This window comes from [Clostridium] saccharolyticum WM1 (genome assembly GCF_000144625.1).
Classification (GTDB): Bacteria; Bacillota; Clostridia; order Lachnospirales; family Lachnospiraceae; genus Lacrimispora; species Lacrimispora saccharolytica.
This window is the reverse complement of sequence record NC_014376.1, coordinates 2,133,096-2,363,781: the sequence shown is the minus strand read 5'-3', so window position 1 is coordinate 2,363,781 and position 230,686 is coordinate 2,133,096. Positions and strand designations below refer to the sequence as shown.

The window sequence follows — 230,686 nt, the reverse complement described above, 5'->3', positions numbered from 1 at the left end:
TAACCTATAAAAATGTCTGGCTGGCCTCAGGTGAGGGAGGAACATTCCGGGTATACCTAGGCTCTGTGGAACGAACCTTTCCCTTAGAGGCTTCTTTGGGCCAGCCGGAGGAGTTTGCCAATAACATTGCCGATATCAGTTTAAAAAGAGGAAACTTACAGAAGGTGACCATGAAGAAAAAGAAGATATCGGGAAAGGTTCTGGCGGTAAAGGAAGACTCCATTGAAGTGGAAGGGTATGGCAGCCTGAAGCTGGATAAGGATTTTAAAGTATACCGGCTGTACGGACAGTTTGAAGAGCGCAGCATTACTGACATTCTGGTAGGATATGACATACAGGATTTTGTGGTAGCCCACGGGAGAATTTGTGCTGCCTTGCTGGTGAGGGAATTTGACGCAAAGAGCATCAGGGTCCTTTTGATGAATACGAATTTTCAGTCGATTTTTCATTCGTCCGTAACCCTCTCTGCGGAAAGCGGCCTGGCATTGTCCTATGGGGAGAAGGTAGTAAACGTTCCTCCAAAGGCGGAGGTGATTATTGATACCACAGATGAGAGGCTGAAGGATGGACGGATCGTAGCAGCTCCCCTGGAAAAAGGAGATTCCATATCCGTTAATTCCATCCGAAGATCCTATGGCACCCCTTCTTATGGCGGGACTGTTGAGATACGAAAGGAAGGGGAAGGACTGCTGCTGATCAATGAGCTGTATCTGGAGGATTATCTGACAAAGGTCGTGCCCAGTGAAATGCCTGACAGCTATGAAAAGGAAGCCTTAAAAGCCCAGGCTGTCTGCGCAAGGACCTATGCTTTCCGGCAGATTCAGAGCAATACCTACAGCAAATACGGTGCTCATGTGGATGACAGCACCAGATTCCAGGTTTACAATAATCTTCCCACCGCATCAAAAACGGAAGAGGCAGTGCGGGAAACCTATGGAAAGCTGTTGTTCTATGATAATAATCCAATTGAAGCCTTTTATTTTTCCACCTCCTGCGGACATACCACCGACGGAAGTGTATGGGGAGGTGATCCGGCCCAGTTCCCCTATCTGGATGGCAGTCTTCTTCAGGACAGCAGGGGAGTCTTAAACCTGTCTACAAACTCTGATTTTGATGAATTTATAAAGAAAAAGGACTATCCGGCTTACGACTCGGCATATCCTATGTACCGTTGGGAGACCTCCGTCACCAACCGGCAGTTAGAGGAGGAGATCACTGAAGTAGGTTCTATCCTAAACATTACGGTAACGGAACGGGGAGTCGGCGGGATTGTGAAAAAGTTGAGGATCGAAGGATCCGACGGCATTATGACGATCAATGGGGAAGGACAGGTGAGGGCAAAACTGGGAAATAAATATATGACCGTCACCAAGCTGGATGGTACTATGATGAAGAATTTTGATTCCCTTCCCAGCGCCTATATTGCTATTGAAAATCAAGGCGTAGATGACAAGAACATTACCACCTTTCATATCTATGGCGGAGGCTTTGGCCATGGAGTAGGTATGAGTCAGAATGGGGCTCAGGCCATGGCAAAGGCCGGGAAAAATTTTGAGGATATCCTGAAATTTTATTATTATGGGACAGAAGTACGGGAAGCAGAACAGAGCAAGGAATGAGAATGACATTTCCGGCGTAGGATGATAGAAAAAACGCAGGAATGTCATATGCAAGATCAGAAGCTGGAAAACCTGTTAAACCTTGCCCTCAGCGCAACCCCTGAGGAGCGGGAAAAATCAGGAAATTTAAACGTAGGATATAATCCTGGGGAAAAGTCATGGGATGTGATCGTAAAATATTCCGGAGACATAAGCGGTCTTGCCCAGGCAGGAATCCGGGTAGAGCCAATGGTGAACGAATATGCCATACTTACGGTTCCTGAATCCCTCATTGACAGGTTAAGTGAATTACCGCAAATCGAATATGTGGAGAAACCAAAGAGGCTGTTTTTTGCAATTAATCAGGCAAAGTCGGCCTCTTGTGTCAATTTGGTACAACAGGGAAGCAGTATCCTGACAGGAAGAGGAGTTTTGGTAGCGGTCATTGATTCCGGAATCGATTATTTTCACAATGATTTCCGGAATAATAACGGTACCACCAGAATTGTAAAGTTGTGGGACCAGACCCTGGAACGGGTGTTTACAGCAGAAGAAATCAATGCAGCCCTGGCTGCCGGTAACAGGGCGGAAGCAAGGAGACTGGTTCCTTCTACAGACATCTCCGGCCACGGAACGGCCGTAGCATCCATAGCAGCCGGAAACGGAAGAGATGGCAACGGACAGTACCGGGGAGTTGCTTTTGAAAGCCCGCTGCTGGTAGTAAAGCTTGGTGTCCCCCAGGAAAGTGGGTTCCCCAGAACCACAGAGCTTATGCGGGCAGTTAACTTTGCTGTACAGCAAGCCGTGGAACTGCAGATGCCTCTGGCCATTAATCTAAGCTTTGGAAATACTTACGGTTCTCATGACGGAACCAGCCTTTTAGAGACGTTTCTTGATGATATATCCAATTACGGGAAGACCGTAATCGTGGTAGGAACAGGAAACGAAGGGGTTGGCGGAGGCCACATCTCAGGAGTCCTGACAATGTCCAGACCTGAGGAAATCGAACTCAGCGTGGGCGGGTACCAGCAAAGTTTCAGTGTACAGCTTTGGAAATCCTATGCGGATTTGTTTGATATCAGCATTATAACCCCCTCCGGAGAAGTGATCGGACCCATCAGCAGCAGACTGGGGCCGCAGACCATAAACTACAGGAATACCAGGATCTTGTTATACTATGGGAAACCTGGTCCTTACAGTGTGGCCCAGGAAATTTATCTGGATTTTCTTCCTATCGATACTTATATAGAAAGCGGGATATGGAGATTTCGTCTGACTCCCAGACAGATCGTGGAAGGTAAATACGATCTCTGGCTTCCTTCTGCCGGGGTATTGAGCCAGTCTACCCGGTTTTTAAGACCCACGCCTGAAACTACCCTGACCATTCCATCCACGGCATCCAAAGTCATTTCCGTGGGTGCTTATGACGATACTTATCAGTCTTATGCAGATTTTTCCGGCAGAGGATTTACAAGGAGGACCAACCAGGTAAAGCCGGATATATCTGCTCCCGGGGTGGGAATCATTGCCGCAAAGGCCGGAGGAGGCTATGAAACGGTAACAGGTACTTCATTTGCAACGCCTTTTGTTACTGGCGGTTCCGCCTTGCTGATGCAGTGGGGGATTGTGGATGGAAGGGATCCATTCCTGTTCGGCGAAAAGATCAAGGCTTATCTGATCCGGGGGGCCAGGCCTCTTCCCGGAGTCACCCGATATCCCAATCCGGAGCTTGGATATGGTGCGTTATGCATCAGTGACAGCCTTCCCGTATAACATGGGAGGAACGCCCTGAGGGCATACCTTTATGTCCAAAGAGCATGGACAGGAAGAGGAAAAGCCATTGGAAAAAGAGGCGGTATGCTTTATAATGGAATCAATACGTTTGGGGAGGTGTGAAATGGAAATCAGACATGAACTGGTCATTCCCAATAATGACCTGCCGTTTCGAATGTTTATTTTTGAGGGCCGGGATGGTAATTATAAGGTTGCAAAGCACTGGCATCACTCCGTTGAAATTTTTCTGGTTCAGGAGGGGAAAATTGATTTCTATATCAACAACAGCCACCTTACCCTTGAAAAACAGGATTTTGTGCTGGTCAACTCCAATGAAGTCCATTCCATTGAAAGTCCCAATCCCAATATCACCATTGTCCTCCAAATACCGGCAGAGACTTATGAGGGGTATATGGGGGAAGAAAATTATGTAAATTTTGAGAAAAAGGGCGAGGCTCAAAATAAAAGGCTGACACAACTGGTCGTCTCCATGTTCTCTAATTACGAAAAGCAGGAATACGGCTACAGCCTGAAGGTGAAAAGCCAGTTCTATGAGCTTTTATATCTTCTGGTTACGGAGTTTAAGGCGGAAACCATGGATAAGGAAATCCTCCGCCAGAAAAGACAGCTTGACAAGCTGTCAAAGGTCACCCAGTATATGAGGGAAAATTATGACCAGGACTTAAGGCTTGAGCAGGTGGCGGAACGTTTTGGTTTCAGCCCCACCTATCTGTCCCGGATCTTCCAGAAATATGCGCAGGTCAATTACCGCACCTATCTGATTGACCTGCGTGTCAAATATGCGGTCAGGGAACTGGTGGGCACCGGCACCGAAATCGGAGAGATTGCCATGAAGCATGGTTTTCCTGACAGCAGAGCCTTTTCCAAGGCATTTAAAAAGCGGTATGGCTGCCTTCCCAGCGAATACAGGAAATGTCTGGATGTACCTCATGAATAATTTGGCAGCACATGCTTTTGCATTCTGGAATCACGATTTATCCGCCAAATCAGCAATGGTGCGGATAAACTGTAACAATTATTTTAATATAGGGTATTATAATCACTGAAAATATGATATAATGTACCATAACTTTGGGCAAAGGATGTGATTGAATGAATATCAGGGAATCCACGGAACAATGGGAGAATGCATATTTAAGTCCTTATGCCGCTTTCAGTAAAAACAGCAGAGGAAGAGAGCGGGAAGAGGAGGCTTGTGATATCCGGACAGCTTATCAGAGGGACCGGGACCGGATCATTCACTGTAAGGCATTTCGCAGGCTGAAACATAAAACCCAGGTTTTTCTGGCACCGGAAGGGGATCATTACAGGACCAGACTGACTCATACCCTGGAGGTATCCCAGATTGCCAGGACCATCGCTAAGTCCTTGCGAATGAACGAGGACTTAACGGAGGCCATAGCCCTTGCTCATGATCTGGGACATACTCCATTCGGTCATTCCGGAGAGGCAATTTTAAATAAGATCTGTTCCCAGGGGTTTGCCCACTACAGACAGAGTGTCCGGGTGGTAGAGATTTTGGAAAAGAACGGTATGGGATTAAATCTTACCTGGGAAGTCAGGGACGGGATTTTAAACCACCGCACCAGCGGCCAGCCTTCCACGTTAGAGGGGGCCATCGTCCGCCTGTCGGATAAGATCGCTTATATCAATCATGACATTGATGATGCTATCAGGGCCAGGATGTTTGTAGAGGAAGATCTGCCGGAATGCTATACGGGAATTCTGGGGCACAGTGTCCGTGAAAGGCTTAACAATCTGATCCATGATATTATCGGAAACAGCTATGGAAAGCCCGAAATTATCATGTCCCCGGATATGGAGAGCGCCATGCAGGGACTGCGTACCTGGATGTTTGAAAACGTCTATAAAAGCGATATTCCAAAGGCAGAGGAAGGAAAAGCACAGCATCTTATTGTCATGCTTTTTAATTATTATATGGAGCACCCGGACAAGCTGCCGGAGGAATACCGCATTTTAATGGAAGTCCGGATGGAAGGCAGAGAACGGGCGGTCTGCGACTACATTGCAGGTATGAGTGACAGCTATGCCATTGATAAATTTGAGGAACTGTTTGTCCCGAAAGCGTGGAAATCAGTTTAAACAGGATATCTATTTCAGGAACGCCCTGCGGGTATACCTTTCCGGCCCGAAAACCCGGCCAGAAAGGAGAAAGGAGAAAGGAAGCTTCATGCGATATTCGGAAGAAGTGATTGAAGAGGTCCGGATGAAGAATGACATCGTGGATGTGATTTCGGGATACGTCAAGCTGCAGAAGAAGGGAAGCAATTATTTCGGCTTATGCCCTTTTCACAATGAAAAGTCCCCTTCCTTTTCGGTATCCCCTGCCAAGCAGATGTACTACTGCTTTGGTTGCGGAGCAGGCGGTAACGTATTGACGTTTGTCATGGAATATGAAAATTATTCCTTTTCTGAGGCGTTAAAGGTCCTGGCAGACCGGTCAGGTGTGAAGCTTCCTGCGGCAGAGTACAGCAAGGAGGCCAGGGAGCAGGAAGATCTTCGGTCCGCTCTTTTGGAGATCAATAAGCTGGCTGCCAGTTATTTTTATTATCAGCTTAAAAACCCCCAGGGGGAGGCAGGCTACCGCTATTTAAGGGACAGGCAGCTAAGTGATGAAACCATAACCAGGTTTGGGCTTGGGTATTCCAACAAAACCAGCAGCGACCTTTACCGGTATTTGAAAAGCAAGGGATATGATGACAGTCTGTTAAAGCAGACAGGGCTGGTGACCATTGAAGAACGTGGAACCTTTGATAAGTTCTGGAACCGGGTGATGTTTCCCATTATGGATGTGAATAACCGGGTCATTGGTTTCGGAGGCCGGGTCATGGGAGCCGGGGAGCCAAAGTATCTAAATTCCCCTGAGACAAAGCTTTTTGATAAAAGCCGGAATTTATACGGGCTAAATTATGCCAGACTTTCACGGGAAAAATACATATTGATCTGCGAGGGTTACATGGATGTGATTGCAATGCACCAGGCAGGGTTCACCAATGCGGTGGCTTCCCTGGGAACGGCCTTTACCTCTCAGCATGCCCAGCTTTTAAAACGGTATACGGATAAAGTAGTTCTCACTTATGACAGCGACGGCGCGGGGGTCAAGGCTGCCCTCCGTGCGATTCCCATTCTCAAAGAAGCAGGCATGTCCATCCGCGTACTCACCATGCAGCCTTACAAAGATCCTGATGAATTTATAAAGAATCTGGGAGCTGAGGCTTTCCGACAGCGAATAGAAGAGGCCCGCAACAGCTTCCTGTTTGAAATTGATGTGCTGAAAAAGAATTACCAAATGGAGGATCCGGAGCAGAAAACTGAATTTTACAATCAGGTGGCCAGAAAACTTCTGGAATTTCCAGAGGCTCTGGAACGGGAGAATTATTTGGAGGCGGTCTCCAGGGAGTATTATATTAATTATGAGGATTTAAAACGACTGGTCAACCGTTTGGGGGCTTCTCTGGGACCGTCTGTTTCGATACCGCGGGAAGAAGGTATTCTTAAAAACCAGAGAAAAAAGGAAAAAGAAGACGGCGTAAAGCAATCCCAAAGGCTGCTTCTTACCTGGCTCATTGAAAATCCATTACTGTTTGATAAGATTAACGGAGTAATCTCTCCGGATGATTTTATAGAAGAACTGTATCACAAGGTGGCACGGATGGTTTTTGACGGACACGCTGCCGGAACATTGAATCCGGCTGAGATCTTGAATCATTTTATTCATGATGAAGATCAATACCGGGCAGTCGCAGGTCTTTTTCATGCGAACTTAAAAGAGTCCCTAGATAATGAAGAACAAAAAAAAGCGTTTTCGGAAACGATTATGAAGGTGAAAAAAAATAGTCTGGATCATGCCAGCCGCCATGCAGCAGGAATTTTAGAACTGCAGAATATTATAAAGGAACAGGCTGCGCTAAAGGATTTGCATATTTCGCTGGATTAGGGTGTACACTATAGGCAGGCTGTGGAAGGATGGAAAAACATGGACGAGAATGTGAAGAAGACAGCAGATAAGATGGTGGGATCAAGAAAAACTGAAGAGGAACAGGCTGTGGAGGCTAAGGCTGCAGAGACAGCCGCTGCATTCGAGGAAAAATTAAATCAGCTTCTGCTTTTAGCAAAAAAGAAACGGAATGTGCTGGAAAATCAGGAGATTCTGGATTTTTTTGTGGGAGAGAATTTAGACTCAGACAAGCTGGACCAGATTTTTGATTTTCTGGAAAACAATAAAGTGGATGTTCTTCAAATCGGCGGCGAGGATCTGGAACTGGATGAGGATCTTTTCATAGAGGAAGATATCGAGGATGAAGAAGAGATTGATATGGAAAGTATCGACCTGTCTGTTCCTGAAGGTATCAGCGTGGAGGATCCGGTCCGCATGTATTTGAAAGAGATCGGGAAAGTCCCCCTTCTTTCCAGTGAAGATGAAATTGAGCTTGCCAAAAAGATCGAGCTGGGTGATGATGATGCAAAGCAGAGGCTGACGGAGGCCAACCTACGCCTGGTGGTCAGCATTGCCAAACGCTATGTTGGGCGGGGAATGCAGTTTTTAGACTTAATTCAGGAGGGAAACTTAGGGCTTATTAAGGCCGTTGAAAAGTTTGATTACCGGAAAGGTTATAAATTCAGCACTTATGCGACCTGGTGGATCAGACAGGCGATCACCCGTGCCATTGCGGACCAGGCACGTACCATCCGCATCCCGGTTCACATGGTGGAAACCATCAACCGTCTGGTTCGTGTGTCCAGACAGCTGTTGCAGGAGCTGGGACGGGAACCGGTGCCGGAAGAGATTGCAGCCAGGGCAGATATGCAGGTGGACCGGGTCAGGGAGATCATGAAGGTGTCACAGGAACCGGTATCCTTGGAAACGCCCATCGGAGAAGAAGAGGACAGTCACTTAGGAGATTTCATTCAGGATGAGCAGGTAGCCGTTCCGGCTGATGCTGCTACCTTTACCATGCTCCACGAACAACTGATGGAGGTGCTTGACACTCTGACAGAGCGGGAGCAGAAGGTTTTAAAGCTGCGCTTCGGTCTTGATGACGGCCGGCCCAGAACCCTGGAAGAGGTAGGAAAGGAATTTAATGTTACGAGAGAACGAATTCGCCAGATAGAGGCAAAAGCATTGCGTAAACTGCGCCATCCCAGCAGAAGCAAAAAGCTGAAGGACTATCTGGATGATTAAGACATAAGACGGAGTTTAGCATGAAGTTATCAAGACGTTTGGAAACCATTGCTTCCTTTGTTCCGGAAGGAAGCAGAGTAGCTGATATTGGAACAGATCATGGTTATGTTCCGATCCATCTGGTACGGGAAGGAAAAGCAAAACATGCCATTGCCATGGATGTGAGGGAGGGCCCCTTGTTACGGGCCCGGGCCCATATCCAGGAGGCAGGCTTACAAGATTGTGTGGAAGTCCGTTTAAGCGACGGACTTTTAAAATTAGAGCAAAACGAGGCAGACTGTGTTGTCATAGCAGGCATGGGCGGAGAGCTGATGATACATATCCTGGAAGGAGGCCGTGATTTGTGGGAAGGTATTCCTTACTGGGTCCTATCCCCCCATTCGGAACTTGGGAAGGTGCGCAGATTCCTGGAGAAAGAGTCATTTTTCACTTTGCGGGAGACTATGATAAAAGAAGAAGGAAAATATTATTCCGTCATTGGAGTCAGCAGAAAGCCGGAGGATCCCTTTATTCAGGGAAAAAATGACAGGGAGATTTCCTACCGTTATGGCAAGATGCTTCTGGAAGCAAAGGATCCTGTCTTAATGGAGTACTTAAAAAAGGAAGAGGAACAGCTGGAACAGATCTTGGCTGGACTTTCTGCCATGGGGACAGAGGCTGCAGCCAGAAGAATGGAAGAGCTGAAGCTGGATTTGTCCTACAATAAGGAGGCACAGGATGCGATGCGATGAATTAATAGAGAAGCTGGAACAACTGGCACCGCCGGGATGTGCCTGTGATTGGGATAATGTAGGCCTCCTGGCAGGGCGCAGCGACAAAGAAGTGAAAAAGGTTTTCATTGCCTTAGATGCTACCGATGAGGTAGTGGAGAACGCTGTCCGGTGGGGGGCTGATTTATTGATCACTCACCATCCCCTGATTTTTAAGTCATTAAAAAAAATCAATGATAAGGACTTTATATCCCGGCGTATAATAAAGCTGATCCGCCATGATATCTCCTGCTACGCCATGCATACGAATTTTGATGCAGCACCAGGTTGTATGGCAGATGCGGCTGCAGAGAGGCTGGGACTCACAAATATAAATGTTCTGGAAAAAGAAGGTGTAATGCGTGGGGAAGGACTGGAGGAGACGATATACGGAATCGGGAAAACAGGGTATCTTAAGGAAGAAATGACGGTAAGGGAGATCGCCGCTTTTGTAAAAGAACGGTTTTGCCTTCCATTTGTAACGGTTTACGGGGAGTCTGCTCCGGGTAAGGCCGTACGATTTGTGGGTATCAGTCCGGGATCAGGGGGAAGTCTTATGAAACCGGCGTTAGATGCTGGTGTGAAAGTCTTTATAACCGGTGATATCGGTCATCATATCGGTATCGATGCTGCTGCAAACCAAATGGCTGTCATTGATGCAGGTCATTATGGCTTGGAATACCTGTTTTTAGATTTTATAGAAGAATATCTAAAGAGAGAAGCAGGAGAAACAATAGAAATCTGCAAGGCAGAAATCGAATTTCCTGAAACATTCATATAAGGAGGAAGTAAATGGCGATAGTTACAATTGACGGTGTGGCAAAGGAATACCCCATAGGGACGTCTTATCAAGAAATTGCAAAGGAGTATCAGCCCCGGTTTGAAAATGATATTTTACTGGTCAGTGTAAACGGAAAACTTAGTGAACTCCATAAAACAGTCCAGTTTGACAGCAGCCTTCATTTTTTTACAGGGAAAGATCAGCCAGGGATTCAGACTTATCACAGAAGCGCTATTTTTCTTATGATGAAAGCCTTTTATGACGTGGCAGGAGCGGAAAACATTGAAAAGGTGACTGTGGATTTTTCTTTAGGAAAAGGCTATTATATTGAGGCCCATGGAAAGGTTGAACTGACGGAGGAACTGCTTTCCCGGGTAAAGGCCCGCATGGAGGAATATGTGAGCCAGAAACTTCCCATTATGAAGAGGAATGTACACACTGACGAAGCCATTGAACTGTTCCACAAGCACCGGATGTATGATAAGGAGAGACTGTTCCGGTACCGCCGGGTGTCCCGTGTCAACATCTACAGCATAGGCGGCTTTGAAGATTACTATTATGGATACATGGTACAAAATACCGGATACATCAAATATTTTGACTTAATTCCCTATGATGACGGATTTATGCTCATGCTGCCACAAAAGGAAAACCCCAAAGAGGTACCTGTATTTGAGGCAGAGGCAAAGCAGAAGCTGTTCCGTGTGTTAAAGGAAAGCATAAAATGGGGGGAACGGCTGAATGTTTCTCATGTAGGAGCCCTTAACGAAGAAATTGCATCCGGTAACATCAATGAACTGATATTAATTCAGGAAGCGCTACAGGAAAAGAAAATTGCTGAGATCGCAGGAAAAATAGGCGCTGACCGGAGTAAGAAATTTGTTATGATTGCCGGCCCGTCCTCATCCGGAAAAACCACCTTTTCCCACCGCTTGTCTGTGCAGTTAAAAGCTCAGGGAATGATCCCCCATCCCATTGCCGTAGACGATTATTTTATAAACCGGGTCGATAGTCCAAGAAATCCGGATGGAAGCTATAATTATGAGGTTCTGGAATGTCTGGATATTGAACAGTTTAATAAAGACATGACGGCTCTTTTGGCCGGAGAAACTGTAGAAATGCCCCGGTATCAGTTTAAAACAGGGGTCCGTGAATACAGAGGCGATTATTTAAAGCTGGGTAAGGACGATATACTGGTAATAGAAGGGATTCATTGTCTCAATGACAGGCTTTCTTATTCTCTTCCGAAAGAAAGTAAATTCCGGGTATATGTAAGTGCCCTGACTCAGTTGAATATTGATGAACACAACAGGATTCCCACAACCGATTGCCGCCTGATCCGGCGGATGGTGCGGGATGCAAGAACAAGAGGTGCTTCCGCACAGGATACCATACGTATGTGGCCGTCGGTGAGGCAAGGAGAGGAAGAGTATATTTTCCCATTCCAGGAATCGGCCGATATGATGTTTAATTCCGCAACAGTCTATGAGCTGTCTGTGCTGAAGCAGTTTGCTGAGCCTCTGTTATTCGGAATCCCCAGAGACTCTCAGGAATATTTGGAAGCAAAGCGCCTGCTGAAGTTCCTTGATTATTTTCTTGGGGTCAACAGTGAGGATATTCCCCGTAATTCCATTGTCAGAGAGTTTATCGGAGGAAGCTGCTTCAAAGTTTAGGATGGAAAACGGCTTTACAAATGAACAAATATATGATATGCTATTACAGTTTTGAGTAAGACAAATGGCCGCAGCTGCAAAGCCGAAAGGCTGCAGATGAGGAAAGTCCGGGCTTCACAGGGCAGGATGCCAGATAACGTCTGGCGGAGGCGACTCTAGGGATAGTGCAACAGAAATATACCGCCGCAATTCTCACGAAGGCAACGAGCCAAATGGACGTTTGCACGGCAATTTGGCGAATGTTCGTGGGGTAAAATACTCCGCAGCTTGCTGCGAGGTATTTGATCTGCGGTAAGGGTGGAATGGTGGTGTAAGAGACCACCGCCCTTCTGGTAACAGGAGGGGCCCATGTAAACCCCATCCGAAGCAAGACCGAACAGGGAGCATAAGGCGGCCCGTCTGCTCCCGGGTAGGTCGCTGGAGCCTGCCGGCGACGGCAGGCCTAGATAGATGGCCATTCAACGACATAACCCGGCTTATCGTCTTGCTCAAAACTTTCAGAAGTAAATAAAATATTAAAAATAGTAAAATGGCGCAGCATAAAAGCTGCGCCATTGTTAGACTGGATTCCGTGTTGTTTCACCAGGGACTGTCTAAGCCTGCTGTTTATTTCGTATATTTTTCTTCGCAATACATGCAGCGGTAAACTTCTTTGTCCTCATCGGCAAGATAGAACACATGAGGGAGTCCTTGTTCTATGGAGGTGATACAGCGGGGATTCTTGCAATGTATAACATTTGTGATCTTTTTCGGCAGGCTTAATGCCTTCTTTTCCACAATCAGATTGTCCTTAATGATGTTGACCGTTATGTTATGGTCAATATAGCCCAGGATTTCCAGATCAATGTGGTCTAAGCCGCCTTCAATTTTTATAATATCCTTTTTCCCCATCTTATTGCTTTTGGCATTCTTGATGATAGCCACCTGACAGTCCAGCTTGTCCAGACCCAGGTTATAATATATTTCTAAGCTTTTTCCTGCTTCTATGTGATCTAAAACGATTCCTTCTTTTAATCCGCTGATATTTAACATGATTATTTTACCTCCAATAATGTCATGATAAGGGCCATGCGCACATACACGCCGTATTTCGCCTGCTTAAAGTAGGCGGCTCTGGGATCTTCGTCAATCTCCACGGAAATTTCGTTGACTCTTGGAAGGGGGTGAAGAACATACATATCTTGTTTTGCCAGTTTCATTTTCTTTTTGTCCAGAATATAACAGTCCTTCAAACGGATGTAATCCTCTTCATTAAAGAAGCGCTCCTTTTGCACACGGGTCATGTACAGGATATCAAGAGACGGCATCGCTTCGTCAAGGCTGTCCATTTCCATAAATTCGATGTTGTTGGCCTTTAACACATCTTCACGGATGTATTCAGGTACTCGCAGTTCAGGGGGAGAAATCAAGATGAATTTAATGTTTTCGTATCGTACAAGAGCATTAATCAGAGAGTGGACCGTTCGGCCGAATTTTAAATCACCGCAGAGGCCGATGGTCAGATCATTTAAGCGGCCTTTTAAAGAACGTATGGAAAGAAGATCAGTAAGGGTCTGGGTCGGATGCTGGTGTCCTCCGTCTCCGGCATTGATTACCGGTATGCTGGAATGGTTAGCAGCAACCAGCGGAGCTCCTTCTTTGGGATGTCTCATGGCACATATGTCTGCGTAGCAGGAAAGGACCCGAATGGTGTCAGCAACACTTTCTCCTTTTGCGGCAGAACTGGAGTCAGCAGAAGAAAAGCCTAGTACACTGCCGCCCAGATTCAACATGGCAGCCTCGAAACTCAAACGAGTTCTTGTACTTGGCTCATAAAATAATGTCGCTAATTTTTTTCCATCGCATACATGAGAATATTTTGGAAGATTTTCTTCGATATCTTTGGCCAGATCCAAAAGCTGCCCTGTCTCTTCCACACTAAAGTCTAACGGGTTAAGTAAATGTCTCATAAGAATCTCCTTTATCCACTAAATTAAGGTTTAAAATTCTATCCCATCTACTATACAGTATTAGTTAAAATATTTCAACACTTTTTTAAAATTTATGATATAATCTAAACCTGCGGTTTTTTCCAGGAATTGGAAGAGGGTCCTGTAAGGAATATTTAAGGAAGTGTAAGAAAATAAAGAATGACCGATGGAAATATCTTGTTGTATAATGTGTATGCAAAGTCATATGTCCTGCTAGTTGCAGGCTATTGATCCTTGCAACATTTGCCAGTTGCAGGCATGCTTACATTCCTGTGCCTGGCTCATTGCTTGCAAATATATAGAAAGGGGGTGTCTGTTTTGGAGGAAGGTAAGGCACCTATGATTCAGGTTAAGAATCTTTATAAGGTGTACAAAGTGGGAAACACAAAGGTCTATGCGTTAAACGGCGTGGACTTTACCATATACAAAGGGGAATTTTGTGCGATCGTAGGCCCCTCCGGCTCCGGTAAATCCACTCTTTTAAATATGCTTGCTGGTCTTGAAAAGCCGTCAAAGGGTGAGATCGTTATTGGCGGGAGCCATATAGAGAAGCTATCGGAAAATCAACTGGTATCATTCCGCAGAAAACATGTTGGTTTTATTTTCCAGTCCTACAATCTGTTAAAGACTATGAATGCGGTGGAGAATGTGGCTTTGCCACTGTCGTTCCGGGGAGTCCCTAGAAAAGTAAGGAATGAAAAGGCAAGGGAATACATAAAACTGGTGGGTCTTGAAAAGCAGATGAAACATATGGCCAATGAAATGTCAGGCGGCCAGCAGCAGAGAGTCGGAATTGCAAGAGCTTTGGCGGTAGATCCCCGGATCATCTTTGCGGATGAACCAACTGGAAACTTAGATTCAAAGACCACCAGGGAAATATTAAGCCTGATGCAGAGAATCGTGAGAGAACAGAATCAGACTCTGGTCATGGTTACTCATGATAATTATATTGCAAAGTTTGCAGACAGACAATTCCATATAGTAGATGGAAAAATCGTTAAAATCGAAGAACAGCATCATGAGGATACGAAGGAGGATATGGAAAATGAAGAAGGGTAGGAAAGGACTTCTGTGGCTGCTTGCGGCTCTTATGGTCATTGGAACTATGCCTGGTGCGGCTTTTGCCCAGTATGATTTAAGCAGAAATACCTACATTGATGTAAAAAAGTCTCCATCTGGAAAGACTGGAGAGACCGTTACTATTAATATGGTTTTTACAAACAATGGCAACAGTGATTTAAACAACGTAGCGGTGAGGTTTGACCGGGATCTGGCAGAGCAGGAATATCAGGCGACAGAAAATGCAGACGAAGAGACAAAGTATTCCGGAGCCATCTTTCCTTTTGAAATTACGTCCAATACCTTTGATAACAAAAAACTGGGAACAGTAAAGAGTGGAACTTCTAAGAGCATTTCTCTCACTGCAAGGGTCCGCCGAGACATTGCAGAGGGCTATTACCTGGTACCTTTGGAAGTATTAACAGATGCAACCAAAAAAGATGATGGTGCCCATGCCAGCTATGAAAAGGTCAACATCTGGATCACAAAATCCACCTCAACCACGGAATCCGGGAAAGATGAAGGGACGATTCAGTTTGAACTTGGAGAAAACCAGAATACGCCATCTGGTATTTTTCCAGAAACCATGAATTTTAAAATAAATTTCCGTAACTCTTCCAATATTACCGCTTTTGATGTAGACATCCGGATGGGGCTGAACCAGGACAGCACCAAGTTCCCTTTTGACATTAATGACGGAAACTACACCAGGCACTACGACCGGATCGGTGGTGGTGAGACAGTGGAGGTTCCATACAGTATGAATATCCGCAAGGATGTTTACAGCGGATATTATCCCATCACTTTTACTATTGAATATCGTGACAGCACTGAGGGGGATGTCCAGAAAGCGGAAGAATCCTTTTATGTAAAGGTTCAGAATAAAGACAAGGAAGAGGAGACCGGTGATTTTAACGCCAACGACAGGACAAAAGCCAGAATCATTGTGGATGGGTTTCAGACGAATCCTGAGACGGTCTATGCCGGGGAGGAGTTTGAAATGATCCTTCATATGAAAAACGCCTCTGAAAACGTCGCCGCAAGCAACATTCTTTTTAACCTGGAATCAGAAAAAGTTACGGACAGTGCAGTATTTACCTTGGATTCCGGTTCCTCATCCATAGTTGTGAACTCCCTTTCCGCAGGCCAGACCACGGATGTTAAGGTGAAGCTGCGGGCCGGAGCCTGGGTGGACCAAAGGACCTATGCCATTACCATTAATGAAAAATATGACAGCCCTGAGTTTAAAAACGCCGAAGAAAAGGTAACGGTGAACATTCCTGTCAAACAGGTCTCCCGGTTGAACACGGGCACCATTGAGGTAATGCCGGATACAATTTCCGTAGGCTCTGAGACAAATGTGATGTTTCCCATCAATAACACGGGAAAGGTGCTCCTCTACAATGTCATGGTAGCCTTTGTGGGGGATTCTATACAACAGACCAACAGCTATGTAGGAAATATTAAGCCGGGAGAATCCGGGAATGTAGATGCTATGATCACCGGATCAGCTCCAACCATGGATGATGGGAAAATCAAGGTTATGATCACCTACGAGGATGAAAACGGTGCCGTCAGCGAACCCATTGAAAAGGAACTGTCTTTAACGGTAACAGAACAGATGGATCAGGATCCCGGAATGGATGGTTCAGGAGATTTCCCGGCGGTAACAGAGCCGGAAGGCTCTTCCAAATATGGAAAGCTCATCATTCCGGCAGTGGTTGCTGCCCTGGTTATAGGAACCTTTGGAACGGTATTTGTGCTTAAGAGGCGCAAACGGAAAAAGGAAGCATTGGAAGAGGAAAATAACAATGAGATTTAGCGATTTGCTTTCCATGAGTGTCAACAATTTAAGACGCAGGAAGCTAAGGACATTTTTAACGGTTCTGGGAGTTTTGATCGGTACGGCTTCCATTGTTGTCATGGTGTCTTTGGGGATCGGTTTTAATGAACTTACCATGGAACAGATCGCTTCCTACGGAAGCCTTACAGAAATTTCCGTATATTCCAACGCCATGTGGGGAGGTAATGAGAACAGCAAGGACCCCAATTATATGACCGACGATGTGATCGCCCAATTTGGTAAGCTGGAGCACGTTACTGCAGCTTCTCCCCTTTTGGAGACCAATGTTTTGATGACCCAGGGGGCTTATCAGGCTTATATCAACCTTATTGGAGTCACCCAGGAGTATATGAAGAATATTCCCTTAAAGGAAGGCGGCATCCCGGAACCGGGAAAAAGGGATCTTCAGATGATCGTAGGGAATATGGTGGCCAGAAATTTTAACAACCCAAAAAGCAACCGCAACGACTATTATGAGGATCCATCCAGCATTCCAAACATTGATTTCATGAATAGGCCCTTATTTGTGATTTTTGATATGGATGCCTATTACCAATCTCAGAACGGGGGAACGGGAGAGGGAGGTAAAACCGTCAAACCTCCCAAAAAGTATTTAATTCCAACGGCAGGACTGGTAGCAGGAGGAACCGAAGAATGGAATAGTTACAGCTATAACGTTTATGTGGACCTGGATGCCTTAAAGGCCCAGTTAAAACAGATTTTTAAAAAGAAGCCCATTCCCAATCAGCCAACCAATAAAAAGGGGAAACCCTACAACTATTTTATTTACCAGCAGGCCATTGTGGAAGTGGATGATATGAACCATGTGACGGCGGTACAGAAAACCATTACAGATATGGGCTATCAGGCCAACAGCAATATGGAATGGCTGGAACAATCCCAGAAGCAGGCTCAAATGGTTCAGGCCCTATTGGGAGGGATCGGAGCCGTATCCCTGTTCGTGGCGGCCATCGGCATTGCCAATACCATGATGATGTCCATTTATGAAAGAACAAAGGAAATCGGGATCCTGAAGGTTTTGGGATGTGATATGAATAATATCAGGAATATGTTCCTTCTGGAATCCGGTTTTATCGGATTTTTAGGAGGAATAACGGGAATCCTGTTCAGCTATGGAGTATCATTCCTCATAAATAAGTTTCTTTCCGGCCGCTTTATGGCAGGTATGCCCGGCGATCTTTCCAGAATCCCGGCATGGCTTTCCTTGACAGCCGTTGGTTTTGCAATTTTTGTAGGCATGGCGGCAGGATTTTTCCCTGCTTTAAGGGCCATGAAGCTGAGCCCTCTTGCCGCTATCCGAAATGAATAGCTGATTTACAAAAGAGACTTGCATTTTTTTGTAGAATATAATATGATGTTAAATAAGGTACGTGCGACTGGCGGATAAGTGGAGTAATACCACGGGGAGCACGATACAATAAAAGCCGGCCGCCTGGGCACCCTAAGGGATGTCCAGGCGGTTTTTTGATTTGCAGAAAACCATGTCCTGTAAATCAAAAACAATTTGTTTTCATTCAGAAAGGAGACCAGATCTCATGAATTTGATTTCTTTGCAAGACGATTTAAGGAGCAATTCCTATCCGGGAAGAGGCATTATAATGGGAAAAACACCGGATGGAACAAAGGCGGTTGCCGCTTATTTCATTATGGGGAGAAGCGAAAACAGCCGCAACCGTGTTTTTGTAGAGGACGGGGAAGGTATCCGCACCCAGGCCTTCGACCCTTCCAAGGTCACGGACCCAAGCCTTATTATTTACGCCCCGGTGCGGGTCATGGGAAATAAAACCATTGTCACAAACGGAGATCAGACCGACACCATCTATGAGGGAATGGATATCCAGCTGACCTTTGAGCAATCCTTGCGGTGCAGGGAATTTGAGCCGGACAATCCAAATTACACTCCACGCATTTCCGGAATCATGCATATAGAGGGAGGACGTTTTAATTATGCCATGTCTCTCATAAAGAGCAATCATGGGGATCCGGATTCCTGCAACCGCTATACCTTTGCTTATGACAATCCGGCGGCAGGTGAAGCTCATTTCCTTCACACCTATATGCATGATGGAACTCCATTGCCAAGCTTTGAAGGGGAGCCGAAGCTGGTGGCAGCCCTTGATGATCTGGATGAATTTACTGCCATGATATGGGAAAGCCTGCACGGGGATAATAAGATTTCTCTCTTTGTAAGGTATATTGACATAGAAACCGGAGATTATGAGACCCGGATCGTGAATAAAAATCAATGACAGGAGTACAAAAGATGAACGAGCTGGAATTAAAATATGGATGTAACCCGAATCAGAAACCTTCCAGGATTTTTATGCCCCAGGGAAAAGAGCTTCCCATTCAGGTCTTAAGCGGCCGTCCGGGATATATTAATTTCCTGGATGCCTTTCATGGCTGGCAGCTGGTAAAGGAAATGAAGGAAGCCACCGGCCTTCCTGCAGCTGCTTCTTTTAAGCATGTGTCCCCGGCGGGAGCAGCTGTGGGACTTCCGCTGGATCCGGTGCTTGCAAGGATTTGCCGGGTTGAGGACATGGAAGGTCTTTCTCCTCTGGCCTGTGCTTATGCCAGAGCAAGAGGTGCTGACCGCATGTCTTCCTTTGGGGATTTTATTTCCCTTTCTGATATCTGCGATAAAGATACTGCCAGGATTATCAAGCGGGAAGTGTCTGACGGTGTCATCGCTCCTGGATATGAACCGGAAGCTTTGGAACTTCTAAAATCCAAAAAGAACGGAAGCTATAATATTATCCAGATTGATCCGGAGTATGAGCCGGAGCTTCTTGAGAGAAAACAGGTTTATGGGATCATCTTTGAGCAGGGAAGAAATGAAGGGAGGATTGATGAAGGACTTTTTAAAAATATAGTCACAGAGAACAAGGAAATTCCTCAAACAGCAAAAATTGATCTGATCATTTCCCTTATTACTTTAAAATACACTCAGTCCAACTCCGTTTGCTTTGCAAAAGACGGACAGGCCATCGGCATCGGGGCGGGGCAGCAGTCCCGTATCCACTGTACCAGACTGGCAGGAAATAAGGCGGATAACTGGTTTTTGCGCCAGGCTCCTCAGGTATTAGAACTTCCCTTTGTAGATGGAATTGGCCGTGCGGACAGAGACAATGCCATTGATGTCTACATCGGAGACGATTCTATGGATATAATTTCGGATGGCAGATGGGAAAATATCTTCAGGGTGAAGCCTGCAGTATTTACGAGAGAAGAGAAGCGTGCATGGCTGGACAGGCTGACAGGAGTCTCTCTGGGTTCTGACGCCTTCTTCCCCTTCGGTGACAACATAGACCGTGCTTATAAAAGCGGTGTACGGTATGTGGCCCAGCCAGGAGGCTCGGTCCGGGATGACCAGGTGATTGAAACCTGCAATAAATACGGCATGGCTATGGCCTTTACCGGTGTCCGCCTGTTTCACCATTGATACGAAGACGGATGGGTTCGATCCTGTACATGGCGTCTGAGCTGAGCCCGCTTTGATTGCCTGTTCTGCGGTAGAGAGGGAAAATAAGTACCAGCCAATATTTCTTGTAAAAGCACTTTAGAGAGAGGGGCGGCATAAAATGAGAGTAAGTAAGTTTAAGGTGGCTTTCTTTGAAGACTTTTCCCAAACCTTTAACTGCGCGAGAAGAACGAGAGTGTCTGGAACGATACCAGGAAGGGGATCGGGAGGCGAGAGCCACACTCATCGAGCGGAATATGCGCCTGGTGGCACATGTGGCAAAAAAGTATCAGAATACGGATTATGATATGGAAGACCTTCTTTCCGTAGGGACCATAGGACTAATCAAAGCCGTTAATACCTTTCATCCGGACAGAGGCTCCAGGCTGGCCACTTATGCGGCCAAATGTGTGGAGAATGGTATCCTATCATGACGGCTCCATACCATAGAAATTAGGGAACCGGTGTATGCCTTGATATAACAGGCATACACCGGTTTTGACTAGCTGTTTTTTCTTATGTTTACCAGGCTGTCCCTTTGGCAAGAAAAAACACTGTGATTTTTACTCTGATCTTGTTCCGGTAAAGAATATTTGACTATGTCCAACATATATATGGATAAATGACAAATTTAGGGAAGGAGGCAAGAATATGGTGAAGTTAGTTGCTATCGGCAACCGGTTTATGAAGGATGACGCTATAGCAATTAAAGCTGCCGAAATGCTGGAAGACCGGCTGACCCAACAGGATGTCCATGTAATCATTGGAGAAACCGATTTTCAACACTGTTTTTATTTACTGGATGAGGATGATTTTATATTGATACTTGACGCACTTTCCCCAAGAGAAGAACCTGGAAAAGTTCATCTTTTCAGCCTTAAAGATGTAATTTCGCAGCCTTCCTTGTTTTCCATGCAGCATGATATGAGCATGGTAGAGCTCATGAAGCTGTACGGAGTCCAATTTCAGGGCTATCTCATCGGAATTGAAATATCCGAAATCGGTATCGGTTATGAACTCAGTGCAGTTCTGAATCATAAGCTGCCCCAAATCTGCAGGGAAATTGAAAATGTAATTCAAAAAATCCTATGGGAGGAAACCATTCATGCATGACACTTTCTTGAACCAGAATTTATATGAGTCAGTCATTGATATATGCAATGAAAACGCCATTGCAAAGATCTTAAAGCTGACAATTACGGTACATACACACAGTCATATAAGTGAATCCAGTATTCGGGAATATTTTACTGAACGAAAAAATTCCCTTGTAGGGGACTGGACAAACATTCAGGTACAAAGACAGGAAATAGAGCCTCTTACTGCGGTGATAGATGAAATTGATGGGGAAATATTTCAATAAGGGAGGCTTATACCATCGGTACAGCATATCAACAATTCTGATTATTTTGGAGGTTATATATGGAATTAAATTTGTTTTTAGATTATGTAGGAAACAGCATAAGACAAATAAACGAAGATGTTGAAAAGCTCTATTCCAGTCAGCATGACAGCGGAGCAGTATTGGATCATTTAAGCAGTGAAGTAGTCATGCTGGAAAGCCACATCAAGTATTTCACCCAGTCAAACCAGCTAAGTATGGATGAAATCCAAAATCCCTATGAGGCCGTCTATGCAAGTCAGACCCAGGAAGAAAACAACCCCCCAAGATACTTTACTATGAATGAATTATCCCAATATGACGGCAAGAACGGGGCTCCTGCTTATGTTGCGGTAAACGGAGTGGTGTATGATGTTACAAATAATTCCGTTTGGATGGGGGACAGTCATTTCGGCCTTTTTCCCGGAAGAGATTTAACCTACGAATTTCAAACCTGTCATCCGGGAGCAATGGTCTTAACCAGATTGCCGGTAGTAGGCTATCTGACTTTAGTGTAAAGCTGGTGATGAATTTGGGTTGTGAAAGCTTTAAATGTCCTTATCAGGAAAGTAAGTTAAAAACAACGGAAAGCCTTGTGAACAGGGTAAAGAACGATATTGCCAATCATGTACGGCCAAAGCAGAACCTGGTCTGGCTTGAATTAAACGGATGTACAGGTAATACCATTTCCCTTCTTGATGGCCAAAATCCGGACTTTCAGTATCTGTTGACTCAAATGACTAATTTCATTTACAGCAACACCCTCGTAGCTTCTGAAGGAAATGATGCCATGGACCAGTTGTTTGGCATCATAGGCAGCGATTATATCCTGGCCGCGGAAGGCGCGGTATCATTAAAAGACAACGGTTCCTACCAGACCGTAGGCAGGCATAACGGCAGGGAAATTACGGGATTGGAAGCCATTACAAGACTGGGAGAACGTGCAGCCCATGTGATTGCTGTGGGAGCCTGCGCTTCTCACGGGGGAGTGTCTGCAGCCAGGCCCAACCCTACACAATGTGTGGGGATTCAGGAGGTATTAGGGCGGAAGGTGATCAAGCTGACAGGATGTCCCTGTCATCCGGACTGGTTTATGGGGACTCTGGCCTATCTGATATTGTATGGAGAGCCCCCTCTTGACAGCAGGGACCGCCCTCTGATGTTTTACAGTACCACCATACATGACAGATGCCCCAGGAGGTCTTATTACGACAATGGTATATTTGCCTCTTCCCTTGGGGAAGAAACCTGTATGTTCATGATGGGCTGTAAAGGGCCGGTCACTCAGATCGATTGCCCCATACGCCAGTGGAACGGGCATGTCAACTGGCCGGTTGGTGATGATTCTCCCTGTATTGGATGTGCCCAGTTCGGATTTCCAGATGCCATGGAGCCGTTTATTATTTACGATACCATGAGAGAGGAGTAGGCATGGCTGAAAGAGTAACCATAAATCCCATTACCCGTATTAATGGATACATGGAAATTGATGCAGACATTGAGAACCAATCCATTGTGGATGCGAGAACGAAAGGTATGATGTTTCGGGGATTTGAAAAAATGCTCCAGGGAAGAAGCCCGTTTGATGCGGTCTATTTTACACAGCGCATTTGCGGGATATGTTCCACCGCTCATTCCATGGCTTCAGCGCTTGCCCTGGAAGAAGCACTGAACATTGTTCCTTCTGAGCAGGGAAGGTATCTCAGAGATCTCCTTCATGCTTGTGAATTTCTGCAAAACCACTTAAGGCATTTTTATCAGCTTACCCTTCCGGACTATGTAAAGCTTCCGGAAGACTATCCCCTGTTTAAAAGGGAGCATGATGATTTCAGGCTTCCCAAGGATATTAATGATAAAATGGTAAAGGATTACTTTGATTCCCTGGAGTTCAGCCGGAATTCCCATCAGATGTTAGCCATCCTGGGAGGAAAAGCACCTCATAACCACGGAGTATTTATCGGAGGAATCACATCACCCATTTCGGCAGATAAGATCATCAGCATAAAATCCATTCTATATGGCATAGGGCAGTTTATTACAGAAAAGATGATCCCCGATGTGTACACCATAGGTACTTATTACCCGGAGTATTACCATATGGGGGGAGGCTATGGAAACCTGTTGAGTTACGGGTGTTTTAACAATTATAAGGATTTAGGAACCCTCTATGTGAATCCACTTGTTTACTCACAAGGAAAAACCAGCTCCTTTGATCCTGGCCTCCTGTCTCAGGAAGATGAGTATGCCTGGTTTAATGAAAATGATGAACCTGACAGAAACAAACCCCAGGCATATTCCTGGGTTAAGGCGCCGAGATATGACAATATCCCTTACGAGGTAGGACCACTTGCAAGGCAGTGGCTTTCCGGCGAGTATGGAAACGGGATATCAGCCATGGACCGGACCATTGCGAGAGTGTTGGAAGCCAAAAAGATTGTGGAAATCATGCAAACGCTCATCGACAACCTGATTCCCGGAGTGCCTATGCAGGAGGAGTATGAGATTCCATTGCAATCATCGGGAAAGGGACTGGTAGATACGACACGGGGAGCTCTTGGCCACTGGCTCTATATTGAAAACAGGACAATCGCTTTTTATCAGATCATAACGCCGTCTGCATGGAATTTATCAACCCAATCAAACGGGATGAAGGGAACCGGAGAGCAGGCACTCATAGGAGCGCCTGTCAATCAACTGGAAGCACCTGTGGAAATCGGAAGGATCATACGTTCCTTTGACCCCTGCGTATCCTGTGCCACACATGTTTTTTCCGGCGGGAAGCATAGGAATACAATTCAGCTTGTGTGAAGCTCCTCTATAAGAGCCTGTTTTTGATCCGTAGGGCAGGAAAGCTGCTGTAAATATTGAAGGACGGCATGGCTATGGAGGCAGGCGGCTTTTTTTTCTAATTCTTTCCTGCCTTCTTCGGTTTTTGGTTGATGTACGATCATATTCATTCCAAGGACCTGATATATACTCTTATTATAATGTATGATGTTTCCCATGTCCTCTATGTTGGGGAATAAAGGGATCAGCATTTTGTCTTAATTAGGAGGAAGGATTTGGTGGAAGCCGGAAAAGAGCGGTTTGCGATTTATTCAAGAAAATCAAAATTTACTGGAAAGGGAGAGAGCATCGGCAACCAGATCGAGCTGTGCAGGCAATATATTTCTGAACATTATGGAAAGTGTTTTGCCGACAACGCCTGTATTTATGAGGACGAGGGATTTTCCGGAGGAAATCTAGAACGGCCACAGTTTAAAGCCATGATGCAGGAGGCGAAAAAAAAGAAATTTACGGCGGTAGTGTGCTACCGTCTGGACCGGATAAGCCGTAATATCGGTGATTTTGCAAATCTCATTGAAGAGCTTAACGATCTGCAAATTTCCTTTATTTCAATAAAAGAGCAGTTTGACACCTCTTCTCCCATGGGCAGGGCTATGATGTACATTGCTTCTGTTTTTTCTCAGCTGGAAAGAGAGACAATAGCGGAGCGTATACGGGATAACATGCTCGAGCTGTCTAAAAGCGGAAGGTGGCTGGGCGGAAATACTCCCACCGGTTATACCTCAGAAAGTGTGTCTTCAGTGACCATAGACGGAAAAGTGAAAAAAGCCTATAAGCTAAAACTGATTCCGGAAGAAGCAAAGCTGGTTAAACTGATTTACGAAAAATTTCTTGAAACAGGCTCTCTGACACAGACGGAAACCTTTTTGCTGCAAAACGGTTATAAAACAAAATACGGCCGACAGTTCAGCCGTTTTGCAATAAAGGGAATATTGACAAATCCGGTCTATACGGCTGCGGACCAGGAGTCTTATGAATATCTGCGGAAAAAAAGGGTGGATCTGTTTGCGGAAAAGGAAGCCTTTGACGGGAGCCATGGAGTGATAGCATATAACCGAACCCTTCAAAGGGCTGGAAAAACCCACGAGTTGAAAGATATGGAAGAGTGGGTGGTGGCGGTTGGGAAGCATGAAGGCGTGATCCCAGGTTCCCTTTGGGTCAGGGTCCAGCTTCTGCTGGATCAGAATAAATCGAAAAGTTACAGGAAACCCCGCAGCAATGTGGCCCTTTTGTCAGGAATCCTCTTTTGCGGCGGCTGCGGAGATTACATGCGCCCAAAACTATCCGGCCGGTACAATGATCAGGGGGAGCAAGTTTATTCCTATTTATGTACCATGAAGGAAAAAAGCCGTATGAAATGCTGTGGGATGAAGAATGTAAACGGAAATATGCTGGATCAGATGGTTCTTGAGGAAATAAGAAAAATAACGGAAGACCATGATGAATATCAGAGGCAGCTTTGTTATAACAGCAAGGCAGTGGCAGAGAGCAGGCAGGAACTGGAATGGGATATATCCCGTTTGCAGGAGCAGCTTAAGAATATGGAAGAGGAAATCAACGGTCTGGTAGCCTCCCTTGGAAAAGCAGGGGGAACCGGAGCCGAAGGATACATCATAAAACAAATCGGTGGTCTTCATAAAAAGAAGGAAAAAACAGAACAGCGGATATGGGCGCTTTCTCAGGCTGCGGGAAGCAATGAACTTTCCGGCCAGGAGTTCCAGCTCCTGAAGCAGGCCTTATCATCCTTTGGGAATGTGATCGGCCTTATGGATGTCCGGCAGAAGCGGGCGGCTGTCCGTACCTTGGTAGATAAGGTCATATGGGATGGACAGAATGTCCATCTGTATTTGTTGGGCTCAGGAAATTCTGAACAGCAGGAGCCGCTTGGTGACGATAGCAAATGAAATCCTAATGCTTCTTCGCGCAAATAAAAAATATTCAAAAGAGGTATCTCTGTTTGAACCGATCGGCGTAGACAAGGATGGAGAGACCGTAAGTCTTGTCGATGTTATTGAAATGGAAAATAAGGAAACACTGGAAACGATTATTTTAAAGCAGGATATTAAGGAGCTGTATGAGGCATTTGACAGTTGTTTGAAGGACAATGAAAAAACCATCATTGGAATGAGATATGGATTGCACGGAGGAAAGGAATATACCCAGCGAGAGATAGCGGATGTTATGGGAATATCCAGATCCTACGTTTCCCGCCTTGAAAAGAAGGCCTTAGAGAGGCTGAGAGATGAACTTAAGAAAAACACCATATAAAAATTGAATTTGTAAAAAATGTATAAAATGTATAAATTTTTATTGACTTTTTGGAAAAAAACTGCTATAGTTCAAGCAAGGATAAATATTGAGTGGGTTGTTACTGGAAAGCAGGCAAAACCAATTTTGATTATGGGAAATGATATTCTATTTTCGTGGTCAAAATTGGTTTTTTATTTTATAGGATGGGACTTTGTATGAAAATTGACAAAATCATCAATAACAATATTGTCAGTGCACTGGAACCGGATGGAAAAGAAATCATTGTCATGGGCAGAGGTATCGGCTTTGGCATGAAGCCGGGAAAGGAAATCCCGGAAGGTGCTGTAGAAAAGGTGTTCCGCCTGGACAGCCAGAACAATGTTGATAAGTTTAAGGAATTGCTGGTAAACTTACCTCTTGAGCATATCCAGGTTTCGGCGGAAATCATTAATTACGCAAAAAGTGTATTAAACAGGACTCTTAATCAAAACATATACATAACACTGACGGATCACATTAATTTTGCCATTCACCGTTTTAAGCAGAAAATGAAATTTTCAAATCCTCTGCTTAATGAGATAAAGACCTTTTATAAAGAGGAATACTTAATCGGTGAATACGCCATTGCTTTGATTGAGCGAAGAATAGGCATATCCCTTCCTGTGGATGAGGCTGGGTTCATTGCATTCCACATCGTCAACGCGGAATTCAATACAGCCATGCGGGATACCATAGATATTACGAACCTGATTCAGAACACCGTCGGGATCGTAAAGGAATATTTTTCCATGGAGCCTGATGAAACCTCTTTGAATTATCAGCGGTTTGTCACCCATTTAAGGTTTTTGGCGCAGAGAATCGTAACAAAGGAGCTTTTAAACAGCGGGAATGGCGAATTTAACCATTTAATATCCCAGATGTACCCGGAGGAATACGGGTGCAGTTTAAAAATCAAGGATTATATAATGGAAACCTACCATCACGATGTTACAGAAGAGGAAACCGCATATCTGGCGGTCCATATTAAGAGAATGAGGTTATAGCTGAAAGGAGGTTTTTTTTATGTTTGATTCATTAAAAAAAATTTTTGGGGGAGGCGGTGAAGCAGAAAAAGAAAAAATCCTGTCACCGGTTGAAGGCACGGCTGTCCCCTTAAGTGAAGTCAATGATCCCACATTTAGCCAGGAGATCCTTGGAAAAGGAGTTGCAATTATTCCGGCAAAGGGAAGAGTTGTTGCACCGGCCGACGGGATCCTGACGGTGATGTTTGAGACAAAGCATGCGGTCAGCATTACGACCCAGGGTGGTGCTGAGATCATTGTCCATGTGGGGCTTGATACGGTGAATTTAAAAGGAGAGCATTATACTGCTTATAAAAAACAGGGCGACAAAGTGAAAGCAGGGGAGCTTCTTTTGGAGTTTGATATGGCAGCCATAAAGGAAGCCGGTTATGAGGTGATCACTCCGGTCATTATATGCAATACCCTGAATTATCCGGATATGGTTTGCCACACAGGGATGCAGGTAAAAGAACTGGAACCAATCATTGAATTGTAGGTATCTAAATGAGGGAGTATTTGTATGAATTAAATGATCCCATGGGACTTCATGCCAGGCCGGCTTCCCTGATTTTCATGGAAGCAAGGAAGTATTGCTGCAGCATAGAAGCCCATTGGGAATCAGACAAAGCGGACTGTAAAAGCCTTTTGAGTTTAATGGGACTTGGAGTAACAGGTGGCAGTGTCATCCGGTTTAAGTTTGACGGGGAGGATGAGGATGCGGCTATAACTGGGATTCGGGCCGTTTTGGAAAAAATTTGATCTGAACCTGCAATAAAGCAGGAGTGGATAAAATATGTCCGCAAGGACAAAAAGAAAGGGGTTTCTTTATTATGATGAAGTATTTGCAAAAACTAGGTAAGTCATTGATGCTTCCGGTGGCATGTTTGCCAGCGGCAGGTATCCTGATGGGGATCGGTTATTGGATTGACCCCACCGGCTGGGGAGCAAACAGTGCCATTGCGGCCTTTTTAATTAAGGCTGGAGGCGCGATCATTGACAACATGGCAATTCTGTTTGCAATCGGTGTTGGCGTTGGTATGGCAGATGATCATGAGGGTACATCCGCACTGGCTGCCATTGTTTCCTGGCTGATGATTCAGACGATTCTTTCTCCCGGCGTTGTTGCCATGTTAAAGGGCATTGATGTCGCTGCAGTAAATCCGGCATTCAGTAAGATCGGAAACCAGTTTATCGGTATTGTATCCGGTATCATTGGTTCTACCTGTTACAACAAGTTTAAAAACACCAAGCTTCCCGATGCCCTGGCATTTTTCAGCGGCAAACGGTCTGTTGCTATTGTTACCGCTCTTGTTTCATTAGTCGCCTGCCTTGTTTTATTCTTCATATGGCCGGTGGTATATTCCGGACTGGTGGCTTTTGGTAAGGGCATCCTTGGACTTGGGGCGATTGGAGCAGGTATTTATGGCTTCTTTAACCGTCTTCTTATTCCTGTAGGCCTGCACCATGCACTGAATTCCGTATTCTGGTTTGACGTTGCAGGAGTGAACGACCTTGGTAATTTCTGGTCAGGAAATGGTGTTCTGGGCCAGACGGGTCAGTACATGACAGGTTTCTTCCCGGTAATGATGTTCGGCCTTCCAGCCGCAGCTTTGGCTATGTATCATACCGCAAAGCCTGGTAAAAAGAAAAATGCATATGGTTTATTGCTTGCAGCAGCAGTTTGTTCCTTTTTTACAGGTGTAACAGAGCCTTTGGAATTTGCTTTCATGTTCCTTGCACCAGGCCTTTACTTAATCCATGCAATTTTAACCGGCATTTCTTTAACGATCTGCTCCCTGCTTCCTGTTCGTGCAGGCTTTAACTTCAGCGCAGGTTTCGTTGACTGGTTCTTAAGCTTTAAGGCACCTATGGCTGTAAATCCGCTGCTTATTATTCCGCTGGGCCTAGTTTATGCGGCTATTTATTACTTCGTATTCCGCCTTGCAATTTTAGCGTTTAACTTTAAGACTCCGGGACGGGAAGATGATGATATGGATGAAAACACAGTTACTCTTTCCAATAACAACTATACGGCAGTTGCTGCCATTATTCTGGAAGGACTTGGCGGTAAGAATAACATTACCAGCATTGATAACTGCATCACGAGATTAAGACTGGAGATTAAGGATTATACTCTTGTAGATGAAAAGAAGATCAAATCTTCAGGTGTTGCAGGCATTATCCGGCCAGGTAAAACCAGTGTACAGGTTATTGTAGGACCGCAGGTGCAGTTTGTAGCAGATGAATTTAAGAAGCTGTGCCAGTAATAAATAATAGGAAAAGCAGGGGCGAATTGATGCCCCTGCTTTTTTTGTCCCTGGGAAACGGCTTAATACCGGGCAGGAAATATGAGGATTTTAGCCGGGATTCTTCAGTATTGAGAAATCTGGTGATTTTCAGGGGGCCAAACGGAGCCCGGGTGAATATATTAAAATAAAAAGGTAAGTTCGACAGGATATGCGTGATATATTCATTCTTGTGCTGGCACTAAGCACTGATACCTTTGTTGCCAGCATTGCCTATGGGGCAAACCGTCTGAAAATATCCTTCGGAAAAGTGATTGCGGTCAATGGGATCTGCAGCGGCTGTCTGGGAGCTGCACTAGTTTTTGGAACCATGATCAGCGGATTGGTGCCGGAGGGATTTGCGAAGGGAGCGGCTTTTTCCTGCTTGTTTCTTCTGGGGATCATAAAGCTTCTGGATTATACCATAAAAAAATATATCAACAGCCATGTGAATATTCACAAGGATCTGACATTTTCTATTTCCGGACTGAGCATCATCATAAATATTTACGGAAATCCCATGGCAGCGGACTGGGACCACTCCAAGTCTCTCTCCTGGAAGGAAACCATTATGTTCTCTCTGGCCATGTCTTTGGACAGTCTGGTAGCCGGGGCTTTATCCGGATTTTTAATGATTTCCCCCGGACTTACGGCACTTTCCGCTCTGGTGATAGGAATTGCCGTCATGTACATCGGCCTGTTCCTGGGGCATAAAATTGCTGCACTGAAGGGCTGGGACCTGACCTGGGTCAGCGGTATACTGTTCTTGTTTCTGGCATTTGGAAAATTATAATCTTCTGACTCAAAAATGAGGTGCTGCTCTTTAAATGAGTTGCACCTCATTTTTAAATGGGGTATAATCGTTATCAAAAACAGGAGCAATCATTTATGCAGGTTACTATTCCACATTATTATAATAAATTTCACTGTGTGGCGGGAGCATGTCAGGATACCTGCTGTGCAGGCTGGACCATTATGATCGACGATTCTACAAAAAAACGGTATCGGATGCGAAAGGATGCTTTCGGCAGGAGACTTTATCATTCTATTGACTGGAAAAATAGCTCCTTTAAGCAGTACGGCAGGCGGTGTGCATTTTTAAATGCGGACAATCTGTGTGATATTTACAGGGAGGCCGGACCGGGAATGCTTTGTAAAACCTGCAGAGACTATCCAAGGCATACGGAGGAATACGAAGGAGTCCGGGAGATTTCCCTGTCTTTATCCTGTGAGGAAGCGGCCGGACTGATCCTTGGATGCCAGGAGCCTGTACACTTTCTGACGAAAGAGGATGGAAGAGTAGAGTCTTATCCTGATTTTGATTTTTTCTTCTTTACAAAGCTCATGGATGGAAGAGACTTGATTTTTTCCATTCTGCAAAACCGGGACCTGGACTGCCGCTTGCGAATTGCCATGGTTTTGGGCTTTTCTCATGACATGCAGAGGAGAATCCGTGAGGAAAAGCTGTACCAATTAGATGGATTGATGAAGAGGTATGAGGGAACGTCGGGAAGGGAGTTTGTGGTAAAGAAATTGACCGGATGCAGGATCCAAAACAGGATGCGCTATGAAAAAATGAAGGAGTGGTTTACTTTATTCAGAAAGCTTGAAGTCCTAAACCCGGACTGGCCTCAATATATGGGCAGCATTGTACGGGAATTATTTGACGCCGGAGCGGAGAGCTACGAAGAAAACAGGATTGCTTTTGACCGGTACTTAATAGAAGAGGAAGATCGAAAACGCCAGTGGGAACTTTGGAGCGAACAGCTTATGGTGTATTTTATCTATACGTACTTCTGCGGGGCTGTTTATGACGGAAACCCCTATGCAAAAGTAAAGCTTGCCGCGGTCAGCACACTTCTTATCCAGGAAATGGCACAGTCAGTTTTTAAAAGAAAGAAAGGCAGGCTGGATTTTAAGGAATTTGTACACCTGTCCCACCGGTTCTCCAGAGAGGTGGAGCATTCGGACGTGAACCTAAATACTTTGGAGAAAATATTTTGTACGGAGAAAAGCTTTGGCCTGGAAGAGATCCTACGGCTGCTTTAAAATTGGAAGAAGAAACAGCGGCTGCAGGAATCATTCAGGCTTACACAATGCCTGAGTGATTCCTGTTATCCTGTGATGTTTCTTTTGAATACAGGAGTTGCCTTATGGCCCTCTATAGAAAATTAGAGAAAACAGAAGCAAATAAAACGGTGCATAGTCCGGAGGTTGCAATGGCAAGGCTGCTCATAGCCCCTTCGATTTCGCCCATTTCCATAGCTTTCGTGGTCCCTACGGCATGAGCTGCGGAGCCAATGGCAATGCCCTTGGCAATGGGCTCCGTAATTTTAAATATTCTGCATACGGTTTCTGCAATGATGCTTCCCTGAATGCCGGTGATAATGATGCTGGCAACCGTTATGGTCACATATCCCTTCATTTCCTCTGAAATGCCCATAGCAATGGCTGTGGTAATGGATTTCGGCAGAAAGGTAACGTACTCCTGGTGGTTTAAGCCAAAAACAAGGGCCAGAAGCAGTACGGTGACCATTGTGGTGAAGACTCCAGTCAGGGTACCGGCCACAATCGCCTTGGAATGCTTCCTAAGCAGTTCCAGCTGGCGGTAAAGGGGGATAGCCAGACAAATCGTTGCAGGAGTCAGAAGATAGCTGATGTATTTGGCACTTTTGTTGTATACTTCATAATCAATATGAAATACGTACAAAAACGCCATGACAATACAAATGGAAATGAATAACGGATTAAAGACGGCCCATTTGAATCTTTTTTTCAAACGAAGCCCCAGCTCATAGCTTAAGAGGCTCAATACCGCACCAAAAAATAAAAAATCACTTACTGCATTGCTCATCTTTTTCTGCCTTTCTATTGCGGTTGCTTTTGATAAAAAACTGGGTTACTTTTCCGGTGATGACCATCACTATCACAGTGGAGAGCAGGGTGATGACCAGAAAAGGAATTAAAATAGGCCGGAGGACCCCCCAGGAATCCAGTAATCCGACGGCAGCCGGTATAAACATCAAAGGCATAATGTCTATGAGAAATGTACTGGCTTCCTCAACTGCCTCTAATGGGATCCATTTTGTTTTTAGCCCGAACAGCAGGATCAGCAGTCCATAAATACTTGCCGGCACAGGCAGGGGGACAAACAGATGTAAGATTTCTCCAGCCAGGGATAGGAAAAGAATAATGGTAAATTGTCTGATGTATTTCATTGCAAAGCCTCCTTTGTTACCATACTTTTTCAACTATGGTTTATCCTAAACTTAAATATAGGGCTTGTCAAATGGTTTTATTGACTTGATTCATTTTTTGATGGCAAATTTGGGGGAGTCAGGGTATAATAGGGGCATGAATGGAAAAGGAGCAGAAAACCGTAATGGCTGGAATTGAATTCGGCATTCTATATTTTTTACAATCGTTACATACTTCCTGGCTGGATGTGTTTATGAAGGAGATAACCAGTCTGGGAGACCACGGGATCTTCTGGATCGCTGCCGGCGTTGTTTTGCTGTGCTTTAAAAAGACAAGATTTATAGGTCTTTGCATTTTGTTTTCTCTGGCGGCCGGACTTTTGATCGGAAACATGGTTCTGAAAAATATGATCGCCAGAGAAAGGCCCTGCTGGATTGATGACAGCATCCCCCTTCTGATTAGAAATCCAAAGGATTACTCCTTCCCCTCCGGGCATACACTGGCCTCCTTTGAAGGTGCTGTCAGCATCTGGCTTTATAACCGGAAATGGGGAGCTGCCGCCCTGATCCTTGCGGCTCTCATTAGTGTCTCCAGGATGTATCTGTTTGTTCATTTTCCAACGGATGTGCTGGGAGGTATGATCCTGGGCATTTTAATTGCTGTTTTTGTTCATTCCACAGTGGAAAATATAAGAATTTCTAAAAAAAATACTTGCTTTCCAGTGGATCTGTGATATACTGATGGCGTTACAAAACACAATTTCATAGTCGCAGAGTAGACCCGTGTGCGTTAAGTGCCGGCTGAACAGGGAGTTGTCAGCCGGACGAAAAGATTTTCTTGCGGTACACCGGTCGCATCCCGCTGCATCAGAAGATAGGATTATTATCTCCGGTTGTAGTTTGAGGTCTGCAAAGGAGGTATTTTTTATGAAAAAATTCGTTACTTTGTTCACCGATTCTTACAGAGAGCTGAAATCTGTAAGGACCATCACCACCTCGGCCATGTTTGGCGCAGTAGCAATAGTTTTAGGTATGTTTTCCATTAACATGGGAAGTTACATTCGGGTCAGTTTTTCTTCCATACCCAATGGAATGGTTTCCTACCTGTTTGGTCCGGTTGTAGGAGGCCTGTTTTCCGGCAGCATGGATATTCTCAAATACCTGCTAAAGCCTGCGGGTGCATTTTTTCCGGGGCTGACTCTGGTTACAGTTCTGTCAGGCATCATGTACGGCTGCATGTATTACCGGAAGCCTGTCACCTTAAGAAGGGTCCTGGTTTCCAAGTTCCTGGTCATGCTGGTCTGTAATGTGATTCTTAATACCATGTGTCTTTCCGTCCTGTATGGAAAAGGCTTTATGGTCCTTCTTCCGGCCAGGGTATTTAAAAACTTGGTCATGTGGCCCATTGACTCCATGATTTTTTATACCATGGCAAAAGCGCTTGATACCATGGGGGTCTTTAAGGCAATCCGCAGAACACGGACCGTTGGAACAAAATAATGTACAAAGGCCTGTAGCGTCATGAATGACGGCACAGGCCTTTTTAACAATGAATTTCGTAGACAGAAGCCTTCTTTCATATTATAATCATAAGTGTTTGCATCATCAGGCGGATAAGAATCATCAGATTAAAAAGGAATGACGGTAAATGGGAAGACGGATTAAGGCTATTTTTTTTGACATTGACGGTACGCTGCGGGATTTTCAAACAGGAAGGGTTCCGGACAGTGCAAAGGAGGCCCTTTTGGAAGCCAGAAAGGCGGGGATCCTGCTTTTTATTGCAACAGGACGTCATAAGCTGGAAATGGAAGAGGAAAATCTTTTAGAGGGAATTACCTTTGACGGTTATGTGACATTAAACGGTCAGTATTGCTATTGCAAAGACAGGGTTATTTATGATTTTCCCATAGATCCTGTGGAAGTTGAGAGGACGCTGGCACTGTTGGAGGAGGAGCCTTTTCCGTGCCTCTTTATGGAAGGGGACTGCATGTACATTAATATGGTGAATTCCATGGTGGAACAGGTCCAGCTGGAAATCGGCACCAGGATTCCGCCGGTTTTCAATGTGGAACGAGCCAGAAATCACCCCATCTACCAGATGATTCCATACATTTCTACGGACATGGAAAACAGGCTGAGAAAGTGTCTTGCAGGCTGTGAATTTATACGGTGGCATGATGAGATGGCCATTGATGTGATTCCGGCAGGGGGTAGCAAATGGAACGGAATCTTAAAAATGGCTGAGCATTATGGTTTCTCTGCCCATGAAATGGCTGCCATTGGAGACGGCAAAAATGATATCTCCATGATCACCGGCGCTGGTCTTGGGATTGCCATGGGAAATGCTTCTGACGAGGTTAAAGATACCGCCGGATATATAACAGATTCTATAGACGCAGATGGCTTAAAAAAGGCCGTCTTCCATATATTAGATTTAAATTAGGAGGAATGATTCATGAGTGAGGTAAATTGTACACATAACTGCAATAGCTGTGGTGAGACCTGCAGCAGCCGGGGGGAGCAGGCAAGTTTTTTGGAACCCCTTAATCCTTCCAGCACAGTCAAAAAGGTAATCGGCGTTGTAAGCGGAAAGGGTGGGGTGGGAAAATCCCTGGTGACTTCCATGATGGCTGTGGGCATGAATGCCAAGGGATATAAAACAGCCATTTTAGATGCGGATATTACCGGTCCGTCGATTCCGAAATCCTTTGGTCTTTCGGATTACGGTGTGGGCATGACACCAAACGGCCTTATGATTCCTGCCACCACTGCAACGGGAATTGAAGTAATGTCGGCAAATCTGATCCTGGATCATGAGACGGATCCGGTTATCTGGAGAGGACCTGTCATCGCAGGAGCAGTCAAGCAGTTCTGGCAGGAAGCCCTTTGGGAAGACATTGACTACATGTTCGTGGACATGCCTCCTGGAACAGGAGATGTGCCTCTGACTGTGTTCCAGTCTCTGCCTGTGGACGGAATCATCATTGTGACCTCCCCTCAGGAGCTGGTTACCATGATCGTAGAAAAAGCGGTAAATATGGCGAAAAAGATGAATATACCAATCCTTGGCCTGGTGGAAAATATGAGCTATTTAATTTGCCCGGACTGCGGTAAACAGATTTCGGTATTTGGAGAAAGCCGTGTGGATGAAGCTGCTAAAAACAACGGCCTTACCGTGTTGGCAAAGATTCCCATTGATCCAAGGATCGCGGCAGCAGTGGATGAGGGAACCATTGAATTTTTAGAGGCTCAGTGGCTTCTTGAAGCAGTTTCGGCAGCCGAAAAAGTTTAAGTTAATACATTTCGAGGAATAAGAATGAACATCAGTATGAACCCCAATAGTGAATTGAACCAGTCCATAGTAAATGTTCCTAATCTGGTTCAAGTCCCGGATCCCCTTATGAAGCAGGCATACCAGTTTCAGGAAGCTATGATGATGTATACCTGTGCGATTCGGGAGATTAAGACAAAGCTGGAGGTCCTTAACGACGAGCTGTCAGTGAGAAACTCCAGAAACCCTATAGAATTGGTCAAATCCAGAGTCAAAAAGCCCATAAGCATTGTGGAGAAGCTGCAGAGAAGAGGGCTGCCGGTTTCTTTGGAATCCATGATGGACAACCTGGATGATGTTGCAGGGATCCGTGTTATCTGTTCCTTTCTGGATGATATTTATGCGGTTGCTGAGATGCTGGCCCGCCAGGATGATGTGCATATCATAGCCATTAAGGATTATATCCGGCATCCGAAGAAAAACGGATACCGCAGCTATCATATGATCGTAGAGATTCCCGTGTTCTTTTCGGATCAGAAAAAGTGGATGAGGGCTGAAGTCCAGATCCGTACCATTGCCATGGATTTCTGGGCCAGCCTGGATCACCAGTTGAAATATAAGAAAGAAGTGGAAACGTATTCCCAGGAAATCAGTGAAGAACTGAGAGAATGTGCGGATGTAATCGCTCAGACAGACGAACGGATGCTCAATATCAGAAAAAAGATTGAGGATCATGGAATTTCCGTTACTAAATAAATAGAAGAAGGGAGTAATTGGGAAAACCCCTAATTGCTCCCTTCTCTTATATTATGGTTCATTGCTGCCGGGAAGGCAGAGGCAGGCTGATAATAAAAACTGTTCCTGTCTCAGGACCGCTGGTCAGGCTGATCCTTCCCTTATGGTGGTCAACGATGGTTTTTGCAATGGAAAGGCCAAGGCCGTATCCCCCTTCTTTCCTCACTCTTGATTTATCTGTCCGGTAAAAACGCTCGAAAACATGGTCCCGTTCCTTTTCTGGAATAGGATCTCCTGTATTCTGAACGGTTAAAACTGCATTATGGGAAGTTTTTTTTAAGCTGACAAATACAGAACCTTGTTTACCTGCGTATTTGCAGGCATTGTCCAGTAAAATGGTGATTAACTGTTTTAGAGAAGCTTCCCAGCCTTCCAGTCTTATACCTGCTTCAATTTCATTTTCAAGATTCACCTTGTGTTCAAAGGCAACGGATTCAAAAAGCAAGACCCCGTTTAACACCATGTCGCTGAAATCCAGAGATTCCTTTGCTGACTGAGGGGTCTGTACGGATTCTGCATCGGAGCGGGCCAAGAAGAGAAGCTCCTCCACAAGCTGTTTCATTCGCTCTGCCTCTTCTTTTGTATTGTCCAGCCATTTTTGCTGTTCCCTGACGGTACATTCCTTATGAAGGGCCAGAATCTGTAAATTGGCCAGAATCACAGTGAGGGGTGTTTTTAATTCGTGGGATGCATCGGCGATGAACTGGTTCTGCATCCGCCATGCATTTTCCACAGGTCTTAGTGCCAGTCGTGAAAGATACATGCTGAGGATAAAAAACAAAAAGACTGCCCCTAAAAAAACCCAAAAACAGCTCATGAACAGGGTTCTTAAATTATTCCGTTCATAACTTTGGTCTGCAAACCCTATTTTTATGCCTTCTGCATTCGTAACCTTAAGGTAGCGAAGGGAATAATCCTTAAGCTCCCCTTCAGAGGAGTCTCCGGCTTCTGCTAATTTCACCAAAGTGGAGGCCAGCTCCTTTGTAACGGTAATGTTATTTTCCTTAATATTATCAATGGAGCTGCGGTTGTTTATGGTCACCACAAAAGAGGGGATGAGAGGGGGCAGGTTTTTGGGGGGTCTGCGGCCGAATTCCACCTTATCCGGCAGTCTTCCCTGCCTGTCATGGTCAATGGCCTGCATCAGGGACAAGACGGTCTGCCGTTCAATGCGTTTTGAATTGGCATAGTAGAAGACTCCTAAAACAGCGGAAAGGATGCTTATGACAAAGGCCATATTGATCAGAACAAACCTTCTTCTTAACTCTTTTATCATACAATTTCCTCCAGCCGGTATCCGACTTTACGGACAGTTCCAATCTCTACTTTTGAACCGATAAATTTCAGCTTTTTCCGAAGGAAGGAAATATATGCCTCCACATTGTTATCCTCTGCGTCAGAATCACTGCCCCATACCTTTGATATGAGGATCTCCTTTGAGATGATCTTTCCGGAATTATTCATGAGAATTTTTAATACTTCAAATTCCTTATATCCCAAATGAATGGATTTAGAGCCGCAGCATAAATCATTGGCTGACAGGTTGAGAATGAAATCTCCATATTTCATTTCTTCTACAATCACTTCCCCCTGTCGGCGGGAGAGCGCGCGGATGCGGGCAAGAAGCTCTTCTGGCACAAACGGCTTTGTCATATAATCATCGGCACCTTTATCAAGACCTGTTACCTTATCGTGGATATCATCCCGTGCTGTCAGCATGAGAACAGGAGTCTGGATGTGAGCCTCTCTCAGCTTCTGAACCACATGAAAACCATTTTCTCCCGGAAGCATCACATCCAAAATGATGATGTCGTATTCACCGGACAGGCCGCAGTAAAGGCCGTCAGTTCCGTTATATACAATATCAGCCTGGTAATGCTGTTCCTTCATAATCTGTCCCAGAGCATCGGCTAATCTTATTTCGTCTTCTGCAATCAGTACCTTCATGATTCCCTTCTCCTTTCAATCTTTTTATGATGAAGCGGTTGATAACTATTATAAGTTGAGACTGCTTATTAGGCAATCTTACATTTGCTTTTATTATAAAGAATGAAGCTTAAATTATGCTGAAAGGAAGGGCTTTCTGCAGACGAAGTTCCTGAAGATGGACTTCAGGCTATTTTCAGATAAAAATGGTAAAATATACCCCAAACCAGATTAGGGCAAGAGATTAGGGACCCCTGTGACAGTTTCAGACTAATTTCAGGTACCAGTCACAAAACGGACATAGGAACCTGTTACAATAAGCAGCAGATTTGAAGATGAGAGGAGAAAACCGGATGAATGGACGGGAAATAGTGGCTTCCCTCGCTGTTGTACTGACTGTGACGTCAGTCAGCACTATGACAGCAGAAGCATCGGCTAATTTTGATTTAAGGAAAAAGGTAATCGGAGTTTCAGGGATTATGAGTACTGCAAATCCGAATATGACGGTAACGCGTGGAGAATTCGCCAGCATGCTGGTAAATGCATCTTCTTACCGGAGTACGGTTAGCGGGATCAGCAATACCTCGGTATTTGCTGATGTACCCAGAAACCATGAATATGCAGCTTGTATCCGCATTGCGGCGGAACAGGGCTGGATGAATGGATATCTGGGAGGAGACTTTAAACCGGAAGAATCCGTAACGCTTCAGGATGCAGCCAAGGGCGTTCTGGGTTTGTTGGGATACGGTAATTCCGATTTTACTGGGGACCAGTCAGGCTCCAGGCTTTCCAAGTACCATTTTCTGGAGTTGGATGAGAACCTGAATAAAGAGGCTGAAGAGGTTTTAAAGAAGGAGGACTGCATAAACCTCTTTTATAATCTGTTAAAGACGGACACCAAGTCAGGAACCATGTTCGGAAAAAGTCTGGACTGTGAACTGACAGCCGATGGTGAGATTAACCCTTTTACCATGGTAGACAACAGCCTTAAGGGACCGAAGATCGTAAGAAGCAAGAGCAGCCTTAAATCCTATCTGCCCTTTAAGCTGGGGGAAGCCAATGTTTCTCTTGACGGCGAGTCTGTATCCAATTCCAGTGATGCAGTAAATGTTGCGTTGGAAAGCTCGAATGGAGTTCTGGTTTATTACCACAGCCTTTCCAAGACCATATGGCTTTATACCGTTGGAAATGAGAATGAAAGCGGCCGGTCAGCTGTTTTTGGAGAAATCAGCAATGTTGTTTACAACTCTGCCGATTTGATGACACCAAGTGCCATCATTCTGGATGATGGCAATACCTATGAGCTTACAAGCACCGAAATGCAGTTTGCATTTTCATCTTATGGCAGTCTGCGGGTAGGAGATACGGTGGTTTTGGTTTATACGATGTCAACCGGCAATGAAGGAAACGAAACGAGGACAGTCATTGATTATATAGAAGATTAGCAGGAGAGCTGTAAATGAATAAAATCATCCAGAAGTTTTTTTCAAAAGATAAAAAGAAAGGCCGGAAGAAAGGGAAAACGGCCTTAATCATCCTGAGCCTCATCCTTGCGGCTCTGGCCGTGGTTACTGCAGCCGTAAGTATAAAAAAATCCAGGCAGGCTTCCTCAGAGGCCAAAAGCGTCCGGACAGCCACGGCGACAAAACGGGATATCACGTCTGAGCTTTCTTCCTCAGGTACCATTTCTCCAAAAGATACTTATGATATAACCTCTCTGGTGGAAGGTGAAGTCGTAGCAGCGGAATTTGAAGAAGGGGATACGGTGGAAAAGGGCCAGGTCCTTTACCAGATTGACACCTCTTCTATGGAATCGGAGATGACATCAATCAAGAACTCACTGGAAAGATCCCAGGAAAGCTATGAAATCGCTTTGGATGATTATAATACCGCCTTAAGCAATTATAGTGGAAATACCTACAAATCCACGGAAAACGGCTACATAAAATCTTTATCTATAAAAGAAGGAGACAAAGTCAGCAGCAACACGGAAATTGCCTCTGTTTATGATGATAAGACTATGAAAATCAAGATCCCATTTCTTTCTGGTGAGGCATCCCGGATGGCAGCCGGGAATGGGGCGGTTTTAACACTTACGGATACGGGAGAACAGATCCGGGGTACGGTTTCTTCTGTCAGTAATATGGATGTGACCCTCACCGGCGGGCGCATTGTCCGTTATGTTACCATTGAAGTGACAAATCCAGGCGGTCTTACCACGGAAACTGCTGCCACAGCAATGGTGGGGGATTTTGTCTGCAGCATGGAGGCAACGTTTGAACCAAAGCTTGAAACCACCATGAAAGCAGACGTATCCTCTGGTGTTGAGGTCGGAACTCTTTTGGTACAGGAGGGAGACTATGTAACAAAGGGGACTCCCATTTTTACAATGGAAAGAAAGTCTGCAGAACGGCTGATACGTACCTATAAAGAAACCCTGGAAAAAGCAGAAGAGTCTCTGGAAACAGCCAAGAGTAAACTGGAAAGTACTCAGGATACCTACGACAACTATACCATTACAGCGCCCATTTCCGGTAAAGTCATTACCAAAACTGGAAAGGCAGGAGATAAGATTTCCAAAAGCACCAATGGTAGCACAACGCTTGCAGTCATATATGATATGTCCAATTACACCTTTGAAATGTCCGTGGATGAGTTGGATGTAAAATCAGTTGAAGTAGGACAGACCGTAGTTATTACCGCTGACGCAGTAACCGGTAAGACTTTTACCGGTACGGTCAGCAATGTAAGCCTGCAAAGCTCCACCTCCAATGGGGTTACCAATTATCCCGTAACCGTCACATTAAATGACGGTATGGATGAACTGCTTCCGGGTATGAATGTAGATGGAGTGATCATTCTGGATGAAGCAAAGGATGTGCTGTCAGTGCCTGCTGATGCGCTGGTACGGGGAAATCAGGTCTATGTAAAGGATGAAACCGTAAAAGAATCACAGGGAAATATACCGGCAGGCTTCCGCGCAGTTGAAGTAACCACAGGGTTAATAAGCAGCGATTACGTGGAAATTACCAGTGGACTTGAAGAAAATCAGGAAGTTTATGTGGCCCAATCTACGGTAAGCAACTCGCAGAACATCATGATCCCAGGCGGTATGGGGGGCATGGGCGGAGGTCCTGCCGGAGGTGGTTCCGGGGTCAGGAGATCCGGCAACGGGGGCAATGGTGCTAATGGCGGCTGACCAGAATCCTAACAGCAGGAGGACAGAAAGGTGGAAGAACCCATAATTGAATTAAAAGATATCCATAAGGTATACCAGATGGGAGATGAGGAGGTACGTGCAAGTGACGGAATATCTTTAACCATCTGCCGGGGGGAATTCGTGGCCATTGTGGGAAAGTCGGGAAGCGGAAAGTCCACGCTTATGAATATTATAGGTGCACTGGATGTTCCCACCTCAGGAGAGTATCTGCTGGGTGGTGAGGATGTAGGGAGCATGTCTGAAAACCAACTGGCTCAGATTCGGAATAGGATGATTGGCTTCATATTTCAGCAATACAATCTTCTGCCGAGATTAAATCTCCTGGAAAATGTGGAGCTGCCTCTTCTGTATGCAGGGATAGCTGCCAGTGAACGAAAAGAAAAGGCCATGAGTTCTTTAGAGCGTGTAGGCTTGGCGGAAAAGTGGAAAAATCTGCCGAATCAGCTTTCCGGCGGCCAGCAGCAAAGGGTTTCCATAGCCAGGGCCCTGGCAGGAGCCCCATCCCTGATTCTGGCTGATGAACCTACGGGAGCTTTGGACTCCAAAACAAGCCGGGATGTTTTAAACTTTTTAAACAAGTTAAATGATGAAGGTAATACCATTGTTATGATTACCCATGACAGCACCATAGCAAGGGAAGCCCGGCGGGTGGTCCGGGTACATGACGGAAAGATTAATTTCGACGGAGATGTAAATGAATATTCTGCAATCCTTTAAAATGGCTCTTAAGAGCATATGGAGCAACAAAATGCGTTCCTTTCTCACCATGCTTGGAATCATTATAGGCGTAGCTTCGGTTATTATTCTGGTAAGTCTTGTGAACGGTCAGATGTCCTATATGACAGAGAGCTTTGCAAGTATGGGAACCAATCAGATTAATGTAAATGTTTCCAATCTTTCCTCCAGGTCTTTATCTGTGGATGAGATGTATCAGTTTTATGACAAGCATAAGGAACTTTTTGCTCAGATGACTCCCAAGGTCACGCTGACCTCTACCATAAAAAACGGAACGGAATCCCTGACCGGAACCACCGTGACTGGTGTAAGCGAAGATTATCTGGATATGAAGGATCAAACCCTGGATTCCGGCCGCTTCCTCCAGTATTCTGACATAGTTTCCAGACAAAAGGTGTGTGTTGTAGGCTATTATGTGGCATGGGATCTATACGGAGGTGTGGAAAAGGCCATTGACCAGACGATAAAAATCAATGGTTACCCATTCCGGATTGTAGGTGTAATTTCCAGGCAGGATGAGGAGGAACTGGAGGACGGCGGCACGGATGACGTGCTGTATCTTCCTTACAGCTGCGCCGCCAAGATGAGCAACAATGCCAATATCAGCAGCTATGTTTTTGCAACCGCAGATATGGATCATACAACAGAAGCCAAAGAAGTTATTAACACGTTTCTCTTTCATATATTCAAGGATGATGATTTGTACCGTGTGACTGCCATGAGCGAACTGCTGGATTCCTTAAATTCCATGATATCCATGATGTCCATGATGCTTGGTGGGATAGCCGGAATCTCTCTTTTAGTAGCCGGTGTGGGGGTTATGAACATCATGCTGGTATCCGTAACGGAGCGTACCAGAGAAATCGGAATCCGGAAAGCACTAGGGGCGAAAAAGAGCAACATCATGCAGCAGTTTGTCATAGAAGCAGCGGTTACCAGCTCGTTTGGCGGCGTTGCCGGCATCCTGGTGGGTTCTGTGGCGACTACGGTCATTGGGACAGCCATGGGAATGACGGTATCGCCTACCCCTGGAGCAGTTATTGTTTCTTTCAGCGTATCGGTGGGAATCGGTCTGCTCTTTGGCTATATGCCGGCCAGCCGTGCAGCGAATTTGAACCCCATCGATGCTTTGCGCAGCGAATAGGATCCTAACATTTTGTTGCAAATATATCATATTGATGATACTATTTGCATAATTACCAAAGGAGTAGCTCATAGTTTGGGGCTGCTCCTTTTCCGCAGAAAGGTAATTGAAAGGATCAATGAGAAAGGACAGATACTATGAAGGTTGTTGATATGCATTGTGATACCATTTCAGAACTTTTTTACCGCAAGGAAGAAGGAAAGGAGTATTCCATCTTAAAAAATAACTGTCATATTGACTTGGAGCGCATGAAAAAAGGGGATTACTGCCTGCAGAACTTTGCCATGTTTACAAATCTCGCCAGGCAGGAGCATCCATTTGAATATTGTATGAAACTAGCCGACCTGTTCTATACGGAACTGGAAAAATATAAGGATATGGTTGGCATCGTAAAATGCTATCGGGATATTGAAGAGAACCGGAAAAATGGAAAGATGTCTGCCTTGCTTACCATAGAGGAAGGCGGTGTTTTCCAGGGAGAACTGGCTTTTTTAAGGAATTTTTACCGTTTGGGTGTCCGTATGGCGACTCTCACCTGGAACTATAAGAATGAACTGGGTCATCCTAACCGGATCTGGGAGGAAAATGGAGAGGCCTTTTTCCAACCGGAAACAGAGCATGGTCTTACGGAAATGGGAATCACGTTTGTTCAGGAAATGGAAAAACTGGGAATGATCATAGATGTGTCTCATTTGTCCGATGCCGGTATCGATGACGTGTTCCGGTATACGGAAAAGCCTTTTGTGGCCAGCCACTCCAATGCCAGGACCATTGCTTCCAATCCCCGGAACTTAACGGATAATATGATAAAACTCCTTTCGGAACGTGGCGGTGTGGCCGGAATCAATTACTGCGCCGATTTCCTTCATGACTGGAAAAAGGGAGAAGGAGTTTTAAGCCGGATGGAGGATATGGTTTCCCATATAAAGCACATGAAGCAGGTGGGCGGCATCCAGTGCATTGGCCTCGGGTCGGATTTTGACGGCATCGGAGGAAATTTGGAGGTGAAATCTCCGGAAGATCTGCCTCTTATGGAAGCTTATATGAAAAAGGAAGGGTTTTCAGAAAGCGAAATTGAAGCGGTCTTTTATGGAAATGTTTTACGGGTTTATAAGGAAATTTTACATTAAGACAAAAATTTACATAAATTTTACATTTATGTGCATGTTACTTTACATAGATTTGATATAGTACTTACATAGCATGTCTTAACATGAAAATCAGGAGGATACTATGTCAATCACAGAGATACAAATGCTATTTAAATTCATCGGAGGGCTGGGGATGTTCCTCTATGGGATGGATGCCATGGCTGATGGACTTCAAAAGTCCGCAGGCCATAAAATGCAGCAGCTTTTAGGCTTTCTCACCAGCAACCGGCTTATGGGCGTACTTTTGGGAACCGGAATTACTGCCATAATACAAAGCAGCTCGGCTACCACAGTCATGGTAGTTGGTTTTGTTAATGCTGGAATCATCAATCTGGGCCAGGCTGTCGGCATTATTATGGGAGCAAATATCGGTACTACTGTTACCAGCTGGATCGTATCCATGAGCGAATGGGGAGAAATGCTTAAGCCCGAGTTTTTCGCTCCGGCACTGGTAGGGGTAGGCGCAGTTTTAAGCCTTTTTACCGGAAGCGGCAAAAAGAAGCAGATCGGAGAAATTCTTGTGGGCTTCGGTGTACTGTTCATAGGACTTTCGTTTATGTCAGATTCCATCACTCCTTACCGGAACGCTCCGATTTTCAGTCAGGCATTCTCCGTATTAGGAAAAAATCCGTTTCTTGGAATTTTAGCTGGTCTTGTAGTGACGGGCATCATTCAAAGTTCTTCGGCTTCCGTGGGAATTTTACAGACTTTGGCACTCAATGGAATTGTAAACTGGCAGTCAGCGATTTATATCACTTTAGGACAAAATATCGGTACCTGTGTCACTGCCCTGCTTTCCAGTGTGGGAGCAAATAAAACCGCAAAGCGTGCTGCTGTGATTCACCTTCTTTTTAATGTGACGGGCGCTGTGATTTTCGGATGCATCATGTTTGTTATGTTTCGGCTGAATCCGGTTTTTGCCGCATCACGAATCAGCAGTGTGGGAATATCCATCTTCCATACCATTTTTAATGTGAGCAATACCGTAATTTTATTCCCCTTTGCCGGGCTATTGGTAAAGGCTTCCGGTATCCTTGTTCATGAGGATAAAAAGGAAGCTCCTATGGATACTGATGGCCAGATGAAACGTCATCTGGATGAAAGAATTCTGGAAACTCCTTCCTTTGCAATCGAAAACGTAAATCATGAAGTAGTGAACATGGGCTATGCAGCCATGGAAAACTTGGACCTTGCAGCGGCGGCTCTTCTGGGCAGTAACAAAACAGAGGCAGAGCTGGTGGAAAAAATGGAACAGAAAATCAATAATTATGAAAAAATATTAATTGATTATCTGGTAAAGATCAATAACCAGTCTTTAAACGAAGAGCAGCATCTTCTTGTTAAAAATTTATTTTACACGGTCAGCGATTTTGAAAGGGTCAGTGATCACTGTGAGAACCTATCGGAGCTGGCGGTGGAAAAGGCCAACCGGAACATTGTTTTTTCAAAGGAAGCAGAAAATGAGATAAAGGAAATGATCAAAGAAGTCAGGGCATCTCTGGAGCATGCCATAAAAGCAAGGGAGACCTCTGACATGTCTGAGGTCCGTGCCGTAGTCCAATGTGAAGAACGTGTGGACAGTCTGGAAGAAGAATTAAGGGAACGCCATATCGAACGTTTATCGGCTCAGACCTGCAAGCCGGAGAACGGAGTGATCTTTTTGGATGCTCTGAGCAATCTGGAACGTATTTCGGACCATGCCCATAATATCGCCGGTTATGTGAGAGATGAAATGTAACAAAAGGCGGCATGGCTTTTTCTTCATGACGGAACGCCCTGAGGGCATATCTTTCTTCTGAAATGCCCAGGCGGAAAAACGGAAAGGAGACTGTATGGAACTTATCTATGTGATTGAAGACGATGACAACATCAGGGATTTAATAAAAATCGCTCTGGAAGGTTTTGGCTATGAAGTATCCGCCTTTGAGATGGCGGAGGATGCCTTGCGGCACATTGAGTCAGATCAGCCTGCCCTGGCTGTGTTTGATCTGATGCTTCCCGGTATGGATGGCCTGACAGCTATCCGCAGGATTCGGAAAAATGAATCGTTAAAAGATATCCCTATTCTTATTCTGACTGCGAAAGACAGGGAGTTTGATAAGGTGGCAGGATTGGATGGAGGAGCCGACGACTACATGACAAAGCCTTTTGGAGTCATGGAACTGGCTGCCAGGATCCGAAGCCTTCTGCGCCGCAGTACCAGGGACCAGGCAGAATCAAACGAGTTGAACCAGTATTGTTTAAATTTAAACAAAAAAACCAGAGAGGTTCACTGTGACGGCATGAAAGTTGAACTGACCTTAAAAGAATTTGAGCTTTTACAGTATCTGATGGAGAATCATAATAAGGTCGTCACCAGAGATGAGCTCTTAAATCACATCTGGGGATATGATTACGATGGAGAAACAAGAACCCTGGACATGCATATCCGCACCCTGCGGCAAAAGCTGGGAGAAAACGGCGGTTCCTGCATTAAGACGGTCCGTGGTGTAGGCTATCGTTTTATTAAGACGGAAGAGTAGGAAATTGTATGTCCTGGCTGCGAATACCCCGGAATGGAGGTGTCTATGAGAAGTGTGATCTTTAAGAAATTCATACAGATCATTTTGGTTGTTCTGATACTCAGCAGTACTGTTTTTTACATTGCTTCCAGCAGTGCATTGCTTAAAAACTCCAGACAGGATATGACCTACACACTGAAAGCCATGGATGAGATCCTGGATTATACCGGCAGTCTTGACGGTGAGATAGAGGATCTTAAGCAGACCCTCAGTGAAAGTCAAAGCCGTTTTACGATAATACGTATGGATGGAAGCGTTGCGGCCGATACTGGAAACGTACCGGCCGCTTCCCTGGATAATCATTTAGACAGGGAAGAGGTAAAAGAGGCCCTGGCAGAAGGGACCGGAACGGCCAGGCGTTACTCGGATACCCTGAAAGAAAACATGCTTTATGTGGCTATCTGCTCCTCACGGGCTGATTATATACTTCGTATGGCTATTCCTTATTCCGGAATGAAAGAATATCTGATGCTTCTTCTGCCTGCCATCTGGCTCAGCTTTCTTATGGCTATTATGTATTCTGCATTTTCCGCAGACAGCTTTTCAAAATCCATAACAAGGCCTTTAAAGGAAATCTCTCAGGAGATGCTTAAAGTAAACGGGGATTATACGGATCTCTCCTTTGAAACCTACCAATATCCGGAAATTAATATTATTGCGGAAACGACCACTGAAATGTCTAAGAATGTAAAAGAATATTTAAATCAGATTGAACTTGAAAAACAGATCCGCCAGGAATTTTTCAGCAATGCCTCCCATGAACTGAAAACACCTATCACATCGGTTCAGGGATATGCGGAGCTTCTGGAAAGCGGAATCATTCAGGACGAGGAGCAGAAGATGGATTTCATAAGACGCATCAAAAAAGAAGCGGTCAATATGAATCATCTCATCAATGACATCCTCATGATTTCCCGTCTTGAAGCAAAAGAAGCAGAGGTTTTAAAAAATGATGTGCGCCTGTCCATTCTATTAGACGATATTGTTGAATCCTTAAAACCCCTGGCAGCCTCCCATGAAGTTATGATCCATGTGGACTGCAAGCCCCTTTGCATCTATGCCAATGGGCAGCAGATGAAAGAGCTTTTTGGGAACCTCATCAGCAATGCCATAAAGTATAACAAACCCGGCGGTCAGGTATGGGTAACCGTGACAGAGGAGAACCGCAATGTGATTATCCGTGTAAAGGATAACGGAATGGGAATTCCCAAAGAATCCTTAGGCCGCATTTTTGAACGTTTTTACAGGGTAGACAAAGGACGGAGCAAGAAGCAGGGCGGGACCGGCCTGGGGCTTTCCATTGTAAAGCACATTGTAAATTTCTATCATGGGACGATTACCGTCCGGTCAGAGCTTGATGTGGGGACGGAATTTGTCGTAAAGATTCCAATTCAGGAAAAAATATGTTAATATTGATTCAGTAAATGATAGGAGGTGTGCAGATATGGGAAATTTTATATTAACCTGCTGTTCAACGGTGGATATGAAGAAGGAATTTTTTGAACAGCGCCAGATTCCCTATGTGTGTTTTCACTATACAATGGATGGCGTTACCTACCCGGATGACTTGGGACAGAGCATTCCCTTTCCGGAGTTTTATGACCGGATCGCCAAAGGAGCCACACCTGTGACTTCCCAGGTTAATGTAGATGAATATTGTGATTTTTTTGAACCGTTTTTAAAGGAAGGTAAGGATATTCTCCACCTTACCCTTTCCTCCGGTATTTCAGGAACCTATAATTCTGCATGCGTGGCCAGGGAAGAGATGAGTTCCAGATATCCGGATAGAAAGATCGTCATTGTGGATACCCTGGGCGCATCAGCCGGTTACGGTCTTTTGACCGATGCGGTGGCTGATCTAAGGGACAAAGGTGCTGCGCTGGAAGAAGCGGCAGAGTGGACGGAAAACAACAAGCTATTGGTACACCATTGGTTTTTTTCTACGGATCTGACCAGCTTTAAGCGTGGTGGCAGGATTTCGGCCACATCAGCAATGCTTGGCACGGTGCTTAACATCTGCCCGCTTATGAGCATTGATGACAAGGGACATTTGATTCCAAGGCAGAAGATCCGCACCAAAAAGAAGGCCATCCAGGAGATCGTTCACACGATGGAGGCCCATGCAATAGACGGAAAGAATTACAGCGGTAAATGTCATCTCTCTTATTCCGCCTGTGAAAATGACGCCAGGGAGGTGGCAGCTCTGGTGGAGGAGCGTTTCCCCAGACTTTCCGGGAGGGTGCTGGTAAACAGCATCGGTGCTGTCATCGGCTCCCATACAGGACCTGGTACCGTAGCTCTGTTTTTCTGGGGGGACAAACGAGTGGATTAGACGAAAAACGGATTGCTTTTCCAAATGAGGCAGAAATTAATTGTAATATCCCGGAGAGGGGTTTTCCTAATTGCTAGGAGGCTCTCCGGGATTTTCTTTTACATAAATGTCAAAGTGTGTTAAAATAGAGACGGAATGCAGAAAAAAGGAGAACTCTTATGAAAGGAAAAAATTCAGCACATGTGGCAGCGTTGTATGGGATGCTGATTGCACTGGCATTTGTTCTCAGCTTTGTGGAAACCCTGATTCCCATTTCTCTTGGGGTGCCCGGAGTAAAGCTGGGACTTGCCAATCTGGTCACAGTTGTGGGGCTCTACACGGTAGGAGCAGGTGGCACAGTCATCGTCTCCCTTTTGCGTATCGTTCTCACCGGGTTTACCTTTGGGAACTTATTTGCCATGCTGTACAGTCTGGGTGGCTGGAGTTTAAGCCTGCTTTTAATGGTCCTTTGCAGGAAAACAAACTGGATGGGGACAACGGGTACCAGTATTCTGGGAGGTGTCGGACATAACATCGGACAGGTTTGTGTGGCTGCCCTTGTAGTCAGACAGGCAGGAGTTTTCTATTATCTTCCCATGCTTTTAATCGCCGGTACGGCCGCTGGGCTTGTCATAGGGATCCTGGGCGGTATGATTATAAGCAGGATCCAAGATTTTATTAAAAAAATGCAATAATATCAAAATATATCGTATTGTTTTGCTACAACAGGAAAGGTATAATGAGATAGGCAATTAGGAGAAAAAACCAGGAGGAATACCACAATGATTGATGAGGCAATTAAGAAACTGGTACAGTATGGACTTGACACAGGCTTGATCGGGGAAACAGACCGGTATTACGCCTTAAACCAGATCCTCGATGTAATGATGATGGACGAGTATGAGGAACAATCTGGAGAATTTGGGGAAATAGAGCTGGAAGAGGTTTTGCAGGAATTGCTTGATTATGCCTGCCAGACCGGGATTATAGAGGAAGACAGTGTTACATACCGGGATCTGTTTGATACAAAGCTGATGAATTGTCTGATGCCCAGACCCAGCGAAATAGAAAAGACATTCTGGCAGCTGTACCATAGCCAGTCACCTCAGGCGGCAACCGGATATTATTATAAGCTGAGCCAGGATTCCGATTATATCAGACGCTACCGGATCAAAAAGGACATGCGGTGGGTGACATCTACCAAATATGGAGATCTGGACATTACAGTAAACTTATCAAAGCCGGAGAAGGATCCAAAGGCCATTGCGGCGGCAAAGCTGGCAAAGCAAAGCGGCTATCCAAAGTGTCAGCTTTGTATGGAGAATGAAGGTTATGCTGGGAGGACCAACCATCCGGCCAGAAACAATCACAGGGTCATCCGGCTTACCATCAATAACAGCCAATGGGGGTTTCAGTATTCCCCTTATGTTTATTATAAGGAACATTGTATTGTTTTCAACGGAAAGCATATCCCTATGAAAATTGAGAGAGATACCTTTGTGAAATTGTTCGATTTTGTCAGGTTGTTTCCGCATTATTTTCTAGGCTCCAATGCGGATCTGCCCATTGTGGGCGGCTCCATTCTTTCCCATGATCATTTTCAGGGAGGGAATTATGATTTTGCCATGGCAAAGTCTCCCGTTGAGGCTTATTTCAGGTTCCAGGGCTTTGACGGCGTAGAAGCCGGGATCGTAAAGTGGCCCATGTCAGTGCTGCGTATCAGAAGCAAGAATCCGGAGAAATTGATAGATCTGGGAACTAAGGTTTTGGATGCCTGGAGGGCTTATTCAGATGAAGAGTTCTTTATTTTTGCAGAAACGGAAGGAGAGCCTCATAACACCATTACCCCAATAGCCAGAATGCGTGATGGCGTTTACGAACTGGATCTGGTTTTAAGAAACAACATTACAACAGAGGAATTCCCTCTTGGTGTTTACCATCCCCATCAGGAGCTTCACCACATCAAGAAAGAAAATATCGGATTAATTGAAGTTATGGGATTGGCAGTTCTGCCTTCAAGGCTTAAGGAGGAGCTGAACCTTCTGGCCCAATGTCTTGTGGAAGGTAAAAATATCAGAGATGTAAAAGCCATAGAAAAGCATGGAGATTGGGCGGAGGAATTTCTAAGGAAATACGAGAAAGTGACAAAAGAAAATGTGGAGGAAATTTTAAAGAAGGAAGTAGGCCTTGTATTTGAACGGGTGCTGGAGGACTCGGGCGTTTATAAATGCAACGAACAGGGACGGAGAGGATTCGTACGGTTCCTGGCCAGCGTTGGATTTATCTCTTGTTCACAATAAAAAGACTGTGAGAATGTCAGATGGATTGGTGTTTGTAATTATGGCCCCTTTGAGGTATATTCGAGTGGGAGTGAAGGGAAGTTATGTATTCACTCAAAAACATACGGAACCGGCGGAAAGAGCCGGAGGGGGACAGATAAACAGTCATGAAGCAGATAGAAAACAAAACACTGAGAACGCTTGCGGAGTATGGAATGATTACCTTCAGCATCTGGATTATGGTGGTAGGGATCTATTTTTTCAAATTCCCCAATAATTTTGCATTCGGAGGCGTTACAGGGTTTGCAACAGTTATCAGTGCATTGACCCATTGGTCGGCCAGTGAATTTACAAACATTGTGAACACGGCTCTTTTGGTAATAGGCTTTCTGTTTCTGGGACGGAACTTTGGGATAAAGACAGTTTATGCCAGCATCCTGATGTCCATTTTCCTCTATATGTTAGAAAAGCTGTATCCTATTACAAGACCTCTCACAGGAGAACCGCTTCTGGAATTGATTTTTGCGATTCTTTTGCCAAGTGTTGGCTCTGCCATCCTTTTTAATACAGGAGCTTCCAGCGGAGGAACAGATATTATTGCCATGATACTGAAGCGATACACATGCCTTAATATAGGGACAGTGCTTTTGCTGGTGGATGTAACGGGCGTCATTATGGCCTATTTTGTATTCGGGCCGGAGACAGGATTATTTTCTTCCCTGGGCTTAATGGCAAAATCTCTTGTTATCGGTGATGTCATTGAGAATATCAACCTGTGCAAGTGCTTCAGCATCATCTGTGATGATCCTGCACCGATCTGCGAATATATCATTCATGGATTAAACCGGAGTGCCACGGTTTATGAGGCACAGGGCGCTTTCAGCCATCATAAGAAAACAGTCATCTTAACGACCATGAAACGCTCCCAGGCTCTTAAGCTTAAAAATTATATACGGACCGTTGAGCCAACTGCATTTATCCTGATTTCCAATTCCAGCGAGATTATAGGTAAGGGCTTTCTGGCCAATTAAAAGAAACCGGAGAATTTATATTCTCTGGTTTTTTTGATGGATAAGACAGCAGATGCGGGTTTTGAAACCGTCATTTTTCACAAAAATGCACTTTAACGCTTTAAAAACACATAAAATTAAAGTAATAAAATTGACGGCATGTCTTTTTTGTAGTATGATACGAATTAAGTTCCAGAAAGGACGATATTTTGGAAGGAAGAGGAGAGAAGATTATGAAAAAAACATCAAAAGTATTATCACTGGTGGTTGCCGGGGCCATGATGATGTCTTTAACGGCATGCGGCAGTAAAGCCCCGGATACTACAACAGGGGCACCGGAGACCACTACGTCAGAAGCGAAGACAAGTGAAGCAGCAGAATCCACGGCAGATAAAACTGCAGACGGAAAACAGTATAAAATCGGTGTTCTCCAGCTTGTGCAGCATGCGGCTCTGGATGCGTCCAATAAAGGGTTTATCCAGGCCCTTGATGATGCAGGTATTAACTATACGGTTGACCAGCAGAATGCATCCGGCGACCAGCCTACATGCCAGACCATTGCCAGCAAGCTGGTCAATGATAAAGACGATTTGATTCTTGCCATTGCAACACCGGCAGCACAGGCCGTTGCAGGAGCTACAAGCGATATCCCGGTCCTGGTGACAGCGGTCACTGACCCTGCATCATCAGATTTGGTAGAAAGCAATGATAATCCGGGAGGAAATGTAAGCGGCACCTCTGATTTGACTCCGGTCAAAGAACAGATTTCCCTGTTAAAAAAGATCCTTCCTGATGCTAAAACCGTAGGAATCCTTTACTGCTCCGCAGAGTCCAACTCTGAGATCCAGGCAAAGATGGCAAAAGAAGCCATTGAAGCAGAAGGCATGACTGCAGTGGATTACACCGTATCCAATTCCAATGAAATCCAGACAGTTGTTACCTCCATGGTTGGCAAGGTAAATGCCCTTTATGCACCTACGGATAATACCATTGCCGCAGGTATGGCAACGGTAAGTATGGTAGCCAATGAAAACGGGATCCCTGTGATCTGCGGTGAAGAAGGCATGGTTAATGCCGGCGGACTTGCTACATATGGTATTGACTATTATGAACTTGGTTACTTAACGGGACAGCAGGCAGTAAAAATCTTAAAAGACGGTGCAGACATCTCAAAGATGCCTATTGAATACCTTCCTGCAGATAAGTGCAAGCTGACTGTCAATGAGGAAACAGCCAAAATCCTTGGAATCGATGTTTCCGGCCTTAAATAGGCGGATTGAAACAGCAATGAGCGGCAGGCGGTGCCTGTATGACTGGCCGCCTGCTATCCATAGATGCTTTACATAAAGAATGTGGCTTTCATTTTTTATGTAAGGCATTTATGCCTATGTACGCCTTAGGGGCATAATTTTCCGCCCGTAAAACGGGGTGGACCTGCCAAAATACATCGGCAGGAACTATGAAAATAGAAAACACGCGGAGGAATGATTGATGAGTGGTTTACTGGTATCCCTTCAGGATGCAGTTGTTCAGGGAGTTTTATGGGGGGTCATGGTTTTAGGGGTTTATATTACCTATAAACTGTTGGATATTGCTGATTTAACGGTAGATGGCAGCTTTGCCATGGGCGGCTGCGTATGTGCGGTCATGATACTGAATTTTCACGTAGATCCCTGGATCGCCTTAGGGGCTGCGACCATAGCCGGGATAGCGGCCGGAGGGGTGACCGGATTATTACATACAATCTTTGAGATACCGGCGATTCTGGCCGGAATCCTGACTCAGATCGGACTTTGGTCTATAAATCTCCGCATCATGGGAGGAAAGAGCAATGTACCGCTTTTAAAAACGGATACGATTATGTCTAAATTCGTTGCGGTAACTGGATTAAGCAAACAGGCTTCCGCTATGGTCATTGGGATTGGGGTGGCGATAATTATGATCGCGCTCCTTTACTGGTTCTTTGGAACGGAAATCGGAAGTGCCATGCGGGCGACCGGGAATAATCAGGCGATGATCCGTGCTCAGGGTGTCAATACCAATTGGACGAAGCTTCTGGCCCTGGCCATCAGCAACGGTCTTGTGGGGCTTTCCGGAGGACTGGTATGCCAGAGTCAAAAATATGCAGATATCGGTATGGGTACGGGTGCCATTGTCATCGGCCTGGCAGCTATCGTTATCGGTGACGTACTCATGGGGAAATTACGCTCTTTCGGAAGTAAGCTTACATCGGCGGTAGTTGGTTCCGTGATATATTTTGTAATCCGTGCCGTGGTTTTGAGAATGGGCATGGATGCCAACGATATGAAGCTGTTGTCGGCTGTGATTGTAGCCGTAGCACTTTGCGTACCGGTCATGGCAAACAAATGGCGCATCAGGAAAGCTTATACGGAGGGAGGAGAATAAACCGTGCTGGATATTAAGAATGTGAGAAAAACGTTTAATAAAAATACCATCAATGAAAAGAAAGCCTTGAATGGCATTGACCTTCATTTAAATGAAGGTGATTTCGTTACTGTAATCGGCGGAAATGGTGCAGGTAAATCCACAATGTTAAATATGATTGCAGGAGTGTACCCCATTGACTCCGGAAAAATCCAGATCGATGGTATTAATATTTCCAGGGATCCGGAGTATAAGAGGGCCAAGTACATTGGAAGGGTATTTCAGGATCCCATGATGGGTACCGCAGCCGGAATGGAAATTCAGGAAAATATGGCGCTGGCTTACCGCAGGGGTCAGGGAAGGGGACTTGCCTGGGGGATCAGGACCAATGAAAAAGCATTTTACCATGAGGCTCTTAAAAAACTTGGACTTGGGCTTCAGGACCGGATGACCAACAAGGTGGGCCTTCTCTCCGGAGGCCAGAGACAGGCTCTTACACTACTCATGGCGACCTTAAAGAAACCAAAACTTCTTCTGCTTGATGAACATACTGCTGCACTTGATCCAAAGACTGCCAGAAAGGTACTGGATATCACTGAGGAGATTGTGAAAGAACAGAATCTTACCACCCTCATGATCACCCATAACATGAAGGATGCCATCCAGATCGGCAACCGGCTTGTGATGATGCATGAAGGCCGCATTATATATGATATAGCAGGGGAAGAAAAAAAGAAGCTGGAAGTGGAGGACCTTTTAAAGAAGTTTGAAGAGGCCAGCGGCGAGGAATTCTCCAATGACAGAATGATACTGGCGAAATAGGAAAAAATTCGGGACCGGAAGCCCCTCACAGGCTTTTCCGGTTCTTTTTCTTGATTAATGTACGGAATCTTATTTATTAAAGTGTCTTAGGATGGATTATTTCATAGTTTGTAACATAATCTTAATAATTTTTTGCAGGACCAATATCGCAAAGTATGACATTTTATGCTATACTTAGACAGATAGGCTCATAGCCTGAATCGGCTTTCCGCTAGAATAGAGGGAGATGGAGAGAAAATACAGGATGGAAAACAATCATGAGAAAAAAGATTATATAATCCGTCTGGATAAAGCCAGAAAGAAACGCAGCCAGAATGATTATAAGAAATTATTGACACTGGGAGGTGCAGCGGTTCTTTGTGTTGCAGTTCTTTCAGCCGCAGGTATGGCTGTGAAGAAACAAATGGGTGCGAAACCGGCAGGCCTTGCCACAGGATCGGAGGCCTTTGCGGAAAAGACTGAAGAATCCGCAGCTTCCATGTCGGAGGCTGAATCGGAGGCTCAGGCTGTAAAAGAAAAAGAGGAAAAAGAGAAGACAGTAAATTCCTATAAAAATTTGGGAATTATCCAGGTGTCGGGCTATTTGAACGTGAGAAAAGCACCGGGAACCGAGGAAGATGTGGTCGGAAAGCTTCAGGGTGACAGCGCCTGTGACATTCTGGAAAAAACGGAATCCGGCTGGTATAAAATATCTTCCGGAGGAATTGAAGGATACATTAACTCCGAATATGTCCTGACTGGAGAAGAAGCAAAAGCAAAAGCATTGGACTTCGTAAAACTGAGAGCGGTGGTCCAGACCGAAAGTATGAACATCAGGAAGGAGCCTTCCACCAGTTCGGACGTAGTAGGCCAGGCGCTATTAAATGAGCGGTATGAGGTGGTAAACCAGACAGAAGGCTGGGTACAGACTACTGCCGGATATTTGTCTTCTGACTATGTAAAACTGGAATACGGACTAAATGAAGCCAGGAAGCTGGATTTAAAGGCAATGGTGTTTAATCTCTATAAAAATATCGGTATTTCCGATGTGGATAATTATTTAAATGTACGAGATGAACCGAACGAAAACGGCAAGGTCATTGCAAAGATGCCCAGCAAAGCTGCAGGAAATATTCTGGAATCTACGGATGACGGCTGGTATAAGATCCAGTCCGGTAATATCACCGGCTATGTAAAGTCCGATTATATCCTCACAGGACCTGCGGCAAAGGATGAAGCCCTGCAGGTAGCAGAGCTGATGGCGATTGTTAACACAGATATGTTAAACGCCAGAACCGAGCCTTCCACGGATGCAAAGATCTGGACACAGATATCCAACAACGAACGGTATCCTGTATTAAAGCAGATTGATGGCTGGATAGAGATTGAGCTGGAGGAAAACAGCAGTGCTTTCGTATCCACAGATTATGTTGATGTGCGGTATGCCCTGCCTGAGGCCATCAAGTTTTCTCCGTTGGAGGAGAAGGCCAATGCACAGGCATCTCTCAGGACTCAAATTGTAAATTATGCTCTGCAGTTTTTGGGAAATCCTTATGTGTGGGGAGGAACCAGCCTTACAAAAGGGGCGGACTGTTCCGGCTTTACTTTATCTGTTTACGCTCACTTTGGCATTGGACTGCCTCATTATTCCGGCGCTCAGGCAGGAATGGGCAAGGCTGTGAAATCCGGAGAGATGAGACCAGGGGATCTGATCTATTACGCAAGCAGCGGAGGGAAGATCAACCATGTTGCCATGTATATTGGAAACGGCCAGATCGTACATGCAGCCAGCAGACGGAGCGGTATAAAAATATCTACATGGAATTACCGGACACCGGTAAAGATCCGTAATATGATCGGTGATTGATGTAAGGCTCCCGGATTGAAATTTAATGGATGTTTTGATTAAATTTCAATCCGGGAGTCTTTTTTAAAATCTTTTTCTATGGTTTACAAATTCTGGAAAAAGGATTATAATAATGAATGCCGTTATATATTTGAAAATATAACGGAAAAGCAGCGGTTCTTAAGCATGGTAAAGAGTTATATAAAAAATCAGAAGAACTGTTTATGAAATATTTTAAGGGGGTATTGGAATGAGGAAGCTGTTTAAAGCGGTTTTGGAAACAATGGAAAAGGGCGAAGAGGGGGTTTTGGTAACCATTATTGCAAGTTCCGGATCCACTCCCAGAGGTGCAGGATCTCATATGCTGGTAAGACGGGACGGAACCACGGAAGGTACCATCGGAGGGGGAGCGGTGGAATACCGGTCCATACAGAGGTCTCAAAAAGCGATTGAGGAAAAGTCCTCCTATATCCACAGCTTTGTACTGGGAAAAGAACAGGTAGCTGATCTGGGTATGATCTGCGGTGGTGATGTGGTGGTTTACTTCCAGTATCTGGATCATGAGAACCAGGAATTCAAGGACTTGTGCAGGAAGATAGAAGAAGCCTATGATAAGGATGAGGACAGCTGGCTTATTATGGATATTACCAATGAATCCACTTGGGGGTTGGGCATCTGGTGCAAATCAGCGGGATTTGCAGGAATAAAAGGAATTACAGAAGAAGAAAGGAAATGTCTTCTTCAGAATAAAGCGGTACAGAAAAACTTTGGTGAACGTAAGTATTACTGCGAACCTCTGGTCAGGGCCGGCAGTGTCTATATTTTCGGAGGCGGACATGTGGCGCAGGAATTGGTACCGGTTCTGGAGCATGTTGGATTCCGGTGTACTGTTTTTGATGACCGGCCGGAATTTGCCAATGAAAAACTGTTTCCCCAGGCAGAGAAGACCATTGCTGGGGATTATGAACGGATTTTTGATTACCTTCAAATAAGAGAATGTGATTATATTTGTGTTATGACCAGAGGACACCAGTCGGATTATTTGGTTCAAAGACAAGTCCTTACGAAAAGCGCCTGCTATATCGGTGTGATTGGCAGCCGCAGGAAACTGGAAACTCTGGCTGAAAAACTCATGGCAGACGGCGTTTCCAGAGAACAAATAGACAGCTGTCACAGCCCTATCGGTCTGGAGATCTATGCAGAAACACCGGCTGAGATCGCCATCAGCGTGGCGGGAGAACTGATTGCTGTCAGAGCACAGCGGGAAGGGCGAAAAAAATAATGGGGAAATTCCTGTTCTTAAAAGGTGATTCCGGAGAAGGAAAGACAACCCTGCTTTTTGAATGCTTAAAACCCATGCACCAGATGATTGGAGGGTTCTATTCCCAACGTTTGGTAAGTGAAGAAGGAAGGACGATGGGATTTCGTATGGTCCCGGCACAGGAAGAATGGATTCCGGCAGCTTTCTATAAAAAAGGAATGACCAATGTATTTATTCAGCGGACGGAACATGGATTCCATAAATATCCCGAATTTTTTGTAACCGAAGGATTAGAAATTCTTCGCGCCTCCGCACATAGCAGGCTCTGCCTTATGGATGAAATAGGCGGGGTAGAGCTGTTTGTACCAGAATTTATGGAGGAGGTTCTTCGCTGCATTGATCGTCCGGTTCCATGCATCGGAGTGTTAAAAAGCCATAAAAATCTGAAGGCCATGAAAACCAGAGTTCCCATACAGCCAGATTCGGACAAACTTCTTTTGGATTTGGAAGAAAAACTGGAAAATCGGACAAATGGCCGGGTCTTCACCTTTGATCGTGAAAAAAAAGAATACATTCGGGCAGAAATAATGGAATTTTTGAGTGAATGTACGGAAAAGGAAGGAAAGGAAACACATGACAGAAAGGGACTGGATCTATAAAAAACGTTTTGGTATTATTGTGCTCTTGTTTTTTGTCTGTTTTTTTGGTTCTTTCCTGCTTGGACGTTATCCAGTATATCCGGACACGCTTTTAAAGGTTCTTTTTTCTGCAGTTTTCCCCGTAGAAGTTACCTGGCCTGCCCAAATAGAGACTGTTGTTTTTCAAGTCCGTCTTCCCAGAGTATTTATGGCTGCATTGATCGGCGGGGGATTATCCTGCGCAGGAGCGGCATATCAGGGGATTTTTAAGAATCCCATGGTCTCACCGGACGTTCTGGGTGCATCCTCAGGGGCAGGATTAGGTGCTGCCCTGGGATTGTTTTTTTCATTCGGTTACAACGGAGTAACAACCAGTGCCTTTCTCTTTGGCCTTTGCGCGGTAGGGCTTGTCTGCCTCATTAGCAGCCGGGTAAAGTATAATCCAGTATTGGGACTGGTGCTGTCCGGCATGATGATAAGCTCTCTTGCTTCCGCAGCAGTTTCTTTTTTAAAACTGGTTGCGGATCCCACCAATACCCTTCCGGTCATTACCTACTGGCTGATGGGAAGCCTGGCATCCATCCGGCAGAAAGACGCTATGTTTGCTGCTCCATGGATCCTGACGGGGATTCTTCCGATTTATCTTCTCCGGTGGCGGATCAATGTATTAAGCCTTGGTGAAGAGGAAGCAAGGAGCATGGGAATCAATGCGGGGAGGCTCCGCTTGATCATTGTAGTCAGCGCAACTTTAATTACCTCAGCAGCAGTTTCAGTCAGCGGTCATATCGGATGGGTGGGACTTGTGATTCCTCATTTTGCCAGAATGCTGGTGGGAAGTGATTACCGAAGGCTGTTGCCGGCCTCTCTGCTTATGGGCGGCAGTTTTCTGCTGCTTGTGGACAATTTTGCCAGATTATTGGCTACCAGTGAGGTTCCTATTGGCATATTGACTGCATTTGTTGGTGCGCCCTTCTTTTTATATCTTATTTTGCGGGAAGGAAACAGGCTATAGAGGAGGAGTTATGGAGCTGACGGTAAAAGATCTGGAATTCAGCTATCATTGTTTTCCAGTATTAAAAGGGATCAGTTTCTCGTTTAACAAGGGAGAGCTGGTCTGTGTTCTTGGAAAAAACGGTGCAGGAAAGAGTACGCTTTTTCGCTGCCTGTTAGGTTTGCTAAAGGGGTACCAGGGAGAGATTCTGATCGATGGAACGGAACGCCGGCACTTCTCAGAGAGGGATTTGGCCGGAAGGATTGCCTATATCCCCCAGAATCACAATACTGCATTCTCCTTTTCAGTTCTGGATATGGTGCTGATGGGAACAACCGCATCCCTGCCCCGCTTTGCGAATCCGGGGAAAAAAGAAAAAGACAGGGCATTGAATGCGCTGAAGCTTTTAAGGATAGCCGGTCTAAAGGACCGTATATTCGGGCAGCTCAGCGGCGGAGAACAGCAGCTTGTGCTGATTGCAAGGGCAATCGCCCAGGAGGCAAAAATTCTGATTATGGATGAACCATGTTCCAGTTTAGATTACGGCAATCAGATCCGGGTTATGAAGGAACTGCGTAGCCTGTCAGAAAAGGGATATTTAATTGTGCAGTCCACCCATAATCCGGAGCATGTCTTTCATTTTGCCCATAAAGCACTGGTGATGATGGATGGAACGATAAGGGCTTTGGGTAAGCCGGACAAGATCCTGACAAAAGAACTTCTGGAAGGTGTTTATCAGGTGCCTATAGAGATTTATGAAGATTTAAGAAGCGGTAAAAAAGTGTGTATGCCTGGGAAAGGTGATGAGTATGTGGGAAATTTATGACAATCTGATAGAGCCAATACCGGATGACGTGAAAATAGAAGATTATTTTGCCGGAATCCAGTGGACTTCGGTGACTGCCGGTGGTTGTACCGGTGCGGCAGCGACTAATCCGCTTCAGACCATTCCAAGAACTGAAAAAAACATTCTGGATATGTCATGGAAGGAAGCGGCAGGGTTGATAAAATCATGGAATTTTACAGAAGCCAGCATAGGTGCGGCAGCAGTAAATGCTTTTTATAATCAGCCGGACCGGATCAGCAGGCTGGAAAGGAAAGGCGCAATCAGACAGCTCTCTAAGGAAGATGCCTTTATGGCCCATCGTGAGGATATGAAAGGAAAAAAAGTAGCGACCATCGGACACTTTCGCTTTGCTGGCAAATATTTGAAGGAAGCGAAATCCTGTGTAATTCTGGAACGGAATCCAATGAATGGGGATTATCCGGACAGTGCCTGTGAATACATACTTTCGGACAGAGATTTTGTGTTTATCACCGGGTTTACCCTGGTTAATAAAACGCTTCCAAGGCTTTTAGAGTTGTCGCGGAATGCCAAAGTCATATTAGTGGGGCCAAGTGTGGCTCTGGCTCCTGGACTTTTTGATTTTGGCGTGTGGGAGCTGGCAGGTACGCTTATTACAGAGAAAAAGCTTACAGAGGAATTTGTGAAAAAAGGAGAGCACAAGGCGGTAATCCGTTCCGGACTGCCGGTAAGGCTTTCCCAAAAATAAGTATTAGCCGCAAAAGCGGCGGAAAAGGGAGATTATATGAAAAAAACGAGAAAAGGGCTGGTACTGGCTGCATTCTTTGCTGCTGCAGTACTGGCAAATGGCTGCCAGAAGGAAAGCGGTAAGGAGGTTCCTGCCAGCCCGGCGGAGTCAACTGCGTCTGTAAATGCAGAAACTCAAACAGAAACAGAAAAGGCGGGCGAAACAGAGTCGCAGTCAGACACCAGAATATTTACGGATTCAGCAGGAAGAGAAGTTACGCTGCCAAAGGAAATTAACAAGATTGCTCCTTCCGGGCCATTGGCACAGATTGTGCTTTATACCTTTTGTCCGGATAAGCTGTCTGGACTTGCTTCTGACTTTTCTGAAGGTGCAAAGCAGTATATCGATGAAAAATATTGGGGACTTCCTAAATTCGGCCAGTTTTATGGGAAGAATGCAAACCTTAACATGGAGGCACTTATTGCAGAAAGTCCGGATGTAATCATTGATATCGGCGAAGCGAAAAAAACGGTAAAACAGGATATGGATGCCCTTCAGGAACAGCTAAACATGCCAGTCATCTTTATCGAGGCAGATTTAGATACCATGAGTTCTGCTTATGAAAAGCTGGGAGAGCTTACCGGAGAAACTGATCAGGCAAAGAAACTGGCGGACTATTGCAATAACCTAATGAAAAAGGCTGAAACAGCCAAGGAGCAGATAGCAGAAAAGAAATCGGTTTATTATGCTTCTGGAGATGATGGCCTTCACACCAATGCAGAGGGTTCCATTCATGCCCGGGTCATCGAACAGATCGGAGCGGAAAATGCAGCCAAGGTTGAAAAGGTATCAAGCGGCGGCGGAAGTGAAGTATCCTTTGAACAGCTTCTTCTGTGGCAGCCGGATATTATCATTGCAGATTCTGATGCCCTGTATCAAACCATAACAACGGATAAGGTCTGGGCAGAATTAAATGCAGTGAAAGAGGGAAAGGTTTATGAGATACCTTCCGTTCCGTACAGCTTTATGAGCAGCCCGCCTTCTGTAAACCGGATGATCGGGATTCAGTGGCTGGGCAATCTTGTATATCCGCAACTGTATAATGTTGATATCAAACAGGAAGTGAAGAATTTCTACGAACTGTTTTATCATGTATCTCTTGATGATGCACAGTTGGAAAAAATCCTCAGATAAATAAATATATCCCCCGGACATGGATCTGACTTTTGCACAAGTTCCATGTCCGGGGGATCAGTATTTTAAGATTTCTGCTGGTTTTTATTTCTGTTATAGTTGATCAGACAACCGGCCTTTACGATTTCCCGTTCTTCCGGGGTCATATCGGCGATGTGCAGTCCAATTTCATGAATCGGATATCCTTCCCTGTTTTTCACCACATAAGCAGGGATATGCTTCATATCACCGTCAAGGGCGGTACGGATTCCCGGAACATAAATGAAGTCTCCTACTTCAAAATCAGGTTCTTCATCCAGAAGGAAGGGGAGCATCCCCCAGTTCATAACATTGGAACGGTAGCGCTTGGTAGCATACTCTTTGGCAATATTTGCCAGGCCGCCCAGGACTCTCTGGCAGCTGGCTGCCTGTTCCCGTGCAGATCCGTCACCCGGTTTTACTGCATAGATTATGCTTCCGATCTCAGTTTCCGCCGCCATCTGCTTTGACTGGTTTAAGTAAGTGCCCAGGGCTTGAAAAACGGATTCCAGTGGCTGACCGGCTTCTAAGGGGGCTTTTCCGGATTTTCTATTTTGCTCCAGTTCATTTACTTTCTTGGAACGTTCCACGTATTCCGGATCCCGGCGGGACAAGGTAAATTCCGCAAGACCGAGAGGGTTGGAGCGGTAGGAGGAGGTTTCACCGGAAGGAATCAGCTCATCGGTGGTAGTTACAGGATCCATGATCTTTGCGCATACCCGTAAAAGGATGTTCTCTGTCAAAGCACTCATGGCCGGCCAGTCCTTGATATTTGGTCCGTAAATCAGGGGAGTCTCAGGCAAAGCCTTACCAAAGCCCTGATATACCCGCCTGTCATAGGACGAGGAATCGAATTCATAAGCAGGTACAAGGTAATCCTCTCCATACCCTTCTGCAGAAGTCAGGTAGCCGCCGTTTGCCGCCGTTGCCGCGATGGAACGGGCATCCATGAGAGCGACACAGGATATCTGTCCGCTCCCCGGCTTGGAGCCTTCCCTGTTGGGGAAGTTTCTTGTGGTGTGGCGGATGCTTAAGGAATTGTTGGAAGGAGTATCTCCTGCTCCAAAGCATGGGCCGCAGAAAGCTGTCCTTACGGTTGCTCCGGCTGCCATCAGTTCCGAAATGGCTCCCTTTTTCACCAGATCCATATATACCGGCTGAGAGGAAGGATATACGGATAAATTAAAGATATCATTTCCACAATTTTTCCCCGATAAAAGATGGGCAGCTGCCATAACATTGGAGTAGTTGCCTCCGGCGCAGCCTGCGATCACGCCCTGCTGAACCATAAGCTTTCCATTTACAATCTTGTCGGTGAGAGAAAGGCTGGCCTTGGAACTTCCTGCCATGCGCTCTGCTTCCTTTTCCACGGTCCGGAGAATGTCGCCCAGGTTTTCGTTCAGCTGGTTGATCTCATACGTATTGCTGGGATGGAAGGGCAGGGCGATCATGGGCTTGATGGTGCTTAAATCCACGTAAACGACTCCGTCGTAATAAGCCACTTCCTCAGGGTTCAGTTCCTTGTAAGCATCTCTGCGCCCATGGAGATCCAGATACGCCTTTGTGTCCTCGTCGGTTTTCCAGATGGAAGAAAGGCAGGTGGTTTCCGTTGTCATGACATCCACGCCGTTCCGGTAATCCGTATCCATGGAAGACACTCCTGGCCCTACAAATTCCATGATCTTGTTCTTGACATAGCCGCTTTGAAAGACCGCCCCGATAATGGCCAGAGCCACATCATGAGGACCGACAAAAGGGGAAGGGCATCCGGTAAGATAAATGGCAACAACGCCCGGATAGGCCACATCATAGGTGTCTCTCAGAAGCTGCTTTACCAGTTCTCCGCCGCCTTCTCCAATGGCCATGGTCCCCAGGGCACCATATCGGGTATGGCTGTCGGAGCCGAGAATCATGCGCCCGCAGCCGGCCATCATTTCCCGCATGTACTGATGGATAACGGCAATGTGAGGGGGAACAAAAATCCCGCCGTATTTTTTTGCGGCAGAAAGTCCGAATACATGATCATCCTCATTAATGGTACCGCCAACTGCGCACAGGGAGTTGTGGCAGTTGGTCATAACGTATGGAATGGGAAATTCATTAAGCCCTGATGCCCGGGCAGTCTGGATAATCCCTACAAATGTAATGTCGTGGGAGGCCATAGAGTCAAAACGAAGCTTCAAATGATTCATATCATCCGAAGTATTATGCTCCTTTAAAATGGAATAGGCGATGGTACCCTTTCTTGCCTCAGCCTTATCTGCAGCCTTTCCTGTAAGGGCAGCCACTTTTAAAGCTTCCTGTTCCGGAACCAGTTCCCTTCCATGAACAAGATAAGCACCGCCGTCATACAATTTCACCATATGCTATCTTTCCTCTCTTTTTTTGTAGGAAAAAGTTTCTCCTACGTATTTTGTTGCCGGACGCATGATTCTTCCGTCGTACAGCTTATTTTCGATATTATGCGCCAGCCAGCCTGCCATACGTGAGCAGACAAACAGAGGCGTATACATATCTTCCGGTATCTGTAACATATTATAAGCGAATCCGCTGTAGAAGTCCACATTGTTTGACAGGGTTTTTCCGTTGCCGGCCAGGAAGGCTTTGGCTACCTTCTCAAATTTTGTCAGGAATTCATATTCCTCTTCCCTGTTTTTCTGTTTGGCCAGCTTTTCGCAGCAGATCTTTAATAAATCCGCTCTGGGATCGGAGATGGTATAAACTGCATGGCCAAGTCCGTAAACAAGGCCGGAATTATCGTAAAAATCTTTAGCAAGGATCTTCTGGATCACACCCTTCATCTGGTTTTCCGTTGCTTTTAACCCGATTTCTTTTTCTATGGCTTTGATCATTTCACTGCAGCATATATTGGCGCCACCGTGCTTCGGACCTTTTAAGGAGCCGATGGAAGCGGAAATTGCCGAATAGATATCAGTTCCGGTGGAAGATATGACAACATTGGTAAAGGTGGAGTTGTTTCCGCCGCCATGGTCTGCATGGATCATCAGCATCACATCCAACAGATCTGCTTCCTGTTGGGTAAAAACCCCATCCCGCCGCAGCATGTGAAGAATGTTTTCTGCCATGGAATATTCTTGCTTTGGATAATGTATGATCAGGCTGTCCCTGTCATAGTGATGAACCTTGCTCTGGTAAGCATAAACGGAAAGGGATGGAAGCTTTGCCAGGATATTGATTCCTTTTAATAATGTCTGATAAGGATCCACGTTATCCGGCTCCTCGTCATAATCGTAAAGCGAAAGAATGTTCCGCTGAAGGCTGTTCATCAAATTACGGGAAGGAGAACGGAGCATATTTTTTTCCAGGAACTCATCGGGAAGGTGGTAGTTCTGGCTTAAAGTGGTTGTGAACTCCCTTAATTCCTTTTTGGATGGAAGATAGCCAAAAAGGAGCAAAAACGAAGTTTCCTCAAAGCCGTAGCGATCACCGTTTTTACCGCTTACCAGATCGCCGATCTCAATGCCGCGGTAATAGAGCTTGCCGGGTACGTTGACTTTTTTTCCATCTTCAATTTCATAGCCGACTACATCAGATACACGGGTGAGCCCCACCCGGACACCGGTACCGTCATCGTTGCGTAGCCCCTTTTTTACATTGTGTTCTTTAAATAAGTGGTTTGGAATATCCGTGAAATTCGAGGATTTGCCAAAGGTTTGTGCGATAAAAAAATTGTTCATGGGTCGATCTCTCCTTTTTTTTCGTTAAGCCACCGCAGATCGAATATGGATCCGTTTATAGAAAAGCAGCGCAAAAGGATCTCTCCGGCGCTGCCTTCATTGGCAAGAATGTGACTTTTTTAGTTGTTTGGTAGTTTACCATGGAAAAGTATCAAAGTCAATAACTTGTTACAATCACAGTTAAAATATTGTTATTGCGTCAGGATGTAGACTGGCAGGTTATATCAGTGCAAAACCGGTTTAAAGATTTTCAAGCATATTTTTATGGTTTTCTCCACATCATAAGGAAATACCAAATTCAGAGTAAAACAGGAGGTTTTTAAGGTGAGAGAACATCAGAATAATGATCTTGAAAAGAAGGAAGATGCGGACGAAAGGCAGAATAGGCCCGCCGACAATACACGCAAGGAAAACCTTGATGAGAAAAAGACTGAAAAGGATATAGAACAGAAAGAGGATGAAAAGCTGGAAGAGTATGGCCAGGTTACTTTGGATGACAATGCAAACAAGCGGAAGATCCATCTGATTACCATAATCGGCGAAGTAGAAGGCCATGAGAATTTATCCGGCAACAGCAAGGCCACAAAATATGACCACATACTTCCGAAACTGGCTGAGATTGAGGACGACGATTCCGTGGAAGGGCTTTTGGTACTCTTAAATACTTCCGGCGGCGATGTGGATGCAGGCCTTGCCATTGCGGAGATGATCGCTTCTTTAAGCATCCCAACCGTATCCCTGGTCCTTGGGGGAAGCCATTCTATTGGAGTTCCCCTGGCGGTCTGCACGGATTATTCATTTATTGTGCCTACCGGAACCATGATGATCCATCCGGTGAGAATGACAGGAATGGTAATCGGTGCTTCCCAGACTTATGAATATTTTGAAATGATACAGGACCGGATTCTAAGCTTTGTTTCCAATCACGCAAAGATTGCCTATGACCAGTTAAAGCGTCTTATGCTGAATACGGAAATGCTTACCAGAGACTTGGGTACGGTGCTGGTAGGCGAAGAAACCGTAAAAGAAGGTCTGATCAACGAGGTGGGCGGAATTAAGGATGCCTTGAAAAAATTATATGAACTGATGGAAACTGCTTCCCGTTAATCGTTGCAATTCTCCTGATTTTTTTGTATACTGTTACCAACGGATAGAAGGGGGAAGTATTGTGCCTGAGACGACGAAGAAACGGACAACAGCAAAAAAAGGAAAAAACGGGAGAACAAGAAACTCCGGTGCAAAAAAAAATGTGATATTGCCGGAACCGGAATTTATCCATTCAGAAGTAGTGATCATTATGTCATTTTTGGCTGCGGCCATTCTGTTTTTAAGTAACTTTCACTTATGCGGCGTGGTAGGGGATTTTCTGCGGAGCATACAGCTTGGAATATTTGGAAGTGTGGGATATATTGCCCCTGTGCTGATGTTTGCAGGAACCGCATTTTACATTTCCAATCAGGGAAATCCCAGGGCCGCTTTTAAACTGGCGTCTTTTATTCTGGCGCTGGTTTCTTTGTGTGGATTTTTACAGCTCCTTTTTGGAACAAAAGCCGGCGAGAGAATGGGACTTGCCGACATTTATTTTGAAGCTTCTGTCAGCGGGAGAGGCGGCGGTGTTATCGGCGGTCTGCTGGCCGGTGGACTTACCTCCATGATCGGCGTTGTGGGGGCCTATCTGGTGATAGGAGTTCTTCTTGTCATATCCGCAGTCTGCATTACGGAAAAATCTTTTGTCGATATCGTAAAAAAGGGAAGCGGAAAGGCGTACCGCCACGCCAGGGAAAACGTGGATATGCACATGGAGATCCATGCGAAACGCCAGGAAGCCCGCAGACAGCTTTGGGAAGAACAGAAGATTCGGGGGGTTAATCTGGAAGCCACAAAGCTTCAGTTGATCCAGGAAGAGAACCTTCCGGAAGAAACGGCTGACGACATTCCGGGTATTCTTGGGGAAGATATTATGGCCCAGGCAAACCGGCTGTCCGCAGCTGCCTCTGTGGAAGCGGGAGAGCCTAATCCGGCGGATGTTTTCCGTGGAAGTTTTTCTCCTGTCCTGTCTTCGCTTTCTGGGCAGAAAGGAATGGCAGAATATGAGGAGGATACGGTTCCCTTTGATCCTGACGGGGAAGATGTACCTGTATCCGATGCCCTGGAAGAGCCTTCCATATATTGGAAGAAAGACGTAAGAACCTTAGAGGAAATGGAGATTGTGGAGGAAGACGATGATCCATCCAAGGAGCAAGAAACCTTTTCCATTCCCGAGGAAATGAAACAGGTGGTCACTGCTTCCGGCAAGATCATAGAAACTGATACGGAAGCACTTCAGAAAAAACTGGAAAAGAGACGGGAAGAGGCAGCGAAGGAAGATGATTTAAGCGTTATCCAGGAAATCAGGCAAAAACAGGAGATTGTTAAGAAGGAATATCAGTATCCGCCTCTTACTCTTCTAAAAAAAGGAAAATCAACGGTTTTTTCCGACCGGGAATATAAGGATACTGCCATCAAGCTTCAGCGGACCCTGCAGAATTTCGGGGTCGGAGTTACGGTTACCAATATAAGCTGTGGACCTTCTGTAACCAGGTATGAGCTTCATCCGGAGCAAGGGGTAAAGGTCAGTAAGATCGTAAGCCTGGCTGATGACATCAAATTAAGCCTGGCGGCTGCGGATATCCGGATTGAAGCACCCATACCAGGAAAATCGGCAGTAGGAATTGAGGTCCCCAATAAAGAAAATCAAATGGTATATTTACGGGATATACTGGAGGCGGACGGTTTTCAGAAACACTCCTCCAAAATTGCTTTTGCGGTGGGCAAAGACATCGGCGGTCAGGTGGTAGTGACTGACATTGCTAAGATGCCCCACCTTCTGATCGCCGGGGCCACTGGTTCCGGTAAATCCGTCTGCATCAACACCCTAATCATGAGCATCATATTTAAGGCGGATCCAGAGGATGTGAAGCTGATCATGGTGGATCCCAAAGTGGTGGAGCTAAGTGTTTACAATGGGATTCCTCATTTGCTCCTGCCGGTGGTCACTGATCCGAAAAAGGCTTCCGGAGCCCTTAACTGGGCGGTGGCGGAGATGACGGACCGTTATAATAAATTTGCCCAGTACAATGTCAGGGAAATCAAAGGATATAACAAAAAGGTGGAAAGCATTAAGGACATTGAGGATGAGGATAAGCCGAAGAAAATGCCACAGATCGTCATTATTATTGACGAGCTGGCGGATTTAATGATGGTGGCACCCGGCGAAGTGGAGGATTCCATCTGCCGCCTTGCCCAGCTTGCCAGAGCAGCAGGTATTCACCTGGTTATCGCTACCCAGCGTCCGTCGGTCAATGTCATCACAGGTCTGATCAAGGCCAATGTCCCATCCAGGGTGGCCTTTGCAGTTTCATCCGGTGTGGATTCCAGAACCATCATTGATATGAACGGTGCGGAAAAGCTTCTTGGAAAAGGTGATATGCTGTTTTATCCTGCAGGCTATCCAAAGCCCCTGCGGGTTCAGGGGGCTTTTGTATCAGATTCCGAAGTCTCCAAAGTGGTGGATTTCTTGACCGAGCAGGGAATGACTGCAGATTATAATCCGGAAGTGGAAAGTATGATAGCTTCCGCTCCGGCAGGCCCAGAGGTTAAGAGCGGTGGAAATGACCGGGATGAGTATTTTGTTCAGGCCGGAAAATTTATCATTGAAAAGGACAAAGCATCCATCGGTATGCTTCAAAGAATGTTTAAAATTGGCTTTAACCGGGCGGCCCGGATCATGGACCAGCTGGCAGAGGCCGGTGTGGTAGGGGAAGAGGAAGGAACCAAGCCCCGTAAGGTATTGATGAGCCTGGAGGAGTTTGATGAAATGATTTCCCAGGGCTATTAAATAGAACTGTATCATTTACATAGAAGGAGGACTAGGACATGAGAACAGATATCGAAATCGCACAAGAGGCAGAAATGCTGCCTGTGAAAGATGTGGCTGCTTCCTATGGGATCGGCGAGGATGAACTGGAGCTATACGGAAAGTATAAGGCAAAGCTGACTGACGGCCTGTGGGAACGGATCAAGGACCGTCCGGACGGCAGGCTGGTACTGGTGACTGCCATTAATCCTACCCCTGCAGGGGAGGGAAAGACCACCACTACCGTAGGCCTTGGACAGGCATTTGGAAAAATGGGAAAAAAAGCCATCATCGCTCTTAGGGAGCCTTCTCTTGGTCCTTGTTTTGGCATCAAGGGCGGAGCCGCAGGCGGCGGCTATGCCCAGGTGGTGCCCATGGAAGATTTAAATCTTCACTTTACCGGTGATTTTCATGCCATAACCTCAGCCAATAACTTACTTGCCGCCCTGTTAGACAATCATATCCACCAGGGGAACGCTCTTGGAATCGATACCCGCCAGATTCTATGGAAACGCTGTCTTGACATGAATGACCGTGCTCTGAGAAATATTGTGGTGGGCCTTGGTTCCAAAGCAGAAGGCTTTGTGAGGGAGGATCATTTTGTCATTACAGTCGCATCGGAAATCATGGCCATTCTATGTCTTGCAAATGATATGGAAGATCTAAAAGTACGGCTGGGACGGATCATCGTGGCATATAATTATGCTGGAGAGCCTGTGACCGCCTCCCAGTTAAATGCAGTAGGAGCCATGGCGGCTTTATTAAAGGATGCCTTAAAGCCCAATCTGATACAGACCCTGGAGCATACCGGCGCCATCGTTCACGGCGGTCCCTTTGCCAACATTGCTCATGGCTGCAACAGTGTCCGTGCTACAAAGACCGCTTTAAAGCTGGCTGATATCGTTGTGACAGAGGCAGGGTTCGGTGCGGATCTTGGTGCAGAAAAATTTCTGGATATCAAATGCCGGAAGGCCGGTTTAAAGCCGGATGCCATTGTACTGGTTGCAACGGTAAGGGCCCTTAAATACAACGGAGGGGTTCCAAAGGACCAGCTAAAGGAGGAAAATCTGGAGGCTCTTAAAAAAGGCATTGTCAATCTGGAAAAGCATATTGAAAACATGATGAAATACGGTGTTCCTGTGATTGTTACCTTAAATTCCTTCCTTACCGACACAGAGGCAGAGCACCGGTTTGTCCAGTCGTTCTGCGAGGAACGAGGGTGTGAGTTTGCCTTATCCCAGGTATGGGAAAAAGGAGGGGAAGGCGGCATAGCATTGGCAGAAAAAGTCCTTTATACCCTGGAAAATAAGGAAAGCAATTTTGCTCCCATTTACCCTGATGAAATGGGGCTGGAAGATAAAATCGCCGCGGTTGCAAGGGAAATCTACGGCGCAGACGGGGTGTCCTATGCTCCGGCAGCCTTAAAAGCCATAAGGAAATTTCAGGATATGGGCTTTGGCAATCTTCCTGTATGCATGGCAAAGACACAATATTCCTTATCCGATGACCAGAACAGGCTTGGCCGGCCGGAAGGCTTTGAAATTACCGTACGGGATGCATATGTATCCGCAGGAGCCGGGTTTGTGGTCATTCTGACCGGAGCCATCATGACCATGCCAGGTCTTCCAAAGAAGCCGGCCGCAGATAATATTGACGTAAATGAAGAGGGAGTAATCACCGGATTATTCTGATTTGGAGGATTCTATGAAGTTTAAAGAATGGCTAAAGGACTTAACATATGAAGTACTGCAGGGAAGCCTTGACGTGGAGGTGGAGGAAGTAATTTATGACTCCAGGAAAGCCCGGAATGGAGCCGTCTTCGTCTGTATGAAAGGCACCAGAACCGACTCTCACGAATTCATACCTGAGGTAGTAAACGCCGGGGTTCAGATTCTGGTGGTAGAACGAAAGACAGAGCTTCCGGATGGCGTAACTGCCATTCTCGTACATAATGCAAGAGAAGCGCTGGCGCTCTTATCAGCTGCCAGATTCGGCTATCCGGCTGAAAAGATGGTGACCATCGGCGTGACCGGAACGAAGGGAAAGACCACTACCACCCACATGATCAAGACGGTATTGGAGGCTTGCGGGAAGAAAGTAGGGATGATCGGAACCACTGGAATTGTCATTGGCCAGGAAGTGACACCTACCGTGAATACCACCCCTGAATCTTATGAGCTTCATCAGGCCTTTTGTCATATGGCAGAAGCAGGCTGTGAATATATGGTCATGGAGGTTTCCTCCCAGGCCTTTAAAATGCACCGGGTGGATGGAATCAGCTTTGATTACGGACTGTTTACCAATATTTCACCTGACCATATCGGACCGGATGAGCATGCAGACTTTGAGGAATATCTCTATTATAAATCCCGGATTTTCTCCTGCTGTAAAGTGGGCATCATGAATGGTGATGATGAGCATTGGGCGGAAGTGGTTAAGGATGCCACCTGCAGGCTGTATTCCTTTTCCATGGAAAAAAAGAGTACGGATTTTAAGGCAGAGGCCATCCGCTATATCGCACAGCCTGATTTTGTGGGACTGGAATTTGATATCAAAGGTATCAGCCAGCTGTCTGTCCGGGTGAATATTCCGGGTCGCTTTAACGTAGCCAATGCACTGGCAGCGGTCAGTGTCTTAAGCTTTTTAGGCCTTCCGAAAGAGAATATCTGTCATGGGCTGGAGCATTTAAATGTAAATGGGCGCATGGAAATTGTTTATTCCTCCGAAACGTGTACGGTGATCGTAGACTATGCACATAATGCGGTCAGCATGGAAAGCCTGCTGTCAACCCTAAGAGATTACCGGCCCAAACGGCTTGTCTGTGTCTTTGGCTGCGGCGGGAACCGTTCCAAAGACCGGCGGATTACCATGGGAGACAGCGCAGGACGTCTGGCAGATTTTACCATCATCACTGCGGATAACTCCAGATATGAAAAGACAGAGGATATTATCGCTGACATCCGTAAAAGTCTTGAAAAGACCGGAGGTAAATTCATAGAAATTCCGGACCGCAGAGAAGCGATCCGCTACAGCATCACCCATGCCCAGCCAGGTGACATGATTGCCATTATTGGGAAGGGCCATGAAAATTACCAGGAAATGAACGGAGTCCGCTATCATTTTTCAGACCAGGAAGAAATATTAAAAGCGGTGGATGCCCAGCTTTCAAAGGAAGCTTAATTAGAAAGGCAGAGACGATAAAGGAAATGCCGGAAGCCGTAAAATGCGGCTTTCGGCATTTCCACGGTAGATGGCAGGCAGAACGTCTTTCTGGCATTCTTTATAAATAAAACAATAGTTGATAGGATGAACGATCTTCGGGAACTCATATAGCATTAATAATATGGGGGGGTAAAATGATAGGAATGTGCGCTAAAAGCGCGTATGGAACGGAGGATGCAATGGTTAATATAAGGGTAAAGGATATACTTTCTGCCACAGGCGGAAGACTTCTTTGCGGAAGTGAGGAGATGATCCTGGAGAATATCAGTATAGACTCCAGAACCATGAAGGGGAACGACCTGTTTGTCCCTCTCATAGGAGATAAGGTAGATGCTCACCGCTTTATTGGGCAGGCATTTGATAACGGGGCGGCTGCAGTCCTTACCAGCAGGCATGACGCCATGGACTCGGCAAGACCGTGGATCCAGGTGGAGGATACGAAAAAAGCACTTCAGGCAATCGGCAGCTATTACAGGGACCGGCTGATCCTACCCCTGGTGGGAATTACCGGAAGTGTGGGTAAGACCACCACCAGGGAAATGGTGGCCTGTGCCTTGTCTGCCCGTTACTCCGTATATAAAACACCTGGAAACCATAACAGTCAGGTAGGAGTGCCGATCACCATATCGGAGATCGCTCCGGAGGATGAAATCGGAGTCATTGAGTTAGGGATGAGTGAGCCTGGAGAGCTGACCGTCATTGCAAGAATTGCAAAAATCCAGATGGCGGTGATCACCAACATCGGAGTGACTCATATTGAACAGCTTGGAACCCAGGATAACATTTACAGGGAAAAGCTGACCATCCAGGATGGACTGACGGAAGGAGGTATTCTGTTTTTAAATGGAGACGACCAGTTTTTAAAATCCACAAAAGCCAAAGAGGGCTGCAGGACCATTTATTACGGAACCGGAGAAAATTGCGATTACAGGGCTTTGAATGTCCATTTGGAAGAAGGCTTTCCTGCTTTTACCGCAGCGTTCGGGCAAAAACAGGTTCCGGTGCGCCTTGCGGTCATGGGAAGCCATAATGTGCTGAATGCTATGGTATCTCTTGCAGTGGCTGCAGAATGTGGGATTCCCATGGAGAAAGCCGCAAAATGCCTTGAGGCATTTACAGGCTTTCGGAACCGGCAGCAGATCTATCAAACCGGAGGCATAACTGTCATTGATGATACATACAATGCCAGTCCTGTCTCCATGAAAGCAGGATTGGAAGTATTGGGTTCCATAACTAAGGCGAAACGAAGAATCGCCGTTTTGGCCGATATGAAAGAGTTGGGAGATAATACCCTTTCATATCATTATGAAATCGGAGAATACATTGCAGAGCATCCGGTAGATGAGCTGGTGACCTTAGGAGAGCTGGCAGGAGAAATTGCCAGGGCGGTGAAGGAGCATGCACCTTGCATCCAGGTAAAGGAATTTATGGAACAGGATCCGCTGGTGTCCTATTTAAAAGAGGAATTAAAGGAAGGGGACTGCGTGCTCTTTAAAGGCTCCAACAGCATGATGCTTGGCCCGGTGGCAGAGAAATTTTACCGGAGTTGACGCTCTTCCCATATGGATACCGTGGAGGGAGAAACCTTCCATAAGCATGGCAGAAAAAAAGAAGTACCCATAGCATGGCAGAAAAGAGGAAAGCGATGACGGAACGATTTGCCCGGATTATCATTGATATTTCCCATGAGAAGGTAGACAGAACATTTGATTATCGGATTCCGGCCGGGCTTCTTGAGGAAGTGGCCGTTGGGTCCCTGGTTCTGATTCCCTTTGGAAAAGGGAATTCCATGCGGAAAGGATACGTGGTCGGCATTGCCGGCCATGCAGATTATGATCCGGATAAGATAAAGGAAATCGCAGGGATTGTAAGGGATGGCGTAACAGCGGAATCCCTGCTTATTTCACTGGCGTGGTGGCTGAAAGAGCAGTATGGTTCCACCATGAACCATGCACTCAAAACGGTGCTTCCGGTAAAACAGAAGGTGAAGCCCAAAGAAAAAAAAGTACTTAAAAGCCTTCTGGACCATACCCAGCTTTTAAAGGCATTGAAAGAAGCGGAAAAAAGAAACTATAAGGCAAGGGTACGCCTCTTTCAGGCATTCCTTAAAAATCCAGTGATCCCCTATGAAATTGCAGTCAACCAGATGAATCTTTCTGCCGCCACCTTAAAGCCTGTTATCGAAAAGGGATACGTTAGTCTTGACTGTGAGGAGATCTACAGAAATCCTGTTAAAACAAAAACAGGAAAAGAAAATAAAGTGCTTCTGAATGAGGAACAGCAGGCCATCGTAGACAGCTTTTGCCTGGATTATTCCCAAAATAAGAGAACTACCTATTTGATTCACGGCATAACAGGAAGCGGTAAAACGGAAGTATACATGGAACTGATCCAAAAGGTCATCGAAGATGGAAAGCAGGTGATCGTCCTCATACCGGAAATTGCCCTGACCTACCAGACGGTCCTGCGCTTTTACGCAAGATTCGGGAACCGGGTATCCATGATCAACTCACGGTTGTCCGCAGGGGAGCGTTATGACCAGTTTGAACGGGCAAGAAACGGGGATATTGATATTATAATCGGTCCCCGTTCCGCCCTTTTTACTCCCTTTTCCCATCTGGGCCTGATCCTGATAGACGAAGAGCATGAAGGAGCGTATAAAAGCGAGGTATCCCCAAGGTACCATGCCAGAGAGGTGGCAGTGAAAAGAGCCTCTTTGCAGGGGGCTTCCCTGGTGTTAGGCTCGGCTACTCCCTCCCTGGAGGCATACACAAAGGCACTTCAGGGAGAATACAAGCTTTTCCGCCTGACGGAAAGGGCCAAAAAAAACAGCCGTCTGGCAACCGTTTCCGTGGTAGATTTAAGGCAGGAGCTTAAGGAAGGCAATAAATCCATTTTCAGCAGGAGTTTAAAGGCTCTGATCCAGGACCGGCTGGAAAGGCGGGAACAGGTTATGCTGTTTATCAACAGGCGGGGCTATGCTAATTTTGTATCCTGCCGGTCCTGCGGGGAAGCTATTCGCTGCCCCCACTGTGATGTCACCCTGACACTCCATAATAACAGCCGCCTGGTCTGTCATTATTGTGGATATTCCATACCCATGCCGGAACGATGCCCATCCTGCGGTTCTCCTTACATTGCCAATTTTGGTGTTGGAACCCAGAAAATCGAACAAATGACGAAAAAAATGTTTCCGGCTGCAAGAATCCTGCGGATGGATTTGGATACCACCTCCAAAAAAGGAGGCCATGAAGAAATACTCACCGCCTTTTCTGAGGGAGATGCAGATATTCTTATCGGAACCCAGATGATTGTTAAAGGCCATGATTTTCCCAATGTGACCCTGGTGGGAGTTATGGCTGCAGATCTGTCTTTGAATACTCCTGATTACCGGTCCTCTGAGCGGACGTTCCAGCTTCTTACCCAGGCGGCGGGAAGGGCCGGCCGGGATTTCCGTAACGGTGACGTAATCATCCAGACCTATTGTCCGGATCACTACAGCATTGTGGCCGCCGCAAACCAGGACTATGAAGCGTTTTACCATCAGGAAATGGCTTATCGCCGTCTGATGAAATATCCTCCGGCAAGCGGTCTTTTAACCGTCCAATTTTCCTCCAGACAGGAGAACTGCCTGAGTGAAGCATCGGCAGCGGCGGCCGGTTTTATCGCGCCCATTGCAGAGCGGGAAGGGGTACAGGTTATCGGCCCTGTTGAGGCGTCCGTTTACAAAATTAATGATATCTATAGAAAAATTTTATACTTGAAACAGGAAAACTATGATATACTAATAAAAATCAGGGACCAGATCGATGGTTTTTCAGAAGGCCGCAGGCCGTTGTTCGACCAGGTAATGATCCAATATGATTTTTCATAAATGAGAGGATACACCCTTCGGGTATACCTTTGTGCCCATAGAGCACGGGCAAGAAAGAGGATAAAGGAAGATGGCAATTAGAAAGATTAGAACCATTGGAGATGAAATTTTAAGAAAACAATGCAAGCCTGTAAAAGAGATCACGCCTAGGATTACTGAGCTGGTCGAAGATATGTTTGAAACCATGTACGACTCCAATGGAGTCGGCCTGGCGGCTTCACAGGTGGGAGTGTTAAAGCAGATCGTTGTGATAGACGTGGAGGATGGCAACCAGTATGTTCTCATCAATCCTGAAATTTTAGAAACAAGAGGAAGCCAGACCGGACCGGAAGGCTGCCTTAGTGTGCCTGGTAAATCAGGAACAGTCACAAGGCCTGAATACGTAAGGATAAAGGCTTATGACGCTTCCATGGAGCCTTATGAACTGGAGGGAGAAGGGCTGTTAGCCCGGGCAATCTGCCATGAATGCGATCATTTAAATGGTGATCTGTACGTAGACAAGGTGGAAGGTGAGCTGGAAGATGTCACTCCTGATGAGGAAGAAGGAGAGGTTGAAGATTAATTATGCGCATTATATTTATGGGAACACCCGATTTTTCTGTTCCTGCACTTGTGGCTTTAAAGGAAGCCGGACATGAAATCCTTGGGGTAGTTACTCAGCCGGACAAACCCAAGGGAAGAGGAAAGGAAGTCCAGATGACTCCTGTAAAGGAGAAAGCACTGGAATACAACCTCCAGGTTTACCAGCCGGTCAAGGCCAGAGATCCGGAGTTTGTTAAAATTCTGTCCGATATGGCTCCGGACTTAATCGTGGTGATTGCGTTCGGTCAGCTCCTGCCGAAAACCATTCTGGATATTCCCCCATACGGTTGTGTGAATATTCATGCTTCACTGCTTCCCAAATACCGCGGCGCTTCTCCCATACAGTATGCAGTTATTAATGGCGAAAAGGAAAGCGGGGTAACCATCATGATGATGGCGGAATCTTTAGATACAGGAGATATGCTGGATCAGGAAGCCATTGCTCTGGAGGAAAAGGAAACCTTCGGAAGTCTTCACGATAAACTCAGCGGGATCGGCAGCCGTCTTATTTTAAAAACCATTGATAAGCTGGAAGAAGGAACTGCTGTCCGTACCCCTCAGGATGATTCCAGGACCTGCTACGTAGGCATGATTAAAAAGTCCATGGGAGACATCGACTGGTCGATGGATGCAGTATCCATTGAGCGTCTTATCCGTGGATTAAATCCATGGCCCAGCGCCTATACTACCTGGAATGGTAAGGTAATGAAGCTTTGGGAAGCAGAAGTAATAGACAAAGAGTATGAGGGAGCCTGCGGACAGGTGGCAGAGGTGAACCGGGATTCACTTGTCATAAAGACCGGCAAAGGCGGCTTATCAATCCGTAAACTACAGCTGCAGGGGAAAAAGTGTATGGATGTGGATGCTTTTCTCCGCGGATATTCCATAGCAAAAGGAACTGTTTTAGAACGCTTTGGGAGCATGAAATAGGAAAGGAGAGTCTGATTATGTATTATGGCGGCATGATGGGATATTATTTGGATCCGACCTGGATCCTGGTCATCATCGGAGCAGTTTTGTCCATGGCGGCATCGGCTAAGGTAAACAATACATTTAATAAATATTCAAAAGTAAGAAGCATGTCCGGGATGACCGGGGCGGAAGCTGCAAAACGCCTGCTGAATTCCCAAGGCATTTACGATGTTCAGGTAAGGTCTGTGGGCGGACAGCTTACGGATCATTATGATCCAAGAACCAAAACGGTTAATTTATCCGATTCTGTTTACGGTTCTACATCCGTGGCGGCGATCGGAGTTGCCGCACATGAATGCGGCCATGTTATGCAGGACAACACGGGATACATTCCTCTTAAGCTTCGGGCAGCCATTGTACCGGCAGCCAATATAGGCTCCAAAGCGGCACTGCCCCTCATCATTCTTGGCGTTATCATAGGAGGAGCTGGTTCTCCTTTGGTTAATGTGGGGCTGATCCTGTTTTCCCTGGCCGTAATTTTCCAGTTAGTCACTCTTCCAGTGGAATTCAATGCTTCCAACCGGGCGGTCACGCTGCTTGGCCAGGTAGGCATTTTAGGCGATCAGGAATTGGGATATACCAGAAAAGTGCTGGGTGCGGCTGCCCTTACCTATGTGGCGGCGCTTGCGGCTACCGTTCTTCAGCTTTTAAGGCTGGTCATCTTGTTCGGAGGAAGAAGGAATGATGACTAAGGAGACGGACAGCAGGGAAATCGTGCTGGAAATCCTGCTAGAGATTCTGGAGCGGGGTGGTTACAGCCATATTATCCTCCGCCAGGCCTTAAATAAATACCAGTATCTGGAAAAATCGGAGCGGGCCTTTATTACCAGAACCGTAGAAGGAACTGTGGAATACCTGCTTCAGATGGATTATATCATTGATTCCTTTTCTAATATAAAGGTACGGAAGATGAAGCCGGTGATACGCACTATTTTGCGAATGTCGGTTTACCAGCTTCTTTATATGGACCGTGTTCCGGATTCTGCCGTGTGCAACGAAGCAGTGAAGCTTGCCGTGAAACGAAAATTTACCGGATTAAAAGGTTTTGTCAACGGTGTGCTGAGAAATATTTCCAGAAATAAAGAGGATATCACCTGGCCTGATGATTCCATCCGTTATTCCATGCCTTCCTGGATTGTCTCCATGTGGGAGAAAACCTATGGCAGGGAAACCGCAGTTATCATGATGGAATCCTTTTTGAAAAATAAAAAGACGACGGTCCGCTGCAATTTTGCAAAGGCTTCCAAAGAAGAAATTCTGCAGAGTCTTAAAAATCAGGGGGCAGAAGTGAGTGAATCCGGAATTTCGGAAGCAGTGCTTTGCATTGAAAAATATGATTATCTGGAAGGGCTGGATGCGTTTCAAAAGGGTTATATCCAGGTACAGGATTTAAGCTCCAGCTTTGTAGGTGAAATTGCAGATCCCCAAAAAGGCGATTATGTGATTGATGTCTGCGGGGCTCCAGGAGGTAAGAGCATCCATATCGCAGATAAGCTTGACAGTACGGGTATGGTGGAGGTCCGGGACTTAAACCTTTATAAGATAAATTTGGTCCAGGAAAACATAAACAGGTGCGGATTCTCAAACATCCGTACAAGGGTTCAGGATGCCCTGGTCTCTGACCCGGATTCTGTTGGGAAAGCGGATATTGTTATCGCCGATCTGCCCTGCTCAGGACTTGGGATCATTGGAAGAAAGCCGGATATTAAATACCGCATGACACCAGAGGATTTAGAGTCTCTGGCTGCTCTCCAACGGGAAATCCTGTCGGTCGTACAAGCTTATGTAAAGCCGGGGGGACGGCTGATTTTCAGCACCTGTACCATAAACAAGAAAGAAAATAATGAAAATGCCATGTGGTTCCTTAATCATTTTCCCTTTGACTGCATGGATCTGAAAGGGAAGCTGGGGGAGAAGCTGGAATCAGCCGGCTTAAATCAGAAATTTATCCAGTTCTTGCCGGGAATCCATCCATGTGACGGATTCTTTATTGCGGCATTTCAGAAAAGACAGGGCCTTTAAGGAATACCCGTAAATGCCCTGCACAGATCCAATGGAAGTATAAAGGAGTGCATTCGGGGCATTCCCTTATGTCCCGAAACCATGGACAGAATAGAGGAACTATAGATGGAAAAGATTGATATCAAATCGCTGAATATGGAACAGCTGACTGCATATGTGGCGGCTATAGGAGAAAAAACATTCCGGGCCAAGCAGCTATATGAATGGATGCACCAAAAGCTGGCTGCAGATTTTAATGAAATGACAAATCTTCCGAATTCACTGAAGGAGACGCTTTTTCAGCAGACAGAGCTTACCTCCCTTGCCATTGTGGAGGAGAAGATTTCTAATATAGATGGAACAAGAAAATACTTATTTGCTCTTTCTGATGGGAATGTGATTGAAAGCGTTTTGATGAAATACAAGCATGGAAATTCCGTATGTATTTCATCCCAGGTAGGCTGCCGTATGGGGTGCCGGTTCTGTGCTTCCACCCTTGATGGCCTGGAAAGAAATTTAAGCCCATCAGAAATGCTTGACCAGATATACCGGATCCAGAAGAACACCGGGGAGCGGGTTTCCAATGTGGTGGTTATGGGCTCAGGAGAGCCTCTGGACAATTATGATCATCTGGTTCAATTCGTTCGCCTTCTTACTGATGAAAACGGACTGAATATCAGCCAGCGTAACATAACCGTATCGACCTGCGGCATTGTTCCGGGTATCCTTAAGCTTGCAGAAGAAGATCTGCAGATTACATTGGCATTGTCCCTTCACGCACCTAACGATGAGGTGAGAAAAACCCTGATGCCTGTAGCGAACCGTTTTCCATTAAAGGATGTGCTGGATGCCTGTCAAACGTATTTTGAAAAAACAGGACGCAGGCTTACCTTTGAATACAGCCTGGTAAGCGGTGTCAACGATAATTTAAAAGAGGCGTCCGCTCTGGCTGCTCTTTTAAAAGGCCAGCACGGACATGTAAATCTGATTCCTGTCAATCCCATCAAGGAACGGAATTTCGTACAGTCAGACCGGAAAGCCATAGAAGCCTTTAAAAATCTTCTTGAAAAAAACGGAATTAATGTTACTATAAGAAGAGAAATGGGACGGGATATTAACGGCGCCTGCGGGCAGTTAAGAAAGAGCTTTTTAAATCAGGAGTCAAATGCTTCCCGGTAAACTGGGGATTATTTGACCCGGCAATGTCAGAGGCAGGAATAAAAGCATACCTGTGCCTGGCTCTTTGCCAACAGAAATAAAGAGGAAGTGAGAATGAAACGATGAAGGCTTGCGCAATGACGGATACCGGAAGAGTCCGCACGGCCAATCAGGATTATGTCTATGCCCAGACAGAACCTCTGGGTGCACTGCCCAATCTTTTTTTGGTTGCAGACGGCATGGGCGGCCATCAGGCCGGGGATTATGCTTCCAGATTCATTGCTGAAAATCTGGTGGCTCACTTAAAACAGGCGGATTCTCCTCAAATTGTTCCGCTTCTTCGGGAGGGGATCTTAATGGTCAACGGTATGCTTTACCAGGAATCCATGAAAAGCGCTGAACGAAACGGTATGGGAACCACCCTGGTGGCGGCGGTGATCGAGGGATCTACCATGTATGTGGCAAATGTGGGAGACAGCCGTCTGTATCTTGTAAGGAACCGGCTGCAGCAGATCACAAAGGATCATTCCTATGTGGAAGAGCTGGTGTCTTTGGGCCAGTTGGAACGTGGAAGCCGGGATTACCGGGAAAAAAAGAATATTATAACAAGAGCGGTTGGTACAGAGGATAAGCTGGAGATTGATTTTTTTGAAGTCAGCCTGGAACCGGGGGATTATGTGCTCCTGTGTTCCGATGGACTCAGCAATATGCTTGAGGACGCTGAGATGGAAGAAATTATCTGCTCGGAACTGGAGCTGCCGGAAAAGGCAGAAAAATTAATTACAGTAGCCAATGACAATGGAGGAAAAGACAACATAGCCGTTGTTTTAATTGAACCCCAAATTGGCAGGGAGGTAAGCTTATGATCTTGAGACCGGGGACATTTTTACAGGACAGATATGAAATACTGGACCAGATCGGTTCCGGCGGGATGTCAGATGTGTATAAGGCCCTGTGCCATAAATTAAACCGCCCTGTCGCTATAAAAGTATTAAAGGAAGAATTCAGTTCGGACAGCGGTTTTGTAAGCAAGTTTAAAATGGAGGCCCAGGCAGCGGCCCGTCTATCCCATCCAAACATCGTCAATATCTATGATGTTGTGGACGAGGGGAACCTCCATTATATTGTTATGGAACTGATTGAAGGAATTACATTAAAAAATTATATTATAAAAAAGGGCTGTCTTGATGTGAAGGAGGCCATCGGCGTCGCAATCTCCGTAGCACAGGGGATCGCGGCAGCTCATGAGCAGGGGATCATACACCGGGATATTAAGCCGCAGAATATCATCATAGCCAGAGACGGTAAGGTAAAGGTGGCCGATTTCGGTATTGCAAGGGCTGCCTCATCCCAGACCTTAAGTGCAACTGCGGTAGGCTCTGTCCATTACATATCGCCTGAACAGGCCAGAGGCGGCTATAGTGATGTCAGAAGCGATATTTATTCTCTGGGTATTACCATGTATGAAATGGTGGCCGGACGTGTCCCGTTTCAGGGTGACAACACGGTGACTGTTGCCCTGGCTCATCTGGAAGATCCAATAACACCGCCCAGTTACTACAATGAGGGAATTCCGGTAGGCTTTGAGAATATTATTTTAAAATGTACCGAGAAAAAACCGGAGTACCGTTACGGAACCATGCATGAGGTCATATCCGATTTGCGGAAGGCACTTGTTAATCCTGACGGGGATTTTGTTCAGTACAATTCCCAGGTGGATGATTCCCAGACGGTCATTATAGGAAAGCCAGAGCTGGAACAGATCCGTTCCGGACGGAAAATTCAGGCAGATCCTGCGGTCAGCCGGAATGGAGGCAGAAACCAGGAACAGAGGCAGGAGCGCCGCATGGAAAAAAAACCTGGTCAGCAGCCGGGCAGTATCAGAACCAGAAAACAGGATACCGACGATGACATCAATCCCAAAATAGAACGGCTCCTGACTGCAGCAGGTGTGGTTGTTGCCATTCTCATTGTGGTGGTGCTTATTATTGTATTCTCCAAAGTGAGTGGTCTGTTCCGTTCTGGATCCCCAAAGGAAACGGAATCAACGGCAGAGATTTCTACAGAAGAAACTTTAAGTGACAAAAAGGTGAAAATGCCAAGCATTGTGGGACTGGCAACGGATATTGCGGAGCAGAAGCTAAAGGACAACGGCGGACTGTATATGAAGGTCAGTGATTACGTATTTGATGATACCCTTGATAAAGGGGATATTGTATCACAGGACCCTGTTGAGGGTACCGTAACCGATAAGTATTCTGCTGTTTATGTGGTAGTCAGCAAAGGTCCGGAGCACGTTACCATTGACTTAGCGAAGCTTGGGCTGGAGAAGATGGATGGAGCTTCTGCAAAGACAGCACTGGAAGGCAGCGGTCTGACAGTCACAGTGGAGCAGAAGAACAGCGATACCGTTGCGGCAGGATATGTGATCAGTTACAGTCCCGCCGAAGCGAAAGAAGGGGAGAATGTAACCCTGGTTGTAAGCAGTGGTCCGGCACTCGTAAATCCAGTCACGGTTCCCAATATTGCCGGACAGACTGAGGAAATCGCCTTGGAGATGCTGGCTGATGTAGGACTGGTTCAGGGAACGGTTACCGAAGCGGCCTCAGAAACAGTTGTCCGGGGCAGCATTATCAGTCAGTCCTTAACTGCAAACTCCCAGGTGGAAGCCGGAACCGCCATGAATTATGTAGTCAGCAGCGGGACGGTACAACAGGCAAAATACAAATATCTGGCTTCCATAGACAAATCCTATTCCCTGCAGAACATCATCGGGCCAGGCTCCGGAAGCACTCAACTCACTTTAAAGATACAGCTTCGGCAGCCGGTCAATGGAAAAGACGAAGTCAGAGAGCTTATGGGTCCTGTTACCATGACAGGCGACCAGATGCTTCCTGTATCATTTAAAAATATTGAAGGTGCTTACGGCGTTACCAGCGGAACCGTAGAGATCGTGAATGTGGAGACGGGCGATGTGATCAATTCTTATTCCATCACATTTATTCCGGTCCCCCAATCATAAGGAAAATATATGACAGGAAAAATTTTAAAAGGAATTGCAGGGTTTTATTACGTCCATGGTGCGGATGAAAATATTTATGAATGCAAGGCAAAGGGCATATTCCGAAATAAAAACGTGAAGCCCCTGGTTGGGGATGATGTGGAGTTTTCTGTTCTGGACCGACTGGAAAAGAAAGGAAACATTGATCTTATCCTGCCAAGAAAAAATGCTTTGGTCCGCCCTGCCGTGGCCAATGTGGATCAGGCTCTGGTACTTTTTGCCATTACCCATCCGGAACCAAACTTAAACCTGCTGGATCGTTTTCTGGTCATGATGGAGGTTCAGGAGGTTCCTGTAAAAATTTGTTTTAATAAAACAGATTTATGTGGCAGTGATAAAAAACAGGCACTTGGAGAAATCTATGAGGCGGCAGGCTATCCCTTATACTTTACCAGCACCTATGACGATCAGGGGATTGAGGAGATCAAGGAGCTGGTACAGGGAAAAACCACGGTGCTTGCAGGACCTTCCGGAGTTGGAAAGTCCTCCTTAACCAACCTTCTCTTTCCCCAGGCTGAGATGGAAACTGCAAATATCAGCGAAAAAATCCAGAGAGGAAAGCATACCACCAGGCATTCGGAGCTTTTTGGCATGGGACGTGATACCTATTTAATGGATACGCCGGGATTTAGCTCCATGTACATGGAAGATTTGGAATGCGGCCGGCTAAAGGACTATTTCCCGGAGTTTGAATCCTATGAAGATGGCTGCCGGTTTTTAGGCTGCGTGCACATCGGGGAAAAAACCTGCGGGGTAAAGGATGCGGTGGAAGAAGGAAAAATAAACAGAAGCCGATATGAGAATTACCGGCTTTTCTACCAGGAACTAAAAGAGAAAAGGAGATATTAATATGCTTAAACTTGCCCCCTCCATATTAGCGGCAGATTTTAAAATTCTTGGACAGCAGGTTGTGGATGTAGCGGAAGCAGGAGCCCAGTACATTCATTTGGATGTGATGGATGGGGCGTTTGTACCCAGCATATCATTTGGAATGCCGGTGATTGGAAGCCTGCGCAGCTGCACAGACCGGATATTTGATGTTCATATGATGGTAGAGGAACCGGGAAGATATATCAATGATATGAAAGAGGCGGGAGCTGACCTTATCTGTGTTCATGCAGAGGCCTGCACCCATTTGGACCGTACTATGAACCAGATCAAGGAAGCAGGATTAAAAGCAGGAGTTGCCCTTAATCCCGCGACTTCCTTATCCGTTCTGGATCAGATTCTGCCGGAATTGGACATGGTTTTGATCATGTCAGTAAATCCAGGATTCGGAGGGCAGAAATTCATCCCCTATACCCTGGAAAAGGTGAGGGCTTTAAGGCGCATTTGCATAGAGCGTCATCTTGAAACAGACATACAGGTGGACGGAGGCGTAACCTGTGACAATGTAAGAGAACTGATTGAGGCAGGAGCTAACGTATTTGTAGCTGGTTCAGCCGTTTTTAAAGGAAATGCGGCCGCCAATACAAAAGCATTTTTAAAAATATTTGAGGAATATGAAGGGTGAAAGAAGAATTAATAGGTTTGATCGTTACCGGAGGCATCTTAGACTATGATTTTGCCGGAAGATTTTTAGAAAACAGAAGGTTTGATAAAATAATTGCAGTGGATGGGGGGCTTGCGGCTCTTTCCCGGCTCCATTTAAAGCCGGATGCCATTGTGGGAGATTTTGATACGGTATCAGAAGATGTTCTTGCCCAATACAAATGCAGCCGGGAAGAGATTGCCTGGGAAACCCACAAACCGGAAAAGGATGAAACCGACACGGAGCTGGCCTTAAATACTGCCATTGGCCTTGGTTGTACCAGACTGATTCTCCTGGGGGCTACCGGAGGCAGAATGGACCATTTCATAGGAAATCTCCATTTGCTTTATGCCTGCCTGAAAAAAGGCGTGGAGGCCGCTATTGTAGATGAAAAAAACTGGATCACTGTGATCGAAAAGGGAAGGACGTTTCAGGCGGAAACGTTATGGGGGAAATATATTTCCTTCCTTCCGTTGTGTGGTGAGGTGAAGAAAATCACATTGACCGGATTTAAATATCCTCTTTTTGAAAAAGACATTGACCTGGGCACCAGCCTTTGTATCAGCAATGAGCTGACCGGTACGAACGGTGCCATTGACTTTGAATCAGGAACTCTGATCTGCATTCAGTCTCATGATTAAACTGGTATGGTTCAATATATCCGGACTGGATATTTATAACACTCCACTTGCGTGCTAAGATAAAGAACAACAAAGCACCATGGGAGGATTAACCAATGAGCAAAACAAACAACAGGATTTATAAGATCGCACTGACGGGACTGTTTGCGGCCATGTCCTACGTAGTATTTACATTCCTGCAATTTAAAATCACCCTTCCGGGAGGAGATGCGACATCCATTCATCTTGGAAATGCGGTCTGCGTATTAGGCGCACTTTTAGTGGGTGGCTTATACGGCGGATTAGGCGGTGCCATCGGCATGACCATAGGAGATCTCTTTGATCCGGTTTATGTGGTATATGCACCAAAAACCTTTCTCTTAAAGCTGTGCATCGGACTCATCACCGGATTTCTGGCCCATAACATAGGCAGGATCAATGATTCCACCGACAAAAAGCATATACTGACCTGGACCATTGCAGCGGCGGCAGGCGGTCTGCTGTTTAATGTGATTTTTGATCCCCTTGTGGGTTACTATTACAAGCTTCTGATCCTGGGAAAACCTGCGGCAGAGCTGGCACTGGCTTGGAACATTGCATCTACTTCCATTAATGCGGTAACCTCTGCCATTGTTTCCGTCATCATTTACATGCCGCTTCGTAATGCCCTGGTCAGATCCGGATTATTTGAAAAGATTGATTAGGGATATCTGCAAGTATCCATTCAATACCTAAAAGGATTGGCAGAAAAGAGGAAACTTTTATGACATCAGAAAAACATCAGAAAAAAATCGCTGCCATTCATGACTTATCGGGATATGGCCGCTGTTCTCTGACAGTGGCCTTGCCCATACTATCCGCCTTAAAGGTCCAGTGCTGTCCGGTCCCTACTTCCATACTGTCTAACCATACCGGTTTTCCTACTTATTTTTTTGATGATTATACAGGGAAAATGCCTTTGTATGTGGAACAGTGGAAGAAACTGAATTTGACCTTCGATGGGATCTACAGCGGATTTTTAGGCTCTGAGGAACAGATCGGAATCGTCATTGACATGATTAAGGATTTTAGCACACCGGATACCGTGGTTTTAGTGGATCCCATTATGGGAGATCATGGAAAGGCTTACCAGACTTATACGGATAGGATGTGCAGCCGTATGAAGGAATTGGTAGGATATGGAGATATTGTGACCCCGAACTTAACAGAAGCCTGTATTTTAACCGGAAGAAAATACCGTACAAACGGCTGGAAGCGTTCTGAACTTCTTGCAATGGCGGCCGAAATTTGGGATATGGGTCCGGATTCCGTGGTTGTCACAGGCATCAGGGAAGGCGGCTATGTAACCAATCTGGTAGCGGAAAAGAGCCGGGAGCCGCATTTTTTACGCTCTCTCCATGTGGGAAGTGAACGGCCGGGAACAGGAGATGTGTTTTCCAGCATCCTGGCAGCTGAAACGGTGAAAGGAACCCCGTTATCGGATGCAGTGAAAAAAGCAGCCCATTTTGTAAAGGCCTGCATTTTAAAATCCGATGAACTTCATGTTCCCATCGAGAACGGAGTGTGTTTTGAGGAAATCCTGTCTCTGCTCATTCGCGAGTAATGGCAGGCAAGGATAATTTTGGGAAAGGGGCTTTTCTTTGCCCTTTTTTTGTAGTATAATCAACGGCAGACTATATGCGGGAGAATTTTCGCAGAAAATATTTAGGAAAAACCAGGAGGAATACCATGTTAGATTTAAAGTTTGTAAGAGAAAATCCTGAAATTGTAAAGGAAAATATTAAAAATAAATTCCAGGACAACAAACTGTCGTTAGTTGACGAAGTCATTGAACTAGATGAGCAGAACCGTAAGACAAAGCAGGAAGGGGATGCTTTAAGGGCGGAACGAAACAAGCTTTCCAAACAGATCGGTGCCTTAATGGGACAGGGAAAAAAGGAAGAAGCAGAAGGTATGAAAAAACAGGTAACCGATGCTTCCCAGCATCTGGCCCAGTTGGAAGAAAAGGAACGTGATCTGGAAGAAAGAATCAAAAAGATCATGATGACAATTCCCAATATCATTGATCCCAGCGTTCCCATCGGCAAGGATGACAGCGAGAATGTAGAGGTAGAACGCTACGGCGAACCGGTTGTGCCAGAGTTTGATATCCCCTACCATACAGACATTATGGAAAGCTTTGACGGAATTGATCTTGACAGTGCCAGAAAAGTGGCAGGCAATGGTTTTTATTATTTGATGGGTGATATTGCAAGGCTTCATTCTTCCGTAATATCTTACGCAAGGGATTTCATGATAAACCGTGGATTCACCTACTGTGTTCCCCCATTTATGATCCGCAGCGAAGTTGTAACCGGAGTTATGAGCTTTGCTGAAATGGATGCTATGATGTATAAGATCGAAGGAGAGGATTTGTATCTCATCGGTACCAGCGAGCATTCCATGATCGGAAAATTTATTGATACCATCCTTCCGGAAGGAAAGCTTCCTCAGACCCTTACCAGTTACTCTCCCTGCTTCCGGAAGGAAAAGGGCGCTCATGGATTAGAGGAACGCGGCGTATACCGGATCCATCAGTTTGAGAAGCAGGAAATGATCGTTGTCTGCAAACCGGAAGACAGTATGGAATGGTATGATAAATTGTGGCAGAATACCGTTGATTTGTTCCGATCTCTGGATATCCCTGTAAGAACTCTGGAATGCTGTTCCGGAGACCTGGCAGATTTAAAGGTGAAATCAGTAGATGTGGAGGCATGGTCCCCAAGACAGAAGAAGTATTTCGAAGTGGGAAGCTGTTCAAATTTAGGGGATGCACAGGCAAGAAGGCTGAAGATCCGTGTTGCCGGAGATGATGGAAGGAAGTATTTTGCCCATACCTTAAATAACACCGTAGTTGCTCCTCCAAGAATGCTGATCGCCTTTCTGGAGAATAACTTACAGGCAGACGGAACCGTGAGGATTCCCGACGCATTGCAGCCCTACATGGGGGGTACAAAAGCTCTAATACCGAAAAAATAATGATTTCATCAGGTCCGGCTCTCACTAAAAAGGCCGGGCCTTTCTTAATAAAAAGATGGCCCAAAACCTTTGAAACCAGGCAACATGCGGTTTATTTATTTTTCCTGCAGAAGAAATCCGGTTGCAGTTGACAAGTGGGATCATATGTATGGTATGATAGACAGGACAGGATGCGGTACGTAACTGATCGAAAGGGAAGCGTATCTGTTTTGAAAAAGAAAAGGAGTGACAGCGGTATGATTACATTTAACCATTTTAATTTTAATGTACTTGATCTGGAAAAGAGTTTAAAATTCTATAAAGATGCGCTGGGACTTACCCCCGTCCGGGAAAAGACTGCGGGAGACGGTTCCTTTCAACTGGTATATTTAGGTGACGGAAAAAGTGATTTTACTTTGGAACTGACCTATTTAACAGAGCGAAAAGAACCTTATAATCTTGGAGAATGCGAGTTTCATCTGGCATTTCAAACAGATGAATACGAAAGCTGGTATAAAAAGCATAAGGATATGGGAGTTATCTGCTTTGAAAACCCTGCCATGGGAATCTATTTCATCAGTGATCCTGACGGCTACTGGATCGAAATCGTTCCTCAAAGATAAGGAGAAGCCGTGTATATTGATGTGAACGGAATCACGCTGTTCTATGAAGTGTCAGGCTCCGGCCCGGCAATCCTTCTTGTCCATGGGAATGGGGAGGATCACAGGATCTTTGATGAAACGGCGGAGCTTTTAAAGAAAGACTATACGGTTTACGCCCTGGATTCCAGGGATCATGGAAAAAGCACCAGGGTGAAAACCCTGGGTTATCATGAAATGGCGGAGGATGTTGCGGAATTTATCAGGATCATGGAACTGGAAAGACCGTATTTCTGCGGCTTCAGCGATGGGGGTATCCTTGGAATCCTAGCGGCTGCCCGGCATCCGGACCTTTTTTCAAAGCTGGTGCTTTGTGGCGCAAATGCGAATCCTCAAGGTTTAAAATGGTACTGGTATAAAATTTTCGCCCTTATGGAAACCTTAAGCCATGACCGAAAGCTGCGGATGATCCTTTTAGAACCCCGGATTACCGCAAAGGAACTGGAAAGCATCACAATTCCCACCCTGATTTTAGCGGGAGAAAGAGATATGATCCGTGAATCCCATACCCGCTATCTGGCATCAAGGATCAAGGACAGCAGCCTTCGGATTCTTCCGGGAGAAGGGCACGGAAGCTATATCGTCCATAGCAGAAAGCTTTATTATTTCATGAAAAAGTTTCTTGAAAAACCGCTTTCGTAATAATTAATGATAACATTACAGGGTGTAAAGAAAAAACACTTGACACCTTACAAAAAGTATTGTATGATATCCCAGGTGATGATATGGAAAGGATTGCAAGACAAGGCTTACTATATGATTTCTACGGAGCTCTTTTAACAGAGCATCAAAGGCATATTTATGAAGACGTGGTTTTCTATGACCTTTCTTTAAGCGAGATTGCAGAAGAACAAGGAATCAGCCGTCAAGGGGTTCATGACCTAATTAAGCGGTGCGATAAGATTCTGGAGGGCTACGAGGAAAAGCTTCAGCTGGTAAAAAAATTTGAACAGACAAAGAAGCTGGCCAGAGAGATTCAGAGTCTGACAAAAGAATTTGCCGGTACGAATGATATGAATCTGATCCATCGCATCGAGGAGATATCGGGCGAAATCATCGAGCTGGAAGCTCATTAGGAGGGCGTTAGATGGCTTTTGAGAGCTTATCCGATAAATTACAGAATGTATTTAAGAGCTTAAGAGGCAAGGGACGTTTGTCCGAAGCCGATGTAAAAACAGCCCTTAAAGAAGTGAAGATGGCTTTACTGGAAGCCGACGTAAGCTTTAAGGTTGTGAAACAGTTTATAAGTGCCGTTCAGGAGCGGGCCATTGGACAGGATGTCCAGAACAGCCTGACTCCCGGACAGATGGTAATAAAGATTGTAAATGAAGAGCTGGTAAAGCTGATGGGCTCTGAGACGACTGAGATCCGGCTAAAGCCCGCCGGCGATATGACCATCATCATGATGGCAGGCCTTCAGGGTGCCGGAAAAACCACCACAACTGCCAAGATTGCAGGAAAGCTTAAGGCAAAGGGGAGAAAGCCTCTTCTGGTTGCCTGTGACGTTTATCGTCCGGCTGCCATTAAGCAGCTGCAGATCAACGGAGAAAAGCAGGGGGTTCCCGTGTTTTCCATGGGAGAAAACCACAAACCGGCAGATATTGCAAAGGCCGCTATTGCTTACGCGGCAAAAAATGATCAGAATGTAGTTATTCTGGATACGGCAGGTCGTCTTCATATTGATGAAGACATGATGAACGAACTGATCGAAATCAAAGGGACGGTTGAGGTTCATCAGACCATCCTGGTAGTAGATGCCATGACAGGGCAGGATGCAGTAAACGTAGCAGGAATGTTTAATGATAAGATCGGGATTGACGGTGTCATTATCACAAAGCTTGACGGTGATACCAGAGGCGGTGCGGCCCTTTCCATCCGTGCGGTGACCGGAAAGCCGGTTCTTTATGTAGGCATGGGAGAAAAGCTTTCGGATCTGGAACAATTTTATCCTGACCGCATGGCTTCCCGGATACTTGGTATGGGAGACATCCTATCTCTGATTGAAAAAGCCGAATTGCAGGTTGACGAAGAGAAAGCAAAGGAACTGTCTCAAAAGCTCCGCAAGGCCGAATTTGATTATAACGATTTCCTGGATCAGATGAGCCAGATAAAGAAAATGGGCGGAATGGCAAGCATTTTAGGCATGATGCCTGGCATGGGCCAGATGAAGGACATGGATCTTGATGAAAGAGCCATGGATCGGGTGGAAGCAATTATTCTTTCTATGACCAGCAAGGAACGGCTGAATCCGGATCTTATGAAAAATGCTTCCAGAAAGCAGCGTGTTGCAAAAGGAGCAGGCGTGGACATCGGTGAGGTAAACCGCATTGTAAAGCAGTTTGACCAGATGAAAAAGATGATGAAACAGCTTCCCGGTATGATGGGCGGCGGAAAACGCCATGGGGGAATGTTTGGCAAATTGAAATTGCCGTTTTAATCTACTTTTATATGTTAGCAAGGCAGATTTCTGCGTTCGCTATAAATCAGTTTCAGAATCCAAGGTTTAAGGAGGTGAATTTCACAATGGCAGTAAAAATGAGATTAAAAAGAATGGGTCAGAAAAAGGCTCCTTTCTATAGAATTGTAGTTGCAGATTCCAGATCTCCAAGAGATGGCAGATTCATCGAAGAGGTTGGTTACTATGATCCTACCACAGAACCAAGCGTCATCAAGTTTAATGAGGAGAACGCTAAGAAGTGGTTAACAGCAGGTGCTCAGCCAACCGAAGTTGTAAGCAAGCTTTTAAAGATCGCCGGTATCCAGTAGTGAGAGGTGAAGCATATGAAGGAATTAGTAGAAGTAATTGCAAGAGCACTGGTTGATAATCCGGATCAGGTTGTTGTTACTGAAACCGTAAAAGAGGATGAAATTATTCTTGAGCTTACGGTGGCGCCTTCCGACATGGGCAAGGTAATCGGCAAACAGGGCAGGATCGCAAAAGCTATCCGCTCTGTTGTAAAAGCAGCCGCTTCCAAAGAAGATAAAAAGGTTACTGTAGAAATCCAGTAACAGGAAAAGACCGCCGGCCTGTCGGGACGACGGTCCTTTTAGCATTCAGCCGTTTCATGAGCCGGATAGTCATATCCGGTTTCTTTTGGCATAATCTGTTTGATGAGGTAAGTGCGTCTGACTTAAACCGATGGACCGTTGGACGAGCATAGCGAATCAGACTTCTAAATACATGGAGAGACAGATGGAGAATTTGTTAAGAGTTGGCGTGATCTCATCCACCCACGGGGTGAGAGGAGAAGTAAAGGTTTATCCAACTACAGATGATGTAAACCGTTTTAATGAATTAAAGAAAGTGATCCTGGATGCCGGTCAGGAACGCAGGGAGCTGGAGATCCAGGGAGTAAAATTTTTTAAGAATATGGTAATCCTAAAATTCAAAGGATATGATTCCATTAATGACATTGAAAAATATAAGGGAAAAGATCTGCTCATAACCAGAGACCAGGCAGTTGAGCTTGGGCCGGATGAAAATTTCATTGTTGACTTAATCGGACTTCGGGTTGTCACGGAGGAGGGAGAGGAATTGGGAATCCTGACCGATGTGATAAAGACTGGAGCCAATGATGTCTACGAAGTAAAAACGGCAGAAGGGAAAGAGGTACTGCTTCCGGCAATCAAGGAATGCGTGCGGAATGTGGATCTGACGGAAGGGCTTGTAACGGTTCACATCATGGATGGGCTTCTGGATTAAGATAGAGGAGTGGAAATAGACAATGAATTATCACATATTAACCCTGTTTCCTGAGATGGTCCTAAACGGCCTGAACACCAGCATCATCGGGAGAGCGGCGGAAAAAGGCCTGTTATCCATTGAAGCCATTGATATCCGGGAATATTCCACGGACAAGCACCGCCATGTGGATGATTATCCCTATGGAGGCGGAGCCGGAATGGTCATGCAGCCCATGCCCATTTGTGAGGCATATGATGCTCTGTGTGAGAAAATCAAAAAAAAGCCAAGGGTCATTTATATGACTCCCCAGGGAAGGGTATTTAATCAGAAGATCGCTGAGGAACTTGCAAAGGAAGAGGATCTTGTTTTCCTGTGCGGACATTATGAAGGAATTGATGAGAGAGCTTTGGAGCTGGTTGCCACGGATTATCTTTCCATTGGCGACTATGTGTTAACAGGAGGAGAGCTTCCGGCCATGGTCATGATCGACTGCATTTCCCGTCTGATTCCCGGGGTTTTAAACAACGATACCTCTGCTGAATTTGAATCCTTTCACGATAATCTTCTGGAATATCCCCAGTATACCAGGCCGGAAGAATACAGAGGCCTTCGCGTTCCTGAAATCCTTTTATCCGGGCACCATAAAAACATTGATGTCTGGCGAAGAGAACAGTCCATTAAGCGGACCCTGGAACGCAGACCGGACCTTTTAACCGGTGCCAGCTTATCTGCAAAAGAAGCAGAATATTTGAAAAGACTGGAAATTGAGATAGAAAAACAGGAATAATCAGGCGGAACAGTCCTTTCAGGAATAGATCCTGTCTGCAAAGACAGAAATGACATACGTTTACGCACAAAGGAATGCAAAGCCAAATAAAAGGACTTGCATTCTAAGCACCATTATGATAAAATATATAGCGTTGTGATGAAAAGGAGATGTTCCTCTGTTACGGATTCAAATGAGAAGTATTAAGAACATCAAATAATATCAAGGAGGTTCACACAATGAACGAAATTATTAAGAATATTGAAGCAGCACAGTTAAAGCAGACCGTTCCTGAATTCAACGTTGGCGATACCGTTAAGGTATACAACAAGATCAAAGAGGGAACCCGTGAAAGAATCCAGATTTTTGAAGGAACTGTTATTAAAAGACAGAACGGCGGCGCCAGAGAGACCTTTACCGTAAGAAAGAATTCTAACGGTATTGGTGTTGAGAAAACCTGGCCATTGCATTCCCCTTCCGTAGACAACATTGAAGTTGTTAGAAGAGGTAAAGTAAGAAGAGCGAAACTGTATTACTTAAGAGACAGAGTAGGTAAGGCTGCCAAGGTAAAAGAATCAGTTAAATAATTCCGGATCAGGTGAGGGGGACAATGCAAATTGTCCCTTTCTTGGCATAATTGGCATAATTTGCCTTATAAAGGCGGGCTGCCTGATATATAAGTGAATCAGCCATTGGTTGAAAAGCAAATCGGATTTCCTTAAAAATGGGGTGTTTCATACATGGATTTTTATCACAGTGAAGATAATAATAAGCTGCGGCATGTAGTCAACTGGATCGTTGACATTGTTGTAGTGATCGCATTTGCATGGTTTCTTGTCTATGCCTATGGAACACAGATCGTGATCGCAGGACATTCCATGCTTCCTCTTCTCGCCTCGGAGGATGTGGTTTTCATGGACCGGCTGGTTTATGATTTTGGCAATCCGGACCGGTTTGATGTGGTAGTGTTTCAAAGAGAAGATCAGAAAATGAACGTAAAGCGGGTCGTTGGTCTGCCAGGTGAAACCGTGCAGATTAAAAACGATGGAATCTATATTGACGGCGAAAGGCTGAAGGAACCAGCCGGTCCGGGACGAATCTCTTTGGCCGGACTTGCGGAAAAGCCTATTAAGCTTGGAGCTCAAGAATATTTTCTCCTGGGTGACAACAGGGACAGCAGCGAAGACAGCCGCTTCGCTAATATTGGAAACGTAAGCAGAGACCAGATCCAGGGAAAAGTATGGTTCCGGATGCTGCCTTTGGTAAAAATGGAACTAATTCGTTCAAAGTAGAGGAATGTTATGAATATACAATGGTATCCCGGTCACATGACCAAAGCCAAAAGGGCTATGAAAGAAGATATTAAATTAATTGATTTGATCATAGAACTGGTAGATGCGAGAGTCCCCTTAAGCAGCCGGAACCCTGATATTGATGAATTGGGGGCAGGAAAGGCACGTATCGTTCTGCTGAACAAATCAGATCTTGCTGATGAACGCTGCAACAGCGTCTGGCAGTCTTATTTTGAGACCCAGGGCTGCCACGTTGTTAAGGTGAATTCCAGAAACGGTGCAGGCCTAAAGCAGATCAACGGTGTTGTACAGGAAGCATGCAAGGAAAAAATCGAACGTGACCGGAGAAGAGGAATCTTAAACCGTCCGGTGCGCGCTATGGTGGTTGGAATCCCTAATGTGGGAAAGTCCACCTTTATCAACTCTTTTGCAGGAAAAGCATGTGCAAAAACAGGAAACAGACCAGGCGTAACCAAAGGGAATCAATGGATCAGGCTGAACAAGAGCCTGGAGCTTCTTGACACTCCCGGCATTCTCTGGCCTAGATTTGAGGACCAGCAGGTAGGGATCCGCCTTGCTCTTATTGGATCGGTCAATGATGAGATATTGAATAAGGATGAACTTGCCATGGAGCTTATCCGTTTCCTGACAAAAAAATATCCCCAGGTTCTTTCTGACCGGTATGGAATAGAAAGCTTAAATGAACTGGATGCTCTAAAGCAGGTGGCGCGGGTCAGAGCCTGTCTGGCAAAGGGCGGAGAACTGGATCTGATGAAGGCTTCTAACCTTTTGATTGATGATTTTCGAAGCGGGAAGCTTGGGCGGATAACTCTGGAATTTCCTGTGTCATAGCCGGTATAAATGATAGGGGTTTGCTTTTATGGAAAAGAGCAAAGCCCTGTTTTTCAATGGCAAATGAGGTGAGCCCTGCTTCATCGGGCATCTGCAGGATATGTTAGCATATCCGCCTGATTCACTAGGAGATAAATAAATGAGAAAATTAACAGAAGAAAAACTTCAGGAAGAGCGGGATCGTCTGGAGAAAATGAAAGTATATGAGCGTCAATATGAAGACCAAGTACTGGTATGCGGCATTGATGAGGCCGGCCGGGGACCTTTGGCCGGGCCGGTGGTTGCAGGTGCGGTTATCCTTCCAAGAGACTGTGAGATCCTTTTTTTAAATGATTCTAAAAAGCTGTCTGAAAAACGAAGGGAAGCCTTGTTTGAAGAGATTATGGAAAAGGCTTCTGCTTTTGCAGTAGGTGTGGTCGGCGCCGACCGGATCGATGAAATAAATATCCTGCAGGCTACTTATGAAGCCATGAGGCTTGCCGTAGCCAAATTGGAAATAGAGCCAAACGTGTTTTTAAATGACGCAGTCACCATTCCAGGTATTGCAGCTTCCCAGGTTCCAATTATTAAGGGAGATGGGAAAAGTGTATCCATTGCTGCGGCAAGCATTATGGCAAAGGTGACCAGGGACCATATGATGGAGGAATATGACAAATTGTTCCCGGAATATGGTTTTTCCAGGCATAAAGGCTATGGAACAGCTGTTCATATGAAAGCACTAAAGGAATTTGGCCCCTGTCCCATTCACAGACGAAGTTTTATAAAGAATATTATTGGTTGACGGAACGTGAAATCAGGATTTTTCAGGAATTAATAAGATCTCTCGGGGTGGTGCCGGAAATTGGAGGATATCTTTGAAAAATTGTCGGGAAGTGGGAAAGGAATATGAGAGGGCAGCGGCTGCATATTTGGAAAATAACGGGTATGTAATAGTGGAACGGAATTACCGGGATCCAAAGGGTGAAATTGATATTATTGCAATGGACGGGAAAGAACTGGTCTTTATAGAGGTAAAGTACCGGCGGAACCTGGAAAAGGGTGATCCGGCAGAAGCGGTTCATTTATTGAAGCAAGGAAAAATCAGGAACGCAGCCAAAGGGTATCTGTACCGGCACCGTCTGGGAGATGACATTCCCTGCCGGTTTGATGTGGTGGCAATCCTGGGACAGGATATCCGGCTGATCAAGGATGCATTTTAAACAAAGGTGTGATGGAAGATATGTGGAAACGAAGCGTTCAGGTAATGAATATGGATTATAAGACAGCGGAAAAGGTACCTTATTTGTCATTTCCGCTGCTAGAAAAAACCGGGCTGGTAAATCAGGGGTTTTCCACAAAGCTGGGAGGCGTCAGTCAGGGGAAATTTGCCACTATGAATTTTACATTTACAAGGGGAGATAATCCTGACCATGTTCTGGAAAATTACCGCAGGATGGGAAAGGCCCTGGAAGTGGATGTGGAACGGATGGTTTTATCCTATCAGACCCATACGACCAACGTCCGTCTGGTGACGGAGGAGGACGCGGGCAAAGGGATTGTAAAGGAACGGGATTACAAAGACGTGGATGGATTGATCACTAATGTTCCCGGAATTACTCTGGTCACCTTTTATGCGGATTGCGTACCCCTTTATTTTCTGGATCCTGTCCATCTGGCCGTTGGTCTCAGCCATTCCGGCTGGAGAGGGACTGTGAGACAAATGGGAAAGATTACCTTGGATAAAATGAGAGAGGCCTTTGGAACAAGGGCGGAAGATGTGCTTGCCTGCATTGGTCCCAGTATTTGCAGGGAGTGCTATGAGGTGGGAAGCGAGGTTGCCCTGGAATTTATGGAGGGGTATGATCGTATAAATTGGAACAGTATATTAACGGAAAAGGGGAATGGGAAGTATTTGCTGGATTTATGGCGGGCCAATGAAATTGTGCTGTTGGATGCAGGGGTGAGGCAGGAGAATATACAGGTAACAGATATCTGTACCCATTGTAATTCAGACTATCTGTTTTCCCATCGCAGAACCGGAAATGAGAGAGGAAATCTGGCGGCGTTTTTGGGAATCAGGGAAAAAAGCAGCCTTTGACCATAGGGGGAGGGCAGGAAAGTACCGCCCCGTAGGAAAAGACACCATGACTGGTTTGGAAAACCATGTTCAAGGTGTCTTTTTATGGTTTGATTCTCTTATGTTTATACGGCTTTTACTGCTTAGACTATAGACGGTACTTCTTTAATAGATTCTGTATCTTTTCTGTAGAAGAAAGGGCTCTGCTTATGGGCACGTCATGGTTTAAGGAATTAATAACCGCTCCTATGTATTTACTGATGTCCGCCTCCACATACCATTCTCTTTCCTGCAGTTCCTTGGGACGGTAGTTTAAATTGGCCGTAACGACACAGTCGATAAAGCCCCTGTTGTAGTATTCGTCAAATTTCGTCAGCCCATTGGTAAACAGGCCAAAGGTACAGCAAACAATGACCTTATCTGCTTTGCGTTCCTTTAATTCCTTTGCAGTATCCAGCATGCTTTCCCCTGAGGAAATCATATCGTCTACGATCAGTACGGTTTTGCCCTCTACAGAGGAACCTAAGAATTCATGGGCGACAATGGGGTTCCGCCCGCCGATTACCTTGGAGTAATCCCGCCTTTTATAGAACATCCCCATATCCACGCTTAAGTTGTTAGCCAGGTACACGGCACGGTCCATAGCACCTTCATCCGGGCTGATGACCATTAAATGTTCTTTATCAATCTTTAAGTCCGGATACTTCCTTAGCACTGCCTTGACAAACTGGTATGTGGCCATGAAATTGTCAAATCCGTTTAATGGAATAGCGTTTTGAACTCGGGGATCATGAGCATCAAAAGTAATGATATTGCTGACTCCCATATGAACCAGCTCTTCCAAAGCCATGGCGCAGTCCAGAGACTCCCTTTTCGTCCTTTTATGCTGACGGCTTTCATATAAAAACGGCATAATCACACACACCCTGTGGGCCGTTGCGCTGCATGCGCCGATGATCCGTTTTAAATCCTGAAAATGATCGTCAGGAGACATATGGTTGGTATAACCATTGACCGTATAGGTTATGCTGTGATTAGTGACGTCTGCCATTACGAAGACGTCTGTTCCACGGACAGATTCCCTGATAATGCCTTTTGCTTCTCCGCTTCCAAAACGCGGGCATTCGCATTTGAGAAGATAAGAGTCCACATCATACCCACGATAGTGAAGATCAGCTTTCCGGCGTATAAGCTCCTGGATATCATTTCTTCGGAAGCCTACGATGTGGTCGTTTACTTTCCCGGCCAGTTCCCGGCAGCTTTCCAGCGCTGCGATCTTCAAGGGAGCAACAGGTAGTTGGTCGTTGAATACATAATCATTTGCCATGACAAAGATTCCTCCATAATAAATGAACAGCCAGCCGTAAGACTGCCTGCTTTTTAAATCTTACACCCTTTTATACCATTGATTGACAGAATGCGTCAATAGCCTTGGCCGTATTTCCAGGAAAAAAACAAAAAAGGCTTCCTTTACAAAGAGTAACAATCTTGCTATGATATATGGGACAGCTACAAAAACATCCTGCGGGTATACCTTTACACCCGGTAAAACGGGGTGGCACTGCTCCAAAAGCATGGGCAGTTAAATGAAAGGTAAAATTAAGATGAGCAAAAGAGGACATATTATAAAAGCAGTCGACACCGGCTCCATTGCAGACCAATTGGAACTGGAGCCAGGGGATGCGGTCCTGTCCATAGATGGTCATGAGCTGGAAGACATTTTTGATTATGAATATTATATTAACAGCGAGTCCATCCTCATGGCAGTGAAAAAAAATAATGGGGAAGAATGGGAGCTGGAAATAGAAAACCAATACGAGGATCTGGGGATTACCTTTGAAAACGGGCTGATGAGCGAATACAGGTCCTGCCGGAACAAATGTATTTTCTGCTTTATAGACCAGATGCCTCCTGGAATGAGAGAAACCCTGTATTTTAAGGATGACGATTCCAGGCTATCCTTTTTGCAGGGGAATTACGTGACGCTCACCAATATGAGCGATCATGACATAGACCGCATCATTAAGTTTAAGCTGGCACCTATTAACATCTCCGTCCATACCACCAATCCTTCCCTAAGGTGCCAGATGCTTCACAACCGGTTTGCAGGCAAGGCCCTGGAGAAGATTCAAAAGCTGTATGAGGCAGAGATCCCCATGAACGGACAGATCGTGCTGTGCAAGGGCGTCAATGACGGAAAGGAGCTGGAGAGAACCATAGAGGATTTATCAAAGTTCCTTCCATACATGGAGAGCGTCTCTGCTGTTCCGGTGGGAATGTCAAAATACAGGGATGGCCTGTATCCTTTGCAGCCCTTTACGGGAGAGGATGCAAAGGAGATTGTAACAATTATAGAACGGTGGCAGAAAAAGCTGTATAAGACCTATGGAAACCATTTTATTCACGCCAGCGATGAGCTTTACATTCTGGCTGGTCAGCCCCTTCCGGAAGAGGACCGTTACGACGGATATATCCAGCTGGAAAACGGTGTGGGAATGCTCCGGCTTCTGGAAGGAGAGATCAAGGCTGCCCTGGATCGTATGACAGGTGATGATGAGATCGAAGAAATTTCCATAGCAACCGGCAGACTGGCGGCTCCTTACATTGAACAGCATGCAAGAATGATCCAGGAAAAGTTTCCGGGACGGGTCATTCATATTTACCCTATTACCAATGTTTTTTTCGGAGAACAGATCACAGTTGCCGGCTTAATCACCGGCCAGGATTTAATGGGACAGCTGAAAGGAAAAACCATGGGCAAACGGTTATTGCTTCCGGAATGCATGTTCCGAAGCGGAGAAGAGGTCTTTCTTGATGACCTGACCAGGCAGGATGTACAAAATGCTTTACAAGTACAGGTAGATATTGTAAAATCAAGCGGTCAGGATTTTGTACAGGCTGTTCTTGGGCCGGTAACAGACAACGAAGCTTCTTATGAAGGATATGAGTTAAACACCCTTGGAGGTATCCCTTTCAACCAGTAAGCAGGGCGGGCCCTGCCTGGAAAATATGGGTGTGGGGAGAAATACCATACGGTTATGTCTTTATGCCCTGACAGCATGGGCGAAAAGAAGAAAGGAAGTTAATATATGAGTAAACCAGTGGTTGCCATCGTAGGCCGCCCCAATGTGGGTAAGTCTACGTTATTTAATGTTTTAGCCGGTGACACCATTTCCATTGTAAAGGATACACCGGGCGTTACCAGGGACAGGATCTATGCGGACTGTACCTGGCTGGATATGAATTTTACCCTGATCGATACAGGAGGTATTGAGCCGGACAGCAGCGACATCATTCTGTCTCAGATGCGGGAGCAGGCGGAGATTGCCATAGCCACTGCAGATGTCATCATCTTTATTGTGGATGTCCGCCAGGGTCTGGTGGATGCAGATTCCAAGGTGGCGGATATGCTGCGGAAATCAAAAAAACCCATTGTCCTTGCGGTCAATAAGGTAGACAGTTTCCAGAAGTTTGGAAATGATGTATATGAGTTTTATAATCTGGGTATCGGTGATCCAATCCCGGTATCGGCAGCTTCCAGGCTTGGCCTTGGAGATCTTCTTGATGAGGTGGCAAAACATTTTGATCTCTCTGAAACAGAGGAGGAAGAGGATGACAGGCCGAGAATTGCAATTGTAGGTAAGCCCAATGTGGGTAAATCTTCTATTATAAATCAGCTTCTTGGAGAAAACCGGGTCATTGTTTCCAATATTGCAGGCACTACCAGAGATGCAGTGGATACGGAGATTGTTCATGAAGGAACAGAATACGTATTTATTGATACGGCAGGCCTCAGACGGAAAAGCAAGATCAAAGAGGAACTGGAACGTTACAGCATCATCCGGACCGTAACGGCCGTTGAACGGGCCGATGTGGTGGTAGTGGTCATAGACGCGGAAGAAGGTGTAACAGAGCAGGATGCGAAGATCGCAGGCATAGCCCATGAGCGAGGAAAGGGCATCGTTGTTGCAGTTAACAAATGGGATGCCATTGAAAAAAATGATAAAACTATTTATGAATATACCAACAAGATTAAAAATACCTTGTCTTTCATGCCTTATGCAGAGTTCGTATTTATTTCTGCAAAAACAGGACTGAGGATGAATAAGCTGTTTGAAGTGATCGATATGGTTCGGGAAAATCAAACCCTTCGGATTGCAACCGGTATTTTAAATGAGATCATGACAGAAGCCGTTGCCCTTCAGCAGCCGCCCTCTGACAAAGGCAAGCGTTTAAGACTTTATTATATTACCCAGGTAGCCGTAAAGCCTCCGACTTTTGTTATCTTTGTAAATGATAAGGAGCTGACTCACTTTTCCTATACCAGATACTTAGAGAATAAGATCCGGGAAGCATTCGGTTTCCGTGGAACCTCCCTTAAGTTTATATACAGAGAAAGAAGCGGGAAGGAGCAGTAGTATGGAACGTATCATCTGTCTTATTGCCGGTTATATATTCGGCCTCTTACAATCCGGCTATTTTTACGGAAAGGCTCATAAAATTGATATCCGCAATTATGGAAGCGGGAACTCCGGCACTACCAACGCCTTAAGGGTCATGGGAGCTAAAGCCGGAGCAATCGTTTTTATCGGTGACTTTTTAAAATCATTGCTGCCCTGTCTGATGATCCGGTTTTTGTTCCGGACCCAGCCGGAGATGATTTATCTCCTGACTTTGTATACAGGCTTCGGCGTAATATTAGGTCACAATTATCCGTTCTACCTTAATTTCAAGGGCGGTAAGGGCATTGCGGCCACTGCAGGTCTGATAGTTGCCATTGACTTAAGGCTGACGTTATTATGCCTGGCAGCATTTATTTTGATCGTTGCTGTCACAAGATATGTCTCTCTGGGTTCTTTGGTGGTCGCAACAATTTTATTCGTATGGCTGTTTATCTTTGGAAGGATAGGCACATTTGGTATTGATCAAAGATTGTTGCCCGAATTCTACATAGTGGCAGCACTCATAAGCGGTCAGGCCTACTGGCGCCACCGGGCCAATATCGGACGCCTTGTCCGTGGCAGAGAGAATAAAATTTCCATCGGATCAGGAAAAAAATAAAATGAGGTGAAGAAAATGGCAAAAATTGGAGTGATCGGATCGGGCAGCTGGGGAATTGCGCTTGCAGTTCTACTATATAATAATGGGCATGAGGTGACTGTCTGGTCTGCACTTCCTGAAGAAATTTCAGAGATGATAACGACTCACAGGCACCATACCCTTCCGGATCTGGTGCTTCCAGAGAATATGATGTTTACGGAAAACCTGGAGGAAGCTATGACAGGACGGGACCTACTGGTAACTGCCGTTCCTTCCGTCTTTGTCCGCCCCACGGCAAAAAAGATGAACCCATTCTGCAGGTACGGCCAGGTAGTGGTCAATGTGGCAAAAGGGATCGAAGAATCCTCCCTGATGACACTTTCTGAGATATTGGAAGAAGAACTGCCCATGGCAGATGTGGCAGTCCTTTCTGGACCAAGCCATGCGGAAGAGGTGAGCAAAAGCCTTCCTACCACCTGCGTTGCAGGTGCCCGTACCAGAAAGACAGCGGAATATATTCAGGGTATATTTATGAGCGAGGTTTTCCGGGTTTACACAAGTCCTGACATCCAGGGGATTGAGCTTGGTGCTTCCCTGAAAAATGTTATCGCCCTTGCCGCCGGAATTGCCGATGGATTGGGATACGGAGACAACACAAAAGCCGCTCTGATCACAAGGGGCATTGCTGAAATATCCAGGCTGGGAACCGCCATGGGCGGTAAATTCCAGACCTTTTGCGGCCTGTCCGGAATCGGAGATCTGATCGTTACCTGTGCAAGTATGCACAGCAGGAACCGCAGGGCCGGAATTCTCATCGGTCAGGGAAAAACCATGGAAGAGGCCACAAAGGAAGTGAAGATGGTGGTAGAAGGTATTTATTCCGCCAAAGCCGCCCTGGCCCTGTCGGTAAAATTTGGCATCTCCATGCCTATTGTGGAACAGGTAAATGCAGTTCTTTTCGATGGCAAACCGGCATCTGAGGCTGTAAAGGATCTGATGCTAAGGGATAAGACCATTGAAAGCTCTGATCTGCCCTGGGATAAATAAGAAACAAACCGGCTGATTTTTTCATAATTGAATAAAAGCAGTTGACATTTTTTAAAAGCCATTTTATTATAAAGACTATGTATCAGTTGATGCGGTTCGATCGCCATTGGCCCATCGGACAAGTGATTTGCTGAGTTTTGGCTGTGTATTGCCTGCCCTTGCCAAGTAAATCATGCCAGAGTACTGTATATATAAAAACGTTTTATGAGGAGGAATGGATTATGAAAAAATCTATGAAAAAGTTACTGAGTCTTGCTGTGGCAGTTGCTATGGCAGCATCATTGACTGCCTGTGGAAGCGGCAAAACTTCAGAGGCCACCACCGCAGCCGGTGAAACGAAGGCGGCATCAGGAGAGACTACGGAAGCAGCAAAGGCTTCTGGAGAAGGCTCTTTTAAAATCGGCGGGATCGGACCGATTACCGGAGGTGCAGCCATCTATGGACAAGCGGTTATGCGCGGTGCAGAACTGGCTATTGACGAGATTAACGCTGGCGGCGGAATTAACGGCGCCCAGATTGAGTACAATTTCCAGGATGATGAACACGATACAGAAAAAGCAGTCAATGCCTATAATACCTTAAAAGACTGGGGGATGCAGGTGTTAGTCGGCACCGTTACTTCCGCTCCCTGTATTGCAGTTGGTGCGGAATCCAGTAAGGACAACATGTTCCAGCTCACTCCTTCTGGTTCAGCAGTAGATGCTGCCAAATTTGATAACCAGTTCCGTGTATGCTTTTCCGATCCAAACCAGGGAGCAGCTTCCGCACAGTACATCGGCGAGAACAAGCTGGCTACCAAGGTTGCAGTTATTTATGACAGCTCCGATGTTTATTCATCTGGTATCCATGATAAATTCCTTTCAGAAGCAGCGAACCAGGGATTTGAAGTTGTTTCTGATGAAGCCTTCACCGCAGACAACAACACAAATTTCTCCGTACAGCTTCAGAAGGCACAGGATTCAGGCGCTGAGCTTGTGTTCCTTCCGATTTACTATTCTCAGGCTGCTCTGATTCTTGCTCAGGCAAAGCAGATGGGATATGAACCCCAGTTCTTTGGCTGTGACGGACTTGACGGACTTTTGACCGTAGAAAACTTTGACACTGCATTGGCTGAAAATGTAATGCTGCTGACTCCATTCGCAGCTGATGCAAAGGATGAGCTGACACAGAAGTTTGTTACAACTTTTAAAGAGAAGTATGGTGAGACACCGAACCAGTTTGCAGCAGATGGCTATGATGCGGTTTACGCTATCAAGGCTGCCGCTGAAAAGGCCGGACTTACAACAGATATGGATGCTTCCGCAATCTGTGACGCTTTAAAGACCGCTATGACAGAAATTACCGTAAACGGCTTAACTGGCGAGAACATGAAATGGTCTAAGGATGGAGAACCGGATAAGGCTCCAAAAGCAGTCAAGATCGTAAACGGTGTTTATACAGCAATGTAATTCCTGAATTTCATTCATTTGGTAAATGACCCAATGGAGGGTCGTCCAGAGGACGACCCTCTTCTTTTAAAATAAACAACGAATGAGGTGCGATGGTATGATGAGTTTCATATCCTATTTTATTAATGGTCTAAGCCTGGGCAGTGTTTATGCGATTATTGCCTTGGGATATACCATGGTATATGGCATTGCCAAGATGCTGAACTTTGCTCATGGCGATGTAATTATGATCGGAGGATACGTAGTGTTCACAGTTGTCAGCACAATGGGCCTTGGCCCGGTTGCCGGCATACTTCTTGCAGTGATCTTATGCACGGTACTTGGCGTTGTTATTGAGGGAGTTGCTTACCGTCCTCTTCGCATGGCAAGTCCTCTTGCAGTTCTGATCACGGCAATTGGTGTGAGCTACCTGCTTCAAAACATCGCACTGCTCGTTTTTGGTTCCAATCCAAAATCCTTTACTTCTGTGGTAACCGTTCCGGCACTTAAGCTTTCAGAAGGAAAGCTCACCATTTCCGGTGAGACTATTGTAACAATCATCAGCTGTGTTATCATTATGGTCGGTCTGACTGCGTTTATTAAAAGGACAAGAGCAGGGCAGGCCATGCTTGCTGTATCAGAAGATAAAGGAGCCGCTCAGCTCATGGGAATCAATGTGGATGGAACCATTGCCCTGACGTTTGCCATAGGCTCTGCTTTGGCGGCAGTGGCTGGCGCGCTGCTTTGTTCCGCCTATCCCACACTTACCCCCTATACCGGCTCCATGCCAGGCATCAAGGCATTCGTAGCTGCCGTATTTGGCGGGATCGGCTCCATTCCAGGAGCGTTTATCGGCGGACTTTTACTGGGAGTCATTGAAAACCTGAGTAAGGCTTACATTTCCTCCCAGCTTTCTGATGCCATCGTATTTGGGGTTCTTATTGTTGTTCTTCTTGTAAAGCCTACTGGAATTCTGGGTAAGAAGATTAACGAGAAAGTATAGGTGGATAATATGGAAAAAAGTATGAAGACGAACTTTCGTCTGAATAAGACCTTAAAAAGTAATATGATAACTTATGGCATTGTGATCGCTGCATTTATAATGGTACAGCTTTTGGTGAATGCAGGCCAGGTTAGCAGCCTGATGAAAGGCCTTTTGGTGCCCCTTTGTATTTATACCATTATGGCGGTATCCTTAAACTTAACCGTAGGCATCCTTGGAGAACTGAGTCTGGGCCATGCAGGCTTCATGTGTGTGGGAGCATTTTCCAGTTCCTTATTTTCCATTTCCATGCTGGAAGCCATTCCAAATTCGGGAATACGTTTCTTTTTCGCCATTTTAATCGGCGCAGCCTTTGCGGCACTGGCTGGTATTGTGGTTGGAATTCCGGTTTTAAGGCTACGGGGAGACTATTTAGCCATTGTAACCCTGGCATTTGGGGAAATCATTAAAAACGTGATCAATGTGATCTATATTGGAAAGGATGCCGACGGGCTTCATTTTTCCATGAAAAATGCCATGGCGCTCAATATGGAAAAAGATGGAACGGTGATCTTAAACGGTGCTCAGGGAATTACGGGTACGCCTAAAAATTCAACCTTTACCATCGGAGTGATCCTCATTCTGATCACTCTGGTGATCGTTTTAAACCTGATTCACTCAAGATCCGGACGGGCAATCATGTCTGTTCGGGATAACCGTATTGCGGCGGAATCCATCGGTATCAATATCACGAAATACAAATTAATGGCTTTCACCATTTCTGCCTCTCTGGCGGGCGTGGCCGGTGTTTTGTATTCCCACAACCTTTCTGCGCTTACTGCAACACAGAAGAACTTTGGTTATAACCAGTCCATCATGATTCTTGTATTTGTGGTTCTCGGCGGCATCGGGAATATCCGGGGCTCCATGATTGCTGCGGTGATCTTAACCTTGCTTCCGGAGCTTTTAAGAGGCTTAAATACCTACCGAATGCTGATTTACGCCGTTATCCTGATCGTTATGATGATTTTTAACTGGAGTCCTAAATTAATCGATTTCAGGAAGCGGTATTTCCATAAGAACAGGGCAGAAAAGGAGAGGGGATAACCATGGCTTTACTGGAAATCAAGAATCTTGGAATTTCGTTTGGCGGCCTGCGCGCCGTAGATAATTTCAGCATCACCATTGAGAAGGGGCAGCTTTATGGTCTCATCGGTCCCAACGGAGCAGGTAAAACCACAATCTTTAACCTTTTAACGGGTGTATATAAGCCAAATACTGGCACCATTCTTTTGGATGGGGAGAACATAACAGGAAAAAAGACAGTGGAAATCAACCGCACCGGAATTGCAAGGACCTTTCAGAATATCCGTCTGTTTAAGGAATTGACGGTTCTTGATAACGTGAAAACAGGCCTGCACAATCATTATTCCTATGGAACGGTTACAGGGATCCTCCGTCTGCCAAAATATTTTAAAGTGGAAAAAGAGATGGATGAACGGGCCGTTGAACTTTTGAACGTGTTTGGTCTTGAAGGTGAAAAGGATATTCTTGCTTCCAATCTTCCATATGGAAAGCAGAGAAAGCTGGAGATAGCCCGTGCCCTTGCAACCAGTCCCAAACTCTTGCTCCTTGATGAGCCGGCTGCCGGCATGAATCCCAACGAAACCTCAGAGCTTATGGACACCATACGCTTTGTAAGGGATAACTTTGATATGACCATCCTGTTAATTGAACATGATATGAAGCTTGTCTCCGGTATCTGTGAAAGGCTGACCGTACTGAATTTCGGCCAGGTCCTCACCCAGGGTAAGACGGCGGATGTGCTCAATGATCCGGAAGTCATTAAGGCATATCTGGGAGAATAAGGAGGCTTATGGCATGGCAATACTTGAAGTAAATAATCTGGAAGTTTATTATGGCGTCATAAAGGCGCTTAAGGATATATCCTTTGAAGTAAAGGAAGGAGAGATCGTAGCTCTGATCGGTGCGAACGGTGCGGGAAAGACCACAACTCTTCATACCATAACCGGTCTTATAAAAGCAGCCTCCGGCACGATACAGTTTGACGGCCATGATATTACAAAGATAAGGGGCGATAAAATTGTAGGCATGGGAATGGCTCATGTTCCGGAAGGACGGCGCGTTTTTGCTGCGTTGACTGTTTATGAAAATTTAAAACTGGGTGCCTACACAAGACGGGATAAAAATGAGATTGAAGAAACCCTTCAGATGATCTACAAGCGTTTTCCCAGGCTTTTAGAGAGAAAAAACCAGCCTGCAGGAACCCTAAGCGGTGGTGAGCAGCAGATGCTGGCCATGGGCCGGGCACTGATGAGCCATCCAAAGGTGATTGTACTGGACGAGCCGTCAATGGGACTTTCTCCGATTTACGTCAATGAAATTTTCGATATCATTCAGGAAATCAACAAATCAGGAACCACAGTCCTGCTGGTTGAGCAGAACGCCAAAAAAGCTTTGTCCATTGCAAACCGCGCTTATGTTCTGGAAACAGGTGCGATTGTTTTAAGCGGGGATGCCAATGAATTAATGAACAATGACTCTGTAAAGAAAGCATATCTAAGCGAATAATTTAACGAAATCGTTGCGGCAGATTAAAAACCCCGGAATTTCACGTATTAGACATACAGGAAATTCCGGGGTTCTTTCGATTGTTATTTGTTTGCAAATTCATGATCCTGCAAGGTATCCCTTAAATGATAGGGAAAGCGGATCGTAACCACCGTCCCTTCCTTGGGTTCACTGACATAAATCAGCCCGTATTCCTTACCATACTGCATCTGGATTCTTTCCTTGATATTTTTAATGCCAATCTGATTGAATTTGTTGCTTTTGACCTTAGAGGAATTGATTTCTTCCAGAACAGAGTCCTCCATACCGGCTCCGTTGTCTGTGATTCTTATATATAATTTGCCATTTTCCTGAAAGCTTTCAATGCCTATCCTATAGTTCTTATCCATATCATCAAAGCCATGTATAATGGAATTTTCTATCAGAGGCTGGATGCAAAAGGGAATGATAATACATTCCAGCGTATCTTCCGCGATCTTGTACTCTACTTCAAAGTAGTTACCGTAACGGTATTTCTGTATACCAATATACCGCCGGATACTTTCCACTTCATCCTTTAGCAGTGCGGAAGTTGTATCCTGCTTTAAATTATACTTTAAAAGGTTGGTAAGGTCACTGGTCATTTCGGCAACATTTGTAATATTCTGCATGGTGGCCAGCCATCGTATGGAATCCAGGGTGTTGTATAAAAAATGAGGATTGATCTGTGACTGGAGGATTTTGAATTCAAGAGAGGATTTGCGTTTCTGCTCCTGAAGTTCATTGATAAAGTAACTGTTCAGCTTGTCAAGCATCATGTTAAAAGTAACACCCAGATTTCCTACCTCATCTCTGGAATCCATTTGTACACGAAGAGAAAAATCACCGCCCTTGATCTTATAGCAGGCATCGCTGAGGGCCTTGATGGGACGGGTGATCTTGCCCGTGAGCCAAAGGCCGTAAATAAGACTGGTTATACAGGAAATGATGATGATAATGACCGCATAATAGGTTATTTTCTTTGTATTGCGGATCAAATGCTGTGTCTGAATGATGCGTATAATACTCCAGTCAGCAATCTTGATGGGATTGGAAACAATGGTACTGTCCAGATTAAAAACCTTTCCCTCCAGGCTATAGCTGGTTGAGGTATCCAGGAGCTGGGGATATTGTTTGAGTACCGGCTCATAAGACGTATAATAGGGAAAATTAAACAGAATTTCACCGTCAGAATTAATGACCAGCGTCTTTTCATCCGACAGAATGGTACTGAGCATAAACATCTCCTGTATGTAATTGTAATTTAAATCCATGATTAAGAGTCCAAGGAATTGTTGTTCCCGGTTCATAAGCGGCCTGATGAAGGAGATGACCTTTTTATCAGCAGAATCTCTGGCAGCATTATGAAAATGTGTGGTGAACCATTGGCCTTCCGAGCTGATAACCTGTATGTTTTCCATGTAACTTCCATAATACTCTGGCAGCAGATGGGTTTCTGTCCCGTAGTCTGTACTTAATATGGTGGAATCAGGCTTCATCAGGGAGATATGGGAGATAAATGGCTGCATCTCCAGTATGTTATTCAGATTTTCGCTTATTTTGCCGGCTGACTGGGGGCTCTGTCCGGATAAGTATTCCTGAATTTCTTCATTATCAAACAGATAGGTGGAGGTGGCCTGGATCAGATTAATGATCAAGTCAAATTGTGAACGGATCTTGTTGCTGGCAAGCAGATTGTTCTGTATCTCGTTCTTTTTCAGTTCCCTGTAAAACGTATAATTGACAAAGGTCAAAGACAAAACTAGGAAAAATGTAGAAAGGACGAACACTCCTATAAATATTTTTGTCGAAATTTTCTTAATATGCATCACATACCTCCGAAATTTATGGTATACTATTCACTAAATTAACTTATTGTACCATGTTTGATTGTCTTTAGGGAAGCGGGAAAATAATATGAAGCGGGTATTGATTGTAGATGATGAGTTTTTGGTCCGTATGGGACTAAAGATGACTCTGGACTGGAAGTCTTATGGGTATGAGATTGCAGCAGAGGCCAGCAGTGCAGAAGAAGCTTTGGAGATCATGGAGCATGAACCAATTGATATTCTGATGACGGATATCAAGATGCAGGGGATGAACGGTCTGGATTTAATTGAAAAAGCAAAAACAAAATATGCAGACATCCAATCCGTTATTTTTACGAATCATGATGATTTTAATTTTGCAAGGCGGGCCATGGAAATGGGTGCTGAAAAGTATATTTTAAAGTCGGAGATCTCACCGGACAGCCTGTTATCATCCCTGGTCAATCTGTCAGGGGAATCGGAAGGATCACACCGTATGGGACATTCTGTCAAAAAGATGGAAGAAAAATATCTAGATGAGCAGTTACTTAAGCTGAAACTCTCCGGTGTACCGGAAAATGTTTCGGACAATCCTTATATGAACCATATGTTTTGCGAGGAATCTTATATGATCATCATCGGTCACTGCAGCATTAATTCCCTGCCGGATGGCTCCGTCAGCATGCTGATTGAAACAGTTATGAATCTTGTTTCCAAATTTTTTTGCCACAGCGTTGCACGGTATATCATTTTAAAGGATCTTTTTTGTTTTGGGGTCATATATCATGAGGAAAGAAATGAGTACCCCAGAGAACTGATGGAGGACAGGGGAGCATCAATTATAAAAAATACAGTTCAGTATTTTAACGCGGATATCAATATGGGGATCAGCAGAGCCGGGACAAAAGAACGTTTCCATCAGATGTTTCAGGAGGCGGAAACCGCGCGGCTGAAAGGATTTTTTCATAACGGCAATGTGTGGACGTACGATGAGACATTGAAGCTTCCCAGGGGAGAGCATATTCGGGTCAGTGCCCGGAAGATCAAAGAACTGGTGGAAAGGGCGGAGAAGGAACCATTGGCGGAGTATATGGATTCCATTTTCCGAAAACTGAAAGATTCCGGAGACTACCGAATGGTGACTGAGGTATTTATTGACCTGCTTTCCATCTCCAAATCCCTTCTGGAAAATTACGATACCAGAAATATTCCCGGGCTGAATCCGTTAAAGTTTGATTATCACAATCTTTACTCAATGTCCCATATGAATCATGTCCGGATGTATGCAATGGATGTGTATATGGCGATATGGGATTTTTTCCATAACAGGAAGAGCCCCTACAGCGGACTGATTAAGGAATGTATTGGCTTTATTGAAGAGAACTATTCTCAGAATATTACTTTAGACAATGCTGCGGCAGCGGTGAATATCAGCAGCAGCTATTTGTCGTTTATTTTTAAGCAGGAAACCGGAATCAACTTCAGCGTGTATCTGACTAATTACCGGATAGAAATGTCAAAAAAACTGATCCTCAAATCTAACATGAAAATATATGAAATTGCAGATCAGGTAGGTTTTGGAAGTCCCTATTATTTCAGTAAGGTGTTTAAAGAGATTGTAGGAATGACTTGCAAAGAGTTTAAGAACCGTATATAGAATGGAAAGGGCGCCGTTTAAGAACAGGCGCCTTTTTTATTTGGACAATCATAACATTTTTCATATTTTCGTAAGATATTTCTAAAAAAAATAACAACTGCGCCTATCAGTAAGATTGTTAATTAAACCTCAAAATATTTTGTTAATTATAGTATAATTATTCATTTATTTAACAACTGTATTCGTGTAATATTTACATATAAAAAAGAGGAGGTTAGATCAACGTGAAAAAAAGCAATATAAAAAAATGGATATCCTTTGGAATGGCAGGCATTATGACGGCAGGTGCCCTGATGGGGTGCAGCAGCTCCGGATCAGGGACAGCTAAGGTTTCGGCAACAACTCAGGGGGCAGAAGCGCCCCAGGAACCTTCCGCAGCAGGAACAGAAGTGCAGTCTCAAACAGCAGAAGAAAATTTTGACTGGAAGAAGTTTGCCGGAACAACGCTGAAGGTAAATATGGTACAGCACAGTGTGGCTGAGGCCATTGTAACCAAGATACCGGAATTTGAGGAACTGACCGGAATCAAAGTTGAACATTCCATTACACCGGAAGCCAACTATTTTGATAAGGTGTCTACGGCTCTTGCCAGCAGGACCGGTGAACCGGATTTATTCATGTCAGGTGCTTATCAGCTTTGGGATTATTCAGCGGCAGGTTATGTATACGACTTAAATAAATTTTTAAATGCTCCGGACAAGGTGGCCCCTGGGTATGATTTTGCAGATTTATATCCCAGCGCGGTATCCGCTCTCCAATGGGACGGAGTTCCGGGACATGCTGTCGGTTCCGGTGCCCAGCTGGGGCTTCCGCTGGCCATAGAGATTTACAGCCTTGCATATAACAAGAGAGCCTTTGAACAGGCGGGAATTGAGGTTCCTAAGACCTATGACGAGCTGCTGGCTGCCTGTGACAAGCTTCAGGGCTGGAATGGACCGGATTCTTATGCCATGACCGTCCGCGGGGCAAGAGACTGGGGAACCATTCATCCAGGGTACATGAGCACATATGCAAATTTCGGAGCCAAGGATTTTGCCATTGAGGATGACCGGCTGGTGTCTAAGGTAAATTCACCGGAGGCAGTGGCAATGACGGAATTCTGGGTAGACATGATCAAGAGGGGCGGATCTCCGTCATGGTCCAGATATACGTGGTATGAGTGCGGCGCAGACTTGGGAGCCGGCAAAGCGGCCATGATGTTTGAAGCGGATAATACCGGGATTCATCAGGACTGGGAAGGCGCTTCGGCAGAGGCAGGCAATCTGGCATGGACTGTGATGCCCTTAGCAAAGGAAGGAAACACACCCAATTCAAATTTCTGGACATGGTCCATGGCAATGAATGCGGATACAAAGAATGCGGATGCAGCATGGTATTTTATGATGTATTTTACCAGCAAGGATTTTGCTCTATATGCAGTGACCGAAAAAAATGCTCTTGACCCGGCACGTACCTCCGTGATCAATTCACCGGTATTCCTAAAAAAGATGGAGAGTCACGAGGGGTATATTGATACGTTTGAAAAGACCATCGGATCAACGACCATCCGCTTTACCCCCCAGCCCTATTTCTTTGAGACGACCACTTTGTGGGCAACGACTCTGCAGGAACTGGTAGCAGGGAATTATGCCTCTGTTCAGGAAGGCATGGACAGTTTAAAAGAGAAACAGGATAAGGTAGTAGAAGACATAGTTATCTCCGACTATGAATAAGCTGTGTGAATTTTTAGAAAGGAGGGGCAGGTTTGGCTCATAGAACACCGAAGGAAATCAATTATCATGAAATTCCGGCCCATGTACGCAGGCGGCCGTACTATATCATCGCTCCGGGCTTACTGATCCTGATTGGGATCATGATTCCATTTGCCATAGCAATATTTTTATCGCTGACAAATTACTCATTTAAAAATCCGAATTTTAAGTTCATCTTTTTGCGAAACTGGATTCGGGTGTATCAGGACCCTGATTTTTACCATTCCTTATGGGTAACCATCAAATATGGATTTATTGCAACGGGAACTCAGATGATCCTTGGGTCTGTGGTTGCGATCCTGCTTCGGAAGGATACCAGGTTTACCAGGATTTTAAAGGTTGTTTTCACCTTTCCGCTGATGGTGGCTCCGGCCATTGCAGTGCTTATCTGGCAGCTGATGACTTCCAATTCGGTGGGCGTGCTGGAAAAGTTTTTAAACCTGTTTGGTGTGTACGGATTTAAGTGGGCAGCATCCCAGGAAACGGCCATGTTCACTGCGGTGCTGATAGATACCTGGGTAAATACTCCCTTCGTGCTGTTACTGGTTTTGGCAGGGCTTCAGTCTCTGCCAAAATCTCCCTTTGAAGCAGCCGAGGTAGATGGGGCCAGCTCGTGGTTCATCTTTAAAACATTAACCTTTCCCATGCTTAAGCCATTTATGTATATCGCTCTTTTATTCCGATTGATGGCGGCACTCCAGGAATTCGGCATTATATTTGCGCTGACGAAAGGCGGACCGGGAAATACACTTATGAACATTTCACTGACAGGCTATATTACAGGATTCCAATTCCAGAAGCTGGGATATGCACTTCCCTACCTGCTGACCCTTTGGGTGATTGTCAATGTTACGGCCAGCTTTCTTGTAAACAGGCAGCGTAAGATGGCAAAGCAGGCCCAGGGATATTAATTCAGAAAGGACGACAATGATGGAGCATTCCATTGAAACTGCAAAACAAAGAAACAGGCTGAAAGAAGCAGCCAGGGAAACCGGACGCAATCTGGGGCTTGTCCTGTACGCCCTGTATGCCCTGTTCCCCCTTATCTGGATGCTGATCTGTACGTTTAAAAGCGATACGGAAATGTACAATACAGTTTTTATTTTCCGGCCCACACTTGCCAATTATCAGGCGGTTTTGCTGGGAACGGATTATGTCCGGGCTTTTTTTCAGAATATGATTGTTTCCGGCGGGGCGGTGCTGCTTACAGTAGTGGCGGGCGTACCGGCGGCATATGCACTGGCCCGGTATGACTTCCGGAAAAAGGATGATATTGCATTCCAGATCTTATCGTTTAAGTTTGCGCCGGAGATCATGGTGATACTGCCGATTTTCCTGATCTTTCAAAAGATCGGTCTGTATGATACATATTTTGGTTTGATTTGGGTGTATCAGCTGATCACCATGCCTCTTCTCATCTGGGTGGTGAGGGGATATTTTGAGGATATCAGCGTGGAGGTGGAGCAGGCTGCTTCACTGGATGGATACTGCTGGTATGAGGTATTTTTAAAGACCTTGCTGCCTCTGATCAAACCGGGGCTGGTTGCCTCAGGGCTTCTGGCATTTATTTTCGCATGGAACAGTTTTACGTTCCCGCTGATCTTAAGCGGTTTCAGGATCCAGACCCTTACCATTACATCCCTTCGGTATATTTCTTCTGAAACAGTACATTACGGGCAGGTGGCCGTAGCCGCCACCGTAGCCGTTTTACCGGAGATCGTCGCTTGTCTGTTTATTCAGAAGCATTTGGTAAGAGGGCTCAGCTTCGGCGCTGTAAAAGGATAAGGAGGACAGGAGATTGGCAGAAATAGAACTGATTAACGTTACAAAAAAATACGGATCAAAAACAGCGGTGGACGGGGTCAGCCTGACTGTAAAAGACAATGAATTCTTTGTATTGTTTGGTCCCGCCGGGGCAGGGAAGACTTCTCTGCTCAAGGTGATCGCAGGAATTGAATTTCCCCAGGAGGGGCTGGTGAAAATAGACGGGGTGGTTGTAAACCATGTGGAGCCTATGAACCGGAACGTATCCATGGTATTTGAGAATTATGCCCTTTATCCCCATTTCAATGTTTATGATAATATTGCTTCCCCCATGAGAAGCAGGCTCTATAAACAAAGCGAGGAATTTATCCGAACCGAGGTGAACCGGGTCACTGGGATGATGAGAATCAACCATTTACTGGAGCGGAAGCCCAGCCAGCTTTCCAATGGACAGCGGCAGCGTGTAGCGATCGGGCGTGGATTGGTAAGAAAACCCAATGTATTTCTCATGGATGAACCCTTAGCCCATTTGGATGCCAAGCTCCGCCATTTTATGCGGCGGGAGTTAAAGGAAATGCAGAGCAATTTTAATACCACAACCATCTATGTGACCCACGATTACATGGAAGCTATGTCTTTGGCAGACCGGATCGCTGTGGTTCATGATGGGAGGATCGTACAGACCGGAAGTGCTGTAGAGATGTATTATCTTCCCCGCAACGAGTTTGTTGCAAGGCTGTTCGGAGAACCTGAGATCAACATATTTCCGGGTGCTTTTAAGCTCAGTGGAAATCTGGGACTGATTGATGCCTTTGATCAGGACTCTGTCCTGGAGGTGACCCCCGATGTGATTGACCATATATCCTCCCTGGATGGGAAGCAGATTGATGTGGGGATCCGGGGCTGTGACATCGCCTTTTGCTTTGAAAAACAGGACAGTTCCTGGATCAGAGCCTCAGTTTATGCAAATGAACCCATTGGAAATAAGGTCATTATGACGGTTCTGGCAGGCGAAAACAAATTGGAGGTGGTTGCACCCAATGATACCAGGGCTTTCATTGACCAGGAGGTCTATTTAAAATTCAATATGGCGAATGCCCTCTATTTCGACCATTCCTCAAAGGAATTGATCACAAGAGCAGGAAGACAGAAATATGAGGCAAAGAGTCAGATCGGAGGTCAATGATATGGCAGAACTGGTGCTTAAAAATGTCTATAAGCGGTATGACAATAAGGAGAAAAAGAAAGAGGCAGACGGATATGCTGTCAATGACCTTTCTTTCCGCTGTGAAGATGGGGAATTCATTGGGATCCTGGGGCCTTCGGGGTGTGGTAAATCCACAACCTTAAGGATGCTGGCAGGACTGGAGGAGATCACCTCCGGAGATGTATACATCGGCAAAACGCGCATGAATCATCTGCTGCCCAAGGACCGTGGAATTGGTCTGGCTTTCGAAGATTATGCCCTGTATCCGCCTCTGACCGTATATGAGAATCTGGCTTTTAATATGAGGGCAAAGAAAAAGACAGAAGAGGAAATCGGAAAAGAGATCGGCCGTGTTGCCCCTCTGCTTAAAGTGGAAGACCTGCTGCAGATGAAACCGGCTGCCTTGTCGGGGGGGCAGAAGCAAAGGGTCAATATAGCCAGGGCCATTATCCGGCGCCCGGGGCTTTTGCTTCTGGATGAGCCTTTGAGTCATTTGGATGGGAAAATGCGGCAGATGCTCAGGCAGGAGATAAAGAGGATGCATCATGAGATCAAATGCACGACCATTATCGTGACTCATGACCAGATCGAAGCGATGTCCATGGCAGATAAAATTGTCATTATGAAGGAGGGGAAACTCCAGCAAATGGGAACTCCCCTGGAGGTATACGATGATCCTGCCAACGAGTTCGTAGCCGGATTTATCGGAGAACCGCCCATGAACCTGATGCCGTCGGTCATTAAAATGGAAGGGAAAGGTTATTATTTTACATTTGAAAACAGCGGGTTAAAAGTTATGGTACCTGACCGTTATAAGGCGGTGGTTCATGAAGGACTGAAGGTTACCTTGGGTGTCCGGCCGGTGGATGTTCTGATTTCCCAAGATCCGGCTACCAGCACACCGGTACCAGTAGCCGTCTTTGAAAATATGGGGGATGAACGCAGGATCAGCCTCCGGGTGGGTGAAAACCTGTTAAGCATTACCACCACAGAGGATGTGTATTATGAGAAAGGCGATGAGGTCTATTTAAAATTTAATTCAGAAAAGACCCATCTGTTTGATGAAAACACCGGGGACCGAATCCGTGTATAATAAGAATGGAGGATTTTTAATATGAGTATTCCGAAAACAATGAAGGCACTTGTTGCATATTCCAAAGATGACTACCGTTTTGAACCGGCCTATCCAACGCCGGAATGCGGTCCGGATGACGTTATCATCAAGACGGAAGGCTGCGGAATCTGCGCGGGTGACTTGAAATGCAGTCACGGAGCAGCCATGTTCTGGGGAGATGAGCTCCAGCCTTCCTGGGTAAAACCGCCTTTTATTCCGGGACACGAGTTTTTAGGTGAAATTGCAGAATTGGGAGAGAACGTGAAAGATTTCCAGATCGGAGACCGGGTGACTGCTGATCAGATCAAGCCCTGCGGAGAATGTAAATTCTGTAAATCAGGCCGTTACTGGATGTGCCAGCCTCATGATATCTTCGGTTTTCAGCATACCAACAACGGTGGTATGGCAGAGTATGTCAGATATCCAAAAGGTTCTGTAATACATCAGGTACCAAAGGATATGCCCTTTGAGGATGCGCTTTTAATCGAACCTTATGCCTGCTCCAAGCATTGTGTGGACCGGGGGCAGATCGGTTGTGAGGATGTTGTGGTAATTTCAGGGGCCGGAACCCTGGGACTTGGGATGGTTACCTATGCCCGAATGAAAAATCCAGCGAAACTGATCGTACTTGATATGATGGATGACAGACTGGTAAAGGCGAAGGAATTTGGTGCTGATCTGGTGCTGAATCCAGGGAAAACGGATGTAGTGAAAGCGGTCATGGATTTAACAGAAGGTTATGGGTGTGATATCTATATCGAAGCTACCGGCCATCCTTCCAGCGTGGTTCAGGGACTTTCCATGATCAGAAAGCTGGGACGCTTTGTGGAATTCAGTGTATTTGCAGAGCCTGCCACCGTGGATTGGTCCATCATCGGAGACCGGAAGGAATTGGATATCGCAGGCGCCCATTTAAGCCCTTACTGCTATCCCTTTGTCATTGAAAACATAACCAACGGCAATTTAAAGACAACCGGTGTTATCAGAAACACATTTCCAATTGAAGAATGGGAAAAGGCATTTGAATTTGCCGGAGGTAAGTACGGTGACTTTAAGGTGGCGATTAAATTTTAATAAGATAAGGAAAGACTATGAACAGTCAAGGGGTTTATCGGTTAGGATTGTATGAAAAAAGTATGCCAGGGGAATTGTCCTTTGAGGGAAAGCTGAAGGCAGCGAAAGAAACGGGATATGACTTTATTGAAATGAGCATTGATGAAACCGAGGAGAAAATCAGCCGGCTCGATTTTAGTGATGCAAGGATTCTGATGCTTCAATCCCTTTCCCTGGATATTGGCATCCGGTTTGAATCCATCTGCTTTAGCGCCCAGCGAAAATTTCCGCTGGGCAGCCTTCTTGACGGGGCATCAGAGGCAGCTGTTATGCTTTTTAAAAAGTGTGTGGATTTTGCTGTGAAAATGGGAATACGCATCATCCAGGCCCAGGGGTATGATTGCTATTATGGGGAAACATCCTCAGAAGAAACCAGGGAGAGATTTCTGGATAATTTAAGGCTTTGCATGGAATATGCGTCTGCCCATGGAGTTACCGTCGGGTTTGAAACAATGGAAAATGACTTTATGAATACCGTTGAAAAAGCCATGATTTATGTAGAGTGGGCAAGCGTACCCTATCTTTCCGTATATCCGGACGTTGGAAACATATGGAACGGGACCGATGATATATACCGGGATTTAGAATGCGGCCGCAGTCATATCTGCTCGGTTCATTTAAAGGAAACTCTGCCAGGAAGGTACCGGGAGATTCCATATGGGGAGGGCCAGGTGGATTTTGAAAAGGTCATTCAAAAGACCAGACAGTTAGGTATTCACCGGTATGTAGCGGAATTCTGGTATACGGGCGAAGAGGATTACCTGGTAACTCTTAAAAAAAACAACCTGTTTTTAAAAGGGTATCTGGATGCTGCTTACGCAGAGGAGGTATGATATGAAACAATATGTAATGGGCCTGGATAACGGAGGTACCATGACAAAGGCTGCTTTATTTGACCTTAAGGGAAATCAGATCAGTGCTTTTTCGGACAGTACGCCAGTTGAAACTCCGAAATCCGGTTATACGGAGCGGGATATGGACCTGCTGTGGGAGAGCAACCTTCTTTGTATGAAGGGAGCTGTGGAAAATGCCGGCATCAATCCTGCAGATATCATCGGGGTATCCGTGTGCGGTCACGGCAAAGGCCTGTACGCCTGGGGCAGGGATGACCGCCCGGCCTGCAGGGGAATCGTATCCACGGATACCAGAGCGTGGGAATATACGGAAAGGTGGTATAAGAGCGGAGTCTTTGACCATGTGTACGGGCGGATATGCCAGAAACTGATGCCCTGTCAGCAGGCAGCCCTGCTTGCCTGGCTGAAAGACCATGACAGAGACACTTATGACAATATCAAATGGGTGTTTTCCGTGAAGGACTATATCCGTTTCCGGCTCACCGGGGAAGCATATTGTGAAGCCACCGATATTTCCGGTTCTGGCCTTCTCAATGTGCGGGATAAGGTGTTTGACAGAGAACTATTGGAGAGCTATGGGATCGGAGAGGTGTTTGAAAAGCTGGCTCCCCTGAAATATTCCTATGATCTGTGCGGGACGCTGACTGGTGAAGTAGCGGAAAGAACCGGTCTTTTGGAAGGAACACCTGTAGCAGGAGGGATGTTTGACATTGATGCCTGCGCCATTGCAATGGATATCACAAAGCCGGAACGCTTATGCACCATTGCAGGTACCTGGAGTATCAATGAATTTATTGCAGAGGAACCGGTGCTCCATGGCCCGGTTGCCATGAATTCCCTGTTTGCCATACCTGGGTATTATCTCATCGAAGAGTGCAGCGCCACCTCCGCAGGAAACTTAGAATGGTGTATGGAACATCTGATTGATTTTCACGGGATGCTGGAAGGAGAAAGTAAATATAACTTTTTAAGCCGTCAGGTCCAGTCGGTTTTGCCGGAAGAATGCGATGTATATTTCCTGCCGTTCCTATACAGCTCCAATGCACACCCCCTAGGAAAGGGGAGTCTGGTAGGACTTACGACATACCATAAAAATCCCCATATTATCAGAGCTGTTTATGAAGGAGTCGTCTATTCTCATAAAACCCACATTGATAAGCTGCTTAAAGTAAGGGGAAAGCCGGAAGCCATCCGTATGGCAGGCGGGGTGGTGAACTCCCCTGCATGGGTTCAGATGTTTGCAGATATTCTGGGGATTCCCATTGAAACCATCAAAGCAAAGGAACTTGGAGCATTGGGCTGCGCCATGGCGGCAGCTGTGGCTGCAGGAAGCTTCTCAGATTATGAAGAAGCGGCCCGGAATATGGTTCATGTGGAAAAAAAGGTAATGCCTGATATGGAAAAACACAAAATTTATATGAAAAAATATGCAAAATATACGGCGGTCAAAGAGGCTCTTGACATGGCCTGGCCGTTGTTTACCGTATAAGGTGGAGGGCGATTTATGGATTTGGATATTGGTGCAATCAGAGATGCCATTGAAAACGGAAGAGCTTCTCTGGGGATTGAACTCGGTTCTACCAGGATCAAGGCTGTGCTGATCGGGGAAGATCATGTTCCTCTTGCCACCGGAGGCTATGACTGGGAAAACCGGTTTGAGGACAGGATCTGGACATACCGGCTGGAGGAAGTAAAAAAAGGGCTTACCGGCTGTTACCGCAGCCTGGCAGAGGATGTAAAGAATACATACGGTGTGGAACTGACTGTTTTAAGTTCCCTGGGTATCAGCGGAATGATGCACGGTTACCTGGTATTTGATAAGTGGGGGAAGCAGCTTGCTCCTTTCCGTACCTGGCGCAATACCATAACAGGAGAAGCTTCTGCCAGGCTGACGGAAACTTTTGATTATCCCATTCCCCAGAGATGGAGCATTGCCCACCTGTATCAGTCCATGCTGGATCAGGAAGATCATGTAAAAGATATAGGCTTTCTGACGACCTTGTCCGGTTATGTTCACTGGATTCTCACGGGACAAAAAGTACTGGGAATAGGGGATGCATCCGGGATGTTCCCCATGGATATCAAAACCCGGGATTATAACCGCCGGATGCTGGGCCAGTTTAACCAGCTTGCTGCAGATGCTGGTTATTCCTGGAGGCTTGCAGATATTCTGCCAAAGGTGCTAACCGCTGGGGAGCAAGCCGGTGTTCTGACGGCGGAAGGTGCCGGACTTCTGGATCCTTCCGGCCGGTTAAAGCAGGGAATTCCCCTTTGCCCTCCGGAAGGTGATGCAGGAACGGGCATGACGGCCACCAACAGTGTGAAACCTAGGACCGGCAATGTATCTGCCGGCACCAGTGTGTTCTCCATGATCGTACTTGAAAAGGAGCTGGCCCATGTTTACAAGGAAATTGACCTGGTCACCACCCCTGCCGGTGATCTGGTGGCAATGGTACATTGTAACAACTGTACCTCTGATTTAAACGCATGGGTATCTCTGTTTGGAGAATTTCTGGATTCCATGGGCTTTAAAGCAGAGGCCGGGCAGATTTTTTCGGTATTATATCATCTGGCATTGACAGGAGATAAGGACTGCGGAGGGCTTTTGTCCTACGGTTACTTAGCGGGGGAGCATATCACCGGATTTGACGAAGGTAGGCCCTTGTTCGTCCGCATGCCTGACAGCCGGTTCAATCTGGCCAATTTCATCAGGGTCCACCTGTTTACTTCTTTGGGTGCATTAAAAACAGGAATGGACATCCTTTTTAAGAAGGAAGGAGTAAAGCTGGATCTGCTGTTTGGTCACGGCGGCTTGTTTAAAACGAAAGGTGTGGGCCAGAGCGTGATGGCAGCGGCAATGAATGTACCGGTTTCTGTAATGGACACCGCAGGGGAAGGGGGCGCCTGGGGGATTGCGCTGCTGGCTTCCTATATGATTTACAGGGAAGAAGGGGAAACATTGGAGCATTATCTTGAAAACCGGGTGTTTTCCGGGGAGAGCGGGAATCAGGTAATGCCGGATGCCAGGGACACGGCTGGTTTTGAGGAATTTATGGAGCGCTATACCAGGGGACTTGCTGTAGAACGGGCGGCAGTGGAAGTGATGAAGCCTTTTCCCGTGAGCGGAACCAGGCTAAATCCCATTGATCGTATCAAATAAAGGAACCATAGGAAACGGTATAACAGGTAATAAGGATGGCAAGGAAAGCGTACCAGCGGCTTTGCCATCCTTCTTTTTTTCATCCTTACCGGCTTGAATAAAACGATAGAAGGGAACCGGAATGATAGGGAAAGATCCAATAAGCTGAGTGAAAAAGAAAAGGGAATAATCCGATCTCCCATGCATATAGTATAACAGCACAGAAGGGGGAATCTTTATGGACAATTATAACGTATACAATGATATCAAAGCCCGAACAAACGGAGAAATCTACATTGGAGTTGTAGGGCCGGTAAGAACAGGAAAATCGACTTTTATCAAGCGTTTTATGGAATTAATGGTTCTGCCGGGCATGGAGGATGAACACCAGAAAACTCAGACAAGGGACGAACTGCCCCAAAGTGCGGCAGGAAAAACCATCATGACCACGGAACCAAAATTCATCCCCAAGGAAGCGGCCATCATCCGTCTGGGAGATGAGATCGAAACAAAAGTCCGCTTAATCGACTGTGTCGGCTTTATGGTAGACGGTGCTGCCGGCCATATTGAAAATGATGAAGAGCGGCTTGTAAAAACGCCCTGGTTTGATTATGAGATTCCTTTTACAAAAGCAGCTGAAATCGGAACCAGAAAGGTTATCAATGACCACTCCACCATTGGGGTAGTTATAACCACCGACGGTTCCATCGGGGAATTGAAGCGCCCTAACTACATAGCGGCAGAGGAACGTACCGTACAGGAACTGAAAAACCTGGGAAAGCCATTTATCATCCTGCTTAATTCTTCCAAACCATACTCTGATGAGACCATGGCCCTCTCAAAGGATATGAGCCAGAAATATGGAGTAACGGTCATGCCCATTAACTGCGAACAGTTAAAAAAGGATGACGTTAACAATATTCTGGACCGGGTATTAAAGGAATTCCCTGTGACGGAGATGGATTTCTTCATTCCGAAATGGTTGGAGATCCTTCCCGCAACCCACTGGCTGAAATCCCAGGTGATCCAGGTTGCAAAGGATATGGTGAAAAAAGTATCCCATATGAAGGACGTATCTTCAGATTTATTTGATGAATCCACAGACAGCGTCCGGTCCATTAAGATTCAGAAGATGAATATGGCAGACGGCAGCGTTGATCTTGCCATGGACGTGGATGACAGTTATTACTACCAGATTTTAAGTGATTATGTAGGGCTTCCTATTGAGGGAGAATATCAGTTGATGCAGACCTTAAGCGAGCTTGCAAAAATGAAAGCAGAATACGAAAAGGTCAACCAGGCCATGAGCCAGGTCCGATTCAAGGGTTATGGGATCGTGACCCCGGAAAGGTCAGAAATTATACTGGATGAACCGGAAGTCATCAAGCATGGAAATAAATACGGTGTAAAAATGCGGGCAGAGGCACCTTCCATTAATTTAATCAAGGCACATATCCAGACCGAAATCGCCCCCATCGTGGGAAGCGAACAGCAGGCAGAAGATCTGATCGCCTACATCAAGGAAAACGCAAGAGAAAGCGAAGAAGGAATATGGAATACCAACATTTTCGGAAAGTCCATTGAACAGATTGTAGAAGATGGCATTCAGGCCAAAGTCTCCCAGCTTACGGAAGACTGTCAAATAAAACTTCAGGACACCCTCCAAAAAATTATTAATGATAGTAATGGCGGTATGATTTGCATTATTATCTAAATTAATGGTATAATAGAAAAAACAGGTACAAAAGGAGGGCTTATATGAAATTAATGTTCATCGGCGCAGCCCGCGAGGTAACCGGGAGCTGTCATTATCTGGAAGCTGCCGGATTTAAAATCCTTGTGGACTGCGGCATGGAGCAGGGGATTGATAAATTTGAAAATGTGGATCTGCCGGTCAGCTATGCAGAAATTGATTACGTTTTATTGACCCATGCCCACATCGATCACGCAGGGATGCTTCCTTTTATCTATGCAAGAGGCTTCCGGGGACAGGTGATATCTACTGTGGCAACCGCCGACCTTTGCGGCATTATGCTGAAAGACAGCGCCCATATACAGGAATCGGAAGCGGAATGGAAGAACAGAAAGGCCCGGCGGGCGGGACTCCCGGAAGAAGAACCATTGTATGGGGTTAACGATGCCATGGGTGTGCTGGAGCTGTTTCATTCCTACGATTACAATGAAAAGGTGGAGCTGGAGGATGGCATTACAATCCGCTTTATTGATGTAGGCCATCTGCTTGGTTCCGCCTCTATTGAAATGTGGATCACGGAAGGGAGAGACTCAAAAAAAATTGTATTTTCCGGTGATATAGGCAACAAAAACAAACCCTTGATCCGCGACCCCGAGTACATAAAGGAAGCAGATTACGTGGTCATGGAATGCACCTATGGTGACCGGCTTCACGGTGTGATACCGGATCATGTTTCCATCCTTGCCGGCATTGTCCAGAAAACCCTGGACAGAGGCGGAAACGTGGTGATACCGGCTTTTGCAGTGGGAAGAACCCAGGAGCTCCTTTATATGTTCCGCCGTATCAAGGCAGAGAAGCTGGTGGCCGGGCATAACGGGTTTGAGGTTTATGTCGACAGCCCTCTGGCAGTGGAAGCGACCCAAGTTTTTAAAGATAACCTGGTAGACTGCTATGATGAAGAAACAAAGGAACTGGTCATGAAAGGCATTAACCCCATTTCCTTTCCAGGACTGAAACTGTCGGTTACCAGCGAGGAATCCAAGAACATTAATTTTAATTCAAAACCAAAAGTGATCATATCAGCGGCAGGCATGTGTGATGCCGGCCGTATCCGCCATCACTTAAAGCATAATTTATGGAGACCGGAATGCACCATCGTTTTTACCGGATACCAGTCCATAGGGACTCTGGGAAGAAACCTGATTGATGGCTGCACCGAAGTACGGCTGTTTGGCGAAACCATTCAGGTGGAAGCCCATATAGAAAAGATGGATGGGATGAGTTCCCACGCAGATATGGAAGGATTGATTGCCTGGTTGAACGCATTTGAAGAAAAACCGCGACAAGTATTTCTGGTACACGGCGATGATGTGGTTTGCAACTCTTTTGAACAGCTCCTGGAGAAGGAGGGGTACAGGGTAAAAGCTCCTCACTCCGGTTCTGTTTATGATCTTTCCCTGGGCAGGTGGCTCAGTGAAACAGATGGCGTTGCAGTGGTCAAAGCGCCTGAGGTCTCAAAAAAACCAGTGGGTGTTTATGGAAGGCTTTTTGCTGCGGGCGAAAGGCTTTTGCAGGTTATCCGTCATAATGAAGGCGGAGCTAATAAAGATCTTGCCAAATTTGCAGATCAGATTAATTCTTTATGTGATAAATGGGATAGATAAGGAGAACATCAGAAAGTGACAAAAGTACTTTTATTTACCGACGGAGCTGCTAGAGGGAATCCTGACGGACCGGGAGGCTATGGTGCGGTTTTGCAGTTCACGGACTCCAAAGGGCAGCTCCACGAAAAAACCTTGTCAGCAGGATATGTAAAGACTACCAACAACCGAATGGAACTTATGGCAGCCATTGCAGGTCTGGAAGCTCTTACAAGACCCTGCCAGGTGGAACTGTACTCTGATTCCAAATATGTAACGGATGCCTTTAATCAGCACTGGATCGAAAACTGGGTAAAGAACAACTGGAAAAGGGGCAAAAGCGGTCCTGTTAAGAATATTGATTTATGGGAAAGGCTGTTAAAGGCCAAGGAACCCCATGAGGTCACCTTTCACTGGGTAAAGGGACATGCCGGCCACCCTCAGAATGAACGGTGCGACATGCTGGCTACAAGCGCTGCTGACGGAGATGACTTATTGGTGGACGAAGGGATATAAGCTTCCCAATATGGGAAAATTCCAAAAACTTACATATCTCTTACAATGTCTTACTAATTGCGGATTCCTATTTTCTTTCTTTTTTATTTGTGATATGTTAACTTTATCAAAACAGGTTAGGATGATATTTCATGAATAAAAATAGAGGAATTTGGATAGTGATCGGAAGCATTCTGGTCATTGGGATCCTTATAACCGTTGCTACTTCCTCCTTTGTGAAAAGTAGGGAGAATGTTACGGAACCCGCAGAAATCAGCGGACTTTCAACCACTGAAATTCCGGATTCTCCTGAAGCAGGGAACGGTTATGGCGGAGCACCGGAATTATTTTCTGGGGATATGGCTGCGCCCCAGGGTGTACCATCTGCAGGAGAGGAAGCGAAGCGGAAGAAAACCGATCCTGGTATCACTGCAAAAGCAGAGGCTGCACCGGAGAATCATTCACAGCCGGCGGAAGCCGGAACGCGGATGAAAATTGCTGCGGCTTCTGAACAGGCGGATACGGCTCCTCAGGCAGCAGAAAGCTTTAACGAGTCTCCCACTGAGGAAACTGTCATCTCTCCCATAAGTCCGGATACAAAAAACAGGCTGTATAGCACTGTTATTCCTTCGGAAGGTGCTGCTTATTATCAAAAGCATTTACTGGAACTGGATGCACAGATCAAAAAGATGCGGGAGGAGTCCGGAGATTCCAATACCTATTCCATGAAAGCCCTGGTGGAAAAAGAACTTAAGCTTTGGGACAGAGAGCAGAATGCCATTTATGCAGCTATTACGCAGGAATTGAACGACGAAGACAGAAAGGCTCTTGAAACATCGCAGCAGGAATGGATCAAAAGCAGGGACACAAAGGCAGAGGACGCAGCTAAAAAATACAGCGGAGGAAGCTTGGAAGAACTGGAATATACCGCTTCCCTGACTGAGTCCACAAGAGCAAGAGCCTATGATCTGGTGGCAGAATATATGAATGTCCTTTCTTCAGGAGAGGGCCGGTAAAAAGTACGGTATCTGCCGTACTTTTTTATTTCTTCAGAAAATGACCGGGTGAAGAGAGCTTATATTTCTTAATTGGTAAAAAAAATTCTATTGCAACATCTTGATAAATAAAATTCCTTATGATAGGATAGTAAAATGAGTGATACTATAAGAATTTTTGGGAGGAATAAAATATGACAGCTATAATTGCAAGTTTACTGGAGGCCGCAATCAAATTCCTTTTTTTCCTGTTTCTTGCATGGGGCGGAATCGTGTGCGGCAAGAAATACAGAGATCATAAGGATGCCGGGAATAACGGTACCGTGACGAAAGAGACAAAATAGCAAACGGAGGACAGTAACGTGAAGAACTACGGTGTGAATGAACTGAGGAGAATGTTCCTTGAATTTTTTGAAAGCAAGGAACATCTGGCGATGAAAAGCTTCTCCCTGGTTCCGCATAATGATAACAGCTTGTTGTTGATCAACTCGGGAATGGCTCCCCTTAAGCCATATTTTACAGGCCAGGAGATCCCGCCAAGAAGAAGGGTAACTACCTGTCAGAAGTGCATCCGGACAGGAGATATTGAAAACGTAGGCAAGACAGCCCGCCACGGCACCTTCTTTGAGATGCTGGGTAATTTTTCCTTTGGGGACTATTTTAAGGACGAGGCCATTCACTGGTCCTGGGAATTTCTGACCGGGGTGATCGGACTTGACCCGGACAGGCTGTATCCATCCGTATATCTGGAAGATGATGAGGCCTTCGAAATCTGGAATAAAAAGATCGGCATTGCCCCTGAGCGTATTTTCCGTTTTGGTAAAGCGGATAATTTCTGGGAACACGGTGCAGGTCCCTGCGGTCCATGTTCAGAGATTTATTATGACAGAGGGGAAAAGTATGGCTGCGGAAGTCCGGATTGTACCGTTGGCTGCGATTGTGACCGGTATATGGAAGTGTGGAATAATGTATTCACCCAGTTTGAAAACGACGGTCATGGAAACTATGAGGAATTAGCTCAGAAAAACATAGATACCGGTATGGGACTGGAGCGTCTTGCAGTGGTTGTCCAGGATGTGGATTCCATTTTTGATGTGGATACCATAAAAGCCCTTTTAAACCGTGTGGCTGCCCTGGCCCGTACAGAGTACAAAAAAAATGCGGATGTGGATGTATCCCTTCGTCTGATCACAGACCACGTACGTTCCTGTACTTTTATGATCTCTGACGGCATCATGCCTTCCAATGAGGGAAGAGGCTATGTTCTGCGCCGCCTCTTAAGAAGAGCTGCCCGCCATGGCAGACTTCTTGGCATCGAGGGTAAGTTCCTGGCAGACTTATCCACCACCGTCATTGAACTGTCCAAGGATGGGTATCCGGAACTGGAAGAGAAGAAAGCAATGATTCTGAAGGTTCTGACCCAGGAGGAGGATAAGTTCAATAAGACCATTGACCAGGGCCTTGCCATTCTGGGGGAACTGGAAGAGGAGATGGTAAAAAAGGGCGAAACCATTCTTTCCGGTGAGAACGCTTTTAAATTATATGATACGTATGGATTTCCTCTGGATCTGACTCTGGAAATTCTGGAAGAGAAGAATTTCGGAGTGGATGAGGAAGGCTTTAAGGCTGCCATGCAAAAGCAGAGGGAAACAGCCAGAAATGCAAGAAAAACCACCAATTACATGGGCGCCGACGTCACTGTTTATCAGTCCATTGATCCGGCTATTACAACGGAATTTATCGGCTATGACAAGTTAATCTGTGACTCTAAGATTCTTGTCCTTACCACAGATACTGACTTGGTTGAGGCTCTTACCGATGGAGAAACAGGAACCATAGTTACAGAGCAGACGGTATTTTACGGTACCATGGGCGGCCAGCAGGGTGATGTGGGCTATATTGTAAGTGACAGAGGCGAATTCAAGGTAGAAGAAACCATCCATTTGCAAGGCGGAAAGGTGGGCCATGTAGGGAAGATGGCTAAGGGAATGCTGCAGAGCGGAGACGTGGTCACCTTAAAGGTATGTGAAGGAAACCGCCAGAATACGGGAAAGAACCACAGTGCTACTCACCTTCTCCAGAAAGCTTTAAGAACAGTACTGGGCAGTCATGTAGAACAGGCCGGTTCCTTTGTGGATGGAGACAAACTGCGTTTTGACTTCACCCACTTCTCAGCCATGACACCTGAAGAGATTCGCCAGGTGGAAACTCTTGTAAATGAGAAAATCAAGGAATCTCTTCCTGTAAAAACGGAAATCATGACCTTAGAAGATGCAAAAAAATCAGGTGCCATGGCACTGTTTGGAGAAAAATACGGAGATACGGTCCGGGTAGTAAAAATGGGTGATTTTTCAACGGAGCTTTGCGGCGGCACCCATATTAACAATACGGGAGTCATTGGCTCCTTTAAGATTCTTTCGGAAACCGGTATCGCAGCCGGAGTCCGGAGAATTGAAGCCTTGACAGGAGACGGCCTGATGCATTATTATCAGGAAACCGAAAAAGAACTTCATGAAGCGGCAAAGGCTGCCAAAACAATGCCTTCAGCCCTTACATCAAAAATCGAGTCCCTATTAGATGAGATTAAGGCACTGCATTCTGAAAACGAAAAATTAAAAAGCAGGCTTGCAAAGGATTCTCTTGGAAATGTAATGGATCAGGTAAAAGAGGTCAAGGGAGTAAAGATCCTTGCAACAAAGGTGATGGATGTTGACATGAACGGACTTCGCAATCTTGGCGACCAGTTAAAAGAAAAATTAGGTGAGGGAGTCATTGTGATCGCCTCCATCCAGGATGATAAAGTGAATCTGATGGCTGCTGTTACGGATGAGGCGCAGAAAAAAGGAGCCCATGCCGGCAACTTAATCAAAGCCATTGCTTCCTTAGTTGGCGGCGGCGGCGGCGGCCGTCCCAATATGGCTCAGGCGGGAGGAAAGAATCCGTCAGGTGTGGAGGCATGCCTTGAGAAGGTTACGGAAGTTGTTGCGGAGCAGTTGAGCTGACCCTTCATTCATGTTGGTTTCTTTTTGTCGGATTGTATACATTTCGGAAAAAATATGGATCTGCCGCCAAATCGATATTCAAAATATTGAAAATTTTTCTTGACGTATGGCAAAATTATGCTATAATCATATCAGTGCTATAAAATACCCAAACAGTTGTATTATGCACAAGTACACAACTGGAGGGAGGTTAGGTGTGAGCTATGTCAAATGTAATCGTTAAAGACAACGAGAGCTTAGATAGCGCTTTACGCAGATTCAAAAGAAACTGTGCGAAAGCAGGTATCCAGCAGGAAATTCGTAAGAGAGAACATTACGAAAAACCAAGCGTAAGACGTAAGAAAAAGTCTGAAGCTGCAAGAAAACGTAAATATAACTAATAGTTAAAAGATGAATCCCTGGTCCCACTTCCTGTGACCAGGGGTTTTTTCGACTTTTATTGCCTTAAAATCTTCTCAACCCCTTAGCCCTGTATGCACTTATTCCTGAAAAAACAAGTTTTGCAAGCCAAATAATAAATGGCATGGTTGAACTGTAACGAATTTCCCATATATGATTTGCATATAGTATAAAGGAATAGAAAGAGAAGGGCAGAATAGGGATTATGTTTGAGGAATCAAAGGAAAAAGCAGCTTCCGCCTTAAAACTCCCCAAGGATGTAGTTTTGGGAGAAGTGCTTGTATCTTTTCTGGGACGTCATAGCGTTGTAATAGAAAATTACCGAAGCATTATCCTCTATACAGACTGTTCCATCAAACTCCAGGCCAAAAACTGCCGAGTCATCATCGGCGGAAGCAGGCTGATGATTGAATATTATACCAATGAGGAAATGAAAATTAATGGATTTATCAAATCCCTGGAATTTGAATAAAGGGCAACTGGAGGTGTAATCAAGTGCTTGCTTGGCTGAATCATTATTTTTTCGGTTATCTTTTTATAGAAATGACCGGCTTTTCTCCGGAACGCTTTCTCAATATGTGCAGCGTCCATGATATTGAACTGTGGAAAGTCATTAATTCCGGACATTCCTATCAGCTTTTCATGTCTGTACAAGGATTCCGCAAGGTAAAGCCCCTTGTACGTAAAACGAAGGTCAGACTTAAGATTTTAAAAAAGTTTGGACTTCCTTTTTTTTTACACAGGAATAAAAAACGGAAGCTGTATGCTGCCGGTTTTGCAAGCTTTTTTTTAATCCTTTATTCCCTTTCTTTATTTATATGGGATATTGAATTTGATGGAAACCGAATGTATACATACGATACACTTATAAAATTCTGCGAATCGGAAGAAATCCGGTATGGCATGAGAAAATCTAAAATTGATTGTGATGTCCTGGAAGAATCCTTTCGCTCCAAGTTTCCAGAAATAACCTGGGTATCGGCAAGGGTATCAGGAACCCGCCTTTTGGTTAAAATAAAAGAAAATGAAGTGCTTTCTGAAATCCCTGTAAAAGATGAAACTCCATGTGATATTGTAGCAGAAAAAAACGGGGTGATCACCTCCATGATCGTGCGCAGCGGAGTACCAATGGTAGCCATAGGCGATACGGTGGAACAGGGGCAGGTTCTGGTCAGCGGAGTCCTGCCCATCATAGGAGACAGCGAAGAGGTGGTAAATACTCATTATGTCCGTTCCGACGGGGACATAACGGCAAGAACAGAATATCACCTCACAAGACAAATGCCCCTTTTCCGGAAAATCGACGTGGAAACTGGAAAGATAAGGAAGGGGTATTATATGAAAGCTTTCCGTTTTTCCTTTCTTCTGATACGTCCGCGCCCAGAGGGAACATCATGGAAGCAGACCATGGAAGAAGAACAGCTTCACCTGTTCCAGAATTTCTATCTTCCCATTTATGTCGGAAAATTAACGGGAAAAGAATACATATCCTATGAGCGTCCTTATACTGAGGAAGAGAAAAAACAACTGGCTGAGGATATGAATAAAAGATACAAAAAAAATTTATTGGAAAAAGGGGTACAAATTCTGGAAAATCATGTTAAAATACTAGATAATGAATCTTTATGCCAGGTTGCCATAGATTTTGTGACCGAGGAGCCTGTAGGCAGGCGGGAGGCACTGAAGATACAAAGAACAGAGGAACCGGAGGAGACAAATCATTCAAATGAGCGTAATTGAGACAATCATAGACATCCCGGCTGAACACGAGAAAAACGTATGCGGACAGTTTGACAGCTACTTAAAGAAAATAGAACGGACCCTGCATGTTACCATGATCGGGCGGGATGGGGCCCTTAAGATCATAGGACCGGAGCAGATGGTCCAGAAGGCTAAAAGCGTATTCAATAACCTGATTGAGCTTTCCAGGCGGGGGAATGCCATTACAGAGCAAAATGTAGATTATGCCCTCTCTCTGTCATTTTCTGAAAATGACAGCCAGATCCTGGAAATCGACAAGGATATTATCTGCAGAACCATTACGGGAAGACCGGTAAAGCCCAAGACTCTTGGGCAAAAGCAGTATGTGGATCAGATCAGAAAAAAGATGATCGTTTTCGGAATCGGGCCTGCCGGAACCGGAAAGACGTATCTGGCCATGGCTATGGCCATCCAGGCTTTTAAAAACGGCGAGGTAAGCCGTATCATCCTGACGAGACCTGCCATTGAGGCCGGAGAGAAGCTGGGCTTTCTTCCAGGTGATCTGCAAAGTAAAATAGATCCTTACTTAAGGCCGTTGTATGATGCTCTTTATCAGATTATGGGAGCAGAGAGCTATCTTCACAATGCGGAGAAAGGCTTGATCGAAGTGGCACCTCTGGCTTATATGAGAGGCCGTACTCTTGACAATGCCTATATCATCCTTGATGAAGCCCAGAATACCACTCCGGCCCAGATGAAGATGTTCCTTACCAGAATCGGCTTTGGGTCAAAGGTGATCGTAACAGGTGACCAGACACAAAAAGATCTGCCTGCCGGAACCGTATCAGGACTTGACATGGCTTCTCGGATATTAAAGAGAATTGACGACATTGGTTTCTGCCATCTAACCAGCAGTGACGTTGTCCGTCATCCTCTGGTGCAGAAAATTGTACAGGCCTACGATGATTATGAATCAAAGAAAAAGACCGGAGAGCGAAAGACAAAGGCCATTGGCGGCAGAAAGGCACGTTATGACGATTAATATTGAATATGAGGCAGAACAGAAACTGGATATCCCATATGAAGATATTATTAAAAGAGTGGTGGAGGAATCTCTGGATTATGAAAACTGCCCTTATGAGGCAGAGGTCAATGTCCTGATTACCGGCAATGAGGAAATCCGCCAGATCAACAGGGAATACCGGGATATGGACACCCCTACGGATGTCCTTTCCTTTCCAATGATTGAGTATGAATGTCCTTCGGAATTTGAACATCTGGAAGAGACGGCAGACGACTGCTTTCATCCGGAAACAGGAGAGCTTTTGCTGGGAGACATTGTAATATCAGTAAATAAGGTAGAAGAACAGGCGGAAAAGTACGGCCATTCCCAAACAAGGGAGCTTGCTTTTTTAGTGGCACACAGCATGCTTCATCTATGTGGTTATGACCATATGGAAGAGGATGAACGTGAGATCATGGAGAAAAAGCAGGAGGAAATCTTAAGCCGGGGAGGATACACAAGATGATGAAAAAGGTATGGTTTGGATTCGCTGGTTTCCTGCTGTCTGCCGCTTTTTTATCCGGCTGCAGTAAAAAATATGAGGAAGTATGGATTTCGGAACAATCAGTGGTACCATCCGATGCTTCGGAAACAAAAGAAATTAAAATCAGCAGCACGGAAGCGGCCAATGGACCGGAGGCGAATACCGGGGAATACTATACCTTCGAAGAGCGTACCGAAAAGGATGGGATGATACGCAGCTATCTCACCGGAGAGATGGTGGATACAGCCATAGGGAACCGGAGACCGGTAGCGGTTATGATGAGCAATGACAAGGAAGCACTTCCTCAATATGGGATCAACCGGGCCGGAGTGGTTTATGAAGCACCGGCCGAAGGGGGAATGAACCGATATATGGCTGTTTTAGAAAACTATGATGATCTGGACCGGATCGGATCTGTAAGGAGCTGCCGTACCTATTATACATATTTTGCCCGTGAATTTGATGCTATTTATGCCCATTACGGGCAGAGTACCTTTGCAAAGCCTTATCTTGCCAATGTGGATAATATTAACGGACTGGATGCCATCGGCACGGTGGCATATTTCCGTACCAAAGACCGGAAATCCCCCCACAATGCTTACACCAGCGGGAACCGTTTAAATAAGGCCATCCTTCAGCTTGGCTATTCGGAAACTTACGACTCCTCCTACCGCGGCCATTACCGCTTCGCCAAAGACGGCCGTAAAGTGACACTGGAAGAAAAAAACGGTGTCAGCGATGCTTATAAGGTCTATCCGGGCTATGTGCTCAACAAACCTTGGTTTGAGTACCATGAGGATGACGGGCTTTATTACCGGTTCCAGTATGGAGCCCCCCACAAGGGAGACGAAGGGCAGATCAAGGTGAAAAATATCATCCTGCAGTATTGTCCTTCCGCCCATTATGCCACGACAGAATATTTAAACATAAACGTACAGGATGACTCTTATGGCTGTTACGTAACGGAAGGCCGTTCCATCCCCATCAAATGGTCCAAGGATGGGGAATTCGGCCCAACACATTATTACGACATGGAGAATAACGAGATTATCCTGAACCAGGGAAAAACCTGGGTGTGTATTATTTCTGCACAGGATTCTCCTAATGTGAAATTATATGGAAAAGAATAAGACAAGCAGAAAGCGAACGAAGAAGGGAGCCTCTAATTTCCTGGTCCAGGGTGTCATCCTCGCGGTGGCTGGTATTATCGTCCGGGTCATAGGCATGTTTTACCGCATCCCCCTGGCGGATATTTTAGGTAATGAAGGAAACGGCTATTACAGCTCTGCTTTTACGATTTATTCCCTTCTTTTGATCATATCATCTTATAGCCTGCCGACAGCAGTATCCAAGATGATCGCCACCAGACTGGCAAGAAAAGAGTACCGCAACTCCGTACGGGTGCTAAAGGTCGCCTTGTTCTACGGAACCGTGGCCGGAGGGGTGGGGGCTGCTGTACTCTGGTTTGGAGCGGATATATTTGCCAACCGTTTTTTAAAAATGCCTTATACCTTTTATGCCTTAAAAACGCTGGCCCCCACGATCTGGGTGATCGCCTATCTGGGTGTGTTCCGGGGCTATTTCCAGGGAATTGGGACCATGCTGCCCACAGCCATATCTCAGGTACTCGAACAGATCGTCAATGCGGTCATCAGCGTTTATGCGGCTTCCAGGTTGTTTCAGGCCGGACTTAAATCCAACCTGGTTCACGGGTCCACTGCTTATTCCTTTGCTTTTGGAGCTGCGGGAGGGACCATTGGAACAGGAGCAGGGGCAGTAGCTGCCCTGTTATTTCTCCTTTTCCTTTTATTCAGCTATTTACCGATTGTGAAAAGGCAGGCCAGAAGGGACAGGACCAGACGTCGGGAATCCTATGGGGAGCTTTCCGGCGCCCTTTTAATGACAGTCCTGCCCATTGTTTTAAGCAGTGTTGCCTACAACATCAGTACCGTTATTGACAACAGCATCTATGGAAACGGCATGACGGCCATGGGCATGGGTGCATCGGAGATCGCTTCCAATTGGGGCATCACCGGAAAGTATCAGCTTCTTTTTAACATACCGGTGGCAATTGCCAATTCCCTTTCTTCTGCACTCATTCCGTCTCTTTCCAGGGCAATGGCAGAAGGGCAGAAGGGGCAGTTGAAAAGTAAAGTCTCCATGGTGATCCGTTTTTCCATGCTCATCGCAATACCGGCTACGGTGGGCCTTACGGTTCTTGCAGGGCCTATCTGCAATCTTTTGTTCAGCAGGAATGATAACTCGGCCCTTATTAAGATGATGATGTACGGGTCTGCGGCAGTGGTATTTTTCTCTCTTTCCACAGTGACCAACGGAGTGCTGCAGGGAATCAACCGGATGCAGGTCCCCCTAAGGAATGCGATCATTTCCCTGATCCTCCATGTTATCATCCTGTGTGTCATGCTTTTTGGATTCCGGATGGGTATCTACAGCGTAGTGTATTCCAACATCCTGTTTGCATTTACCATGTGCATATTAAACGGAGCGGCGATCCGAAGATTTTTAAACTACAGGCAGGAAATGAAAAAAACATTTCTCCTCCCCATTGTGGCATCGGGGATCATGGGAGCGGCTGCCTACGGCACCTATTTTTGGGTGCATCTGACCTTAAAGCGTAATGTATTTGGTGTTCTTGCCGCCATAGTAATGGCAGTGGTGGTTTACGGAATCCTCCTTTTAAAGCTGCGCTGTGTGGACGAAACGGAGCTTTTAAACGTGCCTGGCGGGAGAAAGCTGGTGCGCATTGCAAGAAAATTCCATCTTTTGTGATTAAAACCCAGGAAGAAGGCAGATACTATACTTACTTGAAGGAGGTATCATCTCATGAAGAAGTATATGTTCTGCTTTCTTTTATTCGTAGCGGCATCTGCGATCTGCCTGGGGATAGGCTTTGCCATTACAAAGGACAGCGTAAGGCCTGAGGAAGCCCTGCCGGGGGCAACCATAGAAACAGAAACTGTGACAGAAGCGCAGATCGTAATCAACCAGGAAGAGGAAGAAGCTGAGCCTGTAAACGCTAAGAGTAAGGAGAAATACTATCTTGTTTCAGAGGACGGATATTTGCTCGTCCTCTACCAGGATAAAACCACCATCTGCCTTTATACCCATATGCCAATTACCGATTTCCCCGAGGAAGAGCGGGGAAAATTAATGGAGGGCATATGGTTTTCTTCCATGATAGAAGTATTTAATTATCTGGAATCCTATACAAGTTAAAGAAACACTTGAAATATAGAGGCAAACTGGATACAATCGGTCTGTCTGTGGATACAGGAGGATTTTATGAAACGACAGGTAATCATCGTAGGAGCAGGAGCTTCCGGTCTGACAGCGGCCATTCAGGCAGCCAGGCAGGGCGCTTCTGTTACCGTTTTAGAGCATACAGCCAAGCCGGGGAAAAAGCTTCTTTCCACAGGAAACGGAAAATGCAATTTAACCAATCTTATAACTCCTGAAAACGCTTACCGTGGAGGACAGCTGTCTTTTATAAAAAGAGTTCTGGAGAACATCACCGTGGGACAGACCCTGGAATTCTTCCGGGATCTTGGCCTTGTTCTTACAGACCGGAACGGATATGTCTATCCAAATTCCGGGCAGGCGGCCTCCGTCCTTAATGCGCTTCTTTTTGAACTGGAGCATCTGGGTGTATCTATTGTTACCGACTGTCAGGTGATAGAGATAAAAAAGGATTTGTCCCTGGTAACTTCGAAAGGAGAGAAACGGGCGGATGCCCTTATTTTAGCGGCAGGTTCCTCGGCAGCCCCCAAAACAGGCTCCGATGGCAGCGGCTATGAGCTGGCAAAAGCTTTGGGACACAAAATCATTAAACCTCTGCCAGCCCTGGTACAGCTTAGGTGCAGAGAAAAATGGTACAAGCAGGCAGCAGGAGTCAGGACGGAGGCTTTCGTGACACTTAAAATAGACGGTAAAACGGCGGCAGCCGACCGGGGAGAGCTTCAGTTTACAGATTATGGGATTTCCGGCATTCCCGTTTTTCAGATCAGCCGGTATGCAGTCAGAGGGATTGATGCAGGGCAACAGGTTACAGCGGAGCTGGATTTTCTTCCTTCCATGAATATTGACAATACCCGTCAGTTTCTTTCGGAAAGGGTAAAACGCTTGGGTTACCGGCGGGCAGAGGAGTTTTTAAATGGTGTTTTAAATCATAAACTAAACGGGATTCTTTTAAAGGAAGCCGGAATCATGAACGAGGGCCTGGTAAAAAATATCACCCCTGTCCAGATCAACAGACTTGTTTCTGCCTTAAAGGGACTGAAAACGAATATTCTTGCTTCCAATTCCTTTGATCAGGCCCAGGTATGCAGCGGAGGTATTGATACCATGGAAGTTGATCCGGATACCATGGAATCTAAACTTATTAACGGCCTTTATCTGGCCGGAGAAATACTTGACGCAGACGGTATCTGCGGAGGCTATAACCTGCAGTGGGCCTGGTCTTGCGGCATACTTGCCGGTACCTGTGCAGGAAAAGGAATATCCAACAGGTGTATTGCACTTAAAAAAGCCAGAAGCGCTTATCCCGGAAAACACAGGCAGGAATAGAACTTCCTGAGAGCATAACTTAAGACCCGGAAAGTATGGGCAGGAATGAGGATAATCATGATCAGAATCAATCAATTAAAGCTGCCGGTGGAGCACAGTTCAGAGGCCTTATGGGCAAAGGCAGCAAAAGCTTTAAAAGTTCAGGTTAAGGACATCCGTTCTATCCTTATAATAAAGCAATCCGTAGATGCCAGAAAAAAGGAGGAAATCCATTTTACCTACTCCATAGATGTGGAGGTTGAAAAAGAAGAGTCTGTGTTACATAAAGCAAAGAGCGGGGACATCGGGTTATCAGAGAAAAAGGAATATGTGTTTCTAACGTCCGGAACCAAAAGAATGGCTCACCGGCCGGTGATTATAGGGACCGGACCAGCCGGACTTTTCTGTGGGTTGATGCTGGCCAGGAACGGCTATCAGCCCCTGCTATTGGAGCGGGGAGAGTGCGTGGAAAAACGCAAGGAGGCCGTGGATCTATTCTGGAAGGGCGGAACATTAAGGCCTGACTGTAATGTACAGTTTGGAGAGGGAGGAGCAGGCACCTTTTCCGACGGAAAGCTGAATACGCTTGTAAAGGATCCTCTTATGAGGAACCGGAAGGTATTGGAGCTTTTTGTGGAATTCGGTGCAGATCCCTCTATTCTCTATGTAAATAAGCCTCATATCGGCACAGATGTTTTAAGCGGCATTGTGAAAGGAATGAGAAAAGAAATTATACGGCTTGGGGGAGAGGTCCGTTTCAACAGCCCTGTGACCGATTTTATAATGAATGACCACCGGCTGCAGGGGGTTGTTGTCAATAAAAAGGAACAGATCCCCGCAGAGGTTCTTGTTCTGGCCATCGGACACAGTGCCAGGGATACCTTTGAAATTCTGAACAAAAAAGGAATACCCATGGAAGCAAAGGCATTTGCAGTGGGCTTAAGGATCCAACATCCCCAGGAAAACATAAACCGGTCTCAGTATGGAACCGGTAACCACCCCATACTAGGCCCAGCGGATTACAAGCTGACGCATCAGTGCGCAAACGGCAGAGGTATTTATACCTTCTGTATGTGTCCGGGAGGATATGTGGTCAACGCTTCTTCCGAAGAAAAAAAGCTTGCAGTTAACGGGATGAGCTATCACAAACGGGATGGCGTGAATGCTAACAGCGCCCTGATCGTCACGGTAACGCCGGAGGATTTTGGAAGCACGGCTCCTCTCGCCGGCATCGCTTATCAAAGACGGCTGGAAGAGGCTGCCTTTTCCTATGGCTCCGGAAAAATTCCGGTTCAGCTATACGGAGATTTTAAAAAGAGCCAGACCTCAAAGACCTTTGGATCCGTGGCACCTGCATTTAAAGGCCTTTATGAATTTGTAAATATTAGAGATTTTCTTCCGGAATACTTATCAGAATCAGTCATAGAAGGAGTGGAAGCTTTTGAACGCCGCATCCATGGTTTTTCCATGGCCGATGCTATTTTAGCTGGTGTGGAAAGCAGGACTTCTTCGCCGGTACGGATCCCCAGGAACGAAACGTTTGAATGCGGTATAAAAGGAATCTATCCATGTGGAGAAGGTGCCGGATACGCAGGGGGAATTACCTCTGCGGCAATGGATGGCTTAAAAGTGGCAGAAGCCATTGCTGCAAAATTTGAAAGGTTTTCTATATAAATTGACGAAACTGCAAAAATGATGTAAGATATGAAGCAAAAAGAATTCCAGAAAGCAGATGATAATGAAGATGAACACCTGGGAACGAGAGAAACTAAAGGATAAAAAAAGGATTGTAATTAAAATTGGATCCTCTTCCTTAACACATGCCTATACCGGGGACTTAAACCTGATGAAAATCGAGAAACTGGTTCGGGTAATCAGCGATTTAAAAGGACAGGGAAAAGAGGTGGTTTTGGTTTCCTCCGGTGCTATTGCAGCAGGACGCCAGGCTCTGGGTCATCATACCAAGCCCGTAACTATATCGGAAAAACAGGCATATGCAGCCGTAGGCCAGGCCAGGCTTATGATGGTGTACCAGAAGCTCTTTGCAGAATATAATCAAATAGCTGCACAGGTTCTTTTAACCAAAAATACTATGGTTAATGACAGCAGCCGATACAACGCCCAGAATACCTTTGATGAACTTTTAAAGCTGGGAACCATCCCCATTGTCAATGAAAATGATACCGTATCCACTTCCGAAATTCCCCTGGTGGATAATTTTGGTGATAATGACCGGCTATCCGCTATTGTTGCCGCATTGATCGGAGCGGATCTTCTTATCTTATTATCGGATATCGACGGCCTTTATTCTGATGACCCCAGGCAAAATCCAGACGCAGAATTTATCGGACTGGTAAGGGAAATCACGCCAAAGCTTCTTGATATGGGGAAATCCACCTCTGGAAGCGATGTGGGCACCGGAGGAATGGCCGCAAAGCTGGCAGCCGCCCGCATTGCCACGGACAGCGGTTCTGATATGGTCATTGCAAACGGAGATCAGGTGGATGTCATTGGGCAGATCGTGGAGGGAGAAGTAAAAGGGACCTTGTTCCTGGCCCATCCAAACCATGACTTTGATTTAATGGACTATATTAATCATGAGTATTAAGGAGAAACCTATGAATCAGGAAAAGATTGACCGAATCAATACACTTTATCATAAATCAAAATCAGTAGGATTATCAGAAGAAGAACTGGCAGAGCAGGCTGCTTTACGGAGGGAGTATATTCAAACCATCCGCAATAATTTACGAGGTAATTTAAACAATATTTCGATTCAGGAAAAAGACGGTACCATAACGGATTTAGGTAAAAAATATGGAAAAGTCGGAGAAGAATGATATCAGGGCATTGATCAAGGAGCAACGCAGGTCTTTGGAGTCAGCCGCTGAAAGCCTTTGGAACGATTCCATTTGTGAGCAGCTTTTAAACATGGATGACATTCTCAAGGCATTTTGTGTCTATTGCTATGTATCCTTTCGCCGGGAAGCGGGGACCTGGAGGTTCATGGAAACTTTATTAAAGCAGGGAAAATGCGTAGCCGTACCAAAGGTCGTTGGAAAGAACCTGGAGTTTTATTCTATATCGGGGAAAACAGATTTGGAGGAAGGCGTTATGGGAATTATGGAGCCTAAACCATCCTGTTTAAGAATACATGATCCGGGAGCTCCTGTTATTGTTCCCGGAATAGCCTTTGACCAGTCCGGGAACCGGATCGGATACGGAGGTGGATACTATGACCGTCTGTTTGAGAAGGAACCAAACCATCCCCGCATTGCCATAGCATACGGCTTTCAGATATTGGAACATATACCAACGGAACCTCATGACAAACGTGTGGACTGGATTATTACCCCTTAATGCAGCACTGGGAGGGCAGGAAAAAAGAAGCACCGTTTAGAAAAAGATTGGAGGACTCTTTTATGACGATTACAGAGATTGGAAAGACAGCAAAAGAAACAGCCGGAATCATGGGGATCCTGGGTTCAGCAAAAAAGGAGGAAGGCTTAAAGGCGGCAGCGGCGGCCCTGCTGGAAGGAGAAGTGGAAATTCTCACCGCAAATCAGGAGGATGTAATAAAAGCAGCAGCTTCCGGTATGAGTGCCGGGCTGATCGACCGCCTGGAATTGACTCCTGCCAGAATCGAAGCCATGGCAGACGGGCTTTTGTCCGTAGCTGCTCTGGAGGACCCGGTGGGAGAGGTGCTTTCCATGAAAGTCCGCCCCAATGGCCTAACCATCGGACAGAAGAGGGTTCCTCTGGGGGTTGTCGGTATTATATATGAAGCCAGACCTAATGTAACTGCCGATGCCTTTGGACTCTGCTTTAAATCAGGAAATGCCGTGATCTTAAAGGGAGGAAGGGATGCCCTGGAATCTAATAAGGCTATTGTAAAATGGCTCCGTACCGGCCTTAGAAATGCGGGCCTGCCAGAGAATGCCATCCAGCTCATTACCGATATTGACCGGGAAGTAACTAAGGAATTCATGCGCCTTAGAGAGTATGTGGATGTATTGATTCCAAGAGGAGGGGCGGGTTTAATAAGAACTGTTGTAGATAACAGCACCATTCCAGTCATTGAAACAGGAACAGGAAACTGCCATATTTTTGTCGACGAAACTGCTGATTTTAATATGGCTTTGGATATCATATACAACGCAAAGACTCAGAGGATCGGAGTTTGCAATGCTTGTGAGTCCCTGGTCATTCACAGAGCAATTGCCCCCGGTTTCCTGCCCTTATTAAAAGAACGGCTTTCTCAAAAATCGGTTGAGATTCGTGCGGACGAGGAAGCCTGTGCCATGACAGAGGGATTTATTTCAGCCACTGAAGAAGATTGGGGTTGTGAATACCTGGATTATATCCTGTCGTTAAAGCTTGTGGGTTCTGTGGAGGAAGCGATTACCCACATTAACCGTTATAGCACCAGGCATTCCGAATCTATAATTACATCAGATTACAACAATGCCCAGAAGTTTTTAAATGAGATTGATGCGGCAGCAGTTTATGTCAACGCTTCCACTCGTTTTACTGATGGACATGAGTTTGGATTTGGAGCTGAAATTGGCATCAGCACTCAAAAACTCCATGCAAGAGGGCCTATGGGACTTAAGGAACTGACCACCACCAAATATATCATCTATGGCAACGGACAAATTCGCCCATAGTTGGAAGGTCTGTCTTTATGCTAGCATTCTGCTGTTTTTATAAATTGACAGTTTTATTTAGTTATGATAAACTATGGACATATAAAACGAAATGAGGTGTAAGGATGAAGAAATGATTCTTGCTGAAGGAACTGCATAATAAGAAAAGGGGACGATCCCCTTATTTGTTATGCCTGTTTTTGCAAGAATCTTATTTCTTCTCCTACCTTTTCTGTCACGACAGGACATGAATCCAGCGGAAAGTTTGCCCGAAGGGCTTATTTTGATGCAGGCGGCTGTGAGAAAATTGATTCTTGCAGCTTTTTTTGTGCGGAAATTTTATTTCTTGCCTGAATGGAGGAATGTCTATGTCATTAATACAAGTCACTGATTTATCATTTACCTACGACGGAAGTCCTGACCCCGTTTTCGAACAGGTATCCTTCCAGATTGATACGGATTGGAAGCTGGGCTTTACAGGAAGAAACGGGAGGGGAAAGACCACATTTTTAAATCTTCTGATGAACCGGTATCAATACACGGGAACCATTGTATCCAATGTCCTGTTTGATTACTTCCCATATCCGGTACCGGATGTGGAGCTGAACACTTTGGAAATTCTGGACACCCTCCTTGGGGATTATGCTTTTTGGGAGCTTAAAAGAGAATTATCCAGACTGAAGGTTTCCGAGGATGTGCTATACCGCCCGTTTTACACGCTTTCAAACGGAGAGCGCACCAAGGTACTCTTAGCAGCCCTTTTCTTAAGGGAAGGTCATTTTCTGCTGATCGATGAACCCACCAATCATCTGGACCGGGAAGCCAGAGAACTGGTAAGCCAGTATTTAAACAGCAAAAAGGGCTTTATTCTGGTGTCCCATGACCGGAAGTTCCTGGATGCATCCGTGGATCACATCCTGTCCATAAACAAAACCAATATGGAAGTTCAGAAGGGCAATTTCACCTCCTGGTATGAGAACAAGCAAATGCAGGACCAGTTCCAACGGTCTGAAAACCAGCGGTTGAAAAAGGACATCCGTGATTTAGAGGCGGCCGCAAGGCAATCAGGGGACTGGGCGGACCAGGTGGAATCAACAAAGATCGGAAAAAAGTCCATGGGCCGTGAAAAATCCATTGATACACGGGCCTATATTGGCGAAAAGTCCAGGCGCATGCAGATGCGCAGAAAGAATCTGGAACGCAGGCAGGACCGTGCCATTGAGGAAAAAAAGGGCCTGCTGAAAAATATAGAAGAGGCGGAGGATCTTAAGCTTTATCCTTTAAAATACCACTCATCCAGAATTCTGTCCTTAAAGGAGGTTGTTCCATATTATGATATGCCTGTCTGTGAACCGGTCAGCTTTATCCTGGAACAGGGACAGCGCATATCCTTACAAGGGAAAAACGGGTGCGGAAAATCCACCATACTGAAGCTGATCCTGGGCATGGACGTTACAGGTGAACGTATTTCCTATACGGGGAATAAGGAAACAGCCAGCAGCCTTAAAATTTCCTATGTATCCCAGGACACTTCATTTTTAAAAGGAAGCCTGACACAATATTCCAGGGAAAGCGGTATCGAAGACCCCCTGTTTAAAACGCTTCTGCGCAAGCTGGACTTTTCCAGGGAGCAGCTGGAGAAACCCATGGAATCCTATAGCGAAGGACAGAAGAAAAAGGTTCTGATTGCCCGCAGCCTCTGTGAGCAGGCCCATTTGTATATATGGGATGAACCTCTTAATTTTATTGACGTATATTCCAGGATTCAGATCGAGGATCTGATTCTTAAATTCAAGCCCACCATGCTGGTTGTAGAGCATGACGATGCATTTACCGGGAAAGTGGCAACGGAAGTAGTGGAGATCCATGATCATAGAGAATAAAAACGGTAAATTGCCCTATTTATACAAAAGTTAGGCGTTGACATAGGAATAAATTAGTGATAATATACCTATGTGTAAGAAAGAAAAAACCAGAAATAACAAAGTAGTTATTTCTTGAGTTATGTTACTGATAAGCAGGCAGAACTCAGATTGCATATTAATCAGCCCATTTTTTCCTGGGTTAATTGGTATGTAATCTGAGTTTTTTTTCTGGAAAGGAGTACACGGTGCGGGTAAAAAAGATACTCAATAATAACATTGCAATTGTTGAAAAAGGAGGCCATGAATCGATCGTCTATTCAACGGGGATTTCTTTCAAAAAAAAAGTTGGCCAACTAATTACAGACTCCGAAATTGAAAAGACGTATGTATTAGATTCCAAAGACCGCCTTGAGCATTTAAGCTATTTACTCACCAATACCGATGATAAAACCATTGGTCTGATTAATGATTTCGTTGATTATGGTGAAAAAATATTAAAACAAAAAGCAAATGATTATTTATATCTGGCCTTACTTGACCATATTACTTTTGCCTGGAAACGAGGGAAGAAAAATCAGTTTATCCGCAGTCCTTTATCCTGGGAGGTTCAAAAGTTTTATCCGGTATATTATAAAATCGGTCTCCATGCTTTGCAGATGATGAGGGAATGCTATCAAATTGATTTTCCTGATGACGAAGCTGTTTCAATCGCCTTACACTTTGTAAATATCCAGGAAGAAAAATCTCTTCTGGATGAAAAAATTAAAGATATGGAAACGCTCCAGGATATGCTGAACATTATCAAATATCATTTTAATCTCTCCTTTGATGAATCTTCAATGAACTATATGCGGCTAGTAACACATCTTCAATATTTTATTGAACGCTTAAGAAAAGATAAGAATCATGGACAAAGTGATTCCATTTTGTTTCAGCAGGTAAAGGAGATCTACCCCTATGCTTATACGGCAGTAGAAAAAATTGATATTTATGTGAAGAAAAAGTTTAATCAGTATTTAACGCAAGATGAATATGCGTATTTAATGATACACATTAACCGCATTTTGGAAAGAAAGGAAAACGAATCATGAAATACCAGCAGTTTAATCAGCAGATGATTGACTTAATCGGCGGTAAAAACAACGTACAGGCAGTTGTTCACTGTATGACACGTTTACGTTTTACATTAAAAGATAAAAGGAAAGCTAAGACAGAGGAAATCAAAAATTTAAAAGGCGTGATTGATGTGGTCGATAACAATGTGGCTTACCAGATAATTGTGGGAACTCACGTAAATGACGTATATAAAGAATTAATCGATATGCTTGGCATCAGTGCCGGAGAAGACGGGTCACAGAAATGTAAGAATAAAAATTTTGTAAAAGCTGCTTTAGACGTTGTGTCTGAATCTATGAACCCTATATTGGAACCAATTATTTGTGCAGGATTGCTTGCGGCGTTTTTATCCATTGTTTCCCTTACAGGACTGATTTCTCCTGAAAGCCCCACATATCAGATTTTTGATGCTTTAAGAAATGCTGTTTTCTATTTCCTGCCTATTTTTATGGCAATGAGCTGTGCCAAACGATTAGGGGTAAGTCCTTACCTGGCAGTGGCTTTAGCGGCAACCATTTTATCCGGGTCAATTAACGGAGCAGAAGGTCTGACCTTATTTACCATTCCATTGCCTCAAATTACTTATTCCAATAGTTTTATCCCTATTTTATTAGCTGTTTGGTTTATGGGATATGTAACAAAATATGTAAAAAAGATTGTTCCAACAGCCTTACAGTACTTTTTAACTCCTTTACTGATCATGATTGTGATGCTTCCTGCAACCTTGCTGGTTTTTGGACCCTTAGGGTTTTATCTGGGGGAAGGAATCATTGCTTTCTTTAACCTTTTGATGAAATATGTGGGAAGCTGGTTTGTAATGATGCTTTACTCTGCATTGCAGCCATTTATTATCATGCTGGGAGCAGGCAATTTTATTATGCCGGTGGTGGCATCCCTGATTGCTTCTAATGGTTATGATCCGGCGTTTATTTCTTCTTGCACGATTTCCGATATCGCTGTTGGCGGAGCGATGTTAGGGTACTTTTTACGGACAAGAAACAGCAAACAAAAACAGCTCTTCGGAACGGTAACCTTATCTGCTATCTTAGGTGTGACGGAACCTGCCATTTATGGTGTATTTGTTAAATTCCGCCGGCCGTTTGTGGCGGTAATGATCGGCGGCGGTTTAGGCGGTCTGTTTGCAGGAGTTACAGGTGTAAAGGCTTATTCCATCGCATGGGGCCTGTTTGGCCTGCCGGCTTACATTGGAACAGGCGATTTTAAAAATTTATGGCTGATGGTCTCGGCAGTGATTATCAGTTTCGTAGGTGCAGCTATCGTTTCCTATGTATTAGGAGTACCTTCGGAAGATGATACCGATAAAAAAGAGGATCCAGGTGAAATAACAGGCGAAAATCCAAATTTCCGTACCATTCGTTTATCAGCCGCTGCGGAAGGCCGGTTGGTGCAGTTATCAGAAGTAAAAGATCAGGCTTTTTCAACTGGTGCTTTAGGAAAAGGGGTTGGAATTATTCCGGAAAAAAACAGTATTTTTGCACCTGTTACTGGAGAAGTTGCAGCTGTTTTTCCTACAAAACATGCAATTGGAATAAAAGGGGAACATGGGGAAGAGGTTTTGCTTCATATTGGTATTGATACTGTGAAACTTGAAGGAAAACATTTCGAGGTAATGGTGAATCAGGGAGACATCGTAAAAAAAGGACAACCATTAGCGGTTGTGGACTTTGAAAGCATCATAGATGCCGGTTATGATCCTACTGTCATTGTTGTAATAACAAATACCAATGATTATTTGGATGTAATTCCTGAGGGAAGCAAGCAGGTTCACGCTGATGATCAGATCATGAGTATTGTCCTGGAACAGGAGTAAAAAATCAGATATGAGATTCAAGGACAATTTTTTATGGGGTGGCAGCATTGCCGCCCACCAATGCGAAGGTGCTTATGAGGAAGGACAGAAAGGCTTAGGGATCATGGATCTTGTGACTGTAGGAGCCTATGGAAAGCCAAGGGAAATCCATAAACAGCTATCCGGATCTGCCCATTATCCGTCTCATCATGGAATTGATTTTTATCACCGCTACAAAGAGGATATTGCTCTTTTGGCAGAAATGGGGTTTAAAGCTTTAAGGCTGTCCATTGACTGGTCAAGAATTTATCCAAAAGGAGAGGAAAATCTCCCGAACCAGGAAGGAATCCTGTTCTATCAAAAAGTTGTAGATGAATTAAAAAGGTATGGAATAGAGCCTATTGTAACTTTGTATCATTTTGAAATGCCTGTCCATTTGGTGTCAAAATACGGTTCCTGGGCAAACAGAAAGGTAATTGATTATTATTTAACGTTTTGCCGGACAATGTTTGAGGCGTTGAAAGGAAACGTAAGATACTGGGTCACATTTAATGAAATGAACCATATCGATCCTCAAACTGAGGCAAGCGATATCTTTACCTATATGATTGCCGGGTTAAAATATTCTGAATTGGAGAATAAAAAGCAGACTCTTGCGACTATTGGTTACAACATGACTCTTGCAAGCTGTCTGGCCGTTAAGCTGGGTCATGCCATAGACCCGCAGACCCAGATAGGCTGTGTGTTTGGAATCGAACCGGTTTATCCTATCGATTGCAATCCAATAAACGTAATGAATGCGTTCAAACAAATGGACCGTGATTTTTATCAGATTGACGCCATGTGCAACGGACAGTTTCCTTCTTATAAAATCCAGGAATACAAATCGCAGGGAATCAAAATTGCTGTCAGCGAGGAAGATCGCCAGGCTTTTCGTGATGGAACAATCGATTTTATTGGGATGAATTATTACGCATCGTCAGTTGCTGAATATGAAGGGTCAGAAGAAGGAAAAAGCGCCCTGTTTGGCGGCCTGCAAAATCCTTATCTGGAAGCAAGCAAATGGGGCTGGACCATTGACCCTGTGGGCCTTCGGTATTTGCTGAATTATACTTACCGGAAATATGGGATCCCGATTATTGTTACGGAAAATGGACTTGGTGCGGTGGATCAATTAACGGAAAACAGGAAAATCCATGATGAATATCGAATGGATTATTTGAAAAAACACATTGCCCAGCTAAAAAAAGCAGTTGAAATGGATCAGGTGGATTGCTTTGGCTATTTAACATGGGCACCAATTGACCTGGTCAGTGCCACAACAGGACAAATGAGCAAGCGTTACGGATTTATTTATGTGGATCTGAATGATCATGGGGAAGGATCCATGGACCGGATAAAAAAAGATTCCTTTGAATGGTTTAAACGGGTAATTGAAACAAACGGAGAAAACCTCACCTGATTTTTTGCAAAAGGGTCGTTGTACATAGGAACGTAACCACCTATGTACAGCGGCTCTTTTCCATTGGATACAATGGACTAAAGGACAGTTTTTTCCAGAGTTTATTACACAAGCCGATAGAAAATAATATTTTACTTCAATACAGCCATATGATAAGCTTAATATGTGTTAAAAATACTTAAGAGAAAGGATAGAAGCAAATGGGTAAGATATGGTATGTAAAAGTTTATGAAAAGGAGTATAAGAGTAAGCGGAAAGTAAGCAGGATTTTTGTTAATGATGGAGCGAAAACGAAGATAAGGCGGGGAGTAAATATATGAATGTATTCAAGGAACTTATATTATCGGTTTATGATTTTAAAAGTTATAAGGAATTTTTGAAAAACAAACGACGCAAGGTTTTTTTAGCAGGAATCATTCTTACAGTTATATATTTTGCGCTGACCATGATAGTTCCTTTCATTAAATTTCAGGTCAAAACAGGCGGATTTGTAAAGATTATAAATGATTATATTCCTGATTTTGAGCTAAGTGATGGAGAATTTTGGATAGAAAAGCCTATTGAATATGAGGCAGACGGTACATATATTAATATCAATACTAATCCGGATCATATTTTTTATGATGCAGATGAAATCGGGGAGTATTTATCAGATTATTATCAAGTATTCCTGATCGATTCAGAAAAAGTTATTGTGAAGAACAAAGGTCAAATTCAGGGACAATATTTTTCGGATCTAAATATAGATTTCAGCAGGGATAAACTTATGGCATTCGTTCCCCAGGCTTACCTGATCGTAGCAGGTATTATGGTTGCGGCCTTTCTATTCATGGCAGCCTTCTTTTTCTTTGGGGTACTGATTGTTGCCCTTCTTGGTATGATAGCCGCCTCCTGCATGAAGTATAAACTAACTTTTGGACAGCTTTATCAAATGGGAGTCTACGCAAGGACATTGCCTTTATTGCTGAAAGCAATTATATCCTTTCTTCCGTTTTCCATACCCATGTTCGGTATCATCAATTTCGGCCTTTCCGTACTGTGCATTGTACTTGCTATTCAGAAGATGAAGGAATTTGATTTACAGCAGCCCTTAGAAGTATATTCCGAACAGGATAATTATTTTAAATAGAAGCAGGACGCAGGCTGCTAGGGGAATTTTTTTGGGTATTTGCAATAAAAAGGATTTATGATATACTGTTCACTGCGGATATATGCTATAAAGAAAAAATTAAGAGGTTATGTAAATGAATGATATAAATATGACTTACGAAGAAGCCCTCAGCCATGCCCCCCAGGAGGAGCCTGCAAGACAATACTTTTTTATAGAACGCTGTCAGGATATTCTGGAAAATTTAAAGGAAGTCTCAGGAAAAGAGCAGCTTACCTTTCACATCGCCACCTTCGGCTGCCAGATGAATTCCAGAGATTCCGAAAAGCTTCAAGGGATCTTAGAGGCCATCGGGTTTGTGGAACATGACACGGAAGAGGCTGACTTTGTTCTTTATAATACTTGTACCGTCAGAGAAAATGCCAATGACAGAGTCTACGGACGTCTTGGTTATTTAAACAGCTTAAAAAAGAAAAATCCTTATATGATGATTGCTCTTTGCGGCTGCATGATGCAGGAAGAAGAAGTAGTTGCAAAGATCAAAAAGAGCTACCGCTTTGTGGATATTATTTTTGGCACTCATAACATCTTTAAACTGGCAGAGCTTATGTATGAACGCCTGGAAGAAAAAAAGATGGTGGTTGACATCTGGGAGGGAACGGACCGGATTGTGGAGGATCTCCCCACGGAACGGAAGTACTCCTTTAAATCCGGCGTTAATATTATGTTTGGATGCAACAATTTCTGCAGCTACTGCATCGTGCCTTATGTACGGGGCAGGGAACGGAGCCGCAGCCCCAAAGACATTCTGGAAGAGATAAAGCAGCTGGTAAATGACGGCGTTGTAGAGATCATGCTTTTAGGGCAAAACGTCAACTCATACGGAAAGACCCTGGATACACCCGTAAGCTTTGCAGAACTTCTGACCCAGATCGATCAGGTGGAAGGCCTGGAGCGGATCCGCTTTATGACTTCCCATCCAAAGGATTTGTCAGACGAACTGATTAAAGCCATGAAAAATTCAAAAAAGGTTTGCCACCATCTTCACCTGCCTCTTCAGTCAGGCAGCAGCCGGATTTTAAAGGTCATGAACCGGAAATACACCAAGGAACAGTATCTGGAGCTTGTAGAAAAAATCCGGACAGCCATTCCGGATATTTCTCTGACCACAGATATCATTGTAGGATTCCCCGGCGAGACAGAAGAAGATTTTAACGAAACTCTTGAAGTGGTGAGAAAGGTACGTTTTGACAGCGCCTTTACTTTTATCTACTCCAAACGTACCGGAACACCGGCAGCAAAGATGGAGGAACAGGTTTCTGAAGAAGCAATAAAGAACCGTTTTGACCGTCTGCTGGATGAAGTAAAGAACATCTCCTCTGAGGTCTGCGGAAGAGAGGTACACACCGTTCAGAAGGTACTTGCAGAAGAAGTGAATGATCATGAGGAAGGTCTTTTAACCGGCCGCTTAGGTAATAACACTACCGTTCATTTTAAGGGAGATTCTTCTCTGATAGGAAAAATCGTGGACGTATATCTGGATGAATCCAGAGGATTTTACTACATGGGAACTTTAAGGCCATAATATGGTGAGGATAAAAGGGCTGCTTTTCAGCTCGTCCATCCGATTATTGGAAGTGTTCTTTACTTCCGGTAATTACAAAAGAAACGCCCTATGGGCATACCATTACACCCGGCAAAGCCATGGGCTCTGCAAAAAAACAGGGGCGGTATATAGAAAAGAGGAAGTAAAAGAACATGGCTGGATTGTCACCAATGATGACTCATTATATGGAAACAAAGAAGGAATACCCGGACTGTATCCTGTTTTACAGGCTGGGAGACTTTTATGAAATGTTTTTTGATGATGCGGTTACCGTGTCAAAAGAGCTGGAAATTACCTTAACCGGAAAAGAATGCGGACTGGAGGAACGGGCACCTATGTGCGGCGTTCCTTACCATGCCGTTGATACCTATTTAAACCGCCTTGTGCAAAAAGGCTACAAAGTTGCCATTGCCGAGCAGATGGAAGATCCCAGGCTAGCCAAAGGACTGGTAAAGCGTGAAGTCATCCGTGTGGTAACACCTGGAACCATCACAAGCGCCCAGGCCCTTGATGAATCAAAAAACAATTACCTCATGGGAATTGTCTACATCGGCGAAACCTTTGGAATTGCAGTTGCGGATATCAGCACCGGGGATTTTCTTGTGACCGAGGTTGAATCGGAACGGGAGCTGACAGATGAGATCAATAAATTTACTCCCTCCGAAATCATCTGCAATGAAGCGTTTTATGTTTCGGGAGTGGATATTGAGGAAATAAAAAACCGTCATCATGCGGTCATTTCATCTCTGGATCATCATTTCTTTTCCGATGAAGTCTGCCGGAAAATTCTTAAAGAACACTTCAAGGTAGGCGCACTTGCGGGACTTGGATTGGAAGATTATGACAACGGAGTCATAGCTGCCGGGGCCGTTATGGAGTACATGTACGAAACCCAGAAAAGCAGCCTTTCCCATATAACCACCATTACTCCTTATTCCACCGGGCAGTATATGATCATTGACACGTCTACCAGACGGAATCTGGAGCTTCTGGAGACCCTTAGGGAAAAGCAGAAAAGAGGAAGCCTTCTCTGGGTCCTGGACCGGACGAAAACGGCCATGGGTGCAAGAATGCTCCGTACATATATTGAACAGCCTCTGATCCATAAACCGGAAATCACAAAGCGCCAGAATGCCATTGAAGAGCTGAACATGAGTTTTATATCCAGAGAAGAGATCTGCGAATATTTAAACCCCATCTATGACCTGGAACGTCTGATCGGGCGTATCAGCTACAAAACAGCCAATCCAAGAGATTTAATTGCATTTAAAAGCTCTCTGGAAATGCTTCCTCACATTAAGAATCTTTTAAAAGAATTTTCCAGCGATATGCTGAAGGACTTATGGGGGGAACTGGATCCCTTAGAAGATGTAAGGGAATTGATCGGCCGTGCCATTATTGACGATCCGCCGGTGACTTTAAGGGACGGCGGGATCATCAGGGACGGTTTCCATGAGGAAGCCGATAAACTGCGCAGCGCCAAAACTGAGGGCAAGAACTGGCTGGCTGACTTAGAATCTCAGGAAAAAGAAAAAACAGGGATCAAGAACCTGAAGGTGAAATTCAATAAAGTATTCGGCTACTATTTTGAAGTAACCAATTCCTTTAAGGACCTTGTACCGGATTATTTTATCCGCAAGCAGACTCTTGCCAATGCAGAGCGCTACACTACCGACCAGTTAAAGGAACTTGAGAATGTGATACTTGGCGCTGAGGATAAGCTGTTTTCCCTGGAATACAGCTTATTTTGCCAAGTCCGGGATTCCGTAGCAGACCAGGTTCTCCGGATCCAGAAGACAGCCAGGGCTATCGCGGGAATTGATGTTCTCACCTCCCTGTCCTCTGTTGCCACTAGAAACAACTATGTCAAGCCGCAGATCAATGAAAAGGGATTGATTGATATAAAAAACGGACGTCATCCAGTGGTGGAAAAGATGATGCGGGACGACCTGTTTGTTTCCAACGATACCTATCTTGACAACGGAAAAAACCGGGTATCCATTATCACCGGCCCCAATATGGCTGGTAAGTCCACCTATATGCGCCAGACCGCCCTGATCGTTCTTCTGGCCCAGATCGGAAGCTTTGTTCCTGCAGAGGAAGCTAATATCGGAATCTGTGACCGCATTTTCACCCGTGTAGGTGCTTCTGATGACCTGGCATCCGGTCAGAGTACCTTCATGGTGGAGATGACGGAGGTGGCCAACATTCTTCGGAATGCCACCAAAAACAGCCTGATTGTTCTGGATGAGATTGGCCGGGGCACCAGCACCTTTGACGGCTTAAGCATTGCATGGGCCGTGGTAGAACACATCAGCAACCCCAAAATCCTGGGAGCGAAAACCCTGTTTGCCACTCATTACCATGAGCTTACCGAGCTGGAAGGCACCATGAGCGGGGTAAATAATTACTGCATTGCCGTAAAGGAACAGGGCGATGATATTGTTTTCTTAAGAAAGATCATAAAAGGAGGAGCCGATAAAAGCTACGGCGTCCAGGTGGCAAAACTGGCCGGCGTACCGGATTCCGTGATTGTCAGGGCAAAGGAGCTGCTGGCAGAATTAAGCGATGCGGACATTACAGCCAAGGCCAGGGAAATTGCCGGGATCAACGCCAATATCATCCAGAGAAAGGTTGTTCCAAAGCCTGATGAAGTGGATTTACAGCAGATGTCCCTGTTTGATACTGTAAAAGATGACGACATTATCAAGGAATTGGGCGAACTGGAGCTGGGAAATATGACTCCTATTGATGCACTCAATATTTTATACCGTCTGCAGACAAAACTTAAGAACCGCTGGCAGTAGGAAACACCCTGCAGGCATACCTTTACACCGATAATAAGGGGCAGACAAGCGGAAACACCCTGCGGGCATACCTTTATACCCAGTAAGCATGGGCAGACAAGCGGAAACACCCTGCGGGCATACCTTTATGCCCAGTAAGCATGGGCAGACAAGCGGAAAGGAGCAGGTGCCATGCCGAATATAACTGTACTGGATCAAAACACCATCAACAAAATAGCTGCAGGAGAGGTCATAGAACGTCCTGCTTCTGTTGTTAAGGAGCTTTTGGAAAACGCCATTGATGCCAGAGCCACCGCAGTCACCGTAGAGATCAAGGAAGGGGGGACCTCCTTGATCCGGGTAACTGACAATGGCTGCGGTATCCCCAAAGAGGAAGTATCACTGGCCTTTCTTCGCCATTCTACAAGCAAGATCAAATCTGTAGAAGATTTATTTACCGTTTCCTCTCTTGGATTCCGTGGCGAGGCCCTTGCAAGCATCGCCGCGGTTTCCCAGGTGGAGCTGATTACCAAAACCAGCATTGGGCTTACGGGAACCAGATATCAGATCGACGGGGGGCAGGAACGGTCCATGGAGGAGGTCGGAGCGCCTGAAGGGACCACATTTATAGCCAGGAATTTATTTTATAACACTCCCGCCAGAAAGAAATTTTTAAAAACCCCCATGACGGAAGGCGCTCATGTAGCAGAACTGGTGGAAAAGCTGGCCTTGTCCCATCCGGAGGTTTCCATACGCTTTATCCAGAATAACCAGAACAAGCTTCATACCTCTGGAAACCACAACCTAAAGGATATTGTATACACTGTTTTTGGCCGGGAAATTGCTGCAAACCTTCTTGAGGTAACCGTAAAAAAACCGGAAGTTTCCATTCACGGCTACATAGGAAAGCCGGTAATATCCAGAGGTAACCGAAATTATGAAAATTATTTCATCAACGGCAGGTATATCAAAAGCAGCATTATCTCCAGAGCGATTGAAGAAGCTTACAAGCCGTTTATGATGCAGCATAAATATCCATTTACCATGCTTCATTTTTCCATTGATCCGGAAATGCTTGATGTGAATGTTCATCCCACCAAGATGGAGCTTCGGTTCCGGGATGGGGAAATGATCTATCACATGGTCTATCAGGCGGTTTCAAGTGCTTTGGCCCACAAAGAGCTGATTCCTGAGGTGAAGCTGGAGAAGAAGGCAGAGGAAAAAAAGGGCTTTTTGGAAAAAAAACATGAGCCAAGCCCGGAGCCGTTTGAAAAGCGGCGGCTTATGGCCATAGAGCAGCAAGCTGCTGCACTGGAAAATAAGGAGCTATCCATTCCGTTCCCCAAAAGATTGACGCCTCCTCCGGCCTCTCTTCTAATGGAAAGGGATGAACTGGGGGATAACTGGTTAAAGCCAAAAGCACCGGACATTGACAGTCAGCAGGAGGTCCCGCCGGTCCCCGCGGTCTCAAAGCAGGAAGAAAAAACTGAGCAGTTGGATCTGTTTGACGGCAAACTTCTGGAACCGAAAGCCAGGTCCATGCATAAGCTCATCGGACAGGTGTTCGATACCTACTGGCTGGTGGAGTTTCATGAACAGCTGTACATCATTGACCAGCATGCTGCCCATGAAAAGGTTTTATATGAAAAAACCATGGGAACACTAAAGAGTAAGGAATACCTTTCCCAGCTGGTAAGCCCGCCTATTATCCTGACATTAAACCAGAATGAAGAGGCTTTATTAAAACGTCATCTGAAATATTTTACAGACATAGGTTTTGAAATCGAACCCTTTGGCGGCAGGGAATATGCAGTCAGAGGAGTTCCTGCCAACCTGTTTTCCATTGCAAAAAAAGAACTCCTCATTGAGATGATTGATGGATTGTCCGAAGATGGCTCATCCCATAGCCCGGATATTATTTATGAAAAGGTCGCCTCCTTGTCTTGTAAGGCAGCTGTAAAGGGAGGACACCGCTTATCTGCGGCGGAAGCCAATGAACTTATTGACCAGCTGTTAAACCTGGAAAATCCCTATGCCTGCCCACACGGAAGGCCAACCATCATTTCCATGAGTAAATATGAATTAGAGAAAAAATTTAAGAGGATCTTATAATGAAACCGTTGATTATAATAACCGGGCCGACCGCAGTGGGAAAAACCGCCCTTTCTATCCGACTTGCAAAAGCAATCGGAGGTGAGATTATAAGCGCTGATTCCATGCAGGTATACCGCCATATGGATATCGGTTCTGCAAAAATCACCAGAGAAGAAATGGAAGGCGTTCCCCATTACCTTATTGATGTCCTCAATCCGGAGGAGGAATTTAATGTAACGGTTTTTCAAAAAATGGCTATGGAAGCCATGGAAAAAATCGATTCCCATGGCCATATCCCTATTGTGACCGGCGGTACCGGCTTTTACATCCAGGCCCTTCTTTATGATATTGATTTTACGGAAAACGGAGAAGACAGCTCCATACGCAGGGAGCTGGAAAAGCTGGGGCAGGAGAGGGGAGCAGGGGTTCTTCACGGCCTTCTTAAAGATATTGATCCTGATTCCGCCGCTGAGATTCATGAAAACAATATAAAACGGGTGATCCGGGCTATTGAATATTACCGGCAGACAGGAGAACGGATTTCGGTGCATAACAAAAGGGAACGGTTGAAAAAGTCTCCTTATGATTTCCTTTATTATGTAGTAAATACTGACCGTGCCCGCCTTTATGAGAGGATTGACCAGCGTGTGGATTTGATGCTGGAGCAGGGATTAGTGGAAGAGGTAATGCATTTAAAGGACCTTGGCTTGACCAGGGACATGGTTTCCATGCAGGGCCTTGGCTATAAGGAAATCCTGGATTATTTGCAGGGGATACACACCTTGGAGGAGGCTGTTTATGTGCTGAAACGGGACACCAGGCATTTTGCCAAGCGGCAAATTACCTGGTTTAAACGGGAACAGGATGTAAGATGGCTGAACCTTCCGGATTTTAATAATGACCTGGATCAGGTGCTTGAAAGAATTTTACAGGACACCTATGAGATGTACGGATTGGAGAATAATAAACAATGAATATCAATGCAATGTATGAAAGCCTGGGAATCAGCAGCCAGGTAATGGCACTGGGGAAAGAGATGGAAGAATCCCTAACAGAACGCTTTAAGGAAATTGACGAAACGGCTGAGTATAATCAGATGAAGGTCATCAAAGCCATGCAGGACAACCGGGTCAGCGACATCCACTTTGCTGCAACCACTGGCTATGGCTATAACGATCTGGGCCGGGACACCTTAGAAGCGGTTTATGCCAGTGTGTTCCATACGGAAAGCGCGCTGGTAAGGCCCAACCTGATCAGCGGAACCCATGCCCTGACCGTTGCACTTTCCGGAAATCTCCGTCCCGGTGATGAACTTCTCTCACCGGTGGGAAAGCCCTATGATACCCTGGAGGAAGTAATCGGCATCAGGGACAGTACAGGCTCCTTAAAAGAATATGGAGTGGTTTACCGGCAGGTGGACCTTCTGAAAGATGGAACGTTTGACTACGAATCCATAAAAAAGGCGGTAAACGAGAAAACAAAGCTGGTTACCATCCAGCGTTCCAAAGGATATGATACCCGTCCCACATTTTCGGTCTCCCAGATCGGAGAACTGATTTCTTTCATCAAAAAGCTGAAACCTGATGTCGTTTGTATGGTTGATAACTGCTACGGGGAATTTGTAGAACGGCTGGAGCCGTCTGACGTGGGAGCCGATATGGTAGTTGGTTCTCTCATAAAGAATCCAGGAGGAGGCATTGCTCCCATCGGCGGCTACATCGCCGGAAGGTCTGATCTCATCGACCGGGCTTCCTACCGGCTGACGGCACCTGGTCTTGGAAAGGAAGTCGGGGCTACGCTGGGACTTAACCAGCCTTTTTTCCAGGGATTGTTTTTGTCCCCAACCGTAGTGGCCGGAGCCTTAAAGGGAGCTGTTTTTGCCGCCAATGTCTATGAAAAGCTGGGATTTTCCGTGGTTCCTGACGGTTCCCAGTCCCGCCACGACATTATCCAGGCTGTTACCTTCGGGAAGCCGGAAGGAGTAATAGCATTTTGTCAGGGTATCCAGGCAGCAGCCCCTGTTGACAGCTTTGTCACCCCGGAACCATGGGATATGCCGGGGTATGATGCTCCCGTTATCATGGCTGCCGGTGCCTTTGTTCAAGGCTCATCCATTGAATTGAGCGCTGACGGCCCGATCAAACCGCCTTATGCGGTTTATTTCCAGGGAGGTCTTACCTGGTATCACGCAAAGCTGGGGATTTTAATGTCCGTACAAAAGCTTTTGGAGGCCGGTTTGATCCGTTTGTGAGTTTAAATTCCTACCTGCTGCTTGGGATTTTATACAGGATCAGCTCCTGCACAGACCTTGGAGGCAAAATGTTAAAAAACGGTATACACAACTGGAAAACTATGTTAGAATAATCTGATAGGTATGGACAATCCTGTCATAAAACCAAAAGAGGTAACATAGCAGATGAAATACAAAAACTGCTGGGTACTGCTTCTTCTTATGCTGGCCGGAGTGGTTCTCGGAGGCTTTGTCGGAGATCTGGCAGGGGGTATTTCCTGGCTGTCCTGGCTGAACGCTGGACAATCCTTTGGATTTGATACCCCTCTGGTAATCAATTTCGGCATTCTGGTAATTACCTTTGGCATCAATATAAAAATTACCATGGCTGGCATTATAGGAGTGGCGGCAGCCCTCATTACGTATCGGTTAATATGAACGCCTGCGTTCATGAGCAGGTAGCAAAGCGGATTGCCAATAGCCGCTTTCCCCTACATATGTCCTTTTTAACGTGCCTGGAGAGTAACGGTCAGGAGGCATATGAAACGAATAACGATGAAAGACATCCCTACGGATGAACGGCCCTATGAAAAGTGTTTAAAAGAAGGGCCGGAAGGCTTAAGCGATGCGGAGCTTTTATCTATTATCATCCGCACAGGTTCTAAGGAGTACAACTCCCTGGCGCTGGCACAGAAGATACTGGCCTTAAATTATCCCAAAGAGGGTATTTTAGGGCTTTTGCATCTTTCAATGCCGGAGCTTATGTCAGTCAAGGGAATCGGAGCCGTTAAGGGTGCCCAGCTTTTATGCGTGGGAGAGCTTTCAAGACGCATCTGGAAGAGGACAGCCCTTTCCCAGGGAACAAACTTTTGCAGGCCCCTTGATATTGTAAATTACTTTGTGGAAGACATGCGTCATAAGGAACAGGAGCTGGTTTATATTGCGCTCCTGAATACAAAAGGATCCCTTATAAGGGATATCATGATCTCTCAGGGAACGGTGAATGCATCCGCTGTTTCTCCCAGGGAGATTTTCATTGAGGCTATGAAGTATCATGCAGTAAGCCTGGTACTGGTCCATAACCATCCAAGCGGGGATCCGTCTCCCAGCAGGGAAGACCTAAGCTTCACCCGCAGGGTAAAGGAAGCAGGGGACCTGGTTGGCATCCGGCTGTTGGACCACATTATCATAGGAGATAATTCCTATATCAGTTTGAAGGAACGGGGAATCTTATAGATGGAATCAAAGCGCAGCAAATATGTTCTTATTGCTTTAACAGTATTTTGTGTCCTGTTGATCGGGCTTACCTCCATTCATGATGAATGGCTGACACCTCTTCGTACCGGAGTGGGGTATTTTCTGATCCCCGTACAATCAGGCGTCAATGCGGCAGGGTCGGCCATTTATGATGAAATTATGGATTATACAAAGCTTCATGATGCTTTGAATGAAAATAAGGAAATGAAGGAGATCATTACGCAGCTGACAGAGGAGAATACCAGGCTTCAGGCGGAGGAATTTGAATTAATACGGCTTCGCCAGCTTTACAGCCTGGATCAGGAATATGGCCAATATCCAAAGGTGGGAGCCAGAGTCATTGCCAATGACTCAAGCAACTGGTTTCAGGTATTCCGTATCGACAAGGGTTCAAAGGATGGCATTGCCCCGGACATGAATGTGGTGGCCGGAGGCGGCCTGGTTGGCATTGTCACCGATGTGGGTGCTAATTATGCAACCGTCCGTTCCATTATTGATGATTCCAGCCGTGTCAGCGGCATGGCCATGCAGTCCGGAAACAGCTGTATCGTTGCCGGTGACTTAACCCTGTTTAAGGAAGGAAGACTCCGGATCACCAATGTATTAAAGGAAAGCGATCTAAAGGATGGCGATAAGATCGTGACCTCCAACATCAGTTCCGTATTTCTTCCCGGCATACTGATCGGGTATGCATCTGAAATCACCAATGATACCAACAACGTTACTAAATCAGGTTATCTGATTCCTGCCGCAAAGTTTGACAGTCTGCAGGAGGTTCTAGTCATCACAGAACTGAAATCAGACATGATGAAGGAAGAAGACTCCTCCAAGGGGGAAACCTCTGTTCCAGAAACAGCTTCTTCTGAGGCAGACACAGCAGAAAGCGCTTCCCGGTAGGAGAGGTATCCTGGGGGGCATCCCTTTATGTCCAAAAACATGGACAAGATTAAGGAAACACCCTGGGGCATCCCTTTATGTCCAAAAAACATGGACAAGATTAAGGAAAGGAATAGCATGAGACGGATTCTTTTTAACGTGCTGATGATTATATTGGCATTTACCATTCAAAACTGTATATTTCCGTTGCTGCCATTTTTATCGGCATCTCCCAACCTGCTTTTGATCCTCACCTTTTCTTTTGGCTTTATGCATGGAAAAGAAGCTGGGATGTATTACGGGCTTTTGGCCGGACTGCTCATGGATTTATTTTACAGCGGACCTTTTGGCTTTTACACCCTGATTTTCATTTATGTGGGATATATCAATGGAATCTGCACGAAATACTATTATGAAGATTATATTACACTGCCCCTGATCCTAAGCGTACTCAATGAATTGGCTTACAACCTCTATATTTATGTTTTCCGGTTCCTGATCCGCCAGAAACTCAGGGTTGGTTATTATTTTATCAATCTGATGCTTCCGGAAATCATATTTACCGTTGTAACTACCCTGCTTCTTTACCGGGTATTCCTGATTTTGAACCGGCATTTGGAAGAGATAGGAAAAAGAGGTGATTCAGCAATTGTTTAGTGATTTATTAGACATCATAAAGGATTATTTTAAAAAAGCGGTATCTTCCCGGCTTTTTATACTTGGAACCATCTGCTTTTTCATGTACGCAGGTTTGATAAATAAACTATTCAGCATGCAGATTGTCAATGGTGAAGAGGCTCTTAATGAATATTTGCAGCTTACGGAGCAAACCATTACAACGGCCGGAACAAGAGGTAATGTCTATGACCGGAACGGCAAAGTCCTGGCTTATAACAAACTGGCCTATTCCGTAACCGTACAAGATACGGGAGTTTATAAAAACTCCTCCGCAAGAAACAGCATGTACTTAAGACTGGTGCAGATCTTAGAAAGGCACGGGGAAACCATACAAGGAAAATTTGAGGTCGCCATTGATTCCAACGGCGATATGGTTTATACATCTTCCTCTGAGTCCTCCAGAAAGCGTTTTCTCAGGGACTATTACGGCCTGAAAAAGGTGGAAGACCTAGATGATGCAAAGGGCTCCTTTCCCTCCAATTTAAGTGCCAGAGAGCTGTTTGACCGGGCTTGTAAGGACAACGGCCTGTCAGATATGAAGGATCCGGATGGAAATGCCATTAATCTGACAGACCAGGAGGCCCTGGACATCATCAACATAAAATATGCTCTTCGCCTCATGTCTTACCGCAAATATGAAGCGACTACAGTGGCCAGCCAGGTTTCTGATGAAACCGTAGCGGATATTCTGGAGCACATCGGGGAGATGCAGGGAGTGAATGTGGAGGAAACCACCATCCGGGCATACAATGACAGCATTCCCTTTGCACCTGTCATCGGCTATACCGGTAAGGTCCCTGAGGATCAGCTGGAGGGCCTGCAGAAAAAGAAAGATGATTATGATATTAATGACATCGTAGGACGTACAGGAATCGAATATACCATGGAGCATGAGCTTCAGGGCACAAAAGGGAAAAAGACTATTTACAAGGACAGTGTAGGAAGAATCCGTGAAACAAAGGATGAAACCGATGCATCCGCCGGGAACGACGTATATCTGACCCTGGATGCCGATCTTCAGAAAGGCATTTACCATCTGATCGAACAGTCCTTAGCCGGAGTTCTAATTAAGACCATAGTGAACGGGGATTACCGTGCGGGCACCACCACTGACGGTTCCAATATGAAGATCCCCGTTAAGGATGCCTATTATCAGCTGATCAACAACAATGTTCTTTCCCTGAAGGAAATGGAAGAGGAGGATGCCTCTGAAACTGAAAAAAACATATACCGTAAATATATGTCTTCCCAGCAGCAGATTTTCAACAATTTAAACAATGAGCTGATGAGCACTCATGCCACGGCTATGAAAGATCTTTCAGAAGACATGAAAGCCTATATGTTTTATATTTACACCTATCTTTCCGGTCCTACCGTGGGAATCATCAAGGAAGACGCCATTGATACCTCCAGCGGAGAATATCAGGCCTGGAAAACAGATGAAATCAGCTTAAGAGACTATTTATATTATGGAATTGCCAATGGCTGGGTGGACACCACCAAGCTGGAAACCGGTGCTAAATATTCCAGTGCGGACGACACATTTAAAGCCCTTATCGGGTATGTGCTGGACAATTTAAAGGAGGACCGGAATTTTACCAAAAAAATATACCGTTATCTGATCAATGACGAGGTTATCACGGGTCAGGAACTATGCCTTGCTTTATACGACCAGGGCGTACTGCAGGACAATGGACAGGATGCCGCAGAGCTGAGGGCTACAGGTGATGCCTACGCTTTCCTGATCAAAAAGCTGTCCACCCTGGAAATCACACCTGCCCAGTTGGCTTTAACTCCCTGTAATGCAGGTGTGGTGGTTACAAACGATAAAACCGGAGAGGTGCTCGCCCTTGTTTCTTACCCTGGATATGACAACAACCGGATTGGTGACGGCAGCTATTTCAGCCAGCTTCAGGCGGATTTGTCCCTTCCTTTGTACAACAATGCCACCCAGACAAGAAAGGCGCCTGGTTCTACGTTTAAGCCTATCACTGCGGTTGCCGCTCTGGAAGAACATGCTGTTACAACGGACGAAACCATTAACTGTACCGGTATTTACACGGATGTGGAACCGCCCATTAAATGCTGGATCTATTCCGGTCAGCATGGACCCTTAAACATTGTAGGGGGAATTGAAAATTCCTGTAACTTTTTCTTTGCCGATCTTGGTCACCGTTTATCAACAGATGCCAGCGGAGTATATTCTCCTGACTTAGGACTTGATGTCTTAAGGAAGTATGCTGCCATGTTCGGTCTGGATCATAAATCCGGAGTGGAGATTGCAGAGCTGGATCCCCAGATTTCCAAAGAAGCACCGGAGCGTTCTGCCATGGGACAGGGAAGCCACGCTTATACCAACGTCCAGCTTTCCAGATATGTTTCAGCCATTGCAAACCGGGGAACCGTGTTTGAACTAAGTTTATTGGACAAGACAACGGATTCTGAAGGCAATCTGATACAAGATTATACCCCTAAGATTTCTTCTCATATTGACGCGGCGGCTTCAACGTGGGATACTGTACAACAAGGAATGAGAGAAGTGATTACCAATGGTTCAAGTAAAAGGCTGTTTTCAGATCTTGAAGTGGAAATTGCCGGTAAGACCGGTACCGCCCAGGAGGCCCGCAACAAACCCAACCACGCATTCTTTATTTCTTATGCGCCATATGACAATCCGGAAATCTGTGTTACCGTGAATATTCCGTATGGCTATTCATCATCCAACGCCGCCAATATTGCGAAGAATGTCTATAAGTATTATTATGGCTACACGGACTTAGAATCCATTATAAATGCCGGCGCCCTGGATGCAGCGAAGGTCAACATTCGCGATTAACTAGGATAAGAGGTGATATGATGCATAATACCGTAGTAATTAAAAGCAACAGAGCAGGTATGACTGTCATCCTGGACCCAGACATCCCCTTTCCTCAGCTTCTTTCTGATATCGGGAAAAAATTCGGGGATCATGCGAAATTCTGGGGATCCGTACAAATGACTCTGACCCTGGAGGGACGGGAACTGACTTCCGAAGAAGAATTTGAAATCATCAACCAGATCACGGAAAATTCCAATGTGGAAATCATATGCCTGGTTGATACAGATGTAAACCGCATGGAGCGATGCGAAAAAGCACTGAACGAGAAACTTATGGAGTTGTCCTGCCAGACAGGACAGTTCTTTAAAGGCAATTTGCAAAGCGGAGAGACTTTGGAATCCGAAGCCAGCATTGTGATCATCGGTGATGTATGCAGGGGAGCAAAGGTTTTGGCCAAGGGCAATGTTATTGTCCTTGGAAAGCTTTCCGGTACCGTCTGCGCAGGTGTGGCAGGCAACAGGGGAGCGCTTATCACGGCTTTGGATATGGCTCCCATTCAACTGCGGATTGCAGACTGTACCTCAGGCCTTGACGGAAGAGGCAAGCGCCTGGGCCGGGGTCCTATGAAGGCTTTTATGGAAAATAACAAAGTCATAATCAAACCAATGAAAAAAAGTGTGGAAATATTCCAAAAATTAAGGTAGAATATAAAAAGGTGGTTTGATCGGCCTTTGGCTTATCGAACGGATAATTTACTTTATTCAGGAGGTATTTCGACTGACATTGTCGAGTAAATTATACCTAAAAATCAGGAGGATATGATATGAGCGAAATCATCGTAATCACTTCTGGAAAAGGCGGGGTAGGCAAAACGACAACCTCTGCTAATGTTGGTACCGGACTTGCAATTCTGGGTAAAAAAGTAGTCTTGATTGATACGGATATCGGACTTCGGAACCTGGATGTTGTTATGGGTCTGGAAAACCGCATTGTCTACAACTTAGTAGACGTGGTAGAAGGTAACTGCCGTATGAAGCAGGCCCTGATAAAAGACAAAAGATACCCCAACTTATTTTTGCTTCCCTCGGCCCAAACCAGGGACAAGACAGCAGTCACCCCAGGACAGATGGTGAAGCTGGTGGAGGATTTAAGAGAAGACTTTGATTATATCCTGCTGGATTGTCCGGCAGGCATTGAACAGGGCTTTCAAAACGCCATTGCAGGCGCTGACAGAGCCATTGTTGTTACCACTCCGGAGGTTTCCGCCATCCGGGATGCAGACCGGATCATCGGGCTTTTAGAGGCCGCTGACATGGGAACCATCGAACTCATCGTAAACCGGATCCGGGCGGATATGGTGAAAAGAGGAGACATGATGTCTCTTGATGACGTCATGGACATTCTTGCCGTTGATATTATCGGTGCCGTGCCGGATGACGAGGATATCGTCATTTCCTCAAACCAGGGAGAACCCCTTGTTGGTATGGGAACTCCGGCCGGACAGGCCTATATGGATATCTGCAGGCGGATTACCGGGGAAAACGTGCCTCTTCATAATCCGGCCGTTCGTGAAGGCCTGTTTTTTAAACTCTCCCATCTCTTAAAGAGAGCATAGGAGGGTGTGATATGAGCCTGTTTCCTGTATTCGGTAAGAAGAATTCAGGAGAAATTGCAAGAAATCGTCTGAAACTTTTGCTGGTTGCGGACAAGGCAGACTGTTCTCCTGAGATCATGCAGATGATAAAAGACGATATGGTCCGTGTCGTTTCAAGATACATGGATATAGATTCCGACAGAATAGAGATACAGATGAAAAAACTGAAACAGCCGGATTGCGAACGATTTATACCGGTGCTTTATGCTAACATACCCATTCGCGATGTGCCTGATAAGGGGATATACTGATTATGTTTTTTGACTACAATTTTAAATATTTTAATTACCGGTTAGTTTTGTACATGCTGTCACTGTCTGTTATTGGGATTCTTGTGGTGGCAAGCGCCTCCAACCAGGATTCCGGCACTGTGACAAAACAGATGATCGGCGTAATGGTGGGATTTGCCCTGGCTATCGGGCTTTCCATCATAGACTATCATAAACTTATTAAGCTATATGCTCTGGATTACGCAGCCTGCATAATTTTGCTGGGTGCCGTACTTGTCATGGGACATACAGCCGGAGGGGCCACCAGGTGGATCAACCTTCCAGGTATTGGACGGATACAGCCGTCCGAATTTGTGAAAATCGGATTAATCGTGTTCTTTTCCTGGTATTGGAACAAATACCAGGAAAGGATGAACACGCCGATTATGATCGGCTTGGCCGCCTTGCTTGCGGCCATTCCCATTGGTCTGATTTTAGCGGAACCAAATCTGTCTACCAGCCTTGTGGTTATCATTATTATCCTGTGCATGGTGTTTTCCGCAGGAATCAGTTATCGATGGATAGGCGGCGTCCTTGCTGTGGCAATACCGGCAGGAGCGCTTTTCATATTTTTGCTGACAAAAGGGATGATCCCTTTTATTCATGATTATCAGGCACGGCGTATCCTTGCATGGATTTATCCTCATGCAGAGCAATATGCAGAAAATCTGTACCAGCAAAAAAATTCAATTATGGCAATCAGTTCCGGACAGCTACAAGGAAAGGGACTTTTTAATACAACCATTGCATCGGTGAAAGATGGAAATTTCTTATCAGCCGGGGAAACCGACTTTATTTTTGCCATCATCGGCGAAGAGATGGGATTTCGAGGCAGCGTTATCGTCATTGTTCTTATAGGTTTGGTTGTATTTGAATGTCTTTATTTGGCATCCAAATCCAAGGATATGTCAGGAAAACTGATTTGTACCGGCATGGCAGCTCTGATCGGCTTCCAGGCCTTTGCCAATATCGCCGTGGCAACACAGATATTTCCCAATACAGGCCTTCCTCTCCCCTTTATCAGTTCGGGAGTCAGTTCGCTCATCAGTATCTTTATGGGTATGGGGCTGGTTCTGAATGTTGGTCTGCAGCGCAAAATCGGTAATTAATAAGGAGGTATATCGTCATGAATATAGGATTAGTTGCACATGATTCAAAGAAAAAACTTATGCAGAATTTCTGCATTGCTTACAGGGGAATTTTAAGTAAACACATGTTATATGCGACAGGAACTACCGGACGCTTGATTGAAGAAGTCACAAACTTAAATGTTCACAAGTATCTTGCCGGGCATCTGGGAGGAGAACAGCAGTTGGGATCCCAGATCGAACACAATGAGATCGATTTGGTTATCTTTTTAAGGGATCCCCTTACTCCCAAGTCTCACGAACCGGATATTGTAAATATTATGAGCACCTGTGATATGCACAACATTCCTCTTGCGACCAATCTTGCTACCGCAGAGCTACTGATTAAGTCTCTGGACCGCGGCGACTTGGAATGGCGCGAGATGTATAAATAACAGAGGTAGATTCCGTGAAGAAAAGAGTTTTTATCAAATCAGGCTGTATTGCATTATGTGCCGTATTTCTTACAGGCTGCGCCGGTTTCAAGGGCCTAGATAATCCTTATGTGTTTTCGGAAAGGACAGCCCTTTACCAGTCCAGTGCAGTATCAGGCAAGTCGGAACCCTTTGCTCATGATCTCTGTATCGTGTCAGAGGATACTTCCAGCAAGGATGGTGCAGTCACTGCTGAAGCTGCCGCTGTCTTTGACCTGACAGATAAAAAAGTCCTGTTTGCAAAGAATCCTTTTGAGCGGCTTTATCCTGCCAGCATCACTAAAACCATGACGGCTCTTATTGCCTTGAAATACGGAAACCTAACCGATGAGGTTACGGTAACCGGAGATGCCGTCATTACAGAAGCCGGTGCCAGTTTATGCGGAATAAAGCCAGGAGACAAGCTTACCATGGAACAGCTTCTATATGGTCTCATGCTTCCCTCCGGTAATGATGCCGGAGCTGCCATAGCAACCCATATAGCCGGAGGAATCGACCAGTTTTCCCAGATGATGAACGAGGAGGCTGGTAAGATCGGTGCAACAGGCACTCATTTCCTCAATCCCCACGGATTGAATGATGAAAATCACTACACCACGGCATATGACCTGTATCTGATTTTTAACGAGGCTTTGAAATATCCTGAATTTCGCAAGATCATAGCCACAACGGAGTACACCACCACCTATCAGGATGGAGCGGGAAGCCCGGTCAATGCAACCTGGAAAGGTACCAACTGGTACATGACAGGTGAACGCCAGATGCCGGAGGGTCTTACTGTTCTGGGCGGAAAAACAGGCACAACAAAGGCAGCCGGAAGCTGTCTGATCATGGGAAGCTCGGATTCCTCTCAGCGGGAGTATGTTACCGTAGTTTTAAAAGCACCTAACCATGCAGGCCTCTACGATAATATGACAAATATATTGAATAAAATTGTGGAATAGTCATTGCCTTTCTTATGGATTTGTACTATAATTATATTAATCCGAATAGACTTTTTATACAAATTATATAACGCAAGGAGGAGATTGCTATGGTGCAGATAATAGCAGGAAAAAAGGGTAAGGGAAAAACAAAACATCTGTTAGACAGAGCTAATTCCATTGTAAAAGAATCAACAGGTTCCATTGCCTACCTGGACAAAAGTTCCAAGCACATGTACGAATTAAGCAACAAGATCCGCCTCATTAACGTCAATGAGTATCCGATTACATCCAGCGAAGGATTTATAGGTTTTATCTGTGGTATCATATCTCAGGATCATGATTTGGAAATGATGTTTTTTGACAGCTTTTTAAAGCTGGCTTGCCTGGAAGGGGAAGACATATCTGAGACCATTGCAACTTTGGAAAAAATCGGTGAAAAGTATCACGTAACCTTTGTTCTCAGCGTATCCTTGGATGCGGAGAATATGCCTGAGAATGCTAAGGCCAATGTGGTTGTTTCATTATAATTATACATTAAGAAAAGGGGACTGAACGGTCAGTCCCCTTTGTTTTGCTTGAATTTTTTTGGTTTTCCTTTTATAATACTAGAAAGGAATGCCCGGAAAGCTTGGGCAGAAATAGAGATACATCCTTCGGTTATCATTATGCCTCTAAAATATGGGCATTTTGAAGGAAAGGAGGCGTCAGGATGGCAAAGCAAAAGGCACCACAGCCATTAAAGCGGGCAGCCCGCCCCAAGAAGAATAAAAAGATCATCCGTTACCGGCGGCCTCTGAATATTAATGTTGGCATGATCATCTTTGCGCTGATCTTTGTTTATATGGTGTTCAGTGTTACCGCTTATTTCCGCAGGGATAAGGTTCAGTTCTACGAGGTGCAGGAAGGCGGCATCGTCAATAACAAGAATTACACGGGAATTATCCTCCGGCAGGAAGAAGTAAAGAATGCAGACCGGTCCGGTTATGTTAATTACTATGTCAGAGAGGGAAAGCGTGCATCTAACGGCACCCGGGTCTATTCCATTGATGAGACGGGCAATCTCACATCATTTCTTGCTGAAAATTCAGAGGAAAAAGTTACTCTGACCCCGGAAAATCTTGCTGAACTGAAAAAACAACTGACTGCGTTCAGTCTCACCTATGACACGGACCAGTTCCGTTCTGTCTATGATACCAAATATGCTCTGGAAGCCGAGGTCATGGAATATATGAATTTTAATGCCCTGGATAACCTTGGGGACCAGATGGACAAGGCAGGCATTAATTTTGAACAGGTAAAAGCAGATAAGGCTGGTATTGTATCCTATGGAGTGGATTCCTATGAAGGGCTTCAGCCGGCTACCGTTTCAGAAACCGTATTTGACCGCAGCAAATATGTTAAGACCATTACAAAATCAGGAAAGCTGATAGAAAAGGGCGCTCCCGTTTATAAAGTCATCACTTCTGATTTATGGTCTGTAGTGTTTCCCATGACAGAAGAAGACAGCAAATCCTATGGTGACAAGACAAGCCTTACCGTAGAATTTTCCGGTCGGAATCTAAGAGCCGCAGGAAGCTTTTCCGTGTTTACCGGAACTGACGGAAAACCTTTTGGAAAATTGGATTTTGATAAATACATGGTTCAGTTTGCTTCTGACCGATATGTTGATTTTGAAATCGTTTCGGACCGGGTTGACGGATTAAAGATCCCTGTAACAGCGGTTACTAAAAAGGATTTTTTCCTGGTTCCCATGGACTATGTCACCCAGGGCGGAGACAGCCAGTCCACCGGTTTTAACAAGGAAATTTATTCCCAATCCGGAACCTCCGTTGTCTTTGTACCCACAGAGATCTACTATTCCGAAGGAGACAATTACTATATAGAAATGGGAGAGGAAGATGGCTTTAAGGCAGGAGATTATATTGTAAAGCCCAATTCCACGGAGCGGTATCAAATCGGGACAAGCGCTTCCCTTCAGGGTGTATATAACATAAACAAAGGATACGCTGTCTTTAAGCAGATTGATGTGCTGGCTTCCAATGATGAATATTACACAGTGAAAAAGAACATGACCTATGGACTGGCAGTTTACGATCATATCGTTTTAAATGCAGAATCTGTCAGCGAAGGGGAATTAATCTATAAATAAGAGGTGATTGGTTTGGTTAAGGAAAACCTGGAAGAAGTGAAGAGCCGGATGTCAGCTGCCTGTAAAAGAGCGGGAAGAAATCCGGAAGAAGTAACCCTGATTGCAGTAAGCAAGACAAAGCCCTCTGCCATGATATCAGAGGCATACTCTGCCGGCGTACGGGATTTTGGTGAAAATAAAGTACAGGAGCTGTGTGAAAAGCATTTAGCCCTGCCAGAAGATATCCGGTGGCATATGATCGGACATCTGCAGCGAAATAAAGTAAAGCAGGTTATTGACAAAGCGGTGCTGATCCACAGTGTGGATTCCGTCAGGCTGGCGGTGCAGATCGAAGAGGAAGCTGCCAGAAAAAGCCTGGTTGCGGATATTCTTTTGGAAGTGAATGTAGCAGAGGAGGATAGTAAATATGGGTTTAAGCTGGAGGGCACAGAAAGCGCTATCCGTGAAATCGCCAGTCTTCCCCATGTTCGGATAAAAGGTCTTATGACTATTGCACCTTTTGTAGAAAATTCTGAGGAAAATCGTCCAGTTTTTAAAAAATTAAGGCAATTTTATGTTGACATGCAAAGCAAAAACATTGATAATGTTAATATGAATATGCTCTCAATGGGTATGACCGGAGACTATGAAGTTGCTATAGAAGAAGGTGCTACCCTGGTAAGAGTCGGTACCGGAATTTTTGGTACAAGATATTATATGAACACTTAATAAATGCAAGCGATGCGGAGCAGATCCTGCTTTATATGATCGGGCATGAATTTAGTGAGAATATATGCCCGGACACCTGGGAAGGCTTATTCCGGCTTAGGGATCATGGCATAAGAATGGAGAGAATGAAGTATGAGCATTTTAGGCAAACTGATGGATAGCATGCGCTTAAATGATACAGATGATGACGATTACTATTTAGATGATGATTACGAGGATGAAGGCGATAAACCTGCGAAAAGGACTCTTTTTTCAAAGAAGAATGAAGAAGACTTCTATGAGGATGAAGAGGAATATGAGCAAAAACCCCGTTTTCTGTCCCGTTCTCCAAAGGTTGTACCTATGAAGCAGACCCGCAGCATGGAGGTATCTATGGTAAAACCTACCTCCATCGAAGATGCAAAGGAAATTTGCGATTATATGCTGGCCGGAAAGGCTGTTGTTCTTAATATGGAGGGAATTCATACGGAAGTCGCCCAGAGAATCATCGACTTTACCTCAGGAGCCACTTACTCTATGAATGGTAATTTGCAGAAGATATCAAATTACATATTCATAGCAACACCGGAATCCGTGGAGCTTTCCGGTGATTTCCAGGACCTGTTGAATAACGGAAGCCTTGATATGGGTGGAATGAATTTACGCCTGTAACAGATCTTTTATAAACTATTTTCATACGTTTCTTTGAATGGTACAAGCAGACGATTTTCCACATTTCACGCTTCCTCAAATCGTTGCAGCATTGCAATGTTAGGAGCGTTTAGGAAGATTGTTTGCTTTCTTCCATGATATAGGAATATCAATCATACGCAGGAGGAAAATATCATGGGAAATCGAATTCCGGTACACATGAACGGTACCTTAATTTATGAGATTGTCATGGAGGCTGGATTTGGCCGGCTAAAGGAAGAATTAAAAAAGCTGAACTTAGAAGAGCGCAAGATCTGTATTGTCACGGATTCCAATGTAGCTTCCCTTTACCTTGAGGAAGTTGAATCCATCGTCTCTTCCTGCTGCAGAAAAGCAGAACATTTTATCTTTCCGGCAGGCGAAGAAAATAAAAATCTGGATACAGTCAAAAACTTATATGAGGCTCTTATTTTAAAGCAGTTTGACCGTCAAGATTATCTGCTGGCTCTTGGCGGAGGCGTTGTGGGTGATCTGTGCGGCTATGGGGCCGCCACTTATCTTCGGGGAATATCCTTTATCCAGGTGCCTACCACTTTGCTGTCCCAGGTAGACTCCAGCATCGGGGGAAAAACAGGTGTTGATTTTGACTCCTACAAAAATATGGTAGGAGCCTTTCATATGCCCAAACTGGTTTATACCAATATCGCATCCTTAAAGACCCTGTCAGAAGAACAGTTCTCGTCAGGAATGGGAGAAATTATCAAGCATGGGTTGATCAAAGACGAGCCTTATTACCGATGGCTGATGGAACACGCAACTGAAATCCAGAACAGGGATTTCACTGTTTTAAGCCAGTTGGTGCTTGTAAGCAACCAAATCAAACGTGAAGTAGTAGAAAAGGATCCAACGGAACAAGGGGAAAGGGCTCTTTTAAATCTGGGACATACCTTGGGCCATGCCATTGAAAAGCTTTCAGACTTCCGGTTGATGCACGGTCACTGCGTAGGGCTTGGCTGTATCGCTGCCATGGCAATATCCATCAATAGAGGGATGATCCAGCCGGAAGAGCTTTCAAGGCTTTTATCGGTAATGGAAGCGTTTGGAATGCCTGTTACGGTGAGCGGACTTTCCCCGGAAAATATCGTCCTCACTACAAGGAGTGATAAAAAAATGGATTCCGGTACCGTCCGTTTTATTCTGCTGGAGCAGATCGGAAAAGCCTGTGTTAACAAGACCGTTACCGAAGCTGAAATGACAGAAGGGCTTCGCCATATCTTAGCTTAAGGAGTAATTCATGAATCAAAAAATAAAACTGATCATTGGTATGATCATCGGCTTCATTCTTTCCATTGGATTGGATCAATGGACAAAACTTCTTGCGGTAAAGCATCTTATGAACCGGGCACCCTTTGTAATCTGGGACGGAGTATTTGAACTTCTTTATTCAGAAAACCGGGGAGCAGCGTTTGGAATGCTTCAGGGAAAACAGGTGTTTTTTCTGCTGGTGGCCTTGGCAGTGCTTTCCGGAGCTGCTTTTGCCGTTAGCCGCATGCCTGCAGACAAAAAATATCTGCCCCTGCATCTGATTGCCATGTTTCTGTCGGCAGGTGCTGTGGGAAACATGATCGACCGATTTACCAGAGGTTATGTTGTGGACTTTCTATATTTTAAGCTGATCAATTTTCCGATTTTTAATATTGCCGATTGTTATGTTACGGTTTCCATGTCTCTTTTTATGCTTCTTTTTCTTATTTATTACAAGGAGGAGGACTTATCCTGTCTATCTTTTCCTAAAAAGGAGGGGAAGGATTGAAGCAAGAATATGTAGTGGCTCCGGAAGAGGCCGGAGTCAGGATCGACCGGTATTTATCCGACCGGTGCCAGGACATTTCCCGTTCTTATCTTCAGAAGCTTTTAAAGGAGCAGTCCGTACTGGTGGAAGAAAAACCGGTAAAAAGCAATTATAAAGTAAATGCAGGAGACAGGATCTCCGTGTTTTTTCCTGAAAGTAAGGAACCAGAAATCCAACCGGAGGATATCCCCCTTAATATCATCTATGAGGACAAGGATATCATTCTCATTAACAAGCCAAAAGGGATGGTGGTCCATCCTGCTGCAGGTCATTACAGCGGAACCCTGGTCAATGGGCTCATGTCCCATTGCCGCAGTGAGCTGTCTGGAATAAATGGAGTTATGCGCCCTGGAATCGTCCATCGGATTGATATGGATACAACCGGGGTTCTTATTGTGTGTAAAAATGATATGGCCCACAGTTCCATTTCTGAGCAGCTGAAGGAGCATTCCATTACCAGGAAATACGCCGCCATTGTACACGGGGTTCTAAAGGAGGATGAGGGTACCGTCAATGCCCCCATTGGACGCCATCCTGTAGACCGTAAAAAGATGAGCATCAACGAAAAAAATGGAAGAGAAGCAGTGACACATTACCGTGTCCTGGAGCGGTTTAAGCAGTTTACCTATATCGAATGCCAGCTTGAAACGGGACGGACGCATCAGATCCGCGTTCACATGGCAAGCATTGGACATCCCCTTTTAGGTGATTCCGTCTATGGCCCGTCAAAATGCCCGTTCCGCCTAACAGGACAGACCCTTCATGCCGGAATTCTGGGAATCATACATCCCAGGACAGGAGAATACATGGAATTCACAGCACCACTTCCAGATTATTTTGAAGATTTATTAAGAATATTACGGACAACTTAGAAAACGAACGAAAAGATTTTTTCTTAAAAAACTGTTAAATTAAATTTTAATTATAGATTTTTCAGAATTTTCGATGTATAATATAAATATAAGATAACTGGAAGGAGCTGTCTATATGAGTGGAAATTTAGTTATTGCGATTGGGAGACAATGCGGAAGTTCTGGAAAAATCATCGGACAGAAATTGGCAGAGGAACTGGGGATTAAGTGCTATGATAAGGAACTTCTGGCACTTGCAGCCAAAAAGAGCGGGTTATGTGAAGAATTATTCCAGACCCACGATGAAAAGCCAACCAACAGTTTTCTGTATTCCCTGGTAATGGATACCTATTCCATGGGATTTACTACCTCTGGTTACATGGATATGCCCATAAACCATAAGATTTTTTTAGCACAGTTTGATACCATCAAACAGCTTGCGGACGAAGAGTCCTGTGTCATCGTAGGAAGATGTGCTGATTATGCCTTGGCGGATTACCCAAACCTTGTGTCCGTATTTATTACAGCCGAAGAGGATGATAAGATCAAGTCCTTGAAAGAACTTTATCATGTAGATGATACCAAAGCAAAGGATATTATGGTCAAAACAGATAAAAAACGATCCAGCTATTATAATTATTATTCCAATAAGAAATGGGGAGATGTAAGAAGCTACGATCTTTGCATTAACCGGAGCTCCATAGGTGTGGATGGGACCGTAAAACTGATCCGCAATTTTGTAGATGCAAAGATGGAGTGGAATAAAGGGAACCAGTAATGGATAAAAAGAAGCGGACATTTCAGCCATATGAGGGAATGTCCGTTTTTTATTTGTAAATTTGTATTTCCTGTACAGAAAATTTTAGTGCAGTAAAATATATTGTTGACATTGCACAAACTCTGTGATATTGTTTGAATATACAAAATAATGTAAATTGATAAAAGAGAGTGATCCCATGAACAACAACTGTATGGAAGCCGGAAAACTATATCAGAAAATAGGTGTGGTAAAAAATCTTTTGGCACTGGATCTGATGTCCAGGAACCCTGGGGACCGGGTTCTGCCTATCTCAGAATACCAGGATAAATTTGGGGTGTCCAGGGGGACCATTCAAAACGCATTTGCCTGTTTAAAGGAGTGCAATGCCATAACTTTGGAAAATCATGGGCATCAGGGAACCTGCATCAAAGAGATCGATTATAAAAAGCTTCAGGAAAACTGCATGCGAAGAGAAATTCTTGGAATTATGCCCCTTCCTTATTCTGTGACCTATGAGGGCTTCGCTACGGCTATGTACCTTCAGTTCGCACCCCTTAACTTTAACATGGCTTACGCAAGAGGTGCCGTGGGGCGTATTGAGCTGGTGGAATCAGGGACCTATCATTTTGCAGTCTGCTCCCAGTATGCTGCGGAACAATCCATAAAAGAAGGAAAGCAGATTGAAGCAGCCATAAATTTTGGACCCGGCAGCTTCCTTTCCAGGCATGTGCTTCTCATGTCAGATTCCAGATATGACAGCATTCAGGATGGTATGAGGATCGCATATGACAGCAGCTCCATTGACCAAAGCTGCATTACAAGAAATATTATACACGGCAAAAAAGTCACCCTGGTCCCCATCCGGGCCCAACAGACGGTCAACGCCTTGATGGATGGCATCATCGATGCCGGTGTATGGAACTATGATGATATCCAGGAGCACAAGCACGAATCATTGAATGTGGTATTTTTAGATAATTTTGAATATAACAATCTATTTTCGACAGCGGTTATGGTTATCAGAAAAGAAGAGGAGTATTTAAAAAGCCTGCTGAAAAAGTATATCAGTGTACCAAAGGTTGTAGAAATCATCAATGAGGTAAGAGAGAAAAAAAGAGAGCCCTATTTTTAAAGGGAAATCTTTTGAAGTAAAGTACAAAATAATGTATATTCAATCAAGGAGGAAATCCAATGGATTTAAAAGAAATTCTAAACCAACGTCTGGATATTTTGGAGGAAAACCATGTCATTTGCAAAAGAGTGGCTGATTTTTCAAGAATTGCAGTGGAGCGGATTCTGGAGGAAAAGCCTGAAACGGTGGAGGATAAGGCTGCAATGTTCATCACCCATCTTGCGATGGCAGGACAGAGGGTTTTAGATGGTGTGGAGGAACACCCTTTGGATGACACTCTGCTTCTTGGTATTAAAAAGGAACCGGTTTACCAAAGAGCTGTTGAATTAAAAGATGAGCTGTTAAAGGAAACGGATATTCCGTTCCCGGAAACGGAGGGGGATTTCCTGATCGTTCATCTATGCAATCTGCTCTTATAAAAAGGTATCAGGACCAAATGGTCTTTATGAAGTTATGATACAAGGATAAAAAGGAGGATAGCAGCAATGAAGATTGTGGTTGGTGGTCAGATTGACAAGGAAGAAATTGCCAGGCTGGCAGCCCTGCAGATGCATGACAGGGCAGAGATTGAGATCAAGGGGGATTTAGACGCAGCTCTGGGGGTAAAAAACGGGAAGTATGATTATTATGTGGGGGCCTGCAATACCGGAGGCGGCGGTGCACTGGCTATGGCGATGGCCATGCTGGGTTCCGGGCTCTGTTCTACGATTTCCATGCCTGGAATGATTAAGAGCGCAGATTTTATCAGAGAAGAGGTTCAAAAGGGCAAAAAGGCCTTTGGGTTTACAGCGCAGCACAAAGAAGAGGTCCTTCCGGTTCTGCTGCAGGCAATTATGGAAAAAGAGGGGGTTTAACAGGTATGAAATATATAGTTATCGCATTGATCGGAGCATTGGCTTCCGTTTTGTCTAATCAGGGGATTGCAGTATTTAATGACGGTTTCCGTCCCATTGTGGGGCAGTATTTTAACGGAGAGATCAGCCGGAAAGAACTGGCAGCCATGAGTTTTGCCATCAGCTTTGGCCTGGTCATTGGTTTTGGTATCCCCACATCCATCGCAGCAAGCATTATTTTGATCCATTGTCTGCTGCTGACTACCGATATCATCGGATCCTTCTGTAATAACAGCAGGAACGGGATGATACTTTCCGCAGCCATCGGTGCCGCCTATGGTTTGGCCATTCTGGCGGGCCTGGAGTTTGTAGTGAAATTGTTCAGTTACATGCCATATAACTTTACCAGTGACTTAGGAAGTGTTTCCGGCTATGTTACGGTTGCTTTCGCTGTGTTCCCGGCAGTGGGCATTGCGTATCAGCATGGTTTTAAAAAGGGCATGACCACAGGAATTGTAACTCTTCTGGTATATTTTCTTGTGAAAAAGTTCGGTACTTTTGCCATCGGTGCCGGTAAGGTTTCATTAAATGCAGAAGGCATGGCTATGCTTGCAGGAATGATTATGATGATTCTTTATGCCGCTCAGCAGAAAGGAACGGAACATACCAACGAGGGACTTACCCAGGGCTTTGAAGGCAATATTTTACGTATTCGTAAAAATTGGCTGCTGCTTGCCATCATGGGCGGTCTGATCGCAGCCGGAACCAGCCTTTCCATGATCGCCGGCGATCCCGCTTCGCTGGCTCTTTTGGCCAGCCGGGAATACAGCAACGCAGGCCTGACCGCACTGGCCAGAGCCATTGGTTTTATTCCTTTGGTATTTACTACAGCCATCGTTACCGGTGTATATGGGGTAGCCGGCTGTACCTTTGTGTTCGTAGTCGGACTGTTTCTCCATGGAAATCCCATCATCGCTTTTGCTCTGGGATTCGCTGTCATGATTGCTGAGATTTTTCTTATTAACATTTTTGCAAAATACATGGATAAATTCCCGGGAGTAAAGGATATGGGAGAGTATGTAAGAACCTCCATGAACAAGGTTTTGGAAATTTGTTTGCTGGCAGGAGGTATTGTAGCTGCCGAAAAAATGGCAGCTGCTTCTTCCGGATATACCGGAATCGGAGCACTGTTTGTAATCGGAGCTTTCCTGTTGAATAAGAAAGCGAAAAAACCGATTGTAGACCTGGCTGTAGGGCCAGTGGCGTGTATTATTTTCGGGGTACTGCTGAATCTGCTTCTCATCATCGGCCTTATTGCAGTTCCGGTACCTAAATAATCCGGGCAAGTTATGGAAAAAATCGAAATTTATGCAAAAAAAACATTTTTAGCACTTAAAAATCCTTATGGCACCGTAAACAAAGTAGATCCCCGGATCATTGATCTGGTTGCCCCGACCCTTGAGGAACATGGGTTTGCCTGGTATACCGGAATCAAGGATACCCCGGTCATTCCTGTAAAACTAAAGGAGCGTTTAAGAGAAAGAGGATTTTTACCTCATACCGCTGATAAAATGGCGTTGGGCGGAAGAGCGGTGGATTTGCAGCTTATCAATCCAATAACGGGAAAATGGATGACCGGTTCCAGCAGCGGTACCGCTCTCAATGTATTTTATGGAATCAATGATGCCGGAATCGGTACAGACGGGGGCGGCAGCGTACTGGCACCTGCCGCTGCCCTCCATCTTTATGGGTTCCTCTCCCCCTTAATTGAGCAGGATCATACGAAGCAGTTTTCAAGACCTTCCACAGATGGAATTCTGTTTACTCCCAGCATAGGAGCCATCACCAGAGATTTAAAAACCCTGGAACAGGTTTTAAATCCATTGCTTGAAATAAAAATGAAAGAGGAATCCCCGGAATGGGATACCGGTTGGGAGTGGAGAGAGGTTCCCAGGGAAGGCCGGCCGGATATTTATGGAAACCGGGAACCCTTGATCGATTACCTAAATAAAATCTCAGGTCCTGGAACCATCCTGATTTCAAGGGAAGGACCTGTGGATGTAAATGCCATGGGGGATAGTATTTACGGACACTTTGATAAGGAAACCGAGCGGTGCCAGGCTCAATCAGGTAAAGGACTGATGAGGGTGGTTACCATGTGCGGGAAATCCGCATTGACCATTCCTGCAAAGGAACTTGGATGCTGTACCGTTTTTATCTGCGAAAGCAAAAAAGAGGACATCAAGGCAATGTTTCAAAAAGCCAGATCAATGACCTGCCGCAGATCCCGTTTGATTGAGCGGTACTTTATGAATTATGATATGTATTTCTAGAAAAGAAAAGCTTTTAATATACAGGCATACCAAATGATTCGTTCGGAGGCAAGATATGAAAAAAGGTTATACCATGATGCATGAACACATTACCATCGATTTATCGGGGGTCAAAAAGGACCCGGATTGCAGACTGGACTGCTTCGAGGAAACAAAAGAGGAGCTTTGTACTTTGTATCAGCTGGGGGTAAGGCGCATTCTGGATGTGACCAACATGGGGATGGGAAGGAATCCGGACTACGTAAGCCGAATGGAAAAAGCTACCGGAATCCAAATACTTCCGGCCACCGGTTTTTATAAAGAGCCGTTTCTTCCTGATTTTGTGTATTCCATGTCTGTCATGGAGCTGGCAAAACTGGTGGAGAAGGAGATGACGGAAGGAATCGAAGCTTCCGGCATCAAGGCAAAGGTTATCGGAGAGTTTGGAACCAGCAAGGGTTTCATGACAACTATGGAAAAAAAGGTGTTTGATTCCATGGCTCTTGCAGCGGTGCAAACCGGTGCCCTTGTCACCACTCATACCACTCTGGGAACCCTGGCTCTTGAGCAGGCAGAATATTTAATAAAAGCCGGGGTAAAGCCAGAAAAGATTATCATCGGTCATATGGACCTTTCCCAGGATCCTGATTACATTCTTTCGGTTCTGAAGGAAGGGGTTAACATTGGATTTGATACGGTGGGAAAAAATAATTACTGTCCTGACCGGTTCCGCGGAAAAACATTAAAACAAATCGCAAAAGAAGGATTTCTGGGTCAGGTGGTATTATCGATGGATATTACAAGAAAATCCCATTTGAAAAAATGGGGAGGGCCGGGTTATGCCTATCTTTTTGAGACCTTTCTTCCCATGCTTCGGGAATATGGACTATCGGAGGAACAAATTGATATGCTGCTGATTGATAACCCGGACCGGATACTGAACTAAGGAGGAATGGAAGATGGAGACTTATCCCTTATCCAGCATCTCCGTGGAGGAGGCTGCCAGGCTGCAATTTAAAGTGATTGATTGTATCACAAAAAAATTCAGCGGCCGTGAAATTTTAAACAGGGGAGATTTAGGAGTTGTTCCAGGGCTTAACAAGCCAACAACTACAAAAAAAGCAGAGCAGGTGATTGGAGATTTATTTGACGGAGAGTCCTGTATTCTGGTACGAGGGGCCGGCAGCGGTGCCATACGTTTGGGACTTCACAGCATGTTACGGCCTGGGGAAAAGATCCTGGTGCACAAGGCACCCGTTTACACCACCACTGCTTCATCTCTGGAAATGCTGAACATTCCTGCAATAGAGGCTGATTACAATGATCCGGGGGATATATGCCGGGTGATGAAAGAAAACAATGATATAAAGGGAGCGCTCATCCAATACACCAGACAAAAACCTGATGACCGCTACGACCTGGCCCAGGTGATAAGAGTTATTAAGGAGTGCAGCGAAATCCCCATATTGACCGATGACAACTATGCTGCCATGAAAGTAAGCAGGATCGGTATCCAGTGCGGCGCTGATCTTTCCTGCTTTTCCTCATTTAAGCTGTTAGGCCCGGAAGGCGTCGGTGTGATTGTGGGAAAGTCACGCTATATTGATAAGCTTGTGAAAGAAAGTTATTCCGGGGGAATGCAGGTTCAGGGCCATGAAGCCCTGGATGTACTCCATGGCCTGGTCTATGCGCCGGTGGCTCTGGCCATCCAGGCCCAGGTCAATGAAGAATGTGTCAAGCGGCTGAATGCGGGTGAGATCCCTCAAGTAAAGCAGGCATTTCTGGCCAATGCCCAATCAAAGGTACTTTTGGTGGAGTTTCATGAGAATATTGCAGAAAAGGTACTGATTGAAGCCGAAAAGCTGGGGGCGGCTCCAAATCCGGTTGGTGCAGAATCTAAATATGAGCTGGTTCCCATGTTTTACCGGATATCCGGTACCTTCCGGAGTGCGGATCCGGCACTGGAAAGCCGAATGATCCGTATCAATCCCATGCGTTCCGGGGCGGATACCATATTACGCATTATAAAAGACGCAATAGAAAGAGTGATATAAATGTTTTTAGAGCAGACCTTAAAACGAAACCCGGAACTGATCAAAGCCTCCTTTGACCTTCATCAAAGCGGTCAGATCCAACCAGATTCTTATGTGATCGACGTGGATACTTTCCTGGAAAATGCACTTTTTATGTTAAACGAAGCAAAGAAAAAAGAGATCCGGCTGTTTTTTATGCTGAAGCAGGCAGGAAGAAATCCGTATCTGGCAGGGAAGCTGGTGGACTTAGGCTATGAAGGAGCCGTTGTGGTGGATTATAAGGAAGCCAAAGTGATGATGGATCACCGGATTCCAATCGCAAACGCCGGACATCTGGTACAGATTCCAGCCGCCCAGATAGAGGCAATGGTGGCATACCGTCCCCGGATGATCACCGTATACTCGGAAGAGAAGATCAGCCAGATCCATGAAGCGGCAAAAAAACTTGGTTTATTGCAGGAGATTGTTCTTCGTGTTTATAGTGATCAGGATACGGTCTATTCCGGACAGACAGCGGGGTTCCATCTGGACGCAATCAAGGATCTGTCAGATCGGATCAAAACGCAGTATCCCTGTGTAAGGATTGTGGGTGTCACTTCTTTCCCCTGTTTCTTATATGATGAAGGTTCCCATGATCTGGTCCCGACCGGAAATATGGAGACTGTGAAACAGGCTGCGGAGATATTAAAGAAGCAGGGATTTCTTTTATCCATTATTAATACACCTTCAGCTTCCTGCACCTACACCTTGAACAAGATCAGGGAGCTGGGCGGAAACTGCGCTGAGCCTGGCCATGGTCTGACCGGAACCACTCCCCTGCACGCAGACCAAATGCTGGCAGAAGTCCCCTGTGTTACTTATGTAAGTGAAATATCCCACAATTTCAAGGGGCAGGCTTATTGTTTCGGCGGCGGCTACTACAGGCGTTCCCATGTAAAATCTGCCCTGGTTGGAACCAGCTTTGACAATTATACAAAAATGGGTGTTATTCCGCCTACCAGTGAAAGCATTGATTACCATTTCGGCCTGACAAAAGAAGGGGCGGTAGGAGATACTGTGGTCATGGCCTTTCGTTACCAGATGTTTGTTACCCGGTCGGATGTCGTATTGGTGGAAGGTTTGAAAAAGAAAAAGCCGCAGATTGTAGGGATATATGACAGCATGGGGAAAAAGATGGAATCATAGTGCTTGATTTTTTAGGAGGCAAAATTTGAAAAAAAGATTGATTGTCATCGTGTTGGATGGGTTCGGCATTGGAGCCATGGAAGATGCCCGCCTTGCAAGGCCGGGAGATGAAAATGCCAACACCCTTAGAAGTATTTTAAAAGACTACCCCGATTTAAAGCTTCCGGCGCTGGAAAAGCTGGGACTTATGAATGCCTACGGAGAGGAAAGTGACTTCATGAAATTCTCCCCGGAAGCAAATTTCGGCAGCTGCGGACTTATGCATTTTGGAGCGGATACATTTATGGGGCATCAGGAAATTATGGGAACTCTCCCCAAAAAACCGGAAGTACATCCCTTTCAGGAAAAAGCAGAAGCAGTAAAGAAACATCTGGAAGCAAACGGACACCAGGTACAATTTATCCAACGGCAGGGACTGCGTTATTTGCTGGTAGACCGCTTTGTGACCGTAGCCGATAATCTGGAAGCAGACTTAGGGATGTGCTATAACGTTACGGCTCCTTTGGATCTGATCTCCTTTGAAGAGGAATATGCCATCGCCAAAAAGGTAAGGGAAGTAGTAACGGTAGGCCGGGTGATCGTGTTTGGCGGAACGGGCAATACGATGGAAGACCTTTGGAATGCAGAGGAAGTAAAGCAGGACCGTTTCATCGGAATTGCGTCTGCAAAATCAAAATCCTACGAACAGGGCTATCAGTGCAGACATTTAGGATATGGAGTAGACCAGAAGGTCCAGGCCCCAACGATTCTGACAAAAGCAGGTTTTGACTGCACCCTGATTGGAAAGGTGGCAGACATTGTATCAAACGAAGGAGGACGGAGCATATCCTGTGTACCAACTCAGGAAGTGATGGATCTTACGCTCCAGGAAACAAAAGCCTTGAATCATGGCTTTTTATGTACCAATGTACAGGAAACTGACCTGGCCGGACATTCCCAGTCCACTTTCGCATACAAAAGGATTCTGGAAATTGCGGACCAGGGGGTCAGCAGGCTTTTACCGGAGCTCACATCCCAGGACATTCTGGTCATTATGGCTGATCACGGAAATGATCCCAATATCGGCCACAGCAAGCACACCAGAGAACGTGTCCCACTTCTGGTCTATAAAAAGGGAATTCAGGGAAAGTGCCTGGGTCAGAGAAATACCTTATCCGACATAGGAGCAACTGTCTGTGATTATTTTGGCACAGGTGCTCCGGAAAACGGAGAATCCTTTCTGCCATTTCTAAAAGATTGATATTCTTAAGTTTAAGCCATAAAAAACAGGAGGAAAACGGCCATGACCGCACCTCCTGTTTTTTATGTGAATTTACTCAACGGTAACAGATTTAGCCAGATTCCTTGGCTGATCCACATCCAGATCCTTTCCCACAGACGCATAATATGCAATAAGCTGCAGTACAACCGCTATGGGAAATACTGTAAACTTATCCCCGATTTCCGGAATACTGACCTGAGCATCAGCGATTCCAGGCTCTACCTTTGTTCGTTCCTTTGTCAGCAAAATAACAAATCCGCCTCTTGCCTTCACTTCCCGGATATTGGAAATGGTTTTAGAAAAAACCTTTTCCTGGGTGGCTATGGCAATAACGGGCACCTGATCCGTAATAAGAGCAATGGTCCCGTGTTTTAATTCCCCGGCGGCACAGGCTTCTGCATGGATGTAGGAAATCTCCTTTAATTTCAATGCCCCCTCCAGGGAAAATGCATAATCAAGTCCACGTCCGATGAAAAAGGCATCCGGCTTATTTATCAAATGGGTCACCAAAGCCTTTACTTCATCCCTTTTTTCAATCATAGCTTCCATGGCTGGAATGGCATCAAGGAGTTTTTTTATAAAATCCTCAGCTTCTTCATGGCTATAATTCCCCCGGACGAGGGCCATCCGGCAGCATACCATATAAAGGGCAGCCAACTGAACAGAATATGCCTTGGTGCTGGCAACTGCAATTTCCGGGCCGGCATGGGTATAAAAGACATAATCGCTTTCCCTGGCTATGGTGGAGCCCTTTACATTGACCACAGAAAGAGTGGAAGCGCCGAAGGCCTTTGCCAGCCGCAAAGCAGCCAGGGTATCTATGGTTTCTCCTGATTGGGATATAATGATCACCAGGGTCTTGTCATCAATAAGGGGTTCCTCATAGCGGAATTCGGAGGCAATGGAAACCATAACTGGAATCCGCAATAACGGTTCCATAAGAGCTCTGGCTACCATTCCTGCATGCATGGCAGTCCCGCATGCTACAATATGAACCTGTCTGCACTGCTTTAACACAGTGTCCGGTATGCCGTCATCTCCAAAGTCCGGAAGTCCTTTTACCAGGCGGGGCAATATGGTGTTTTTAAGAGCTTCCGGCTGTTCGTGAATCTCCTTCAGCATAAAGTGAGGAAATCCGTTTTTCATGGCAGCATCCATGTTCCAGTTTACTTCCATCAGCTCTGGAACCTCTTCCTGCCGTTTCAGGTTATAAAGATGGACCTTATAGGAGGTGAGCTTCACAATATGGTCCTCTGGAACCACAAAATACTGCCTGGTATAAGGAATGAGGGCCGTTAGATCTGATGCAACGAAAGATCCCGACCGGGTATAGGCTACTACCAGAGGGCTGACGTTTCGGATGGCATAAATCTCACCAGGATGATCTTCAAACATCACACAAAAGCTATAAGAACCTTTCAAATAGGAGGTAAATTTTGAAATAGCCTCCACAGGATCTCCCTGGTAGATGCTTTCCAAAACCCAGGCAGCAACCTCGCTGTCGGTTTCGGACCGAAGTTTTCCTTCCAAATGAAAATCCAAAGTCAGTTGATGATAGTTTTCTATTATGCCGTTATGAACCAGGGTGACCCGTCCTGCCTGATGGGGATGAGTATTCTGGGTTGTCACTCCTCCATGGGTGGCCCATCTTGTATGCCCAAGACCGCAATGGGATACTGTAGTGATTTTTTTACATTCTTCCTTTAAATTTGATACTTTCCCAATATGTCTGACCAGACGAATATGGGAATTCTCCATAAAGAGGGCAATGCCTGCGCTGTCGTATCCCCGGTATTCCAACTGGGACAATCCGTCAATTAATATTTTTTTAGAGTCCAAAGGTCCTGTATATCCAATAATTCCACACATAATTTTGTAATCTCCTTACATTTTCATTTTATGACTGCGCTTGTATTTAAAAATAACAATCAAAAGTAAGCTGTCTGGCCTCTATTTTAAAAGCGGCAGCTTTTTCTAATCTCAAATTCTTTATTGTCTCCGGTTCCAACGCGTTTGTTTTGCAGTTACCCGCATATTTCACGTAGGATACACGCCCGGAGGGGCATGGAAGGGCATCCGCCGAATCTTCGATAACCCTTCACCTCGTTAACCTTTGATACCATTTTTCACTGGAAAAATGTTCACGATCGTATCATCAGGTGCATGGCGCTTAGCTTTGCTATGATTATTTATGCCTCCCTCATAAATCTAGTTTATTATAGCCTCTGATTGTTTGTGCGTCAATACTATGATTTACAATCATTTTACGAAAAGCTACTTTTTCATTTTACATCAGTTCTTTAAAATAAATCTAGAGAGGCAGAAAGGAACAGGGATCCTATGACAAGTCATGATTCCACAAGATATTGCAAAAGAAATTGCAGATAAGAAAGGAAAATAATAATATGATACGATTAGTTGCATCTGACATGGATGGAACTCTTTTAAACCGGTTTGGAAAGATTTCCATCCGAAACATTGCCGCCATTGAAGCTCTTAAGCGGAAAAACATCCATTTTGTAGTCTGCACAGGCAGAAGCTATGCAGACGCTTCCCAGCCATTAAAGGAAGCCGGAATCTCCTGTGACGTTATCTGTATGAACGGCGCTGCCGTTTATGACAGCAGCGGAAGACCGCTGCTAAAACAGCCTCTGTTTAAAAATAAGGTAAAACGCATACTCAGCCTCTGCAGACCGTTTTCCGTTCTTTATGATTTTATGACAGATAATGGAAGCTATACCACGTCAAGTGTGGAAGAATTCCGAAAAAGCTTTGAAGATAAGATTTTTCTGCCTATGATTTCCGAAGAGCATACTTATGAGACCATTGCGGCACGGTTTCATTTTGCCACGGAAGAAGCACTTCTAGGTTCCTCACGGGATATTTATAAAATGTCTGTTGTCCATGAAAACCCGGAAGTCTTAAAGCAGATCCGTTTTTCACTGGAACAAGAGGATGGAATCTCTGTGGCTTCCTCGGCTCCTACCAATTTAGAGCTGACCCATTTGAAGGCGCAAAAGGGGACTGCTCTCATGGAATATGCACTAGATGCCAGAATCCTTCCCAGAGAAATTCTTGCTATAGGAGACAGTGAGAATGACCTTTCCATGCTTAAGCTTCCTTTAGGATATACCATTGCCATGGGCAATGCTTCTGATTTGATAAAACGCAGGGCGCGGCTTATCACCAGAAGCAACGACGAAGACGGAGTTGCCGCTGCCATAGACGCCCTGATCCTTTCTGATGCAGCCGCAATCTGTTAAATCTTTCACCAATCTTAATAAACTATTAAATCTTTTTCTCTGTATTTTGACTGCGGTTTATGCTATAGTTCTTATCTAGAAAAAATGACAGGAACGATAACATGAAAGTGAAAAAAACGGTCAGAGTACAGCTATCAGCCGCCTTATTTATAGCTCTTATGAGTGCATGCCTTTGCACCTGCTCCCAATCTTATTCTTCCCCTTACGATAGACTTAAGATTTTACCGGAAGCAGAATTCCCACTTCCGGCCAAAACCATGATAGAAGATTCTACGGAAGCAGCAGTACCAGTGGCAGCAGAAGCACCTGCTTCTTATATTCCTTCCCTTACTGCATTCAACCTAGCCTTTCTATATGGAGAGGGTGACAGCCAGGAAAAAAGCCTGGGTGCAGAGGCAGCAGAGGTTCTCTCCCGCAAGGATTCGGAGTGGCTGGCATCCATATACCAACTGGCGAATGAGAGCCCTGAGCAGATAGCAAAAAAGCTTGGGATACCTTCAGATTCATTGAAAGGGATTTCCTTTCATAAAATTGATATCGCCTTTTATGATGAAAAGGGAAGAATGATTTCTCCTCAATCCAATATTCAGGATATTATGGCTATGGCTAATACATATTTTTATTATACCGCTCCAGGAGATTATGATGCTTTTATTCAATATGCGGTGAAGCTTTGGGAAAGCTCCCACAGCTTCCAGTATTCCATCAGTCAGGTCTATGATTGCGGCGGTTCTCTGGAAGAGAAACCAGAGGCCACACAGCCAGAACAGGCAGCCACACCTGCCCAGGCAGGAATGGAGTGTAATCCGGAATCCTCTGCCGGTCCGGAGACCGCTTCAGACAATGCAGATACGGCTGGTGATACCGAAAAGGGGAAAGAAACAGAGCCTTCAAAGGAAATTGGCCCTGGCATTGCGCTGAGAGAGGCAGCAGCGGCAATATCTGAACCTTTGGAAACAGAATCTCCTGCTGAAACGAAAGCCGCTTTGCCTTCTGTCTGTCCCGGACACGCAGACCTTCATGTGAAAGCAGTGATTGCCGGACTGGCAGACCCTATGAAGGGTTTATTTGCCCTTGATGCCGTTGGAAATGAGACAATATCTGAAGGCAGCTGGCAGGGCTGGACGGAAGAAAATAAAACCTTTGCTTCAGAACTGGCGAAGCAGGACTGGGCAGAGTGTTACGGCCTGACTCTTTCCCCTTCATTTATTACGAATCCTCTTTCCTACGAAGAAATCGACCGGTATATGAACCGCCTTCCGGAAGGTCTTTCCGAAGACCGGAAAAAACTGATCCATTATGCACTGTCCTCCGTGGGAAGAGTTCCCTACTACTGGGGCGGAAAGCCTGCATCTGCCGGCTATGAAAAGAATCATTTTGGATCTCTGGTAACACCGGATGAAAAAGGCCGTTCCATGAAAGGGCTGGATTGCTCCGGTTGGGTTAGCTGGGTATATTGGTCCGCCCTTAACAAACGGCTGTCCTGGGAGAGTACGGGAGGCCTGGTTTCCTGCGGCAGCCCTGCCCAGAGAAAGGACTTACAGCCTGGCGATATCATCTTAAAAACAGGAGATGATGCTCATGTGGTCATGTTTCTCTCCTGGGAAAGCAACGGAAGCATGACGGTGATACACGAATCCAGTGCTTTGGCCAACAATGTTACAATTTCCACAATGGAGGCAAACTGGCCATACTGCAGAAAGCTGATTGACTGATAAAATTAAGAGAAAAGCAAGAAATTACGGTGTGATTTCTGATAGAATAGATAAGATCTGCCAAAGAACAGATTGGAAAGGATTGATTATTCGGTCATGGATTATGAGGATGAATTAGACCGCATGCGGGCCCGCAAAAGGCGGGAAGGAAGCAAAAAAGCCGGGAGCACAGACAGAGCACATCCGGCGGAAAGAAAGCGTCCGGAGCAGGCGGTGAGAGGGGATAGGACCTATTATAGTACAGGTGACGGAAGAAACCCACGTGTTCGTTATAACGGGCCTCAAAACAACGCCAGACATAAGGCGGATAAAAAGCGAAAACGCAAACACAAGCAACGGGTAATATTCACAGAGCTTGTAATACTGGCTCTGGTGTTGTTTGCAGGATTTTTCTTATTGAAGCAGCGCACCCATGAGAAGGGTTTTTGGACCATTGCAGTTTTTGGCGTGGATTCCAGAGATGGAAGTCTGGAAAAGGGCGCTTTATCCGATGTGGAAATGATCTGTAACATTGATAAGGCTACAGGCGAAATAAAACTGGTATCGGTATACAGGGATACATATTTAAAGATCAACAGCAAAGGAACCTATCACAAGATCAATGAAGCTTATTTTAAAGGCGGACATAAACAGGCGGTTGAGGCATTAAATGAAAATCTGGATCTAAACATAGATGATTATGCTACATTTAACTGGAAGGCCGTTGCTGATGCCATTAATATTCTGGGCGGGGTGGATCTGGAAATTACCGATTCAGAATTTGCCTATATCAATGGTTTTATTACGGAAACTGTGAAATCCACCGGAGTCGGCTCTTATCAGTTAAAGAAAGCCGGGATGAACCATTTAGATGGGGTACAAGCTGTGGCCTATGCAAGACTCCGCCTCATGGATACGGATTTCAACCGGACAGAGCGGCAGCGCAAGGTGGTGAGCCTTGCTATGGAGAAAGCGAAAAAAGCTGATTTTGGTACGCTAAGCACCCTGGTTACGGCTGTATTTCCGCAGATTTCCACCAGTGTGGGTATGAATGATGTCCTGTCCATAGCAAAAGGCATCAGCAAATACCATATAGGAGAAACAACAGGTTTTCCGTTTTCACGCACCACCATGAAGATTGGAAAAATGGATTGTGTTATACCTACTACCTTGGAGAGCAATGTCATTCAGCTCCATCAGTTTTTATATAACAAAGAGAATCATTCCCCGTCTTCGGCTGTAAAAAAGATCAGTGATAAGATCTCTCAGGAAAGCGGCATCTCTGAGCCTGGGAAGAATGCTCCCTCAGGCGGAGGTTCCGGCGGTAAGAAGAAGGAAAATTCTTCCGCTCCAAAAGAGACCGCACCTGCACAAACAGAACCTTCTGCTCATACAACCGTAGAAGAATCAACCATGGAGAGCACGAAGGAGACAACTGCTGAAGCAGTAGAGGAGAGTACGGAACCGCCCACTAACGATGATGGAAGTCTGGTAGGTCCGGGTGCTAATATCAAGGAAACAAAAGAAACGCAAGAAGAAAAGACTAAAGAAACAAAACCGGAAAAGGAAGTTCAAGAAAATCAGGGAAACCAAACAGGTCCCGGTGCTGCTGATGAAGAAGTCGGTCCAGGCATTGAATAGTTTTTTATAGGTTTTTATGGTTTTTTATAGGTTTTATGGTTTTTTACCCGGACTTATCATTGCATTAAAGTTATAATAAGATAAACTGCAGGACCGCATGATGTACTGCAGTTTATCTTTTTTACATGCAGCAAATTCACACTGAGTCATTTAACATAAAAGAGGAAAATTTTAACATAAACAACTAACAAACATAGCCTTTTTCTGCTAATGTTCTATATCAATGGCAATTACACATTGACATAGATCAATATGACAGATATAATACTATTTTATAAAGGATAGGGGAGATTCTTATCATGGCTGGAACGATGGAAGGATGGAAGAAAAATTTTATAATCATATGGACCGGACAGGCTTTTTCCCATCTTTCAAGCTCTGTTCTTCAGTTTGCAATCATATGGTATTTAACTGACAAAACCGGTTCAGCTCTTGTTTTATCTGCTTCCATGCTGATGGGCTTTTTACCCCAGGGGATTCTTGGTCCGGTAATCGGAGTATTTATTGACCGTTATAGCAGAAAGAAAATAATGATCATATCGGATCTTTTGATTTCAGCCGCCAGTTTTGCCATGGTTATAGCAGGTTGGACAGGAGCTCTTTCAACAGAGCTAATTCTGCTGGTCTTGCTGATTCGGTCAATTGGTTCAGCATTTCATACACCTTGTTTGCAGGCAGTAACTCCTCAAATTGTACCAATGGATCAATTAACCAAATGTTCCGGATATTCTCAAGCCTTAGAGTCTGTTACACAAGTATTAAGTCCGGTGGCAGCGGCTGTACTTTATCAGTCATGGAGTTTAAGCGGGATCATCTTTTTAGATGTGATCGGGGCATTGATAGCAGTATTCACCCTGACAATTACAGCAATCCCAAAATTGTATCAAAGTGAAAATACCGGAAAATTACAGCTATTACGAGAAGCAAAGGAAGGGTTTCAAATACTTCGGACAAATAAGGGAATGCTTGGTCTGGTGCTGATCGGCTCTCTTTACACCTTTGCCCTGATGCCAACCAGTGCATTATTCCCCCTAATGAGCATGTCATATTTTAAGGGAACCAGCACAAATGCAAGTATTGTTGAGGTTGTGTTTTCCATTGGTCTGCTGATCGGATCCATCATATTAGGCAGATGGGGCGGAACAAAAAACAGAATCTACACAATCATCGGCTCATTTCTGCTAATGAGTCTCTGTTTGTTTGTTTCTGGGAGTTTGCCGCCCAATTATTTTAAAGCGTTTGTTGTATGTTCCTGCTTTATGGGAATTTCAGGTCCGTTTTATTGGGGAATGTATACCCCATTATTACAAAGCAGCTTTGAAGCAAAGTACTTAGGACGGATCATGTCACTATCCAGCAGTATACGATTAATCAGCGGTCCCATAGGACTGTCTGTATCCGGAGTCCTTGCAGAAAACTATGGCGTTGAAAAATGGTTTTTAATTTCAGGTGGAATTGTATTATTTGCAGCTATGTTATGTCTTGCCGTACCAAACGTGCGCAACTGTGATATTAATAAGGATACCAATCATTTGAGTATAGATACATAGTATATTTTATTTAAATCTTTTTATATCAAAAAAATAAATGGATGCTGCTTCGCTGACTGATGTTGGCAGCAGCATCCATTTTTACTTCCACATGGAGCTTTTTCTGTATCATGGCTGATGGTAAGGCAATCGTAAGGATGGCATTTCATTCAAAAGTTTGTAATATATTCCATCTTATGCTATGATAATATTGATAGATACAGATACCAGAAAATTACATGCACTCAATTTTGTTATTATAAAGTATTAAGTAGTGAGACCGGATTCGGCATCATCAAAATCTTTGCATTCGTATTCATGAACAGAAAATTAGGCTGCATGAAGATAATACTGATAATGCAGCCTATTATTTCTGTTCTTTGAAAGAAGCACGAGATTATATTTTATGTTGTTGTTTTAAGTCAGTGTTAATAAAACTTTGAAAAATTCCGCTTTGCTAACCACAGATAAAAGTGCGTAAATTTATATTGATTTGCAGCTTATAAGTAGCAGGCCTTTATCCTTTATACATGTAATACTTGGTTTGACATCTGAGATCCGCAAAACCTTAAAAAAGGTTATTTCGTATGTGAAGTAAATAATAGGAGGTAAGAAACATGATTTCTTGTAATTATGAAAGAATGGAAGATAAGATTAAAACATTCAGCAGGTTCGGAGATACGGGGAAGGGTGGAATAACAAGATTTTCCTTATCGGAAGAAGCCTTGGCAGCAAGAAAAGAATTCATAAAGCGCATGGAAGCAATGGGTGCTTCCATCGTAACAGACGATATGGCTAATATCTATGCAACCATTGCCGGAACAGAAGATTTACCAGCCATTGTCTCAGGTTCCCATATGGATTCTGTACGGCAGGGCGGTAATTATGATGGAATTCTTGGTATCTTAACCGCAATGGAAGTAGCGGAAACAATAGTGAGCGAGAAAATACCTCACAGACATCCGATCACGGTGATTGTATGGACCAATGAAGAAGGAGCCAGATTTGAACCGGCAATGATGTCTTCCGGTGTTATTTGCGGAAAGTTTCTTAAGGAAACCATGCTGGCATCACAGGCAAAAGACATTCCGGGGTATACGTTCGGCGAAGCCTTGGAAAAAAGCGGTTATAAAGGAAAAGAAGAAAACCGGCTGGATCCGTCTAAAACTAAGGCTTTGGTAGAACTTCATATTGAACAGGGGCCGGTACTGGAAGCAGAAGGTATAGATATTGGAGTCGTAGAAGGTGTCTGCGGTATGATCAATTACGAATTTACGTTTACCGGGCAGGCCGGTCACGCAGGAACAACTCCGATGAAATACCGGAAGGATGCTTTATATGCTGCAGTAAAAACCATTCAATATCTCCATGATGAGTTAGACCTGATAGACAATAAATTAGTTTATACCACAGGAAAGATTTCTGCCCATCCGAATATTCATACCATCATACCGGATGAAGTAAAATTCACATTGGATGCGAGGCATCAGGATCCGGAAGTCATCAAGCAGGTACTTGCAGTTATTAAAAAATTACCAAGTGTTGTGGAACAATGCAAGGTGAGCTATGAGGAAGCGTGGTCACGTAAGACCGTAAGCTTTACGAAAGAGCTGGTTGAATTTGTGGAAATAAGTGCGAAGGAATGCGGCTATACCAATCGCAGAATCTACAGCGGACCAGGTCATGATGCGCAGTTTGCTATAGATCTGGTCCCTACTACTATGATATTTGTACCTAGTGCAGGTGGTCATAGTCATTGTGAGATCGAGTATACTCCGGTAGAAAACTGTTTAAAAGGGGCAAATGTTCTTTTAAATACTATTTTGCATATTGATAAGCACGAAACAATAAAAAATGAAACGAGCAAGAAACGTTAAGCGGAAAAGTGGAGATTGGATCAAAACTATTGGTTTTTGCAGGCCCAAAGAGTAGAGCAGAAGATAGCAGACGAACAAGCAAGCCTGTTATTTAGCTGACTTCAGCAGCATATTTTGAAATTTAATAATATGCCATTAGATAGTTTAAAAAACATAAACTAACTGATAAGTTTCTGGTTAATTCCCTTTTAATTCTGAAAATACAAAAAATAGAGTGATACATCTTAGAATTGCAAAGGATAAACAAATATGGTAAAATATAGAAAAATTCCAGAAGAAAGAAGGAATATCAATTATGGATAAAGAAGTACTAAATTATGCTGTTGAAAAAACACATGAATTAATGAATGCACCATCATGCAGCAGTGAAGCAAAGGCTGCAGCACAGTCCTGGTTGGATGCCATTGGAACTGAAAAGGAAGCCATGGAAACAAAAAGATATATTGATGAGCTGGAAGCAGATATTATGCCCATAGACAGTTTAATCGGGTTTGCAGAATCTGATGCCGGAATTCATGTATTTGGGGCGGACACCGCAAAAAATATCGCAATACATGCAAAGGAAATCAAATCTAACGGAGCAAAATATTGTGATTGTCCGGCTTGTGCAGCTGTAGCAGCAATTCTTGATAAGAAAGATATCCTTGTTAAATAAGAAAGGAAGATTATAAAACCGGAATTCTTTACAGAGCATCAGTCAGGAATGATTGGTGCTTTTTTCTTTAATTGGATTGACACATAACGGAAGAAATGCTAGGATAGAGATACCGAGTGCCAACTATTCGCGAAAGTCTAGTTTAACGAATAGTTGGCTCAATCAAGAATTATAATTGTATTTTACACCTATGTTTATGACTTATGTTTTTCAGATTAATATCATCATATCACCCAACTTATGATCAGCACCTGCGTTCGATTCTTCCTGGGATAAGCAAAGAGATTTTCAACCACTTTGTTAAAAGATAACTTATACATAACAGGATATGGAAATATAGCATTTCAGAAAATATATATCTGCCAAATAAAATAGAAATGAGGCCAAACTATGAGTGCTCCGCTCTCCTATCATCAGCAAAAAGATATTGAAAACATAAAGCATCTGCGTCAGCTGGTAAAAGACCTTCCTCCCTTTTGCGGAGATTTTTTCAGGGGAATCGAACCCCGTACCTCGTCCCGGACCAGAATTGCTTATGCTTATGACTTAAGGGTATTTTTTGACTTTTTAATTAAGGAAAATCCTGTGATCAGCAAACTGCATATCCGGGATATTACGCTGGATCAACTGGATGCCCTTCGAGTCATTGACATAGAAGAATATATGGAATACTTAAAATATCGTTTTAATGATAAAAATCAGGAAGTAACCAACAAGGAGCGGGGAATCATGCGGAAAATCTCCTCTTTGAAAAGCTTCTATAATTATTATTACCGCAATGAGCGGCTTCAAACAAATCCAGCTTCTCTGGTGCAGCTTCCTAAGTTACATGAAAAGGATATAATCCGGCTGGATATTGATGAAGTGGCCCTTTTGCTTGATGAAGTAGAAAACGGGGAAGCCTTAACCGAAAAGCAAAAGGCCTATCATGGAAAAACCAAGGTCCGTGACCTTGCCTTATTGACCTTAATGCTGGGAACCGGAATCCGTGTGTCCGAATGTGTCGGATTGGACATTGATGATATTGACTTAAAAAACGGAGGGATCCGAATCCACAGAAAGGGAGGAAAAGAAGTTACGGTTTACTTTGGTTCTGAAGTGGAGAATGCGCTCCTTGATTACCTGGAGGAACGCTCTATCGTTATACCTGAGGACGGTCATGAAAAAGCGCTGTTTCTATCACTTCAAAGGAAACGTATTGCAGTCCGAAGCGTTGAAAATCTGGTAAAGAAGTATTCTAAGCTGGTAACTCCTTTAAAACAGATTACCCCTCATAAATTACGCAGTACCTATGGAACAAGCCTGTACAAAGAAACCGGGGACATCTATCTGGTTGCAGACGTTTTAGGACACTCTGACGTTAATACCACGAAAAAACACTATGCCGCTTTGGAGGATGAACGGCGCCGAAGCGCCAGAAATAAGGTAAAATTGCGGGAGACTTAATTATAAAAAGTAATATCATATTCATTGACAGCAATTCATTTAATTTAATTATGGGAATTATTATAACCTTCTGAAGCTTTATAATAATATTGTTCCTAACATTTTAATTAAATATTACATTAAGAACCATTATGAAAGAGAATGCATATACTCCTCTGCATGATCCCAGTTAACTACAAAAGAAGTTCCTTTTTGGCAAAATACAGAGCAAGAAGGATTATCAGTATCTTCATTGGGATTATATTGATATCGGGTAAGAACCTCATCTTCATTGTGACATCTGTCATAATGAGAAAATGTCATGGATATCCTTCCCCTGCCTCCTGTTATTATCATCAATTCTTCTCCGTAATTCATGAAAGCAGAAACAGGCCCCAGACCTTTTATTACTGTTCTCCCGTTTTCATCCGGAACTGGCGCTTCCAATCTGCCGGATAACTTTGTTATATCATTTAATACTCTACCTGCTAAAAAATCCGGAACTGATATGGTAAAACTGTAATATGGCTCAAGGATAAGGCTTCTGGCTTTCATGAGACCCTGGCGTATTGCCCGGTATACAGCTTCCCGGAAATCACCGCCCTCAGTGTGTTTTATGTGAGAAATTCCATCAACCAGAATGATTCTGACATCTGTTAGCTCAGATCCTGTTAAAACGCCTTTGTGAGTGGTTTCAAAGATATGGGTACGTATCAGGTTTTGATAATTGATCCCAAGCCTGTCCACATGACATTGACTTTCAAAGGTAATCCCCTTTCCTCTCTCACCGGGCTCGATCCTTAACACGGCTTCCGCATAATGGCGGAGCGGTTCAAAATGCCCATATCCGGTAACTGGTTCCAACACAGTCTCCTGATATATGATCTCAGGCTGCCCGAAGGTTATCCGTATTTCAAATCTTTCTAAAATAATCTGTTCTAAAACCTCAAGTTGGATTTTACCCATAATATTCACTTTTAACTGCCCCAAAGACTCTTCCCATATCACATTTAACGCAGGCTCTTCCTCTTCCAGGATATGGAACACCTGCAGAATTCTCCGGTGAGGAATCTCCGGCGGATATAAAACCTTTGCCTGTAGGGTAGGCTTAAGCGTAGGGACCACCTTATTACGGCATTCTCCAAGTCCCTGGCCTGCTCTGGTTGTCCGCAGTCCGCTGACGGCAATCACATCTCCAGCAGCAGCTTCCTGATGAGATGTAAAACGTTCTCCTTGGAAAAACCTAATCTGATGAACCTTCTCATCTGCTAACAGGGGATCCCTAACATGAAGTATACCGCTTAATATCTTTAAATACGTTATCCGTTCTCCATGCCCATCATAACGAATCTTAAATACTCTCCCGCTAAAAGGGTCTGAGACAGGATAAGAGGCTTCTGTTAAGTTATAAAAAGCATTTAAAAACGCCTCAATTCCCTCTCCTTTTAAAGCACTGCCTCCAAAGCATGGAAACAATTTCCTGTTCTTAATTTGAGATACTACTGCCGGCTTTAAGTCTTCAAAAGCAAGGGCTCCATCCAAATACTTATCCATGAATCCTTCATCCCATTCAGATACATTCTCAATGAAGTCATCTGTGAAGGTTCCTTCTTTTCCATTCTCAAGGCCGATTCCCTGAAAATCCAGAATATTGGGGGAAAAGTGTTTGTGAACCTCAGTTAAGACACGTTCATATGATGACGAAGCCACATCAAGTTTATTGATAAACAGAAAGACCGGAACATGATAACGTTCCAGAAGGCTCCAGATCGCCTCAGTATGGCTTTGAATGCCATCATTCCCATTCAGGATCAGAACAGCATAGTCCATCACCTCCAGAGAACGCTCCATCTCGGACGAAAAATCCGTGTGACCGGGTGTATCTATCAGGTAATACGTATCATCTCCATGATTGATACCGGCCACATCTGAAAATATGGTTATTCCTCTTGCCCTTTCTATGTTATCATGATCCATACATGCATTTTTTTCATCTACACGGCCCAGGGTTCTGATTACCCCCTCCCTGTATAATACCTGCTCCGAAAAAGTGGTTTTTCCAGCATCTACATGAGCCAGAATTCCAAACGTTATCTTCATCATTTATCGAATCCTTTGACTATAAGAACCTTTCAGAGGTTAAAAACGCCTCTTATATTGGTGGCGCTTCTATTATTCTAAAATAGTTTCCCAATAAAATCAATGATTAAAATAAAACAGCTGGAAGGATGACCCCGTTTATCTTCCTCCCCCGTCTGTATCTGCCGCAAAATACATAACCGTCAGATACTGTCCGCTGTGAATGGTATCCTCCTTTAATCCGTTCATGTTCTTTAGTTCCTTCACATATTGGGCCGTTGTCATTCCGCTGTTTTCCAAGTAAGTTGCGGCAATGCTCCATAAGCTGTCCCCCTTTTGTATCTCAATGCTGGTATAATATTTCTCAATCGCCGGTGCTTCCGTTTCCTCGGCTAAAGCATTCATGATGGAATGGCCGAAAAAATGGGACCCCAGAAAAACAACCAGTGACAGTGCAATTAATTGTTTTAACATATGCATACCTCCTAAAATACAGTCCGCACCAGAACGTTTGTTCTTTTTCTGTTCCCATCATATCACTGCAAACATATGTTTGTCAATTGATTTTGGAGTTTTTCGAACAAAGGTTTGCATTTTCATCGAACATATGTTACTATAGACTTAATGAATAAGGATTGAGGAGGCCGTACCATGGCGCAAGAGAGAATTACCCCGAAGCAGCAGGAAATTTTAGAATATATAAAGGAAACGATTTTAAAGAAGGGCTATCCGCCGGCAGTCAGGGAAATCTGTGAAGCCGTCTGTCTAAAATCAACATCTTCCGTCCACTCTCACCTGGAAACTCTTGAGGAAAAGGGATACATAAGAAGGGATCCCACCAAACCCAGGACCATTGAGATCATAGATGACTGCTTTCAACTGACACGCCGGGAAGTTGTGAATGTCCCTCTTTTGGGAACAGTGGCAGCCGGACAGCCTCTTTATGCAGAAGAAAACATTGAAAATTACTATCCCATTCCAGCCGATCTTCTGCCAAATGCTGAGACCTTTATGTTAAAAGTTAAGGGAAACAGCATGATCAACGCAGGTATTCTGGAAGGAGATCAGATTATTGTTGAACACTGTCCAACGGCTCATAATGGTGAAATTGTAGTAGCTTTGGTGGAAGATTCTGCAACCGTGAAACGTTTTTTTAAAGAAAAAGGACACTACCGCCTCCAGCCGGAAAATGATTCCATGGATCCGATCATCGTGGATAATGTAGAAATTCTGGGTAAGGTAATTGGTTTATTCCGCTTGGGAATACACTAAAATTATAGAAATTAATGAATGCTACCAAAAAAGGTTTACATAATTTAATTATGTAAACCTTTTTAGATTGAGATAAATTTAAAAGTCTTACGACCCAACCCTGGGTCTTCAACTGCACTTCATTTATTCAGAATTTATTGACGGGGAACTTTTTTTCATGCATTGAATCATTTTTTAGTAAAATAAAAACGGCTCACAGGTACTGTTAAGCCGTTTTACCTTACTCGATTCAGTTTTAACAGTAACTATGACAAGGCTTCTAAATCTTCAGCCTCAATTGTTTTACCATCTCTCCAGATTCTTTCTAAATCATAGAACAAACGATTATCACGGTCAAATACATGGACAATGATATCGCCGTAGTCCATCAGGATCCAGTTCGCAGACTGATAGCCTTCTACCTGTTTGCAGACAAATCCTTTTTTCCCAAGCTCTTCCTCTACGTTGTCAACCATGGCCTGTACCTGATTTGTATTGGTACCGCTGGCAATAATAAAATAGTCTGCCATCACAGATACTTTACGGATATCAATGATTCTGATATCTTCCCCTTTCTTATCCGATAAAGCCGCATAAGCGGTTTTTACCATCTCAACTGACTGAATCATCCTTGTTCTCCCTTCTTATCTTTGTGAACCTGCTTATAATAAGCATATGCCTGCTTTGATATGGAGTCCACAAAATTGCCCTTTCCTTCCAGATATTCCAAGGTTTCCCTAAGTATCTGGTAAATACACTCATCTAAGTCTACAAATGCCACCGACCGCACAAGTGCCAGATTCGCCGCTCTGTCACGCCTGGGTTCAATATAATCTGCTGCAAATACGATTTTTTCCAATGTTGACATCTCCGGCCTTCCGGTCGTATGCCAGCGGATGGCATTGGTGATTTCTCTGTCATTGATACCATATTTATGCTCTGCCAGCCATGCCCCATATTTCGCATGAAGCACCACCGGAGCCTTTAATTCATCGTCCGTTAGAGGAAGATCCTGTTTTCTGCATTTTCTGATGATCTCATCATCTCCATAAGGCTTGGCACAGTCATGAAGCAAACCGGCCAGCTCCGCTTTTTTCAAGTCGCATCCGTAGCGCATCGCCAATGCGGTGCAGATAAAAGATACACTGACCGTATGCTCAAATCTGGAAGGGGTTAATCTCCCCTTTAAATCATTTCTCAACTCTAAGATTAGATTTTTCATGGTTCCAACTCCTGATATAAACCGTGGGTTTTAATATACGCTGCGACCTCTTCCGGCACATAGGCCGCTATGGATTCACCCTTGGCAACCAAACGGCGCAGCTCCGCAGAAGAGATATCCATTTCCCCACAGTGGAGTATACGGATATCCGCCTCATATTTAGAGGACAGATAAGCAATCTGACGGTCCATGGAACGGTCCGCTTCCTCATATTCCCGCCGGGCGGTCAGTATAACTGCCTGGGCAAGCACCTGATCTGGCTCATACCAGTTCTCAATCTCATATAAAGAATCTGCTCCGATAATAAAGTAAAAGGAATGCTCCGGATATGCTTCGTGCAGTAATCTTAATGTCTGAGCCGTATACGTATATCCGATCCGATTTACCTCAAAATCCGAACATACAAAACCTTTATGAGCGTTCACAGCAAGTTTTGTCATGGCAAGGCGCGTAGCCGGTTCTGTTACATTACGGTTTTTTTTATGAGGGGGATGCCCGGAAGGCATATACCAGACTTCCAGTAAGCCATATTCCTTATATGCCTGTTCTCCAATCATTAAATGCCCATTGTGGACCGGGTCAAAGGTACCGCCCATAATGCCAATTTTACCCATAATCTACCACTCCCTGACCTAAAAATAAAGCAAGATTATTTAGGAAGCGCGATCTTCCTCTTATTTTCTTCTTTTGCCTGCTTATAAAGGACGATCTTTCTTCCGATTACCTGAACAACCTGGGAATGGGTCCTCTCAGACAACACCCCCGCAAGGCTGTTGATTTCATCCAGACAATTTTTGAGTACAGTAATCTTTATTAATTCTCTGGCTTCCAGCGCCTCCGCTACCGCATTGGTAATCTCTGGAGTCAGGCTGGATTTTCCAATCTGAAAGATCGGATCTATATTCATCGCCAATCCCTTTAAATAGGATCTCTGCTTACTTGTCATATTATTCTCCTCGTTACTATTTGTAGTAGTCAAATTCAAGACCATACATGCGGACCGTATCCCCTTCTTCAATTCCCGCCTGTTCCAGTTCTTCTAAAATACCGTTTTCCTTTAAGAATTTCTGGAAAAAGCTGAAGCCTTTTTCCGATTCCAGATTCGTATAGCCTAACATTTTTTCTATGCGGGGACCTTCTACCACGTAGACTCCATCCTCAGTCACTTCAACGGAATAAGGAAGCAGAGCATCGGCCAGGTTCTTTACATCAAATTCTTTTTCAAATATGATAGGACTTAAATTTACGGTCTGCAGCAGTTCATAAATGGCATATAACAGTTCTTTTACGCCCTTACCGCTCACTGCAGATATTGGATAAACTTTAACACCCTGAGGTTCAAACTCTGCCTTGAGCCTTTCCACCGGATCCTCTCCGTCAGGGTAAATCGCATCCGTTTTATTGGCTGCTATCACCTGAGGGCGCTTTAACAGTTCCGGATTATACGCTTCCAGCTCCTTATTGATTGCATGGATATCCGCAATCGGATCCCTTCCCTCTGTAGATGCCGCATCCACAACGTGAACCAGAACTCTTGTCCGTTCAATATGGCGGAGAAAATCATGTCCCAAACCAACCCCCTGGGATGCACCCTCAATAAGCCCTGGGATATCAGCCATAACAAAGCCTTTTCCTCCATCCACATCCACAACCCCCAAATGCGGGTTTAAAGTGGTAAAATGGTAATTGGCAATCTTTGGTCTTGCGTTGCTGACTCTGGAAAGAAGTGTGGACTTTCCTACATTTGGGAAGCCTACCAATCCTACATCAGCTATGACTTTTAACTCAAGCTGTACCCATAACTCCTGGGAAGCCTGTCCAGGCTGTGCATATTTAGGGGCCTGCATGGTAGGAGTGGCATAATGCATATTCCCCTGGCCTCCTTTACCGCCCTTTAAAATAACCTCCCGGCGGTTCTCACCGGACATATCAGCAATAACTTTCCCGGATTCAAAATCTTTAATGACGGTGCCTTCCGGAACCTTGATCACCAGATCCCCGCCGTCTTTTCCATGACAACGGCGTTTTCCGCCGGATTCTCCATCCTGAGCGGCATATTTGTGGATATGACGGAAATCACTTAACGTGTTAAGGCCTTCATCCACTTCAAAAATAATATCTCCGCCACGGCCGCCGTCACCACCGTCAGGACCGCCGCACGGAACATAAAGTTCTCTCCGGAAGCTGACATGTCCGTCACCGCCTTTTCCTGATCTAATAAATATTTTTGCTCTATCGGCAAACATTCATTCACCTGTTCCCTTTCTTTTTCCTGCCCATGCATCCGGGCAGAGTCTCCCTGTTTTATCGGGTATTAGAATATTCCCACAGGGTATTTTTTTGTTTAAAATTAGGGTTTAACCCTTTTCTTTAAGGGGTTAAGCCCCCTTGTTAAAGGGTTCAACCCTAAATTGAGCATGAGCAGCGAATTTTAAATACAGGCAGCCGGAACAGCCCTGTATCGTAAAAAACGGCTCCATACGTTTAAGGTATGAAGCCGGTCCAATTATTCGTTAATTGCTTTTGGATAAACAGAAACCTGCTTTTTGTCTCTGCCTTTTCTCTCAAATCTTACAACGCCATCCACTAAAGCGAATAATGTATCATCACCGCCGCGGCCTACGTTGATGCCTGGATGAATGTGAGTTCCACGCTGTCTGTAAAGAATATTGCCAGCTAACACAAACTGTCCGTCAGCTCTCTTGGCACCTAATCTCTTAGACTCGGAATCTCTGCCGTTCTTGGTAGAACCAACACCCTTTTTATGAGCGAAAAATTGAAGGTTCATTCTTAACATTACTTACACCTCCTTAAATCGGATTTTAATATATGGTTCTCCATATTCCTCTTCAATATCCTGTAATCCGAATACCAAAGAATTTATTAGGAGTTGTGATCCTGAACTTATTTCTGAAGTAAAACGGAAGCTAAAAGCACCTGTCTTTTCCTCCTGATCCACTTCAAAGGAATCTCCTGTAAACTGTTCTACGCTGTTAGCCATGTTAAACGTAAGCGCTGATACTGCAGCACAGACAATTTCCTGTCCTTCCTGATGATCATCCGCTGAACCGGCATGTCCTAACATCTGAATTCCTGTATAATGTTGTTCTGAATCAACAAATACGGTTACTCTTATCATAATTAAGCATTGATCTTTTCGATCTTAACCTGAGTATAAGACTGTCTGTGACCATTTTTCTTATGGTATCCGGATTTTCTCTTATACTTGTAAACAATAACCTTCTTAGCTCTGCCTTCCTTCACAACTGTACCTGTTACGGTCGCACCTGCTACGGTCGGGCAGCCAACTGCTAATTCACCATTGTTTACAACAAGCACCTGGTCAAATGTGACAGCTTTGCCAGCGTCCACACCAAGCTTTTCCACTTTAATGATATCGCCTTCCGCTACTTTGTACTGCTTACCACCTGTTGCAATAATCGCGTACATATGGCACCTCCTATTATCATTACTCGCCAACTGCGGTGTTCCTAAAACCACGGAATCTTTTAAACCTCATTGTGCGGCATACTGTATTAATATATCACCTATCAAAGATTCTGTCAATATTTTTTCAATGAAATAGCGCCGTTTTTTTGTGTTTGCAGAAAGATTTCTGCTTGTATTATCTACTGAAGCTTCGTATAATAGAAACAGAGTACGAAATAACGGGATACTTTTGAATACGGCTGGGCATAAATAATCACATACGCAACGGCTACAGAGCCGTAAGAAGCGAAGATATACATGACGCAGGCGTGAAATAGATGCTCTGTAACCAGCCGAAAGATCATAAATAATATATGGACAGTTACCTAAAATTTTAATAAACAGGTGAAAGGAGTTCTGAATATGAGAATGTTTTTTAACAGAGAATGGAGTTTGGCCGAAAAACGGTTATTAACCTTGTCGGTCTTTTTACTGGGATGCGTCCTGGGCTTTTTATTTGCTCCAATAAAAAAAGGTATCTACTGCGGCAACCATAACGGAAATACCTGGATTCCGGAAAAAGTAAAAAAAGAGGCTCAGTAATTTTTCCTTCTCCTATTACCTATATGCTCCAGAGTTTCTAAGCTCTGGAGCTTTTTCTTTTCTCAACTGTCTTTCCAGGTGGAGGGCGCAAAGATCAGCAGCATTGGGAATACTTCCAAACGCCCTGCCAGCATGTCAAACATCATAACATATTTGGAAAAAGGAGAAAAGTGGGAAAAGTTTTGGGAAGGACCGGCTCCTGCCAGTCCTGGTCCGATGTTGTTAAAGGTGGCGGCAACAGCAGTAAAATTCGTGGTGAAATCAAAATTATCCAAACTGACAAGCAGAACAGAAGCCGTAAAAATTGCGATATAGGCACCTAAAAACGTATTGATGGACCGGAGTACATGATGCTCAATGGGTTTACCTTCCAGCTTTAAAATCTTAACGCTTCTGGGATGGATTAAGGTCCCCAGCTCTTTTTTTAAAGCCTTTAACAGGATAACTATTCGTGATACTTTAAAGCCTCCTCCGGTACTCCCGGCACATGCCCCCACAAACATGAGAGCAACCAGAATTCCCTTTGAAAATTCCGGCCATAAATCAAAATCAACGGTGGAATATCCGGTTGTAGTAATGATTGAGGCCACCTGGAATGCCGCATGGTGGAAAGCAGAAAAAAGGCTACCAAATCCGCCGCGGATATTTATTGTTATAAGTAAAACAGACGCTGCAATGATTCCAAGATAAGCCCTGGCCTCTTCGCTATGCAAAGCTTCCTTTGGGTGCCGGGTCAAAAACAGGTGATATACATTAAAGTTTATTCCGAATAAAACCATGAAAACAGTAACAATCCCCTGTAAATAATAGCTTTCATAAAAAGCCATGCTGTTATTTTTGATCCCGAATCCGCCTGTGCCGGCGGTTCCGAAACTAATTGCAAGGGAGTCAAAAAAAGGCATACCTCCAAGCATCAGGAGAATAACTTCCAGAGCAGTCATGAACAAATAAATTTTATAAAGGATCTTAGCGGTGGCCCGCACCTTTGGTACCAGCTTTCCTACGGAAGGACCTGGGCTTTCCGCCTTCATAATGTACATATTATAGCCACCGGCAAGAGGAAGGATGGATAAGATAAACACCAGAACTCCCATACCGCCGATCCAGTGGGTAAAACTCCGCCACATGATCATACACTTGGAAAGTGATTCCACATCCGGCAAAACACTTGCTCCAGTCGTGGTAAAACCGGAAATGACCTCAAACATGGCATCTTCAAATTCAGGAATCTCCCCGCTGAGGTAAAAGGGCAATGCCCCAAAAAAGCTTAAGACGATCCAGCTCAGCGCAACGGATACAAAGCCTTCTTTTGCATAGAAAACCATGTTTTCCGGTTTTCTATGGGTAAAAATGAGCCCGATGGCTCCGCAGGCTGCCATGACCACCAGAAACCAATAACCGCTGGTTTCTTTGTAAATCAGTGCAGCAATACACGGCAGGAGCATAAAAATTGCTTCAATATTTAAAATCCAGCCCATCACATAGATAATAACTTTTTTATTCATAGCCTTTGCGTCTTTACCTACCTTAGTATATCTTTTAAGTCATTGAGCCCGGTCACTGTAGTGACAACGATTACCCGGTCTCCCTCTTCCATAGTATCCTTCCCCCGCGGGCTGATGAGACGCCCCCTTCGGATGATACAGGCCACCAGAAGATTATTCTTAAGCGCAAGCTTTTCCAATGGGATTCCTACGATGGATGGCTCTTTAGCCACACGGAATTCCAAGGCTTCCGCGCGGTCCGCCACAATCTTATACAGTGTTTCCACATTGCTCCCCATAGAATTTTGCATGGCTCGGACATATTGGAGAATGGTGTCAGCCGTAATGAGCTTAGGGTAGATCACACTGCCCAAATTCATGGAATCAATGACATTTTCAAAGGCGATCCGGTTCACCTTAGTGATCAGCTTAGCCTTGGACTGGCTAGCCGCATAAAGAGAAAGCATAATATTTTCCTCATCAAAGCCGGTGAGAGACGCAAAGGCATCGGTCTGTCCGATGCCCTCCTGAAGCAGCAGTTCCTGGTCAGAAGCATCTCCGTGAATGACCATGACTCTGGGCAGCAGCTCGCTCAGTTCATTGCAGCGTTCCACGTTCTGCTCCAGAATCTTTACGCTGATCTTTGTATTTTCCAGTAGTTTCGCCACGTAATATGTAATTTTACCTCCACCTACCAGCATGGCTGTTTTCACCGCATTGTTATCAATCCCTGCCTGCTTAAAGAACTTGTTGGCTTCCGAAGGAGATGCAATAAAAGAAATTTTATCTCCCGCCATCATAACAGATTCTCCGCTTGGAATTAAAACATCACTGCCGTGTTCAATGGCGCAGATCAGCACATTGCAGTGAAGCCTGGACAGCACTTCCCGTACCTTCATATTATGAAGTATGGATTGTTCCTGCACAAGGAACTTTAATATATCAATTCTGCCCTTGGCAAAGGTATCAATTTTGATTGCAGACGGAAAACGAAGCAGCCTGGCTATTTCCATGGCAGCAGCCATTTCTGGGTTAATGGCCATGGAAAGACCAAGCTCCTCCCTGATATATCTGATTTCAGAATCATATTCCGGATTGCGGATTCTGGCAATAGTATGGCAGTTTCCGGCTTTCTTAGCGATCAGACAGCAAAGCATGTTCAGCTCGTCAGAATTGGTTGTTGCAATCAAAAGATCGGTTTCCTGAATTCCCGCCTCCATCTGCACCTTATAAACTGCCCCATTTCCCACCACACCCATAACATCAATTCTCTCTGTCATAGAGTTAATTACATTGGCGTTTTTATCAATGAGCATGATATCATGGTGTTCATTGTTCAACTGTTCTGCCAGAGTTGCTCCTACCTTACCGCAACCCACTATAATGATTTTCATAATGAAACCTTCTCCTTCATCTGCAATGCCTGTTCATACAAAGGCTTCCGTATTTTTTTTCTGGTGACTTCCACCAGATTTAATTTTGTCATTTCAACAACGGTCGTCTTAACAGGATCTTTTGATACAATCTCCTCCAGACGTTCCATAAGAATACGTTTGTCCTCCTCCGCCTCCATATCAATAAAATCGATGATAATAATGCCAGATAAATTCCTCAGCCGAAGCTGATGACCGATTTCCTCTGCAGCCTCCAGGTTAACTTTTTTTATCGTTTCCCTGTGTTCTTTTTTTCCGGAATATTTTCCTGTATTTACGTCAATGACCACTAAAGCTTCCGTAGGCTCAATGACCAGGTATCCTCCTGATTTCAGCCAGACCCTTTTTCCCAAGGCTTCTTCCATGGTCTTTTCAATCCGGTAGAGTTTTCCAAGAGGAAGGAGCCTGTCTTCATACCATGTAAGAAGCCTTAGGTCTCCCGGCTGGTATTGCACCAGATAATCTTTGACAGCATCATAGATATCCGCCTCATCGGTGACCACCGCCTCCAGGGAGGCTTTCAGACTGTCCCTTAAGCCAGTCAGGTAAGAAGGTGCAGAACTGTAAAGCAGGCTGTAACAGGTTCTGTGCTTTCCGTTGTCCAAAACGTTCTTAAAGGATTTCTTTAATTGTACCAGTTCCGATTCCAGTTCCGCCTTCGGAACTTTATAAGCGTTGGTGCGGACGATGATCCCAAAGGATTCTTCCTTCCTTGATTCCAGATCCTGCTTTATCTCCTGCTTCCACGCCTGATCTGCGATTTTGGTAGAAAAGCCGATCTGTTTTTTTCCGGAGGTCAGCACAAAATAACGGCCGGTAATATTTAAGTTTCCTGTAAGGACCGGGGCCTTTGTCTTTACTGCATCCCGCTCCACCTGAACGATAATCTCATCACCCTGGCGCAGCTTTCCCTCATAGGGCCGCTGATCTGCAAAGTGGATCCATGCATCATTCAGACTTAAATATCCCATCTGTCCTTTCCCTATATCTACAAAAGCAGCGTTGATATTTTTTACAATATGATTTACTTTTCCAATATAAATATTGCCTAAAACAGGCCGGTTATTTTCCGGCTCAATATCCACCTGAACCGTCTCCCTTCCTGACTGAAGAAGGGTGATGACCGAGCCGTTCCATCTTGTTATGATTAACTTATTCACGGGATTCTCCTATAAGCCCCAATGGCACAAAGCTTTCATGTTCCGCATCTCCCATATTTCCGTACACCTCTTCCCGCTGGATCTGAAAGGCAAATTCCGGACACGTCTGCCCAAGCCACTGATAATATGCCGCCATCACCAGCTCAGGCTTTAAGTTGTCTGCACTTCCGGCTGATACCTTCATAAAAATCGAATCTCCGTGAACCGAAAGCTCATAAATAAAGTCCTTTAAGTCCACTTCTCTTTCCCCTTTTTTCGTTTTCTTTGTCATGAGGATATGATCCTGTTGTACAAATTCCGAGAGACGGTTTAAAAATGATTCCAAATCCTTTGGCTGCTTTCCTTCCCGGAAAGTCAGAGTGTAGTCTGCAGCAGCAACCAGGGACATGGCGTTTTTCGCATGTTCTTCAAGGATATGGCATTCCGTAACCTGGATTCCATCTGCCATAGTTTCATTCAACCGGCTCATTATGGTTTTGCAATCTTCCGTGGAGTTCACTTCAATGTCCATATATTCCCCATTACTGGTAAGTCCCACTCCTAATGGGGAGGCAAAAGACATGATCTGATGAGGGCTGAAACCCTCGCTGTATTTTATATCAATGTCAGCCCTTCTCATGGCCTTCTGGAAATAACGCATCACATCCAGGTGTCCCACGAATTTCACCGGGCCCTGCTTGGAAAATTTAATTCTAAGCTTCATAGCAGACACCTCCCTTGAAACCCATGGCCCCGCATCCGGAACACTTTTCCCGGCAGTTGGGGGTAACTTTCCCACTGACGGCGTTTTGCCACTCTCTCTTTAAAAATTCTTTTGAAACACCGGCATCAATAAAGTCCCAGGGGAACACTTCCTCCAAACTTCTATCTCTTACAGTATAGAAATCTGCATCCAGGCCGCAGGTTTCAAAAGCTTTCATCCAGATATCGTTTTTAAAATGTTCAGACCAGGAATCGTAAATGGCTCCGGTTTTATAGGCCTCCTCAATCAGGGATGAGATTTTCCTGTCTCCCCGGGCCAAAACGCCTTCCAGAACCGTTAAGTCCGCTTCATGGTAATTGTATTTTAAACTTTTCTGATTCAGCATCTTTTTGAACTTGTCCTTAACGATATAGGCTCTCTCTAAAAATTCCTCTTTTGTGCACATCTTCGCCCACTGGAACGGGGTAAAGGGCTTTGGAACAAAGAAGGAAGAGCTTGCCACTACCTGGACCTTCCCGTTTCTCTGGTCCTTTGGTATCTCATAATAGATTTCAGCCACCTTTTCCGACAGCTCTGCGATTCCTTCCATATCCTCAACGGTTTCCGTAGGCAGCCCCAGCATAAAATAAAGCTTTACCCGGTTCCAGCCGCCGCTAAAGGCCTCGCCTGCTCCTTTTAAAATGATCTCTTCTGTCAGCCCTTTGTTTATTACATCCCGAAGTCTCTGGGACCCTGCTTCAGGAGCAAAGGTCAGACTGCTTTTTCTTATGTCCTGGACCTTGCTCATGACATCAAGTGAAAAAGCATCAATACGAAGGGAGGGCAGAGAAATATTTACTCCCTTATCCTTAAATTCATCAATAAGGAAATTAACGATCCCCTCTAAATGGGTATAATCACTGGAGCTTAAAGAGCTTAAGGAAATCTCCTCATGTCCGGTGCTTTTTAGCAGCTTGCTGGCATAATCCTTTAAATATTCCAGGCTGTGTTCCCGTAAAGGACGGTAAACATTTCCGGCCTGGCAGAAACGGCAGCCCCTGATACAGCCTCTCATAACTTCCAGGACTACCCGGTCCTGAGTCACTTTGATAAAAGGGACTACCGGATTTTCAATGTAATAAGCCTCATCCATGGAGACAACCAACTGCTTCGTCACTTTCTCCTTTGCATGGGGATTGTTTGGCCTCATGCTTTCAATGGTACCGTCTTCCTTATAGGATACATCATAGAAAGCCGGGACATAGATCCCCTCTATCTCTGCCGCCATCTCCAAGAACTCCCGGCGGCTTCCTCCCCTCTTCTTATTTTCCTTGTAGCGGTCCATCAGTTCAAAATAAACGGTTTCCCCTTCTCCGATGTAAAACATATCAAAGAATTCTGCCAAAGGCTCAGGATTGTAGGCACAAGGCCCCCCGCCAATGATGATAGGGTCTTCCTCGGTCCGTTCCGCCCAGTGAAGGGGAATCTGCCCCAGATCAAGAATCTGCAGAATGTTTGTATAGCACATTTCATATTGAAGGGTGATTCCAATAAAATCAAACTCCCTAACAGGATCCTGGGACTCCAGAGCAAAAAGGGGGATATGCTGTTCCCTCATGATCTGGTCCAAATCCGTCCAGGGAGAAAAAATACGTTCGCAGTAAATATCTTCTCTGCGGTTAAACATATCGTATAAAATCTGCATTCCCAGGTGGGACATTCCGATCTCATAAACATCGGGAAAACACATGGCAAAGCGGATCTCTACCTTAGACATATCTTTTCTTGCCATATTTACCTCACCGCCGATATAGCGGGCGGGTTTTTCAATACTCAATAAAATCTCATCGCTTAATGCTAATTTTCTCATGGTCATTCCTTTTTATTGTATAGGATACGTATCTAGATTGCTTCCTATTTATTTTCTCCAGTCTCCATTACTTAATGATACTTTGCATAATTATAGGATACTTTCCGGGATTAATCAACTCTAAAATTGGCCGGCAGAGCCTGGCGCAGAAAAAAACAGAATACAGGTGCGATTGGTGATCCCCGGTCCATTCTTTCCACCGGCAAATTGTAAGATCATGAAAATGGCCCGGTCCGGGCCTTTAAGAAGGATATGGCAAAAACAATTCCCATATGGTATTATAATAGTTGCAGGTTAACTGGTAACCGTTAAAAGGAGGTTGTTGTAATGGCTGTTTTAAGTATTGTAAATCTAATATTATTGCTTTTATACCTGTCTGGCATTGGCGTAGGGATCTACATTTTATATCTGGTCATCAAAGCGCTGAAGATCTATATCAAGAAAAATTCTTAATGATCTTGTATCACAATTGGATTTCATAAAAAGAAAGTGCCATAAAGCGGATTCCGTTTAATAACAGCCGGAATTCCATCATGCCGGAATCGTCAATTCCTGGTCCAGAAGTTTATGAAGACAGTTGCAGCTCCGTTTTCTGGCCTTTCTTTTCTATGTCTGCAGTTTTCCAGGATACCAGCAGCAGCACACATCCCATCCAGATCGCTTTTTCTCCCAACCAGACAGACAACCCGCCCCCCATAAGAGCTCCCCCAAAAAAGGCTGACAGGATTCCTGTGTAATGGTATGCCCTTCTCCGGCACTCCCCATTTTTTCTCACAATGCCTTCATAATACATTTCAGCACAGGATCGCATATTTCCCGTGCAAAAAACCGGTGCATAGGCGGAATTTCCTCCGAAGTTACGGAAGGTACAAAATTGTACTGCGGCAGCAAATGAAACCGCTGTGTTGGCAAATAAGTGAGGAACTGTTCGTGGAATAAAGCCGACCAAAAACAGTACCCCAATTTCCATAAATAAAACACCTGATATCCAACTGGTATGTTCCTCTTTATAAATTTCATAATAAAAATGTCTTGCCAGAAAAACACCAACAAAGAACGCTGCAATGGGAACACAGGCCTGAATCATTCCTCTGTAATCCTTGGAAAGGAAGCGGATCGCTGCCAGTACGAAATTCCCGGTCTGGCCTGTGGCAAACACATTGCCTCTGTCAATATAAGAATAGGCATCCATAAGTCCGCCCGTCATTGCCAAAAGCATGTGAAATCCTATGTGGTCCGTTAGTTTTGTTTTTGCTCTGTTTCCCATATGCCAAGATCTCCTTACTGTTTCAGGCGCTTATCCTTCAGACATCTGTATTGAGTTTGTATCAATGATTTCTTTATTTTCATGCCTTAAACCTTTATCATTATAGTATAATCCTTCAGCAAGTACAAGTCTCCCCAAAAGCAATCTGCCTTGAACCCTCCGTTTCAGCGGAACGTCCAAGGCAGAATCATATGATCAATATGCTCCCCTGACAATTATGTATTATCCTTTTGCTTCATAATAAGCGGCTATGCCCTTAAAAATCAAGGATCCAACCACCGAGCCCCCGTCTAATATTCCGATGCTCCGCTCTGCCGAATATGCGGCACGCCCATGAACCGCCTGCATCTGTTTTGTGGCTTCCGAACCTTCTGCTGCTGCCTTTGCGGCTTCCTTCACTGCGGTTTCCGGTTCATGGGCATACTTTACCAGCGCAAGAACTCCAGGATACAGGGAATCAAGGATCGTTTTTTCTCCCACCTTTGATCCTGCCTTTTCCATAATATTCTTCACACCGGCAAGCATGGCCTCTGCGGCTTCTTCAAAGCTCACCTTCTCTTTTCCCTTTAAAGCTTTTGCCATACCCATGAAGCCAAAGGAGGTGATCGTTCCCAGAGAGGAGGGGGCGAAGGCATTGAATGTCTTGCCGCATCCCATCATCAGCCTTCCCAGATCCTTTTCTTGCGCAGTATTTAAAAATTCAGCCACTGCGCGGTAGCCGTCATCCATGGAGATTCCCAGGTCCCCGTCTCCGTTTACCTGGTCCAGCGCTACCAGATAATCCCGGTTTTCGGACATTTCTGCGCTGATTGCCTCAATGATCCCCTTTACCGAATTTCCATTCATAAATGTCTCCCCCTATTTGTTTGTATTCGTATAAAACGGAGATTCTGCCGGAGCTTTCAGCAATTCTAATAATTCCTGATCCAGCTTGAAGATCGTAACAGATAAGCCGGCCATTTCCATGGAAGTGGCATACTCCCCAATGTGAGGCATCCTTATTCTGACTCTTAAATGAGAGAGAATCTGATGGACTTTTCTATACACGATGAGCTGCTCCTCCAAGGGAGTTCCTCCAAGGCCGTTGACCATAACGGACACTTGGTCTCCTTCTTTCAAAGGCATATCCTTTAAGATTTCCCCCACCAGCGTTTCGGCAATCTCATCAGCAGTCATCATCTTCCTTACCTCAATGCCTGCTTCTCCATGGATTCCCATTCCTATCTCAATCTCGTCTTCTCCAATGGCAAAGGTGGGTTTTCCTGCCTTGGGAACTATACAGGGCGACAGGGCAGCACCCATGGAGCGGATGTTGTTCAGCGCTTTGGCTGTCACAGCCGCTACTTCCTCCAGGTTCATCATTTTATCTGCGGCAGCTCCTGCGATCTTAAAGGCATATACCATACCTGCAACGCCCCGGCGCTTGTCGGCATGTTCCGGATCAGAGCTGGCAACATCATCCTTTACAAGCACCATCTTTGTCTGAATATCCTCTAACTCCACTTCCTCACAGGCCATGGTAAAGTTAAACCGGTCGCCGTTATAATTTCCATATAAGCACAGCACACCTCTGCCCTTATCACAGGCGCGAATCATATCAGCCATTTTCGCAGCCGAGGGAGAGGCAAATACTTCCCCTACGGCGCAGCCATCTAAAAGTCCCTTTCCAACATACCCGAGAAACACCGGAAGATGGCCGCTTCCCCCGGCGGTTACGACTCCTACCTTTCCTTCCCTGGCAGGATAACCGGATACCAGAACCTGAAAGTCTTCATGTAACAGCTTTACCTTATCACCGTATGCGCAGATAATGCCTTCCATGGTATCCCGGACAAATGTATCTGCACTGTTAATTATCTTTTTCATACATTTCCTCTCCTTCTATTATTCAGGCAGTACCAGTGGAAATTGATTTTTCTCTTTCCTTAAGGAATGAGATCTCTTTGGGATATTCCCACCTTTGCAGCTCCTCCGGTCCAAAACCTTCCGGCTCATTTCCCCCGTTTGCCGTCAATGCAAGATAATATAATTCAGCAAGTTCCTCAATGTAGGCAGCCTTTAAAAACGCCTCATAAATATTCCGTTCATCAACTGCAACTGCTCCGTGCTTTTCCAATAAAAAACAGTCCGCTTCCAAACAGCTTTCAATGACACTTTCTGCCAGACCTGTGGTGCCCGGACGTCCATAAGGAGCCACCGGGACCCTGGCTTTTGTCAGGCCTAAATTAGCCACTTCATATACAATAGCCGGAAGGGGCTTGTTCAGCAGGGCAAATGCAGTGGCATATGGTGAGTGTGTATGGGCAACGGCAGACGCTTTCGGCCTTTGGCGGTAAATCATCAGATGCATCAGGGTTTCGCTGGTGGGTCTTAAACCTGATAAATTTTCTACCACATTGGCCTCTAAGTCCATGACCACCATATCTCTTGGGGTCAGTAAGTCCCGGTCTACACTGGTAGGGGTGATGACCACAAAACCAGACGCCAGATCCCGAGCGCTGAAATTCCCGGATTTATGTTTGCACAAACCATCTCTCTGAGCCCGCTTTGCGATTTCACACACTTCCTTTTTTAATGTTTCAAGCATTCTTTTCTCCTCTTTTCTTCTTTGTCTTCGCCGTTTGAATGAGAAAGACTAAAAACGGCCTGTTACAGCAAATTCAAAATGTCAGCTGCTGATTTGGCTTCCTTTAACGCAGCCAGCTTCTTTTCATCTTCTAATAGATTGATCAACTGGTTCAAAGCTGCCAAATGACTTTCGTAATCCGGAGTTGCCAGGACAAAAATCACCTTTACCTCCATATAATGATTTACCATTATGTTCTGGGGGAGCAATAGCATGGACAATCCCACATCATATACTCCAGCATCGATCCCTGCATGGGCGATCATGACATGCTCTGCGATGAGCATGATCTGCCGGTGTTGGAGGATGTTGGATATAATCGTTTCCACATACTGGTATTTGATTACATTTTTATATAACAGGGGCACTGCTGCAAATTCAATGGCTTCCTTCCAGCCCATGGACTCCTTAATGATCCGGATATTGGAGCTTGAGAGCAACTCCTTTAACTCCGGCTTTCTTTTTTCTGCCTTTCCACCTGTCCTCCCGTCAGGCTTTGCCATATACGAGTCAATTTCCATCCGCAGCTTTTGAAACACACTTTCGTTTGTGTGCTTTTTTATGATCTGAAGTATGGTTTCTACCTGGGGAAAGATTTCTCCGGAGTTTTTCAGGCTTTCAAACACATTTTTCCGAAGTTTTTTTCTTCCTTCTTTGTCCATCAGCGGTTCGATCACAAACTGTTTCTTTGTTGTCCTTAAAGGAGCCGTTGTAAATACCAGGTCAAAATCCTCCTGATTCTGGTCGAACTGGCGCGCTGACATATAGCTGAGAAAATCAATTTCCGGAAAGGTTCGTTTTAAAGAGGTCAGAAGAAAATGGGATACGGTGATGCCGTTTAGACATACCACCACCGCACGGGGGCGCCTGTCTGTTTTCTCCTCCTCATCCTCTCTGCTGGTCTGAGCAATAAAAATCAGTGTGATATAAGCCAGTTCACTTTCCGGAAAGGACATTCCGATCAGATTTTCCAGGGGAGCTACGGATTTTTTTACCATATCATGTACTTCCTGGTAGGCAGGAAGTACATATTCCGTGATATCCGGGCCTATATGAAAATTATATCTGATACGGTACAAGGCAGGCAGGCTGTGATTCATTAGCAGATGAAAGGTATCCTTCTTGTTGTCAAAGCAAATACAGGCGATCCTCTCAAAATTGCCGATGGTTTCCTCCACTGCCCGATAAACCTCTTCCTGCCCTGCCACAGCCTCTAAATGGGAGTTGATCCTCATGCTTTGAATATGGGCGGTAAAATACATGGTTTCATAAATATTGTTCACCCCCTCATCAGCCAGGCAGGATTTGATCACCATATACTCCTTTGTTCCTGCTACATGATGAAAGGTTTCCGGTATCCTGTCTAAAACCAGGCCGTCTCTGATCCGCCTGAGGACCAGGGTGAAAAAGCATCGGTTCACCTCGATCATCTCATCGGTAAATCGGGTTTTCAATTCCCCTTCAATGGTCTCTGTCATATTTCTCATGAGTTCTATCTGTTTGGAGGTGATCCTTCCGATTTGGTAAACCATTGCCTGATGCCCCCTGCCGGACAAAATATTGCGCAGTACAAGAAACAGCCGCTGCCTTAAATCATATTCCCGGCCTTCCAGTCTGTACCCTTTTTCCCTGCTGTAGATGAGGCGGAGGTTTGAATCAGGCATTTCATCTTTTAACCGTTTTATATCTGACAGTACCGTATTCTTACTGGCCTTTAGTCTGGTAATAAAATGCTGCAGCGACAGTTCCTGGTACTTTGTCAGAAGCATAAGCTGGATGATATCGCCCCGTTCTTCCTTTGTCAGCCAGACGTCCTGGTTTTCCAGCTCCAGCCGGGTAACATCCAGTTGTTCTATTACCTCATCCGGAATAAGTATCCTCCCGTTGTTTATTCGTTCCAGAATCGGCAGCCGCTGTTCTTCCAGATATTCATTAATTTTAGCAATCCCATACTCCAGTTGTTTTCTGGACAAATGTAATTTTGCCTCCAGATCCTTTCCGGTGACAGACGCACTATGATGAATAATTTCTTTCAAAATCAAGCAATTTCGTTGGCCGATTTTCATAATTTGCCTCCTGATGAATCAGGGGATATCCTTCATATCCAGCTGATTCACAACGTTTATATGGAAGGATATCGTTCTTCCTCAGGCGCGTTCCTTTGCCAGATCTTCCTTCTTCTCCTGAACCAGACTTCTTGAATAAAGTACAAAACACACAATCCACACAACCAGAATGACCAGAGGCAGGAAATCTCCCTGCAGTGCCTTTACCGCATGAGAGAATGCATAGGTGAAAATAGGGCCGTCAATGCTTGAGTTGGAGATCATCTGTCCGGAAGCCAGTTCCACAGCCTTGGTGGTATTTGCCAGTTCTGTCATAAAGGGAGCAAAAGCAGTTCCGACCCATAAGAATACAGGAGTAAAAATAGTGCACTGAATGAGCATCCGCAGGATGTTTCCCCTGCTCACAAGGTAGGCAGGCACTGCGATGGCAATGTTAATAATACCGGCAAAGGGCAGGATCTTATTGCCGGGAAGGACAAAGGACATAATAAGCGTTACCGGAACTGTCCAGATAACAGCCAGCCATATTTCATTTGCACCTCCAAGGAAAGGCCAATCCAGACCAACGTACATTTCCCGTTCCGCAAATTTACTTTGCATGAACTCCGATACCGCATTTGAGATGGGTTCCAGCGCCTGCATAAAATATTTGGAAATTACGGGGAACAGGGTCAAAGCAGTGGCACATTGTATACCAAGGGTCAATATACCGGCCAGATCATATCTAGCCAGCACTCCGAAAATGATACCCAGCAGAAAACCCAAAATGTGGTTTTCCGCAAAAATACCTAGCTTTTCCTTCAGATCCTGTGCATTAAAGGATTTATCAAAGACCGGAATCTTCCGCAGTATACAGTCCACAATATACATAGGCGCTGCAAGAAAAACCATTTTATGAGTACAGGTAACTCCTGGAATGCCGGATAGTTTTCCAATGCGGTGCTGGTGGAAATCAGCAGATTTCAATTCAAACACCACCTGGACCGCTGCAACTGCAAATGCTGCTATGACATTACCAGTTATGTAATACACTGCAACGGCCGTGAAGATTTTACCCCATACATTCCATAAATCAGCATTAAAGGTATCCGTCTTGTTCATGGCAAGCATAACAATATTAATTACGATCACCAGAGGGAACATTAAAAATGCATAAGGCCATGACCAGGAAATCGTAGACATGGTGGTCCAGCCCCCGTCGGTAATGGGAAGGTCAATACCGGAAAACTTTAACATGGCAGTTGCTGCCGGTGTGATCACACCGGTCATGTAATTGATCAGCATACTCATACCGGAAAACGCCACGCCAAGGGTAATGCCTGATGAAACAGCATCCTTTACTTTCATCTTAACAATTAATCCGGCGATGATTATGATAACCGGTACAAACACAGCCGCTCCAAGCCCAAGAAAGAAATTAACCGTATTCGCTAACATCTGCATTCTCATTTACCTCCTTATTGTTATAGATACTTCTTTTTATAGTCTTCGATTGCCATCAGCAGTTTCTCAAACTCCCGGTCTTTCCCAATGCCCGTGAGAAACGCAATTCCATTGATCACAGGAATGGGATATTCCTTGGCATTTTTTACAATGGTGATATAAGCAGCACTGCCATCCATATAACGGTCAACAGACTTTAGATCCACTGCCTCCACCAGAGCATCCACCTTCTTTTCTTTTAGCATGCGGTTTACTTTGCTTGCCACTGTCTGTGAAGTGGCCACACCGCTTCCGCAGGCCACAATAACTCTGATTCCCATAGTCAATACCTCCTCCGATATTCATACGAATCTTTACGATTCCATACCCTTAATGCCGCAGACCAGTTCAAAGTATTCATCCGCTGACCCGGCATTTTTCAGATGCTCCATTAATTCCTCATCCTGAAAATTCTCCACCAATATCTGAAGCAGGTCTATATGCTCCTCAGATTTTAAAAATCCCAGCATAAAAATAAACCTGACCGGATGGATTTCATCATTGTTGGCCATTTCTCTCCATGGAACAGCTTCCTTCAATCGGATAGGAGCAATAAACGGCCGGATGATATGGCTGGTATCCGTATGAGGGATAGCAACCGGATAAGGCTTAATGGGAAGTGCCGTGGGATAGCTTTCCTCCCTCGCCTTTAGTGACTCCAGATAAGTGTCTTTTACAAACCCATTTTGAAACAGAATGTCTGCCATTCGTTCAAAGACTTCGGTCTGATCCGCCGCTTCCCAGTCCAGCTGAACCAGTTCCCGAAATAACATATCCTTTTTCAAATGTAACCTCCTTCTACGCTTCTCTTTTACCGGTAGTTTCAAAGCAATTAATTATGTGCAAATTATACCATTTGACCATGCCGTTATCCACAACCATTGTGTACAATTATCAAATATGCCATTGCGCAAAATTGGGCTCATGGAATCATAAATAAAAATACCCTGAAGGCGAAGCACAGATTTCTTTCTGCGGCTGACCTACAGGGTATTTGGCTGATCCCGTTTATTCTCTTTCTGTAAATTTCTCTATAATTTTAAGAAGAAGCTCCACCACCTTTTCCATGGACTGAACTGGGATGAACTCAAATTTTCCATGGTAATTATAGCCTCCTGTGCACAGGTTGGGACAGGGAAGTCCCTCGTATGACAAACGGGCTCCATCGGTTCCTCCCCGGATAGGGGTCACCTTAGGCTCTATTCCGATTTCCTCCATGGAAGCCTTTGCTACGTCGATCAGATACATATGAGGCTGGATCTTTTCTTTCATGTTATAGTAACTGTCCTTTAACAAAAGCTCCACGGTGCCTGCATGGTAGCGGCTGTTAAGATACTCTGTCACTCTTTCCATAAATGCCTTTTTCTCTTCAAATTTTTCTTTGCTGTGGTCCCGGATAATGTAATCCATACGGGCTTCCTCCACGGTTCCCCTCATGGAATCTAAGTGGTAAAATCCCTCATATCCTTCTGTATACATGGGATTCTCCGCTGCCGGGAGCATGTTGTGAAACTCCATGGCCATAAGCAGGGCGTTTTTCATCCTTCCCTTGGAAGATCCCGGATGAATGCTGGAGCCGTGTACAAGGACTCTCGCAGAAGCTGCATTGAAATTCTCATATTCCAGTTCTCCTAATCCGCCGCCGTCTACCGTATAGGCCACATCAGCGCCAAAGCACTTTACATCAAAGAAATCGGCGCCTCTTCCTACCTCTTCATCAGGCGTAAATCCAATGCGGATGGTTCCATGGGGAATCTCCGGATGAGCCAGGAGATGTTCTGCCATAGCCATGATCTCGGCAACTCCGGCCTTGTCATCAGCACCCAGCAGGGTGGTTCCATCCGTTGTAATAATATCCTGTCCCTTATACTTTAAAAGATCAGGAAAATCCTGAGGCTTCATGACCAGGCCGGTGTCCTTATTCATGAGAATATCACCGCCGTCATAATTTTCAACTATCTGAGGCTTCACCCCTTCCCCGGAATATGCGGGAGCAGTGTCCATGTGGGCAATAAAACCAAGGACAGGAACAGCCTTTTCAGTAGTGGCAGGTATGGTAGCATATACGTAGCAATGTTCATCCACCATAACATTTTCAGCTTTCATGGCCTGAAGCTGGGCTGCCAGTTCCCTGGCTAATAACCTTTGTTTTTCCGTGCTTGGTACAGCTTCCATATCCTCCCTGGACTGAGTGTCAAAGGATATATACTTTAAAAAATTGTTTAATACTGCTGACATCATTATACCGCCTCTTTTTCTGTAATTTTATTTTTCCATATTGATAATAGCTTTGATAGCCCCTGCACCGGACCATATAGACAGACCATAACCAATGGCAAGGTCAAGGAAAAATTCTCCCCACATATCCATATCAGACATAAGCTTTCCAAAGTTAGCAAAAACATAGACCAGGGTTTCAAAGCTGGCCTCATACTGGAAGTATGCTCTTGCCATGGACACTGCATAATCCAGAAGGTTGGCTCCTCCTATCATTCCGGCTGTTATGATGAGGCATAGGATGGCTCCCTTTTTGTCCAGTGAGCCTCCAAACTTCTCATAACCGCTTAACGCAAGCTTCAGCATAACAAATCCGGCAATCCCGGCGATAAATCCCACTTGGCCGATGAGCACCCATAAACCCACTCCTAAAAGCGACGCAAACAGCGCGCCGATCACGCCCGGAAAGGCATTGGACTGCTTCCGCTCAAGGGCTGCGGATACCTGAAGGACTGCTTCCTGCCCCTCATCTCCGGTATTTATGTGATATCCTCCTTCCAGAAGATATTCCGGCATTTCCTCTTTTTTACTTGCAATCTTCTTTTTCACCTGAAGAATCAGGCTTTGGAACGCTTCCTCCTTTATGCGGCCGCCTCGTTTTATAGAAGCAAGGGTATGGTGTTCTCCATCTGTGGTTTCCAATCCAAGCTTTTTTACTGTTACAGAGGAAGTATCATAAATCCGGTCTACCGCCTGGTATGGGATGATGTCAAATCCCTCTGCGTCAGTAACGATATAATTCTCAGACAAATAGAGGGCCTTTTTTCCATAAGCAAGAGTAAGAGCCCCTTGAAGCTGTTCGTCCAACTGAAGCAGTCTTTCTTCCGGCCATGCTTTCCGTGTGGCCCTGCTTCGCTTGAAGCTCCGGCTGTTAAGGTTCCATATCAGAACCAGAGTTCCCGCCGACGCTGCCGTAAATGCGGACAGAAAAACTAGAAAAATGGTTCTTTGGGCATTGGATGCCGGCTTTCTAGTGGTATCCAGATAGTATTCTCCGAAATAATCCGAAAAATTATCCTCTGTCACAAGTTCTTCTCCCCACATGTCATTGTAGCTTTCCATTGCATAGGTACGGATATCTTCCTCAATCGGTGCCGACATACCGTAAAACACCACCGGCTCCGGTGCTTCCTCGGATTCCTCGTACAAGTAGGATTGAATTTTTAAATTATCCTCCGGCAGATCTCCATGAACCTGTACGATAAAAGGCAGAAGGTTTTCGTCGTAGGCAAAATAATAATGATTGGTCTCCTTAAAATCCGATGCAAACTCCTGGGTCAGCATCTGTGCCTTTAAGCTGCTGTAAATATCCGCTCCGTCATATACATGAAACTCCACCGGTTTCACGTCAGGTTTCGTGTTTCCCAAAAGCTTCATGCCAATTCCAGCAAAAAAAAAGGAAAGGGCAATGATATACAGGAAAACCACCGGAAGCACCCAGCGGTAAAGCCCTGTCATCCGTTTCATCCTCCGGGACATCTGTTTTTTCATACTCGTGGCCTCCTTTGATCTCAATTTCCTAATTATACCATAGAGCGGCCAGGCTGTCCATGACGTATGTAATCCAGTATAAGACTGACGATTCGTTAGTCAGCTGAGACTTCTGTTTGACAGACCAGAGATTTGCCTTCACCTTCCTACAGATTCGTCCTGACGGACGACCCCCTTGGTCCTAACTATATTTACAAGACTCCCACTCGTTAGAGTGCGCCTGCCTGGCACATCGACAAAAACGCCGGGAAGGCGGTACTCTTCCCGGCGTTTCTATCATGGCTAACGGTTGGACAATTCCCTTGTAATATCCTCCCAGGACACACCCTTATAAGCCATCAGAACCATCATATGATAAAGGAAATCTGAAATTTCGTATTTTACTTCCTCAGGATTTGGATTTTTGGCAGCTATGACAATTTCCGTAGACTCCTCTCCCAATTTTTTCAATATCTTGTCAAGCCCTTTATCAAACAGATAATTGGTATAGGATCCTTCCTTGGGGTTGGACTTTCTGTCAAGAATTACTTGAAATACCTCTTCAAACACCTTTAAAGGATTACTTTCCTGATATTCCTTTTTAACCAGATTTTGATAAAAACAGCTTCTCGCCCCCGTGTGGCAGGCAGTTCCGATCTGGTTTACTTTGGCAAGCAGCGTATCCTTGTCACAGTCCAGGGACAAGGATTTCACATACTGGTAATGGCCGGAGGTTTCCCCTTTTCGCCACAGGCTTTTGCGGCTCCTGCTGTAATAGGTCATACAGCCGGTCTTTAAAGTCTCATAAAACGCCTCTTCGTTCATATAGGCCAGCATAAGCACTTCCCCTGTCCGGTAATCCTGGGTGATAACAGGGATGAGGCCAGCCTCATTGAGCTTAAACTGTTGAAAGCTCACCGGGCTTTCAAAGGTATCGACTTCGATTCCAAGGGCTTTTAAATCCTGCTTTAAATCCATGCAGTTCTCTTCTCCGTCAAAACTGCCCACCAGGCCTTCCACATTTTCCATCATCAGGGCAAAGGCAAAAAGCGCCGCATCCTCTCCGCAGCCTGTGACCAAAAAGGTCTCCTCACAGTCTGAAACGGCGTGAAGCTTTTCTTCCGTAATTTCAGCATCGCCCAGAATCATGACAGTCGCTCCCAGCTGGGCATATTCTTTGGTCCGCTCCAAATACGAACAGTCCGGAAGATAAGCATAAATCTTATCATCTCCGAACCGGTCTGCCGCCTCTTTCATCAAATCCACATTTTCGTCAAGGCTTACATCAAGAAACGCTGCTTTTGCCCCTGCGTAAAGATATTTCTTCACATCCTCAAGGCGTCTGACTCTTCCCCCTAAAATCGCAGGAATATCAGACAGCCTTGCAATCTCCTTCATAAGTCCTATGGTCCGTTCATGGTCTTCATCCGATTCGGACATATCATACAGAAAAAGCTCATCAGCCCCGCTGTCCCCGTAAAAGCAGGTCAGAGTCAAAAGATTTTCCTCATAACATGTCTGACCGTCCTCCAGCCTGACCGCCTTCCCTTCCCGGATTCCAAAACCCGCAATCAGTTTTTTATGTTCCAACATCATATCCTCCCCTGATGGTCCTGTTTTTCAAAAGCTTCAATGGCTTCCTTTAAATCAATTCGTTTTTCATACAGTGCTTTTCCAATGATAGCACCTTGGACGCCGGCCTGGTAAAGCAGCCTCAAATCCTTCATGGAAGACATTCCTCCGGAGGCAATTACGTCCATTCCTGTTTCTTCCGTCAGCCTTTTCGTATATTCCACATTAGGGCCGGTCAGCATCCCATCTCTGGATATGTCCGTATACACCACATGGCGGACTCCGTATTCCTTCATCCGGCCGCAAAGCTCTGCTGCGGAAATCCCGCTGATCTTTTCCCAGCCTTCCACAGCTACCATTCCTTCCTTAGCGTCAACCCCTGCTACGATCCGGTCCTGACCATACCTTTTTACCATATCCCGGATAAATTCCGGATTTTCTGCAGCCTTTGTTCCAATGATCACCCTGGCAACCCCCAAAGAAAGCATGGATTCAATGGCTTCTTCACTTCTTATGCCGCCCCCTATCTCAATGGGTATGGATACTGTATCCGTTATTTTTTTAATCACTTTATTATTTACAGAACGGCCGGCAAGCGCTCCGTCTAAATCCACCAGATGGAGATAGGTCGCTCCCTGAGACTGCCAGAGGGCAGCTACCTCCTCCGGCTTATTGGAGTAAACGGTGATCTCCTTAAATTCTCCTTGCTTCAGTCGGACGCACTGTCCTTCTTTTAAGTCTATTGCTGGATAAAGCTGCATATGATTCTCCTTTTATAATGTTCCCTTTGTTGACAGCACTCCTGTGATCCTGTGGTCAGGTGACGTTGCCTCATCAAGGGCTTTTGCAAAAGCTTTAAAAGTCCCCTCAATCACATGGTGGTTGTTCTCTCCCGCCAGTTTTCTGATATGCAGGTTCATTTCCGAAGCATAGGAAACAGCATAGAAAAATTCCCTCAGCATTTCTGTCTCAAAATCCCCTACCCGTTCCGTGGTAAGCAAAACATCATAACCAAGATACGGCCTGCCGGATAAATCCACGGCACAGAGGATCAAGGTCTCATCCATGGGAAGGATCATGCTTCCATAGCGCTTTATGGAGGCTTTGCTGCCAAGGGCCTGCTTGATGGCGGTACCCAGCACAATGCCTGTATCTTCAACAGTATGGTGGGTATCCACATGAAGATCCCCCTTTACCGACAGGCTTAAGTCAAAAAAGCCATGGCGGGCAAAGCTGTTTAACATATGATCAAAAAAACCGATTCCCGTTTGGATTTCCGCTCTTCCGCTGCCGTCTAAGTCCAGCTTCAGCCGGATATCCGTCTCACGGGTCTCACGGGAAATGTCTGCACTTCGTCCCATCTTTCTTCCTTCCTTTTTCATTGCTAGGTTGTTGGATCATTCTGCATTGCTCATTGCTTTTGCGGAAAGCGTACTCTCACGGAATTGGCA

213 protein-coding genes, 1 other RNA gene, 2 pseudogenes and 2 riboswitches (2 of these 218 only partly in view) are annotated in these 230,686 nt (G+C 45.1%); of the genes and pseudogenes, 176 read left to right on the top strand and 40 right to left on the bottom strand.

Annotated features, from left to right (window positions below; genetic code table 11):
* The 10 genes from CLOSA_RS11085 to rnpB all read left to right on the top strand — a co-directional run.
* Positions 1 to 1,619, top strand: the 3' portion of a protein-coding gene (locus CLOSA_RS11085) for a SpoIID/LytB domain-containing protein (RefSeq protein WP_013272860.1). It extends 658 nt beyond the left edge of the window; 1,619 of the gene's 2,277 nt are visible here — the last part of the coding sequence; its start codon lies off the left edge, out of view; its stop codon occupies positions 1,617 to 1,619.
* A 48-nt stretch (positions 1,620 to 1,667) separates the two neighbouring features.
* Positions 1,668 to 3,371, top strand: a complete 1,704-nt coding sequence (locus CLOSA_RS11080) for a S8 family peptidase (protein ID WP_013272859.1) — start codon at positions 1,668 to 1,670, stop codon at positions 3,369 to 3,371.
* A 124-nt stretch (positions 3,372 to 3,495) separates the two neighbouring features.
* Positions 3,496 to 4,329, top strand: coding sequence for an AraC family transcriptional regulator (locus CLOSA_RS11075; protein WP_041709121.1), 834 nt, complete (start codon positions 3,496 to 3,498; stop codon positions 4,327 to 4,329).
* Positions 4,330 to 4,484: 155 nt separating this feature from the next.
* Entirely contained in the window at positions 4,485 to 5,495 is a 1,011-nt protein-coding gene (locus tag CLOSA_RS11070) for a deoxyguanosinetriphosphate triphosphohydrolase (protein ID WP_013272857.1), read from the top strand.
* Between the two features lie 88 nt (positions 5,496 to 5,583).
* Positions 5,584 to 7,350 (top strand): DNA primase, encoded by a 1,767-nt coding sequence (gene dnaG / locus CLOSA_RS11065; RefSeq protein ID WP_013272856.1) that lies wholly within the window; start codon positions 5,584 to 5,586, stop codon positions 7,348 to 7,350.
* A 72-nt stretch (positions 7,351 to 7,422) separates the two neighbouring features.
* Positions 7,423 to 8,595 (top strand): RNA polymerase sigma factor RpoD, encoded by a 1,173-nt coding sequence (gene rpoD, locus CLOSA_RS11060; protein ID WP_408643008.1) that lies wholly within the window; start codon positions 7,423 to 7,425, stop codon positions 8,593 to 8,595.
* 20 nt (positions 8,596 to 8,615) lie between these two features.
* The gene (locus tag CLOSA_RS11055) at positions 8,616 to 9,326 is read left to right on the top strand and encodes a tRNA (adenine(22)-N(1))-methyltransferase (protein ID WP_013272854.1); all 711 of its coding nucleotides are present in this window, start codon (positions 8,616 to 8,618) and stop codon (positions 9,324 to 9,326) included.
* Positions 9,313 to 10,125 (top strand): Nif3-like dinuclear metal center hexameric protein, encoded by an 813-nt coding sequence (locus CLOSA_RS11050; protein WP_013272853.1) that lies wholly within the window; start codon positions 9,313 to 9,315, stop codon positions 10,123 to 10,125. Before CLOSA_RS11055 ends, CLOSA_RS11050 begins: the two co-directional genes overlap by 14 nt.
* An 11-nt stretch (positions 10,126 to 10,136) precedes the next feature.
* Entirely contained in the window at positions 10,137 to 11,798 is a 1,662-nt protein-coding gene (locus tag CLOSA_RS11045; RefSeq protein WP_013272852.1) for a nucleoside kinase, read from the top strand.
* Between the two features lie 52 nt (positions 11,799 to 11,850).
* An RNA gene (gene rnpB, locus CLOSA_RS22005) (RNase P RNA component class A) lies at positions 11,851 to 12,293 on the top strand.
* Positions 12,294 to 12,404: 111 nt separating this feature from the next.
* Here rnpB and CLOSA_RS11040 read toward each other — a convergent pair.
* On the bottom strand, positions 12,405 to 12,830 hold the full coding sequence (locus CLOSA_RS11040; protein WP_013272851.1) for an aspartate carbamoyltransferase regulatory subunit: 426 nt from the start codon (positions 12,828 to 12,830) through the stop codon (positions 12,405 to 12,407).
* 2 nt (positions 12,831 to 12,832) lie between these two features.
* Positions 12,833 to 13,747, bottom strand: coding sequence for an aspartate carbamoyltransferase (gene pyrB, locus CLOSA_RS11035; protein ID WP_013272850.1), 915 nt, complete (start codon positions 13,745 to 13,747; stop codon positions 12,833 to 12,835).
* Positions 13,748 to 14,107: 360 nt separating this feature from the next.
* On the opposite strand from pyrB, the gene CLOSA_RS11030 reads away from it, so the two are divergent.
* The 19 genes and pseudogenes from CLOSA_RS11030 to fliB all read left to right on the top strand — a co-directional run bounded on the left by CLOSA_RS11030 (position 14,108) and on the right by fliB (position 32,024).
* The gene (locus CLOSA_RS11030) at positions 14,108 to 14,827 is read left to right on the top strand and encodes an ABC transporter ATP-binding protein (RefSeq protein ID WP_041709118.1); all 720 of its coding nucleotides are present in this window, start codon (positions 14,108 to 14,110) and stop codon (positions 14,825 to 14,827) included.
* Positions 14,814 to 16,649 carry a COG1361 S-layer family protein gene (locus CLOSA_RS11025; protein ID WP_013272848.1) on the top strand — a complete coding sequence of 612 codons (1,836 nt, stop codon included), beginning with the start codon at positions 14,814 to 14,816 and terminating at the stop codon, positions 16,647 to 16,649. Before CLOSA_RS11030 ends, CLOSA_RS11025 begins: the two co-directional genes overlap by 14 nt.
* A complete protein-coding gene (locus tag CLOSA_RS11020; protein ID WP_013272847.1) occupies positions 16,639 to 18,000 on the top strand; it encodes an ABC transporter permease in 1,362 nt (453 codons plus the stop codon). Before CLOSA_RS11025 ends, CLOSA_RS11020 begins: the two co-directional genes overlap by 11 nt.
* Before the next feature lie 53 nt (positions 18,001 to 18,053).
* Positions 18,054 to 18,136, top strand: a riboswitch (ZMP/ZTP riboswitch).
* A gap of 90 nt (positions 18,137 to 18,226) precedes the next feature.
* The gene (locus CLOSA_RS11015; protein WP_013272846.1) at positions 18,227 to 18,940 is read left to right on the top strand and encodes an IMP cyclohydrolase; all 714 of its coding nucleotides are present in this window, start codon (positions 18,227 to 18,229) and stop codon (positions 18,938 to 18,940) included.
* A 14-nt stretch (positions 18,941 to 18,954) separates the two neighbouring features.
* Positions 18,955 to 20,133, top strand: a complete 1,179-nt coding sequence (locus CLOSA_RS11010) for a phosphoribosylaminoimidazolecarboxamide formyltransferase (RefSeq protein WP_013272845.1) — start codon at positions 18,955 to 18,957, stop codon at positions 20,131 to 20,133.
* Positions 20,134 to 20,303: 170 nt separating this feature from the next.
* Positions 20,304 to 20,579, top strand: a pseudogene (locus tag CLOSA_RS11005) (sigma-70 family RNA polymerase sigma factor); the annotation flags it as partial.
* A 223-nt stretch (positions 20,580 to 20,802) separates the two neighbouring features.
* Positions 20,803 to 21,264: a hydrogenase maturation protease gene (locus tag CLOSA_RS11000; RefSeq protein WP_013272844.1), complete on the top strand. Its 462-nt coding sequence runs from the start codon at positions 20,803 to 20,805 to the stop codon at positions 21,262 to 21,264.
* Positions 21,257 to 21,514 carry a hypothetical protein gene (locus CLOSA_RS10995; RefSeq protein ID WP_013272843.1) on the top strand — a complete coding sequence of 86 codons (258 nt, stop codon included), beginning with the start codon at positions 21,257 to 21,259 and terminating at the stop codon, positions 21,512 to 21,514. Before CLOSA_RS11000 ends, CLOSA_RS10995 begins: the two co-directional genes overlap by 8 nt.
* Positions 21,515 to 21,573: 59 nt before the next feature.
* Positions 21,574 to 22,050 carry a cytochrome b5 domain-containing protein gene (locus CLOSA_RS21745; RefSeq protein ID WP_013272842.1) on the top strand — a complete coding sequence of 159 codons (477 nt, stop codon included), beginning with the start codon at positions 21,574 to 21,576 and terminating at the stop codon, positions 22,048 to 22,050.
* A 77-nt stretch (positions 22,051 to 22,127) separates the two neighbouring features.
* A complete protein-coding gene (locus CLOSA_RS10985; RefSeq protein ID WP_330362138.1) occupies positions 22,128 to 22,961 on the top strand; it encodes a hydrogenase small subunit in 834 nt (277 codons plus the stop codon).
* Between the two features lie 2 nt (positions 22,962 to 22,963).
* Positions 22,964 to 24,340: a nickel-dependent hydrogenase large subunit gene (locus CLOSA_RS10980; protein WP_013272840.1), complete on the top strand. Its 1,377-nt coding sequence runs from the start codon at positions 22,964 to 22,966 to the stop codon at positions 24,338 to 24,340.
* 257 nt (positions 24,341 to 24,597) lie between these two features.
* A complete protein-coding gene (locus CLOSA_RS10970; protein ID WP_013272839.1) occupies positions 24,598 to 26,283 on the top strand; it encodes a recombinase family protein in 1,686 nt (561 codons plus the stop codon).
* A pseudogene (locus tag CLOSA_RS10965) lies at positions 26,258 to 26,647 on the top strand (sigma-70 family RNA polymerase sigma factor); the annotation flags it as partial. The gene CLOSA_RS10970 and the pseudogene CLOSA_RS10965, both read left to right, overlap by 26 nt.
* A 197-nt stretch (positions 26,648 to 26,844) precedes the next feature.
* Positions 26,845 to 27,672, top strand: a complete 828-nt coding sequence (gene licT / locus CLOSA_RS10955) for a BglG family transcription antiterminator LicT (RefSeq protein ID WP_013272838.1) — start codon at positions 26,845 to 26,847, stop codon at positions 27,670 to 27,672.
* A 19-nt stretch (positions 27,673 to 27,691) separates the two neighbouring features.
* Positions 27,692 to 28,186 (top strand): PTS sugar transporter subunit IIA, encoded by a 495-nt coding sequence (locus tag CLOSA_RS10950; protein WP_013272837.1) that lies wholly within the window; start codon positions 27,692 to 27,694, stop codon positions 28,184 to 28,186.
* 20 nt (positions 28,187 to 28,206) lie between these two features.
* On the top strand, positions 28,207 to 28,449 hold the full coding sequence (locus CLOSA_RS10945; RefSeq protein WP_242647731.1) for an HPr family phosphocarrier protein: 243 nt from the start codon (positions 28,207 to 28,209) through the stop codon (positions 28,447 to 28,449).
* 71 nt (positions 28,450 to 28,520) lie between these two features.
* Positions 28,521 to 29,957, top strand: a complete 1,437-nt coding sequence (gene nagE, locus CLOSA_RS10940; RefSeq protein WP_013272835.1) for an N-acetylglucosamine-specific PTS transporter subunit IIBC — start codon at positions 28,521 to 28,523, stop codon at positions 29,955 to 29,957.
* Positions 29,958 to 30,147: 190 nt separating this feature from the next.
* A complete protein-coding gene (locus CLOSA_RS10935) occupies positions 30,148 to 30,768 on the top strand; it encodes a manganese efflux pump (RefSeq protein WP_013272833.1) in 621 nt (206 codons plus the stop codon).
* Between the two features lie 95 nt (positions 30,769 to 30,863).
* Positions 30,864 to 32,024, top strand: a complete 1,161-nt coding sequence (fliB, locus tag CLOSA_RS10930; protein ID WP_013272832.1) for a flagellin lysine-N-methylase — start codon at positions 30,864 to 30,866, stop codon at positions 32,022 to 32,024.
* 112 nt (positions 32,025 to 32,136) lie between these two features.
* Here the strand turns inward: fliB and CLOSA_RS10925 are convergent, their stop codons facing one another.
* Both CLOSA_RS10925 and CLOSA_RS10920 read right to left on the bottom strand, forming a co-directional pair.
* Positions 32,137 to 32,829: an LrgB family protein gene (locus CLOSA_RS10925; protein ID WP_013272831.1), complete on the bottom strand. Its 693-nt coding sequence runs from the start codon at positions 32,827 to 32,829 to the stop codon at positions 32,137 to 32,139.
* Positions 32,810 to 33,193 (bottom strand): CidA/LrgA family protein, encoded by a 384-nt coding sequence (locus CLOSA_RS10920; protein ID WP_013272830.1) that lies wholly within the window; start codon positions 33,191 to 33,193, stop codon positions 32,810 to 32,812. The genes CLOSA_RS10925 and CLOSA_RS10920 overlap by 20 nt, the downstream gene beginning before the upstream one ends.
* 164 nt (positions 33,194 to 33,357) lie before the next feature.
* Between CLOSA_RS10920 and CLOSA_RS10915 the strand changes: the two genes are divergently transcribed.
* The 5 genes from CLOSA_RS10915 (at position 33,358) to CLOSA_RS10895 (ending at position 37,199) form a co-directional block, all read left to right on the top strand.
* Entirely contained in the window at positions 33,358 to 33,906 is a 549-nt protein-coding gene (locus CLOSA_RS10915; RefSeq protein WP_013272829.1) for a phosphatase PAP2 family protein, read from the top strand.
* Between the two features lie 35 nt (positions 33,907 to 33,941).
* A riboswitch (THF riboswitch) is annotated at positions 33,942 to 34,039 on the top strand.
* A gap of 60 nt (positions 34,040 to 34,099) precedes the next feature.
* The gene (locus tag CLOSA_RS10910) at positions 34,100 to 34,672 is read left to right on the top strand and encodes a folate family ECF transporter S component (protein WP_013272828.1); all 573 of its coding nucleotides are present in this window, start codon (positions 34,100 to 34,102) and stop codon (positions 34,670 to 34,672) included.
* 148 nt (positions 34,673 to 34,820) lie between these two features.
* Positions 34,821 to 35,615 carry a Cof-type HAD-IIB family hydrolase gene (locus CLOSA_RS10905; RefSeq protein WP_013272827.1) on the top strand — a complete coding sequence of 265 codons (795 nt, stop codon included), beginning with the start codon at positions 34,821 to 34,823 and terminating at the stop codon, positions 35,613 to 35,615.
* Between the two features lie 12 nt (positions 35,616 to 35,627).
* Complete coding sequence (locus CLOSA_RS10900) at positions 35,628 to 36,464, top strand: Mrp/NBP35 family ATP-binding protein (RefSeq protein ID WP_013272826.1); 837 nt, start codon at positions 35,628 to 35,630, stop codon at positions 36,462 to 36,464.
* Between the two features lie 24 nt (positions 36,465 to 36,488).
* Positions 36,489 to 37,199 carry a GTP pyrophosphokinase gene (locus tag CLOSA_RS10895; protein ID WP_013272825.1) on the top strand — a complete coding sequence of 237 codons (711 nt, stop codon included), beginning with the start codon at positions 36,489 to 36,491 and terminating at the stop codon, positions 37,197 to 37,199.
* A gap of 58 nt (positions 37,200 to 37,257) precedes the next feature.
* Here the strand turns inward: CLOSA_RS10895 and CLOSA_RS10890 are convergent, their stop codons facing one another.
* Positions 37,258 to 38,514 (bottom strand): sensor histidine kinase, encoded by a 1,257-nt coding sequence (locus CLOSA_RS10890; protein ID WP_013272824.1) that lies wholly within the window; start codon positions 38,512 to 38,514, stop codon positions 37,258 to 37,260.
* The gene (locus CLOSA_RS10885) at positions 38,511 to 39,185 is read right to left on the bottom strand and encodes a response regulator transcription factor (RefSeq protein WP_013272823.1); all 675 of its coding nucleotides are present in this window, start codon (positions 39,183 to 39,185) and stop codon (positions 38,511 to 38,513) included. The genes CLOSA_RS10890 and CLOSA_RS10885 overlap by 4 nt, the downstream gene beginning before the upstream one ends.
* A 332-nt stretch (positions 39,186 to 39,517) precedes the next feature.
* On the opposite strand from CLOSA_RS10885, the gene CLOSA_RS10880 reads away from it, so the two are divergent.
* The 22 genes from CLOSA_RS10880 to CLOSA_RS10775 all read left to right on the top strand — a co-directional run bounded on the left by CLOSA_RS10880 (position 39,518) and on the right by CLOSA_RS10775 (position 64,223).
* On the top strand, positions 39,518 to 40,609 hold the full coding sequence (locus tag CLOSA_RS10880) for an S-layer homology domain-containing protein (protein WP_013272822.1): 1,092 nt from the start codon (positions 39,518 to 39,520) through the stop codon (positions 40,607 to 40,609).
* A gap of 14 nt (positions 40,610 to 40,623) precedes the next feature.
* Entirely contained in the window at positions 40,624 to 42,363 is a 1,740-nt protein-coding gene (locus CLOSA_RS10875; RefSeq protein WP_013272821.1) for an efflux RND transporter periplasmic adaptor subunit, read from the top strand.
* Between the two features lie 78 nt (positions 42,364 to 42,441).
* Entirely contained in the window at positions 42,442 to 43,101 is a 660-nt protein-coding gene (locus CLOSA_RS10870) for an ABC transporter ATP-binding protein (protein WP_278146390.1), read from the top strand.
* Positions 43,085 to 44,263 (top strand): ABC transporter permease, encoded by a 1,179-nt coding sequence (locus CLOSA_RS10865; RefSeq protein ID WP_041709114.1) that lies wholly within the window; start codon positions 43,085 to 43,087, stop codon positions 44,261 to 44,263. The genes CLOSA_RS10870 and CLOSA_RS10865 overlap by 17 nt, the downstream gene beginning before the upstream one ends.
* A gap of 137 nt (positions 44,264 to 44,400) precedes the next feature.
* Entirely contained in the window at positions 44,401 to 45,393 is a 993-nt protein-coding gene (locus CLOSA_RS10860; RefSeq protein WP_013272818.1) for a dipeptidase, read from the top strand.
* Between the two features lie 103 nt (positions 45,394 to 45,496).
* Positions 45,497 to 47,152, top strand: a complete 1,656-nt coding sequence (locus tag CLOSA_RS10855; RefSeq protein WP_013272817.1) for a Na/Pi cotransporter family protein — start codon at positions 45,497 to 45,499, stop codon at positions 47,150 to 47,152.
* Between the two features lie 94 nt (positions 47,153 to 47,246).
* On the top strand, positions 47,247 to 47,936 hold the full coding sequence (locus tag CLOSA_RS10850; protein ID WP_013272816.1) for a response regulator transcription factor: 690 nt from the start codon (positions 47,247 to 47,249) through the stop codon (positions 47,934 to 47,936).
* A gap of 45 nt (positions 47,937 to 47,981) precedes the next feature.
* Positions 47,982 to 49,385 carry a sensor histidine kinase gene (locus tag CLOSA_RS10845; protein WP_013272815.1) on the top strand — a complete coding sequence of 468 codons (1,404 nt, stop codon included), beginning with the start codon at positions 47,982 to 47,984 and terminating at the stop codon, positions 49,383 to 49,385.
* 34 nt (positions 49,386 to 49,419) lie between these two features.
* The gene (locus CLOSA_RS10840) at positions 49,420 to 50,307 is read left to right on the top strand and encodes a DegV family protein (RefSeq protein WP_013272814.1); all 888 of its coding nucleotides are present in this window, start codon (positions 49,420 to 49,422) and stop codon (positions 50,305 to 50,307) included.
* Between the two features lie 158 nt (positions 50,308 to 50,465).
* Positions 50,466 to 50,981 (top strand): Gx transporter family protein, encoded by a 516-nt coding sequence (locus tag CLOSA_RS10835; protein WP_013272813.1) that lies wholly within the window; start codon positions 50,466 to 50,468, stop codon positions 50,979 to 50,981.
* 87 nt (positions 50,982 to 51,068) lie between these two features.
* Positions 51,069 to 52,586, top strand: coding sequence for a UDP-glucose--hexose-1-phosphate uridylyltransferase (gene galT, locus CLOSA_RS10830; RefSeq protein WP_013272812.1), 1,518 nt, complete (start codon positions 51,069 to 51,071; stop codon positions 52,584 to 52,586).
* A 146-nt stretch (positions 52,587 to 52,732) separates the two neighbouring features.
* The gene (locus CLOSA_RS10825) at positions 52,733 to 53,596 is read left to right on the top strand and encodes a YitT family protein (protein ID WP_013272811.1); all 864 of its coding nucleotides are present in this window, start codon (positions 52,733 to 52,735) and stop codon (positions 53,594 to 53,596) included.
* 212 nt (positions 53,597 to 53,808) lie between these two features.
* On the top strand, positions 53,809 to 54,846 hold the full coding sequence (locus tag CLOSA_RS10820) for an ABC transporter substrate-binding protein (protein ID WP_013272810.1): 1,038 nt from the start codon (positions 53,809 to 53,811) through the stop codon (positions 54,844 to 54,846).
* 220 nt (positions 54,847 to 55,066) lie between these two features.
* Positions 55,067 to 55,981, top strand: coding sequence for an ABC transporter permease (locus tag CLOSA_RS10815; RefSeq protein WP_013272809.1), 915 nt, complete (start codon positions 55,067 to 55,069; stop codon positions 55,979 to 55,981).
* Positions 55,982 to 55,984: 3 nt separating this feature from the next.
* A complete protein-coding gene (locus CLOSA_RS10810) occupies positions 55,985 to 56,782 on the top strand; it encodes an ABC transporter ATP-binding protein (RefSeq protein ID WP_013272808.1) in 798 nt (265 codons plus the stop codon).
* Positions 56,783 to 57,026: 244 nt separating this feature from the next.
* Positions 57,027 to 58,628: a C40 family peptidase gene (locus CLOSA_RS10805; protein WP_013272807.1), complete on the top strand. Its 1,602-nt coding sequence runs from the start codon at positions 57,027 to 57,029 to the stop codon at positions 58,626 to 58,628.
* A gap of 229 nt (positions 58,629 to 58,857) precedes the next feature.
* Entirely contained in the window at positions 58,858 to 59,889 is a 1,032-nt protein-coding gene (locus tag CLOSA_RS10800; RefSeq protein ID WP_013272806.1) for an XdhC family protein, read from the top strand.
* On the top strand, positions 59,889 to 60,527 hold the full coding sequence (locus CLOSA_RS10795) for a nucleoside-triphosphatase (protein WP_013272805.1): 639 nt from the start codon (positions 59,889 to 59,891) through the stop codon (positions 60,525 to 60,527). Before CLOSA_RS10800 ends, CLOSA_RS10795 begins: the two co-directional genes overlap by 1 nt.
* Positions 60,502 to 61,518 carry a FecCD family ABC transporter permease gene (locus CLOSA_RS10790; RefSeq protein WP_013272804.1) on the top strand — a complete coding sequence of 339 codons (1,017 nt, stop codon included), beginning with the start codon at positions 60,502 to 60,504 and terminating at the stop codon, positions 61,516 to 61,518. Before CLOSA_RS10795 ends, CLOSA_RS10790 begins: the two co-directional genes overlap by 26 nt.
* Positions 61,519 to 61,528: 10 nt before the next feature.
* Positions 61,529 to 62,323: an ABC transporter ATP-binding protein gene (locus CLOSA_RS10785; protein WP_013272803.1), complete on the top strand. Its 795-nt coding sequence runs from the start codon at positions 61,529 to 61,531 to the stop codon at positions 62,321 to 62,323.
* The gene (locus tag CLOSA_RS10780) at positions 62,307 to 63,050 is read left to right on the top strand and encodes a DUF364 domain-containing protein (protein WP_041708612.1); all 744 of its coding nucleotides are present in this window, start codon (positions 62,307 to 62,309) and stop codon (positions 63,048 to 63,050) included. Before CLOSA_RS10785 ends, CLOSA_RS10780 begins: the two co-directional genes overlap by 17 nt.
* Before the next feature lie 36 nt (positions 63,051 to 63,086).
* Positions 63,087 to 64,223 carry an ABC transporter substrate-binding protein gene (locus tag CLOSA_RS10775; RefSeq protein ID WP_013272801.1) on the top strand — a complete coding sequence of 379 codons (1,137 nt, stop codon included), beginning with the start codon at positions 63,087 to 63,089 and terminating at the stop codon, positions 64,221 to 64,223.
* 65 nt (positions 64,224 to 64,288) lie between these two features.
* Here the strand turns inward: CLOSA_RS10775 and CLOSA_RS10770 are convergent, their stop codons facing one another.
* A complete protein-coding gene (locus CLOSA_RS10770) occupies positions 64,289 to 66,604 on the bottom strand; it encodes a hydratase (RefSeq protein WP_013272800.1) in 2,316 nt (771 codons plus the stop codon).
* 3 nt (positions 66,605 to 66,607) lie between these two features.
* Complete coding sequence (locus CLOSA_RS10765) at positions 66,608 to 67,939, bottom strand: citrate/2-methylcitrate synthase (protein WP_013272799.1); 1,332 nt, start codon at positions 67,937 to 67,939, stop codon at positions 66,608 to 66,610.
* Positions 67,940 to 68,263: 324 nt separating this feature from the next.
* Between CLOSA_RS10765 and CLOSA_RS10760 the strand changes: the two genes are divergently transcribed.
* From CLOSA_RS10760 to pgeF, 33 genes are all read left to right on the top strand, one after another.
* Positions 68,264 to 69,046 (top strand): ClpP family protease, encoded by a 783-nt coding sequence (locus CLOSA_RS10760; RefSeq protein ID WP_013272798.1) that lies wholly within the window; start codon positions 68,264 to 68,266, stop codon positions 69,044 to 69,046.
* A 61-nt stretch (positions 69,047 to 69,107) separates the two neighbouring features.
* Positions 69,108 to 71,816 carry an FtsK/SpoIIIE family DNA translocase gene (locus CLOSA_RS10755; protein ID WP_013272797.1) on the top strand — a complete coding sequence of 903 codons (2,709 nt, stop codon included), beginning with the start codon at positions 69,108 to 69,110 and terminating at the stop codon, positions 71,814 to 71,816.
* A gap of 38 nt (positions 71,817 to 71,854) precedes the next feature.
* Positions 71,855 to 73,525 carry a formate--tetrahydrofolate ligase gene (locus tag CLOSA_RS10750; RefSeq protein WP_013272796.1) on the top strand — a complete coding sequence of 557 codons (1,671 nt, stop codon included), beginning with the start codon at positions 71,855 to 71,857 and terminating at the stop codon, positions 73,523 to 73,525.
* A gap of 13 nt (positions 73,526 to 73,538) precedes the next feature.
* Complete coding sequence (locus tag CLOSA_RS10745) at positions 73,539 to 75,014, top strand: UDP-N-acetylmuramoyl-L-alanyl-D-glutamate--2,6-diaminopimelate ligase (protein WP_013272795.1); 1,476 nt, start codon at positions 73,539 to 73,541, stop codon at positions 75,012 to 75,014.
* Between the two features lie 221 nt (positions 75,015 to 75,235).
* Positions 75,236 to 76,606, top strand: a complete 1,371-nt coding sequence (locus CLOSA_RS10740; RefSeq protein ID WP_013272794.1) for a UDP-N-acetylmuramoyl-tripeptide--D-alanyl-D-alanine ligase — start codon at positions 75,236 to 75,238, stop codon at positions 76,604 to 76,606.
* Positions 76,607 to 76,701: 95 nt separating this feature from the next.
* A complete protein-coding gene (priA, locus tag CLOSA_RS10735; RefSeq protein WP_013272793.1) occupies positions 76,702 to 78,930 on the top strand; it encodes a replication restart helicase PriA in 2,229 nt (742 codons plus the stop codon).
* 70 nt (positions 78,931 to 79,000) lie between these two features.
* On the top strand, positions 79,001 to 79,492 hold the full coding sequence (gene def, locus CLOSA_RS10730; RefSeq protein WP_013272792.1) for a peptide deformylase: 492 nt from the start codon (positions 79,001 to 79,003) through the stop codon (positions 79,490 to 79,492).
* Positions 79,493 to 79,494: 2 nt separating this feature from the next.
* Positions 79,495 to 80,442, top strand: coding sequence for a methionyl-tRNA formyltransferase (fmt, locus tag CLOSA_RS10725; RefSeq protein WP_013272791.1), 948 nt, complete (start codon positions 79,495 to 79,497; stop codon positions 80,440 to 80,442).
* A 17-nt stretch (positions 80,443 to 80,459) separates the two neighbouring features.
* Positions 80,460 to 81,176 (top strand): zinc metallopeptidase, encoded by a 717-nt coding sequence (locus CLOSA_RS10720; protein ID WP_013272790.1) that lies wholly within the window; start codon positions 80,460 to 80,462, stop codon positions 81,174 to 81,176.
* Positions 81,166 to 82,506: a 16S rRNA (cytosine(967)-C(5))-methyltransferase RsmB gene (gene rsmB, locus CLOSA_RS10715; RefSeq protein WP_013272789.1), complete on the top strand. Its 1,341-nt coding sequence runs from the start codon at positions 81,166 to 81,168 to the stop codon at positions 82,504 to 82,506. Before CLOSA_RS10720 ends, rsmB begins: the two co-directional genes overlap by 11 nt.
* 105 nt (positions 82,507 to 82,611) lie before the next feature.
* Entirely contained in the window at positions 82,612 to 83,664 is a 1,053-nt protein-coding gene (gene rlmN / locus CLOSA_RS10710) for a 23S rRNA (adenine(2503)-C(2))-methyltransferase RlmN (RefSeq protein ID WP_013272788.1), read from the top strand.
* Positions 83,665 to 83,765: 101 nt separating this feature from the next.
* On the top strand, positions 83,766 to 84,509 hold the full coding sequence (locus tag CLOSA_RS10705) for a Stp1/IreP family PP2C-type Ser/Thr phosphatase (RefSeq protein WP_041708609.1): 744 nt from the start codon (positions 83,766 to 83,768) through the stop codon (positions 84,507 to 84,509).
* Complete coding sequence (gene pknB / locus CLOSA_RS10700; RefSeq protein ID WP_013272786.1) at positions 84,506 to 86,665, top strand: Stk1 family PASTA domain-containing Ser/Thr kinase; 2,160 nt, start codon at positions 84,506 to 84,508, stop codon at positions 86,663 to 86,665. The genes CLOSA_RS10705 and pknB overlap by 4 nt, the downstream gene beginning before the upstream one ends.
* A 9-nt stretch (positions 86,666 to 86,674) precedes the next feature.
* The gene (rsgA, locus tag CLOSA_RS10695; RefSeq protein WP_013272785.1) at positions 86,675 to 87,553 is read left to right on the top strand and encodes a ribosome small subunit-dependent GTPase A; all 879 of its coding nucleotides are present in this window, start codon (positions 86,675 to 86,677) and stop codon (positions 87,551 to 87,553) included.
* 1 nt (position 87,554) lies between these two features.
* Complete coding sequence (gene rpe / locus CLOSA_RS10690; protein WP_013272784.1) at positions 87,555 to 88,217, top strand: ribulose-phosphate 3-epimerase; 663 nt, start codon at positions 87,555 to 87,557, stop codon at positions 88,215 to 88,217.
* Positions 88,214 to 88,876 carry a thiamine diphosphokinase gene (locus CLOSA_RS10685; protein ID WP_013272783.1) on the top strand — a complete coding sequence of 221 codons (663 nt, stop codon included), beginning with the start codon at positions 88,214 to 88,216 and terminating at the stop codon, positions 88,874 to 88,876. The genes rpe and CLOSA_RS10685 overlap by 4 nt, the downstream gene beginning before the upstream one ends.
* 95 nt (positions 88,877 to 88,971) lie before the next feature.
* On the top strand, positions 88,972 to 89,559 hold the full coding sequence (locus CLOSA_RS10680; RefSeq protein WP_013272782.1) for an ECF transporter S component: 588 nt from the start codon (positions 88,972 to 88,974) through the stop codon (positions 89,557 to 89,559).
* 59 nt (positions 89,560 to 89,618) lie between these two features.
* Positions 89,619 to 90,458: a pyridoxamine kinase gene (locus tag CLOSA_RS10675; protein WP_013272781.1), complete on the top strand. Its 840-nt coding sequence runs from the start codon at positions 89,619 to 89,621 to the stop codon at positions 90,456 to 90,458.
* Between the two features lie 125 nt (positions 90,459 to 90,583).
* Positions 90,584 to 91,873, top strand: a complete 1,290-nt coding sequence (gene serS / locus CLOSA_RS10670; RefSeq protein ID WP_013272780.1) for a serine--tRNA ligase — start codon at positions 90,584 to 90,586, stop codon at positions 91,871 to 91,873.
* A 236-nt stretch (positions 91,874 to 92,109) separates the two neighbouring features.
* Complete coding sequence (locus CLOSA_RS10665) at positions 92,110 to 92,475, top strand: VOC family protein (protein WP_013272779.1); 366 nt, start codon at positions 92,110 to 92,112, stop codon at positions 92,473 to 92,475.
* A 9-nt stretch (positions 92,476 to 92,484) separates the two neighbouring features.
* Positions 92,485 to 93,153 carry an alpha/beta fold hydrolase gene (locus tag CLOSA_RS10660; protein ID WP_013272778.1) on the top strand — a complete coding sequence of 223 codons (669 nt, stop codon included), beginning with the start codon at positions 92,485 to 92,487 and terminating at the stop codon, positions 93,151 to 93,153.
* An 83-nt stretch (positions 93,154 to 93,236) separates the two neighbouring features.
* Positions 93,237 to 93,587, top strand: a complete 351-nt coding sequence (ylxM, locus tag CLOSA_RS10655) for a YlxM family DNA-binding protein (protein WP_013272777.1) — start codon at positions 93,237 to 93,239, stop codon at positions 93,585 to 93,587.
* A gap of 11 nt (positions 93,588 to 93,598) precedes the next feature.
* Positions 93,599 to 94,948 carry a signal recognition particle protein gene (ffh, locus tag CLOSA_RS10650; RefSeq protein WP_013272776.1) on the top strand — a complete coding sequence of 450 codons (1,350 nt, stop codon included), beginning with the start codon at positions 93,599 to 93,601 and terminating at the stop codon, positions 94,946 to 94,948.
* A gap of 86 nt (positions 94,949 to 95,034) precedes the next feature.
* Complete coding sequence (gene rpsP / locus CLOSA_RS10645; protein ID WP_013272775.1) at positions 95,035 to 95,277, top strand: 30S ribosomal protein S16; 243 nt, start codon at positions 95,035 to 95,037, stop codon at positions 95,275 to 95,277.
* A gap of 15 nt (positions 95,278 to 95,292) precedes the next feature.
* Positions 95,293 to 95,520, top strand: a complete 228-nt coding sequence (locus CLOSA_RS10640; RefSeq protein ID WP_013272774.1) for a KH domain-containing protein — start codon at positions 95,293 to 95,295, stop codon at positions 95,518 to 95,520.
* 184 nt (positions 95,521 to 95,704) lie between these two features.
* A complete protein-coding gene (gene rimM, locus CLOSA_RS10635) occupies positions 95,705 to 96,214 on the top strand; it encodes a ribosome maturation factor RimM (RefSeq protein WP_013272773.1) in 510 nt (169 codons plus the stop codon).
* 22 nt (positions 96,215 to 96,236) lie between these two features.
* Complete coding sequence (gene trmD / locus CLOSA_RS10630; protein ID WP_013272772.1) at positions 96,237 to 96,983, top strand: tRNA (guanosine(37)-N1)-methyltransferase TrmD; 747 nt, start codon at positions 96,237 to 96,239, stop codon at positions 96,981 to 96,983.
* Between the two features lie 218 nt (positions 96,984 to 97,201).
* A complete protein-coding gene (gene rplS, locus CLOSA_RS10625) occupies positions 97,202 to 97,549 on the top strand; it encodes a 50S ribosomal protein L19 (RefSeq protein ID WP_013272771.1) in 348 nt (115 codons plus the stop codon).
* Between the two features lie 153 nt (positions 97,550 to 97,702).
* Positions 97,703 to 98,254 carry a signal peptidase I gene (lepB, locus tag CLOSA_RS10620; protein WP_013272770.1) on the top strand — a complete coding sequence of 184 codons (552 nt, stop codon included), beginning with the start codon at positions 97,703 to 97,705 and terminating at the stop codon, positions 98,252 to 98,254.
* 9 nt (positions 98,255 to 98,263) lie between these two features.
* Positions 98,264 to 99,106 carry a ribosome biogenesis GTPase YlqF gene (ylqF, locus tag CLOSA_RS10615; RefSeq protein ID WP_013272769.1) on the top strand — a complete coding sequence of 281 codons (843 nt, stop codon included), beginning with the start codon at positions 98,264 to 98,266 and terminating at the stop codon, positions 99,104 to 99,106.
* A gap of 139 nt (positions 99,107 to 99,245) precedes the next feature.
* Positions 99,246 to 99,887: a ribonuclease HII gene (locus CLOSA_RS10610; protein ID WP_013272768.1), complete on the top strand. Its 642-nt coding sequence runs from the start codon at positions 99,246 to 99,248 to the stop codon at positions 99,885 to 99,887.
* 73 nt (positions 99,888 to 99,960) lie between these two features.
* Positions 99,961 to 100,305 (top strand): YraN family protein, encoded by a 345-nt coding sequence (locus tag CLOSA_RS10605; protein ID WP_013272767.1) that lies wholly within the window; start codon positions 99,961 to 99,963, stop codon positions 100,303 to 100,305.
* An 11-nt stretch (positions 100,306 to 100,316) separates the two neighbouring features.
* Positions 100,317 to 101,183, top strand: coding sequence for a peptidoglycan editing factor PgeF (gene pgeF / locus CLOSA_RS10600; RefSeq protein WP_013272766.1), 867 nt, complete (start codon positions 100,317 to 100,319; stop codon positions 101,181 to 101,183).
* Between the two features lie 127 nt (positions 101,184 to 101,310).
* Here the strand turns inward: pgeF and CLOSA_RS10595 are convergent, their stop codons facing one another.
* Entirely contained in the window at positions 101,311 to 102,489 is a 1,179-nt protein-coding gene (locus tag CLOSA_RS10595) for a ribose-phosphate pyrophosphokinase (protein ID WP_013272765.1), read from the bottom strand.
* A 277-nt stretch (positions 102,490 to 102,766) separates the two neighbouring features.
* Here CLOSA_RS10595 and CLOSA_RS10590 point away from each other — a divergent pair, with 277 nt between their 5' ends.
* The 9 genes from CLOSA_RS10590 (at position 102,767) to CLOSA_RS10550 (ending at position 112,250) form a co-directional block, all read left to right on the top strand.
* Positions 102,767 to 104,146 carry a DUF512 domain-containing protein gene (locus CLOSA_RS10590; RefSeq protein ID WP_013272764.1) on the top strand — a complete coding sequence of 460 codons (1,380 nt, stop codon included), beginning with the start codon at positions 102,767 to 102,769 and terminating at the stop codon, positions 104,144 to 104,146.
* A gap of 105 nt (positions 104,147 to 104,251) precedes the next feature.
* The gene (gene der, locus CLOSA_RS10585) at positions 104,252 to 105,580 is read left to right on the top strand and encodes a ribosome biogenesis GTPase Der (RefSeq protein WP_013272763.1); all 1,329 of its coding nucleotides are present in this window, start codon (positions 104,252 to 104,254) and stop codon (positions 105,578 to 105,580) included.
* Between the two features lies 1 nt (position 105,581).
* Positions 105,582 to 106,223: a glycerol-3-phosphate 1-O-acyltransferase PlsY gene (plsY, locus tag CLOSA_RS10580; protein ID WP_013272762.1), complete on the top strand. Its 642-nt coding sequence runs from the start codon at positions 105,582 to 105,584 to the stop codon at positions 106,221 to 106,223.
* 15 nt (positions 106,224 to 106,238) lie between these two features.
* On the top strand, positions 106,239 to 107,249 hold the full coding sequence (locus CLOSA_RS10575; RefSeq protein ID WP_013272761.1) for an NAD(P)H-dependent glycerol-3-phosphate dehydrogenase: 1,011 nt from the start codon (positions 106,239 to 106,241) through the stop codon (positions 107,247 to 107,249).
* Positions 107,250 to 107,470: 221 nt separating this feature from the next.
* Positions 107,471 to 108,697 (top strand): ABC transporter substrate-binding protein, encoded by a 1,227-nt coding sequence (locus tag CLOSA_RS10570; RefSeq protein ID WP_013272760.1) that lies wholly within the window; start codon positions 107,471 to 107,473, stop codon positions 108,695 to 108,697.
* A gap of 100 nt (positions 108,698 to 108,797) precedes the next feature.
* Positions 108,798 to 109,679 (top strand): branched-chain amino acid ABC transporter permease, encoded by an 882-nt coding sequence (locus CLOSA_RS10565; protein ID WP_041709106.1) that lies wholly within the window; start codon positions 108,798 to 108,800, stop codon positions 109,677 to 109,679.
* Positions 109,680 to 109,688: 9 nt separating this feature from the next.
* The gene (locus CLOSA_RS10560) at positions 109,689 to 110,765 is read left to right on the top strand and encodes a branched-chain amino acid ABC transporter permease (RefSeq protein ID WP_013272758.1); all 1,077 of its coding nucleotides are present in this window, start codon (positions 109,689 to 109,691) and stop codon (positions 110,763 to 110,765) included.
* Between the two features lie 2 nt (positions 110,766 to 110,767).
* On the top strand, positions 110,768 to 111,526 hold the full coding sequence (locus CLOSA_RS10555; protein WP_013272757.1) for an ABC transporter ATP-binding protein: 759 nt from the start codon (positions 110,768 to 110,770) through the stop codon (positions 111,524 to 111,526).
* Positions 111,527 to 111,539: 13 nt separating this feature from the next.
* A complete protein-coding gene (locus CLOSA_RS10550) occupies positions 111,540 to 112,250 on the top strand; it encodes an ABC transporter ATP-binding protein (RefSeq protein WP_013272756.1) in 711 nt (236 codons plus the stop codon).
* Between the two features lie 83 nt (positions 112,251 to 112,333).
* Here the strand turns inward: CLOSA_RS10550 and CLOSA_RS10545 are convergent, their stop codons facing one another.
* The gene (locus CLOSA_RS10545) at positions 112,334 to 114,097 is read right to left on the bottom strand and encodes a cache domain-containing sensor histidine kinase (protein WP_013272755.1); all 1,764 of its coding nucleotides are present in this window, start codon (positions 114,095 to 114,097) and stop codon (positions 112,334 to 112,336) included.
* 88 nt (positions 114,098 to 114,185) lie between these two features.
* Here CLOSA_RS10545 and CLOSA_RS10540 point away from each other — a divergent pair, with 88 nt between their 5' ends.
* The 68 genes from CLOSA_RS10540 to CLOSA_RS10205 all read left to right on the top strand — a co-directional run bounded on the left by CLOSA_RS10540 (position 114,186) and on the right by CLOSA_RS10205 (position 189,157).
* On the top strand, positions 114,186 to 115,733 hold the full coding sequence (locus tag CLOSA_RS10540; protein ID WP_013272754.1) for a response regulator transcription factor: 1,548 nt from the start codon (positions 114,186 to 114,188) through the stop codon (positions 115,731 to 115,733).
* A gap of 224 nt (positions 115,734 to 115,957) precedes the next feature.
* Positions 115,958 to 117,445 carry an ABC transporter substrate-binding protein gene (locus CLOSA_RS10535; RefSeq protein WP_013272753.1) on the top strand — a complete coding sequence of 496 codons (1,488 nt, stop codon included), beginning with the start codon at positions 115,958 to 115,960 and terminating at the stop codon, positions 117,443 to 117,445.
* 32 nt (positions 117,446 to 117,477) lie between these two features.
* Positions 117,478 to 118,395 carry a carbohydrate ABC transporter permease gene (locus tag CLOSA_RS10530; protein WP_013272752.1) on the top strand — a complete coding sequence of 306 codons (918 nt, stop codon included), beginning with the start codon at positions 117,478 to 117,480 and terminating at the stop codon, positions 118,393 to 118,395.
* A gap of 16 nt (positions 118,396 to 118,411) precedes the next feature.
* Positions 118,412 to 119,269 (top strand): carbohydrate ABC transporter permease, encoded by an 858-nt coding sequence (locus tag CLOSA_RS10525; protein ID WP_013272751.1) that lies wholly within the window; start codon positions 118,412 to 118,414, stop codon positions 119,267 to 119,269.
* 13 nt (positions 119,270 to 119,282) lie between these two features.
* A complete protein-coding gene (locus CLOSA_RS10520) occupies positions 119,283 to 120,434 on the top strand; it encodes an ABC transporter ATP-binding protein (RefSeq protein ID WP_013272750.1) in 1,152 nt (383 codons plus the stop codon).
* Positions 120,403 to 121,548, top strand: a complete 1,146-nt coding sequence (locus CLOSA_RS10515; protein ID WP_242647794.1) for an ABC transporter ATP-binding protein — start codon at positions 120,403 to 120,405, stop codon at positions 121,546 to 121,548. The genes CLOSA_RS10520 and CLOSA_RS10515 overlap by 32 nt, the downstream gene beginning before the upstream one ends.
* Positions 121,549 to 121,569: 21 nt before the next feature.
* The gene (locus CLOSA_RS10510; protein ID WP_013272748.1) at positions 121,570 to 122,643 is read left to right on the top strand and encodes an erythritol/L-threitol dehydrogenase; all 1,074 of its coding nucleotides are present in this window, start codon (positions 121,570 to 121,572) and stop codon (positions 122,641 to 122,643) included.
* 17 nt (positions 122,644 to 122,660) lie between these two features.
* The gene (locus tag CLOSA_RS10505; RefSeq protein WP_013272747.1) at positions 122,661 to 123,515 is read left to right on the top strand and encodes an L-ribulose-5-phosphate 3-epimerase; all 855 of its coding nucleotides are present in this window, start codon (positions 122,661 to 122,663) and stop codon (positions 123,513 to 123,515) included.
* 1 nt (position 123,516) lies between these two features.
* Positions 123,517 to 125,025, top strand: coding sequence for an FGGY-family carbohydrate kinase (locus tag CLOSA_RS10500; RefSeq protein WP_013272746.1), 1,509 nt, complete (start codon positions 123,517 to 123,519; stop codon positions 125,023 to 125,025).
* A gap of 15 nt (positions 125,026 to 125,040) precedes the next feature.
* Complete coding sequence (locus CLOSA_RS10495; protein ID WP_013272745.1) at positions 125,041 to 126,696, top strand: xylulokinase; 1,656 nt, start codon at positions 125,041 to 125,043, stop codon at positions 126,694 to 126,696.
* 217 nt (positions 126,697 to 126,913) lie between these two features.
* Positions 126,914 to 128,389, top strand: coding sequence for a stage IV sporulation protein A (gene spoIVA, locus CLOSA_RS10490; protein WP_013272744.1), 1,476 nt, complete (start codon positions 126,914 to 126,916; stop codon positions 128,387 to 128,389).
* A 44-nt stretch (positions 128,390 to 128,433) separates the two neighbouring features.
* On the top strand, positions 128,434 to 130,032 hold the full coding sequence (locus CLOSA_RS10485) for an MBL fold metallo-hydrolase RNA specificity domain-containing protein (protein WP_013272743.1): 1,599 nt from the start codon (positions 128,434 to 128,436) through the stop codon (positions 130,030 to 130,032).
* 15 nt (positions 130,033 to 130,047) lie between these two features.
* Positions 130,048 to 130,524, top strand: a complete 477-nt coding sequence (rnhA, locus tag CLOSA_RS10480; protein WP_013272742.1) for a ribonuclease HI — start codon at positions 130,048 to 130,050, stop codon at positions 130,522 to 130,524.
* 131 nt (positions 130,525 to 130,655) lie between these two features.
* On the top strand, positions 130,656 to 131,519 hold the full coding sequence (locus tag CLOSA_RS21740; protein WP_013272741.1) for a lysozyme inhibitor LprI family protein: 864 nt from the start codon (positions 130,656 to 130,658) through the stop codon (positions 131,517 to 131,519).
* A gap of 173 nt (positions 131,520 to 131,692) precedes the next feature.
* Positions 131,693 to 131,842 carry a hypothetical protein gene (locus CLOSA_RS22905; protein WP_013272740.1) on the top strand — a complete coding sequence of 50 codons (150 nt, stop codon included), beginning with the start codon at positions 131,693 to 131,695 and terminating at the stop codon, positions 131,840 to 131,842.
* Positions 131,843 to 131,893: 51 nt separating this feature from the next.
* Complete coding sequence (gene alaS, locus CLOSA_RS10470) at positions 131,894 to 134,500, top strand: alanine--tRNA ligase (protein ID WP_049791709.1); 2,607 nt, start codon at positions 131,894 to 131,896, stop codon at positions 134,498 to 134,500.
* Between the two features lie 203 nt (positions 134,501 to 134,703).
* Positions 134,704 to 134,880 (top strand): 30S ribosomal protein S21, encoded by a 177-nt coding sequence (gene rpsU, locus CLOSA_RS10465; RefSeq protein WP_003504099.1) that lies wholly within the window; start codon positions 134,704 to 134,706, stop codon positions 134,878 to 134,880.
* Positions 134,881 to 135,104: 224 nt separating this feature from the next.
* Positions 135,105 to 135,371 carry a YabP/YqfC family sporulation protein gene (locus CLOSA_RS10460; protein ID WP_013272738.1) on the top strand — a complete coding sequence of 89 codons (267 nt, stop codon included), beginning with the start codon at positions 135,105 to 135,107 and terminating at the stop codon, positions 135,369 to 135,371.
* A 23-nt stretch (positions 135,372 to 135,394) separates the two neighbouring features.
* On the top strand, positions 135,395 to 136,639 hold the full coding sequence (gene yqfD / locus CLOSA_RS10455) for a sporulation protein YqfD (RefSeq protein WP_013272737.1): 1,245 nt from the start codon (positions 135,395 to 135,397) through the stop codon (positions 136,637 to 136,639).
* Positions 136,626 to 137,642, top strand: coding sequence for a PhoH family protein (locus tag CLOSA_RS10450; RefSeq protein WP_013272736.1), 1,017 nt, complete (start codon positions 136,626 to 136,628; stop codon positions 137,640 to 137,642). The genes yqfD and CLOSA_RS10450 overlap by 14 nt, the downstream gene beginning before the upstream one ends.
* Entirely contained in the window at positions 137,632 to 138,129 is a 498-nt protein-coding gene (ybeY, locus tag CLOSA_RS10445) for an rRNA maturation RNase YbeY (protein ID WP_013272735.1), read from the top strand. The genes CLOSA_RS10450 and ybeY overlap by 11 nt, the downstream gene beginning before the upstream one ends.
* Positions 138,126 to 139,277, top strand: a complete 1,152-nt coding sequence (locus tag CLOSA_RS10440) for a DUF3048 domain-containing protein (protein ID WP_013272734.1) — start codon at positions 138,126 to 138,128, stop codon at positions 139,275 to 139,277. Before ybeY ends, CLOSA_RS10440 begins: the two co-directional genes overlap by 4 nt.
* Positions 139,264 to 140,937, top strand: coding sequence for a putative polysaccharide biosynthesis protein (locus CLOSA_RS10435; protein WP_013272733.1), 1,674 nt, complete (start codon positions 139,264 to 139,266; stop codon positions 140,935 to 140,937). The genes CLOSA_RS10440 and CLOSA_RS10435 overlap by 14 nt, the downstream gene beginning before the upstream one ends.
* A gap of 54 nt (positions 140,938 to 140,991) precedes the next feature.
* Positions 140,992 to 141,384, top strand: coding sequence for a hypothetical protein (locus tag CLOSA_RS10430; RefSeq protein ID WP_013272732.1), 393 nt, complete (start codon positions 140,992 to 140,994; stop codon positions 141,382 to 141,384).
* 66 nt (positions 141,385 to 141,450) lie between these two features.
* Positions 141,451 to 142,731, top strand: a complete 1,281-nt coding sequence (locus CLOSA_RS10425; protein ID WP_013272731.1) for a BaiN/RdsA family NAD(P)/FAD-dependent oxidoreductase — start codon at positions 141,451 to 141,453, stop codon at positions 142,729 to 142,731.
* 57 nt (positions 142,732 to 142,788) lie between these two features.
* Positions 142,789 to 144,384 (top strand): NAD(P)/FAD-dependent oxidoreductase, encoded by a 1,596-nt coding sequence (locus tag CLOSA_RS10420; protein ID WP_013272730.1) that lies wholly within the window; start codon positions 142,789 to 142,791, stop codon positions 144,382 to 144,384.
* A 70-nt stretch (positions 144,385 to 144,454) separates the two neighbouring features.
* A complete protein-coding gene (proB, locus tag CLOSA_RS10415) occupies positions 144,455 to 145,318 on the top strand; it encodes a glutamate 5-kinase (RefSeq protein ID WP_013272729.1) in 864 nt (287 codons plus the stop codon).
* Positions 145,319 to 145,328: 10 nt separating this feature from the next.
* Positions 145,329 to 145,550 (top strand): DUF896 domain-containing protein, encoded by a 222-nt coding sequence (locus tag CLOSA_RS10410; RefSeq protein ID WP_013272728.1) that lies wholly within the window; start codon positions 145,329 to 145,331, stop codon positions 145,548 to 145,550.
* Complete coding sequence (locus CLOSA_RS10405; RefSeq protein WP_013272727.1) at positions 145,528 to 146,070, top strand: 5-formyltetrahydrofolate cyclo-ligase; 543 nt, start codon at positions 145,528 to 145,530, stop codon at positions 146,068 to 146,070. The genes CLOSA_RS10410 and CLOSA_RS10405 overlap by 23 nt, the downstream gene beginning before the upstream one ends.
* A 62-nt stretch (positions 146,071 to 146,132) precedes the next feature.
* Positions 146,133 to 147,377 (top strand): glutamate-5-semialdehyde dehydrogenase, encoded by a 1,245-nt coding sequence (locus tag CLOSA_RS10400; RefSeq protein ID WP_013272726.1) that lies wholly within the window; start codon positions 146,133 to 146,135, stop codon positions 147,375 to 147,377.
* Positions 147,378 to 147,724: 347 nt separating this feature from the next.
* Positions 147,725 to 149,239 (top strand): ribosomal protection-like ABC-F family protein, encoded by a 1,515-nt coding sequence (gene abc-f / locus CLOSA_RS10390; RefSeq protein WP_013272725.1) that lies wholly within the window; start codon positions 147,725 to 147,727, stop codon positions 149,237 to 149,239.
* A gap of 227 nt (positions 149,240 to 149,466) precedes the next feature.
* The gene (locus CLOSA_RS10385; RefSeq protein ID WP_013272724.1) at positions 149,467 to 150,312 is read left to right on the top strand and encodes a PRD domain-containing protein; all 846 of its coding nucleotides are present in this window, start codon (positions 149,467 to 149,469) and stop codon (positions 150,310 to 150,312) included.
* Positions 150,309 to 152,168, top strand: a complete 1,860-nt coding sequence (locus tag CLOSA_RS10380) for a beta-glucoside-specific PTS transporter subunit IIABC (RefSeq protein WP_013272723.1) — start codon at positions 150,309 to 150,311, stop codon at positions 152,166 to 152,168. Before CLOSA_RS10385 ends, CLOSA_RS10380 begins: the two co-directional genes overlap by 4 nt.
* Positions 152,169 to 152,178: 10 nt before the next feature.
* A complete protein-coding gene (locus CLOSA_RS10375; protein ID WP_013272722.1) occupies positions 152,179 to 153,609 on the top strand; it encodes a glycoside hydrolase family 1 protein in 1,431 nt (476 codons plus the stop codon).
* A 316-nt stretch (positions 153,610 to 153,925) separates the two neighbouring features.
* On the top strand, positions 153,926 to 154,738 hold the full coding sequence (locus CLOSA_RS10370) for a DUF1189 domain-containing protein (RefSeq protein ID WP_013272720.1): 813 nt from the start codon (positions 153,926 to 153,928) through the stop codon (positions 154,736 to 154,738).
* 115 nt (positions 154,739 to 154,853) lie between these two features.
* Entirely contained in the window at positions 154,854 to 156,302 is a 1,449-nt protein-coding gene (miaB, locus tag CLOSA_RS10365) for a tRNA (N6-isopentenyl adenosine(37)-C2)-methylthiotransferase MiaB (RefSeq protein WP_013272719.1), read from the top strand.
* A 173-nt stretch (positions 156,303 to 156,475) separates the two neighbouring features.
* On the top strand, positions 156,476 to 159,130 hold the full coding sequence (mutS, locus tag CLOSA_RS10360; RefSeq protein WP_013272718.1) for a DNA mismatch repair protein MutS: 2,655 nt from the start codon (positions 156,476 to 156,478) through the stop codon (positions 159,128 to 159,130).
* A gap of 171 nt (positions 159,131 to 159,301) precedes the next feature.
* Positions 159,302 to 161,221, top strand: a complete 1,920-nt coding sequence (mutL, locus tag CLOSA_RS10355; RefSeq protein ID WP_013272717.1) for a DNA mismatch repair endonuclease MutL — start codon at positions 159,302 to 159,304, stop codon at positions 161,219 to 161,221.
* Positions 161,218 to 162,177 (top strand): tRNA (adenosine(37)-N6)-dimethylallyltransferase MiaA, encoded by a 960-nt coding sequence (gene miaA, locus CLOSA_RS10350; protein ID WP_204593077.1) that lies wholly within the window; start codon positions 161,218 to 161,220, stop codon positions 162,175 to 162,177. The genes mutL and miaA overlap by 4 nt, the downstream gene beginning before the upstream one ends.
* Entirely contained in the window at positions 162,174 to 163,454 is a 1,281-nt protein-coding gene (locus tag CLOSA_RS10345; RefSeq protein ID WP_013272715.1) for a methionine gamma-lyase family protein, read from the top strand. Before miaA ends, CLOSA_RS10345 begins: the two co-directional genes overlap by 4 nt.
* A gap of 165 nt (positions 163,455 to 163,619) precedes the next feature.
* Complete coding sequence (locus CLOSA_RS10340) at positions 163,620 to 163,871, top strand: DUF4321 domain-containing protein (protein ID WP_013272714.1); 252 nt, start codon at positions 163,620 to 163,622, stop codon at positions 163,869 to 163,871.
* 102 nt (positions 163,872 to 163,973) lie between these two features.
* A complete protein-coding gene (gene radC / locus CLOSA_RS10335; RefSeq protein ID WP_013272712.1) occupies positions 163,974 to 164,669 on the top strand; it encodes a RadC family protein in 696 nt (231 codons plus the stop codon).
* Entirely contained in the window at positions 164,670 to 165,587 is a 918-nt protein-coding gene (mreC, locus tag CLOSA_RS10330; RefSeq protein ID WP_013272711.1) for a rod shape-determining protein MreC, read from the top strand.
* Between the two features lie 117 nt (positions 165,588 to 165,704).
* Positions 165,705 to 166,223 (top strand): rod shape-determining protein MreD, encoded by a 519-nt coding sequence (mreD, locus tag CLOSA_RS10325; RefSeq protein ID WP_041709096.1) that lies wholly within the window; start codon positions 165,705 to 165,707, stop codon positions 166,221 to 166,223.
* Positions 166,216 to 169,080: a penicillin-binding transpeptidase domain-containing protein gene (locus CLOSA_RS10320; RefSeq protein WP_041708606.1), complete on the top strand. Its 2,865-nt coding sequence runs from the start codon at positions 166,216 to 166,218 to the stop codon at positions 169,078 to 169,080. The genes mreD and CLOSA_RS10320 overlap by 8 nt, the downstream gene beginning before the upstream one ends.
* Positions 169,081 to 169,100: 20 nt before the next feature.
* Positions 169,101 to 169,766, top strand: coding sequence for a septum site-determining protein MinC (locus CLOSA_RS10315; RefSeq protein ID WP_013272708.1), 666 nt, complete (start codon positions 169,101 to 169,103; stop codon positions 169,764 to 169,766).
* 119 nt (positions 169,767 to 169,885) lie between these two features.
* Positions 169,886 to 170,677 carry a septum site-determining protein MinD gene (gene minD, locus CLOSA_RS10310; protein ID WP_013272707.1) on the top strand — a complete coding sequence of 264 codons (792 nt, stop codon included), beginning with the start codon at positions 169,886 to 169,888 and terminating at the stop codon, positions 170,675 to 170,677.
* An 11-nt stretch (positions 170,678 to 170,688) separates the two neighbouring features.
* Positions 170,689 to 170,967, top strand: a complete 279-nt coding sequence (gene minE, locus CLOSA_RS10305; RefSeq protein ID WP_013272706.1) for a cell division topological specificity factor MinE — start codon at positions 170,689 to 170,691, stop codon at positions 170,965 to 170,967.
* Positions 170,968 to 170,969: 2 nt separating this feature from the next.
* Positions 170,970 to 172,094 carry an FtsW/RodA/SpoVE family cell cycle protein gene (locus CLOSA_RS10300; protein WP_013272705.1) on the top strand — a complete coding sequence of 375 codons (1,125 nt, stop codon included), beginning with the start codon at positions 170,970 to 170,972 and terminating at the stop codon, positions 172,092 to 172,094.
* Between the two features lie 17 nt (positions 172,095 to 172,111).
* A complete protein-coding gene (mgsA, locus tag CLOSA_RS10295) occupies positions 172,112 to 172,507 on the top strand; it encodes a methylglyoxal synthase (protein ID WP_013272704.1) in 396 nt (131 codons plus the stop codon).
* Positions 172,508 to 172,521: 14 nt separating this feature from the next.
* Positions 172,522 to 173,490, top strand: coding sequence for a D-alanyl-D-alanine carboxypeptidase family protein (locus CLOSA_RS10290; RefSeq protein ID WP_013272703.1), 969 nt, complete (start codon positions 172,522 to 172,524; stop codon positions 173,488 to 173,490).
* Between the two features lie 89 nt (positions 173,491 to 173,579).
* Positions 173,580 to 173,999 carry a hypothetical protein gene (locus CLOSA_RS10285; RefSeq protein WP_013272702.1) on the top strand — a complete coding sequence of 140 codons (420 nt, stop codon included), beginning with the start codon at positions 173,580 to 173,582 and terminating at the stop codon, positions 173,997 to 173,999.
* A gap of 182 nt (positions 174,000 to 174,181) precedes the next feature.
* On the top strand, positions 174,182 to 175,621 hold the full coding sequence (locus CLOSA_RS10280) for an HlyD family efflux transporter periplasmic adaptor subunit (protein WP_013272701.1): 1,440 nt from the start codon (positions 174,182 to 174,184) through the stop codon (positions 175,619 to 175,621).
* 12 nt (positions 175,622 to 175,633) lie between these two features.
* A complete protein-coding gene (locus CLOSA_RS10275; RefSeq protein ID WP_013272700.1) occupies positions 175,634 to 176,329 on the top strand; it encodes a YggS family pyridoxal phosphate-dependent enzyme in 696 nt (231 codons plus the stop codon).
* Between the two features lie 132 nt (positions 176,330 to 176,461).
* On the top strand, positions 176,462 to 176,980 hold the full coding sequence (locus tag CLOSA_RS10270) for a cell division protein SepF (protein ID WP_013272699.1): 519 nt from the start codon (positions 176,462 to 176,464) through the stop codon (positions 176,978 to 176,980).
* A 174-nt stretch (positions 176,981 to 177,154) separates the two neighbouring features.
* On the top strand, positions 177,155 to 178,243 hold the full coding sequence (aroB, locus tag CLOSA_RS10265; protein ID WP_013272698.1) for a 3-dehydroquinate synthase: 1,089 nt from the start codon (positions 177,155 to 177,157) through the stop codon (positions 178,241 to 178,243).
* A 10-nt stretch (positions 178,244 to 178,253) separates the two neighbouring features.
* Positions 178,254 to 178,772: a signal peptidase II gene (lspA, locus tag CLOSA_RS10260; protein ID WP_013272697.1), complete on the top strand. Its 519-nt coding sequence runs from the start codon at positions 178,254 to 178,256 to the stop codon at positions 178,770 to 178,772.
* Positions 178,769 to 179,683: an RluA family pseudouridine synthase gene (locus CLOSA_RS10255; RefSeq protein ID WP_013272696.1), complete on the top strand. Its 915-nt coding sequence runs from the start codon at positions 178,769 to 178,771 to the stop codon at positions 179,681 to 179,683. Before lspA ends, CLOSA_RS10255 begins: the two co-directional genes overlap by 4 nt.
* A 115-nt stretch (positions 179,684 to 179,798) precedes the next feature.
* Positions 179,799 to 180,440 (top strand): cytidylate kinase-like family protein, encoded by a 642-nt coding sequence (locus tag CLOSA_RS10250; protein WP_013272695.1) that lies wholly within the window; start codon positions 179,799 to 179,801, stop codon positions 180,438 to 180,440.
* A gap of 178 nt (positions 180,441 to 180,618) precedes the next feature.
* Positions 180,619 to 181,554: a GntR family transcriptional regulator YhfZ gene (gene yhfZ / locus CLOSA_RS10245; RefSeq protein ID WP_013272694.1), complete on the top strand. Its 936-nt coding sequence runs from the start codon at positions 180,619 to 180,621 to the stop codon at positions 181,552 to 181,554.
* A gap of 59 nt (positions 181,555 to 181,613) precedes the next feature.
* Positions 181,614 to 181,973: a PRD domain-containing protein gene (locus CLOSA_RS10240; RefSeq protein WP_013272693.1), complete on the top strand. Its 360-nt coding sequence runs from the start codon at positions 181,614 to 181,616 to the stop codon at positions 181,971 to 181,973.
* Positions 181,974 to 182,039: 66 nt separating this feature from the next.
* Complete coding sequence (locus CLOSA_RS10235; protein ID WP_013272692.1) at positions 182,040 to 182,408, top strand: DUF2620 domain-containing protein; 369 nt, start codon at positions 182,040 to 182,042, stop codon at positions 182,406 to 182,408.
* Positions 182,409 to 182,413: 5 nt separating this feature from the next.
* Positions 182,414 to 183,724 carry a YhfT family protein gene (locus CLOSA_RS10230; protein ID WP_013272691.1) on the top strand — a complete coding sequence of 437 codons (1,311 nt, stop codon included), beginning with the start codon at positions 182,414 to 182,416 and terminating at the stop codon, positions 183,722 to 183,724.
* 12 nt (positions 183,725 to 183,736) lie between these two features.
* The gene (locus tag CLOSA_RS21735; RefSeq protein WP_013272690.1) at positions 183,737 to 184,720 is read left to right on the top strand and encodes an amidase family protein; all 984 of its coding nucleotides are present in this window, start codon (positions 183,737 to 183,739) and stop codon (positions 184,718 to 184,720) included.
* A 55-nt stretch (positions 184,721 to 184,775) separates the two neighbouring features.
* Entirely contained in the window at positions 184,776 to 185,645 is an 870-nt protein-coding gene (locus tag CLOSA_RS10220; protein WP_013272689.1) for a phosphotriesterase family protein, read from the top strand.
* A gap of 13 nt (positions 185,646 to 185,658) precedes the next feature.
* Positions 185,659 to 186,753, top strand: coding sequence for an aminotransferase class V-fold PLP-dependent enzyme (locus tag CLOSA_RS10215; RefSeq protein WP_013272688.1), 1,095 nt, complete (start codon positions 185,659 to 185,661; stop codon positions 186,751 to 186,753).
* Entirely contained in the window at positions 186,754 to 187,917 is a 1,164-nt protein-coding gene (locus CLOSA_RS10210; protein ID WP_013272687.1) for an alanine racemase, read from the top strand.
* 25 nt (positions 187,918 to 187,942) lie between these two features.
* Positions 187,943 to 189,157 (top strand): phosphopentomutase, encoded by a 1,215-nt coding sequence (locus tag CLOSA_RS10205; RefSeq protein WP_013272686.1) that lies wholly within the window; start codon positions 187,943 to 187,945, stop codon positions 189,155 to 189,157.
* Between the two features lie 72 nt (positions 189,158 to 189,229).
* Here the strand turns inward: CLOSA_RS10205 and glmS are convergent, their stop codons facing one another.
* Entirely contained in the window at positions 189,230 to 191,047 is a 1,818-nt protein-coding gene (gene glmS, locus CLOSA_RS10200; RefSeq protein ID WP_013272685.1) for a glutamine--fructose-6-phosphate transaminase (isomerizing), read from the bottom strand.
* A 536-nt stretch (positions 191,048 to 191,583) separates the two neighbouring features.
* Here glmS and CLOSA_RS10195 point away from each other — a divergent pair.
* The 7 genes from CLOSA_RS10195 to CLOSA_RS10165 all read left to right on the top strand — a co-directional run bounded on the left by CLOSA_RS10195 (position 191,584) and on the right by CLOSA_RS10165 (position 201,283).
* A complete protein-coding gene (locus CLOSA_RS10195) occupies positions 191,584 to 192,441 on the top strand; it encodes a Cof-type HAD-IIB family hydrolase (RefSeq protein ID WP_013272684.1) in 858 nt (285 codons plus the stop codon).
* A 101-nt stretch (positions 192,442 to 192,542) separates the two neighbouring features.
* A complete protein-coding gene (locus tag CLOSA_RS10190) occupies positions 192,543 to 194,156 on the top strand; it encodes an NlpC/P60 family protein (RefSeq protein ID WP_013272683.1) in 1,614 nt (537 codons plus the stop codon).
* A 96-nt stretch (positions 194,157 to 194,252) separates the two neighbouring features.
* Entirely contained in the window at positions 194,253 to 195,776 is a 1,524-nt protein-coding gene (locus CLOSA_RS10185; protein WP_013272682.1) for an LCP family protein, read from the top strand.
* 299 nt (positions 195,777 to 196,075) lie between these two features.
* Positions 196,076 to 197,326, top strand: coding sequence for an MFS transporter (locus CLOSA_RS10180; protein ID WP_013272681.1), 1,251 nt, complete (start codon positions 196,076 to 196,078; stop codon positions 197,324 to 197,326).
* A 596-nt stretch (positions 197,327 to 197,922) separates the two neighbouring features.
* Complete coding sequence (locus CLOSA_RS10175; protein ID WP_013272680.1) at positions 197,923 to 199,182, top strand: Zn-dependent hydrolase; 1,260 nt, start codon at positions 197,923 to 197,925, stop codon at positions 199,180 to 199,182.
* Positions 199,183 to 199,477: 295 nt separating this feature from the next.
* Positions 199,478 to 199,837 (top strand): hypothetical protein, encoded by a 360-nt coding sequence (locus CLOSA_RS10170; RefSeq protein WP_013272679.1) that lies wholly within the window; start codon positions 199,478 to 199,480, stop codon positions 199,835 to 199,837.
* Positions 199,838 to 200,227: 390 nt separating this feature from the next.
* Positions 200,228 to 201,283 carry a tyrosine-type recombinase/integrase gene (locus CLOSA_RS10165; RefSeq protein ID WP_013272678.1) on the top strand — a complete coding sequence of 352 codons (1,056 nt, stop codon included), beginning with the start codon at positions 200,228 to 200,230 and terminating at the stop codon, positions 201,281 to 201,283.
* Positions 201,284 to 201,412: 129 nt separating this feature from the next.
* On the opposite strand, the gene CLOSA_RS10160 is transcribed toward CLOSA_RS10165, so the two are convergent.
* Positions 201,413 to 203,365, bottom strand: a complete 1,953-nt coding sequence (locus tag CLOSA_RS10160) for a GTP-binding protein (RefSeq protein ID WP_013272677.1) — start codon at positions 203,363 to 203,365, stop codon at positions 201,413 to 201,415.
* A 135-nt stretch (positions 203,366 to 203,500) separates the two neighbouring features.
* Positions 203,501 to 203,815: a cell division suppressor protein YneA gene (yneA, locus tag CLOSA_RS10155; protein WP_013272676.1), complete on the bottom strand. Its 315-nt coding sequence runs from the start codon at positions 203,813 to 203,815 to the stop codon at positions 203,501 to 203,503.
* A 177-nt stretch (positions 203,816 to 203,992) separates the two neighbouring features.
* On the opposite strand from yneA, the gene lexA reads away from it, so the two are divergent.
* A complete protein-coding gene (gene lexA, locus CLOSA_RS10150; protein WP_013272675.1) occupies positions 203,993 to 204,613 on the top strand; it encodes a transcriptional repressor LexA in 621 nt (206 codons plus the stop codon).
* Positions 204,614 to 204,858: 245 nt separating this feature from the next.
* Here lexA and rsfS read toward each other — a convergent pair whose 3' ends face one another.
* The 8 genes from rsfS to rplU all read right to left on the bottom strand — a co-directional run bounded on the left by rsfS (position 204,859) and on the right by rplU (position 209,264).
* Entirely contained in the window at positions 204,859 to 205,218 is a 360-nt protein-coding gene (gene rsfS, locus CLOSA_RS10145; protein WP_204593078.1) for a ribosome silencing factor, read from the bottom strand.
* Positions 205,218 to 205,814 carry a bis(5'-nucleosyl)-tetraphosphatase (symmetrical) YqeK gene (yqeK, locus tag CLOSA_RS10140; protein ID WP_013272673.1) on the bottom strand — a complete coding sequence of 199 codons (597 nt, stop codon included), beginning with the start codon at positions 205,812 to 205,814 and terminating at the stop codon, positions 205,218 to 205,220. The genes rsfS and yqeK overlap by 1 nt, the downstream gene beginning before the upstream one ends.
* Positions 205,811 to 206,428, bottom strand: a complete 618-nt coding sequence (gene nadD, locus CLOSA_RS10135; protein WP_013272672.1) for a nicotinate-nucleotide adenylyltransferase — start codon at positions 206,426 to 206,428, stop codon at positions 205,811 to 205,813. The genes yqeK and nadD overlap by 4 nt, the downstream gene beginning before the upstream one ends.
* Before the next feature lie 35 nt (positions 206,429 to 206,463).
* Complete coding sequence (gene yhbY / locus CLOSA_RS10130; protein ID WP_013272671.1) at positions 206,464 to 206,760, bottom strand: ribosome assembly RNA-binding protein YhbY; 297 nt, start codon at positions 206,758 to 206,760, stop codon at positions 206,464 to 206,466.
* 16 nt (positions 206,761 to 206,776) lie between these two features.
* Positions 206,777 to 208,060 (bottom strand): GTPase ObgE, encoded by a 1,284-nt coding sequence (obgE, locus tag CLOSA_RS10125; RefSeq protein WP_013272670.1) that lies wholly within the window; start codon positions 208,058 to 208,060, stop codon positions 206,777 to 206,779.
* Between the two features lie 260 nt (positions 208,061 to 208,320).
* Positions 208,321 to 208,611 (bottom strand): 50S ribosomal protein L27, encoded by a 291-nt coding sequence (gene rpmA, locus CLOSA_RS10120; protein ID WP_013272669.1) that lies wholly within the window; start codon positions 208,609 to 208,611, stop codon positions 208,321 to 208,323.
* A gap of 3 nt (positions 208,612 to 208,614) precedes the next feature.
* Positions 208,615 to 208,953, bottom strand: a complete 339-nt coding sequence (locus tag CLOSA_RS10115; protein ID WP_013272668.1) for a ribosomal-processing cysteine protease Prp — start codon at positions 208,951 to 208,953, stop codon at positions 208,615 to 208,617.
* A 2-nt stretch (positions 208,954 to 208,955) separates the two neighbouring features.
* A complete protein-coding gene (gene rplU / locus CLOSA_RS10110) occupies positions 208,956 to 209,264 on the bottom strand; it encodes a 50S ribosomal protein L21 (protein ID WP_013272667.1) in 309 nt (102 codons plus the stop codon).
* 402 nt (positions 209,265 to 209,666) lie between these two features.
* On the opposite strand from rplU, the gene CLOSA_RS10105 reads away from it, so the two are divergent.
* A complete protein-coding gene (locus tag CLOSA_RS10105) occupies positions 209,667 to 209,846 on the top strand; it encodes a hypothetical protein (protein ID WP_013272666.1) in 180 nt (59 codons plus the stop codon).
* Between the two features lie 62 nt (positions 209,847 to 209,908).
* Here the strand turns inward: CLOSA_RS10105 and CLOSA_RS10100 are convergent, their stop codons facing one another.
* From CLOSA_RS10100 to CLOSA_RS10080, 5 genes are read right to left on the bottom strand one after another with little or no spacing between them, the layout of a single operon-like run.
* On the bottom strand, positions 209,909 to 211,351 hold the full coding sequence (locus CLOSA_RS10100) for a TrkH family potassium uptake protein (protein ID WP_013272665.1): 1,443 nt from the start codon (positions 211,349 to 211,351) through the stop codon (positions 209,909 to 209,911).
* A gap of 17 nt (positions 211,352 to 211,368) precedes the next feature.
* Positions 211,369 to 212,724 (bottom strand): Trk system potassium transporter TrkA, encoded by a 1,356-nt coding sequence (gene trkA, locus CLOSA_RS10095; RefSeq protein ID WP_013272664.1) that lies wholly within the window; start codon positions 212,722 to 212,724, stop codon positions 211,369 to 211,371.
* Positions 212,721 to 213,923 (bottom strand): ribonuclease E/G, encoded by a 1,203-nt coding sequence (locus CLOSA_RS10090; RefSeq protein ID WP_013272663.1) that lies wholly within the window; start codon positions 213,921 to 213,923, stop codon positions 212,721 to 212,723. Before CLOSA_RS10090 ends, trkA begins: the two co-directional genes overlap by 4 nt.
* Complete coding sequence (locus CLOSA_RS10085; RefSeq protein WP_013272662.1) at positions 213,916 to 214,626, bottom strand: TIGR03936 family radical SAM-associated protein; 711 nt, start codon at positions 214,624 to 214,626, stop codon at positions 213,916 to 213,918. Before CLOSA_RS10085 ends, CLOSA_RS10090 begins: the two co-directional genes overlap by 8 nt.
* Positions 214,616 to 216,475, bottom strand: coding sequence for a TIGR03960 family B12-binding radical SAM protein (locus CLOSA_RS10080; protein ID WP_013272661.1), 1,860 nt, complete (start codon positions 216,473 to 216,475; stop codon positions 214,616 to 214,618). Before CLOSA_RS10080 ends, CLOSA_RS10085 begins: the two co-directional genes overlap by 11 nt.
* Positions 216,476 to 216,802: 327 nt before the next feature.
* On the opposite strand from CLOSA_RS10080, the gene CLOSA_RS23410 reads away from it, so the two are divergent.
* On the top strand, positions 216,803 to 216,928 hold the full coding sequence (locus tag CLOSA_RS23410; RefSeq protein WP_013272660.1) for a hypothetical protein: 126 nt from the start codon (positions 216,803 to 216,805) through the stop codon (positions 216,926 to 216,928).
* Between the two features lie 112 nt (positions 216,929 to 217,040).
* Here the strand turns inward: CLOSA_RS23410 and CLOSA_RS10075 are convergent, their stop codons facing one another.
* From CLOSA_RS10075 to hisD, 14 genes are all read right to left on the bottom strand, one after another.
* Positions 217,041 to 217,742 carry a YoaK family protein gene (locus tag CLOSA_RS10075; protein WP_013272659.1) on the bottom strand — a complete coding sequence of 234 codons (702 nt, stop codon included), beginning with the start codon at positions 217,740 to 217,742 and terminating at the stop codon, positions 217,041 to 217,043.
* Between the two features lie 222 nt (positions 217,743 to 217,964).
* On the bottom strand, positions 217,965 to 218,588 hold the full coding sequence (locus tag CLOSA_RS10070) for a dihydroxyacetone kinase subunit L (protein WP_013272658.1): 624 nt from the start codon (positions 218,586 to 218,588) through the stop codon (positions 217,965 to 217,967).
* A gap of 12 nt (positions 218,589 to 218,600) precedes the next feature.
* The gene (locus CLOSA_RS10065; RefSeq protein ID WP_013272657.1) at positions 218,601 to 219,608 is read right to left on the bottom strand and encodes a dihydroxyacetone kinase subunit DhaK; all 1,008 of its coding nucleotides are present in this window, start codon (positions 219,606 to 219,608) and stop codon (positions 218,601 to 218,603) included.
* 22 nt (positions 219,609 to 219,630) lie between these two features.
* Positions 219,631 to 220,329, bottom strand: coding sequence for a class II aldolase/adducin family protein (locus CLOSA_RS10060; RefSeq protein ID WP_013272656.1), 699 nt, complete (start codon positions 220,327 to 220,329; stop codon positions 219,631 to 219,633).
* Positions 220,330 to 220,391: 62 nt separating this feature from the next.
* Complete coding sequence (locus CLOSA_RS10055; protein ID WP_013272655.1) at positions 220,392 to 222,434, bottom strand: BglG family transcription antiterminator; 2,043 nt, start codon at positions 222,432 to 222,434, stop codon at positions 220,392 to 220,394.
* Positions 222,435 to 222,515: 81 nt separating this feature from the next.
* A complete protein-coding gene (locus CLOSA_RS10050; RefSeq protein ID WP_013272654.1) occupies positions 222,516 to 223,877 on the bottom strand; it encodes a PTS galactitol transporter subunit IIC in 1,362 nt (453 codons plus the stop codon).
* A gap of 20 nt (positions 223,878 to 223,897) precedes the next feature.
* Positions 223,898 to 224,197, bottom strand: coding sequence for a PTS sugar transporter subunit IIB (locus CLOSA_RS10045; RefSeq protein WP_013272653.1), 300 nt, complete (start codon positions 224,195 to 224,197; stop codon positions 223,898 to 223,900).
* A gap of 33 nt (positions 224,198 to 224,230) precedes the next feature.
* Positions 224,231 to 224,701, bottom strand: coding sequence for a PTS sugar transporter subunit IIA (locus CLOSA_RS10040; protein ID WP_013272652.1), 471 nt, complete (start codon positions 224,699 to 224,701; stop codon positions 224,231 to 224,233).
* Positions 224,702 to 224,924: 223 nt separating this feature from the next.
* The gene (pepT, locus tag CLOSA_RS10035; RefSeq protein ID WP_013272651.1) at positions 224,925 to 226,154 is read right to left on the bottom strand and encodes a peptidase T; all 1,230 of its coding nucleotides are present in this window, start codon (positions 226,152 to 226,154) and stop codon (positions 224,925 to 224,927) included.
* 27 nt (positions 226,155 to 226,181) lie between these two features.
* A complete protein-coding gene (locus tag CLOSA_RS10030) occupies positions 226,182 to 227,684 on the bottom strand; it encodes a hypothetical protein (RefSeq protein ID WP_013272650.1) in 1,503 nt (500 codons plus the stop codon).
* Positions 227,685 to 227,966: 282 nt separating this feature from the next.
* Entirely contained in the window at positions 227,967 to 229,256 is a 1,290-nt protein-coding gene (gene hisIE / locus CLOSA_RS10025; RefSeq protein WP_013272649.1) for a bifunctional phosphoribosyl-AMP cyclohydrolase/phosphoribosyl-ATP diphosphatase HisIE, read from the bottom strand.
* Entirely contained in the window at positions 229,256 to 229,996 is a 741-nt protein-coding gene (gene hisA / locus CLOSA_RS10020) for a 1-(5-phosphoribosyl)-5-[(5-phosphoribosylamino)methylideneamino]imidazole-4-carboxamide isomerase (protein ID WP_013272648.1), read from the bottom strand. Before hisA ends, hisIE begins: the two co-directional genes overlap by 1 nt.
* 12 nt (positions 229,997 to 230,008) lie before the next feature.
* A complete protein-coding gene (gene hisB / locus CLOSA_RS10015; RefSeq protein WP_013272647.1) occupies positions 230,009 to 230,596 on the bottom strand; it encodes an imidazoleglycerol-phosphate dehydratase HisB in 588 nt (195 codons plus the stop codon).
* Between the two features lie 50 nt (positions 230,597 to 230,646).
* On the bottom strand, positions 230,647 to 230,686 hold the final stretch of the coding sequence (gene hisD, locus CLOSA_RS10010) for a histidinol dehydrogenase (protein ID WP_013272646.1). The gene runs 1,259 nt beyond the window's last position; the window shows 40 of its 1,299 coding nt (coding positions 1,260–1,299); its start codon lies beyond the right edge, outside the window — the gene reads right to left on this strand; it ends in the stop codon at positions 230,647 to 230,649.

Coding starts and splice junctions, on each gene's coding strand:
- CLOSA_RS11080 (WP_013272859.1), top strand. CDS start 1,668: ATGCAAGATCAGAAGCTGGAAAACCTGTTAAACCTTGCCCTCAGCGCA.
- CLOSA_RS11075 (WP_041709121.1), top strand. CDS start 3,496: ATGGAAATCAGACATGAACTGGTCATTCCCAATAATGACCTGCCGTTT.
- CLOSA_RS11070 (WP_013272857.1), top strand. CDS start 4,485: ATGAATATCAGGGAATCCACGGAACAATGGGAGAATGCATATTTAAGT.
- dnaG (WP_013272856.1), top strand. CDS start 5,584: ATGCGATATTCGGAAGAAGTGATTGAAGAGGTCCGGATGAAGAATGAC.
- rpoD (WP_408643008.1), top strand. CDS start 7,423: ATGGTGGGATCAAGAAAAACTGAAGAGGAACAGGCTGTGGAGGCTAAG.
- CLOSA_RS11055 (WP_013272854.1), top strand. CDS start 8,616: ATGAAGTTATCAAGACGTTTGGAAACCATTGCTTCCTTTGTTCCGGAA.
- CLOSA_RS11050 (WP_013272853.1), top strand. CDS start 9,313: ATGCGATGCGATGAATTAATAGAGAAGCTGGAACAACTGGCACCGCCG.
- CLOSA_RS11045 (WP_013272852.1), top strand. CDS start 10,137: ATGGCGATAGTTACAATTGACGGTGTGGCAAAGGAATACCCCATAGGG.
- CLOSA_RS11040 (WP_013272851.1), bottom strand. CDS start 12,830: ATGTTAAATATCAGCGGATTAAAAGAAGGAATCGTTTTAGATCACATA.
- pyrB (WP_013272850.1), bottom strand. CDS start 13,747: ATGAGACATTTACTTAACCCGTTAGACTTTAGTGTGGAAGAGACAGGG.
- CLOSA_RS11030 (WP_041709118.1), top strand. CDS start 14,108: ATGATTCAGGTTAAGAATCTTTATAAGGTGTACAAAGTGGGAAACACA.
- CLOSA_RS11025 (WP_013272848.1), top strand. CDS start 14,814: ATGAAGAAGGGTAGGAAAGGACTTCTGTGGCTGCTTGCGGCTCTTATG.
- CLOSA_RS11020 (WP_013272847.1), top strand. CDS start 16,639: ATGAGATTTAGCGATTTGCTTTCCATGAGTGTCAACAATTTAAGACGC.
- CLOSA_RS11015 (WP_013272846.1), top strand. CDS start 18,227: ATGAATTTGATTTCTTTGCAAGACGATTTAAGGAGCAATTCCTATCCG.
- CLOSA_RS11010 (WP_013272845.1), top strand. CDS start 18,955: ATGAACGAGCTGGAATTAAAATATGGATGTAACCCGAATCAGAAACCT.
- CLOSA_RS11000 (WP_013272844.1), top strand. CDS start 20,803: ATGGTGAAGTTAGTTGCTATCGGCAACCGGTTTATGAAGGATGACGCT.
- CLOSA_RS10995 (WP_013272843.1), top strand. CDS start 21,257: ATGCATGACACTTTCTTGAACCAGAATTTATATGAGTCAGTCATTGAT.
- CLOSA_RS21745 (WP_013272842.1), top strand. CDS start 21,574: ATGGAATTAAATTTGTTTTTAGATTATGTAGGAAACAGCATAAGACAA.
- CLOSA_RS10980 (WP_013272840.1), top strand. CDS start 22,964: ATGGCTGAAAGAGTAACCATAAATCCCATTACCCGTATTAATGGATAC.
- licT (WP_013272838.1), top strand. CDS start 26,845: ATGAAAATTGACAAAATCATCAATAACAATATTGTCAGTGCACTGGAA.
- CLOSA_RS10950 (WP_013272837.1), top strand. CDS start 27,692: ATGTTTGATTCATTAAAAAAAATTTTTGGGGGAGGCGGTGAAGCAGAA.
- nagE (WP_013272835.1), top strand. CDS start 28,521: ATGATGAAGTATTTGCAAAAACTAGGTAAGTCATTGATGCTTCCGGTG.
- CLOSA_RS10935 (WP_013272833.1), top strand. CDS start 30,148: ATGCGTGATATATTCATTCTTGTGCTGGCACTAAGCACTGATACCTTT.
- fliB (WP_013272832.1), top strand. CDS start 30,864: ATGCAGGTTACTATTCCACATTATTATAATAAATTTCACTGTGTGGCG.
- CLOSA_RS10925 (WP_013272831.1), bottom strand. CDS start 32,829: ATGAGCAATGCAGTAAGTGATTTTTTATTTTTTGGTGCGGTATTGAGC.
- CLOSA_RS10920 (WP_013272830.1), bottom strand. CDS start 33,193: ATGAAATACATCAGACAATTTACCATTATTCTTTTCCTATCCCTGGCT.
- CLOSA_RS10915 (WP_013272829.1), top strand. CDS start 33,358: ATGGCTGGAATTGAATTCGGCATTCTATATTTTTTACAATCGTTACAT.
- CLOSA_RS10910 (WP_013272828.1), top strand. CDS start 34,100: ATGAAAAAATTCGTTACTTTGTTCACCGATTCTTACAGAGAGCTGAAA.
- CLOSA_RS10905 (WP_013272827.1), top strand. CDS start 34,821: ATGGGAAGACGGATTAAGGCTATTTTTTTTGACATTGACGGTACGCTG.
- CLOSA_RS10900 (WP_013272826.1), top strand. CDS start 35,628: ATGAGTGAGGTAAATTGTACACATAACTGCAATAGCTGTGGTGAGACC.
- CLOSA_RS10895 (WP_013272825.1), top strand. CDS start 36,489: ATGAACATCAGTATGAACCCCAATAGTGAATTGAACCAGTCCATAGTA.
- CLOSA_RS10890 (WP_013272824.1), bottom strand. CDS start 38,514: ATGATAAAAGAGTTAAGAAGAAGGTTTGTTCTGATCAATATGGCCTTT.
- CLOSA_RS10885 (WP_013272823.1), bottom strand. CDS start 39,185: ATGAAGGTACTGATTGCAGAAGACGAAATAAGATTAGCCGATGCTCTG.
- CLOSA_RS10880 (WP_013272822.1), top strand. CDS start 39,518: ATGAATGGACGGGAAATAGTGGCTTCCCTCGCTGTTGTACTGACTGTG.
- CLOSA_RS10875 (WP_013272821.1), top strand. CDS start 40,624: ATGAATAAAATCATCCAGAAGTTTTTTTCAAAAGATAAAAAGAAAGGC.
- CLOSA_RS10870 (WP_278146390.1), top strand. CDS start 42,442: ATGGGAGATGAGGAGGTACGTGCAAGTGACGGAATATCTTTAACCATC.
- CLOSA_RS10860 (WP_013272818.1), top strand. CDS start 44,401: ATGAAGGTTGTTGATATGCATTGTGATACCATTTCAGAACTTTTTTAC.
- CLOSA_RS10855 (WP_013272817.1), top strand. CDS start 45,497: ATGTCAATCACAGAGATACAAATGCTATTTAAATTCATCGGAGGGCTG.
- CLOSA_RS10850 (WP_013272816.1), top strand. CDS start 47,247: ATGGAACTTATCTATGTGATTGAAGACGATGACAACATCAGGGATTTA.
- CLOSA_RS10845 (WP_013272815.1), top strand. CDS start 47,982: ATGAGAAGTGTGATCTTTAAGAAATTCATACAGATCATTTTGGTTGTT.
- CLOSA_RS10840 (WP_013272814.1), top strand. CDS start 49,420: ATGGGAAATTTTATATTAACCTGCTGTTCAACGGTGGATATGAAGAAG.
- CLOSA_RS10835 (WP_013272813.1), top strand. CDS start 50,466: ATGAAAGGAAAAAATTCAGCACATGTGGCAGCGTTGTATGGGATGCTG.
- galT (WP_013272812.1), top strand. CDS start 51,069: ATGATTGATGAGGCAATTAAGAAACTGGTACAGTATGGACTTGACACA.
- CLOSA_RS10825 (WP_013272811.1), top strand. CDS start 52,733: ATGAAGCAGATAGAAAACAAAACACTGAGAACGCTTGCGGAGTATGGA.
- CLOSA_RS10820 (WP_013272810.1), top strand. CDS start 53,809: ATGAAAAAAACATCAAAAGTATTATCACTGGTGGTTGCCGGGGCCATG.
- CLOSA_RS10815 (WP_013272809.1), top strand. CDS start 55,067: ATGAGTGGTTTACTGGTATCCCTTCAGGATGCAGTTGTTCAGGGAGTT.
- CLOSA_RS10805 (WP_013272807.1), top strand. CDS start 57,027: ATGGAAAACAATCATGAGAAAAAAGATTATATAATCCGTCTGGATAAA.
- CLOSA_RS10800 (WP_013272806.1), top strand. CDS start 58,858: ATGAGGAAGCTGTTTAAAGCGGTTTTGGAAACAATGGAAAAGGGCGAA.
- CLOSA_RS10795 (WP_013272805.1), top strand. CDS start 59,889: ATGGGGAAATTCCTGTTCTTAAAAGGTGATTCCGGAGAAGGAAAGACA.
- CLOSA_RS10790 (WP_013272804.1), top strand. CDS start 60,502: ATGACAGAAAGGGACTGGATCTATAAAAAACGTTTTGGTATTATTGTG.
- CLOSA_RS10785 (WP_013272803.1), top strand. CDS start 61,529: ATGGAGCTGACGGTAAAAGATCTGGAATTCAGCTATCATTGTTTTCCA.
- CLOSA_RS10780 (WP_041708612.1), top strand. CDS start 62,307: ATGTGGGAAATTTATGACAATCTGATAGAGCCAATACCGGATGACGTG.
- CLOSA_RS10775 (WP_013272801.1), top strand. CDS start 63,087: ATGAAAAAAACGAGAAAAGGGCTGGTACTGGCTGCATTCTTTGCTGCT.
- CLOSA_RS10770 (WP_013272800.1), bottom strand. CDS start 66,604: ATGGTGAAATTGTATGACGGCGGTGCTTATCTTGTTCATGGAAGGGAA.
- CLOSA_RS10765 (WP_013272799.1), bottom strand. CDS start 67,939: ATGAACAATTTTTTTATCGCACAAACCTTTGGCAAATCCTCGAATTTC.
- CLOSA_RS10750 (WP_013272796.1), top strand. CDS start 71,855: ATGAGAACAGATATCGAAATCGCACAAGAGGCAGAAATGCTGCCTGTG.
- CLOSA_RS10745 (WP_013272795.1), top strand. CDS start 73,539: ATGAAGTTTAAAGAATGGCTAAAGGACTTAACATATGAAGTACTGCAG.
- CLOSA_RS10740 (WP_013272794.1), top strand. CDS start 75,236: ATGGTTAATATAAGGGTAAAGGATATACTTTCTGCCACAGGCGGAAGA.
- priA (WP_013272793.1), top strand. CDS start 76,702: ATGACGGAACGATTTGCCCGGATTATCATTGATATTTCCCATGAGAAG.
- def (WP_013272792.1), top strand. CDS start 79,001: ATGGCAATTAGAAAGATTAGAACCATTGGAGATGAAATTTTAAGAAAA.
- fmt (WP_013272791.1), top strand. CDS start 79,495: ATGCGCATTATATTTATGGGAACACCCGATTTTTCTGTTCCTGCACTT.
- CLOSA_RS10720 (WP_013272790.1), top strand. CDS start 80,460: ATGTATTATGGCGGCATGATGGGATATTATTTGGATCCGACCTGGATC.
- rsmB (WP_013272789.1), top strand. CDS start 81,166: ATGATGACTAAGGAGACGGACAGCAGGGAAATCGTGCTGGAAATCCTG.
- rlmN (WP_013272788.1), top strand. CDS start 82,612: ATGGAAAAGATTGATATCAAATCGCTGAATATGGAACAGCTGACTGCA.
- CLOSA_RS10705 (WP_041708609.1), top strand. CDS start 83,766: ATGAAGGCTTGCGCAATGACGGATACCGGAAGAGTCCGCACGGCCAAT.
- pknB (WP_013272786.1), top strand. CDS start 84,506: ATGATCTTGAGACCGGGGACATTTTTACAGGACAGATATGAAATACTG.
- rsgA (WP_013272785.1), top strand. CDS start 86,675: ATGACAGGAAAAATTTTAAAAGGAATTGCAGGGTTTTATTACGTCCAT.
- rpe (WP_013272784.1), top strand. CDS start 87,555: ATGCTTAAACTTGCCCCCTCCATATTAGCGGCAGATTTTAAAATTCTT.
- CLOSA_RS10680 (WP_013272782.1), top strand. CDS start 88,972: ATGAGCAAAACAAACAACAGGATTTATAAGATCGCACTGACGGGACTG.
- CLOSA_RS10675 (WP_013272781.1), top strand. CDS start 89,619: ATGACATCAGAAAAACATCAGAAAAAAATCGCTGCCATTCATGACTTA.
- serS (WP_013272780.1), top strand. CDS start 90,584: ATGTTAGATTTAAAGTTTGTAAGAGAAAATCCTGAAATTGTAAAGGAA.
- CLOSA_RS10665 (WP_013272779.1), top strand. CDS start 92,110: ATGATTACATTTAACCATTTTAATTTTAATGTACTTGATCTGGAAAAG.
- ylxM (WP_013272777.1), top strand. CDS start 93,237: ATGGAAAGGATTGCAAGACAAGGCTTACTATATGATTTCTACGGAGCT.
- ffh (WP_013272776.1), top strand. CDS start 93,599: ATGGCTTTTGAGAGCTTATCCGATAAATTACAGAATGTATTTAAGAGC.
- rpsP (WP_013272775.1), top strand. CDS start 95,035: ATGGCAGTAAAAATGAGATTAAAAAGAATGGGTCAGAAAAAGGCTCCT.
- CLOSA_RS10640 (WP_013272774.1), top strand. CDS start 95,293: ATGAAGGAATTAGTAGAAGTAATTGCAAGAGCACTGGTTGATAATCCG.
- rimM (WP_013272773.1), top strand. CDS start 95,705: ATGGAGAATTTGTTAAGAGTTGGCGTGATCTCATCCACCCACGGGGTG.
- trmD (WP_013272772.1), top strand. CDS start 96,237: ATGAATTATCACATATTAACCCTGTTTCCTGAGATGGTCCTAAACGGC.
- rplS (WP_013272771.1), top strand. CDS start 97,202: ATGAACGAAATTATTAAGAATATTGAAGCAGCACAGTTAAAGCAGACC.
- lepB (WP_013272770.1), top strand. CDS start 97,703: ATGGATTTTTATCACAGTGAAGATAATAATAAGCTGCGGCATGTAGTC.
- ylqF (WP_013272769.1), top strand. CDS start 98,264: ATGAATATACAATGGTATCCCGGTCACATGACCAAAGCCAAAAGGGCT.
- CLOSA_RS10610 (WP_013272768.1), top strand. CDS start 99,246: ATGAGAAAATTAACAGAAGAAAAACTTCAGGAAGAGCGGGATCGTCTG.
- pgeF (WP_013272766.1), top strand. CDS start 100,317: ATGGAAGATATGTGGAAACGAAGCGTTCAGGTAATGAATATGGATTAT.
- CLOSA_RS10595 (WP_013272765.1), bottom strand. CDS start 102,489: ATGGCAAATGATTATGTATTCAACGACCAACTACCTGTTGCTCCCTTG.
- CLOSA_RS10590 (WP_013272764.1), top strand. CDS start 102,767: ATGAGCAAAAGAGGACATATTATAAAAGCAGTCGACACCGGCTCCATT.
- der (WP_013272763.1), top strand. CDS start 104,252: ATGAGTAAACCAGTGGTTGCCATCGTAGGCCGCCCCAATGTGGGTAAG.
- plsY (WP_013272762.1), top strand. CDS start 105,582: ATGGAACGTATCATCTGTCTTATTGCCGGTTATATATTCGGCCTCTTA.
- CLOSA_RS10575 (WP_013272761.1), top strand. CDS start 106,239: ATGGCAAAAATTGGAGTGATCGGATCGGGCAGCTGGGGAATTGCGCTT.
- CLOSA_RS10570 (WP_013272760.1), top strand. CDS start 107,471: ATGAAAAAATCTATGAAAAAGTTACTGAGTCTTGCTGTGGCAGTTGCT.
- CLOSA_RS10565 (WP_041709106.1), top strand. CDS start 108,798: ATGAGTTTCATATCCTATTTTATTAATGGTCTAAGCCTGGGCAGTGTT.
- CLOSA_RS10560 (WP_013272758.1), top strand. CDS start 109,689: ATGGAAAAAAGTATGAAGACGAACTTTCGTCTGAATAAGACCTTAAAA.
- CLOSA_RS10555 (WP_013272757.1), top strand. CDS start 110,768: ATGGCTTTACTGGAAATCAAGAATCTTGGAATTTCGTTTGGCGGCCTG.
- CLOSA_RS10550 (WP_013272756.1), top strand. CDS start 111,540: ATGGCAATACTTGAAGTAAATAATCTGGAAGTTTATTATGGCGTCATA.
- CLOSA_RS10545 (WP_013272755.1), bottom strand. CDS start 114,097: ATGCATATTAAGAAAATTTCGACAAAAATATTTATAGGAGTGTTCGTC.
- CLOSA_RS10540 (WP_013272754.1), top strand. CDS start 114,186: ATGAAGCGGGTATTGATTGTAGATGATGAGTTTTTGGTCCGTATGGGA.
- CLOSA_RS10525 (WP_013272751.1), top strand. CDS start 118,412: ATGATGGAGCATTCCATTGAAACTGCAAAACAAAGAAACAGGCTGAAA.
- CLOSA_RS10515 (WP_242647794.1), top strand. CDS start 120,403: ATGAGGCAAAGAGTCAGATCGGAGGTCAATGATATGGCAGAACTGGTG.
- CLOSA_RS10510 (WP_013272748.1), top strand. CDS start 121,570: ATGAGTATTCCGAAAACAATGAAGGCACTTGTTGCATATTCCAAAGAT.
- CLOSA_RS10505 (WP_013272747.1), top strand. CDS start 122,661: ATGAACAGTCAAGGGGTTTATCGGTTAGGATTGTATGAAAAAAGTATG.
- CLOSA_RS10500 (WP_013272746.1), top strand. CDS start 123,517: ATGAAACAATATGTAATGGGCCTGGATAACGGAGGTACCATGACAAAG.
- CLOSA_RS10495 (WP_013272745.1), top strand. CDS start 125,041: ATGGATTTGGATATTGGTGCAATCAGAGATGCCATTGAAAACGGAAGA.
- spoIVA (WP_013272744.1), top strand. CDS start 126,914: ATGGACAATTATAACGTATACAATGATATCAAAGCCCGAACAAACGGA.
- CLOSA_RS10485 (WP_013272743.1), top strand. CDS start 128,434: ATGAAATTAATGTTCATCGGCGCAGCCCGCGAGGTAACCGGGAGCTGT.
- CLOSA_RS21740 (WP_013272741.1), top strand. CDS start 130,656: ATGAATAAAAATAGAGGAATTTGGATAGTGATCGGAAGCATTCTGGTC.
- CLOSA_RS22905 (WP_013272740.1), top strand. CDS start 131,693: ATGACAGCTATAATTGCAAGTTTACTGGAGGCCGCAATCAAATTCCTT.
- alaS (WP_049791709.1), top strand. CDS start 131,894: ATGTTCCTTGAATTTTTTGAAAGCAAGGAACATCTGGCGATGAAAAGC.
- rpsU (WP_003504099.1), top strand. CDS start 134,704: ATGTCAAATGTAATCGTTAAAGACAACGAGAGCTTAGATAGCGCTTTA.
- CLOSA_RS10460 (WP_013272738.1), top strand. CDS start 135,105: ATGTTTGAGGAATCAAAGGAAAAAGCAGCTTCCGCCTTAAAACTCCCC.
- CLOSA_RS10450 (WP_013272736.1), top strand. CDS start 136,626: ATGAGCGTAATTGAGACAATCATAGACATCCCGGCTGAACACGAGAAA.
- ybeY (WP_013272735.1), top strand. CDS start 137,632: ATGACGATTAATATTGAATATGAGGCAGAACAGAAACTGGATATCCCA.
- CLOSA_RS10440 (WP_013272734.1), top strand. CDS start 138,126: ATGATGAAAAAGGTATGGTTTGGATTCGCTGGTTTCCTGCTGTCTGCC.
- CLOSA_RS10435 (WP_013272733.1), top strand. CDS start 139,264: ATGGAAAAGAATAAGACAAGCAGAAAGCGAACGAAGAAGGGAGCCTCT.
- CLOSA_RS10430 (WP_013272732.1), top strand. CDS start 140,992: ATGAAGAAGTATATGTTCTGCTTTCTTTTATTCGTAGCGGCATCTGCG.
- CLOSA_RS10425 (WP_013272731.1), top strand. CDS start 141,451: ATGAAACGACAGGTAATCATCGTAGGAGCAGGAGCTTCCGGTCTGACA.
- CLOSA_RS10420 (WP_013272730.1), top strand. CDS start 142,789: ATGATCAGAATCAATCAATTAAAGCTGCCGGTGGAGCACAGTTCAGAG.
- proB (WP_013272729.1), top strand. CDS start 144,455: ATGAACACCTGGGAACGAGAGAAACTAAAGGATAAAAAAAGGATTGTA.
- CLOSA_RS10410 (WP_013272728.1), top strand. CDS start 145,329: ATGAATCAGGAAAAGATTGACCGAATCAATACACTTTATCATAAATCA.
- CLOSA_RS10405 (WP_013272727.1), top strand. CDS start 145,528: ATGGAAAAGTCGGAGAAGAATGATATCAGGGCATTGATCAAGGAGCAA.
- CLOSA_RS10400 (WP_013272726.1), top strand. CDS start 146,133: ATGACGATTACAGAGATTGGAAAGACAGCAAAAGAAACAGCCGGAATC.
- abc-f (WP_013272725.1), top strand. CDS start 147,725: ATGTCATTAATACAAGTCACTGATTTATCATTTACCTACGACGGAAGT.
- CLOSA_RS10380 (WP_013272723.1), top strand. CDS start 150,309: ATGAAATACCAGCAGTTTAATCAGCAGATGATTGACTTAATCGGCGGT.
- CLOSA_RS10375 (WP_013272722.1), top strand. CDS start 152,179: ATGAGATTCAAGGACAATTTTTTATGGGGTGGCAGCATTGCCGCCCAC.
- CLOSA_RS10370 (WP_013272720.1), top strand. CDS start 153,926: ATGAATGTATTCAAGGAACTTATATTATCGGTTTATGATTTTAAAAGT.
- miaB (WP_013272719.1), top strand. CDS start 154,854: ATGAATGATATAAATATGACTTACGAAGAAGCCCTCAGCCATGCCCCC.
- mutS (WP_013272718.1), top strand. CDS start 156,476: ATGGCTGGATTGTCACCAATGATGACTCATTATATGGAAACAAAGAAG.
- mutL (WP_013272717.1), top strand. CDS start 159,302: ATGCCGAATATAACTGTACTGGATCAAAACACCATCAACAAAATAGCT.
- CLOSA_RS10345 (WP_013272715.1), top strand. CDS start 162,174: ATGAATATCAATGCAATGTATGAAAGCCTGGGAATCAGCAGCCAGGTA.
- CLOSA_RS10340 (WP_013272714.1), top strand. CDS start 163,620: ATGAAATACAAAAACTGCTGGGTACTGCTTCTTCTTATGCTGGCCGGA.
- radC (WP_013272712.1), top strand. CDS start 163,974: ATGAAACGAATAACGATGAAAGACATCCCTACGGATGAACGGCCCTAT.
- mreC (WP_013272711.1), top strand. CDS start 164,670: ATGGAATCAAAGCGCAGCAAATATGTTCTTATTGCTTTAACAGTATTT.
- mreD (WP_041709096.1), top strand. CDS start 165,705: ATGAGACGGATTCTTTTTAACGTGCTGATGATTATATTGGCATTTACC.
- CLOSA_RS10315 (WP_013272708.1), top strand. CDS start 169,101: ATGCATAATACCGTAGTAATTAAAAGCAACAGAGCAGGTATGACTGTC.
- minD (WP_013272707.1), top strand. CDS start 169,886: ATGAGCGAAATCATCGTAATCACTTCTGGAAAAGGCGGGGTAGGCAAA.
- minE (WP_013272706.1), top strand. CDS start 170,689: ATGAGCCTGTTTCCTGTATTCGGTAAGAAGAATTCAGGAGAAATTGCA.
- CLOSA_RS10300 (WP_013272705.1), top strand. CDS start 170,970: ATGTTTTTTGACTACAATTTTAAATATTTTAATTACCGGTTAGTTTTG.
- mgsA (WP_013272704.1), top strand. CDS start 172,112: ATGAATATAGGATTAGTTGCACATGATTCAAAGAAAAAACTTATGCAG.
- CLOSA_RS10285 (WP_013272702.1), top strand. CDS start 173,580: ATGGTGCAGATAATAGCAGGAAAAAAGGGTAAGGGAAAAACAAAACAT.
- CLOSA_RS10280 (WP_013272701.1), top strand. CDS start 174,182: ATGGCAAAGCAAAAGGCACCACAGCCATTAAAGCGGGCAGCCCGCCCC.
- CLOSA_RS10270 (WP_013272699.1), top strand. CDS start 176,462: ATGAGCATTTTAGGCAAACTGATGGATAGCATGCGCTTAAATGATACA.
- aroB (WP_013272698.1), top strand. CDS start 177,155: ATGGGAAATCGAATTCCGGTACACATGAACGGTACCTTAATTTATGAG.
- lspA (WP_013272697.1), top strand. CDS start 178,254: ATGAATCAAAAAATAAAACTGATCATTGGTATGATCATCGGCTTCATT.
- CLOSA_RS10250 (WP_013272695.1), top strand. CDS start 179,799: ATGAGTGGAAATTTAGTTATTGCGATTGGGAGACAATGCGGAAGTTCT.
- yhfZ (WP_013272694.1), top strand. CDS start 180,619: ATGAACAACAACTGTATGGAAGCCGGAAAACTATATCAGAAAATAGGT.
- CLOSA_RS10240 (WP_013272693.1), top strand. CDS start 181,614: ATGGATTTAAAAGAAATTCTAAACCAACGTCTGGATATTTTGGAGGAA.
- CLOSA_RS10235 (WP_013272692.1), top strand. CDS start 182,040: ATGAAGATTGTGGTTGGTGGTCAGATTGACAAGGAAGAAATTGCCAGG.
- CLOSA_RS10230 (WP_013272691.1), top strand. CDS start 182,414: ATGAAATATATAGTTATCGCATTGATCGGAGCATTGGCTTCCGTTTTG.
- CLOSA_RS21735 (WP_013272690.1), top strand. CDS start 183,737: ATGGAAAAAATCGAAATTTATGCAAAAAAAACATTTTTAGCACTTAAA.
- CLOSA_RS10220 (WP_013272689.1), top strand. CDS start 184,776: ATGAAAAAAGGTTATACCATGATGCATGAACACATTACCATCGATTTA.
- CLOSA_RS10215 (WP_013272688.1), top strand. CDS start 185,659: ATGGAGACTTATCCCTTATCCAGCATCTCCGTGGAGGAGGCTGCCAGG.
- CLOSA_RS10210 (WP_013272687.1), top strand. CDS start 186,754: ATGTTTTTAGAGCAGACCTTAAAACGAAACCCGGAACTGATCAAAGCC.
- glmS (WP_013272685.1), bottom strand. CDS start 191,047: ATGTGTGGAATTATTGGATATACAGGACCTTTGGACTCTAAAAAAATA.
- CLOSA_RS10195 (WP_013272684.1), top strand. CDS start 191,584: ATGATACGATTAGTTGCATCTGACATGGATGGAACTCTTTTAAACCGG.
- CLOSA_RS10190 (WP_013272683.1), top strand. CDS start 192,543: ATGAAAGTGAAAAAAACGGTCAGAGTACAGCTATCAGCCGCCTTATTT.
- CLOSA_RS10185 (WP_013272682.1), top strand. CDS start 194,253: ATGGATTATGAGGATGAATTAGACCGCATGCGGGCCCGCAAAAGGCGG.
- CLOSA_RS10180 (WP_013272681.1), top strand. CDS start 196,076: ATGGCTGGAACGATGGAAGGATGGAAGAAAAATTTTATAATCATATGG.
- CLOSA_RS10175 (WP_013272680.1), top strand. CDS start 197,923: ATGATTTCTTGTAATTATGAAAGAATGGAAGATAAGATTAAAACATTC.
- CLOSA_RS10170 (WP_013272679.1), top strand. CDS start 199,478: ATGGATAAAGAAGTACTAAATTATGCTGTTGAAAAAACACATGAATTA.
- CLOSA_RS10165 (WP_013272678.1), top strand. CDS start 200,228: ATGAGTGCTCCGCTCTCCTATCATCAGCAAAAAGATATTGAAAACATA.
- CLOSA_RS10160 (WP_013272677.1), bottom strand. CDS start 203,365: ATGATGAAGATAACGTTTGGAATTCTGGCTCATGTAGATGCTGGAAAA.
- yneA (WP_013272676.1), bottom strand. CDS start 203,815: ATGTTAAAACAATTAATTGCACTGTCACTGGTTGTTTTTCTGGGGTCC.
- lexA (WP_013272675.1), top strand. CDS start 203,993: ATGGCGCAAGAGAGAATTACCCCGAAGCAGCAGGAAATTTTAGAATAT.
- yqeK (WP_013272673.1), bottom strand. CDS start 205,814: ATGAAAAATCTAATCTTAGAGTTGAGAAATGATTTAAAGGGGAGATTA.
- nadD (WP_013272672.1), bottom strand. CDS start 206,428: ATGGGTAAAATTGGCATTATGGGCGGTACCTTTGACCCGGTCCACAAT.
- yhbY (WP_013272671.1), bottom strand. CDS start 206,760: ATGACAAGTAAGCAGAGATCCTATTTAAAGGGATTGGCGATGAATATA.
- obgE (WP_013272670.1), bottom strand. CDS start 208,060: ATGTTTGCCGATAGAGCAAAAATATTTATTAGATCAGGAAAAGGCGGT.
- rpmA (WP_013272669.1), bottom strand. CDS start 208,611: ATGTTAAGAATGAACCTTCAATTTTTCGCTCATAAAAAGGGTGTTGGT.
- CLOSA_RS10115 (WP_013272668.1), bottom strand. CDS start 208,953: ATGATAAGAGTAACCGTATTTGTTGATTCAGAACAACATTATACAGGA.
- rplU (WP_013272667.1), bottom strand. CDS start 209,264: ATGTACGCGATTATTGCAACAGGTGGTAAGCAGTACAAAGTAGCGGAA.
- CLOSA_RS10105 (WP_013272666.1), top strand. CDS start 209,667: ATGAGAATGTTTTTTAACAGAGAATGGAGTTTGGCCGAAAAACGGTTA.
- CLOSA_RS10100 (WP_013272665.1), bottom strand. CDS start 211,351: ATGAATAAAAAAGTTATTATCTATGTGATGGGCTGGATTTTAAATATT.
- trkA (WP_013272664.1), bottom strand. CDS start 212,724: ATGAAAATCATTATAGTGGGTTGCGGTAAGGTAGGAGCAACTCTGGCA.
- CLOSA_RS10085 (WP_013272662.1), bottom strand. CDS start 214,626: ATGAAGCTTAGAATTAAATTTTCCAAGCAGGGCCCGGTGAAATTCGTG.
- CLOSA_RS10080 (WP_013272661.1), bottom strand. CDS start 216,475: ATGAGAAAATTAGCATTAAGCGATGAGATTTTATTGAGTATTGAAAAA.
- CLOSA_RS23410 (WP_013272660.1), top strand. CDS start 216,803: ATGGCTGTTTTAAGTATTGTAAATCTAATATTATTGCTTTTATACCTG.
- CLOSA_RS10075 (WP_013272659.1), bottom strand. CDS start 217,742: ATGGGAAACAGAGCAAAAACAAAACTAACGGACCACATAGGATTTCAC.
- CLOSA_RS10070 (WP_013272658.1), bottom strand. CDS start 218,588: ATGAATGGAAATTCGGTAAAGGGGATCATTGAGGCAATCAGCGCAGAA.
- CLOSA_RS10065 (WP_013272657.1), bottom strand. CDS start 219,608: ATGAAAAAGATAATTAACAGTGCAGATACATTTGTCCGGGATACCATG.
- CLOSA_RS10060 (WP_013272656.1), bottom strand. CDS start 220,329: ATGCTTGAAACATTAAAAAAGGAAGTGTGTGAAATCGCAAAGCGGGCT.
- CLOSA_RS10055 (WP_013272655.1), bottom strand. CDS start 222,434: ATGAAAATCGGCCAACGAAATTGCTTGATTTTGAAAGAAATTATTCAT.
- CLOSA_RS10050 (WP_013272654.1), bottom strand. CDS start 223,877: ATGCAGATGTTAGCGAATACGGTTAATTTCTTTCTTGGGCTTGGAGCG.
- CLOSA_RS10045 (WP_013272653.1), bottom strand. CDS start 224,197: ATGGGAATCAGAGTTATTGTGGCCTGCGGAAGCGGTGTGGCCACTTCA.
- pepT (WP_013272651.1), bottom strand. CDS start 226,154: ATGTCAGCAGTATTAAACAATTTTTTAAAGTATATATCCTTTGACACT.
- CLOSA_RS10030 (WP_013272650.1), bottom strand. CDS start 227,684: ATGAAAAAACAGATGTCCCGGAGGATGAAACGGATGACAGGGCTTTAC.
- hisIE (WP_013272649.1), bottom strand. CDS start 229,256: ATGTTGGAACATAAAAAACTGATTGCGGGTTTTGGAATCCGGGAAGGG.
- hisA (WP_013272648.1), bottom strand. CDS start 229,996: ATGCAGCTTTATCCAGCAATAGACTTAAAAGAAGGACAGTGCGTCCGA.
- hisB (WP_013272647.1), bottom strand. CDS start 230,596: ATGGGACGAAGTGCAGACATTTCCCGTGAGACCCGTGAGACGGATATC.